Genomic DNA, 207,622 nt, shown 5'->3' on the forward strand with positions numbered 1-207,622 from the left:
AATGTTGAATAATCCTGACCTTCATCAACGAAGACATACTTGATTTCCGTATTTGTCCGGACACCTTCAATCAGTTCTTTTACATACAAGTAGGGAGTCGCATCCTCATGGAACAACTCGTTCCGGAGCAGGCTTTCCTTGGTTTGACTGCATATCTCAGGCCATAGTGAGGGGATAACCGCCGCATTCGTTTTCTGCCGATAAGCGGCTTCGTCAACAAACAATTCACCATATATACCTTTGATATCAACAAACGAGAATTTCTTGATACCTTTTCTTAGTGGGCTAAAACGTTCTTTCACGATCTTGCGGCCGAGCAGTTCCTCCTCCTTCTGGGCAAAGTCAAAGTCACCTTCATCTTCTCGACGCTTCTTGCTTATTTTCTCACGAATTTGGGCGTACTGTTCCGCGATATCGAATACTTCCTTATCTTTATGCAGCATTTCGAAGATATCCGCATACTGGTCGTTGTCGAGATAATTCAATTCTTCCTGTACCCACGATTCTTCACGTTCCTTGCGTTCCAGAGAAGCCAGCTCTTTCAGCAGCCACTCCTGCAAGAGTACAACGCGATTTAGCAAGGCCAGGGAACGATCATAACCGTAAAATTTGGCTCTCATTTGCTCCGCAGTAATCAAATCACGATTTCGAAACCGAATGCTGTTGAATCGCATGCCTTCCTGCCCCAACCAGTTTCCATAGTTCTGCAAGGCTTGCAGAAATGCATCGGAGGCTTTATATTCGATTCCCTGAAGCCGAGCCTCATAGCCAGGAGCTTCATGCGCGGTCAGTACATATTCAATCTGATCAAAGACGTCCTCCGGACGCAACGAAGAGCCGAGCCAATAGTCGAGAAATTGTTGAAAAGTGGTCTGCTGCATATTATCTTCGCCGAGCTCCGGAAGGACAGTGGAAATATAACTGCCAAACATCGGATTCGGTGAGAAAAGGACGATCTGATCAGCACTAATCGTCTGGCGGTGTTTGTATAATAAGTACGCCACCCGCTGTAAGGCTGCGGAAGTTTTACCGCTACCGGCTGCTCCTTGTACGATTAGCATTCGGCTTGTGTCATTACGGATAATGGCGTTTTGTTCCTTCTGAATGGTTGCCACGATACTTTTCATTTGTGAATCTGCACCTTTGCCGAGCACTTGCTGCAACAATTGGTCTCCAATCGTTTCGTTTGCATCAAACATGTTGTTGATTTGTCCGTTATGGATCTGAAATTGCCGTTTCAGCTCCATTGTGCCATCGATTCGTCCGATCGGTGTCACATAGGACGCTACGCCTGGGGAAGAGTCGTAATACATGCTCGCGATCGGTGTACGCCAATCATAGATCAGAAAGCTCAATCCGTCTTCGTCGACAAAAGAAGATACGCCGATATAGATCTGATCGGGGAGGGCCAGACCTTTCTCCTGAAAGTCGATGCGGCCAAAATAAGGGGACGGGAGCAAACGCTTCATGTTATTCCATTGCTGTGCCAACCGCATGTGACCCCGTTCCCGCTCGGCCAATACCGCGGACTGCTGGTTAATGGTATAGAAGGTCTCTTCGAAATCTTCGTGGGTGCTGGTATTGATCGTCACCTCTTCCCAAAAGCGCTTGCGAATTTCCGAAGCCTGGTCACGCATTCCGGCAACCTCTGGCTCCAATTCTGTGATTTTGGCCTGCAGTTTGCTCCTTACAGACTCTAGACGTTCCTGTTCCAGCTGCCAATCTTTTGTTTGCATCTCTCCGAACCACTCCTTTTCCTATTTTTGGGATGAAAAAGAGCATTGACAAATCAAAATTCCAGATGTAAAATTAAAGTAGGGATAAAAACAAGTACATACTTTGATTTTGCTTGTCAATGGCGCTAACGATTATATCATAGCGTTATTTTTCGTTCAATTCTTTTTTTTCGTTTGCCAAAAGATGGCCTTTGAATTAATCAGGGGTCATCTTTTTTCATGTCTATTTGGTCACTCTTTCCTCTTTCTCTAACCGGACAAATCAAAGCACATAATGACAGGTTCTTGAATCAGTCTTCATCTATTATAGGAATCAAGGAGTGGTTAACCGTATGAACTGGATCGAATCATTACAGCTAGCTATAGCTTATATGGAAGAACATTTACTCGAAAATATGACTATGGAGCAAATTGCAGCTCAAGCTCATATTTCTCCCTTTCATTTTCAACGTACATTTGCTTTATTAACTGATGTTACGGTAGCCGAATATATCAGACGAAGACGGTTAACCTTGGCAGCAAACGAACTGATACAGAGTGATTACAAAATCATTGATCTGGCGCTCAAGTATGGATATGACACTCCTGAATCTTTCTCCAAAGCTTTTCGGAGGCAGCACGGAATTGCTCCCAGTGAGGCGCGTAAGAACAGTACTTCTGTCAAATCGTATAATCGTTTGGTTATTCAATTAAGTCTAAAAGGAGCAGAACCAATGAATCACAGAATTGTTGAACAAACTGCGTTTACATTAGTAGGAATTAAGCAGGCTTTCTCTTATATCGATGGGGAAAACTTACGAGGCATAGCCAAGATGTGGCAGGATGCGTATACGAGTGGTACAGAAGATCGTTTATTTGAATTGAATAATGGTGTAATTCAAGGATTGCTAGGCGTCTGTGTGGATCAGAACGAAATCCAAGAGAAGCAGATGGAATATTGGATTGCTACGGCTTATGATGGTGAAGAGCCTGAAGGGTTATCATCCTTCACAATTCCAGCTTCTAAATGGAGTGTCTTTGAAGTTGAAGGTCCGATGCCAGAAAGTATGCAGCGTTTATGGAAGCAGATTATTTCTGAATGGTTCCCTTCCAACCCTTACGAGCATGCGGGTATACCTGAACTTGAAGTATATCCAGGACCTCACAAGCCGCCTCAAATCTGGATACCGATAAAATAAAGAGAATGAGAATTATATAGTATCCGTTCTTGCCCTCAATTCGGACAAGAACGGTATGCATCTCCATTGAACTCTTACTTCATTTTAACGATAACCTTTCCTTTCGCACTTCCACCTTCAAGATACTGAAACGCTTGCCCGGCATCCTTGAAATCATAAACCTTATCAATAACCGGTTTAATGAGACCTTCCTCCAAGTAACCCTTTATTCGCTCTAATTGCACCCCGCTTGGTTTCATAAAAAGAAAATGATATCTTGCTTGGTTTTTCTTCTCAAGAGTTGTAATCTTATGGCTCACAATCGATAACAGTGTTGTCTTTAACCAGCCCAAGTTGGCTTCTCGCCCGAATCTCGCGTTCGGCAAGCCGGAAATGGAAACTATTTTTCCATTCGGCTTAAGTACTTGAAAGGATTTTTCCAGTACCTTGCCTCCTAGTGTGTCATACACCGCATCATATCCCGACAGTATTTCTTCAAAATTTTCTTTACGATAATTGATGATACGATCCGCACCAAGGGATTGGACCAATTCGTAACCTTTATCGCTGGCAGTAGTGGCAACATAAGCTCCCATTAATTTGGCCAACTGAATGGCGAACGTGCCCACCCCTCCTGATCCTGCGTGAATTAATATTTTTTGGCCTTTCTGAAGGTTCAAAATATCGTAAAAGGCTTGATATGTCGTAAGTCCTACCAGTGGTATGGATGCTGCTTCTTCAAAGTTTAAGTTTTGGGGCTTCAGCGAGATGTCTTCTTCATGGACAGCAATGTATTCCGCCAAAGTTCCAATTCGGTCCTTACGGGGTCTGCCATATACCTCATCTCCAGGTTTATAAGCGTTCACCTGTTTACCCACCTTGAACACAACACCGGAAAAATCATTTCCAAGGATCAGTGGCATCTTATAATTCAACAGGAGCTTTACCTTGCCCTCTTTTATTTTAAAATCAATCGGATTTAAGCTTGCTGCATGAATTTCCACCAATACATCATGATCTCCGATTTGAGGAATAGGCATTTCTTTCTGTATCAAGGGAACATTCTTCCCGTATTTCTCAATTACCATAGCTTGCATTTAAATCACTCCATTACGTTTAAGAGTTTAAACATATGAACATATTATATCTAACACGTTAACAAATCAAGCATAATCTCGAGATATCCAGACTGGAAGCTGGGATAAGGGTTGCCTCTCTTCCAGTCTGAAGTCAAAAATCCATCGTAATACGTGTTAAATAACCAACCAAGATCTCAGGAGACAAGGAGTGTACCAATCTTTTTAATTCGGGTCAGTTAGCGGTAAACATCCTGCCAGAACTGCTCCACCGTCAGGGTGGTTACTTACCATAAGTTCGCCTCCATGTTGCTTCATCATTCGTTGTGAGATCGTTAATCCTAATCCACTGCCTCCAGTTGCACGACTTCGAGACGTTTCCCCACGATACAGAGGTTCGAAAACGCGCTCTAATTCTTCGAAAGAGAAGCCAGGTCCGGTATCACGGATAGTAAACCTGATTTTATTGCCGTCTTTACAGCATTGGACTGTTATTGCGCCACCTGATGGCGTATATCTAACAGCATTCTCCAATATATTGTTCATCGCACGCTCCAATACATACGAATCTCCGTTAATAAAACAACCGTCAGTTAATTGGTTTAAGATAGAAATATGTTTCTGCTCAGCTTGTGGACTCACACTCTCTATCGACCTTCGGAGGATCTGTGTTAAATCTAGCGTTCTCGTGTTAAGTTCACTTTCCAAGTACTCCATTTTTGTAAAAGTGAAGAGGTCCTCAACCAATCGATCCAATTGAGCCGATTTCTCTTTGCATACGGCAATATATCGGGTGACTTTCTCCGGTGACTGAGCTATTCCTTGTTCCAATCCATCCAAATACCCCCGCAAGGCAAACAACGGTGTGCGTAAATCATGTGCAACGGCTGCGGTGACAAATCTGCGTTCTTCCTCAAGCTCCACTTGTTTACGGTGGGATTGTTCAAGCCCCTTCACCATAACTTCGAATCCATCACGGACTTCGGCAATTTCCGTGATTCTGGATTTAGGTAATTGGACTTCCCAATGTCCTGCTGCAATTTGTCTGGCCGCCTCGCTCATTTTCTCAAGAGGTTTAAGGAGGAATCTTCTCATTTCAACTCCAACCACAAAGAAAGAAAGCAGCAGTCCGAAAAATGCAGCAATCATTGGACCTCCGTTGGATTTAGGCAGATAAAGAACAACCCTCCCCAGCAATTCCCCATCCTTTATGACAGAGAACTGTTCAGTCGACGAGAATCGACTGTGACGCTTCGGGCTGGAACGATATATTTCCGAATTGGACGCAGACTCAATCTCCACATCCATCTTTGCTTTGCTCAACTCGGTATGAAGTTCGTTTTGCCAACCGGTATCCGTCCATTTATCCGTACCAATTTCAATCATGTGGATCATCTCACTGAGATTTCTTTGCAGCGTTTCATTTTGCTGTTGGCTTGTAGAGATGCTAAACGACTGAGTGTCCATAAAGTGAGCCGTGACAAAAAAGATCCAAGGCAATGTAAGCAAGAAGAATAAACAAAGCATAGTAAATGTACGAATACGGAGTTTTCTCATGTTACACTCCCTCAAAACGGTATCCTACTCCCCACACGTTGATGAGGAATTGTGGATGGTTTGGATCGGATTCAATTTTTTCGCGAAGCCGGCTAAGATGAACCCGAATGGTATGCCTGTCGCCTACACCTTCCCAAAACTTTGCAAGCAGTTGTTCGTAGGAGAAAACCTGCCTCGGGTGCTCCGCAAATAATCGCAACAACTCATATTCTTTAGGTGTAAGCTCGACTTTTCCCCCTTCGACCAGGACTTCTCTTGCAGTCAGATTTAACTGGATGCGTCCATAATCCAAGATCTTCCCTTCCATGGGTTGCCTGGAAATGGTGCGCCGCAAAACGGCTTTCACTCTGGCAACAATTTCTCCAGGCGAAGCCGTTTTGACGATATAATCATCTCCTCCGAGCGTAAGGCCACGGATCTTGTCCACATCATCACTGCGAGCACTCAAGAAAAGGATTGGAACATTGCTGTCCCCTCGAATTCGACGGCATAGCTCAAATCCGTTTTGTCCCGGCATCATAATGTCCAGTACAATGCAATCAATGGAATGCTGTTGCAGTATTGCCCAAGCTTGTTCCGTATCACAAGCAGTCTTTACGTGAAATTGGTCATTCTCTAGAAAGTCCATTAATAGCTCGACGATGCTCTGATCATCATCTACAACAAGTATCGTATGATACATACTCATGCTTATCCCACCTCTGCCATCTAGTTTATCATTTTTTCTTCCTGTACCAAGTCGAGACTAAATTCTGTGATGATTTGTTTATAGTTTTGTGACCTTTCTAGGACTTCCTTTGAGATATTCGTTTGTTACGATTCTAACTGTGAGTACGGACGACTTATATTCTAATTCGTCCAGTCGAATGGCTAAAGGCTAAATTGACGTGAAGATATCACATGCTGAAGAATCTTTTGACGAAATAAAGATAAGGGGTTGGATGAAATGTTAACTGTTCAAATCGTGTTATTTGATGGCTTCGACCTATTGGATGCCGTTGCACCTTACGAAGTATTTTGCGCCGCTTCCATGCATACCGACAACGCCGTAAGAGTAGAGATGGTCACGGCTGAAGGTCCAAGACCAGTGACTAGTGGTATGAATGGTTTGACAATTGAAGCGAACAACACTCTTGACCCGGAACGTGGGGGTATCATCCTTGTGCCTGGTGCAGCCGGTAATGTTGAAGGAGATGCTCCAGACTCGATTCCTGCCATTCTTGGTAAAGCCATGAATACGGAATTGACTACAATGATCAAGACAGCTCTCGAACACAAAGACATCTTAGTCGCTACAGTCTGCGGTGGTTCCCTCTTGTTAGCTATGGGAGGACTCCTGGAAGGAAGATCTGCTGTAACACATCGTTTGGGTATGGATTTACTTGGTGCGGCTGGGGCAATTCCTGTCCCGGCACGCGTAGTGGATGATGGTAATCTGGTTACTGGCGGCGGTGTAACCTCGGGGCTTGATGTTGCGTTGTATCTGGTCGAACGTGAACTAGGGCCACGTATCGCACACGAGATAGAGCAGTTGTTTGAGTATGAGCGAAGAGGAACCGTTTGGAGAGCAAAAGGCATTGCACCCAGCACTCACAAGTCGTTGACGGACAACGAACCGAACATTGTAATGAATCAAACGGTAGTGACCTCTGGCATATCGCTTAATGAGAAAACTCAGACAACCGTCTTTGATGGGAATTGGGACGCAACAATCGCTACACCTGTCGGTAAACTGGAGGTCAAACTCTACATAAAGACAATTTCCGATGTGATCCAGGGCACAGCAACACAAGGTAACGAAACAATCCCATTTTTGAACCCTGTACTCTGCGACAACAAGTTGACCTGGAGCCTGTCAATTACCAAACCTATGCGTTTGAATCTGAAATTCGAAGTTGCCGTGGATGGAGATCAAATGAATGGAATCGCTAAGGCTGGCCTTCTTCCTGCTTCCAAATTAACAGGAAAACGAATAAACTAGCCTGGTTAGCTATGTGCACAAAAAAGAGTTTCGGGGGTTGTAGTTTGATATGAAGAAACAAGGAGCGTTATACGGATGGCTAGCCTGCGTCAGTATTTTATTTGTTGTGTATGCACTAGTGAAGAACTATTGGATAGACCCAGAAGCTTCAAGCTTTTTAAGCCATAAGACCGGTTCGAAGCGCGAGCTTCATCTTCCGATCTGGCTGAATGTCATGTACGTTCATGTTGCGTTTGCATGTTTGGCCATGGCGTCTGGATTGCTCAACTTCTCTAATCGAATTTTTGAAAAGAGCCGCAGGTTCCACCGTATAAACGGTTATGTTTACATTGTGTCCGTAGCGCTTGTTGTACTGACTTCCGGTTATATGGCCCCTTACGCTACTGGAGGGAAAATAAGCAGTATCGGTTTCAATGCGCTTAATATCATCTGGCTATTCATTACGATTACCGCTCTCATTCAGATTAAACAGAAGCGAATGGTTCAACACCGGAACTGGATGATTCGAAGTTATGCCTTTTGCTTCACGAACATGTTGATTCACCTCATCACATCCCTTTTTCATCTGGGATTCGGGTTGGCTTATGTTACAAGCTACACTATAAGTATTTATGGCTCTATTGCTTTGCTGCTAGTTATTCCAGAATTCATCATCAGAATGAACTTAAAATTGAGAACAGCCCCCGAATAATTTTTCGGAGGCTGTTCTGCATTCTAGCTTTAGTAGAACAAGTGAGAATGCATTGGTGATCCTTCTCTTCTCTTTTTCAATTCGTCAGACTTGCTTTTATCTCATTCCAAATCGGATTGTCTGCCAAACCATGTGCAGGCTGCTCTTCTTTTTCAATGGCATCCCAATACTTCCAGTTTGGCTTCTCACTGCCTAATTCATAGTCCATCCCATCCCATGTATCTTCACGAAATGCATAGAAAGCCCAATGCCATCCGTATTCATTAAAGAAAGATATCAGATCCGCAATGTAGCGATCTGCACCTTGAACCATTCGGTTCGTTCCGAATTCGGAAACTATAATCCGGTTCGCAGGTATGTTATGATCAGAAGCCCACTCGGCGACAGGCTCGACAAATTGTTTCAGAGCTTGACGGTTAAACTCTTTTTCCGTCTCATCGTCTCCTACCTTTACGCTCCCCGGATAAGAATACGTAAATCCTTTTTTCTTGTTCTGGCTTGTCATCTCATAAGGCTCATACATATGAAAAGCATACAGCACGTTAGGATCATCAATCGGCTTCAAATACGTAAAGGCCCAAGGTGTTGCGTAGAGCCCCGAATCCACAATGATGGGGGTTGTCTGGTCTACTGTCCTGATCTCTTTGGTTATCGTGTCATAGAGTGAATTCAGATCAGCTGCGGTATGTTCCACTTTGGCATACCACTCCGAATAATCCTGCATCCAGCTAGTGCAATCAAAATGACCGCCGAGAGTAACACATTTTTTCCGATAGGCCAACTCGATTTGGTTGATATTTTCTTCAAATTCAATCACCTCGATAGCCATCTTACCCGTTGTCTGTTACGCCAATATGACAATATGATCTATTATCCAATCGGTGTTCCGTCAGGCAGCTCAATATCAGCTTTTAACAGAACGACATCCCCTTTTTCGGGTATTCCTCCCAGAACCAATACTTCTGATTTAAATCCGGCTATCCGGCGCGGTGGAAAGTTGACTACCCCTATGACTTGTTTCCCGATCAGTTCCTCGGCTGCATATCTTTTGGTAATTTGTGCACTAGACCTTTTTATTCCAATTTCTTCTCCAAAATCAATTTCAAGTTTGATCGCAGGTACTTTCGCTTCTGCAAAAAACTCAGCTTTTGTGACGGTTCCGATACGAATATCCAGTTTCAAAAAATCATCAATAGTAGCCATATATATTTTCTCCCCTTCTACTTGTCTTATCGTTTTAGTTGTATAAATTCACGTCAAGTTCGAACTTCAGAAACGGTGTATCGCCAGGATTTTGCCCAAAAATACACCCCCATGCCGATTACAGTCATCATTCCGCCTATGAACTGAAACAGAGAGATGGTTTCTCCCAGAAATACAAAAGCGAGTATGATCGCAAGAACAGGCTCTCCAATAATGCCTACAGAAACCGTTGTTGCTCCTAAAGATTTCAATAATAAATTAATAAGAAATTGTCCAAAAATGGTTGGGATTATGGCAAGCAACAAGAAATACATCCAATCTGAAGTGTTATATCCGGTCAGGGAGATATGATTGAATAGACTGTAGATAAGCAAGACACTCCCCGCAAGGAAGAAAACAATAACGCTGTACACATTTGCATCGATTTTGTGACTGACTTTTTGTCCAGCAAGCATATATGCCGAAACCGCGATGGTACCCAATAAAGATAATCCATCTCCGATCAGTGCCTCTCTTGATACTCCGATGTCACCCCATGCGATAATGACTGATCCTGCAAGAGCAGTGGCCAAACACAGAATCGTAACCATGTTTGCTTGTTCCTTGAAGATGAAGTATGACCCCAACATTACAAATAAGGGCTGCAACGATAAAATGACCATGGAACTTGCAACAGAGGTATGCACCAATGACTCCATCCAGAATAAGAAATGCAACCCGAGAAAGAGCCCCGCTAACAACACAACACTCCAATCTTTTTTGCTCATCTTAAGGTTTCGAAGACTTTTCCAAGGTACAAAAGGAAGCATTAGTATTACGGTTATGAACAATCTGTACATCCCAGCTACAGAGGTTGGCGTGTCTGAGGACTTTATCAATATGGAAGATATTGAGATGGACAAAATGCTGATAAAAAGCAACAGGTACGGATGAGGTGGATACAACAATTTATTCATTTTCATACTTACTCCTTCAACATGTTCTATCCAAATTCTGTGCACAGGATTATAGTGATAAAACAAAGATTGGATATAATAATATCATCGTTAATGTTTTAATTGTGTAATAATATCGCTATATTATATATAAATATCATCATTCGAAAGGACACATTTAAATGTCAAAGCAGCTTCACGAGACGATTCTTTTCCCTGATGCTTCGTTCCCATACATTATGTACACAGCTAATTCCGAGAAAATTATTCCTGAAGGTAGAGGATTTAATGACTTGCATTGGCATGAAGAACTACAGATTACATTGGTAACTCAAGGAAGGTTGGTTATACAGGTAAACGGTATTGATCATGAATTACTGGCGGGTCAAGCTATCCTAATTAATAAGGGAGTCCTGCATGTTACAACGCATCTCACCCACAACGGTCAATATGTGAGTTTTAATTTCCCTGAAAAGCTGTTAGCCTTCTACGCAGATAGTGCCATGGAGAAAAATTATGTTTTACCTTATACAGACTCTTCCTTGGTGTCGCTGGTAATCAAGGGCGATGTAGAATGGCAACAGATTGTGCTAGATATGTTATGGGATATGAAAAAGAGATTTGATATGACAAAAAAGTGGGGTTGGGAATATGAGGTTTCGATCAAAACCGTACAATTATGGTTAATTTTGATTCATAATATTACGCTCCCCTCCGAGGAGGCGCCCAAATATGTAAAGCTTCAGCAAGAGCGGCTTCAACTCATGCTCAGCTTTATCCATCAACAGTATTCAACGAATATCACACTGCAAGAAATTGCTGATACAGCACATCTGAGCATCTCGGAGTGCACCCGGAGTTTTAAGAAGACCATTCATATGACACCGTATGATTACTTAATTAAGTACCGGATCAAAAAGAGCATGGAGTTATTAATTTCAACCGATTATACAGTAACTGAAATAGCTCATAGGGTTGGTTTTAACCATGTAAATAACTTCATTCAGTCTTTCAAAAAACATCAAAACCAAACGCCTAAGGATTTTCGGAATTCGAGTAATGAGATCAAACAACAACAAAGAAAGAATTAGTCTGTTTTCTCTGTTGTTCTGCTCAAAAAAACCAATCCGCTTTCCGGATTGGTTCTTCTTCTTACATTACTTAAATCCAACATTAAGTCCATATACCGGATGAGGCACATACGGCTCTTCCAGACAAGCCATTTCTTCTGATGTTAACGCAATCGATATAGCTTCAGCTGCATTTTCGAGATGGGATGTCTTCGTAGCGCCAATAATCGGAGCTGTAACCGGATTCTTGTGCAGCAACCAGGCAAGAGCGATTTGTACCCGGGGAACGCCGCGTTTTTCTGCGATTTCTGCAACCCGCTCTACTACCAATTGATCGGTGCTGGCTGTCGCATCGTATTTAGCTTTTTGAACCTGATCCGTTTCGGAACGTTGTGTTGTTTCCTGCCAATCTCTGGTCAACCGGCCAGAAGCAAGTGGACTGTAAGGAATCACACCGATTTTCTCTTCCTGACAAAGAGGCATCATTTCTCTTTCCTCTTCACGGTAGATCAGGTTATAGTGGTTCTGCATCGATACAAAGCGGGTCCATCCATTTCTCTCAGCGACATATAAAGCCTTTTGAAATTGCCATGCTGACATGGCAGAAGCACCAATATATCTTGCCTTCCCTGCCTTCACCACATCATGTAATGCTTCCATGGTCTCTTCAATAGGGGTATGGTTGTCCCAGCGGTGAATTTGATACAGATCCACATAGTCCGTTCCCAGCCTCTTGAGGCTCTTGTCGATCTCACTCATAATTGCCTTTCGAGAAAGTCCAGCGCCATTGGGACCATCATGCATGCGGGAAAACACTTTTGTCGCAAGGACAATTTCATCTCGATTAGCGTAGTCCTTGAGAGCCCGACCCAGAATCTCCTCACTGGTTCCACCAGCATATACATTTGCTGTATCAAAGAAATTAATGCCTAACTCCAAGGCTTTCTGAATGACGGGACGACTTTTCTCTTCATCCAACACCCATTGATGAAACCCTCGTCCCGGTTCACCAAATCCCATGCAGCCAAGACAAAGTCGAGATACATCCATGCCTGTATTTCCTAATTTCACATATTCCATTGGTTAATCCTCCTCAGACATTTAGGTTGAGACAACGTTGTAACGCATGTGTCAAGAATAACAAGAAAATAGATGCATTTCTTTGCTGCTAAGCTCATTGGATTTGTTTATTTAGCTCATTTGTCTCGAATTTCGTTTGCATTGCTGTCTAAACTCCGAGGGCGGAAGCCCGAACTGTAACTTAAACACTTTGGAAAAATGGGCAACGTTTTCGAAACCTGTTGAGAAACAGACGTCGGTGACGGACAGAGACGTCTCGGCCAACAGTTTCTTGGCTTTATCCAGCCTCTGATTACGAATCCACTTCAAGGGTGAAGTGTGGTATAGCGTCTGAAAATCCCTCTTGAAGGTAGACAGGCTTCTGCCGGACAAATAAGCCAAATCGCTTATGGAGATGGGATTCGTGATATTCTCCTCCATTATTTTGCCGAAGTTACTGTTTTGATTATGATTCGGTTGCAGTAGTTGGTGTAAGAATTGTTCATTGGCTTGCGCCAGATGAAACAGAAGTTCCATGAATTTAAGCCGGATCAGTCCATCTTGTACCTTGTCTGGATTTTCGAAATAGGGTTTCAATGACGCAATATAAGAGCGAGTGAGTTCATTGATCTGAATAATGGACACCGGAGTGATTTCATTCACGCTACTTATCGGTTTGAAGCCAGAAAACTGAACAAACTCCTCGAGCATACTTTCATTCAGGAAAAACATCATATAATCCAGCATAAATTCAGAGCCGGGTTCACCCGACTTTATGTAATCAATACGAATCGATTTGTGAAGAAACACCATTTCATTACTGCGCACAGTGTACTCCTGATCCTTGAATCGAACCGTATACACACCCGATATAACGAACAACAACATGTGATCTTTAAGAAAATAGGAACCTGTTGTCCCCTGTGTATGCAAACAGAATTGAATGACGGATAATCCATTCTGCTTTAAGCTTCCTTGCTTATCTGGTGCACGTTCCAGCTCTTGTGGTGCTTTGATTATCTTTCCGTTTCTCATGGACATGAATAGTCCCGCCTTTTTAGCTTTTAATAATAGAATAACAGGAAACGGAAATCAATGCTTTTGGGATGATTCCCATTTAAATGAGACGATATACCTTTTTTACAGTCTCAGAAGATCTAAGAGGATAATTTCTTATGAAAAGAAAAACAGCCCGTGATTAGGGCTGTAGGGGTGTTCATTGAAAATGTATGTGCACTCATCGTTCAGAAAGGATCATCTGCGAAACAGAGTCACGTTCGACACACTGTATATTGATCCTATAAGTAGACTCAACAGCTTCTCCTTTTAACATTTGAATGAGTACATGTCCAGCAAAGGAGCCTGCATCTGTTTTGGGTTGTCGAAAAGTAGTAAGAGGTGGATTTAAGTATTCGGATACATGAATGTTATCAAATCCAATAATGGATAGATCTTCGGGTATGGAGACCTGATGTTCTTTAAAAGCCTCTAAGCCTCCAATGGCCATTTCATCATTCGCAAAAAAGACTGCCGTTGGAAGCTTTCCCTCCATTAGCAACTTGGCTGCTTTGTAGCCACCTGTTTTCAGAAATTGGCCGCCAAGTCTCCAATTCTCATTCTCTTCCACCCCAGCTTCATGCATAGCTCTCAGATAACCCTGATACCGCATCAGATTACAATCCGAACTTAAAGGCCCACTAATATAGGCTATTGCGCGGTGACCTTTATCCAGCAGGAAGCGAGTTGCCATATAACCACCCTGCTCATCATCCATCAGAACATTTACAATATGCTCACTATGGAGTTCCCGGTCCATCACAATAATAGGAAATCCCGTTTCGGCAGCCTGCAACAACAACTCATCTTCAATATTTTCAGCGATTACAATCACGCCGTCCAGCCTTCTCTCCCTGATAAAGCGTGCGGCTGTCGATCGCTCTCCGCCTAAAGAACTGCATACGATCAGGTCATATCCCTGACTTATGGCGCTGGATTCAATCCCACTCACCAAGTCGGAAAAATAGGGAACGGACATATCATGAACAATAACACCAATCGTTTGTGTGTTTTTTCGCTTTAATTCGGATGCGGCTCCATGCTTGATGTAATTAAGCTCACTTGATGCTGCAAGTACTTTCTGTCTTGTCTGCTCACTTACATGTTTTTTGCCATTGAGTACATAGGATACGGTTGAACTCGCGACACCCGCTAACTTTGCTACGTCTTTAATCGTTATCATTAAATACTCCCCAAGAAGACTGTTATTGGTTCACTGACAAATGAATTTTTATATCTTTCACCGCATTTTAACACAGTCATCTTGGGAAATGCACAAAAAGATACAATCATACTGGAATTTCAGAATATATTATCGATCAGGTCCAAATACAAGATTTGCGGATTGTTTGGCTTGTTCAATAACATCCATTACCTTCTCGCTATGCTCAAGCATAACTGTGACTTTCTCCAAATCTTGTTCACAAATCATACGCTCGAATTCAACAAACTCGTCATACATGCGATGAGGATGATCCTTATCATCTACCCGAATCGGCGTTTCCTTATGAAGCGCAAGATCAAAGGATTCACATTTGTTGGCCGAGCTCGTCATATGGATATATCCTTTATTACCCTGGATGTTCATTGCATTGGGGGCTGTGCTGTCTTTGGAGCCTATGCAAACACACTTGAACTCACCGTAGTCCAAAAGCAACATACCTGAAGTGTCAATCCCGCGTTCCATGTTGGCCCAGTATTCCACCTTCTTCGGGCTCCCGAAAAGTCCTACAACTAGATGAATATTATACAAATTAATATCCATCAAGGCTCCACCAGACATTTCCGGATTAAATGCTGGCAGCACTTCTCCAGCCTGAAAAGCCGCATAGCGGGATGAATATTGGGAATAGTTACACTCCACGATTTTGATGTCACCCAGTTTGGGCAGATTCTCCTTCATGGACAAATAGTTCTTCAAATATTGGTTTGTGATGGCTTCGACCAAGACCAGCTGTTTTTGCTGGGCAATCTCTTTAAGTTCAAGAAATTCTTGCAGGTTGGAAGTGAACGGCTTCTCACAGATAACATGTTTGCCGCCCAGTAACGCTTCTTTGGCATATGCATAATGAAGATGATTTGGAAGTCCGATATAGATCGTATCCACATCATCATTTGCAATCATATCGCTGTACTTCGAATATATTTGTGCAATACCATACTGTTCTTGCAGAGTTAGCAATTTATCCTGATGACCAGGTCTGGAACAGATGGCCTCCAACGTAATCGCAGGAATTTCATGAATAAAGCTTAATAGATCCCTTACAATCATTCCAGCTCCGACAATTCCGAGTTTCATATTAGTTACACTCCTCCATACCTTTTTCCAATATTTCCATAACCGCGATCGTTTCTTGGTCTTGAATCACTTTTTCTTTGCCATGGTTGATGGCTTCATAGATATCGTCATACACTCTTGCATAATCGCCTTGTTCAGAGATCACTTTTTCTTCATGGTATATTCCTGCGTCATCCAGATACGTCAGTACGCCATAGTGCTGAGGCAAATCCTTACCAAAATCGGGATGTCCTTTGGGAAGGTAAAATAACTTCAGATGTTCCTCTTGACGATCCTCAGTTTGTTTTACGAATACTCCCTTTTTGCCGTATACTACAAAACTCGGGCGGGGCTTTAAGCGGAAAAAGCTAGATTTGACTGATACTTTCAGCGAAGCGTAATAAAAGTCCAGATCGAAATAATCATTCATTCTGCCAGGACCCAGCAATTGACGAACATCGTAATGTATCTTGTCCGGTTGCCCGAAATAGGATAATACTTGATCAATGGTGTGAACACCGTGCCCGTATAAATAACTTTTGTATTTGGAAAAATGGGTGGTAGCATTCGGGATCTCTGGTCGATAATAATCGTAATGCATCTCCACTTCCAGCAAATCGCCAAGCTTTCCTGACTCAATCACTTTCTTGGTCGTCAGAAAATCCGAATCATATCGTCGGTTCTGATAACATTGAATCAATAGATTTTTTTCTTTGGCGTACTGGAAAATGGATTCGGCTTCTTCTTTGGTCAACATAAAAGGTTTTTCAACAAGTACATGTTTTCCGTGATCGAGTGCCATCTTTGCATACTCATAATGGGATTCGGTATGTGTACAGACCACGACCAACTGAATGTCATCGTCATTCATTAAAGCTGCAAGATCATCTGTATACAGAACTCCAGGAGATTTCTCCCATTCTGTTTTTTCCGGATGACGGGCATATATCGTTTTTACTTTCAAATGATCCCGATTCAATGAAAAAGGAAGATGATAACGATTTGTACTTTTGCCATTGCCAATGTAACCGATGGTTAACATATGAATTCCCCCTTAGGCTCTTTTTCATTTATTATAGAAGAAGAAAATCCTCCGGAGGAGCTTTGAAGAAATTACGGTACATTAGACCAATAATTCGTATTTCTGATGCCCTCTTTTTAAACAAAATGTTTACTGGACGCTCTACATCAACGTTATTTCAATGAATCCGGGGTGAACCTGTTGAAAATTTTGACCCAATTAGCTGATATGAACCACTTTACACCAAATGAAAAAAGCATCGCTTCTTATATTCTGACTCATAAGGAGCTAATGCTTCACTTGAATATTCAAGAGCTTGCCAAAGCTACATACACCTCACATTCTGCCATCAACCGCCTAACTCATAAGCTTGGACTTTCGGGGTTTAAGGAGTTCAGCATTAAGCTAGCTCGAGAGTTTCAGCAGGATGCTCAGAACATCTCCAATATCGATCCCAATTACCCCTTCGCTCTAGGTGAATCTTCGCTCCAAGTGGCAAAAGATATTGCTGAACTAATGAAAGAAACGATTGAGAAAAACTTTGCTTTTATGGATGAAGCCTCTCTAACAGAAGCAGCCCATTTGCTCGATCAGGCTAAACGAATATTCATCTATGCGTTGGGGGATTCTCAAATCCGCGCGAAGAGCTTTCAGAATAAATTGATTAAAATCAATAAATACGTCGTGATCACAACAGAGCTATCTGAATGGGCCTATCACACCATAAATCTTACCCCACAGGATTGCGCCATTTTTTTGACCTATCATGAAAAATCGCCCATTTTCCTAAAGGCAGCCCAACATTTCTCGCGTGAAAAAATTCCATTTATTACGATTACCGCTAATCATCAAAGTGAGTTGGCCAAGATGAGTACGATCTGTATCCAGGTGCCGAATGACGAAACAAAACATGCAAAGATCGGTACGTTTTCATCACAAATTGCCTTTGATTACGTATTAAACGTGATATATTCCTGTATCTTTCAAATTGACTACACCAAAAACATGCAAATGACTACTTATTCGTTGAAGAATTTCAATTTGGATGAGTGATATAAAAATAATCAACGCACTTGAAGAATTTTTCTTGCGTTGATTATTTTTTTCTATTGCAAAATGAACCTTGTGTCATTATTATTAAAATGACACGAGGTTCATTTTGATAAAACGGGAAGGAAGTGGTGAAATGTCACCCAGACTAACAGATACTCAAAAAGAACGGAGAAATCTGCAAATACTTGAAGCAGCCAAGCGGGTGTTTACCGAAAAGGGTTATGGTGCAGCGACGTTAAAGGATATCATTCAGGAAACTGGAATGAGCCGAGGCTGGATTTACTTGTATTATCAGACCAAAGAGGATATTTTCGAAGCATTACTGGATTATCAGGATGCAGATTATGAACTGTATATCAATCAGTTAATGGAGTCCTCTTCCTCCATATGGGAAATGGTGACTACGATTTACTCCCAGCAGTTGCATGAGCTCCATCGTTCTCCCCACGGAGGATTGATGCCTGCGTTCTATGAGTACTTTCTGGTCGGGTGGCGCGATGAGCCACGCCACAAGCTACTTCTTGAACGATATGAAAAGGGAATCGCACAGTTTGCGGAGCTGCTTCGGATCGGTGTGGAACGTGAAGAGTTCTCACCTGTCATGGACATCATGGATATCTCGAGACTCACAGCTTCCTTTCAGGAGGGAATTATGACCCACTACATCACAATTGGTCCTGAAAAAGCGAACACTCGGATGCAATATGAGGCACTGATGCTTTATTTGAAGAGTCTGCTCCATCCAGTATCTATCAAAGAAACGTAAGATTAGGGGGAAAAGGAATGAAGTCGCTTTTTCGTAATCCAACGTTCTGTAAGCTGTTCATTGCGGCTTTTGCGTCACAGCTAGGAACCGTGATTGGAAATATGGCATTCGCCTTTTATTTGGTAGACAGGTACAGTGAGCGCCCGTCACTCGCTACGATGGCTGAGCTGATGTACTCATTGCCTACTTTGGCTGTGTTCTGGATCGTCGGTGTCATCGCTGACCGATTCGACCGCAAGCATATTGCGGCCTACAGTGACTGGATCAGGGCAGCACTTACCCTGCTGCTGCTATTATTTGTTCATTATGACATGCTGTTCTTCTGCTTTTTAATGCTCTTTTTACGCAGTTCGATATCCAAATTTTTTGGCCCAGCAGAAATGGGATTGCTGCAAGGCAGCATTGATCAGGACCAATATGTTCAGGCTTCTGGCCTCAATCAGATGATCATGGGGATGTTTATGCTCTTTGGTATGAGCTTGGGCGCAGCAGCCTATCATTTTATCGGCATTAAAGGTGCCTTTATCATCGATTGTGTCAGTTTCCTGATCTCTGGTCTTCTGTTAGCCTGGGGAGATTTCCCCGAACGTGCCCGTATCCCCAACGGAAGAACCTCTATTCGGGAACTACGGCTATCACTTCTTTTTAAGGATTTCTGGCATGGCCTTCGGTATATTGCCGAGAATCGATTGCTTCTCGTACTGATTAGTGGATTTCTGTTTTTCGGTATTGTAAACGGTGTCTTCTCTGTACTCCCCATCTTCACCATGAAATACAAGCTAAGCCCCGACAATTACGTCGTTCATTCTTCGCTCATTACTGTCTTTCTGGGGATCGGCTTTCTGATTGGCAGCATCATCGCTCCTCACTTCATCCGCCGCTTCACCAGAACTCCGATTCTAATATCCGGGTTGTTCATTTCCAGCCTGCTCATCGGAGGACTTGGAATAACCGTGCGGATCGAAGTCTATCTTTTTCTCATCCTGTTGGCGGGAATCGCCATAGCCCCCATTAACATTGCGCTGGGCAGTTGGATGCCGGAGCTTGTTCCCCCGCAAAATATGGGGCGAGTCAATTCATTGATCGAGCCGATCATGATGCTTGGGCACTCACTGGCTTTGGGAGGTATCGCTCTCGCCTTTCCAGTCTGGTTATCGGTCACCTGGCTTCATTACACACTGGCATTCTGCACGATCGCCGTCAGCTTTTTTTATCTAAAATTCCTGCCCTCCCTGGTTCGTAACCGGTTGGTTTATGCGACGGCCGAGAAGGCCATCGCAGATGGAAAAGAAACCTAAACAAGATTCACCTGAGTGAATACCTGCCAGCCTCTTTCTTTTGAAAATGGAAATGTAGCAATAAGAACTACACGGAGTGTCCTGCTGTTGGTTTGACTTTTGAATGAACCCTTGTCGCCCATAGGATCAACACAGAGAAAACCATGATCGCGATACACATCCAGTACACATGACGAAATCCGATGATTTGGGCAAGAATACCGCCGCCCATATTTCCCACAAGACGACCAATAATAGAGCCATTGTAATAGAGGGTCGTGGACTGTCCCGGTGAATGAGGCAACAAATCCGTGAAATAGCTTAGTCCGTTCCCCATCACAATGGCTACATATATTGCCTGCAGGAGCTGCGCCGCGATAAGCTGCCAGGAATGGGTGGATAGACTTAAGATGGCGTAATAAAAAAGCCCCACAAAACAACCGATGATCAACAAAGTGTGGTTTGATATCTTCTTGCCCAAGGAACCTAATACAAGCATAATGGGGATCTCCAAACAAGCAGAGATACTAACGACCAATCCAACTTCCATCGGTGTACCCTGAAGCTCATGAACAATAAACAACGGTGTGTTGATGGTATTCATCGCATTTACAGCAAACAGGAAGATAAAGGCGATAAACGGCAGCATGATTTTTTTGTTTTTCAGCGATGAAGTGTGTGCGCTTTTTACTTTATCCTTATTTTGTTGGACCGATTTTCGTCTTTGTAAAAAAAAGAAAACAAGACATGCGATGGTAATATAGATAGCGGACGTGACCAGAAAGAGACCCTTATATCCAAGTACACCCAATATGACTGTACCGACAAGTGGTCCAATCAGGAAGCCTAAGGACACAAGTGAACGTAATATAGACATCGCGAACGTTTTATCATTGTTTTGACTTGCTACTGACGATTCCTGTGCATAGGCGTAGATTTGCGGCATCGCAGGTGCGCCTAATCCACTAAAAAAAGTAATGACAACCAACAGAATAATGAACTGATCAAACACCAAATATGAAGCGTATCCCAACGCAGACGATAGCATTGCCAAAATAATTAACCATTTTCGATCCAAACCGCGATCTGACCGTTTGGCAATAAGCGAGTTGACCAGTACTCCACCTAATGAACTTACTGCCATAAAAACGCCAAAGGTTCCCATGCTCATTCCCAAAACTTCCGTAGCATACAAGGATAAATAAGGTTGCGTAATTGAAATACCTATACCGACCAGCAGAATGCAAATGATGAACAAACGATATCCTTTTATCTCAAACAGATTTTTAATCCGTGTAAACAAATTCTGACCTCCAAGCAGAACGCATTTCGTTAATAACAAGAGAACGATTTTTCATTCTGATTCTCCTCTCTAAAAAAGTAAGGCTGTTGCCGTGTCTCTATCATCCAATTATGCACCAAATGAATTAATGGCCGATAACCAATTCATCGCAAATGATTGCCTAATCTTCTCAAGACCATTTATATATGGGATCTTCATGGTTTATAATTGGGCTATTCCGTTGAAGGAGTAAGGAGGATATTATGTCTAAGCCCATATATAAACAACAGGAAGATCTTGCCCGTGTTATTCAGCAATATTCAGAACACGAAGGTTTAAATGAAACTACGATTCCTTCTTTATTTTTTATTCGTCGCTCAACAGTGACCGGTCCAAAGCATGCTGTTTACAAACCGTCCTTGTGCATTATTGTTCAAGGTGCAAAAGATGTATGGCTGGCCGAGGAGCGCTTCAGATACAGTCCAGCCGATTATCTTGTGGCCTCCTTGGACCTTCCGGTTACCGCACAAGTGGTTGAGGCTTCCTCAGCCGCTCCCTATTTGGCTCTAAATCTTGTATTTACGCCGGAGCAAGTGCTCGATGTATTACGCGATACCGAATTGCGAGGAAGGCGGAAGGAAAGTGCCAAACGAGGCATATATGTCAGCCCGACGGAGTTAACGATGTTGGATGCCATAATTCGATTAGTCCGATTGTTGGATAAACCAAAGGATATTTCGATACTGGCCCCTCTTTATATTAAGGAAATTCTCTACAGAGTTCTTGAAGGTGAGCATGGAGGAATGTTAGAGCAGATTGCACTTGAAGGAAGTGCTACGTACCGCATCCGAGATGTGATTGAACGGATTGTGAGTAGTTATAATCAAACATTTCGGATTGAGGAGCTTGCAGAGATTGGAAAAATGAGCGTGGCTTCACTTCATAGACACTTCAAAGAGGTTACCGCAATGAGTCCTATTCAGTTCCAAAAACAATTAAGACTGCAAGAAGCAAGGCGTCTGTTATTGTCTGAATCGACGGATGCTGCTGATGTCGCTTTCCAGGTCGGCTATGAGAGCCCTTCACAATTCAGTCGTGAATATTCTCGCATGTTTGGTTATCCGCCAAGAGAAGATGTAAAACGTCTACGGGCAATGACCCATTCTAATTAAATGCACACCAAAAACCCCCTCAAGAAATGATCTTGAAGGGGTTTTGATTTGGCTTTTTAGAGTACTTTCTCCAAGAAGCTGATCGTCCGTTCATTTTTTGGATTTCCGAATATTTCAACAGGCGTGCCCTGCTCTACAACATATCCACCATCCATGAAAACAACCCGATCCGCAACTTCACGGGCAAACCCCATTTCATGGGTCACGATAATCATCGTCATACCTTCGCTCGCAAGATCTTTCATTACACCAAGTACTTCCCCTACCATCTCGGGGTCGAGCGCCGAAGTTGGTTCATCGAATAACATAACGTCCGGATTCATGGCAAGCGCACGAGCGATTGCTACGCGCTGTTTTTGTCCGCCCGAAAGTTGGTTGGGATAGCTGTCTGCTTTATCCGACAACCCAACCCGATCCAGTAAACGAAGTGCCGTGTCGCGTGCTTCCTGTTCTTTTAAAATCCCAAGTTCTCTGGGGGCAAACATAATATTTTTGAGCACGCTGAAATGAGGAAACAGGTTAAAGTGCTGAAATACCATACCTATGTTCTCGCGAGCTTTGTTAATGTTCGTTTTGGGATCATTTAGATCCCGATCATCTACGATAACCCGTCCAGCTGTGATCTCATCTAGCTGGTTAATACAACGCAAAAACGTACTTTTACCTGAACCTGAAGGTCCAATGACACAGACAACTTCACCTTCGTTGACCGATATATCGATGCCCTTCAGCACATGATTCGTGCCAAAACTTTTCTTTAATCCTTCTACTTTAATTTTACCCACGACGAACCCTCACCTCCAGGTAGTCAGCAATTTTAGTCAATGTGATGATAACAATCAGGTACATAATCGCAACAGTCAACCAAATGTCGAAAGAGGCGAATGTTCTTGCGATGACAATCTTACCGGATTGCGTCAACTCCACCAGGCCAATGACGGACAAGATCGACGTATCTTTCAATGTAATAACCATCTGATTAATAAATGAAGGAATCATAACCCGTATGGCCTGAGGGATTACAATCTTTATCATCGCTTTGCGATAAGGAAGTCCCAATGAACGGGCTGCTTCCATCTGTCCACGATCAATCGATTGAATACCCCCGCGAATAATTTCCGTTACGTACGCTCCTGCATTTAGACTCAACGTCAAAATGGCGGCCAAGAACAGTGGCATGGTGAAGCCCATCGCCTGAGGAATCCCGAAATAAATAAAGAATGCCAGGACGATCAACGGTATCCCGCGGAAAATATCCACAAATACAGTAGCAACAACACGAAGAAACTTATTTTGACCCACTTTCATAAAAGCAAAAATCAAGCCGATGATAAAGGCGAAAAACAGCGAAATAATCGTATACAAGAGTGTTTTCCCCATACCTTTGAAGAGCACAGGTAGAGATTTTTGAACTAATTCCCAACGACCCTGGTTTGCGACAGTGGCATTCTCTCCAACATATTCCTCGGTAATGCGCTTAAATTCACCGTTAGCCTTGATATTCACTAATCCTTCATTAAACATCTTTAGTAGTTCTTGATTCTTCCCCTTGCTTACCGCAAAACCATAGGAAGCTCCGTCTTCTCTATCGGTAACGGTTTTCAGACCGTTATTCTGTTTTATCCCAAATTTTAGGACAGGTTCATCCTCAAAACATGCGACCGAGTTTCCAGTTTTCACATCATCATACATTTGCGAAGAATCATCGAATGGAACAATGGTAAAACCATATTTTGAGGCGATGGATTCAGCAAAGCTGTACCCTTCTGTGCCCGTTTTCACAGCGACCTTTTTACCGCGGAGATCTTCGTAGCTTTTTACGGTATCGTTATTTACGCTAACACCCATCACAACTCCTGATTGATAATACGGCTCTGAGAAATCAAACTTTTGTTTTCGTTCATCCGTGATACTCATCCCGGCAATGACGCCATCCACCTGATTGGACTCAAGAGCTTGCACAGCCGCATTAAATCCCAAGGCTTTGATTTGATAATTGAAGTTTTGGTCTTTGGCGATCGCATCCAGCAAATCCATATCGATGCCTACATAATCCCCATTTTCATCTTGATATTCAAACGGTGCAAATGTGATGTCCGTGCCGATCACATAGGTTTTACCTGAATTGGAGTTTGCATTGGCATCCCCCGACCATCCGGATAACCCCGCCACTAGGAGCAGAATTAGTGATAGTACAAAAAATGAGACCTTGGTTGTTTTCATATGTCCTCCTCATCTCGGTGTTCTCCGAATCCTAATCATTTTCTTGTTATTGATGTTACTGTCGTACAGTTTTAGGTGTCTTTGCACATTATATTGTTATTATTTGCAGTATATTAACAATCAATGCTATCCCTAACATTCTTCATGTTCCTCCGCAGCGTTTTATTTGACATCCATTTAAAGATCCACGTTATATTTACCCTTCAGGACAGGTTTTAGAAACCTAAATTGAACTTAAATAAAAAAAGTCGCCATATAGGCGACTCTGTAACAGACAATATGATGATCTTCCCATGACAATTGCCAAGGTATTTAATCTTTCTTTATAAGAATGGACTCTTCGGGTTATTCTTCAGCGAAAAATTTTGAAAGTGGATTTTCCACTTTTTTATCCAATGTTACCTTGCCCGTCTTGTCCAACATATAGTACTGATAATAAGCGCTGCTAAATCCAATGGATTGCTGCATCTTCATCATAAATGGTTCAAGACTCCCACTGCTCAGATGATCTTCATTCCAGAAATAGTGCAGCATCAAACGATTTTGATTATAAGGGTGTTTAATCACATAGGCTCCAGCAGCAGACGGTTGGTTCATAGTCGTTTTCCATTTAAACCCGATATGGCTAGCACGGTCCATAATGCCGGATTTTAAAGCTTGTACAAAACCATTTGATTTGGCGTTGCCAAGTACAATCAGGTTGCTGGTAGCCAGTTCCTTTTTCATTTTTTGCTTCAATTCCTGCCGGTCCTGGATCAAGTCATACTTCACTCCAGTTAAATCCAGAAGAGTTGTCAGTTGATTTACCATAGCTTCCTGTTGTTTGTTCGCTGCCTTGCTCACCTGATCACTGAGCACAATGGCTAATGGCTCACCTTGAAGGGCTTTATCCATCACACGGCTCATCGTTTCAAAAGGTAAATTCGGAGCCTGAGTTAATGCTGATTCATACAGCGATTGAAATTGATCATGCAGATATGCCGTTTTCTCCTCATTCGACAGTTGATATTCGGGCTTCAGCGTAAAATTAGGCTCATATAAAGCCGTCTTCATATCATCTCGCGCCTCTTTCCCCAGTACATCTTCTATCGTTTGCAGAAGTCCGTCAATCGTAGCGTTTTGGTACACATAGCGTTTAAAATACTCTTTCATAAAGGCATCGAATTTCTCTTCCCCGACGGAACGGTACAATTGGTATATCGCTTGACGGCCTTTATCGTAATAAACTGGGCTTGCCCAATCTCCCACCTCGTCATTAGTTGAAGCAATGGCCTTATCCACAGTGGAATCGTCAAATTGGATGGACTTAAAGCCATTCATCGTGTCCCCCTGCTTCTCAGAAAAATACACTTTGGAGAAATCTGCAAAGCCTTCGTCCAGGAAAGACTCTGTCTCCGAATTATTCCCGATTAACGCATGAAACCACTGGTGCGCGATTTCATGCACAAATACGGTGTCTTGTTCTGGAGCAGAATTTATTCCGATTTGCCCCATTTGGATAAGTCTCGAATACTCAATAGCTACCCCTTCGACATACGATTCAACAATCCGGAATTCAGGATAAGGGTATTTACCGTATTTATCACTGAAAAAATCAATGGCTTTGAATGCTTGATCAACATACCCATCAACGATTTTTTTCTTACCTGGCTGGTTGTCAAAATAATAATACTCTACGGTGAGGCCATTTCGAGTTACGCTGTCCACTTTGAAGTTCGGGCTGGCAAAGAAAGCAAATTCCCTCGTATTCTCGGCTACGGTCGATACCACTTTGCGTCCAGTCTCTGCATCATCCCGTGTGGTTATCGTACCAGGCATAACTACCTGATATTGATCGGGAACATTGAACTGAACTTCAAAATCCGCGGAAGTATAATAATCCGTTTCAAATGTTTTACTATAAGGTTTGCTATCCCATTCATGCTTGGCCTCGTCATAGACTGACATTACAGGGAACCAATGAGCGCCATTGATAATATCTTTGTAATACGATAAACGCTGTGAGCCATAGGGAATCTTCAGATTAAAATGGACTTGAACCGACACGGATTCACCAGGCTGAAGGGGTTGCTCCAATTTCACCGACATCGCTTGGTTTTTATTACTGAAATCAAGGGCTTGTCCATCGGTCGTCACCTTCTCAATATCAATTCCTCCAAGAAAGTCTTCCGGTTTCTTATCAGGGTTATTTTTGCTAATCTCTTCATTGGAATGTTTAAACATGGTCGTCTGTGTCGATTTCGAAAGGTTGGCATCAGCATAAGTATGAAAAACCAGTTGCTTCAATGTATCTTTACTTGTATTGCGGTAAGTAATCGATTCACTCCCCTCTATCGTCATCTTCTTCTCATCCAGCCGGGCTTGAATTTGATATTGGATAGGCGCTTGAGCCTTAATATCTTTTGTGGCCTGTGAAATAGCAGATACAGGAACTGCATTAGCGGCAGCACTACCCGTACTTATAATTGGGCATGCGGTCAGAATCATAGCGAGTGCGCTGATGGCTGTTATTCTGATTCGATTTGATGTGAATGAACGTGAATGATTGATATAAATCTCTCCCTCGAATGATTTTTGAAGCTCAGAGGCAAGTATAGAAGATCAACCTTACACTGGTTTAATGCGTATCTTAAATTTCGTTTAAAAAAAGTAGCTGTTTGTATTAAATGAGCATGTCCATAAAGCAAAAAGTCGCCATTTAGGCGACTTTTAGTAATTGTGTCTCTTACCGATCTTCAATTAAAGGTGTCACATACGAATTATAGAATCAGGTACGAAGCCAAACATTCATTTCTCCGGCTTGTCGATTTCCCCATAAATAATAAGGGATTGCTGTGAGTTGTACTGGTTTGACGTTTTTGTGTAACGGCTTGTAAGGTTGATTATCCAACCACACGGATTCATCCACAAGTAGCCCATTAACTTCTACAGTAATGCAGCCACCAAGCAGTTCAGGCGTTTCGTGTTCTCTCAACTCTGGCTCCTCCGCGAATGAGAATGAAGATAGTGGAGATCCATTATCCACTTGCTCCAGGCAATAAACGAGCGGTCCACGTTGAATGGCGGCTTTCCCAGCATCTGACCGGATCAGAGGATGAGCAGCGATCATTTGGGTTTCAAGTGGCAATATCCACTCTACTGTATCACCATCGGACCAAGCACGTTCCATTTTTGCATAACCATTATGCTTACGATAATGTTGGGGTTCCCCGTTGATCTTTAATATTGGATCCTGGCTTTGAAACCACTGAGGAATGCGGACTGCAATCTCAAATGGAGCAGCTTTAGCATCATTACCAACCAAAGAAATCGAGAACTCCACCTTTCCATGCCACGGTAATTCAGATCGTTGGTGTACTGTCACTTGCAGACCATCTCCTGTCACCCATTGAAGCTCACTACCGATAAACAAGTGCACATACAACGTTTTTCCGTCATTAGATATGTCATAAATATAATCATGAAGTGAACTCAATAAACGTGCCACATTAGGCGGACAGCATGAACAACCAAACCATTTCTGTCGTACGGGCTTCACATGATGTTTGTCTGGATTTTTTTCACTTGCATCCGGGTATACCTCTAGTGGATTTACATAGAAGAAATGTTGTCCATCTTTGGACATGCTGCCAAGTACATTATTGTATAATGCTCTTTCCATGACGTCAGCGTAGTCACTCTTGGCTTCCAATTGCAGCATCCGACGTGCCCAGAAAATTAGTCCAATGGAAGCACAGGTCTCTGCATAAACCGTATCGTTAGGCAAATCATAGTCAAACGTGAATGCTTCCCCCAGATGTGTTGCACCTATGCCGCCGGTAATATACATTTGCTTGCGCGTTGTATTGATCCAGAGCCGCTCACAGGCTTCTCGCAAACTTGAATCATTCGTGAGGCGTGCCAAATCGGCCATGGCGGTGTACATATAGACTGCACGAACAGAGTGACCCACAGCGACCGTTTGTTCTCTAACTGGCAGATGAGACTGATATACCTCAAGATTGGGAGTTCCTTGCGACCAAATATTTTTTCTTCCCCGGCGTTCCCACTCTTCCACGAAATAACTTGGCTTGTTACCGCGCTCATTAATGAAATAACTGCTCAGATTCAAATAACGTTGTTCTCCTGTAACGTTGTACAGTTTAACCAGAGCTAATTCAATCTCCTGGTGCCCACAATACGCCTGAATTTTACCTTGCTCGGTTCCAAACATGCTATCAATGAGGTCAGCGAACCGACATGCGATGTCGAGAAAACTGCGCTTCCCTGTCGCATGATAATATGCCACTGCTGCCTCTATCATATGTCCAGCACAATATAGCTCATGAGCTTCATACAGATTGGTCCATTGTCTTCCAGGCTCTTTAATGGTGAAGTAGGTATTTACATAGCCATTTTCATGTTGAGCTTGACCAATCAGATCAATCACTTCATCAGCGATGCTCTCCAGCTTGGGATCAGGATGGTTACCGATCGAATAAGCAACCGCTTCCAACCATTTGTAGAGATCACTATCCTGAAATACACATCCCCCGAATTCACCTTTCTCCAAGCCAGCTGCAATTCGGAAATTACGGATGGCATAGCTCGGCTCCGCGCCTTCGATTCGGTCATTTAGCGCTTCCCATTGATAAGGAATGACAGTCTGACGGACTAATTCGGAGTATTCTTTCCAGAAGGTGTCTTGAATGGCTACTTTGGCTTTTCGCATTATGGAATTCCTCCTATAAAATTGACTCTTGTGGTTTTCAATTATAAGCTGTGATTACATGGGAAAATAGAATTGAATTGAACTTTTTTCTATAAAATTTAACACTAATAGGGAGGGTTATCTGTTTTGAATGGAGATGGAATCATAGAGCTTAACGTCCCCCAACTCCCCTATTATCTAGGAGCAGGACGTTCTGAATATGAAATCGGAGATCAACATCCGAACCGGAAAAAGCTTGGTATCTACGATGTACTGATTGTGGTCAAGGGAGAATTATATATTGGAGAGAATGATCAGCAATGGACCTTGAAGAAAGGAGACTCACTAATCCTGCTGCCAGAAGGAGAACACTATTCGGTCAGGCGGTGTTCACAGAAAACGGTATTTTACTGGCTGCATTTCGAGCATGTTGAAAGATATGAAAGCTTGCTGACCTCTTCTGATCATGAACCGGAGTTGCAAGATTCCTCCAGACCGTTTGGCAATCCTTATACGTTAAGGCTTCCTAAACATTCGAAATTAGCCCATCCACAAGCGGCTTTCAATCTTCTGGAGCAATTATTGACACTAGAAATGGATAGCTCCTTTTGGCATGAGCAGCGCTTGCTAGGTGAATTGCTTTCCATACTGGAAGAAGGCAGCTTGCGTGTTATGGATTCCGTGCAGACACGATTAGCAGAACAAGCAGCAATATATATTCAACAGAATTACAAGACAAAGGTCACGAATGAAACGTTGGCAGCAGCTCTCCATTTTCATCCCAACTATGTTATCCGTTGCATGAAGATGAAGTATGGTAAAACGCCGATTGAATATTTAAATGAACTTCGTTTAGAACGTGCAAAGCGATTACTGGTTACTACAGACTGGTTGATTGATCGCATTGCAGAAGAAGTGGGCTTTCGTTATGCTCCATACTTCTCATCCTGTTTCAAACGGTATATCGGGTTGTCTCCGCTTCAATTTCGAAAGCAATATATGACTACGTAATGATATGAATTATGAGATTCGGCACTATAACGTCTGCGTTGCGGATGATTTCTGGCGTCGTAAGGTCATGATGATTAAAGATGCAGCTAATACTGTCAGGATGATTCCAAGCGTTTGAAATCCTATAAAACTGAATGTGTCTCCCATGACAATTCCAATCAACAACGATGACAAAATGGTCCCCAGATATCTCGATGTATTAAAAATACCTGATGCGACACCGATCATATCTTTGGGTGTGCTCTTAAACAAAGCAGCCTGCATACCAACACTGTTGAGCCCATTACTTATACCAAATACAGCTAAGGGCAAGATGACATTCACCACTGGTGAAGTCTTATCCAATGCCACAATCATGATGGACCCGAACGTCATTAACACCGCTGAAACGATCAAAGCTGGCCGCGTACCTGATTTGTCAATCCAGCGTCCGGCGAGAGGAGAACTGATGAGTGAACATAAACCGAGGGTTAGCATAATTAGTCCTGTATGAACTTCGTTCAGATGGCGTACCTGCTGTAAATAAGATGGCACACCAAAAAACAGAGCGTAAAACAGCGTGTTAACCAGCATAAATTGTACATTCACCCAGGTCATATCGGGGTATTTGGTAAATACCCTCAGCGGGATAAAGGGAGACGCTGTTTTCAATTCATGTCGTATAAAACTTGCAAATGCAATCAAACCAATTCCCCCTGCCATAAGGTGCCAGGTTGAAAGATGTCCGGTTGATTTAACGGAAAGCACGCTCATTAGCAGAGTCACCAATGCGACGGTGAACAAAAGTATGCCGGGCGCATCAATCAGCAGGAACCATTTTCTGATGGACATGTCGCCATAGTTGGATTTGAGGGTCGCTTCTTTGGGAATGGTTTTCCAGGCGAATATAAAGCTTGCGATCACCAATGGAATATTCACTAGAAAAATACTTTGCCAGTCCCACCAATGAATCAATACACCGCCAATAAAAGGGCCTACCGCGGCTGCACCAGACAGGAACATCGCAAGGATGGACAGGGCAGCTGCCTGTTTCTCAGTAACGTGGATTCTTACAATCGCCATCCCGACGGCTACCATCATGCTTGTGCCAACAGATTGAATGATCCGGAATACGATGAGCCAAGAAAAGTCTGGAGATAACGGAGCTAACATGGAGGAAACGAAGACTACAACCAGACCGATAAGGAATATCTTTCTGCGGCCGAACAGATCACTGCACTTGCCCATGACCGGTTGAGCCACAGCACTTGCAATGTAAAAGGAAAAAATAATCCATGACACGGTCGTAACATCAAGTAAAAACTCCTGTTGTAGTCTTGCAATCCCTATAGATATCATGGAAGAATTGAGCGGATTCAGCATGATTCCCAATCCCACAGATATCATTAACCATATATTTCGAGCGTTCATTATGTATATCCCTCCTTCTTCTGTTGTCATCTTAATGGAATCCCTTTATTTATTCCAACGCATTTTATGTTATGATTTGATGAACTAAAAGGAATAAGAGAGTGGTGCGAAATGGAACTTCTTCAACTACGCTATTTTCTAACGTTAGCCCGATGTGAACATGTTACGGAAGCTGCGGGTAAGCTGCATGTCACTCAATCCTCACTGAGCAAGACGATACAACGTTTGGAGGATGACTTGGGTGCACCGCTATTTGATCGATTGGGCAGAAAACTGCGGTTAAACGAATTCGGAAGAACATTCCTTCGGCGGACCGAAAAAGCCTTATTCGAATTGGAACAGGGAAAACAGGAAATTGCTGATCTATCCAACCCGGATCACGGTACACTTCAATTGGCAGTCACTACAGCAAGCACATTACCAGGAATATTGCGGGAATTCCGAAAAAATAAGCCGAATGTCCAGTTTCATGTACAAATGGTTACGTTGGAAGACATGTGCACGCTTCTCCACCGCGGCGAAATTGATTTTTGCCTGTCTTCCCCTCCAATCCAGGGGAATGATATCGAATGTCAGATGCTGTTCCAGGACCCAATTGTAGTAGCTGTGCCCCTCGGTCATCGATATGCGGATCGAAGCAGCATCACATTAGAAGAGCTTAAGGATGAGTGGTTTGTGGGGGTGAAAAAAGGATATGGTATTCGTGATCTGGTGGACTCCAAATGCCAATCCGTCGGATTCGTACCGAAGTATGTTTATGAAGGAGATGAGCCTGCAAGATTAACTGCACTTGTGGAGGCGGAGATTGGGATTGCCTTTATACCCAATACAGCAAGAAACCCGCAGGAACGAATTGTATATCTCCGGATCGAGGATCAGAACCTAGTGAGGGAAATTGCTTTATTGTCGCATAAAAACAGATATATATCGAAAGCAGCTATCGCGTTTCGCAGCGTTGTTATCGATTATTTTGGTGTAATGTGCAAACCAATTGTTGAATGACCATTACAAAAACCCCGCTCACCGAAGTAAGTGAGAGCGAGGTCTTTTGCTATTGGGTATCCGCCATACCTATTTCCGCCAAAAGGTTGAACAGTCGGCCTTCTCTGTAATGTTGAATTCAATCATTCTTTCCAGTAATGAAAAATCAACCGGTCCATCCCACCGGATACGCACTAACTCCTTGGTGTGCTCATAACCGGCCTTCACAATTTCATCGGAAAAATGATTAATCCCTGCCTTTTCAGGCGCCACAGCCAAATGATGTTTGGATACACTAAATCCAATAATAAATGTGCCATGATCGGTAAACATGGGCTGATTCCATGCTATTTTAGGCACTAAATTTGGGTACTTCTTGATAATCCATTCTAAAACTTCTTCCGTACGGTCCCGATGTCCCAGGTTATCAATTCGTGCTAGATATTCTGCAAAAACGTCCATAGTATCTTCTCCTAACCAAGATTTATTTCGCATACTTCATCTCATATTATCATGAAAATGAAATTGAAAAACCCTTTGGTCCGAATTCGCCAAAGGGTTGAAAGAATATATATTACTCAATAACTACTTCACCGAAAGCAGGCTGTCCGAGATAAATTTCAGCTGACCTTCAAGTGATACAGGGTCGTTGTAAGTATCAGAGGTCGGATCAAGCTGGAACACATGGCCCTCTTTGACTGCAGTTAGATTTTTCCACACCGTATTGTCATAAACAATCTTCGGATCGGTTGTATCCCCTGACCACGGGCTAGTGAAGATGATGTCGCCTGCATATTCCGGTAATACTTCCATCGAGATTGAGGCCCAGCCTGTGCCACTGTCAATTGCCTCTGTCTGCGCCCTTTTTGGTGCCTTCAGGCCAAATTCGTCATAGAGTATTTCACCACCACGACCGTAATTATGACCAAATACAAATAATCCTTTGGCGTATGGATTCAAAATGGAGACTGTACGATCTCCTACAGCGGCAAGCACTTTTGGCTTCAACTCATTGATCTTCGCTTCCCATTGTGTGATCCAGTCTTTTGCTTCGGCTTCTCTATTGGTCAGTTTGCCCATCTCCAACATGAGATCCTTGAAATTGCGCTTACCATATTGTAACTGTACCACTGGTGCAATCTGCGACAACTTGTCGAGACCCTCAGTACCTGTGTATGCGATGATCAGATCAGGCTTTAGGCTGATTAGTTGCTCGGCTGTTGGCTGCTCTCCCAGATCTGTTGTCCCCTCACTTTTGAGCTGATCTTTGATGTACTTGTTGTTTATTGCACCTGACAAAGCTCCGACGACTGGAGCATCGAGTGCAACAAAGTACCCTGTTGAAAATGCGGTTAGATCGATGATCCGCTTCGGCTCCACAGGTATTTCCACTTCACCTGCATCCGATTGATATGTAACAGTCTCTCCCTCGGCACCTGTTGTAGTATCGGCATCAGACGCAGAAGTTGAGCCGGTTGATGATTCCGTGTCCGCAGCTCCGGTTGTGTTTGCGGTCTCCGTTGTATTGCTTGATGTTGCGGACTGACCGCATGCACTCAGTACGAGCAATACAATCAATGCGGATATAATCCATATCGAATTTCTTCGTTTCAGCAAAATAAACCCACCTTTTTAAATGATATTGATAATCGTTATCAACGATACCATGCAATAGTACATTTGACAAGATGATTTCATATTCGACAAAAGACAAAACAAAAAACACCTACCCAGGCAGGTGCTTCCACGCATATAAATTAATTTTAAAACAGCTGCTTCCCAAATTAACTGTTTAATCATTTAACCCTTTTCCACCCAGAATTTGCTGCGTAGATTTCTCAACCCTGGACATGCGGGTCTTGTTATCCTTTAACAAGGCTCCTTTATGGAAAAGAAGCGCACAATACTCCTTAAATCCATGAATGATAACGATGTTTTTATTCTCCAACATGTAACAAGGATGCATCCACTTAAAGTCTTCAGTCAGGCCGCAGGAAAGAACGATCTCTCTCTCTTAGCTTCTCCGATTCTTCCTTCCACTTCTTTGTTTTATTTAAATATTCATCAACTTTGGGATTAGTTTTATTAGTTGTCATCAGGGACCATCCTTCATCATGCTAGTCATATTATTACATTTTCTAAAATGGTTCTTCTCCTACATATGATTGCCAAGAAAAAGCAGTTAATTTCATTCAAAACCATGTAGTGGCGCTTAAATATTATGACACCATTTGGCCTCTGGTCAATACGAACTATTATTCAACCCATATACATATTGTCTTTTGTCCTACCTCTTATCCCTTACTAGAAAGTCGATATTAAAGAAACGAAGTGAGAAAGTCCTAGGATTGGGCATATTGTAAAATTGCCGCCGCTGCACGGATTCGCAGGTCCTCTTCTTCGCTATGCAATGCCTTTTTAAGAACATTAAGCGCTTCTTGAATAGTGCCTTCATCTACTCTAACTGAAGAATGATTATCTCCTTCAGTGGTTGCAGAGGTGATTGAAACCCAGGGTTCCAGCTGAGCCTGCGTAATTGTGTATTCAAATTTCGCAATGATTGAATATTGACTTACAAGTGCAAGTACTTTGTCATTTAACTCTGCTAAGGGAATACGTCCCAGCCAGGTAACACCTCGTCGGTGGCATATGTATTCTTCTCCGGTTCCGTTGGAATCATCGTAAAAATAATCTCCCAAATCCCCTACATATGTCCATTCATCATCATTTATCAAAACATAGTCCCCGTCCTGCATGACGTAGGCAAAAGTATGGAGCGTGTCCAGGACATCACGAATTTCCGTCTTTCCTATCCTGTAGCGTTGAACTAATTGCTCTTTCCATTCTTCTGCAGGCTCATGCTCCAAATCTCCTGTCGCCGGCCAACCAATACCGATAAAGTTATTCTCCAGGAACGATGCGGTCCAATCGATCTCTTGCAGTGTAGCTTGTATATGAAACAGATTCATGTGGTTCCTCCTAAATAGTGATTACAGGATTTATGACTAAGTATAAACTCCAGACATTCCTCTCTGCATTAAAATTAATCAAAGATTAAGCTTACTATATATGTTCAACTAAACATTTACACGAGAACGTAGAGGACAGAAATAACCTGAAGAAGTGAAGCGTTCGCCTAAAAGCTTTCTGAAAGAAAGCTACATCGAAAGCATATGCTATCCCCGGATTTCCCCTTTTAAAAAAGGAATCAAAAAAATCTGGGGATAACAGCGATCGGAAGGTTGTTCTGTCATCGGAGTGTCAGTGTAAATATTCATTAGTTGAACTTATATAGCTAGTACAAACCTGACTCAGGTTACGCAACATCCATGCAATACTTGACTATCTACTACACGTTGTAGTAATTTATATCTACTACGTAGTGTAGTAATAACCTTCGATATGGACGCATAACGAAGTTAAGGAGTGTTCACCGTGAACCATCTTCAAAAATTATCGGATACTGAAATGGAGCTGATGGAAGTGATCTGGGAGTGTGAGCCACCTGTCACCTCCACCGAACTGCTGAACATGTTTTCCCAAAGGGGTAAAGCATGGAAGGCGCAAACGATCTCCACCTTTCTCTCTCGGCTGGTAGACAAAGGGGCCCTTACAGCTACAAGGGATGGACGTACCAACAAGTATGTCCCCCGTATCTCGCCCGAAGACTACAAGCTATTGGAGGCACAACAAGTCCTGGATGGATTATATCAAGGCTCTGTAAAAAATTTGATTTCAGCTTTGTATGATGGCGACAAGCTTTCTGATCAAGACATTGCAGAGCTGAGACAATGGTTTTCAGAAAAGTAGGTGTAGTCTATGAATACCATTCTTGTATTACTGTCTACGCTGACTGTTGCGGGAAGTGTCGTTGTCGCTTTCATTCTATCTTTGCGCCTCGCTCCCTTTCAAGTCATTCCTGCAAAATGGCGTTTTGGAATTGGAAAAATGGCTTTAGTTTTGTATCTATTGCCCATCTTTCTGGTCTTTAATTGGATTTTTTCATTGTTTACATCCAGTACTACAGTAAACGAGTTACCCTTAAATGTTGAACAAGTGTTATTCAATCCGGCTCCTGCCATCCAGGTACAGACCATTTCAGCAAACGTAGCTCTCGCTTTTATATGCTTATGGGTAATCGGGGCCATAGCTTTTGCAGCATGGCAAACATATTGTTATCACAGGTTTCTCAAGACATTAAAACTTACGCGAACCAGCGTTCCGAAGACTAGCGAAGTTGCTATGCTGCTCCCTGTAATCAAGGAGAATCTGGGTCTCAAGAGAGAGGTTCGGCTTGCTTACAGCGCTCTAATTCGTAGTCCTTTTCTAATTGGGCTCAGGAAACCTACTATTTATCTGCCTCTGAAGAATTCTGCAAACGTGGATATGGGTATGGTGTTCCATCATGAACTGATCCACCTGAAAAGGAAAGATCTATGGATCAAGGCGTTCATATTAGTAGCCCGTGCATTACATTGGTTCAATCCATTGGTTCATATGCTTTCGAAAGATATTCATACGTGGAGTGAACTGTCCTGCGATGAAGAAGTTGTAAAGGGAATGTCCCTTGCGGATCGTAAACGATATGGGGAAACCATCCTGAACGTAGTGGCAGGATCAAGGAATCTACCTATACAATTCTGCTCCTCTTTATCCGGGGATGGCAAACAACTAAAAAGGAGATTAACTTTTATGCTTAACGTAAAGAATGTGAAAAAGAAAACCTTTGTTGTAGCGATATCGACGCTATTCGTCGTTGCTGCAATTAGTACAGTGACAACAGCTTGGGCTTCCAGCAATACTCCGAGGGTGGTTGCGAGTGAGGAAGCTTCCGCGGTAACTCGTCCATCGCAGCAAGCGGCTGTCCGAGAAGAAGCTCCTGCAGTAACACGTCCATCAGCTCGTGAAGTATCTCCTGTGGTAGCTCGCCCATCAGCTCAAGCGGCAGCTCGTGAGGAAGCGTCTGTAGTAACACGCCCATCAGCCCAAGCGACAGCTCGTGAGGAAGCGTCTGTAGTAACACGCCTATCAGCTCAAGCGGCAGCTCGTGAGGAATCAGCAGTGGTAGCTCGCCCATCAGCCCAAGCGACAGCTCGTGAGGAAGCGTCTATAGTAACACGCCCATCAGCCCAAGAGACAGCTCGTGAGGAAGCAGCTGTGGTAGCTCGCCCATCAGCCCAAGCGGCAGCTCGTGAGGAAGCAGCTGTGGTAGCTCGCCCAACGGCTCAAGCGGCAGTTCGTGAAGAAGCAGCTGTGGTGCCAGCGCAATCAGATTCCCGTCATTAAAAGTTCGCTTGAGACTAACCAGCTACCTTCTCAAACGAAAAGACCAACAACATTTCTGTTGTTGGTCTTCCTGTTTTCTCCGTTCAATTTGCCTCATCACCGATAACTATGGTGAATGCCTCGACACGACCCCAATCGCGCAAACGGCTGTTTTATTACTGTTCTTTATACACACGTACATAATCTACTTGCATAGTTGCCGGGATATCGGACGCGTTCGGAGTACGGCCGCCGTCGAAGTTTCCGCCAATTGCCAAGTTCATAATGAGATAGAAAGGCTCATCGAAAGGCGCGTTCGGGTTGTTCGGTGCAGCTGTGGAATACCACTGCTGGTTAGTGACTTTATAGAAAAACTTACCGTCTACATACCATTTAATGTTGTCTTCTTCCCAGACTACGGAGTATACATGATAATCATTGGCAAAAGTTTGCCCTTCTGGGAAGTGATAATCGCCACCCGAAGACTGGTTCACGGGCCATTGTCCGCCAAAGTGTATGGTACCGCTTACAGACCCTGGAAGACGTCCTCTCGCTTCCATAACATCGATTTCACCTGATGCAGCCCATGTGCCATATACAGAATCTTTTGGAAGCATCCACAGTGCTGGCCAAACGCCTTCACCAGTAGGAAGCTTGGCACGAAAATCAACTCTGCCGTACTTCAAGGAAAGTTTATCCTTGGTGTTAATCTTACCGGAGGAATACTGTGCATACCGATTCGGATCCTGTGGGAAAGATTTGCTATCGTTCATAGCCTTGATATTCAGCTTTCCGTCCTGTACATATACATTTTGGGTGCTGTTTGTGTAGTGCTGTAGTTCTGCATTTCCCCATCCCCAAGTAGCAGGATCGTTATTGAGATAATAGCCTGTTTCATAGTTCCATTTACTTGTATCCAGCGTAGTTCCGTTAAATTCATCCTGCCAGATAAGATTCATGCCCGCGATAGCCGGGTCGGTTGGTGTTCCGATTGCGATATCCTCTTGATCGGATACATCCGGACGCGGAGCATTTGGATTGCCGATGAAGGTATAGTTGACGAAGTTGTTACCAATATTTCCACCCGCCTGTCCGTTCAGCGGATATCCGATACGAATCTGCATATTTTCCTGGATTGGCTGGAACCAAAGACCATAGATATAATCGGCCCAGTATCCCCACTGGTTGGCATCAGACATGTTGTTGTAGCCATTAGCCGAGTATGCAAACTTGCTCTGACTGGAGTTACTCAAATCCACCCATTGCCCATTGATGTTAATCTGGTATACAAAGTTGCCTAGTTCCTTGGCGATTGGCGCACCCCCATCAATTTTGGGAAGTGGAATTCCAATGGAACCATTCGCATCTGCTGTGAAGGTTGTCCCCTCGTATGGCGTAATGACATATGAATTTCTTGTAGGTTCATTGAACGTAATGGTATAAACAAGGTTAGCCGAGGAAGTCTTTGATTCCAATTTGACGTTGATCGACTCCGTTACGTTAAACCAGTAACCTCCTCCACCGTCGGTGAATTGGCCAAAGTTGTGATCATAAATCCAGCCGCTGGCTGCATTATTGTCAATATCAATCCATGTGCTACTGTTTACAGGTTTTACATACACCTTCAAATCATCCGCTACGGCTTCATAGGTCACCGCAGAATCATTGTTGAACGTTGGATATGTAAAGCCTGCACCGCCTGTGAAACTTGCTGTAATTTGCGGCCCTTGTGTCGGATTCATTGCTGTGATGGTTGTTTTGTTAATATTTTGGAATACAAGTTGGTATTCAAGCTTAACACCATTCGCTTTGGAGTACAGTTGAATTTCGGTTGTTGCGGAAAGGGCGAACCAATAACCATTGAATCCTCCATCGCTCCAGTGCCCCCAGTTTTGGTTATAGATATAACCTCCGGCTTGATCAATATCAACCCAGTTGTTACCTACTTTCACATTAACACCAATGTCACTGTAAACATCGTTCCAAGTTGCGGAGCCCCCATTGAACTTAGGCATAACAAATCCGTAGCTGGCTTTGCCAACGCCAGATTTTGAAATAACAGGTCCATCTTCTGCTGAGAAGTAATCCATTGAGGTAACTGTCGTTCCAGCTGCTTGAACTTTTGTAGTTGGCAGCACACCAACACTGGCCAACATCACAACTACTAAGAACAAACCAAGTACCTTTTTCATAAACCGTTTCTCCGTAAAGTGAGATGGTTTCATAATTGCCCTCCTTTGATAGGATAATAGTTTCTCCCAATCTATGCGTTTAAAGGTAATCGCTTACATCGGGGAACATCTTTATTCTATCGAATAGGATAAACTGCTGAAAAGGTACAATTATTTTTGTTATATCCCAATTTTTTGGGTTTTGATTCAATTTATATATTTGTACTGTGGTATTGCACTTCACGTTCTACCTTTTGGCGCATCATTTGTCGATACTCTGTGGGTTGAATTTCCATCGCAAGGCGGAACGCTCGTGTAAAGCTTTTGTAGCTTTCATAGCCTACCATAGCAGCCACTTCAACAATCTTATGGTCGGTTTCGGCTAGGAGACGCCGCGCTTTATCCATACGTACATCTCTCAGGTATTCGGCAAAACCTTTGCCAATGTTCTTCTTGAACAGATTTGAGAAATAGGCGTAATTAAGCGACACATGATTGGATACCATCGCGAGGTCCAGCGGCTTATGATAGCTTTCGTGTATAAAACGGATGGCTTCATTTAGATCCTGAGAATTGCGATAACTGTGCTTATATTCAAAATAGAACTGATTCAGTCGAAGCAGCTGCTGTTGCAGCGCTTGAATATAATCGCGCATCCCCGGATAATCAAAGAGATTACGCAAAGATTCAAGATCCAGCGCTTCTTCACCCATATATGGACGAATAACTCGTTCGTATTCCTCCATCATCTGCACTGTGGCGCCGCAGAGCTGTTGGGTATAGCGAATATGATAGCGTTGCAGCACATTTTTATGAAATATTGCGGAAATGCCCTGAGCAATTTTACCACTATCGTCGGTCCCAACAGACTGGAACAGTTCATAAAGCTCTTCATAGGGGAGTTGCCACTGCTGCTCCATATGCTCAATAGTTGCTGGCAGGATGATATATTGATCTGGAAACAGATAACTATGGTGGAATAGCTCATGTACTTGTGTATAGCTGCCGGGCAACATCTTTAATCCTTGCTGCGGGTCAGTCATAACGGTTATGGCATCGATCATTCCTTCCTTGAGTGCCGCTGGCAAAGCATCCGGATCTATCGCTGCATCCACTGCGAGGATCAGATACGGACAATGTTGCAGGCAAACGCAACCTTGTTTGCCGAACACATCATAAGCAATAGCTTCCATGCTATGGACGCTGCTGGAACCCGGCTGGTTGATCCAACATTTCTCTCGCAGCAAACATAAGCGATAATTGTGCCAAAGCGCAGGATTTTGTTCCTGGATTTGGAGGATCCAAGCCTCATCGTTTAATGCTCCCTGCATAAACATTCGTAATTCTTTACGATCTGTCTCTCGGGCGAGACGGGAGACATGCTGTATGTTGTGCGTAAGAGCCTGCCGTGTCTGGATTTCTTGCCATACATGGTCTAGTGAAGTTTGCAGATCCTCTCGCTTCAGAGGTTTTAACAAGTATCCCTTTGCCCCAAGTTCGATGGCTTTTTGAGCATATGTAAAATCACTATAACCGCTAATAATGAGGTATTCCACCTCGATGCGCTCCTCTTTGGTCTGTGTCATCAGTGCAAGCCCGTCCATGTCCGGCATCATAATATCAGTAATAACGATGTGAATGTTATGCTGGCGCAAAAGGATTAGCGCCTCCATCCCACTTGCGGCACAGTAAATGTTATTCAGCTCCAGAGGAAATTGATGCAGCATCGCCTGCAGACCGTCACGGATGTGCTTTTGATCGTCCACAACCAGAATATTGATCACTCCTACCACCCTCCAAGATTTACATTTTCCCAAGGCAAACGTATCGTTACACAGGTATAAACGCCCTGAACACTATCAATCCAAAGACCGCAAACCTCGCCAAAATGAAGCTGCAGCCGCTTATTCACATTTTCCAAACCAAGTCCGTTCTTGCTGGTAACAATCGGCGAATCCGAGTCTCCCCGCAGTGCCGCTTGCAGTCGAACTAACATCTCCGGGTCTACCCCCTCTCCATCATCTTGTATCTTAATAAGCAAGCGTTCATTCTCCACTGAAACGGTGATCTGAATACACACACTCCCGCCTGATGGTGCACCGTGATGCACTGCATTTTCAACGATAGGCTGCATGCACATTTTAGGAATCGCATAGCGAAGCACCTCCTGCGGGAGATCTGCCGTCAATATAATGCTGCCGCCTTCCATTAAATTAATAAATTGAATGTAACTTTGAATGTTGGCAAGTTCCTCGCGAAGCGCAACCGTATCGCTGCGCCACTGCATGCTGTAGCGAAGTTGTGAACCTAATGATACCAATGAATTCGCAATAGCAGGTTGCCGTTGAACCTCCGCGAGCATTCGAATAGATTCCAATGCGTTATACAAAAAATGAGAGTTGATCTGCGAATGCAGTGAATGCAGCTGTGCGTTTTTGGCGATCAATTGTTTATCCACGACCTGTGTCATCAGACGTTTGACCTCATGTAACATTTTGTTGTAGCTCACAGCCACTTCATCAATCTCATCCCCTCTTTCGTTCTCATCAAGGCCGGTATCAATCGTTGCATCCAGTTCTCCTTTTCGTACTTGACGCATTGAAGCCAGTACATTGTCCAGCCGTCGGAAAATGCGCCGAGTTGTATGTGATACGAGCAGCATGATGAGCAGCAGAACACATAATGTAATCGTTACCACAAATGCATACCAGCTGCGTGGCCCCTTCATCAATGCCTGATGGGAGGCGATATCAACCACATAAGTGTTTAGCGGAGCGATGTATCGGTACAGTGCATAGTAGCTCTGATCACCTACCTTAATCTTAACGGGACTTTCCTGTGGCAGTACATCCAGCTGGCGATGAATACCGCCAAGGATTTCGTCCAGTCCTTCTCCGGCTTTTCGAGAAAACTCATGCTGGGGATTATAAACATATTGGGGAGGATCGCTTTCGTTCATTAACACAGAAAAGAAGTCTCCCTTGCTCTCCTGGAGCAGATCGCTGAAAAACATACTGTGCGGAACGCGAATTTCCATAATACTAGGTCGTTTTTTCTCCTGACCCTGAAGGCGAACCAGCCGGTAGTATGATAGCGTATGTTCACCATCCTTAAAAGAAAATAAGCGGTAAGCCACACCACCTTCATCCCGAAGCTTTGCCCAGTAATCCTGCGGCCAAAATTTCTGATAATGATAGATTTCAGGCCAGATTTCATATAAGTTCGGATTATCTACGTAAAAGCTGAGCTCACTGATCATCGCATTACTCTGAATGATATTTTGCATTTGCTCAAATTGGTTTTGCTTAAACTTCACCAGTCGTAGTCCATCCACAAGCATATTGGAATGAATAAAATCCACAAATGACTTTTGAGTGAGCGCCGTGTTGGAAGCGTTCTCAATGATGTCCATTCTGCTGCGCAATTGTTCGTTTAACCATGAAACGTGGCTGTTGCCCGCTGACATAGCGTCCTTGTATAGCTGGGTTTCCTGCATGCGAATATATAAAAAGGATACTAAAATAACGGGTATGGCAATCATCAGGCTAAACGCCAGAAACAGCTTTTGGGATATACGGGCATTGCGGTAAAGTTTCCTCAATCTAGTCAGTAGGTAATTCACTCTGAAATCCTCACCACCTTTGTTATACCATATATTACAAGTTATCCGATAGAGAGCGAGGTTGTTAGGAAATGATTATTCAGCCATCTTAGCTTTTCTCGCTTCCAGCTCAGTCTGACGGTATTCCATTACTTGATTAAAACCATAATTCACACGGCGGGCCAAGAAATTTTCGAAAATTTTATCAAAAGCAGCTTCATCTTTGGCGGTAATCAGTTCAGGCAGAACTTCTTCCCAATTCTGAGAAATACGCGACCAGGATAAGGCTATATCCGAATCTCCTACAGGATCTATTCCCTTATAGATGCCGCTGTCCATATCCGCCTGTTTGTTGGCGAACTCCTCCATTTGCTTAACGGCTGGCGCCTTTTCTGGTCTCCACTGGTTAACGAAGGCAGGGTTGCGCAGCATCCAGTAGGTATCCATGATACCGTATTCCTTTTCCAGACGCTCCCTATCTGTGTCAAGCAATTGGACCATTTCGGCCGTCAACTGCGGTTTGTCATCCCTCATCGCCCATGTTTCGCCTTCTTTGCCCAGAAATACATCCCTTTGGCCTTCTTCGCTCGCTAAATAGCTCAAAAATCTGATGGCACGTTCAGGACTCCTGGTGGATTTGCTAATCATCGTAACCATCCAGCCGTCCATATTGCCAGGGAACAGTCTGGCGGAATCACCGTGGCTGTTTTGTGGTCCATCCACAGCGATGTAGTACGAATTCGGATATGCACCCGCAGCCAGGATCGGATTGATAGCCGCCATGCCAGTCCACTCGCGAATCATCATAAAATAACGGGCATTACTGGTTTTTTCCTCTACCTGAGCATTCGAGTCCACCAGAAAATCTACATTAATCAAGCCTCGCTCATATGCTGTGCGGAAGGTTTTTAGCCAGGTGATATAGTCCGGGTCGGTCATACGGTCGTTAAATTTGCCGTCCTTTTCATGCGGAATAGCCAGCAGGTTTTGCAGGTAATCAGTCATTCCGTAAGAGACATTCCCCTGAGCAAAGAAAGGACTGATGAGCTGACCTTTATACACAGAATACTGATCCTTTAACAATTGCAGTGCGTTCAGAAAGCCTTCCGGGGTGCTCAAATCCGGTCTTCCCATAGCCTCATACAGATCTTTTCGCACCAAGAAGGTTTGGTTCGCAGCCGTCAAACCGGTGGCCTGCATCAGGCTGGGGCTGTATGAATCATTTGGAATGCCATATGTATTGCCGTTTTCCTGACGATACCACTTCAATGCACCGTCCCCCGCGACCTTGAAAAAGTAAGGATCATATTGCTCCGCCAATTCATTTAAGGCATATACCTGATCGCCTTCCCATAACTTATTAATCGCACTTTCCCACGAGCCTATTGTCATCAAATCCGGCAGCTTACCGGAGGTCATCATGAGCGCAATTTGTTCGCTGGTTTCGCCGGATGGCACTTCGAATTTGATGTTAACACCTGTTTTCTCTGTTACAATCTTGGAGGTTATGCTCTCACCCCATGTGTGACCATACCAGTTCGCGCCCACAAACCAGGTCAAATCAACGGGCGCGTTATCAAGCTTCCATGCGGGTTCATTTGGGTTCGGCTTGTATTCAACGGGCTGTTGTAAAGGTTGAGCAGGCTGTGGAGGTGGCGGATTTTCACTTTGCTCTGATTGGGAACATGCAGACAAAACTAGCAATAAGATTAAGCTCCAATATATGACCCTGCAGTGCTTTAGGGAACCGAGTTTCATTCCATACCCTCCTTTCTTTGCTACAGTTGTGAATTAACCTTAGCATTAATCATGCTATAACCGATTTTACTATCCTTGGCTCGAAATGGAAATGCCGCTCCCTACCTAAATATGAGTTTACGTAACAGGTACAGCTATTTAAAGAGGATTATTACTCTTAAAATAAAATAAACAAAGGCAGCTGATCACTCAGCTACCCTTGTCAGTTTGTCTTAGGGAAGAATCTTCCCATTAGATTATAAGTCTCATTCGTAAGCGCCGATATTCACAGCAGCTCCCTGTACTCTTGGTTTCCCCTCAATGTCCAGTGTTCCAATAATTGCATTGTCCGTGTTCCCGGCATCAATCGCTGGAGATGTAGACTGAAGATGGAAATCGTATCCTGAAGCATTCACAAATTTGGGATCGATGAACAAGGAATGCGCGTCATTGCCAGTTCCCGTTTTATAAGCGGAGAATCCTGTGTAATCTTTATTTTTCCAAGTCCAGCTGGCTCCATTGCTCCCGGCAGGGGCGAAATAAAGATTATAATCCACAACGTTTCCGGAATTCTTGGTGTATTCATTGTAAATCAATACATCTGTAGAGCTGGCTACGAAAATGTTGTTCTTAATTACGTTATTTTGTGTATCGTATTGAACGTAAAGCTGGCCGCTGCCATCGCCAAGCGTGTCATTTTTGTATACGGTATTGTTAACGATCTTACAGTTTACTGTGGAGCCGCGTTTGGTATCATACCCGCCCATCGCTATGCCGGTGAGTCGGTTGTTGTAGACTGCGTTGCTGCGTACTGTAATATTGCTGGTAGATTTACCGGCATGCTCGGACGCAATCTCGATACCGATATCATTGCTGTAGCTGTAGTTCTGTTCAATAATACTATCCTTGCCACCATCGACATAAATGCCATCGGCCGCATTACTGTTATTCGGAAGTGACTTCCCATACGAAGGATTATTGTTGGAAGTGATATTGTAAACTCTGTTGCCCTTCACGAGTCCGTTCCGCACCTGATCGTAAGCCGTATTCGGCGCTTTCCCCTCAAAACCGATGAGATCAATGCCGATGTTGTCGTTATCGTGAATAACATTATTAGTCACCGAGAAGGTGTCCACGTTCCCGTTGAGAACCAGCGATTCGCTGGAGCCGAGCACAAGATTGTACAGCTCATTACCATTAATCGTAATATCGTGAATGGAGTCTGGTGCCTTTGTACCATATACGGCGATCCCATGTGCGTCACGACCAAGCAGATCACTGCCGGTTGGGGTGGCTGTGTTCTTGATATCATGGACTTTGTTACCAGACAAATTGATGAAGCTGCCTGATCCGTGAACATAAATGCCTACGGGCATGACGTCCTTAGTAGCTGTAGTATAATTGCGTATTTCAAACCCTTGAAGGGTAACGTAATTCACATCGGTCAGGTCAATCAACCCTTCAATCCCGCTAACCGAAAGTCCTGTGCCGTCAATAATCGGAGTCTCCGTGCCATCGTTAGTGAATACAATCGGCCCTTGTGAAGCGGAGCCTGAGCGGGTGATCTTCAGCTTCTGGTTATACACACCGCCACGAACATGCACTGTACTGCCTGCAGGAACAGCATCCGCTGCGTGCTGAAGCGTCTTCCATGGCGCGCTGCTCGTTCCCGCATTGGAGTCATTTCCGTTTGTCGCCACGTAGTAATCTGTGCCTGCTGCGGCAGCAGATGAGGACCATTCAATGCCTGAAACCAGTCCTATCCCTACCGCCATACTTAATCCCACCAGCAATGTTTTACCGAATTTCAACATATTCTCAACTCCCTTTGATCAATTTGGTTGTGTTAGATTAAGATCAGGATTTATTGTTCATGCTCAGCATGCAAAAGAAGAACAGCCTCCATCGTCGGCAAACTCCCTGTGCCACCAATGCCAAGTGTGGACAATGCTCCACATGCATTGGCAAATCGCAGCAGTTCATCACTTCGCATCCCAAGCAAGTATCCATATATGATTCCTGCGTTGAAACAGTCTCCTGCTCCTGTCGTATCGACGGGGGTCAAAGTGTAAGATCCGGCCGATATTGTACTTTCGTCCAGTTGGCGTAGTGTAGCACCTTTTGACCCTTGTTTGACCGCTACAGTTCCTGCCACATCAGGAAGCATGGAATCAAGCACATGGCTTACCCCAGCGGCAGGGAAAATGTGCAACAGTTCATCCTCGCTGGGAATAAACAAATCAGTCACCGTCAGTAGTGCACTTATGCCCTCGCGGTCCCATTGATTGGATACATCCCAACCGGTATCAAATGACGTGCTGATTCCATCTGCCCGCAATCTTGTAAAGAGCTCTCGCCAATGAGGTCTCATTCCATCCTGCAAATAATAGGAACCAAAATGAAGATGTGCGGCCTGCTGTAGCAGGGACTCCGGGATATAATCCGGTGTTAACAATGGGATACTGCCAGCGTAAGTTAACAACCCGCGGTCATCGGGTGTGGAGAGCGACAGAGTTACACCTGTCTTGATGCCAGATAATCGGGTTACATGCTCTGTATTTACGCCCATACGCTGCAGCTCAGCTATACAGAATTTGCCGAAATCGTCATCTCCCACTACGCTAACGAATCTCACATCCGCTCCCAGACTTGCCAGCGCACAGGCCGTTATTGCTGAAGAGGAACCAAGTACAATCTCGAAGCCATCGACCATTTTCTCCCGATTCCATTCCGGCATGACATCCGTTCCCGATACAATGACGTCTACATTTAGCTCGCCAGCAATGACAACAACGGGATTTGTTTGCTGTCTCTGCATCATTTCAATACCGGAACAAAGCCCTGTTCCGCCTCATACAGTTCATCGAACATACTTCTGATTTCCTCCAGGGAGCATACGGCAGCAGTTAGCGGGTCGAGCATCAGTGCATGGCGAGCCATTTCCCTGTCACTCCTCCGCACAGCTTCCACAGCCAGGTCAAAAAAAGCCATGTTCGAGCGGCACAATGCGGCCAAATGCTCGGGCAGTCTTCCAAAGCGACAAGGCTGAACGCCTTTCCCATCAACGAGACAGGCCACTTCCACCACACCATCAGGCTGCAAATTTTCAATCAACCCCCGGTTGGGAACGTTACCATAAATGACCTTCGGCTCATTCTTCAATACTGCTTCGATAATCATGGCTGCATATTCATTACTGGATTTCAGCTCAAGCGGTGCCGTCCCCTCAAGCTGTGAAACGATCTGCTCATCATTCTCTCTCCGCCAGATCGGCCAGTTGTCAGCGTAGAATCCCGTAGCTCCGTTATAACCTGAGTTGCAGTGCTGGTCGATAAGCGATTGGCGTTTACGGTAATACGGGATATACTCCGAGAAATGGCCGCTGGATTCCGAGACGAATGCACCCAGGTATTTCATCGCATCAAAGCGGACGGGGTCCTGCCGCAGCAACTCAGGAGTTTGTATTTTCTCCAACAGAACAGGATACAGATCCCTCCCGGCGTGCGACAGCTCCACGAACCAGGACATGTGGTTAATTCCTCCGGCTTTCCATGACATCTCTTCATATGGAACTCCGGCATATTCGGCCAGTTGAGCCGACGTGTTCTGAATGGAGTGGCATAGTCCCACTACCGGAATATCCGTAATGCGGGAAGTCAGGAGTGTAACCGCCGACATCGGATTGGTATAGTTTAGAATGATGCAGTCTGGGCAGAGCGCTTCGATATCCCGCACGATCTCCATCCAGCTGGGAAGGGTACGGAGTGTCTTGAACAGTCCTCCGGGTCCCAGCGTATCGCCAATGCACTGCTTTACCCCGTATTTCAGCGGAATCTCATATTCATAACGAACCGTCTCCAGCCCGCCTACTTCAATTTGGTTAATCACAAACTGTGAACCGCCGATGACCTCTCTACGATCCGTAGAGGCAATCACCTCCCACGTCTTCCCTGTCTGTTCCACGATCTGAAGCACCAGCCTGCGTGCCAACTCAAGCCGCCGCTCGTCAATATCAACCAGGGCAATCGTGCCACCCTCCAAGCCTTCAATCAGCAGGATATCCATAGCAATCTCTCGCGTAAATGCACTGCCTGCTCCGATAATTGAGATTTTAGTCATAACTCTTCTCCTCACCCGTTATTTCATGCCCGTCATAGCTAGGCCTTTAATAAATTGCTTCTGGAAGATCAGGAACATTATAATAACCGGTATTGTAATCAGTACCGCAGCTGACATAACGACGTTGTAATTGACCTGGTGCGTTCCGTTAAAATAGACCAATGCCAGCGGAACGGTCATCTTGCTCTCATCATTTAATACAATCAGTGGCCACAGATAGTTGTTCCAGGAGTTCATAAACGTGAATATCCCCAACGCTGACAACATCGGCAGAATAAGCGGCATAACGATGCGAAGCATCAGCCTGAATTCGCCAGAACCGTCCATCCTCGCTGCCTCCAGCAGCTCCTGTGGAATCTCTTCTATGAATTGTTTAGCCAGAAATACACCGTAGGAGCTGACCAGATTGGGCAAAATAATCGCTAGCAAATGGTTAACCAGTCCAAGCTCAGCCGTGATCAGATACGTGGGAATCATAATAACCTGAAAGGGAATCATCATGGTTGCCAGGATCAAAATAAATAGCAGTTTCTTGCCTTTAAACTGATGCTTGGCAAAGACATATCCAGCTAGAGCGCTGGTAAACAAGGTGACCACCGTTATGATGACAGAAGTCACCAGACTGTTCAGCAGCCACGTGACAAACGGCGCCTCGCTAAAAACCGTTCGGTATCCGTCCAGACTCGGCTTACTTGGAAAAAAACCGCCGGAACCCGAGACGATGTCCATGTTACTTTTCAGTGATGACAGCACCATCCAGACATAAGGCAAAAGCATAACACAAGCTATAACTGCAAGAACTGCGATAGTAAACCCTTCCCACAGGCTGAATTTACGCGGCATCGGCTTCTTCACCCCTCTCCTCTCAATGTTCCCATTGCGTGCGTCCCCATCGAAGTTGCAGCAGTGTCACAAGTAAGATAATCATTAGAAACACGGTTGCCATAGCGGATGCGTATCCCATATTGGAGCTGGAGAATGCCTGTTCATAGATTTGCAGTGACAGCACTCGTGTTTCGTTGAAGGGTCCGCCCTTGGTCATAATCTGAAATTGTGGGAAGGCCTGAAAATAGGAAACAACTGTCGTGATGGATACAAACAGCAACGTTCTGCGCAGCAGTGGCAGCGTGATGTGAAGAAAGACATGCCATCGGCCCGCCCCCTCCAGCGTCGCTGCTTCATAGTACATATCCGGGATGGAATCCAGTCCCGCAATGAAAAGAACGATATTATAGCCAATATCAGCCCACAAGGTCATCATGATGACGGAGTAGAGCGCATAATGCGGATCACTGAGCCACTGGATCGGCGCCATATTCAGCTTGGCGAGAATCATGTTGAACAAGCCGTCATTGTAATTGAACATGGTATTCCATACGATGGCCGTTCCCGCCAGCGGAGCGATCGTGGGAAGAAAGAATACGGTCCGAAAGCCATTTTTGAGCCAAGGGATGCGGACTCTCTGTATCGCTGAAGCAATCAAAAGTGTAATAACAATGTTGATCAATACGGCGATAAATACAAATTTGAAGGTTACCCACAGTGACTTCAGAAAGATGGAGTCCTGAAACATACGAATGTAGTTCTCCGCCCCCACGAATATCGCGTTTGAGCTGAGCGGATCATACTTGAATACGGATAAGCCCAGGCTCCATGCGATGGGAAGGAAAGCAAACACCCCGAACAGAAGCAAGATCGGTACGAGTGAGATGATGATGAACCTTCGTTTTGCCCTGTAAGCTGTTGACTTTACCGCTGGGTTAACCTTTTCCGCCTTGTCGGTAGATATAGCAGTACTCATGCCCCAGCACCCCTATCACTTATGTTGATCCTGATTATCATTGATCGTCTGTTCGATGTTAGCCAATCCGTCCTGGACATTCTGCTGCCCACTGGCCATCAGTTGGAAATTGTCGTTAACCTGCTTGAAGAAGAAATCCCGGTCTGCTATAGGGCCGATCCATTGACCTAACGCCAAAATGTCCAGCGAGGGCTTTAGATGAGGATTGTTCTTCAGGAATTCCGGGTTTTCGGCAATTTCTTTTTTGGCTGGAACGGTAAAGGTATCCGTATTCCAGGTCGAGAGGTTGTCCTTCTCCGAGATGAATTGGATGAAATCAAGCGCAGCCTCCTGCTGTTTGCTTTTCTTGGATACCGCAAGCCCCCAACCGGATTCGGCAGCAAAAACGGGTGGATTTTCCGTAAAGGAAGGCACGGAAACGTATTCAAAATCATTAACCTTGTAGTTGTTCTGTCCTGCAGCGATCGTCCAGGGACCGCGATAGGTCATGGCTGATTTCCCCTGAAAAAAATAGTCAGAGGTATCCAACTCACCTCCGAACGTGGTTAAATCCGCAACTTTGTCATCGGCCACGAGCGAGACCAAGGTGGACATCGCTTTCTCCGCTTCCGATGAGTGGAAATTAACATGTCCGTCTTCATCCATAAAACTTGCTCCTTGCTGCAAAATAAGGGATAAGAAAGTAAACGTAATATTGTCTGCAGATACAAAATCAAAGCCTTTGACTTTGATGACATTGTTCTCGCGGACAGTCAATTTTTTGGCGTAGTTCACAAGCTCTGTCCAGTTGGACGGTGCGTGATCGAAGCCTTGGTCTTTGAGCATTTGCGGGTGAATCAACATGCCGCCGTTCTCAATGTTGTATTCAAGTGGCAACCCATATAACTTGTTATCTCGCAAATATCCCCCAAGGGGAGCATCATAGTACTCTTTTTTTACATTTTCACTATCAGGGATTTCGACAAGCAGATCGTTCTTGGAATATTCGGGCACCCATGTGCCGAAAAATTCGGCAATATCGGGTGGTTTCTTCGCGGAGAATGAGGCTTTCAGCTTCTGGCTGTATACATCATATGGAAAGGTCTGATACTCGATCGTTGTATCGGGGTGTAAGGACTGGTATTTGGATATTAATTTCTTGTATGCGCCCACAATGGCGTCTTCCTGATGACTCCAAAAGACCAGATTCACCTTACCTTGCGGGTCTGCGGATGTATCGCCGCCTGAAGAGGAGGAGCTGGAACAGCCCGCTTCAGCGAATACAACACAAACCATTGCAATGATCAGCATAAACTTGGAAAAATGCATTCGCATATCCTCCCTTGTCCTGCAAATTAGCCAGCATATGAAGGGAAGGGCATTTGAGTTTTACGTGTATTTATATAGAAGCAATGTGGTCTGTAGTTGTATGTATCGCAATCTGATGCTCCCGGCACGCCTGCTCAAACCATCCCTCCGGCTGTTTATTCGTAATCACTCCTGTCACCTGAGTTAAGGGAGCAATAGTAAACAAAGCACTTTTCTCAATCTTGCTTTGATCGAATACAGCATAAACCTCGCTGGAACGTTCCATTGTTAATTGGGCAATACGAGCTTCAAGCTCGGAATGCATCGTAAAGCCGAAATTCTGCGTTACTCCGTCCACCCCGAGAAACATTTTAGTAATGTTAATTTTGTCGATTACGCTTTCGGCCAGCGGACCGCATAACTCGTAGCTTTTAGACCGCATAACGCCGCCAATCACGACGACCTGAATATCTTCGGCATCAGCCAATTCATAAGCAATATTCACCGCGTTGGTGACAATCGTAATATTACGGTGCTTTTTGAGTGCTTTCGCAATAAAGAACGTCGTTGTACCTCCCGTCAGGCAGATAATGTCTCCCTCTTTAACAAGGGCTGCCGCCGTGGCCGCAATCCGTTCCTTATCCATCCGTCGGAAATCGCGTTTTGCTGCAAAAGGCAGCTCCGATACCGCCGACGTCAGGCCTCCTTCATATATGGCTCCCCCATTTGTTCGAATAATCTCGCCCGCTTTTTCAAGTGCGTCCAAGTCACGTCTTGCGGTTGCTTCCGAGCAGCCGACCGTTTGGACAATCTCTTGCAGCGATATTTTCCCATGCGATTTAATCAGTTCCAATGTTTGTGCTCTGCGCAGTTCACCCTTTGAATATTGCATAAGTCTCTCCTTTAATATGTCTGGGCCTGCATGATATCCGTTAACTTCAGCCCGTGCTAGCTCTATTGTGTAGGATGAAAGGATGGATTGCAATATGTCGACGTGAACTGCATCCCATAAGAAAAGCATCTCTCTAACGGTTATTCATGAGGGATATGAAGCTGATTTTCAAAACCTTCAACTATCATAAAGGTATAATTTGCACCTGATGTTCGTACTCCTCAAACAGAACATAGTCGATGTCACCTGCTTTAGAAGACATTGCATTCGTAGCAGCAGCCGCGACAGCCATACGCAGTCTGGACTCGGCCGAATCGCCGCGCTCTCCTGCATATGCCATGCCGGCAACAAAGGCGTCTCCGCAACCTACCGTATTCACAGGCTGAATGGTTGGCGGCTTCACCATATATGCATTTCCTTTTAAAATTGCCAGAGCACCGTCACTGCCGAGTGTTATGCACACCTCGTCAATGCCTTGATCCGCCAACCTGTGCGCTGCACGGGCCCATTCGCTCACGTTTCTTGGCTTCTGCCCCAGCCATTCGGCCAGCTCCTGCTCATTCGGCTTCACGAAATGGGGTGTTGCACTCAGCCCAATGCTGAAACTTGTTCCACCTGTATCCAGAAAGGCTCTCGCGCCTGCTGAACGGACAATACAAATCAGTTCTGCGTACAATGTGTCCGGTGCACCTGGGGGTAAGCTTCCAGACATAATAACTGCACTAGACTGGATGGCGAGCTCCTGTACTTTTTCCTTGATCGCTTCAACTTCAGCTTCTGACATATTTGGACCCTGCCCAAGCAGCTCGGTAGAGCTACCACTGGAATCATCCACAATGTTGAGGCAGACTCGTGAGTCTCCCGCTGATTGGATAAAAGCAGTCCGTATCCCTCGTTCAGTCAGATTTCTCTCAATAAATACACCGTTATTACCGGCAATAATGCCTGTAGCTGTGACTTCACCGCCGAGCTGCCGGATCACCTTGGCTACGTTATTGCCTTTGCCACCTGGCTCATTAACCTGTCTTGTCACCCGATGCACTTGACCTACGCCAAACTTGTCAACGTACAACGTCCGGTCGATGGCCGCATGGAGTGTGACCGTGGTAATCATCGGACTACGCCGGCTTTGCCAGTGCTTCCACATAACCGTATTTTCTCCATGGCAAGCCGTTTAACTGCTTCCTTCGCCGGAGCCATGTATTTACGTGGATCATTCTCTTCTGGATGGATTACAAATACATCTTTGATAGCTTCGGAAAAAGCAATACGCAGCTCTGTAGCTATGTTTACCTTGGACATCCCCAATGTAACCGCCCGATGAATCTGTTCAGCTGGAATGCCTGAACCACCGTGCAGCACCAAAGGAACAGATACTCGATTCGCAATGGTTTCAATTCGTTCAAAATCTATGTTCGGCTGTCCCTTATAAATACCGTGTGCGGTACCGATTGCTGGAGCGAGTGTAGTTACGCCAGTACGTTCAACAAACTGCACGCAATCTTCTGGATCTGCTAGTGAAGCATGCTGATCCTCGACGACAATATCGTCTTCAACTCCGCCGACCTTACCAAGCTCAGCCTCCACGTTTACGCCAGATGCCTGAGCAACCTCCATCACTTTACGGGTTAGGTTCACGTTTTCTTCAAAAGGGTACATGGATGCATCGATCATAACCGAGGTATATCCTGCTCGAATGCATCGGATAATCGTCGAAAAATCAGTGCAGTGATCCAAATGTAGTGCAATGGGGATATCCGTTAAGTCCGCTGCGGTTTTAGCCGCATGGGCAATGTAATCCGGACCCAAGTGATTGACTGTGCCCACCGTGGTTTGAATAATGAGTGGTGACTCGGTTTCTACAGCCGCTTCAACGACAGCCTGAAGCATCTCCAGGGTATGAACGTTAAATGCAGCGATGGCGTATTGGTCCCTGCGAGCTGTTTGCAGCATTTCAGTGGACGAGATCAGTGGCATATCCATTCCCCCTTTTAAGGTTTCGTCGCTCGCGACGATTTGAACGATCCTGCACCTCCCTTCACGGGTCAGATGAGTATGGGAAACATTTGATAATTTCTAGCCTGTGATCATAATAATCTTTTTATTTGATTAAATCAATCATTATTTTGGAAAACTATTGCAATTTAGTGGGTTATGAAGGCATAATTATGATTAACACAATCATTTAACTATATATTTGATCGAAAAGATCACAAACTGAAGCTATCAATCTAAATCATTCCCGGGAGGTATTTTTATGAGTTTGACGTATCGTGAAGTAAAAGAACAATATAAGGCCCTACAGCAGACCTACAACTATTTACTGGCCAAGCGCACTGAATTTACTGCCTTTGTCCAAGCTCAAGCGATTACCTCCGTAATCTTTGTTGGCGCAGGGTCCAGCTATTGCTTGAGCGAAGCGGCCGCTTTTTCCTTCCGTTTGCGTGCTGGCCTGCCTGCAATGTCACTTGCCGCTGGTGATCTCATGCTCCATGCAGACCGCTATCGTCCCATGCTGGAGGGTAGCCTGATCATAGCGCCGTCACGATCTGGCAGTACTAGTGAGGTCGTTGAAGCGTTACGTTTGCTCCAGTCCGATCAACGTATTCCTTTATTAACGATTTCTTGTGTAACGGACTCGCCGTTATCCAAAAGCGCTGATTTCCCTCTGGAACTGCCCTGGGCTTTCGACCATAGCGTTTGCCAGACCCGCACAGTAACCAATCTGTATGCAGCCAATCTGCTGCTTGCCGCTTTTCTTGCTGGTGACGAGGAGCTGATTATCGATATGCAGGAAGCAATTCATCAAGGTGAAGCCTACATGGCACGTGTAGAGGAAAGCATCCGCCGTGTCTCCGACTTCAATTGGACAAACGCAGTCCTGCTCGCAGACGGTGAACTACAAGGGCTGGCAGCCGAGGGTGCCATCGCTCTGACCGAGATTGCCAAGACGCAAGCCCACGCATACCATCTTCTTGACGTTCGGCATGGGCCGATGGTCACTGTAAGTTCAGATACTTTAGTGATTGCTGCCTTGTCGGACAGCGGTATTGAGCATCAACGCAATCTGTTGAGGGATATTAAGGAGCGTGGAGCCACCATTATTACATTTGCCGATCGGGCGATGGGCATCCCGCAAGAGTTCATCGACCTTGAGATCACAACAAGTCATCCACTTAACACAGCAGTACGGGGTATTCCTTTCATTTTCATCTCGCAAATAGCCGCTTTGGCTAATGCCGAACGGCACGGTATTAACCCGGATCAACCCGATGGGCTGGTAGCCTGGGTCAAGCTGTAAAAGAAAGCTTAGTTCTTTTGATCTACTTGGACGTTTTGAACAAGGGTAATTTAAGAGGAGAATCCTAAGACTTCTATTCGAGGCAGAATAGAAGTCTTTTACTTGAAGGTCAAAAGTCAATTTTATACGTCCTGTGAGATAATTAGGCAAACATTTGATATGAATGATATAACGCTAGAATAATGATTTGGTACATAATAAACCTATAAGAAGGAGGGCTTTAACATGGAAAAAGTAATACTTAACAATGGTGTGGAGATGCCCATTATGGGTTTTGGTGTTTTTCAAATTGCAGATCAAAATGAATGCGAACAAAGCGTTTACGATGCCATTATGGCAGGATATCGCCTGATTGATACAGCTGCCTCATATCTGAATGAAGAAGCCGTTGGTCGAGCCATTAAACGAAGTGGTGTGGCAAGAGAAGAGTTATTTATCACTACGAAGCTTTGGGTTCAGGATACGGGTTATGAAAACACTAAAAAAGCATTCGAAAAATCTCTGGAACGCTTGCAGTTGGATGTGTTGGATCTGTATTTAATTCATCAGCCTTTTGGCGATGTGTACAGCTCTTGGCGCGCTATGGAGGAATTGTATCGTGAAGGGAAGATCCGTGCCATTGGGGTTAGTAACTTCCAGATGGATCGTCTGATCGATTTAATTATTCATAATGAGGTAGTTCCTGCCGTAAACCAGGTTGAAACACACCCTTTCAATCAACAAATCGAGAGTGCTGCATTTATGAAAGAGAATAATGTTCAGATTCAATCCTGGGCGCCTTTTGCTGAAGGTAAAAATAATCTGTTCCAGAATGAAGTGTTGGTATCCATCGCGGAAAAGGTGAATAAATCCGTTGCTCAGGTCGTTTTACGCTGGTTGACACAAAGAGAAGTCGTTGTCATTCCGAAGTCTGTTCGTAAAGAGAGAATTGTTGAGAACTTCAATATCTTTGACTTTGAATTAAGCCAAAATGATATGGAATCGATTACTGCATTAGATACGAAGCAGAGTCTGTTCTTCTCTCATAACGACCCAGAAATGGTGAAGTGGCTCGGTACACGTAAACTTGATATTTGACTCTTCGAGGAGACCGTTAAGTCCCCTTTCATTGAAGCTTCCATATAGAGTTGAGCTAAGAAAGATAACCAAAAGGAGCCGTAGTAATTATACGGCCCTTTTTTGCTTTGGTCAGATAAATCAGTTATTGTTCAACGATGATTTCTTCTTCTCGTATCCAACTTTATTTATTTAAAATAGGTATTTCCCCCAGCAGGTTTTTCAGGTTAATTGCATCCCATGGCATATGCTCGGTAATACCCAATCCCACGACATCTGTTTCTTCCGATAGTTCTTTGAGTAGATGCAGAAGCTGAGGGATTTGCAAGCTTCCCGCAGGAGAGAACGTATAAGGTCCTTCAGGATTCGCGAATAATAACGAACGAAAAGCTTTAGGATCAAGCACATCTAGATCCAGGTGAATAGCCAGGTGTTTAATACCGCTTTCTTTGATCCACTCTTTGATGGATTCCGTACTTTTCGTTAATTCTACGGCTCCCACAGTTTTAATGCCCAGTCTTTGAATCATTTCTGTATCTGATTCTGCAGTCGTTATACCTAATCGTTCAAACGCTTCTGAGATCACTTCAGACTCCTGTTCTGTAGGCGTTGCCACCCCCGCGATAAAGACATTTTCAGGTTTTAGAGGGATTTTCACATGTTTTGCAAACTCCTCATCCCCTTCCCCCAAAAGATTGCCCAGAGGTAGCGTATGTCCGTTATCATAACCCACGTAACCAACTAAATCGCTGTGCGCGTCGATCCAGATTAAACCTAATTCTCCATTATACCGTTCGTTTAAATAGGCAAACGGAGCTTGTTCGACCAAGCAATCTCCACCAAACATAACGATGCGGTCAGGCTTGTGAGCATGAATAATATGCTGGGCTGCTTCGAGTTGTTCAATGAGCTGTTTTCTTCCGTTCACACCATTCTCGTTTTCCAGTGGAGTTCCATCATATGCTTGTACCGGAACTTGAATCAGTGGTTGATCATTATCAGGAGCCAGCCAGGCAAGCAGTTCCGCGCCAAAAGAGTAGTTAGGATTATTCCCGCCTTGCCATTGGGGCATTAACAGACGTATTGTTTTTTGATTCATGTTTTTCTCTCCTTTACTTCAAAGTAAGGTTAGTATAAACTGAACGCAAATCAAAAAGTAGTACGCACTATTATGACAGGTACTACCCGAAAGGATAGCATAAATATGAGCATGGCTGAATATCAAGGTAAGATTAAACATATTCAAGATACGCCCTTTGGCTATACATTGTCTGTCATTGGCGGCAAATGGAAGATGGTCATTATTTATCTTTTGGCAGAAAACCAACCGGTACGCTTTAATGAACTGAAAAGACAAATTGGAGCGATTACGTTTAAAACACTGAGTTCACAACTAAAAGAACTGGAAGCGGATGGTATGGTCGAACGGAAAGAGTATCCACAAGTCCCGCCTAAAGTCGAGTACAGACTGACCGATAAAGCCGAAACGTTATTGCCCGTTCTGGAAGGTTTATGTGAGTGGGGAGTACAAAATCAAAGTGAAAGAGATGTGTTGGAGGATGATTAACTTTAGAAATAAAACCTATCGCTGCACCTCGGAAATTGTCATGAGCTTACTTAGCGGTAAATGGAAAATTTCTATACTCAATCACTTAACTAAAGGTCCCATTCGGTTTAATGAGCTTCAGCGACTTCTTCCTGACGCAACCCAACGCATGATTACGATGCAGCTCAGAATGCTTGAAAGTGACGGTCTGATTATTCGCAAGGTCTATCCGGTTGCACCAGCAAAAGTAGAATATTATTTGTCCGATCTGGGTGAGGAACTTGCCCCCATGCTACAGATGTTGTGCAAGTTTGGCACGACTTATATCGAGAAATTCCCCGACGAAGTATCTTGCGACAACGATGACTCTCGCCGTGACATCGCTAATGTAAATTAAAGCAGTCGTAATTAGACGGCAGCAGCTCTGTACGAGTACGCTGCCGTCGTCATATCATCTATCACGAATGGTTTAAGGCATTACAACACCAGAAATTGCGTTCCATACCCCTTCCCGGAAACCAAAGCTGCTTCCAGTTCCTCTTGATTTCCTTTGTCCAACAACACCACATTTTCGGGATACAGCTTGCCTAACAAAGCCCACTGTACAAGTTCATTTCCGCCTGTTGGTATGACATGGACTCCATTATCCGTATTTGTCACCAATCCGGAATGCGACAGAATGTCTGCTACCTGATGAATGCTGGTTGATGTTCGCTTCACAGTAGCATCCTTGGAATGGTTGTTCTTTTCAGGCCGATATGAAAATCGATGTCCCCTGAAGAGCTGACCGAGATCCACACTAGATTCTACACTAGATGATGCATGACCTTCTCTCTCCACACTGAAACGCACGGTTGTTCGATCTGACCCTGTATTCGGAAGCAGCCGTGCGATGGATGGAAGATCACTGTGATCTTCTGAAATGTGAAAGTGATCCTTGCTGCCAGGTATACCCGTTCCTGCTTCGTTGCGTGGTGCATCATAATAATCGTCATATTCATATTCCAATGAGATGGCAACTATATCTTTTGTATCTTCAGTCTCAATGGTTTGTACCGGATGCCACTTCAGAAGATAACGTGCAGCTGTGCCAGCCAACTCTCCCAAGCCAGCGGGCAACACGGTTCCCAAAGGATATTGAAAGCCGTAACCTGCAGAGGTCAAACCCGAGCTAAGCACACTCTGTGCATATTGAACAATCGCCTTGTGCGTTAATTCCTTCCCGAGCAATTGAGTTAAAAAGACCTTACGGGCAGGCTCCAGGAAACGTAATCCTTTGAATTGCGTGTGTTCCTTGACTTGAAACGGTACTTGTTCCCAATTGGCAAAGGGAAGTAATGCATCCCGCAGCAATACAAACTGGTGCAAGTATTCATTATATAACTGCATAACTCTTGGTCCCCCAGCGGGACCCCAAACTTGAGCAATAGCTTCCGGTATCAAGGTATGACCGTAGCAATGACTTCTAAATTCCAGCTCTCCAAGGGTATCCGCTCCATATTGCGTCAGCGCCCTCTTTTCAGAATTAATCTCTCTTGCCCAGAGAACCAATTGTTCACCAATGCGTGCCGCCTGTGCCGTAATTTCAATACCCGCCTTATCCTTCAAAGCTAATGGACCAAGCGGTAGCGATGACAAATCACCGGAGATTGCCAAATTGGCTTGAAGGCTATCCAATAACACCGAAGGATCACCGTTTATCGGTTCGCCCAGCTGAACCAGAATCGCCTCAAGCAGTTTATCCAGCTCTATGACGACCTCTTTTGCTCTATATATGCCGTCAGGCAATTTCCAATCCAAAGCCACATTCTCGCCTGTTCTAATCGAGTCCTGTGGATATGTGCCAATGAGAGACTCCACATCTATTGCGTTTCCCCATACGATCCGTTTATCTTTCAAGTGAAGTTGATAAGCTGGCATTTTTCCCACCCCTTCAGTACGTTTTTATATTGAACGACAATTCAACTTGCCCTTCGAATGTTAGATTATCAGGTGCCCTAACCGTTGAATAGTACGCACTTTTTTGTATGATCCGATCATTTTTGTGTCGTAGGATACTTTTTGATCCTGCAAAATAAAGGTTCAAATTGTACGGCAATGCATCACGTTTCCGATCCTGTGCATTTTGAATGAAATACAAGCATTTCAAAAAAGAGATGTCCTGGCTAATCTGCATTAGCATGGACATCTCTTTATGTTCAACGATCTACTTTTCAGCATATGAGCCCGCCTTAAACTATTTAGATAATTTACCACCTTTCGACTATTCTCCGCGAGCAACACGAAAACCCTGATCGGGACCAAAACCATTTGCATCAAATTTCCCTCGAAAAGCGATCTCGTTATTATTGACACCGCCAATCCAGCCTCCGCCTTTTACAACCCGAAATGATGGGATTTGACTCTCAGCATCGCTGTACCAGTCCCAGCACCATTCTCTTACATTGCCAGACATATCATAGATTCCAAGCTCGTTGGGCTGCTGGGTACCAATTGATTTGGTTTTGGTTTTGTTGCTCTCTATGGCAGGCCAGTTCCAGTCTCCAGTTAAGATTTTGTCCCCGGCGTTCTTCCAATACCATGCGACTTTGTCGGCGTTGTTGCTGCCGCTGTATGTGTAATCCTTGCTCTCCTGACCTCCGCTTGCGGCGTATTCCCATTCCGCTTCTGTAGGCAGTCGGTAACCGTTAGTTCCCTCATTAATTGTTACTGTCCATTTTATATTATCGTTATCATTCTTATTATTTAGGTCTGGGGTATCCTTATCGATGTTGTAATGCGGCTTCAAGCCCTCTTGTATGCTTCTTTGATTGCAATACTCTACCGCGTCATACCAACTCACCATTTCTACCGGTAATTGATCTCCTTTGAATCCGGAGGGGTTATTTCCCATGATATCTTCCCACTCTTTTTGAGTTACCTCATATTTCCCGATATAAAAGTTCGACAGGGTCGCATTTCTTCTAGCAAAATTGGACTTGTTGTTTTTAAACGTTCCACCTTGCACGAATACAAGGTTATCCTTCGGTTCGGGTTTATCCTGCGAACAAGCACTCATTACTAGCATTGTTGCTATTAAAAAGAACATTAATAGCTTTCTCATTGAACGATCTCCTTTAAGCTAATGGGAAAATAATTGGCTATGATGCCTGCCATTCTCATCCGGCAACGTCGAAGGCCATTTGTCTGACTGAAACGGCCTTCAACATATCCGGACTGATGGTAGAACTGAGGAAAAGGCATTGAACCTGTCCCTAATGTATAAAAATCTGTTTTACTTTCATTAAACGGATCACCGAGGATTGCTTACCACACCGTTACGTTGGAACTTCCACTGCTTTGATATCCTTCTGTCGCTAACACCTGGTAAGACCAACTGCTACCCAGATTCATTCCTTTGCTTGCCCATGCGTTCACATGGTTACTGAACGTAATAGCGGAGTTAACCCCGGTCGCTCTCTTCGACTGTCTTACGCTCCAGTACTGGGCAAAGGTTTGTGTACCGTCAATGGAAGGTGCATTGTATCGCATCGTTGTATAGATGTCATAGGTTCCTCCATCACTGTTGACAGTACCTTTAAACGTTCCGGTTGGTCGGTATGTGCCCCAACTATCTACAACGTAATATTCAATAAGTGCATTTCTTGTCCACCCGTAGAGTGTCAAATAGCCATTGCCGGATGGAGACCAAACCCCAGCATTATAGTTAATTGTCCGGTTTGGAGATCCAACATTCCAGCCTTTACCAACAACAAAGTTCCCCGTATTTTGCCATGTCACACTGTAATTTCCGCCCGATCCGTTCACAGCATTAACCGTACCGCCGCCATCGGTCCAATTCTGCCAATAATCTGTCGCTGCACTTGAGGTTGCTGCAAACACGCCAAAACTCATGGAAGCCGCAAGAATGACCGTCAACATTTTTTTACTAAATTTAAACATACTCTACCTCCCAATATGATTGTATTTGCCCTATCGACTGCGTTTCGTCTGATTCTCGGTTGAAGTTCTCAATTACCATTTGATGCAATTCTTTTTTTTACTTTTACCTCCTTTCTGACTAAATTATAGAATGATAGCGGTTACATAAAAACCTGACAAACTAAAGATTAATCTCTAATATGTTTAGATTTATGTCTGTCACCCTTCTAAAAATCGACTTGTACCTACAGGAAAACAATTATATAAAAAGCCGCCCAGAAGGGCGGCAGTGAAAGTAATAATGAGGGTATTAGTGATCGATAGACTACATATTAATAAATTATTTTAGCAATACAGACCAGTCCGGATCTTTGTACCATTTATCTACTACTTGTCTTACCAGGATAAGTTCCTCTGGAATGTGGTCTAACCCCATAATCCGATATTCATAAGGCTGGTGCAGATTGCGATCTCCCATACTAATAAATCCCTCTCTCCAATTATCTGCAAGCGCATCCTCTAAAGATGAGGCTCCTCTCTTACCAACATCATACTGCTTGCCTGCCGAATCGTATGCTTTCCATTCTTCATTGCGTATTTCATTATCCATTTCCCCGTAGAACGATACGGCCGTTTCATATGTGGCATCAGGGTTTTGTGATTCCTCAAGCGACGTCCCAACCACTTCTATACGATCTGTTAATATTTGAAAAGATTTGGGTTCTATCAGCTCCGATGGTCTAAAGGAAATTCTGCTATCGTCTGTTTCTGCGACCGAGTATCCATCCAAAATAAAGCGATACGGTTCATTCTCCGGCAGGTACTTGAAAATATAACTCCATCGAATCTTCCCTTCTTCGATCACGGTATGATCAGTTGCCATCAGGCTATCCATGTAACCCATTTTTCTCGGATTTACCGAATGAATTTCTTCATTCCCTATGGTTTCAAAGTGGAAGCTCAACATCTGCTTTTCCCATAAATCGCCGGGTGATCTTGCCATTGCAGCATCATTAAGTTCAGTCTCCAGTTCAAAACGGACTCCTTGCACCATTCTCGTTAACCTCTTTAAAGTGACAGTCATTCCGTGTGGCGTTGAGTAGCTACCTGACAATTCTTCTATTTTCGTTTGCTGGTTAGCCTCTCTCATATCTATATCAAAGCTAAAGTTCCAATCTCCTTCAATGGAAGGCTCGTTTCTGTTGCCAAGCGTCCTAACATTCCCTTCTATTGTTATCTTGTCTGTCTGCAATGGCTCATTGAAGAAAGCAACCATATAATAAAAATCATTTGTGTACCCCATATCGTACATGGTGTCCAAGTCTTTACCTTGAGCATCTTTGATCGTAATATTGTTCAGATCTCCAAGGAGTAACTTATGGCGATCGTGTTTACCTTTTTTATCAAAGAGTTGAAGAGCCATCGTCACTCGAGTAGGATCTGCAACAGCTTCATCAATTACCAGCGTATAACCTTTGTCCTTGACTTTGATATGAGGATTATGCACTAGTCCCAATTCTTGTGCCCGCAAAAGTCCAATATCTGGGTTATCCTTGGCAAATAAAGACCGGATCATTTCACCAAATGTTGGCACAGAATAAATCGAAACCGCTCCTAGGATGAATAAGAGGGCTATAACTGCTGCTGCCCATCTCCATTTTTTATGGGGATATTTCTTTTTTACCTTCTGCTCAGAAATGGAGGAAAGTGCGTTCTCCATAGCAAGTTGTACGGTATCAGGAATGATCAGGTCTTTTCTTTTAGCATTTAATAATTGCTTGATCTCACGGTCAACCGGATCATGAAAATTCATATTTGCCCTCTCCTTCCCCTAGAACGAGCTCGGATAATTGTCGTCTGGCCCTGAATAACCTTGACTTTACTGTTCCTTCAGAAACTTCAAGCACTCTAGATATTTCCTTGACCGATAAGTCCTCGATATAAAAAAGTGTCACGATGGTTTGAAGCTGTTCATCCAATTCGTCAATTACCTCAAACAGCTCAATTTGTTCAAAATCCCCCTTATAAGATGTCTTTCTCATATCATAAGGGACAAGGGATACTCGCTTTTTTTTCTTAATAATCCGATTACACTCATTGATTAAAATCCGAATGATCCAAGTTTTAAAATAAGTTGGCTCTTTCAGTGTATGTACATTAGAAAAAGCTTTAGCAATGGTCTCCTGTATCGCATCTGCACAATCTTCATCCGTTTTAACGATTGATCTTCCTATAACAAATAGGCTTTGTTGAACAGCACGTATTAAAAATACAAAAGCTTCCTTATCTCCTTGTCTTGCAAGTTCGGCTTTTTCTGATAAATCCACCAATGCTCCCCCTTTCCTTCATTCCTTCTATTCATTAGATCATCCTATACTTGGTTTGGTTCACAAGAAAACACTAATCTTTTTTTCAATTCTACCCCCGTATCTTTTTACGAAGTTGATTCGTTTACAAAGAGATACTATTTCTTTCAACGGAGGACTAATATTATGGAAATTTCAAAGGGAGTCGAAATGCTCCATCTAGACTATCATGGGAATGTGATACACCCCATTCTTTTAAAGGATCATGAAATGACTATTCTAATAGACACTGGTTTTCCAGGTCAATTTGAGGATTTACGTGTGGCAATGGAGAAGGCTGGTGTCTCTCTAGACAAGTTAAATGCGGTGATTTTGACCCATCAGGATGTCGATCATATAGGGAATCTACCGGAGATTTTACAGACGCGTGGCAACGCGATTAAAGTATATGCACACAAATTGGATAAGCCGTACATCCAAGGGGAACTGCCTCTAATAAAAGATAGTCACCTGGAGAATCCCCCGAAGGGCACAGTAAACCATACTTTAATAGATGGTCAGGAACTGCCGTTTTGCGGCGGGATTCACATTATTCACACGCCTGGACACACACCCGGTCATATCAGTCTTTATTTGAAGGAAAGTAAAACGCTCATTGCTGGGGACTCCATTTACAGTGTAGACGGTATGCTTGGGGGGATTCACGCCCCGACTACACCGGATATGAATGCAGCAAAGCTCTCGTTGAAAAAATATGCAGATCTCGACATTACATCTGTCATTTGTTACCATGGGGGATTAAGTAATGTAAATGTGAAAGATCAGATAGCAGAACTCATCCAAGATTAAAGTTTCAATATACACTTTCGGTGAGTATTATTCAGTTATTTTAAGACGATTCTTCAGGTGCTCTCCACCCGTGGAACGTCTTTTTTCGTTGAAGAGAATAAATAAATCATTGGACATTTTAGTTGCAAACCCATAATTGTTCGTATACAATAAAACAAATTAGTTGTTCTATAAATATAGAACAAGAAAGACGAGGGGAAAATTCGAGCTATGAACTACACAGTGGAAGTTGATTTCGCACCCATTTATGAATGTGTAAGTAGCCTGACGGTTTTCATGAGCAAACAGAATCATAATGCTCTGGATGCTGGAAAACTATGGGTCAGAGAAGTGCAAGATCGGTTCGCACCTGCTAAACTGCAACAAATGCGGGAGACGGTGAAACTTGTAGATGATTTTAGCCTTGCACCTTATATTTGGAGTTGTCCTGGTGAACGCTCAGTGAGTGGTTTTTTGGATTGGCTTGAAGACCTAACCACAGGCCAGCTATATGACATCGCTGCTAATGTGAAGTTGTCCGTTCCCTCCAATCTCCCGGAACTGCGCAGCCGGACATCCGAAGCGCTGCGTGAATGGGATACCCACTATTTCAGCCAAATTGATTCGGCGATTATCGAAGGTCTTGCCTTAGAAGCTGAAACCAGACGGTCCATGCTAAACGGAACCAATGACCTAGAGGTCTATGAGGAGGCAACGGAGGGTATGCGTCTTTATCCCACCCCACTGCTCAAACAAGTGATTCTAATCCCTCAATATCATGCTCGTCCCTTTGTCACCTCAGCCATCTTTGATGAAGTGATTTTCACCAGTTACTCTGCCGATATTCTCCCACCAGCAACGGGCCGGCCTGAACATCGGTTGTTGCGTCTAACACGAGCATTGTCCGACGAAACCAGATTATACATCCTCCGTTTATTAGCCGGAAAGCAGTTAACATTCACTGAGATCGTTAGCGAGGTTAAACTTTCTAAGAGCACGGTACACTACCACCTTATTTCATTGAGGGCAGCGGGGCTTGTTATCGTGCATTATAATCAGAAAACTACCTCTTACAGCTTGCGTTTAGAAGCACTCAACAAGCTTTCGGAACAAATTTCAGCTTATATTGAAGAATGATGATAATGCCCTTTAACCTACGCACACGGAGGAACACTCATGCTTAAGCGCAGTTATTATGGTTTACTAGCTACTGTCACTCTGAGTTCATTTGGTGACGTATTTGGTCTTCTGGCTATGGAATGGCTTGTCTATGAAATAACTGCATCTAAGATGGCTATGGGTGCGATGGCACTAAGCTTTAGCATTCCAGAAGTGGTCATTCGGTTGCTCGGCTCGCCGTTATCCGATCGGTTACACCGAGGGCGGTTCATGGCAGTGCTTGCTTCTGTTAGATTGCTTGCTCTCTTATTACCGCTGAGTCTGGGACTCGCTGGCCACTTGCAATTATGGCACCTTTTTCTGGCCGCAGGACTAAGCGGGGCATGTTCTGCCCTATTCATGCCCACCGCAATGGCAATTGTTCCCGGAGTATCAGATGAACGCAAACTGGTGCGTGCATTCGCGGTAATCGACGGCTGCCGTAATGCAGCTGCATTGTTGGGCCCAGCCTTAGCCGGAGCTCTTACTGCCGTAGCTGGAGCATTGCCAACACTGGGCATCAACGCCTTTTGTTACACCGCCGCCATTGCCACGTTGCTCTATCTGCCCACAATGCAGAAGCCAGTAGCAGCTAAGTCATCCTTTTCAATTAAGGCTTATCTCAGAGATATCCATGAAGGTTTCTCCTTTTATCGTAGTTTCCCGGCCATGCTTTCGATTATGGGCATGGTTTCGATCAGCAACATGTCTTCTGTAGCGATCTGGACGATGATGATTCCTTTTGTTCGTGAAGTGTTAGATCGGGATGCCGCTGCTATGGGTACACTCACCACTGCTTCAGCATGTGGCACATTAGTAGGACTTTTGATCATTTCGTGGATGGGTGAAATCAAAAGACGACGGACAGTCATGCTGTGCAGCCTAGCCGCCATCGGGCTTTTTAACGCCTTACTGGGCATATTCCCGAGTTACCCGTTTGCGCTCGTTGCCTTATGTGCCGCTGGTGCAGCAGGACCTTTCTTTGGTTCTCTCAGTTCATCTTTGCATGGCACTCTTGTCCCTGGACCTCTGCAAGGCCGAGTCAACTCAATACGGTTCCTCATTGGTGGCGGACTGCAGCCTGTAGGTGCATTTGCAGGTGCAGCGGTTGCAGAACTCTATGGTCTGCCTTTCTTATTCTTGTCTTTGGGTCTGCTCCCCTTGCTTTGTTCGGCCGCCGCAGCTTTTCTTCCGAACCTGAAGAATTTAGATGGTGATTTATCTACTTTACGGAATAGAACACGAGTGAATTCTTATAACAAGGAAATTAACACATTATAGGAATATCATTTTTATAAAATAGGTGAATCTCTGGATTAGTTGTGTGTATCCGCTTTAGCTGATTTTTAATCTGCAAATCGTATACATACCGCATACAAAAAGAACGACAATCCCTGCTAAGGTTTTGTCGTTCCTCTTTCATTTGAATTCTCTTCCCTATATCTTCCCCGCTACAGCAGTTCGAACTGAAGCTGCGGTTCTGTTATCTCAGATTTCCCTTCCGGCTGTTCGGCGCCATATCCCAATTCCAGAACCGCAGCAATCCGCTCGTTGCCTAACACGCCAAACTTTTCAGCACGACTCCGGTCGTACATCCAGTCATGCAACGTGCTGCGCACACCCAGGCCCTGTTCATGGGCAAGCAAACGAAAATTTTGGATCAGACAGCAGACGGCTGCAAAGTCCTCTTCCCGCTTATGATGATCCGCCTCTTCCTTCACCAAGACCAGAAGATAGGCTGGAGCGTGTTCCTGCAATCCCTGCATGAGTTTCCCATTATGGTTATCGGCAAAAATAAATCGCCACGGCTCACGAAGTCCATCATTTGGCGCCCACACCGCGTGATTGAGCAATTCGAGGATTAGCTCCTGTGATACCGGTCGATCCAAAAAATCTTTCGGACTGTGTATGCCTCCTTGCAGATTGGCCAATTCCATTTTTACATCCTCCCCTTCTACGTAGTCTGACCCTGAAATACAGTCCACTTTTGCTCAGCTGGTGTTCTTTTCCGGCTTCTTGGCGCTTTGTCGTAATATCCCATATGAAGAATGCCAACAAATCTTTCATTCTCACGCAGTCCAATTCCTTTGAAAAAGCCTTCATTCTGAATCATGGACTCTGTATCCCACAGCATTCCTAACCCTTGTTCCCAGCCCAGCAGTTGGAAGCTCTGCATCACCCCGCAGGCAGCCGCATAATTACGGTCATTGGTCAGACGATCCGGTCCTACAGTCGACATAACAATGACGTGAGCAGGAATATCGGTAAACCTCTTTTTAAAAACATCTAGCAGTTTTCCCGGAATCAACTTGCCGAGCTTGCTCTGCGACATCTGTTCCAGCATGCAGTCTACCAACCGTTTGCGTGCTTCGGGAGTTCCTGCATAAACAACACGCCATGAGCCAGCTTCAACAGATGGTTGAAGCCGTGTAGCCTTGCGCAGCAATTCAACAACCAACTCCTGTTCTACCGGTGTAGAATTACATTTACGAATACTTCTGCGTTCCCTGATCAATTCTGCCAGACTCAAGTGTTTCACTCTCCTTCAGTTTATCTGGATTCCATATCCATGCTGCTGTCTTGAAGAAATTGATGTATTATTTTCAGCTCCGGTTCCGAATATTTGTCCAAAGAACGATGGAACCGTTCAGCCTCAAGTACATGTAAACGTTCATGCAGTTCAAAGATCTTTTTGCCTTGCGGTGACAAACGGAAATAGCTCTCCTTTTTGTTGTCATTCATTTTCGTACGTTTGACGAATCCTTCCTCCAGCAGTTTGTTGCCGATCTTGGTAATACTCGCTTTGGATAAATTCATCGCCTCAGCAATAGCCGTGTTGTTAATAGGCTCATGCTTGCCAATGCAATCTATCATATGAACCGCGGTCAAATGCTGAGGGATTTTGTCCATGCTTTCCCGCTGGGCAATACTTAGAAAATGTTCAATTTCCGTATCCTTGTGATTCTCATATACATGTAAAAATCGGATAAATTGGTCATACAGTAACTGTTTTGTTCGATCGTTTGAATCCATTCTTCAATCGCTCCTTATTTACTTATAAACAATAAAAAATCCTTAAATAATTAAACTAATTCAAGAATTTAATCTTAAATAGTTTACTGGTTAACAATATATCACAAGTGAGAACAGTTATCAAATCCATTAACTATTGAACAATTCTACTTTTTCAAGTACTATCAATCTAAACAATTTAAACGATCATATGTAACTGGCGAACACGGTGAACCGTGAGGGAGCATATGGTTTTGTAATAAGCCGTACGCCTGGGCAGAGGTAAGGAATATTTATTTCCTTGCCTCTTTTTTATGTTGAAAGGGCGATGTGAAAATGAGTACTGACAAACTGATCTTGAATGGACAAACGGTAGCGGATTTTATGAAGGAAGACATGGCCTCAAAGGTTGCCATTCTTAAGGAAAAAGGAATTCAGCCTTGTCTCGCAACAATTCTCGTCGGAGATGATCCTTCTTCAGCAACCTATGTGCGGATGAAAGGAAATGCTTGTGCTCGCTTAGGCGTGCATTCTATTAAGGTCGTTCTTTCTGCGGATACCACCACGGATGAATTGATTCAAGAAATTAACAAGCTAAATGATGACCCGTCCGTACACGGTATTTTGCTTCAGCACCCTGTCCCGAATCACATTGATGAAAGAGCAGCTTTTGATGCCATTAGTATCGAGAAGGACGTTGACGGTGTAACGACCCTCGGTTTTGCACTTAATGCTTTTGGAGACGCAGAATTCCCTTCCTGTACACCACAGGCTATTATGCGTATTCTGGATTTCTACAATATTCAGATCGAGGGCAAACATGCGGTTGTCATCGGAAGAAGCCCAATTCTGGGCAAACCTGTCTCAGCCATGCTGCTAAACCGGAATGCAACGGTGACGACTTGCCACTCCAAAACCGTGAATCTGGAGGAAATCGTGAAGCTTGGCGATATCATAATTGCAGCCGTCGGTAAACCGCTCTTTGTTAAAGGAGACTGGATTAAACCAGGTGCTGTCGTTATTGATGCAGGTTATAACAAAGGCAACGTCGGAGATGTGGACTACGAAGCTTGCTTTGTTCCTTCTTCAGCAATTACACCTGTACCAGGCGGTGTTGGTCCCGTAACGATTGCGACGCTCATCGAACATACGATTAAATCTGCCTACAAGCTGTCTGAAAATGCATAATTGAATTGTCCAAAAAAAACAAGGTCCCTCCAGTTGACGAGGGGCCTGTTTTGTCTTTGATTAAGCTCGAATTGAAAATAAGAAAATATATAGATCTTTTTTTCTCTTTTTACAAACGGACCATATCTATATTATTATGAACAAGGCTTAGGAAGGAGATAAACATAACTTGAAACCTTTAGTACAGCTCCTACATTTTGGTTATCATCAGGCGATGAGTTGCATTTTTCCTGTGGCTATCTTTGGAACGTTGGCCCTTTCTAGCGTAATTCAGATACCCTTTCTTTATCGCTATGATGCCATTCTGCTTGTTTTATTAGCAGTACAATACCTTATGTACCGGAGCGGATTGGAAACACGTGATGAAATCAAAGTCATATGTATATTTCACGTGATTGGATTGGTACTGGAGATGTATAAGGTATGGATGGGATCCTGGTCATACCCTGAGCCTGCTTATACCAAGCTCTTTGGTGTCCCCCTTTATAGCGGATTTATGTATGCAAGTGTAGCAAGCTTTATGTGTCAAATATGGCGCAGATTGCGTATGGACATAACGGGCTGGCCTGGGTTTGCATCTTCGGTTCTGTTAGGAGGAGCCATCTATATCAACTTTTTCACACATCACTTTATTCCCGATTTCCGTTGGTGGTTGACCGCTCTGGTATTTATTGTTTTTCGTAAAACATGGATTATCTATCGGGTAAGATTAACTACCTATCGAATGCCGTTAACGCTCGCTTTTATCATCGTAGGTTTTTTCATCTGGACCGCTGAAAATATAGCTACATTTTTTAACGGCTGGAAATACCCTGACCAGCATGATTCCTGGCAACTGGTCAGTTTTAGCAAGATCAGTTCATGGTTCCTATTGGTGATTATTAGTGTCATCATTGTGGCCCAACTGAAATATGTCAAAGCTAATCGAAAATAATGAGTAGGAGGATACAATGGAAGACTTTATTTTGTGGTTGAAATATGTGTTATTAGGTATCGTACAAGGGGCTACAGAGCCTATTCCGGTCTCTTCAAGCGGACATTTGATTATCGTTCAACGACTGCTTGGCATGGAGCAGAACGGATTATCCTTTGAAATTTTGACGAACACAGCCTCACTGATTGCCATTATGTTTATCTTTCGGGAAGATATCAAAAAACTAATTGTAGGAGGCTGGCGATTCCTAGTCTCTCGCAATGCGGAGTACAGAGCAGATTTTATGTTTTGTCTATACATAATCATTGGTACCCTGCCTGCTGCGATCGGGGCTGTGCTGTTCAAGGATAAAATTGAAGAAATATTCACTTCTGTCTATACGGTTGCGATTAGTTTACTGATCACAGGGGTTGCGCTGTGGCTTATTCGAAACCTTCGCGGGCGGAAAAGAGATGGCGATTTGTCTGCGAAAGACGCAGTACTGGTGGGTCTGGCTCAAGCGGTGGCTCTTATTCCGGGAATAAGCCGCTCTGGTGCAACAGTCATTGCATCTATTGCTGTTGGGATGAAACAAGAAACGGCGTTGAAATTTTCCTTTATGCTCTACATTCCGATTAGCATTGGCGGGGTAATATTAGGGGCTTCTGACATCGTAACCGATCCGCACCGAGCGCAGTTGGCTATACCTTACATTTTAGCGTTCATTACGACCCTTATCGTAACCTACTTTTCAATGAGATGGTTCATGGGAATTATGGCAAGAGGGAACTTGATTTACTTTTCATACTATTGCTTTGTAGTCGGAATTCTTTTGCTTATTTTTTTGTAAACCGAATTTCCTTATAACGTATAAGGGAACAACCCTCAACAGTGGGTTGTTCCCTTTTTATTGTTTTCCAAACTTGGTGATCCCCGCCTTACTCACAGGTTCCGTACAATCACTCTTTAACGCTCTCCAAGAACCATGGAACCCATGCCATTCGGATCATCAATTTGTTTATGGGTGACGAGCTCTCTTTTATCGTTGAATCCTTTTATTTCATACGGAATTGTTGCAGACGAGGGCAGTGATACAAACCAGATTATGCTTTCCGGCCCCACCTCAACCAGCTTGGCTTCGGTAACTACTGGTTTCTCATTCCCCTCGAACTGGACAGTTACACGCTGAATAGCTGGGTCTAATATATGTCCAAACAGCATAGGGAAAGGTGTCGATATATGACTCAATTCAGGTATGCTCATGTAATCCAGTGCAGATGTGAATTGAGATGATTCACCGATGGAATATCCGCCACCCCATGCCCACTTCCAGCCGAATATTATTTTCCGAGCATACTCCATCTGAAGATTGCTGTTATTCTCCTGGCCGGATTTTTGTTTAAACAAAATCATCCCCCCGTCTACCGGTTCTTGATGAATAATTTGTAATGAATCATCATTATTTCTAAACTTCTGAATCGCTTCTTCAGCAGTTTTCCCTATAGGAATATGCATGGTTTCACTCATTCCCATTGCTTTGGACATACGCCGATCGGCTAGTCCGCCAGGTCTGTCATTCACATAAACAAATGCGATGCATGAGATGAGCAAAAGTAAGATGATTATCGCAGTAATTCGAATGATTCGTTTGCTTCGCATTTTTGGCATTGCGATGTCCACTCACTCCTTAAGATGACGATGACGACTATTCGCCTTGAATTGTGGATAAGGACACAAGGACCGGACCAGCGAAATCAGAGGCTTCTTCACCTTTGGGATTGTGAAGACGGAATAAAAAAGCGTCACCTTTTTCTGATTTCCAGACCATATAATCGTTTATCCCTTTTTCACCTGAGGCTTGAAGATAAAGCTCGGCGAAACCAAGCGGGTGCTCAATCAACTCGCCACTATAATCAGTCACCGCACCGAATTTTTCCAAGTCCTCCTGCCCAGTAGTCTTAAGCTTTTCCAGATCATAATCGGAGGGCAGCGGTTCAATATCCACATAGTAGTCTGGATTGCTTGTCAGCGACAAGCGGCCTTTGGCAGCGTCAAAAGAAAACTTCTCGAACACGTACAATGAAAAAACCTCTCCTTGATGTAAGGTTGCCGTTTGTGATGAATTCCCCTCCCCTGTCATTAAATCAAAACTTTCTGTTTGCGGTCGTGTCGTTTCAGATGTTTCCTCATTTTCTGTGGTAGGAGCTGTAACCGCCTCATTTGTTGGTACTGACGGTTCAGAGGTTGCAGGCGGCTCTGTTTCTCCAGAGCAAGCTGTAAGTGCAAGAAACATGACGAACATCGGGATTTTAATAAAAACAGAACGAAATTCCTTCAATTGTATCACTCCTTACGAGTTTAATGGTCAATATGTTATTACCCATGGAAGCGAATGGAAACCATACGATTGCCCCTTCCCACTCCTTTCACCTCTGAACAATATGGTATGTCTGAAACAAAAAAAAGTCGCCATAATGGCGACTTTTTACACAGATTAGTTTTTACAGATTGTAAAATTAATCGAACTTATAGGTCCAAAATGCTTCTCTTCCAAACCGATTTCGGATTTGTTCATCATCCAATTTCCCCTTGCCGACAAGTTCCGGCGCTTGGAATTGTGAACGGTGAGCTCGAATCGACGCCATTTTCTTGGCAAGGAATCCGCTCACGTCTTCAATCACATCCGCTTTCCCGATGCTCTCTTCGTGATTGTTCGAGAATGCGCAGCAGTACACAATAGGTCTCTCCTCTACGGGCAATCGACCAATCGTTCGCGTAACTGCGGCTCCGGTCGCATCATGATCGGGATGCACACTATACCCCGGATAGAAAGTAATGACCAGTGATGGGTTAAGCTCCTTAATCAGGGCCAAGATGTGGCCATCTAGCAACTCAGGGTCTTCAAACTCGATCATTTTATCATGAAAACCGAGCATCCTTAAGTCTTGAATACCAATCGCATTGGAGGACTCTATGAGTTCATCCTTACGGATTATTGGCAAGGTCACCCGGTTGGCAAATGGAGGGATGCCCATATTACGTCCCATCTCCCCTAGAGTCAGGCAAGCATAAGTGACTTGAGCACCGCCTTCTATGTACTTCGCCAACGTTCCCGAAGCAGTGAATGCTTCATCATCGGGATGGGGAAACACAACTAAAATGCGCTGATGTTCAATCTGTTTGTTATTCATGCTTATTTGATCCTCCGCTTTCATCAGAACAATTCCCGACTAAGTTGTAAAGCTACAACCAGCTTTCCTTGACTATCATGACCAGCCAGAATGAGTCGTTCTTGTTCCAGCTCGTCAATGTGTGTAAGTCCTTCAGCGTATATCCAGCCGTGAGTGGTCTTTAAGCCAACTCGGTATGGGCCCGTGCCCGAGATAGATCCTTGCGTATATCGTATGACCGCATTGGAAATGAATGCCGACCCCGGATGTCTGGTGCTATCGAAGTGACTGGCGTAAGCACCTGACGTGAGTTCGAGGTGTAAATATAGGTCCTGATCGAGAAGTTGATTGATCCGGTGTTGGATGTCTTGAGGCTCTATTGGCTGCATGGCGGCCTCCTTTTTAGTAAAAAGTAACGTTCTACATCCATTTTAACATATGTCCCGTGAGAATAAACATGGAATGAGTGAGCGAATGTTTGTAATACTCTCTATTTACTGTTTTCTTCTAAAGAATTCTCTTCCTTCTGCACGGGTTCAGAGCACTCTCTTCTTAACAAGGCAATTTCATGTCGATAAGGTGCACTTTTATATTTTATTTTGCCAATCGACGGCGTCTCAAGCAGTTTCGGAAGTGACACGAGTTGGGGATGATGTACGATATAATCCAAAGCCTGAAGTCCGATATGTCCGTGCCCAATGTTCTCATGGCGATCTTTCCTCGATCCCCGCATATTCTTGGAGTCATTGACGTGCAGTACTTTTAATCGATCAAGGCCAAGTACCTTGTCAAACTGTTCGAGTACTCCATCAAAATTATGAACAATATCGTATCCGGCATCATGAACATGACAAGTATCCAGACATATGGAAATCCGTTCATTCCGTTGCACGCCATCGACAATCTGTGCCAGTTCTTCAAAGCTTGTTCCGCACTCTGTTCCTTTTCCCGCCATCGTCTCCAACGAAATCTGTACCTCCGGGTGATTATTGTCTTGTAATACTTCATTTAATCCCCGGATTATTTGTCGAATACCGATGTCCAATCCAGCGTTTACGTGGGCCCCGGGATGAAGAACAAGCTGATTTGATCCAAGTGATGCCGTTCGTTCGATCTCGTCTCGCAGGAATTGTACGCTAAAATCAAACACCTCTCGTTTGCAACTATTCGCCAGATTAATCAGGAATGGAGCATGCACAACAATATTGGAAATGCCATGCTGCTTCATGTGCAAATGACCTGCTTCTATATTATATTGCAAAATAGGTTTTCGTTTCGAATTCTGAGGTGCGCCAGTGTACATCAGAAAAGTAGATGCGCCATAAGAAGCGGCTTCTTTACTAGCCTGGAGAAGCATCTCTTTTCCTCCAAAGGATACATGCGATCCAATCAGAAGTTCACTACTTTTCATTACCAACCACCCTCTCCTGTCGAATCCATCATTCAATTATCAATGAAATGGGTTGGATTGGCTAATGGGAAATGACGGTGGTGAAGGAGATCAGAGGAAGACATCATTTGGTCGCAACAGCTTACATCGTTTAAGGCAAAAAAGCCGCCAATTGGCGGCTTGATATGCATTTCAGTTCTCGTTACAACCATTTTCATTCTCAACGCTTGGCTTCCGGGTTCAGGGAGTAACCGATACGTTATCGAAATGCGTATGCTTGTTTGCCGTTCTAACACCGATTTTGCCATGCGTGAACGGACTCAGGCTGTTGTCTGTATAATCGATCTTTGGGTTGACCATGTCATCCACATAAACTTTGATGTTTGTACCATTAACGGCAACTTTCATATGATACCAGGTATTGGTGGAATATGACTGCGCGTTGCTCTTGAGGAGCGCCCAATTATAATTCATCTTGCCCAGACTGACTCCGCTTGTGGTCAGATAGGCGTAATATCCTTGTAAAGCATCATAATTGTTCTGACCTCGCTCTGTGCCGTGGGATGGATTGGACACTCTGACAAGTAAACCCCCGTCTCCCCCTGAGTCAATCATCTTAATATCCGCCTCTACCGTATAATCTGCCCATCCTGTATCCCCAAATGTAGATTTGGCAGGTCCGGTGCTCCCTGCACTGTATTCACCATTCTCTACAGCCCAGGTTCCTTCAAACCGTGTCCATCCATTATCGTCGCCGTCGTTAAAATTATCACTTACACTTGTCACATCAACATTCTTCTGAAACGTCATTCTTGAGAAATCAGCCTCGCCAGTTACGAATTCAACCTTTAATTCACGTTGTCCAGCATTTAAATAGACCTTTTTCTTGGAGATGTTTTTCCAATTATCCCATCCGCCCGTATTAGGTACATTGACGATACCCGTTAAGTCGGTCGAACCATCCCACACTCGGATCTGAGCCCCGTCCAAAGAAGTAGCCATGCGAAAATCAATATCGTAATATCCACTTGACTCCACGTTTACTTTGTATTTATACCATTCTCCCGTCTGATTCCAGCCTAAGTTGAACAGTCCTTCGTTATTCAGGCGAATATCCCCGGCATCGGTCCGATAAGCCCCGCCCAGATTCCCAGCCGTTGTATCGTGATAAGCGACACCTTCGCCTCCTTTCATATAATGAACTGCCTCGATTGTGCCTGGAATCGGCTTGGAGGCATTCCATGCACTGCTTCCGTTCACATCATTGCTAAAAGCAGTATAGCCGAAGTCCGCATGTGTATCCTCTGTCAGAACACCAATTTTGCCTGCTCCTACATTGGCGGTACGTGTTGCTTTGAACATACCATCTACGTAGTATTTAAACGTTGATCCCGATTTTTCTATCCGTATGTTATGCCATTTCGAATAATTGAAGTCGGCAGGCAGATCGAATGTTTGCCAAGCCTGATCCACACCGTTAATTCGGAAAAATGTCTCAAGTCTTTTGTTTTTCGAACTGATCAGCGCAACACCGTAGTTGTTCTCATTCGTATAGGAGAATGTAGCGCCGTATCTCGGATTGGTGGACGTTCCCCGATTCATTTCCTTCATGTTAAATTCAGCCGTATAATCCGATGCGCTGCTCGAAGCCGTCACTTGTTTATACCAAGTTGAGCTGCCCATTGAATTTTGCCACATGAGTTCCTGATTGTAGATGCCCCAATTACCACCGTTCACGTTGGACCAATTGCTTCCGATTGCAGTACGATCGAAGTAGTCATAGAAAACAGGCATTTCTGGATTGGGTTGATCCGTTGAAGTCGGACCTTGCACGATCATCTTGTCGTTATTCCATACAATTCGGTCCATGTTCAGATGCCGCAGCGGTCCAATGATTCCGTTACCTTCCAAATTGTGATACATCATATAGTGAGTGTCCAGATTAGGTCCTGTTACTACAGTGTTGTGTCCCAATCCCACGGTTGGGCCCTCTGTACGAATAAATGCCGGGTTTGTGCTATCAGTAACATATCCGGACCTCGGACCTGTGGTGCTAACTGCCACATCCACCCGATATCCTTTGCTAAATACGTGGTTACCTGTATAGGTCATATAGTATTTTCCATTTCGTTTGAAGACGGTTGAACCCTCAGTCCAGCCTCCCATCCCCACTCCTGTAGACGCACTCACTCCGATCTCAGTCGGACTGCTCATCGGTGCTGCGTCTATGCGGCCCTGTGCTGCGTGATAGAAGCTGAACGAGCCATCATCGTCTATGAACACATTACCGTCAATCGACTTTCCAAGGTTGCCCGTTACTACATTGAAGGGTCCGGTAGGACTTGTGCTGCTCAACACGTAATGACCTTTACCGGCAGGTGATGTATACATGTAGAACATGCCATTCCAGTAAACGACTTCAGGAGCATAAGCTCCGTGTGTAATAGGATCTGTTGCAGCTAATCCACGGTACGACCAATTCACCAGGTCTTTGGAGCTCCAGACTTTGACACCGTCGTCCGTATCTCTTGTACTTACATACAAGTAATAGTATCCATTAAATTTCAATACATAGGGGTCCCCGAGTCCATATTGTCCCCATTCATCCGGTAACGTTTGCGGATTTTGATAGGCTGTGGCAGGGAGTGGCACCGATGAAACCATTAATAAAATGACCAACAGCGTGAACATGAATCGACGACTCTTCCTCACATGATTTCCTCCTAGTCTGATTTTTGTTACCGCTTACAAATACATCAAGGTTCTCTACGTGCGCTTCTGTCTTACATCTGAAGAACTTGTTTTTTCTGCACAACGGCTAACCATAACCGTATGTACAGACATAATCCAGTCTCTTCATCGGGTGTTGAAATCTAGCATAAAGTAAGCAGTTACAAATAGAAATAACATTTCGTTGTCATTTATTTGGCATTTTGTTGGAAAAAAGTGCTTATCTTTTATTAGAACTCACTCGTTCATATTTACAAGAAAAAACCTCAGGAAAACTCTCCTGAGGTTTAGACGTCTATCCCGTTTCTTACATATTAATCAACAACGGGGTAACGGTGAGACTTAAAAGATTGATCTCGCCATGTCCACCTGAAATTTTAATTGTGTTAACATTAGCTGGCTCCAAAGGAACGGTGATATTGGTGATTCCGCCGAACTCCTGCAAGCCGCCAGTAGATAGCGCATTTAGCAAAGAATAGTCCTGGCCATTAATCGTCAGATGCAATTTAGCTAGTCGTTCACCTGTCGCATAATGAAGCTCAATCGATGCTCTTCCGCCTTCGCCTCCATCTATATTCTTAAACAAGGCGTACGCTTCTGAGGATTGAAGATTCCCGACCACGGTTTGACCGGATTGCAATGTCCTGATTTCAGCTCCTCCAAAAACCTGACAAGCTGCACCTGCATAAACTTTCTGTTGCCTTGCAGGAACCGGGGCTGGACCAACGGACGATACACCTTCCCTTGTCTGAACCACAGGTCTGATGGAACCATCTTCATCGAACTCCAGATAGTCGATACATACGCTGCGCAGCGTACCTTCTCCAGAGATCGCTTGATTGTGATAAAAAAGATACCATTGCCCTTTGAATTCTACTACAGAGCCATGGGTCGTGGAACAGCCTGTCGGCTCCAGAAAAATGCCTCGGTACGTCCATGGGCCAAGCGGATTCTCGCTTGTTGCGTATCTCATACGGTTGTTGTCTTCCAGATTGTCTGCATAGGTAAGATAATAAAGATTGTTTCTTTTGAACACCCAGGCCGCTTCATGAAAATCCTCAAGTCCTTGCATTTCTGTCATACCGTTCTCCAGTGACATCATATCTTCATTGAGCTTGCCTCCCAGACAGACACTGCCGCCACCATAGTAGATATAGGCGCTATTGTCATCGTCTACAATTACACACGGGTCAATCAGTGCAAACCCGCCAAGCCCCTCGATATACCCTTGATCCGTAAAGCCATGCACTGGATAGCGACTGGTGGCAACCCCGATCTTCCAGGAATCATTCCAGTTCGAATCACTTGGATGCGGATAATAGAAGTAATAGGTCCCATTCTTGTATGCACAGTCAGGCGCCCACATGAAGCCGCCCTCCGGTCTGCCCCAGGAAACGTCGTCTGAACGGAGTATTTCCCCTTCGTCCAACCAGTGAACCATATCCTCCGAGGAAAAAACATGATATCTGTCCATGAGATCGCAACCTCTGGCTGGGTCCATATCATGAGATGCGTAAATGTAAATTTTACCGTCGTTCCATACATGGGCCGAAGGATCTGCTGTATATATAGATGTGATTGCTGGATTCATGGATGTAGTCTTTTGGCGTGTGGTTTCGAAACCAATATCATTAGTAGTCATTTTTAATCCTCCTGAACGTATACGAACTTGTTAATATCATGCCATTTGGGCTCTATTGATGACTTGTTGGATGGTTTGCCGTCACTGGAATCTGGTTTTTGAACATGCGATTGATATCCCCTGCAAGTCGGAGATAAAAGTCTGAAGATACGGCAACACCGTCGGCATCCAGCGTTAGAAAATATTGATTGGTTGGAATCATGGAGCTGTTCTCTGCCATCTTGGCAATAGCCGTACCTTCATCGTACTCGTCAAACATCGCGATATATCCGGTATTGATACCGATGCTCTTCAGATTGTAGGCCTGCCTCCACATGAAGTCTCCATGCAAACGCGGATTCTCGTTTCTTGGGCCACCAGTCATGTTCGACCAAGCCGAACCCGGCCAGATCACTGGCTGATAGTCAATTCCATTTTGCTGTGTGAAAGCCAGATCAGGTTGAAGCTGATTCGTTTTGAAGCTGTCCGCTTGCTGAATATTGCCGAAGCGGGCAACGGACCAAGGCGAGATCATATCCAACGATTTGTAGACGTTCATAAAATCAGATCGAGAGTCGTTATTTCCCGTTCTCCAATACGTAGGCACGCCACCGATGACATAGATTCCCTGGTTTTTGAACCAACCGATCAAATCGGCCGCCTCTGCTGCAGTACCCGGCCGATCCGTGAAGCCAATACCCCAGATGCAGACAACCATTTTGCCATTCTGCTTCGCATAGGCCGAAGATGATGGCAGGTGCATGTTGTTCACAACATTGGTCGTCCAGTCATGCTTGACTGCCTGTACCCAATTGCTCGCATTCATGCCCGTAATGTCATACATGACATAGAACTTGCGATTATAAGATTCCGCGGCATTTTTAACCTTGACGGCTACGCTGTCCCGGTTGCTTTTCCAGTTGTTAGGTGTGTCACTCTCATCTGCGCCGAACCGTTGCAATGCTGCACCGTCGATATTGTAGGTTTGCATCCACTCAAAATGTTTGTTGACCGTCTCCTGATCGTAAGAGGAGAACAATTTGGCAGGAGAACCATTACCGAGGTTCGCCAAACTTGTCTGATACAGCTTGGAATATTCGCGAAGGTCTGGATACAACTCGAAATTCACGTTGCCATTTGCTGATGGCGCACTGCTATTTTTGGACCAGTGCACCCAGCCCCCGTTCGGTGAACCGTCTCCGGCTGCGTTGAACCAGCCTTGATACCCGGCATACAGCTTGCCTACGACATCGCCTCCGCTGCCTGCGGCGGAAGCACTGAACTTGAACCAGAGTAGATTGAATAAATTGCCGGTTCCGCCCGTGAATTTAAGATAGACTGTGTGTACACCAGTGGCACCACTGATTGACCCGGACTTCGTTTGCCAGGATTGCCACCCGCCCGTAGCTGGAACAGCAACAGTTCCCGCGAGTGTCCCGTTTAGGCTATCCAGACGGACCTCAATGGTACCGCCACTGTTATTACTGGCTACTCTCACGTCGATTGAATTGGCACCGCTGCCAAAATCCACATTGTTGAATACAATGTAATCGCCGTTGTCGATAAATGCGACATTTTGCCCGCCCTCGCTGGAACTTTCCAGTTGGACTCCGGATTGACTGTTATAACTGGAAGCCTGCGTTTGATTAAACGCGGAAGCTGCCGATACGATGGAAGGTGAAATAGACAAACACAACGTAAGAATCAATAATGCCGCACTTGCAAAAGCCAAAACCTTCTTGTTTTTTTGCATGAAATTTAGCATAGTATCCCCCTATTCATTTTAGTTGCGCGTGAGCTACTCCTGTTCTTCATCCGTCCACGAATGCTTCGGACCACCCCAGGATAGAACCTCTTTCACCATTCCATTACTGACAATGGCTTCTCGATTAGAGAAAGGTGTCCGTAGATCTTTGACATCGGGATAAAAGGTGGCGAGCAATTCTGTCGTTTGGCGATCGCTTAACGTATCATTAGCAGTAACATTAACGTGAACAGCCCCATCATAATCGGCTTGCAGAGCAGCCAAACAAGCATCCACGGCATCCCTGATATCAATGTAGCTCCACAATATGTGCTTGAACGTTTCCGACTTCGCAATAGCCAGATGTGTGTACTCTCCTGGTCCGACAATCATTGAAAAACGGAGGGAAATCACCTTCATCCCGCTTCTCCGATGAAACATCTCTGCAGTGACCTCATTAACGATCTTGGACAGGCCGTAACATTCCTGCGGCTGTTGTGGATGCTGTTCATCCACCGGGAAATAATCGGGAGAGAAGGGTTTGTTGGCCCAGGCAAATCCGTAGGATGATTCACTGGAGCCCATGACCACCTTTTTTATACCGAGCAAAGAGGCTGCTTCCAGCACATGGTATCCGGAAAGTGTATTATTAGCGAAAATGTAGCTGTGAGGGTAGTGAAGCGGCGCAGGAATCGCCGCCAGATGGATGATCGTATCCACTCCGGCAAGCGCTCCCACGACTTGACCATAATCGTTCAGATCGACAATGATCTGTCTGCAACGTACCCGGTCAGACAGGTGTTTATCCAGCGATACGACATCATGACCTTGTAATTGCAGTTTCTCAATGACCTGTGAACCCAGCTTTCCGCCTCCACCTGTAACTGCAATAGTATTCATTCCTATATCTCTCCTGTCTGTTCTTGTCACTTTGTTATGGTCGCACCAATGTCCCATCCGCTTTGCGGTCCAGAGGATACGGCCGATGATATTTATTTGGATCCCATGAGTCACTTAGTAATGATTTGGCCTTCACTTCATCCAGTTCAATGCCCAGTCCCGGTTTATTGGAAGGATATAGATATCCTCCCTCTCTGACGATATGTCCCGGGAATGCCTGCAACTCATGATCTTTAAAATGATTGATTTCCTGGATACCAAAGTTCCACAGGGCCATATCCAGATGGACAGCAGCTGCCTGGTTAACAGGATCATTCTCCCCTCCCTCCTGCCAGGCTGTTCGTACTCCGTAGGCTTCGCCAAGCGTAGCGATCTTGCGACAAGCGCTAATTCCGCCTGCTTTCGATACCCGAACTCTGATAAAATCGATCAACTTCTCTTGAATCAGACCAGTCCACTCCTGAGGATTAACAAATAATTCTCCCACTGCCTGCGGCGTAGCACTCTGTTGACGCAGCTGTCGATACCATCCGATCTGTTCCGGAGCAAGTGCATCTTCCAGAAAGAAAAGATGATAAGGTTCCAGCCGCTTCGACAGCTGAATGGCATGAATGGGGGATAAATGCTCATGCACATCATGGGTAAACTGAATCCCATTACCAAATTCCAGGCGCAACTTCTCGAACATGTCAGGGATGGCATGCAGATACGCATGTTCATCGAATACAGGACCGCTGCTCCAGGGCTCGCGCGGCAAATTCGCGTCCTTGCCGCTGACAAATCCCCCGCCACCGTAACCTCCCATCTGCACTCGAATGACCGTGTATCCTTCTTCCATAAAACGAGATACATCCTCTTTCAGCTCGCTGATATCAGCACCTCCGGCATGGCCGTAACAGGGAACTGCCGAACGGCAGGCCCCTCCTAACAATTGATATACCGGCAGATTCGCTTCCTTGCCCTTGATATCCCACAGGGCCATGTCAATTCCACCAATGGCCGTATGAAGTATTGCCCCATTTCTCCAATATCCGCTCATATGCATGAGATGCCACAGGTCTTCAATCTGGGATGCATCCCTCCCTATGAGTAATGGTGCCAGCAGTTGTTCGATGACCTGTACCACCGCTTCGGGATTATAAAGATCGGAAGCAGAACCCAATCCGTAAAGACCATCCTGATCCGTCGAAATCTTCACAATGGTCCAGCTTCCGTCATGCCTTGTACGTATGCATTCTATCCGTGTAATTTTAGCCATGTGTTCACTCTCCTCATTTGCTCCATTTCGATCCTACTGGAAGATTTAAGGCAAACGGTTGTATAAACGATACAGCAGCACTGCGGTCTCAGCACGTGTCATTGTCTCTTCCGGATGGAAGCTGCCATTGCTTCCTTCCATCATTGTTGATCTGGTTAACGAATCAATGGCATCGCGGGCATATGCTTTAATCAAATGAGTATCTTTATAGTCATCCAGACCGGACTCACCTTCTGGAAGAGGCTGCATCCCGATAACTTGCATAGCTCGGTAGATCATAACCGCAGCTTCTTCCCGGGTAATTGGAGAGGCTGGCGAGAATCGATCCGCGCCTGCCCCTTGAATGACGCCCAGCGTTCTTGCGGTATTCACGGAATGTTCGTAATAAACATGCTCAGGTACATCCGCGAAGCGTTCCACCTTGGTTCCCTGATCAGGTTGTAATTCTAAGGCATTGGTAAGCAGAGTTACGAAATCCGCTCGGCGGATCATGGATTGAGGCTGATATTCTGTCGGTGTCATTCCAAGAATAACCCCTTTGGACACTAGAACTTCGATGGCATGGCGGGCCCATGATAGCTGCTGTATATCCTGGAATGTTCGAATATCCTGAGTAATTGCATAAACTCCGTTTTGCCGTGTTTTGAAAATCATTTGTTCCGATTTTTTATTGAACTTCCCATTTGGAATGGAGATCATTTGCCCGTCATCCGCGATACGTCGTATTGCGAGTTTTTCCGGGTCCAGCAGTTCAGTTACATTAGGCTGATAGGGTAAACTTACTGTGATTGGCGTTATGGAATTTTGCCATGCAACGGATTTGCCATCCGATATCACAGATAATGAAATTGCAGGCCGCTCTCCTAAGTCTGATTTCAGCTTGACACTCCAAGAGCTTCGGTCAGCCTTTCTTAATACCAAGGTAACACGCTCTCCAATCGTTCCTTGGGTATTGGCCAGCAAATGGCTCGGAACCAACAGCACTCCCCATGCTGTTCGAATCTCCAGCCAATGGGTAGATGGTGTTTCCTGCAAAAAGCTGGATGGAAGTGTAAGAGCATAACCTTCAGCACCATCCACGGATTCGATGTCTACAATCAGCTTCTTTTTCCCGTCCTGCTCAAGGGTGATGCGGTTGAATGCGTCCTCCATCATCTTGTTGGTGAGCTCGGCTGTTGCCAATGCAGCAGATTTATCCAGCTTGGGCTGAAGCTGCATTGTAGCACCAGGAGCGGAGGGCGTTGGTTCATTCTTCCCTCCAGTCGTAGAGCCCCCTCCAGCACTTGGCTGCGAACCAGAACCCGAGCCTGGCTGTGGATTGGGTCCCCCGGGATTCGGATTGGAACCTGATGTAAGAGCAGCGAGTCTCAAGAGTAAGGAGGACTTCAATGTGCCGCCTGATAGCAGAGTGACGAAGTTGGCTGCTGTATCTATAGAGGTAACATCTTTATTTTGCTCCGCAGTACGAACACTCGCCTCAGCCGATTGCTCCAACAATGTCAGGTAATCACCCGTAAGCAGATACATGTTTCCGAATAATCGTGCATCTTTACTTGAACCGATCCCTCCATTAAACTCCATAAAGCCTGATCGTCCTTCGCCATCGTTTTCGTTGACAAGTAATGCAAAACCGATAGGTTTGTCAGGTTGGAATGAATATCCTTCCTGATGAAGTGCTGCAAAAGGCAGCGTAATTTGATAATGAGTAATATGGGTCGTCTCGTCCCGGGTAATGTTTGCTGAAGCGGATTCCAATAATCCTGTAGCAACCCCTTCCGGAGCTCGCCATCTCCATTTCGTGATGACACCTTCCTGATTCAGTGCAAAACCAAGCTCATTCACCTGTTTGCTGGCCGCACCATCCTCTTTGCCAAGGTCAATACCGAGCTGTAGACTGTCTCCTTGCCATATATCGCCATTGATATTGGATTGATGGTGAATATCGTCCTTGACGTCCACCTTGAGAACCAAATTTTCCGCATCCCAACTTGCTTTAGCTTGAATGCTGAGGTCATTCGGACCTCCCCAACTTCCACCGACACTGTTGTAATGCTCCGGACTGGAAACCTCAATGAATGGCAGCGTTCCAACAGCATCTTTTTGTGCCGCAAAGGATTGTGACAGTTTGACTGAAGTCTCATAACGGAATCCGTTTTCAAGCGTTACTCTGAATTTGAGCAAGTCACTTGATATATAGGGAAGCGCCACATCCATGCTTTTCCCAATGCCCAGCCCCTCAAATCGCACGGGCTTAAACATGGCCTGATACACACTCGGTTCAATCAGTTCGATCTGCCCTTTAAGCAAAGTCTCACCTGCAACATTAGTTAAAGTCAGCGTGCTTCCGGGATCACCTGGTCTGGATGGATCATACCCAAGCTGGTTCAGTTTGAGTGCCAAAGGAAATAGATTGGTACCCGTCACTTTTCCAGGAGGGGCTTCATTCTCAATCTGAAAACCGCCATTAAACAGGTTGTTGGATATCACCATCTTCTCTACGTTTGGACCTGCAACCACATGATTCGTACGTGGCTGTTGAAAATAGGAATTGTAGAGGGTAATATCACCACCAATTGCATTAATGCCGATTTCACCAACGTTCGTGAAGTTTCCCTGCTGTATGCGGATATCTCCTCCGTGAATATCAAAGGACCTTGTTGTGTCTCCCCACATGGACGTATTGAAGAACACCGCTTTGGAACCAAAGTCTGGCCCAACCTCCACGTATACCTTGTCTGTTGTACTCATGGAAACAAGCTCTGTGTTGATAAACGAAAGACCTGCTGTTCCCGCATGTTGCAATACGGCGCCCTTTTTGCTGCCATCCGTGCCATGACCAATAATGACAGCTTCGGGCCCTCTTCCATTCTGTTCTTCAAAATGAATACCGTACTTTGATCCGTATACAAATGTATTGAAAATAACCTGATTGGTAACATCCCCAATACGGAAGGCGTCCAGATTCTCTTTTTGATAATTCCAAATTTGATTAAATTCTTCATCGTTCGATGGATGATTCGGATAATTGTTCCGACCATAATAATGCGGGTTGAACTGCACATTCCGCATGTATCCTCCGTCTGACCCGCCACCAAGATATATGCCTTCCTTGAGCGGTGATCCCGCTACATAATCGATATAATGACCACTTGTATCATGGGTGCCGAAGTCGACAGCCTGATAGGGATTAACCAAGGTTGTATCGATCAGGTATACGTTTTTCCCTTGACCTTGCACAGTCCAGGCATAAGGCTTCACTGGATTGGCATCAGACCATGTTTGATGATCGTAATAGACGGATAATCCGCGTAATCCAGCTGCTTGCTTCAGTTGAATGAAGGCATCGGCATCCGGGTCGTTTTCTCCATAGTTCGTAAAAATAACGGTTCCATTCCCGATCGTATGATGAGGCACATCATAATTGCCCCGCAGTTCTACGGCAGTCGGGACCACCAAAGCCTGCTCAACGCGGTATATGCCAGCCGGCATATAGACCGTTCCTCCACCTGCCGCTTCGGCATCATTCAATGCCTGTTGAATGGCTTGGGATGAATCCGTATCCCCTGTGTTATCAGCCAAATAGGGCTGGCTCACTACGTTAAACAATTCGCGAGTACCCGGCTTAGGCTGCACAGCAATATCTACTGAAGGAACATTAGGGATAGTTTCCAACACCAAATTTTCTTCCTTGTGGATGTTCAGTTCCGCCGAGGTACTTTCATCGTTCACTGCAAGGTTGCCTTCGTATCCGGAATGTATGGCATTGATTGTTGCCACATCTCCCTGAAGAAGCAGGTGCCGATCCGGCTTGGCGAAGGTAGAACTGCCCAGTATAAGCGAACCACTTTTGACAACTATGGCATAATCTCCGCTTCCTTCACTCCAATTCTCGAAAGAGCTGCTCTCAAAGGACAACGTTCCACGCCCTTCATTCACAACCGCATGTTTGGGCTCCCCGCCCACCGTTACGCTGTTAAACTGGGCAATGGAGTGAAAGCCTTCCGTTGCATAAATGGCAACAGGATTCGGACCAGCACTCGCTTCGAATTGACTGTCTGTTACCAGCAATCCATAATCATTGACGCCTTCAATCTTCAGCGCTACGTTGCAATCGTCGATCTGAATCTTGTATAGCTGCGCATTGGCTGTTTCAAGGCTTCCTGTTCTTGTCGTGATTCGTATCCCTGTCTTATAACCCGAGATATGAATATTCGACATATACTCCCAATCCGAGCGCCCCATTACGATAGCTTCTGATTGCTGTATCATATATTCACGCAATTGAGTTTGCTCAGGTGCTCCTGGCAAACCAGAGTTCGCCCATACATTCGGGGACAGGTGAAGCTCTTCCAGTCTCCCAATGTCTGTTGTGAAATCCAGAAAGATACCGGTTTTCAGTGTGGTGCCGTATACATCCTTCACATAATGAAGTTCGTTCCATTCCGGGCCAATCTTAATCCCCTGGTACGCATTGACGAGTGTTACATTTTTCACCGTAGCACTGTCACCTGGAAGCTGCTCCATCGTCCATGGATAGGCCACCGGATTATTCATATTCTGTTCGGGATACCAGATCGACACATGTGTTACCCCACTGGAAGGCTCCATCTTTATGAAGCTGTTCCCGTTAGCTTGACCTTTGCCGCCATATACAGCAAGGATTGTACCTTTGACTAACCCGCCATGCTCGTCGGGATTCCCCCAATCGCCGCGAAGCGTAACGCCTGTTGGAATAACCAGCTCTCCGGTTAATTTATAGGTTCCAGATGGTACGAACACAACTCCGCCACCTTGATTTCCGGCTATTGCCAGCGCTTCTTTGAATGCTTGAGTATCGTCCGTGACGCCGTCCCCTATTGCTCCATAATCGGTTACGCTCCGATCTGCAATGACGATATCTGAGGTAGGGAATTCCGTATCATAGACCTTGGTCTGAGTACCCGACTGCTGCTGAGGTTGCTTATGGACGGTTACTTTCGCCAGATGAAGTTCCGGATTGTTGGCTGGTGCCCCTGCGCCGCTAACCCCGATCCGGAAATCCGCATCATGGGTGCGGTTACCGAAATTGGCATCGCTGAGCTTGAAGGTATGTGTCTTCCAGGTTCCCGTATTTTCATACCGGAACAAAGGAGCATCCTTGAAATTGGATTGCTTCGAATCGTATTGCAAAGACATCGCTCCGCTATTGCTATCGTAATATTCAACAGTGACGAACACGTCCTGATCGGTATTTTCAAACAAATAATCATCCGCAACATTGAAGTAAAAATACAGGATGTTATCGGCCGGATTTGTTGGATTCACCGTCTGATTGGTTTTCCAATACTCCTTGCCGTCAAACGTCCCCACTTGAAGTCCTGCTGAAGGTCCATCGCCGGGACGAGCAGTTATGCCCTGCTGCACAGGAGTTTCCCCCAACGTAATACTTACCGAGTCAGGTGACACATCATTTAGATGGACGTCTCCCTGTTCAGTAAAATCTTCCCCCTCTGCTGCCGCGTGTGTGGTTGCTGGTGTGATGTATAGCCCTGAACATAACATGACAATAGTCAACAGCACTGAAATGGTACACCTGGCACCTAACCATAATCGTTTGTTCACAATCGTACCTCCATTAACTTGATCATGTAATCAAGCTGCACGAAAACAGGGTTGTCGTATGTTGAACATGATGCATCCGTTTTCAATCCGCAGCAGTGGAGAGAACTCCAAGACTGAATTGTTTATTTTAAACGTATTGTGGGTTGAATGCCGATCGTCTGAATTTTTGCTGGTCCCACATTCAAAGCATAACTTCCCTCATCCGCTATCTTCATGGCTTCACCTTGATCTTCAACAATTGTACTTTCGTACACTTCTTTGGCCTCAAACGAAGGCGTTACCTTCAGTGAAGTCGTCTCCGATGATACATTGAACACCCTGAACAGTATGTCATCATTTGCCTCGCCCCGTTTAAGCGCACTAAAAGCAAGATGATCACCCTCCCATTGCAAAAACTCGTGGGTAGCGGGTAACGTACCACCATGTACCCCTGTTTGTTGAACGGTCCAGGGAACCGGGAACTGATACGCCTGCACATAAGCATCGGACTCAATAACATCCAAATCATGTGAGATGAGCTCCATTTCCAGAATGTGCTGTCCGAGACATTGGGCCTCCGGCGTTGCAAATACTCCCCAATCCCCAAGCTCACGAACCCCACGCAGGAGTGTCACAGCAATGGTGTTCTGATTAGCCAATACTTCGTACTCATTAAGACCTTTATTCGCAATCGTCAGCCCTTCACGACCATTGCTGATACTGACAAATGCATTTTGATGCTGCGCATTGCTAGGATTTCTCCATTCCGCTTCCGGCTGTATCGGGCGCTTTGCCAGTTCGTAAATAGAGTCAACGGTAACATGACTTGCTTCGAGTCCCGTTTGGAACAACATGCGGATACGATGATCCTGAACCGTGTTATCGATATAGCTTTTAATGCCAACCGACCGTCCCGTTTTTTCAAGGATTAGCTCTGTACGAATACTCACTTCTCTAGTTTCGTCCAGCCGCCGGGATTTCCGGTAACGAAATGGAACCATGGAACGGATCTCTTCATCCAGCAGTTCATCTGCGGAGGCCGGGAGCTTCCAGTTATGCACGATCTCATAAACGGCTTTCAGTGGTGTATGATGTACCAGCTTAATCTGGGCAGGCAGCCCCTGCGTAGTTAACGGAGCTTCCTGATCCGGTTGTCTGTACATATACTCATTTCCGATATCTCCCGTATCCTCATAAATGCCAAGCCCTGTATAATTACGTCCGTTCACTTTGTCCAACATGGTAAACGATCCATCCCCCGCAATTTCGATCCGCACATAATCGTTCTCCATCACTTGCTCTTCTGTAACAAGTTCAGCGGTAGTCAGTTCGCTAAGCGCATTCTCTCCAAAAACACTCTTAGGCACAAGAGCAAAAGTATGATATCCAAAACCCGGGATGTTCTGGACATGAAGCTCTACATCCACTTGATATGCCCAATAAGGTTGACGGAATCGATTATCCGGCAAATCATATCCAAATGTCGGTCCAACGGGTATAATAACGGCTTCCACTTGCTTGCCTTCTGCGTTCATTACAACCCAATCGTTCGGGTCAAAGGCTTCATATTCGCGCTTAAATTCCTGATATTTTTCATGCGGAGGCTGGTGGTCAAAGTACCGGCGCTCAACATCCATTCTAGTTACAATCACATTGGATCGACGATGTCCCGAAGTGTTAAACACTACAAAAGGCAACGCAGAATCTGCGTCAAAGCCTGATGTATCCACGGATTCGGCTATTGTACGAGCACTCTGAACCGATATGGCTTCAGCCACTTCTTGCGATTTGGCAAATCGGGTCATCATTTCCCTATGGACTTCGTCAACACTGCACCCGCAGATGCTGTCATGAGGATGGTTCTTCAGTAATGTCTTCCAGGCATATAACAGTTCATGCCGTGGATATATGCCTGTGGATAGAGAGGCCATGACTGCCAATGGTTCAGCCACTTTCTCCAGTAACGTCTGGCTTTTTACATTTTGCTGTTTGATATATACCCTTGCTGAAGCAGTATTTACAAGTGTGATCCAGCCGTCGGTCCATTGGCTTCGAAGTTCACCGCGAATGACGTCCAATGATTGTGGTTTCGCTTTTTGCAAAGCCTGAATGTACTCGGGAAAGCTGGAATGACGAAACGTCACATCTGGCATAATCTCTGTAGCCGTCTTTAACGCTTGTGTCAGATCCTTCTGGAGCGGCTGATGATCACATCCGTTCATGAACAGGAGTTCCGAACTTGAAGCAAACTCTTCTGCTGCAGCCAGCTTTTCGGCCCAGTAAGCTTTCGCCTTCTCTGGTTCCACTGGAATCTCCATGCCGTTGTTGTACCAATTGGCGAACAGGATCGCCAGTACACGAGTACCATCGGGTGATTCCCAATACATCTCCGAGTATTTGGAGGTATGTTCATTGCCAGACTGAATTTCGTTATTGAATCCAACTGGCTTCACTCCACGTCCATATACAGCTACCTCAATGCCTGCCTGGCTAATGAGCTGTGGTGCCTGACCCATATTGCCGAAGGAATCCGGGAAATATCCGATTTTCGCATATCCTCCCATTTGTTCTGAGGCTTGAATCCCAATTAACAGATTACGTGCATTGGCTTCACTGCTGACGAGGAATTCATCTTGAAGGATGTACCACGGACCAACGATTAGCTTGCCCTCTTCAATTAACTTGCGGACCTGATTCGACCTGTGCGGCATGATTTCCAGGTAATCCTCCAGCACAATAAACTGCCCATCCAGATGGAAATTCGTAAATTCCGGGTCATTTTCAAACGTCTGGATTAAATCCTCCATGAGCTGAACGAGCAACATTCGGTGCTTCTCAAAGGATAGATACCACTCCCTGTCCCAGTGAGAATGTGCGACAATATGCGCGGTTTTTGTAGTCATTCATTTCATTCCAATCTTGTATGATTTAGTTGTTGTGTATTTACATTTTTACTGATCCTACGGTCATGCCCTTGACATACATCTTCTGCATGAACGGGAAGGCAAGCAGGATTGGAATGACCGTAATCAAAGCCCCTGCCATGAGTTCATTCCATTTCTTGAATGAAGATGAATCCAGATACATGAGTCCCATCGGTAACGTAAACATATCCCGGCTATCCACGATGATCATCGGCCACAAAATATTGTTCCAGCTTCCGATAAAGTTCAGAATCGCAATGGTTCCGATGGCTGGCAACGCCAATGGCAGATAGATTCTGTAGTAGATTTTGAAATTGTTGCATCCATCCAGTACGGCGCTCTCGTATAACTCATGTGAGATTGTGCGGAAGTAACTGGTGAATAGGAAAATGGCGAAGGGCGCAGCACCATTAATCATGGGCAGAATCATGCCAATATACGTGTTTTGCAGCCCCAGATTGGTCATGTTGATATATAGCGGAATCAATGTGGTTACACCTGGAACGAGCAGCAAGGCAATAAACGTGTAGTAGATAAACTTTTTGCCCCGATAGACAAATTTGGCAAACGAATAGGCCATCATGGTATAGATGAGAATAACGCCTATAATCACGACTGCACTTACGATCACGCTGTTGATGAAAAACTGATAGAAGTTCAATTTGTTCCATACGTCACCAAATGTGGACCACAATGGTGCAGCTTGTGGAAACGGACTCTGTGGATTGGCTAGTGCATCCTGTGATGTCTTCAGCGAAGTGCCGATCATCCAGACAAAAGGATACAGGCAGGTCAATCCGTACAAGATTAGAATGATATGCTTAATATATTTGACCATGTGCTCCTCCTTTTAGATGTCTGCCTTGAATGAGCGAATACTGAATATAGCAATGGCACCTGTAATCAGAAATGATACCCAGCCGATAGCGCTGGCCAGACCATAATCATTGTTTAGAAAAGCTGTACGGTACACGAGCGTACCAATAACCTCCGAACTGCCAGCCGGTCCGCCGCCTGTCATGATGAACACATTCTCAAAGGCCTGAAAGGCTCCGTTCACCATCTGAATGACGGCAATAAGCGTGATTGGCTTCAGTAACGGCCAGGTAATTTTCAATATCATGGTTGTTTTCTTGGCACCATCCACACTTGCTGCTTCATACAGTGTCGGATCAATGGAAGTCAGACCAGCGTAGTACAGAATCAGCGTTCCAGGCAGACCGCCCCAGATTGATGTCAAAATAATACCGAGTAAAGAAGTAGACGAACTCCCCAGCATTCCACCAGGTACAGCAAGGAAATCCAAGCCCATCCATAAGAAGAGTGAGTTGAATGCTCCACTAGGTTCAAACAAACCTTTCCATACATAAAAGATAGCTACGCCAGATGCGATCATCGGCAGAAAATAAATCGTCCGGTACCAAGTAGCTGCCTTCGTATTTTGCAGCACAAATGCCAGCACAAGTGCGATTGGAACGACGACCACAACCTGTGAAACCGCAATAATCAAATTGTGCAGAACGGCATTATAGAAATTCCGGGTTACGATCGGATCATCACCGAGCAGGAACTGACGAAAATTCGCCAGACCTTCAAACCTTGCGGTGGAAAAATCGATCCCGGACCAGTTATAAAAGCTGAGCATGATCGAGAATCCGACCGAATACACGCCGATGGCAAGAAACAAAAGCACGCCAGGCAGTAAAAAGAGATACGGCATCCACTTATTTCGACTTTTTATCATGATCAATCACCTTTTGCTCTCAATTTGGCAATCGACAGCCCCTTACGGGGCTTGCCAATTGCTTTGATGTTCTAGTTCCCGCTCGCTTTCAGACTTTCCATGGTGTCGTCGAACTTCTTGGCGACTTGTTCAGCAGTCATCTTTTTCTCGATCATGGATTGCATGGACTGAGCATACACTTCCCACTCTTTGTGCTTGCCACGATACGTATTGATTGCTGGTGAAGCTTGACTGTAAGGACCAGGTTCGGCAGCGAATGCATCTGAAATTGATTTCAGGTTCGGGTCCAGATCATTTGCACGATCGCCCAGATTCAGCGCAGGTACTGTATACGCCGCATTAGCAAAAGCAACAGCAGCATCCGGATCACCGGTCAGGAATTTAATGAAATCGAGCGCTTCAGCCTTGTTCTGCGAATCTTTATTTACTGACAACATCGTTAACGTGAATGGATCAGTCGTCCAACTGTTAATTTTCGATGCTTCAAGCGGCGGTACCGGGAAGGTGAAAATATCGTCAGGACTCATTCCCATAGCCAGCAGCGTAGACATTGTGAAGGAACCACCGAGATCGAAAGCGGCTTTGCCAGCAGCAAACGCCTGGTCTGCTCCATCAATATCCGTTGACAAAATTCCCGGCATAAGCAGATCTTTGTTTGCCAGAGTTTCCATCGCTTTCACTACCGGCAGATTTGAAGGGTCGCTTAGTTTGGACTTTCTTTCGAGCAGATCGATATAGCCTTGAGGTTCGTTCAGCATGATGGACAGTGCCGAACCGGCCCAGTTCTCCCACAGATCAGGCAGCTTTGCACCAAACACAAGCCCAGGAGTACCTGTTTTCTCTTTGACAGTCTCCATCATGGTGACGAACTCTTCCCACGTTTTGGGCGCTTCGGCTGTCAGCCCTGCTTCTTCGATCAGCTTCTTGTTACCATAGAAGGTAAAGAATCCTCCGATATCAAGCGGCAGTCCGTAGAACTGTCCAGTCTTCAGTGACTTTTGAATTGTGGTGGCATTCTTATCTTCTTTCCAGGAATCAACCTGGCTCTGTGTAACAATGATCGGGTCCATTGCAGCACTGTAGTAGCTGTTCAAAAGATCATCACTCACTTCACCAGACAGCTCGAGCACCGAGTTCTCGATGGAATCCCCTGCCGTTGCCCACCAGTTCACGATATCCGGCAAATTTTTGGAGTTGGCTGCCGCCTGGAATTTTTGGCGATACGTATCATCTGGTGTAAAGGTCTCGAGTTTTACTTTGATTCCTGTTTTCTCTTCATACAATTTCGCAGCTGCTTCAATCCCTGGCGTGTAAGCAACCTTCCACGTCCACATCGTCAGCTCTTTACTCGTTTTGGGTTCCGTCCCCCCGGACTGCGCATCACCGCAAGCGCTTACAATGAGTGAGAAAACAGTTAACAAAGTAACGATCATGCCTGCTCTTTTTTTCATCCCGCAACCACCCTTATCTTTAATTTTGGATCGTTTCTGGCTTAATGAATATTCCACGACAACAAATTGGCGTTAAAAACCGCTGCACCCCCTTTTTAAATTAAAGAACACTTGATAAAAAATTCGTAGCATAGATAAGATTGTGAAGGCTCGTTGGAAACGCTTTATCCAACAAACTTTAAAAACAATATAAACAACATACTTTTACTTGTAAATGTTTATTTTTAGATACAACCTAACAGGGTGTATTCTAATAAATTGTTTATTCATAAGGTTTTTTTATCATATTTGTTCGTAATTTCAATCTTCTTGTCTTACTCACTTGTTATTGATTTTTAGCACTTGTATATGTTGTATTAATATAATATATTTAGAACGAACTAATAGTGAATGGAGATAAAATGCGATGGTTAGAACCTTCAAGCCAATGTACAAGAAAATCGAGACTTATATCATTGACCAGATTCGAAGCGGAAATTGGAAACCGGGCAGCCGAATTCCTTCCGAAAATGAACTGGCTGAACAATTCAGTGTGAGCCGTATCACGGTGAAAAATGCCCTTACTGCTCTGGTCGATAAAGGAGTGGTCTACCGACTTCAAGGCAAAGGCACCTTTGTTAACGATCACAGCCCCGAGGAGATTCATAACATCACATCAGCGGTAAAAGAGCAGCTCACAGCACCAACAATCGGCTTCCTTCTCCCCCGTCTCGACAATCGTTTCACCGCCAATCTGCTGAGCGGAATTGAGGACACCCTTTCAGAGAATGGCTATCAATTGTTATTTGCCAAGACAAATGATTCACAAGAGACGGAGATTCTCAAAATTCAGGAAATGAAACAGGCTGGGGTCAGAGGACTAATTATCTATCCCGTTGAGGGTGAACACTATAACAATGAGATTCTTGCGCTTACGCTAAATCGCTTCCCTCTTGTCCTTTTGGACCGCAATCTAAAAGGGGTGGAGACCAACTCCATCAGCTCGGACAACCATGAGGCAGCTATTCAGGCGGTTAAGCATCTTTATGAGCTTGGACACAGTCGAATTGGCTTTATTTCCACTCTTGCTGAGGGGACATCAAGTATTGAGGACAGATTGCATGGGTATGAGAAAGCCTTGGAGGACCGTCATATTCTGATTGATCGCAGTATACAGATGACACGTCTGGCCATGAGTGACAGCGATGAAGAGGTTATCATGATGATTCAGAAGTTTTTACAGGCAAATCCGCAGATGACGGCCCTTCTGTCTTCCAATTTCAGCCCTCATGTTATTCAAGCGGCGATGCAGATGGGGATCTCTGTACCGGAAGATTTATCTGTCGTGTTCTTCGATGATGTCGAATTTCCGGAGTTCTGTATCATTCCACCCACGGCTGTTGTCCAGCAGGAACTTGAACTCGGACGAGAAGCGGGCAGAGTTATCCTGAAACAAGTGGAGAATCCAGGCAGTGAGTATCTTCAGGTTAAGTTACCCACGATGCTTATTCCCAGACAGTCAACAGCAAAGGCCAAATCATAGCTACCGTTACTTGGTATTTAACAGGATGCCTTTACTGAAAACGTTTATATTTATAGTAATCTATTGAGAGTCCACCAATTACGAAGAAGGACCCTTCCATTTCAGAAGGGTCCTTCGATTTATGTGAACCATGACTATTGTAAATTTGCGGAAATAACATCCTTCCAATGTTTATTCGTTCCTATTTCAGCATGCTTTCCAACAAAGGCCATTCTTGCCTCCGAATCATTCATTAATTGATATCTCATCCAAGCTGTCAAATAACCCCTATGCTGCCCACCATCCTGCTCTATCGCTGTATGTGCAGCTCCTTTAGCCATGGCCATTAAGACCGGTAGATCCGGATTGGTATTCTCCAATGCCAATTTGTTGGAATCTGACGGGGAGATGATAAAATCTCGGGTTCCCCCTATAACAAAAAATGGTACCTTCAGCGCTGATGTATCATACACATCCTCTGGATCACAATATTTTAGATCAGGCAGAGCAATCGATACAACCGTTTTGATGAGATCCCCGTTCTCAAAATTCGTATGAGCGTTAATCACACCCGTTGATCCCTGCGAATGCCCTGCCGCACCGACCCGATCTTTTTGAATCCTGTGATAGAACGGGCTGACCCTCGCTTCATTTTCATTGAGCATATATTCTATCGCAGCCATAATTTCTTTTCCTGTACCCGTGGTTTGGCTATATGTATCGATGACAATAAATCCCCAACCGGCCAGGTGTCTTAACAACTGATCATAATTGTCAGGTAATGCCCCCGTTCCATTGCCCCAAGCGATGAGTGGGTGCAAGACATCCGTTGATTGCGGAGAATAAACCCTGTAGAGCTTCTCGCCTTGTTTGTCCTTGATCTCCAGTGTATCTACCTTGTACGTGCCGGATAGAGCATATTTTTTTTCAACACTTCCGGCTTCGAAAGTAGCCGATACCGAATTTACGAGGATGAAGGATAGTACGCAAAATGCAGCGATCAAAATACCGACAACACCTGTTATCCATAGAAACCACTTGCTCCGAATTACTCTTTTCACTTGTGGCATACAATCTCCTCTCACATTAAAGCGGTATTCGTACGTAAAACATACCACAGGTATAGCGCTTTTTGTTTAGAGATATTTTTGTTACATCAACCTTTCCGCATTTCATAATAAAACACCCACGAAAAACTGAACATGTCTTCATGAAAAGCCTTCGATATGATGTTTCTTAGTTAATGGTCAATACTCCGAATGTATGGCTTGCAATATTAGAAAACGTGCGCCTCTGGCACAAATGTATCCCTGGTTAATTATTACTTCGGCTCCAAAGATAATTTGATCAGTGAATCTATTAAAATGATTCTGAGTAGCTTTCAGCATACCTTTGATATACTCGATGAATTATCCATCCCCGCCCGAAATCGTTTAAAGCAATTCTTAATGGATTATTTACAAGTCATCCGTGAATATCCCGAATTGTTATCCAGAATTATTCTTATGGGTTCAGCAGACTACTCATCTCAACAAGAGTACGGCTCATTTTTAAATTTAATGGGGTTCCCCAAAGTTCAAAATACGTTAAAAGAGATAACCGGTGAACAAGAACCGGAACGATTGATCACAATGATGACGCAAATTTTTGGGGCCCTTTTTCTCCCAGCACTTATGAGTCCTATTCTGGAAAAAGGAGCTTCTGTAAAGATTGCTTCTATAGATGCACAAATAGACTTGCTCTTTGAAAGATACTTTCATTAAAAAATAATGATGGAGGTGATTCAGTTGAACATGTTAAGAAAACATTGGCAGGACTTGGGATTGATTGGTTAAGCTTTATTGCCATACTCCTGCATCAATTTGAAGAATACCGATGGCCGGGTTACTTTGCAGGTTTGTTTAATAAAGTTCTGTTCCAAAGTAAGACACCTGAGAGATATCCGTTAAATCAGCAGTCAGCCATGATTATTAATCTGATTATCGCCTATGTGTTTTATTTACCGCCTGTATTCTTCCCTTCCGTTGTATGGTTGGGTTTGGCCCCTATATTAATGGGATTTTTCCAGATTATCTGGCATGGCATCTTCGCTAATATAAAGGCAAAAAGTATATATAATCCCGGATTATTTTCAGCGATATTTCTGCATTTGCCAATTGGAATCTGGTACATTAAAAGTGCCTATGAACAGAATATGTTAACAACAATAAATTGGATTTGGAGCACCATTTATTTTATCGTAGCTGTCTATGTTTTAATTGTTAAAGGCAACATGTGGCTGAGAAACAAAAGCTCCATTTACCCATTTTCACAGAAACAATTAGGATCTTATACTAAAAAATAAACCTGTGAATTCAATATAAAATAAACGCATCGAGTCCATGGACTCGATGCGTTTACGTTTCTCTTTTGAAATGATTAAATTTCAAACTTGAACTTTTCTGAAAAATCCTGAAGACGTGATGCCATGCGAGCAAGATAAGAAGCTGATGAACTGTTTTCAAGACGTTCATTTAAGTAACTTCCTGCACTTCTATCCCATTGAAAAGAAATGGAGCATTCATTAAATATTCTCTGATACACGCTTGTGCGTACGGCTGCTCATCAATTAATCGTGATGCTTCTCTAGGATCGGAAGAGTGGTGGCTGTAATTCTCAATTATGCACTTGATAAAGAAACTTTCCAGAACATCAACATAATCTCTTGGCAGTGTCCTTACACTTTCATAACCTCTGATGAACTCCAAACGTTGTGCGGGGAAAAGCCCTAATATTGTGTTTGCTATATCGTAAAGATAATATCCGTAGCCACATCGGCCAAAATCAATTGGATTAGGTTGTTCATCGTTGAATACGATGTTACCAATATGTAAATCTCCGTGGATGATTCCGTAATGCTGTGGATTCTGATCCAAGTCTGCAAGTTGGGATAATATTTTATGGGATGCTTTCTGATACGTCTTCCATGCCTGATCGGATAAAAACCTTGTGTAATAACGTCTCAGTTTGGTCATATCAACTTTAAAACTCTCTTCTCCCCATATGGGACGAGAAAAATCAACAGATGGTACAAAACGGGTAGTTGCTTCATGGAGTTTTGCGGCCATAGAGCCCATAAGGTATGAACAACGTTCATTAACCTCATTTCCATCCATATGCTCTCCGTCCACCCAATTCATCATCGTGATATAAAAGTACATCCCCGCTTCTTCTGCCTCCATGGACAAAACATACGAGCCGTCGCGACTCGCCACACCCTGAGGTACGTGGAGATCACCGGATGTGCCCAGCGATTGAAGCAAAGTAAGTTCTGAACGGATAGCCTCTTTACTTAGCCGATTGGAATGAATGCGAAGCAAATAGCTTTTCGATGAAGCTGTATCGATCTTGTACGTGATGGTATCTGATACCTGAATGAAATGTATACAATCCCATGCTAATTCATACTGATCTAATGCCCTTAGACATACACTTCTCGCCTGAACGAGCAAACATTCGAGTTCTTCATGCGTCCCATTTTGAAAAAAAGTCATCATTGTCCTCCTCATTCATCATCCGCAAGCGAATCTAGATGTACAACGAATTATACAGAACAGACCATTGGGGGCGTATATAACAAACGATTTTAAAACATTTTTTACACAGGATGCTGTTCACGAAGGTCATTTCCAATACAAAAAAAGCCCGGTTCATCACCGGGCCTACAATCAAAAGTATAAAGTTGTATTTCAATTATATTTTTATATACTTCACCCATTGCTCATACAGTTCAGTCTCATTGCATTGAAAGATCCCTTCGAAATTTAGAGGACTGCGGATTAGTTTGTTCAATGCATCTACTCCGTATCGCTCAACCACAAATTCCACCATCATATAAGAGAACTGAAAACCTTTCATCGTTTCAAAATCCCACGTATCGTTATTTAATTCATCAAAAGATGGAATCGACTGGTTACGAATATTATCTTCCGTTGAACCTTTAATGAAATCTTGGGACATCTGTTTAGCTTCATATCCACCAATGCCCTGTCTTATCCATTTGGGAGCTGCAGGATTAATGTCGCTGATTAGCCACATGGCGAACAAGTGGACTGTGCCTTTCAGAATGGATTGATACGTATGCTCCGGTCCCGGGTTCAATGGAGAGACAATTTTCAGAGTACGCCCTTCATATGTGCCCATAAACCAATTCGGGGCATCTGTTTCACCGACAGCTTGATGGAACGTTGGCAGGTCAGGATAAATTTCAATAACTACCTTTTGTGAGGGATGATGTTTATATTTGGTCGACACTCGTTCAACACTATTGTTGAGCTCATCGAACAAATCTTGATGCACTTTCGACGTACGATCATTCGTATCTTGGTTTTCACCTTTATTTACAATGGAAATCAGGTCTTGAATAGACATGATGGCAATATCCCCCCACTCTTTCAGTTCTTTTCTTAATTTCTCCAAAGCCCGGTACAGTCTGTTCTTTACTGCGCTTTCCCGTCGTCCAACAATCTTGGATATTTCGGGCAAGGTGCAGTCAACGAAAAAGCGTAATGCAATAATTTCCTGATCAATTTCATCCAGCTTTTGTAACGCAGAGCCAATATCAATTCGAATATCAACATGTTTCGTAAATTCAAGAGAGAGCGATTGTGATTCATAATCTGTAAAATCATAAGGAGATTCTTTTTGTCGCGATAACCTGCGATATTCGTTCTTCACCGTGTTCTGAGCAATCTTAAAGATCCAGGTGAATAAATTAGAGCTTCCTTTAAAGTTGTGAATATTTTCGACTGCTTTCAAAAATACCTGTTGGGTCAAATCATCTGCAACCAACGGGTTCAATTTCAGTGAGAAGTATTTGCTGATTCGTTGACGATACTGCTCATACGCGTTCTCAAAGATGGTGATGCTTTCCTGTTCATCCGGATAAACAGGTTTCGTGTCATGAGCTCCTGACATGGTGGGGAACCTCCTCTTGATTTACATTTAATTAGACACCGGAGGAAGCGAAAAAGCCACGCAAAGGGAAAATTTTTTTCGCTTCTTCACCTCTTTAGTATGAATTCTGATTTTATGAAGATGAAAAACAAACAAAGGAAGCCGATCACACTGACCGGCTTCCTTTGTTCTTTTCTTTTATGGAAACATAAATTAGTCTTTGCTTATCTCAGCGATGCGGGCAGCTTTACACCGAGAAGTTTACCCTCCGCCTGTATTATAATCATACCGTCTGTCTTCAGCGTCGCTTCGTGTAAATCTGCCCCGGTGGTTACGCGAAAGACCGGTGTAGTAGTCAACATATTAATCCCGAACATTGTTCCGTTACGCTGCGTCCGATACATTCCTTTGCCGTACACGCTAATCTGAGCAACTGGTGCGTCGCCATACCATTTGGTTTCCTGTCCATTCACCAGCTTGATGCCTGCTAGTTCACCCGTTGTTTCATTTTTGTATATCAGCCTTTCCTGCACGATACCAAGCGACAGCCCGTTTTCTTTATAAAAAGGGCGCGGATAAGTCCGAAGCGGATCCGCATTAGCTGCATATTTGTCAAAGTTGTATTCCGCTACCCGATCTCCTTGTTCAATGTATAACTTTCCATTGCTTGCAAATACACTCCCATACCCATAGTCATATGGTGGATCACCGTTCATTTTCCAGTTGTATTCAAGGCTCCCCTTTTGTACGCCAGTTTTGAGGTTATAGGCATTCACACTCACTTTACGTTCCGGTTTTGATTGATATTCTGTCAGTTTGGAAGAATGATAATCAACCGAATACACGAGACCGTCTTTAATTTGAAGTGCTTCTCCTTGACCGAAATCGTCCCACAACTTTTTGCCTGTCTTCTTGTCATATGCATTTAGTTGAATGGACGTAAGTGCTCCCTGTACATAAAAGGTTCGAAGCACGACGCCATTAGATTCCTCCAGGTAGTCGGTACCGTTTCCTTCACCAAGCGACTCGTCAGCCCTCCACTTCAGCTTGCCCGTCTTCATATCAAATGCAAATGTTGTACTGCCTTGGATAATATAAAGCGTATCGCCCGTTGGAACTAACATTTCTGTACGATATCGTGTATCGATCCAGATGGATGAGCCTGATTGCCATATCGCTTTTCCTGTCTTCGCGTTCAAAGCATAAGGCTTATGATCCCCAGTGAGACCGTAAATGACGTTATTATGATAAACAACATAAGGCGTTAATCCTTTTCCGTAAGACCATAGCCGTTTGCCTGTCTTTGCATCCAATGAGATCAGTTTGCTATCAGCGAAAGTGAATACCTTCCCCTCTTCTGCTACTGCCTGATGACCAATATAAGGTTCGTTCATATTCAAATAATTGTCCACTTGTGCAGTCCAGGAAGGCTTAAGTTCGGGTACCGATATCCCCATATAGGAATACCAGTTGCGTACCGAAACATCAGGTGCGTCTGCATGTGCCTGAGACAGAATTACGGCGTTCCCCCCCAGAGTAAAAAGCCCGACAGCTGTAAAGCTTGCGACGATACATCGGAATAGTTGACCTTTTAAATTCGTAAACCGTTGATTCTTTTTCGTTTTGAGCATAATACCCTCCATTGTAATGGTTTCTACATTAGTTACCTTAATAGATGTGTATTTCTAGAGAGCTATCGTACCTATAATCTTTATGAATATAACGCATTGAATTGCTTAATAGTTACACTCTTGTTAAACGATTCAAATTGATTTCAAAACAAAAAAGCCGCCAAATTGGCGACTCCTAATTTCAGTGGGATGAAGCTTTTAATTGAGTCTGCATGAAGACCAGCTCCTCAGCCAACTTCTCCAGACGACTTAGTGCTTCAGTATCCTTAATGTTATTCTCAGCATCAAAATGATCACTATTCAGATATACATAGCTCGGGGCGACATAAGAGCGGAAAAAGCCGGCAATCGGTTTTAATTGATTTTCCACTACCAAATAATGCTGATAGGTGCCCCCGGTTGCTATAAAACCCATCACTTTATTGTAAATGCTCTGCACAGGTAGAAGGTCGAATACATTTTTCAGTACGCCTGTCAGAGAAGATTGATAAATGGGTGTGCCGATCACGTAAAAGTCAGCATCAATCAATTTTTGGACCACCGACTGGGTGTCTTCATTATAATCCTCTAATTTGCGTCCATCGCAAAATTCTATCCCTTTATAATCTCTTAAATCTATGAGTTCAACTTCAATTTCTGGATGATTATTTTTTACGAATTGGAGCACAGCATCCACACCCACTGGTGTCTTTGATCCAATCAGTGACCCGGACAATCCGATTAATTTCACAACATTAACCTCCAATGATTTCTTCTTCATCATCAAACGATTCCACGTTTCCCAACACACATTCCTTCATCACATGAAGCATACTGCCTAGGGTGATTTTTTCTAACTGCTGCATTAACTGTTGTTCACTTTCTATGAAAATGCTTGCGAGCTGAATATCTACCTCTGCTGGACGACAACACTTAGCTCACTGTTCATAGCAGCCTACTCTCCCAAAATAATGACTTCCGTCTCCAATTCAATATTAAATTGATCACGTACTGTTTTTTTAATTAATTTGATTAATTCTAAATAATCCTCTGCAGTGGCGTCATCTGCATTAATGATAAAACCAGCATGCTTCTTGGAAATTTCCGCTCCCCCAATGCGAGTGCCTTGTAAATTACACTCTTGAATGAGTTTTCCAACATAATGTCCCTCTGGACGCTTGAATACACTTCCGCAAGAGGGAAATTCAAGCGGTTGTTTGGATTCCCTTTTAAACGTTAAATCCTGCATGGTACTAGAGATGATATCCTTGTTCCCTGGTTTAAGCTTAAATTCGACTTCAAGTATGATGTATTGATCCGTTCGGAAGATACTGTTTCGATAACCAAGCTGCATGTCATCTCGGACCATGTTAATCAGCTCTCCATTTTTAGTAACCACTAGCGCTCGCTCAACGACCTCATCCATCTGACCACCGTAAGCTCCCGCATTCATATATAAGGCGCCACCTGTACTTCCGGGTATTCCACATGCAAACTCCATACCTGTTAAGCCGTTATCCAAAGCAGTACGTGACACATCAATAATGTTGGAACCGCTCTGCGCTACAATCTTGTCACCATAGACTTTAATCTGATCAAATTGGCTCAGAGAGAGCGTTATTCCACGCACGCCCTGATCTTTGATAATGACATTTGATCCTTTTCCAATGACCGTCAGAGGTATTTGATGTGTTTTTGCAATGTTAATCACGTTAACAATTTCTTCTTTCGTTGTAGGATGGATAAGTATGTCTGCTTTACCACCAAGTTTTATATACGTGTGGTCTTTTAATGGCTCATTCCATTTCAATTTTTCCAAAGGTATGTGATTTTCAAAAATATTCATGACATTCTCTCCCTGAGTTGAAAAGACATGATTGCACGATCGGCGAATAGAAAGCTCCTTCATTGTATGTTTAATATGAGATATTGGTTGAAAATATTCCGACATCCTGACAATTAATCACATTTTTTGACCTCACCACGATAATTCGCCATTCGGAAGCTGGCCCCGCATCCACATGAAACTTTTGCATTAGGATTATTCATGGTGAATCCCCCTAACATTCCACTTTCTTCGTAATCAATCTCAAGTCCTTCAATATATGGAACCGTATTGGTGTGAACCAATATACGAAACACACCTTTATCTAATAAAATATCCCCTTCTTCTTGCTGTTCATCTACAATAAGGCTATAGGATAAACCACTGCATCCCCCCTCATCCACCCCGACCCGAAGGAAAGAATTCTGGGTATCCGCACTTGTCAGGATTTCAACGATTTTTTCTGCTGCTGCTTCACTGACCTGAATCATTGTTATACCTCCTTGGAGCGTATTTTTGGCTAACTTGTTGTTTTTCAAACGCAGCCCATTAAAATCTTAATGATTTCTTCAGGACTCGTATATGCATTAAAATAACGACAACCTGTTGATTGCAGATGGAAAGGAATATCCATAAGTTCCAGCGATCCGCTATACAATATCACTCGATATTTCTCGGGAAATTGTTCTATAAGCAGCTCGATATTTTCCATATTCATATCTACGATGATCACAGAATTATCCGGAATTTGATCCATGTTACCGATCACATCACGAGTAGCGTCCAGTACATGTAACGACGGCTCGGTTTGAATCAACAAACTTATACTTTTAACAATGTGATGCGTATCTGATAGGATTAACACATGGTTCATTCAGAAAACCTCCGGATAAAATGATGGCAATCGTAGGATATTCCATTGCGTTAAATCATGTTTGTAGTGAACCATTCCATCAAACAGGGTATGAAAGCAGCTAGAGCGGCCCCTTTGGGTGTAAGTTCATACATGATCTGTATGGGATGTGTCAGGGCTTTTCTCTTCACCAACTGATCATTTTGAAGATCTTTTAATCGTTTGGAGAGGATCGCTTCTGAGATGGAAGGCACATTTTCGTAAATTTCGCTGAATTTCTTAGGACCTTGCGAAAGAGTACATAGGATATGGATCGTCCATTTCGTCCCGATAATACGATAGGCTGTGAAAAGTTTCTCGGTATCCGAAGTCAACATCGTACCAACACACCTTCCCTGGCTTACCCCCGTTTATTTGTTTTTCACGCCCAACGATTGCAGTCCCGTTCTTATTTGGTCTGTTACTGGTGCAATCCGAGTACTGGCAATCAAGCTCAAGACAATCAACAACAGATGAAAGCCCATTGTTACGATTAATCCTGATTGCAATGACATCCCGCCAGCTTGACACACCACCAGGATGGAACCGCCGATCCCGATGACTACGCCCGGTGTAAACGAATCTGCAAATTGCAGATTTGCCGAAGTTTTGCCAACGCCGCCCTCTCCTGTTTGGGAAAACGCCACAACACCGCTAATCGGATGCGCTAATCCAATGCCTATTCCAGCTATAATCTGGCCAATAACCGCTACGGTAACGGTCACCACAGGAACCCAAAATACGATGGTAATTCCGATGGCAAGCAGGAGAACACCAATAATAATTCGTGAATGACGTCCACGACCCTGATCTGCCGAGTCCCAACGCCCTTGCAAATAAGCAATGACACACCAGCTCAGTGCAGCGCTTGCTACAATTAAACCAGCCTGAGAAGGTGTAATGCCTTTCACCTCAATTAAAGCCAATACCAAAAAATTTTGTGTACTGGTATAAGCAGCGAAGAACAGTCCACGCGTAGCGAGTATAGCGGGCATACCTCTTCGCAAAGCAAGGGTTCCCTCCGGCAGCAGTTTACGCAGTGGGTATACCATGAGTACTCCCCCGATAAGGACGATAACAAATCCGATAATTGACGGAAGCTTGCCAAGTCCCACTAATAAAGTCCCCGTACCTATCGTTAATAGCAGCGCCATCCATGTAGCGGCAGAACCATTCTCCCCTTGTGCAGGCTGTGATTTTAACTTCGTAAAGGCAGGTAAGCTAAGAAGTGCTGAAATCAACAGGATCGGTAGAATTCCCCAGAACACAAAGCGCCATGACCACTGATCTGCAATAAGGCCTGCAATGTATGGACCAAGCATGGACGGTAGAACGTAAGCTGTACCGAATGCTCCCAGTATTTTGGCACGTAATTCGTCAGGATAACTTAAGGAAATGGCCGTGTACACGCAAGTCATCATAGCACCGGCACCCAAACCCTGCATGGCCCGTGACGCGATCATGGTATACATATCTCCTGCAGTTGCGGCTGCGACCAGCCCGACAATAAACAATAGAAGTGCGAGCGTAAATGGTACTGCGGGTCCCCTCCTATCAATAATCCGACCAACAACCAAGGTTCCGATAATCTGTGCAAGCAGATATGTACTGAATATCCAGCCAAACAGCTTAAGACCGTTCAGGTCTCCAGCAATGGAAGGAGCAATTGTCGTTACCGACAAACCTTCAAAACCAACAGCCATCACTGACAATATAATTCCTATGGATAATGCAAAATAACGCGGACTGAAGATACCTTGAGAATGGGACGACATGATATGTGACCTCCAAGAGATTTTTATGTATACACCGTATCCGGATACTTAGTAAACATTTTACTTTACAAAGTTTAAACTACAGTTCGCTTTTGACTTTGTCAACGTTTTTGTTTAAAATGTATGAAATAATGAAGATTCAGTTGCTTAAAAAGGAGGTTCACCATGAGCCGGGATCAAACGAAAAAGGATGCCTCAACCAGTACCCGAAAAGCAATCATTAACCTGCTTAAGCATCAAGGTGGAATGGATGTGGTTGCACTCTCCTCCCAATTTGCGTTATCTGGAATGGCTATCAGGCAGCACTTAAATGCACTGAAAGAAGAAGGATTGGTTACTTTCGAAGAAGAGGCTCGTCCCATGGGTCGACCAACCAAGCTATGGAGATTAACCCCTGCTGCTGATCGTTTTTTCCCTAGTGGATATTCGGAGTTATCCGTCAGTCTGATCAATTCCATGAAAGAAGCTTTCGGAAATGAAGGGCTGGACAAGCTTCTCAGTGTTCGGAATAAAAACATGCAAGATCAATATCTTCAATACATTGGTGATGCATCCAGCGTGAAGGAAAGGCTGGAGAAACTGGCTGAAATTCGAACAAATGAAGGCTATATGGCCGAGGTTAAGGATCAAGGCGATGGTAGCCTCTTATTTATAGAGAAGCATTGTCCCATCTGTGAAGCTGCAGCAGTATGTACCGGCTTATGTAAGAATGAATTGCATTTATTCAAAACCGTTCTGGGGGATCAAGTTCATATTGAACGTGGAGAGTATATTTTGGCTGGAGGAAGAAACTGCATATATACGGTTAGAGAACATCATTCATTGTAAGTCATTCCGAACAGTTTGAGCCCATTCACTCCCACATGCTGCTTATGGATATATAATAACGAAAAAAGAACCTTGGGCTTGGCTCAAGGTTCTTTACGTTCAGTTGTATAGTGAAAAACAAATTTAGAAGATGGTTGGCACCATTCCCCCATCCATACGGATTGGAGAACCTTTGAATGCCGATGCATACGGACTGCATACAAATGTGGCCAATCTGCCTATCTCAACAGGCTTGATAAATCGTTGGATTTCGGATTGAGGCAGGTTTTTGCGCATAAAATCCTTCTCTTTTTCTAAAAAAGTCATCGATTCATCAGGGTAGATGCTCTCAATGATTTGTTGCACATTTTCAGAGAGGGTTGGCCCTGGCATGATCGTATTGACGGTAACTTCTGTTCCTGCCGTTAATTTCGATAAACTTTTGGACAACGATAATAACATGGATTTGGTCATGCAATACTGAGGCATTTGTCCTGAAGGCATGATGGCTTCTTCACTCGCAATAAAGATAATGCGGCCATAATCATTTTGCAACATTTTAGGCATGTAAAATTTGGATAATGCATTTGCAACGAGCACATTCGTACGGAAGTATTTCTCCCAAACCTCATCGCTGATATCTTCATATTGCATTATTTCATAAATTCCCATATTGTTCACTAGGATATCAATTTGGGTATATTTTTCAAATAAGGCTTCTCTTTGACCAATGTCCACCAGATCAGCTGTAGCTTTTTGAGGTGAGGTAGCGGGAAACTCGGACTTTATTTCATGAACCGTGCGCTCAACCTCTGCATCATTTCGTCCATTGATGAGCACATTAACCCCTTCTTTGGCAAGTTCAATGGCAATGGCTTTCCCTATCCCCTTCGTCGATCCTGTAACCAAAGCTGTTTTACCGTATAAACCCATATCCATATCACACTACTCCTTTTATTTTCTTGTAGCGGCAAGCTGATTCGTTATCATGTTATAAACAGTCTTGTGCTCCGGATAGGATTTATATTACCTTGTCTACATTGCCCAGTAACTAGCGTGTTGCGCCAAAGTTCTTGCTTAACACGCCAAAATGATATAAAGCAATCAGTTAATGAAGAGTTGATGATTCTGGCGGACCTTCGGATAGCGAATTCGTTCCTAAATATTCCGTACGCCAATTCGTTGGCGTATCCCCTTCCCATGAACGAAAGGCACGGTAGAACGAGTTCTGGTCTTCATATCCAATTAAGAAAGCTACTTCTTTAATGTCCAGTGTAGGGTCTGCCAAGTAGGCTCGTGCCTGCTCATGTCTTGCCTGCGTCAATAGATGCTTGAAGCTTGTATTCTCTTCTGTAAGCCGGCGCTGCAAGGTCCGATCGCTCATACCCAATTCCTTGGCAACGACCTGAATGTCGGGGCGACCTCCTGTGAGACTGCGTTTCATAATCCATTTGACCGTGTCTGTAATAGAACGACTGCCCTGCTGTTCATCCAGCGATCGGTCCAGGGCGGGAGTAAGGATCTCCAGTAACTCTTCGTTGTATGAAAGAAACGGACGATCCAAATCTTTACGATGTAAGGTCAGCCGGTTACATGTTGCACCAATCCGAATTGGGCAGCCAAAATAAGTCTCAAGAGTGCGAACATCGCCCATGGTATGAGAAAATTCGACAAGCCGCGCAGTCAAAGGTTGACCTGTTCCCCGGCGCCCAAGTTCGAGGAGAAATGCCAGTGTGACTCCAACCAGCAATGACGGACCTGATTGTTCGTTAGACCATTCCAGTTCAATTAAACAATCATCGCCCTCCTCAGTAATACGCAAGCTTTCAGGGGGACAAAGTTGTTTGTACCGAGCCATTCGGTGTAACGCATCACGGTAGTCACGTGCATGGTAGGTCGCTAAGACACTCGGCGGGTATTTACCCGTTTCAAAGACGGTTGCAAGCTTGATGATTGCTTCGGCAGTGTCACCGACGAGATCGGAATATGCCTGCCAGATCGCAAAATATTGAGCGGTCGTAACAGCTGGTTCAGTTATAATCGTGAGCGGCAGTTGTGCTTTGCGAGCTACATCGTGGGCGGCAATCCCTAATTGATGCAAGCCTGTCCAAAACCCTGCCGGGAATTTAATACGCTCAGAGGTGTGGGACTTCATAGATACCCTCCTTCTTGGAGTCATTGTTGCTTAATGATTCATCCACTGTACAGGGACTCTGATTCTTTTGCAATGTCTCTAATATTTCCTGGTCTCTAGAATAAAACAAGAAACCAATGCGGAAACGTTCCGCATTGGTTTCTTGGAAATTAGGTTTAGCGTTATTTTGATTGTTCAAGAAGCCCAACAATAAGTGTAACTGCTTCAGCACGGGTAGCTGTCTGCATCGGAGCAAATCGATTGCCACCTACACCGCCCACCAGACCAGCTTCCACGGCAGAAGCTACATAGGATACTGCCCATGCTGGGACATCCTTTGCATCTTTGAAATCCAGTTTCGCATTGGAATTCGTTTGAATTCCGCCAGCGCGTGCAATCATAGTTACCATCTCCGCACGGCTCAGCGTCTTGCTAGGGCCGAACGAGCCATTTTCGTAACCATTGACAATGCCAGCGGATGCAGCTGCTGTAATATAAGGCTTCGCCCATGAAGGAATCTTGTTATCATCCGTATAGTGAATACTCTCGCTTACGGTATTCAGATTCAAGGCACGGCCCAGCATCGTAATGAACTCGGCACGTGTGACTTTCTGATTCGGACGGAAGGTCTGATCACCATAGCCATTGACGAATCCAGCCGCCAGGGCTTTATCAATTGCTGATTTTGCCCAGTGTCCAGCTGTATCTTTCAACGCTGGTGCAGTGCCTCCGTTTCCGTTATTGCCTGATCCAGTATCCGGTTTGTTGCCGGAATCAGTTCCGCTACCACTACCGCTGTTCGAACCGTTTCCGGTTGTTGTATCGCCACTGGTTCCTGAAGAGCCATTACTGCTGCCGGAACCATTACCTGAGCCTGAACCGGAGCCGGGATTCGATGTTCCCGGATTGGACGTTCCTGGTCCCGGATTCGATGGTTCCGTCTTCTTCACGATACCGAACTGATCAACTATGAAGGGGGCAGCTCCATACTTATTTTGGTCAATTTCATACGTTACAGCTGTCAGTTTGCTGCCGTCAATCGTAATTCCCACAAAATTCTGTACCTGACTGCGCATTGGTCGACGGTTGTCATTCGGATCAGGCCCATATTTGGCTGCATGATTCTCCTCTGCCAGTTCAAAAAGATTGTAATAAGCATCACCGAGACTTGTGCTCGGATTTTTGTAATACACTTTTGGACCAGCTGTTGCCGGGATCAGATAGATCGTGCCATCCGGATTCACAGAGTACTCGATCTTCTGTCCATTTTGCATCTCCGTGATCATTTCTGGCTGACGCGCTTTCCCCTTCTGATCGATCGGTTTTGTGCGGGCATAGATGTGGTCATGTCCCTGGAGCACAAAATCGATGCCAAGCTCCGCCATGAGCGGTGCAATCTTGGTACGTACACCGTTTGCTCCCATGATGTCGGAATCCGTTGCGTGATTTGACGTCGTGTACGGTCCCTTGTGAATGTTAACGATTATCCACTGTGATCCATTCTTCTTGGCAGCCTGAACATCTTTCTTCAGCCACTCGACTTGCTCTAATGAGAAGTTGTCATACTCGTCCGAATCCTCATTGGAGTTCAACACAACAAAATGCGCATTGCTGTAATCATAAGAGTAGTAAGCTCCCGTCTCCGTTGCGGAATTCAGCGGTGACTGGATATTGAAATGATCGATAAATGCATAATTTTCGTCCTCGTGGTTCCCTGCGGACGGAACGATGGTTGTATTTAAGAGGCTTTCCTGCGAATGCCCAAGCAGCCAGTTCCACTGTTCCTCTTTCACACCAGTATCCACGATATCCCCGTTATGAACGACAAATTGTGCATCCGGTACTGTAGCCAATGCTTTGGCCAATGTCTCAGAGGACAGTATTGCCTCATCCTCTTCCTTCGCTTGTGTATCCGCCAGATCAATGAAAGTGAATTTTCCTTTTTCCGGTGCTGTACGGAAGGTACCTGTCTCGCTCCATACTTGTTGGGAAGCATCCCCTACACGGAAATAATAGGTCGTATTGGCTTTCAGATCTGTCACTTCTGCTTTGTGCATCAGTTCTGTAGGAGCATTCGCAGGTTTTGCAGAGCGCCCTTGAAGCGATTTGGCTTGTGTGAAATCAGGTGTTGCAGCTGTTTTCTCCACAACCTGAAGGTCGCTATTCGTTACTTGATCGGAAGTGTACCACGTGAAGCCCTTGCTCTTGGTAGGATCTCCATGGAACGTTACCGTTACTTTGTTTACCTGTTCTGGAACAGGAACTGTATCCGATTCCTTGGTAATTCCGAAAGTATCCACGATAAATGGTTCTGCATTCTTATTTTGGTCAATCTCATATGTTATGGCGGACAGCTTATCTCCGTCAATAGTCAATGAAACGAAGTTCTGAACCTGACCTCTGGCTGCGCTCGTGGTGTCGCCATATTGCTTTGCGTGGTTTTCTTCCGCACGCTCGAACAAGCTGAAGTACGCTTCACCAAGTTCATTTTTCTGGTTTTTGAAGTATACTTTGGCCCCGGCGGTAGCAGGAATCATATAAATGGTTCCATCCGGTTTGACCGCGTATTCGATACTCTGTCCATTGAAGGTCTCCGTTATTTTGGACACATCTTCAGCAGTACCATCACTCTTGATTGGTTTCGTCCGTGCATAGATATGGTCATGTCCCTGAAGGACCAGATCAATCCCCAGTTCGTTCATGAGTGGAGCGATTTTTTTTCGTTCACCATTCGCACCAATAATGTCGCTATCCGTGGCGTGATTGGATGTCGTGTACGGACCTTTATGGATGTTAACGATAATCCACTTGGCTCCTGCGGCTTTTGCTTCCGCTACATCCTGCTTCATCCATGCGACTTGCTCATTCGAGAAGTTGGCGTAATCCGATGAATCCTCGTTGGAGTTCAATACGATAAAATGAGCTTTGCTATAATTATACGAATAATATGCGCCTGTTACCGTTGCAGCACCGTCTGGCTGCTTCACATTAAAATGCTCGTAGAACGCATTATTTTTATTCTCATGATTGCCAGCAGACGGTGCAATGGTCGTGTTCATAAGACTGGCTTGCGAATGACCAAGCAACCAATTCCATTCTTGCTCTGAAGTGCCATTCTCCACAACGTCTCCGTTATGGACGACAAATTCAGCATTCGGAACAGTAGCGAGTGCTTTGGACAGAGTAGATCCAGACAGGATCGCCTCATCCTCTTCCTTCGCCTGTGTATCCGTCAGGTCGATAAAGGTAAACGCTCCGTCAACCGGAGCCGTTTTGAACGTTCCAACCTCACTCCATATGCCCAGATCCTGATCACCAACACGGAAAAAATAAGAAGTGTCAGGGGAAAGGCCTGTCGCTTCCGCCTTATGCACCATTTCTCCAGGGGAGTTGGAAGCTACAGTTGCACGCCCATTGAAACTTTGGGCCAGACTGAAGTCGGCAACTCCTCCTTGGTTCGGCACCACTTGAACAATGCTCTGTGCAGATGCAAGAGGAGTATACCAAGTGAAGCCTTTGCTACTTGTTGCATCTCCATAGAAGGTAACCGTTACTTTGCTGATATCCAGCGATGGCGCATTAGCCAAGGCTTTAAGCTCCATGTCAAAATAAAGGTCAGAGCTGCTGTCGCTCTGTTGATGCACTTCGACCGCAATTTCGTTTGAGCCTTCATGCAAATTAGCTTTCATTGGCTCAGTCAGGTCGATATTCTCATACATTACCGGCAAGTCCTTATTTGAGGTTGCTTGAGTAGAGTACACAATCTCTCCATCCGGCATGCCAAAGCGAATGACTTCCACACCATTCACATAGATCACTGCACCGTCATCAATACCGAATGTGCCGAGAATTTGACCATAACCGTCAATTTGATCCTTGTTAACGTTAAGGTTTGTCCGGAAATAGGTTGTGCGGGGTTTATTTTTTTTGTCCAGACCGTAGCTGACTTCCGTATTGATTGATCCAAAATAGGAAGTGCTTACGCCATTACCGTTGTCTTTGTAACCAAATGGAGCCTGTCCCGAATTCCAGGACGAATCATCGTATGAAGCACGCCATTCCGATTGTAAATCCTGACCCTGATCGAAATAATGCCAATTGGCATTACGCTCTAACAGCATCTCAGGCTCAGACAATGATGCGGCTTGGGCTGAATTAACTCCCCCAAATCCCGCAAGCCATCCGAATACCAAAGCAATCGATAACAGGATGGATAACATCTTTTTGTAGAGGTGACTGATCATAATTCTCTCCTTTGTATGTATAATTGGTTGGCTTATGTAAATCCAAACAGGCCTAGCATAACAAGGGAAGATCAGCATCCGGTTAGCGGGAAGTAAAACTTATGTAAACTCTTACATTTATTTGACTTATAATATGGATAATGTTTTCGGTTAACATAATAATTAATATGGTTTTCACTCCAATTTGGATGAATATATACAGACTATTTTTAAAGGTTTGATGAATTGGCTTTTAGGAAGTAGACTAATGAGGATAGACTATACAAAAGTTAACATGTTCTGGGAAAGGGGAATCATAATGTCATCCAGTGTCATCGACATGCTGCAGCTTGAATATCAACGTTTTTCAGCGAAAGAAAAGGAAATCGCTGATTATGTGATGCGTAATAAATCATCCATTAATAATATTAATATTAGGGATTTGGCTGCTTACACCAATGCTTCCATGTCAACCATTACTCGATTTTGTAAAAAAGTAGGTTGTTCTACCTTTGTAGATTTTAAAATTCGACTTAACCGTGAAGTGGATCAACCCCGCAATCAAACGGATTTCTTTATAAGAACACAGCAGATCCACAATGATATCATCAACGCAACCGCAGAAATGCTGGATACCGACAGAATCGAACAAGTGGTCCAGTACATAAAAAAAGCTCGCAGAATCTATGTTTATGGTTTGGGAAGTTCAGGTTTATCTGCTCTGGAGTTCAAATACAGACTAATGCGGATGGATATCGTAATTGATGCGGTGACGGATTCACACATGATGATCATGAGTGCTTCTCTTCTGGGAGAAGATGATCTGGTTATTGGTTTATCCAATTCAGGACGAACCTTAGAAGTCAGTGATGCATTAAATGCGGCCAAAAAAAGAGGAAGCAAAGTTGTTGGAATTACTAATTTTGATCACACCCCCCTCTCCGAAATCTCGGATTTGTGCATTTTCACACCGGATATCGGGCGAACCGGAGATGTGAACTTCATCAACAGCCAGTTGGCCATTATTTACATCCTGGATGTGATCTCTCTTCTACTACTTGAGGATGAACATTTACTTAATGCGCGGCAGCAAACGTTAAAAGCTCTATATTCTGCTGAATAACAAAACAGCCAACTTGATTCGTTGGCTGTTTGTTCACTTCTCTTTTTTATTGGACAGAAGGAGAAGGCTTTTTCAATTTTGCAATTTCAGAGACAAAACGTTCCGTAATTTGTTGAGGACGCGTAATGGCTCCACCAACAACGACACAATAGACTCCAGCTTCCAGACACGTTGCTGCCATCTCCGGTGTCATGATATTCCCTTCCGCAACAACAGGCGTTTGTACGCTAGTTAAAATCTCCTTCAAGGCTGCAAATTGATTATCGTACAGTTTAAGCCCTGCTGTCTCCTCTGTATATCCAACCAATGTAGAAGAGATCAGATCAAAACCAAGTCGTTCTGCATTAATCGCTTCCTCTTTGGTTGAAATATCCCCCATTAATAGAAGATGAGGATGTTTGGTGCGAATTTCATGTACGAATTCATCCAATGATTTACCGTCCGGTCGCGCACGCAAAGTGGCATCAACTGCAACAATCTCTGCATGAACCTCGGCAAGCTCATCCACTTCCAAGATCGTTGGTGTAATGAATACCGGATTGGTTCCGTAGTTTCTTTTTACAATACCTATGACCGGAAGATCAACCTGCTCCTTGATCTCTTTTACATCTGCCGCAGTATTCGCACGAATACCGATGGCTCCCCCCTCTTTTGCTGCGACTGCCATGCGTCCCATGATCAGCGAACTATGAAGTGGCTCGTGCTCCAAAGCCTGACATGATACAACGAGACCACCTTGTAAACCTAAGTTATTTAATTTATCTAAATTCATTGCAATTACTCCGTTTCCATAATTTCTTCGATTTCATTTTTGATCACGGTAACCTGAGGGCCATATATAACCTGCACACCGTTACCCACAAGAACTACCCCTTTGGCTCCCGTAGCTGTAAGCGCATCCTTTTGAACCTTCTCGATATCCTTCACAGATACGCGAAGCCGTGTTGCACAGCAATCTAATTCGTTAATATTGTCTGCACCGCCAAGTCCATTCAGAATGGCAATGGAACGTTCTTCACCTTTCGTTGATGCGGGTGTGTTAGACTGCTGACTTTGCGTTTTGGCGTCTGGCTCTGATGTTACGTCTTCCTCACGTCCCGAAGTTTTTAAGTTGAGCTTCACGATCAAGATTCGGAAGGTGAAGTAATAAAGGAAGAACCAGACCACACCAATGATGGGAACGATAATCCAGTTCGTTTTGGCATTACCCTGAAGTATCCCGAATAAGATAAAGTCGATTAATCCACCTGAAAAAGTCTGACCGATTGTAATCTCAAAAATATGTGAAAGCATAAATGCCAAACCATCAAATACGGCGTGAATGACATACAGGATTGGAGCAACAAACAGGAATGAGAATTCCAGAGGCTCAGTAATTCCTGTCAAGAACGAAGTGAGGGCCGCAGACAACATCAATCCGCCAACCACTTTTTTACGTTCAGGCTTGGCCGTATGATAAATAGCGAGGGCCGCACCGAGCAAACCAAACATCATCGTGATAAAACGTCCTGACATAAATCGGGATGTACCCGAGAAGAACTTCTCGGTTGCAGGGTCCCCCAGTTGAGCAAAGAAAATATTCTGTGTCCCTTCGTAAACTTTTCCCGCAACCTCCATTGTTCCGCCGACTCCCGTCTGCCAGAAAGGCAGATAAAAGATGTGGTGTAACCCAAGTGGACCCAGCATCCGTAAAACAAATCCGTATAACAGTGTTCCGATATACCCAGTTCTATCGACCAAACCTCCAAGCTGTGTTATGCCGAGCTGGATGGTTGGCCAGATCAAGAACAAAGCAATACCAATAAAGATGGCCGCAAAAGATGAAACGATAGGAATGAAACGTGAACCTCCAAAGAATCCTAAGAATTGAGGAAGTTCTATTTTGTTGTACCGATTATGAAGCCATGCGGTAACCAATCCGACAACGATCCCTCCAAGTACACCAGTTTGCAAGGTTTGGATTCCAAGTACCATACCTTGACCCGCACTAGCCAAATGATCTGCGACAAGTTTCCCCGAATTGACCAGCATCGCATTGATCGATGCATTCATGACCAGATAAGCCAGTCCAGCTGCCAATCCTGCTGTACCTTTGTCCGCTCTAGCGAGTCCAACAGCCACACCAATGGCAAAGATCAATGCCAGATTATCAAATACAATACTTCCTGCACTGCTCATCACCGTAAACACTTGCTGCAACCATGTGATCTGCAAAAATGGATACGAGTTAATCGTATTGGCGTTGGACAAAGCCCCTCCAATCCCCAGTAATAGACCCGCCGCTGGTAAAACAGCAATAGGAAGCATAAACGATTTACCAAACTTCTGAGCCTTCTCAAAATATTGCTTCACAGTGATATCCACCTCTCTAAAACTATTTTCATTTACATAATAATTATGAAAATGGTTTTCGTCAACACAATTTTAAATCGCTTTCATTACGTGTGAGGTCTAATCATTTGATGAATAACTCGGTTCGAATATAATTATTTCCAACTTAACAAAGCTCAGTCTTGTTGGTTCAATGCAAAAAAAGCCGCCAATATGGCGACTTTCAACGTGCAAATGCATATTCGTATGCCCACATTGGAGTAATAATAGAGCTCATTGAGATCACCAAGTAGCAAGTTATAGCCAGGGTAGTCACTTCGATTAAGCTTGGCACGTTCCATAAATTGCTAAGGTGTCGAACTTTCCTTCAAATATTGAGTAACCAGTTCTCCTCCAGAGCACTGTCCAGGGAACCCTCATGAGGATCACGATAGTTCGTTACGGCTGCCAATCGTCCCTTTGTTGTCACTCTCATCCAGGTTCCCATTTTCAACAGATCCCGGCCAGCCAATATTTCCGGATCGTCATCCCAGTAGTGAGCTTGCGCAGTCGGTCTATGATAAAATTCATCTCTATTTGACCCGAGAATAAGTTGATATTTTGGATATACTTTATAAGCAATTAAAATCAAACACATGATGGAATTTTCACTCCTACCGTTTAACAGTGACACCGGAACATAACAGCACCAGTTCACAAAACATCATATTAGCCCAGGAAAACCAAGGGCGGGTAAACTCCTCTGGTCGATCCACATGAAATCCCTCATGCATAAATCCGGTTCCTCCGTCTGTTGCAAGCATCAACTCCAGTAGACGCTGCTGTTCTGCATTATCCTTTGCGGTCATGCCTTGCATCGCCAGCGCTATATGCCAGATGTATTGATCCGGCGTATGAGGACTACCAATGCCAGATGCAGCCGTCCCCTGGTAGAAGTAAGGATTACGCTCACTCAGGATAAATTGCCGTGTATTCACATAGACCGGATCATCTGCATTTGAATAACCCAGGTAAGGAATGGATAACAAGCTGGGTACATTGGCATCGTCCATCAGATTGTTTGAACCAAGCCCGTCCACTTCGTATGCATAAATGGAACCGCATTGATCATCCTCTACCACACCATGCTGGAGAATACCTGCATTAATCTGTGTAGCAAGTTTCTCTGACGCTTCTGCAAGCTCCTCATCCATTAGAATCTCCTTAGCCATTTCTGTGACGTATCGGAGTACAACCACTGCGAACATATTTGAAGGTACCAGATAACCGTATGTACAGGCATCATCACTCGGTCTAAAACCGGACCAGGTCATACCGGTATATCCTGTTTCCGAACCTCTGCCGTCTCGAATAAGGGTATCTGATGGCGGACAATTGCTGCGCTCAAAGGTATACTCGGAGTCAGTCTCATGTCGCTGTTCTCGCTTCCACAAATCGATAATCTGCTTTACACCTGCACGGAATGTTTCATCCAAATGATCAATTCTGCCGGAATTCTTCCACAACAGATAACTGAGCTGGATCGGATAACATAGGGAGTCGATCTCGTATTTACGCTCCCAAATCCACAGGCTCATGTCAGTGGCATCATCCTGATGCCCTTTACCGTTGGCCGATTCATTAAAAGCATTCGCATAGGGATCTTGCAAAATATAATCAAATTGACGTCGTACCACGCCTTGAATCATGTCACCGATCTCCTGGTCCTCTGATAGGACCAGGAAAGGTCTTACTTGTGCTGCAGAATCTCGCAGCCACATGGCAGGTATATCGCCCGTAATAACAAAGGTTGAACCGTCCTCCATGCGCTTTAAGGTGGTATTCCAGGTGTTAGCCAAGCATTGCTCAAACATGTCAGCTGTACGTTCCGATTGTTTTTCCCGTACTATCTCCTTCAAACGTCTCATTGCTTCTGGGAGTTCTGTAATTGAATGCATTTTACGTACCCCTCTCATTCGAAATAAGGATGAAAATCCCGTTCCTAAGATGGAATTACCGTCTCATAAAACAGCACCGCATGATCTTTCTCTTGGAAAGAATCATGCAGGCGCTGACCTCTAATCATTACTATCCTATTAACCTATCATCCACTCAAATGCCTACTTTTTCACTGGTTTATTTGGTTTATCTGGTTTATCTGCTTTGCCTGCTTCCAGCTTAGCCGCTCCTTCCAGCAGAAATACGCCGCTGAGCTGAGCGGTAAGGTCGAGTGGGTTCTGGGCTGCTTTGCCCCAAGCCTGACCGAATAATCCATTGTCCCGGCTACCTTTCAGTAAGGCATCGGCATTGCGATAAACCGCCTTTTTCAGGCTCTTGTTATGCCCGACTTCATACAACTCAACCATGTAGCGGATCAGTATGCCTTTGAACAAAGCACCGTCCCCGTCGCCGTCCTCTTTAAATATGCCCGTCTTCTCATCCGTTAAGGTCTTCAAAGAACCTGCTGCCGTTTTCTCGGCATCTTTCAAATATGTCTTCTCACCTGTTATCCGGTAGAGTTCAACACCTGCTCCGATAAACGTACCTTGATTGTACGTGAAGATCCATGCTTCATTCACATCCAGTGTGCCATCCTCTTTCAGAACCAAACCATCCGCTACCAGGCCCGTTTGCGGATTTACCAAATATTGTTTCTCCCAATCATATATTTTTTGGGCCCATTCCAGATCCCGCACATCGCCAAAACGTTCATACAGTCTTGCAGCCAAGATGGCGGCAGGCCCACTGGAGCACGCATTTCGGTTATATCGCTGATCCTTTTTCCAAGCCATACCGCCAAGCTCATCTTCCCACCAGGCGGTTTTGATGTCATCCCACAACTCCATTACGTATCCCTTCATCTCTTCACTGCCTGTTGCATCATACAGACGAAGCCCGGCGAGCGCGAGCCATTCCATATCATCGTAGAATTCATTGTGAAGTGATCCGTTGCGTGCAATGATACTGCGAACGAGTTCTTCCGCACGTTCAGTGTACGCTTTGTCTCCTGTACGTTCGTATCCGTCCACCAATGCATCGACCGCATGAGCCTTCCACCAGTAATTCAAGGTCTGTTCACCTTCTGGTGTTGATGGATAAGCATTATTCATCATTTTTGATGCATCATTCCAGTAGTATTCATGCAGCTTCTCTTGCGACCACTGCGCCTGATCGGCATAGCGATTCTTGCCACCGCTTGTTGCCCCCATTGTGGTGACCAGAATAATGCTGAGTATCAGCGTGAGGCTCACCATTTTCCTTTTGCTCATCAGATCCCTTCCCTTCTCCAGTCGACGTTTAACTAACAGTTCATTCGTAAAGCAGTGTCAATCCCTTGCTCCAGCTCTGTTCGCGCCTTTCCCTGACGATGTTCCTTCACCCCCTTCCACATTTCTCAGGCAGAACGGCTAATGATGCTGATAACCAGAACTACTCTTTTACGGCTCCGAGTACAATTCCGTGGATTAGATAACGTTGCAGAAAAGGATAAATCAGCAGAATGGGAATCATGGATACCAGAATTTTGGCAGAATTCAACGTTGTATTGGAGATTTTATTGAACTGCTGCAGCTGTTCGACTGAAAGATTCTGCATCTGATCCCGTGTGAGGCTGAGCTGCTGCAGATAGGTCTGAAGCGGGATTTTGGAGCTGTCGTTAATCAGAATGATCCCGTCAAAGAAATTGTTCCAGTGCCCGACAATGACAAACAGCATGATCGTTGCCAGACTCGGCATGGAAATGGGGATGAAGATTTTGAGCAGAATTTTAAGCGGACTGGCACCGTCAATGAATGCGGCCTCTTCCAGTTCCTTTGGAATTCCCTTGAAGAAGTTCATGAGGAGAATTACATTAAAGACAGGAACTGCCCCCGGCAAAACTAGCGCCCAAATACTGTTGATCAATCCCAACTTGCTGATGACCATATACCAGGGTACGATTCCGCCGCTGAACAGCATTGTAAACACAATAATCCACATATATGTGTTTCTCGATCTGAATTGTGTGACGCTTCGTGACAACGGATAGGCCATGAGAATAGTCAAAAACATATTGATTGCTCCTCCAAGCACCACCCGCTCGACCGAGATCAGAAAAGCCTTCCAAAACTTCGTATCATTCAAAATCTGGCCATACGATGAGAAATTCAGCTCCACTGGAAAAAAATAGACGCGCCCTGCATTAACAGCCGTACTGCTGCTGACGGACACCATAATGGTATTGACAATCGGCGCCAAGGACATGAACGTAATCAGAATTAACGCAAACATAATCAACAGGCGGGATAGCCTGGAGCCGAGTGATTTGGATTGAATCATGCTAACCCTCCTAGAAAATTCTGTACCCCGCATACCTCGAAGCCAGTCTGTAGGAAATCACGATCAGAACAAAGCTGATCACCGATTTCATCAGTCCAATCGCTGTTGCAAAGGAATATTGCATGTTGATCAGACCCATACGGTACACAAAAGTATCGATAATATCGCCCGTTTCATATACCAGCGGATTATACAGGTTAAACACCTGATCAAAACCCGCATTCAGTACATTACCAAGACTCAGCGTACCCAGCAGGATAATCGTCGGGAACATACCCGGCAGCGTGATATTCAGCGTCTGTTTCCAACGACTTGCGCCGTCCATTGCGGCAGATTCGTACAATGCAGGATTAATTGCCGTTAATGCAGCCAGATAGACTATCGTCCCATAGCCAAATTCCTTCCACGTATCCGTCACAATGAGCAGCGGCCTGAACCAGTCATTACTTGCCAAGAACATAATTCGCTCCAGTCCGAGAAACTCAAGGAAGTTGTTCACCATGCCATCGAAGGAAAAGATCATGGTCAGCATCGTGCCCAGAACTACCCAGGACATAAAATGCGGCAAATAGACGATGGTTTGAATCGTACTCTTGAATACTTTCAGACGCACCTCATTTAACAGCAGAGCGAATACGATGGGTACAATCAACCCTAGAGCAATCTTTCCAACTGCGATGACCAATGTATTAATGAAAATCTGCTTCGCGTCCGGGAGTTGAAACATATACGTGAAATTGGATATCCCTGCCCATTTGGACCCGAATATTCCTTTGGCAGGAATGAACTTTTGGAATGCCATCACAACCCCGAACATCGGTACAATTGAGAAAATGAACAGCATGATCATGCCAGGCAGCAGCATAAAATGATAGGTCATTTCATCAAAAGTTTTACGTTTCTTTTTCCTCCCGTAACGCACTTCCCGCTCTTGATTAACGGTTGTTTCCATTTGAGCCATTGTCCTTTCCACCTCCATCATGTGCCTAATTGGACAGGCTTTATCGGCGAAAGCCCGTGCGAAAGTCCACGATTAGGCTTCCGCACCTAAGCTCACGCAATCGTCATCTTTTGCTCATCTCGTTAACTTCTTCTGTAATCTCATCGCCACCCGTACGTTTCCAAGTGTCGACAAACTTATCGAATTCATCTACAGGCGCTTCCCCCATAATGATCTTGAGCATGGTTTCCTCTTCTAGCTTCTGCAGATTCGCCCACTTCAGCTTCATCGTCTCAGTTGTTCCATAAAAGCCTGCGGTGATCACTTCCAGGTTCGGATTGTTCGCCTCACGCTGCCCTTCGATCCGGGAGAGGTATTCACCGTAGGTGTTTGCATCAATCGCATTTCCTTTCTCTTTGAATTCCTGATAGGCCTTGAAAGAAACCACTCGGTCTTCCTGAACAGCAGAAGCATCACCTGCCTCATCTGCTTTGATCAGATCATCGTAATAACGCTTGAGTACATCATCATAATCCACTTGCATCGGAATCTGGGTAGGATCATTATTCCAGCGGCTTGCATCGGTCAGCAACTCGTCGGGATGCTCTTTCTTGTAATTGATTGCGTCTTCCGTTAAGGAGTACAGAAAATCCGTTGTTAAATTGACTGATTTCATGATCGCTTCAGGATGCGCAAAGTCCTTCTTCACAACGACGATGCCGCCGCCCACCGGATCTTGCCGGATCGTCTTGAACTTGCCATTCTCATCTACTGGTGCAGATACGGCAACCCAGACTGCTTCAGGATCTTGTTTAATGGAATCCTTGTAGTTGGTGTAGCCGATCCACCATGGATTAAATACCATTCCTGCCTGTCCGTTGATAACTAGGGCTTCCTTCTCTTCGTTCGACCGGACAGCAAACTGTTTATCAATCAAACCTTCTTTATACATGGCGCTCAGTTCTGTCAGCGCTTGTTTTACTTCAGGCTGAACAGATCCATATTCAACCTGACCGTCTTTCTGTATCCAGTTCATGGGAAAGGCACCGTGCGCAGCAAAGATTGGCGTAAAGTTCATCGCATTCGAATCCATGACCATGCCTACCGTCTTGCCTGTTCCCGAGACATCCTTCTCTACAAATGTTCTCGCCAGATTCCATACATCCTCGACAGATTCCGGCAGCTTCGCGCCTACTTTATCCACCCAGTCCTTCCGGACCCACAGCAATTGATGCTGGTTTCCGATATTCGTCATAGGCAGACCCATGATCTTACCGTCCACCTTTACCTGATTCAACAGCAAATCTCCGTAGGAACCATAGATATTTTTAACACCCTCGGATGCTGTCTTCTCGTATACCTCTGTCATGTCGGCAATGAGATCGTTATCCACCAGTTGATTAAATATTTCACGGCTGACAAGCATTACATCCGGCAGGTCGCCTGTCGTCATCGAGAGTGACAGCTTCTGATCCATATCATCTGTTTCCCAAGCTACCTTGGCCTTGACATTCACCCGGTCTTCTACATAGCGTGTAGCCAGATTGTTTTCAATGGTATCGCCTGCAGGCAGGTTGTTCACATGATTGGTATTTCGACCAATCGTAAATTCCACGGGTGTCTCATATTTACCATAAGGTTCATAGTCCTGCTCTGAAATTTGCGGTTGTGCGCTCTCGTTATTGCCTCCGGTACAGCCACTGATTACAGCCAACATCATGCTTCCGATCAGCAGCGTAGCCATCTTACTGCGCTTCTTCATCCTGTCATCCCCTTTATCTGATTTGCTTTTGATAACCAAATTGTATGCGTTTTCATAATTGGCGTATATGCCACATTTTTCGGATATGTAACACTTTTTTTATGACCTCCAATTTACTTTATTTCTCTGTAAAAAAAATTTTATAACAGTAACAAATAGCGGTTGCCACAGCAACCGCTTTAGTACTAACGCTATGTTTTTAATATAATCACACGCAATCATGTGGCAGGAAGGACGATTGACACTTCCGTTCCGCTTCCTGGCTCACTATGAATAACAAGTCCGTAACCCCGACCATAATACAGCTTAATTCGGTCATTAACGTTCCGAACACCACATCCGCCGTTCTCTCCTGTTAACAACCCTGCGGTCTGTACAGGCGTCATGCCAACACCATTATCACGAACGGTTAATTTAATCCCCTCTTCCACCCGGTTAACCCCAATGTGAATGTGGCAATCGGATGCATCTGCTTCCACAAAACCATGCTTAATGGCATTCTCCACAATTGGCTGCAAAATAAAATGAATCACCTCGGTATGTAATACCTCGTCATTGATATCATAATCCACATCAAATCGGCCATCGTTCATGATGAGCTGCAAATCCAAATATGCCTTAATATGCTGCACCTCAACCTCAATGGTGGCCATATTCTTCCCCTGGTTAAGTGTTGTCCTATAGAAACGGGCTAATGCAGATACCATATAACTCGTTTCTATATCCGCCCTTTTCTCGGCCCTCCAGCGTATAAATGAAAGTGTATTATACAGGAAGTGAGGGTTGATCTGACTAATCAACTTGTTATATTCACTTTCCTTCTTGGCAATTTCGGCGTGATACACCTGGGAGATCAGGCTGTTGATCCTTGTCAGCATTTTACCGATACCGTTAGTCAGCTCACCAAATTCATCCCTGGATGAACTTCGGATAATCACATCCAGATTGTTCCGCTCAACCTTGTCCACCTTGTTCTTGATATGGATAATTCTTTGCGTAAAGTTATTAGAAATAACATAAATGAGCAAGAAGGTAATAATCAGGCTGAGGATGATGACAAACAGCGTAATTTGAAAAATACTCATTGCATTGGCGTACGCATTGGTATTCAGCAGATTATAGTGAATGGTCCAGCCGTTATTGGCGAGTGAGCGGCTAAGACTCAGATCGCCAGATTCCCCAACTTTCGAACCTGCGGCCACAACAGCATGCTCGTGGTTTTCCTGAAAAATCACATGCTGTTTCGCATCCTCAATATAAACGGCTACATGTTCCGACAGATTGTCCAGGTCGGCAAAGATGCTATCATGCTGAATGGAGATCACCATAAAATTGCTGTCTTTCGGATTGCTGATCAATTCCTGAACGAGATAAAGCTTCTCTCCATCTACAATCCAGCGCCTGCCTCGAAATCCGTCATACCAGGACTTGCTCTTGAGATCCCCGATTGGCAAAATATTATTGCGAATTCCCAATAACTCCCCGGACGTATAAAAGGTAATATCTTCAATATCATCATCCATCAGCCGGATGTTCGAGATCAACGGCTCCAGAATATCCCGGAAATCCAGGTACATATTATAATAATTTTCTTCGTAGTCTTTCGTAAATATTTGCGATAATTCCCGATTAAGCACCATGAACTCACTTAACGTGTTATACCGATTAATCTTATAATCCATAATGTTAGACACCTGTTCCAGACTCGCTTCTGCTTCGCTCCGTAACTCCTTCATTTGAATTCGGTAAGACTGAATGAAGGAGAGCAACCCCAGCAGAAGAATCGGAATGAGTGCAATCACCAAATGCGACAGCAGCAGCTTGTTTCGGAACTTGATATCATTGAATTTGCTCTTGATCCATCCGATCATGAAGCACCCCGCACTCTCTGAACTGTAACGGACTGACACCGAACCTGTTTCTGAACAACTTGGCAAAATAAGAATGATTGTCGATGCCAACGGCCCCTGCAATATCATTGATTTTCATATTCGAATGAGCCAGCAGATGGCTTGCACGCCGCAAACGATAATCGGTCAAATATTTCGAGAAGTTTTCCCCGGTCTCTTTTTTAAACAAAATGCTCAAATACCCTGGAGATAGATAAACATCGTGGGCTGCCTCGGACAATGAAATATCTTTCTGATGGTTATCCTTCACATAATCCTTCACCTGTTGAATGACCTTCGATTCAACTGATTCCGGTTCGGGACCTCCGCCATAAGCACGGATCTGCGTAATATCTTCCATCACCTGTAGAAACTCTTCCCTGACCAGTGGCTTGAGCAAATAATTAACTACACCCAGCCGAATCGCACTGCGGGCATATTCAAATTCATCATAACCGCTGCAGATGACAATCTTTATGTTCTGCTGCGTTTTCCTGGCTTGTTTACTAAGCTCCAGTCCGTCCATAAGAGGCATTTTGACGTCGGTGATGAGGATATCTATCGCGTTCGCAACCAGAATTCGCTCTGCGCTCTTTCCGTTCTCGGCTTCCAATACTTGAAAGGGAAAGCCGTAGTGAGAGATCAAATCCTTAATGCCTTCTCTTTGAACGCTCTCATCGTCAACAACAAGAACATTAAACATCATGACATCTCCTTTGCAAGTGAAAGTGAAGAAAACGATAAGTTGGAATATCTTTTTTTCCATGGTATGCCAGTCATATCGTAGTATATCATAGATTTTTGGAAAGGCTTTCAAAATGGTATTCCGCCACTTTTGCAATAGGAATAATATGTAAACAACAAAAAAGCCGCCAAAAAGGCGACTAGTTGCGTACACATGTTATCCTTTAACCGCACCCAAGGCAACACTGCCTATAATTTGTCTGGAGAATATCGCAAAGACAATGATAATAGGCAAGATCGAGATCGCAACACCCAAATACAACAGTCCGTAATCCATTCCATAATAGCCTTGCACCAGCGCAACGAGTACCGGAAGCGGATATTTATCCAGCGAGAAAAACAGGACCAGCGGCGTGAGAAAATTATTCCACGAACCGATAAAGGTGAATATGCCAAGCGCCGATATGGCTGGGCCCAGAATGGGCAAGACAATCTGATTGAACGTGCGGAACTCCCCTGCACCATCTACACGTGCAGATTCAATAATCTCGTCTGGAATGCTGCTCTCCATAAATTGTTTGATAAAAAATACATTAAAGGCATTCGCTGCTGCCGGCAAAATGATCGCTGCATAGCTGTCCAGCAAACCTAACGTACTGAACAGACGATACATCCCGATCAGTGCGAGCTGCCCAGGCACCATCATGGTGGCAAGCAAGAACAGGAATAGCCAGTTGCGACCTTTGAATTTGAATTTGGCGAAGCCATATGCCGTTAGGGAACCAATATACAAGGATAACACCGTAGACGTTCCGGCAATGAAAAAGCTGTTGGCAAACCCGCGCCAGATATTGATTTTGGAAGCCATGTTCGTATAATTATCCAGCAAGAAGGGGCCAGGCAGAAACGTAAATGTCGATGCAATCGTCGCATTATTATGTGTGGAATAGATGAGCATGAGATAAAATGGAATGATACAGAGCACGGCTAGGCTAATCAAACACAGATAAATAATGACTTTGCCCAGTGTCAGACGCCTCACAGTATCGTAATGCTGTAGAGTAACTTTTTGTTGTTCGACTGGTTTGACGGTTGGCATTTCATTTCCCCCTCCCTATGCACGGCTCTTGCGCTTCGTCATCATGAAGGATACGACCGATAGCAGGATAATGATGATGAACAGACAGAATGCAATGGCCGCCCCATAACCAAAACGTGTACTTTGGAATGCCACATTATACAGATACATAATACTCGTCATGGCTGCACGATCCGGACCACCCGTTCCATTCGTCAATGTAAACGGCTGATCAAAAATCTGAATACCTCCAATAATGGACGTGATCATCTGAAACAGAATGATTGGGCGCAGCATTGGAACGATGATATGAATGAAAATATGTTTCTTTTTCGCCCCATCCATTTGAGCGGCTTCCTGCAGTGACGGATCAATACCCTGAAGCCCTGCCAGATAGATGACCATGGAGTAACCAAAGTATTGAAAGAACAGAATCGATGAAACGATCAGTCGCATAAACCAGGGATCATTTTTCCAGTTAATCGGATCATCGATGAGTCCAACTTGAACCAAAAAATGATTCAAACCGCCAGATTGCCAATCAAAGATCAGACTCACAAGCAGACCCAATGATGCTGCGGTAACGATGTTGGGAAAGAAATAAACCGCTCTGAAAATGTCTCTTCCCTTAAGTAGCTTGTCGTTGAGGATAAAGGCGAGCACAAGCGAAACGGTTAGCTGTGGCACTACAGAGACACCCCAGATAAAAAGGGTATTAAATAACGTCTTGTAGAACAAAGGATCTTGCAGAACCGCAATATAGTTACCGAGTCCGACGAAGTCCGGCGTGGTAATCCCATCAAAGTTGGTGAAGCTGATATAGAGAGAATACAGAATGGGGTATAGCCCAAAAATGGCGAAAAGAATGAAAAACGGAGCAATGAAATAGTATCCGTAATGATCTTTGCGGATTGACTTGGCAAACATGTTTTGTACCCCCAGTCATCGGATGATTAAAAGGCATTTGCTTACTTCTAAGCTAATCCACTTCCAGCTCCGGAAATCTCAATTTGACATCACGATTGATTCGTTTTACGGCTTCTTCTTTGGTCTGAATGTCGTTATTGAGATACAACTGGAGTACATTTTTGAAGATATCATTGTTAATGATTGAGTCATATTTGGTTCGCTCATATACAGGAACCTGCTTCGCTGCTTCCGAGAAAAACTCAAAATGCTTCTGCCCGCCCAAATACGCTGAAGATACGGAGTCTGCAAGCTGATCATTCACGACCATATTGCTTGTAAAATAGTCCTGTTCCTTCGCAAGCCCAGACAGAAAATCATGATCAAAGTTGTAAAACTCAATAAACTTCCAGGCCAGATCCTTTTTTTCACTTTTGCTATACATTGCAATATAAGTTCCTCCGGCACTAAAAGCGGATGGCCCCGGCGCGAGACCCCACAATCCTTCGGTATCCGGAGCATTCGCTTTAAAGGTGTATTGCAAGGCCCAAGTTGCTCCCGGATAGAACATCACCTGACCTTTTTGCATTGAAGCCGCGTATCCAGCGCTACCATCATCCAACTCTGCAAGCACATGCCGCTGACGTGCTTCACGAACAAGGTCAAGCACCTTCATATAGGTGGGATCGATGACTAACTTCCCATCCTTAACCCATGGGATACCATCATATGAATTAGATATTGCATTCCAGTTGGCAAGGGCATGAACTTTATTTCCACTTTGCTGCTCTACCCTCTCTCCAATCTCGAATATCTTCTCCCATGTATCAATTTGCGGCGCTACCTTCTCCGGATCGTCCGTACCCAAATATTCTTTGGCCAGATCTCTCCGATAATAAATGCCTCCAGGCGTTCCCTGATAACCGATCGCTCTAACATTTCCTTCGCTATCCTTCTCATTAGCTTGCACAAAAGCATATTGCTCTGTAATTAGTTCATTGGCGTTATACGTTGCCTCCGATAAATTCTCCAGGTACGGCACATCAATCAGCTCTCTTATATTTGCATTCTCGATCATAAACACATCCGGAGCCTTGGACGTTGTCTGTAATGCGGACTTAAGCTTGGTGATGTAGAAATTGCCTGGAATATTAACAAAGTTCACCTTAATGTCCGGATATTTCTCCTCGAATTTCTCAATGGCATAACCTGCTTCATCCGTAAAACTCCAGACAGTAATCTCTTCCTGCTTGGGCTGGTTGGCTCCACTTGGTTGGCAGCCAGACACCATTATCACTGCGCTTACGAGTGCAATCATGGAGATATATTTAAGCTTAAACTTCTTCATGGGCCCCCTCCTTCAAAAAGGAAACGCTTACAATTTATTAGAGTATATGGATTTTGGAGAAGGCTTTCTCTTCAAATATTGTGAATCATCCTTCATATGTTGTGATATTTGTACGATGCTTCTTACGAAATTCAGACGGAGTGCAGTCATTATATTTTTTGAAAAGTCGGTTGTATGAGTTCACATTGTTGAATCCATGACCAATGGCAATATCCAGAATGGATTCTTCGCGAAACAATAATGCCCATTCCGATTTGATGATTCGAAAATGATTTAGGTATTCCATCAATGTGATTCCTTTGATCTCTTTAAACAGTTTACATACGTGAAACTTGCTGAATTTAATGTGCCCCGCTACCTGATCCAGTTTGATGGGTTCAGCATAGTGCTCTTCCAGGTATTCACAGACAGATTCGAGGAATTCAAATTTTTTGGAAGGTGTACATGGCCATCCTGATGTTAATTCCTCGGTAATCGGTGCCTTTGTGCGCAGCATATGAACAATAAGATCATATAATCTGGCAACCATTAACCAGCGATATCCCGTCTGTTGATCCTTCTCCTCATTCACTAAGGCATCTATATATTTTCCCAGATTTTTTTCGTTACTGATGTTTAACGGGATGACCATCGTTTTATTGAAAAGCTCTCGTATATTCTGTGCTTCGTTATCCGTTATGAAACTTCCCGTCAGCAACTCCAATCGAAACTGGATAATGGTTAGATGATTGGTTCCCGGCAAGAAACAGTGAACATCCCCTGGTTTGATAAGCAACACATCTCCTTGTTTCAGCTCATACACATGGTTGTTCACGCCTATTCTTCCGTTCATTCCATCCACCACTACCATTTCCACCTCTTCATGCCAGTGGGCGGCAAAATTAAACTGATTCTCGGTATGAATCACCCGGATTGGAAGACCCTCTGTCATATGACCTGTTTCAAGAAAAGTAGGTACACCCATTGAATCACCCTTTCCACATTTTCCACCGTAACAAGGATCTATATAAATTGAATTAAAGAATATTTACACTTGCCACTCCGATAACAGCGAGGTATATGCTTCCGATGCAGCTTTCTTTCAGAAAGCTTTTAGCTCCGCTTCTTCAGGTTATTTCTGTCCTCTCCGTTCTCGTGTAAATGTTAAATTCAATTTATCTAGTTATCATTATTATGCATTAAGTATACCTGTCCCTTCTAATCGAGCTTAAAAAAAACGGTTGGAGCAACAAAAAAACTCCTCAACATATGTTAAGGAGCCACTGTACTGATCTATCTATTTACAACCGGCTGCGAACACGCACGCCATCATATGTCAAATGAAGCAAGTGGGCTTCTTGGGTCAGGTTCAATCTTTACCCATTTTCTCGATCCATTCGTAGATACTTTGCAAATTGGACTTGAAATACGTAGTAAAAAACCAGTCCTGATAGGCTGATGGTACAGTAATTTCGTCCAAACCTTGGTTTCTTTGAGCAGCATCAGTCACGATTTGCAATAGATCCATTATGTAGGCTCTGACTTGATGCAGTGCGTTCAATGAGCATACTTCTCCATGCCCCGGTACGATGATTTCTATATCCAGCTGTTCCACTTTATCCAAAATATCCAGCCATTGCTGAGGATTCGCATACATGAGAACCGGATGATGTTTAGATAACACCAGATCCCCCATTATGGCAATTCTGTCCCCTCCTTTCTGATTTCAACTCTGTTTTAATTGCAATTCTAATTGAAAAAGTTCCCGGGCTTCAAATATGAAAAAAAGAGTTGATGCGGGCATTCTCATTTTGCTTCGAAAGACATCTTCATGAGTCTTTCTTCTACTTGATTTCGAATATCCTGATTCAGGATTCCAACTCCGAAAATCTCGGAAAACCATAACCCGTCTGTTGCTAACTTGATAATAGCAGCATTCACGGGATCAATGCCATCGTTTAAAATTTCTTCTTGAAGAACGTTATTTTTTTCATTATACGCTGCAAGTAATTCGGGCTTCGAGAATAATACCGCCAAAAGCGCCGTACTCAAAGCTGCAGTCGTTTGGGGGTCATGGAAGGTCATTTCGATATAAGCCCTGCTCCATTTCCCGACTTCGTTTATGCTTTCGCTTGATTTTTGCTGTAGTTCAGAGAAAAACGTATCCCCGAATTCCTCGATCATGGCAGTAACGATTGCCTCCTTATTGGGAAAATGATGAAGCAATCCGCCTTTGCTTACTCCCGCATGTTTAGCAACAGCTTCCAACGTCAATTTCTCCATGCCCAAATGTTCGACAATATGTGATGCTGATGCCAAAAGCTCATGACGTCTTGAATTACTTCTCATACAGATCTCCTCCTTCATGTACGTTTATTTAAGACTGACTTGCGTTTGATGATTTGGCTGGACTTTTGGATAAGTTTAAAAGTACTACACCTCCGATAACCATAATGAGTCCGATTCCCGAAAGCATGTTGAACGGATCATTCCATAAAATGACGCCAAGCAAGGCGGTTATTGCTGTCCCTACACCTGCCCATATGGCATAAGCTGTGCTCAAAGGAATTGTTTTCAAAGCCATTGTCAAATAATAAAACGATAACGCCATGCCAACAACAAGTCCAATTGAAGGTAGTAGATTTGTGAATCCAGCCGACAATTTTAACATGGTAGTACCGAAAACCTCAGCAATAATGGCAATGGCCAGTGCAAAATAACCTTTCATTATTCATCCCTCCATTCTTGCTCAGCTATGAGCCAATTTCATAATCACAACCCCAGCAATGATAAGAATTAATGCTGAGATTTTTTTGAGGTTCACGCTCTCTTTATAAAACACGATGCCAACGAGTGCTGTAAGAGCAGTTCCCACACCCGACCACGTTGCATATGCGGTACCAAGCGGAATGGTTTTCAAAGCCAGAGAAAGACAAAAGAACGCTGTACCCATTCCCAAAATCAATCCTACTATCGGAAGTTTCTTTTGGAATCCGTTTGATAATTTCATCATGGAACTACCAAAAACTTCAGATACAATCGCTAAACCCAATAAAAAATATGCAACCATCTCTCATTCCTCCTGCCACATACGTAACGTTTTTCAACTTCCAGTTAACTATACCGTCCGGACGGTTTTTTTGTAAAGTTTTATAATAACTTAATGTTTGTCATTATTACTTGCTTTCATGCCATACCGGTATAGCCATAGGCTATAGCTAGATATAACTTAATGGAATTACATTATAACTCCGGATATGTGATAACTTTTTGGTAACATATTGTAGAGGAGATTTTACGTCATGGCAAAAAGCAGTGTATTGGGATATCCACGAATTGGTGCGGATCGGGAATGGAAGAAAGCGTTGGAGGCATTCTGGTCAGGCAAGCTCGAAGAAACAGAGTTTCAAGCACGATTGCAGGAGATTCGGTTAGATCACTTGCGCAAGCAACAAGAAAAAGGTATCGATCTTATTCCTGTTAATGATTTCAGTTACTATGATCACATTCTGGATACTGCCGTTATGTTCGGAATTGTTCCAAAACGGTTTGCATATGACGGTGGCGCTGTACCTTTGTCCGTCTATTACGGAATTGCTCGGGGAACAAAAGATGCAGCAGCAAGTGAAATGACAAAATGGTTTAACACGAACTATCACTATATCGTGCCTGAACTGGACGGTGCTTCCCCTGCCCTTACGGAAAATAAACCACTTATTGCTTATCGCGAAGCTAAAGAGAATCTCGGTATTGAAGGCAAACCGGTTCTTGTTGGACCGTTAACTTTCCTGAAACTATCCAAAGGATACGATAAATCCGAAACAAACGCTTGGCTGGACCGCTTGCTTCCGCTCTATGTACAAGTGCTTCAAGAGCTTGCAAATGAAGGAGTTCAGTGGGTTCAGATTGACGAGCCAATCCTCGTTACCAAAACAAGTGATGCTGACCTAGAGCTGCTGAGTAAAATTTATGAGACGTTTGCAGCTGCTGTACCAGGTCTGAACATTATGTTGCAAACCTACTTTGAATCCGTAGAGAACTATAGCAACATTGTTGCCCTACCGGTTCAAGGTATCGGACTTGATTTTGTACATGGAGCCACAGGTAACATTCAATCCATTCAAGCGTCCGGTTTCCCAGCGGATAAAGTTTTGGGTGCCGGAGTTATTGACGGCCGCGGGATCTGGAAAGCCTCTTTACCAGGAAAACTGAAGCTGTTGGATGAACTGGCTGAACTCGTAACACCTGAACGTTTAATCGTGCAATCCTCATGCAGCTTGCTTCATGTTCCGGTAACGACAGCACGTGAAACTAAACTCACATCCGAACTGAAAAATGCTTTGGCATTTGCAGATGAAAAGTTGGACGAGATCGTTCTTCTGACGAAAGCATTGTCTTCAAGAAACGCTGAAATTATCGCTGAGATTGAAAATTCCGATCGTACGATCCAGGCTCTCCAGCAATCCGAAGAGCGCAATCGTGTTGCTGTTCAAGAAGCCGTGGCAACACTCAGCGTTCAACAGCCGGAACGTTCCCGTCCGTTTGCAGAGCGTCATATCGCGCAGCAGGACAAATGGAAATTGCCACTTTTCCCGACAACGACTATCGGCAGCTTCCCACAATCCGCAGAAGTGCGTAAAGCACGTCAATTGTGGCGTAAGGGTGAGTTGAACAATGAGCAGTATGCTGCGTTCATCCGGGATCAAATTGATATCTGGATCAAAATTCAGGAAGAGATCGAGATCGATGTTCTCGTACATGGTGAGTTTGAGCGTACCGACATGGTAGAGTTCTTTGGCGAAAAACTTGCTGGGTTTGCCTTCACACAGTTTGGCTGGGTACAATCATACGGTTCCCGTTGCGTAAAACCACCAATTATTTTTGGAGACGTTGCATTTACCGGAGAAATGACCGTTGAAGAAACCAAATACGCACAGTCCCAAACACAACGTCCTGTAAAAGGTATGCTCACTGGACCGATCACTATCATGAACTGGTCATTCGTACGTGAAGACATCCCGCGCGAGCATATCGCATATCAATTGGCGTATGCACTGAGACAAGAAGTCGAAGCGTTGGAACAAGCAGGTATTGGCATGATCCAGGTCGATGAGCCAGCGGTTCGCGAAGGACTGCCGTTGAAGGAAAACGAGCAAGCCGATTATCTGGCTTGGGCTGTCAAAGCTTTCCGTATTTCCACTTGCACGGTTCAAGACACGACCCAAATTCACACACATATGTGCTATTGCGAATTCCATGACATGATCGATTCCATCGAAGCGATGGATGCCGATGTTATTTCGATCGAGACATCCCGCAGTCACGGTGAACTGATTCACAGCTTTGAGTTGAACACTTATAAACTGGGCATTGGACTTGGTGTATACGATATCCATAGCCCACGTGTTCCAAGTGTGGATGAAATGACGAGCATGATTGAACGCGCCTTGCGTGTATTGGACCCTAAATTGTTCTGGATTAATCCGGATTGCGGTCTCAAAACTCGTGGACTCGAAGAAACCGTTGCATCCTTGCGCAACATGGTTGATGCAACCAAGATTGCTCGTGAAAAGCACGTTGCAACAACGGTTTAAGTTGAATAGATAAATAATTCAAGAATTCTTTTATAAAAGGCGGACATTCCTATGCTATGGAATGTCCGCCTTTTAATATCATTATAAGCAGAGTTCCAAATGGGGGCATTATTGACCTTAGCGGATTCTGTCATCGATCATAGGATGCTGGCGGCATTTGAAAATGCAATGTTCACTTTTCCTTTATCCCTGGCGTAAAGAGTAAGTGTGGCGGTAAGTCTTCTCCAGCGCTTTCTCCGCCTACCATGAGTTGATCTTCTCTAATCCCAAGTTCTTTCACATGGCTTTTCATCCATAAAAGGGATCATAACAATCATTCCACTCTTCACTACACTGTAAACCGTCGATGTCTTTCCCCCGCTGTTGAATCCGATCTTTTTTTGATTTTCCTCATCGAGTTAAGCCACGCTCTCAGTTCTCATCAATGGCGAGCTCGATGAGCTGGTTAAGAATATTTGCATAAGTCATGCCGCTAGCTTGGAGCATGTTGGGATAGCGGGAATTCGACGTGAAACCAGGTATCGTGTTGACTTCATTGAACACAATTCTTCCGTCAGTGGTCAGGAACATATCTACTCGCGCAAACCCTCTGCACCCAAGCGTTTTATAAATAGTCAGAGCGCTCTCCTTAACCTTCATTGCAGTGTCTTCATCAATGCGGGCTGGCAAGTGAATCTTCGAACTGATCAAGGAGTACTTTTCCGAGAAGTCAAAAAAGTGCCCCTGTAGTTCAATCTCATCAATCATGCCGATGATGGGATCAGAATTACCCAATACAGCACAACCCACTTCAAAACCGTTAATATTTTGCTCAATGACTACTTTGCTGTCGTGTATGAAGGCGTGTTCAATTCCGGTAATCAACTCTTGCATATTGTTCACCTTCGATATGCCTAATGACGATCCTGATCTAGCCGGCTTAACAAAGAGTGGGAAGCCCAGTGCTTCTGCTTCTGATAACACTTCTTCCATCCGTTCACTCCTATGTATTGTAAGGGAACACGGCGTATCTATGCCTGCTGCCTGCACCAGTTTATGAGCCAGTTCCTTGTCCATACATAACGCAGAGGATAACATGCCACATCCAACAAACGGTATACCCGACAGTTCCAATAATCCTTGCAGGGTTCCATCCTCACCGTATTTGCCGTGAAGCACTGGAAACACAACATCAATCGTTGTTACATGATATTCCGTATGAACAAGCTCAATGAGTCCTCTGACTTCTCTACTCGGCGAGAAAAAGGATGGGATACAACTCGGATGCAAATGCCACCGATCATTGCGAATATCCTCAACCGTTCCACTATATCGGAGCCAAGAGCCTTGCTGTGTAATTCCAATTAATACAAGATTGTATTTTTCGGTATCCAAATTTTCAATCACTGAAGCGGCTGAGCTCAAAGATACGTTATACTCACCTGAACATCCGCCAAACAATACCGCAATCGACTTCTTCTGCATCGTAAAATCCTCCTAAAATGTGATATGTCTAAATCATCCTTATTGCTATAACTTAATTTTTGAGAATGTCGTAACAATGAATCCTTCACGATTCGTTCCTGATATCCGATAAGAATCACAACTCAAGATCGGGATATGGCTAGATGTCCCTTTATCCGCGGGAACGTAATATATCTGGATTGTCATGTCCTTTTCTTTAATCGTAAGCTGCTCTCCAGAGTACCGATATTGCTGTACAAAATCGATGTACTCCTCTAAACATAGATTGTTCTCTTCCATGATTTTGGAATGGGGATATCCTACATATCTAAAATGCCATGGCTCATAAGCAATACGCGTGATTGATTCTTTTTCTTGTTTATATCGAAGGATAAAACCGAATTGTATGGCATGTTGTCTGAAGGACTTGTAAATGCCCGTATCCGGAAAGGAAGGAGCAATAAAATCGATATTCGATTTCAATTTACCCACATCGATAGCCAACCCCGTTTGGTGTTCACTATGGTCAGGCAAGGCTACGTATTTGGAAGTATATTCTGAACCCTGTTCAATCAAACAATCTTGATAGATCTGGACTTGATCTTCTTTTGTTCGATATGCGCTGACAGCGACAATATCATCCGTCCCCCCACAAGCTTTAAGCAGAGCATGAAATTGATTGAAACACTGCTTCTCCAGAAGCATCTCCTTATTTAACTTCTTTATTGAAGGCAATGAATCCAATGACTCTAGTTGATGGACTTGTACTTGTCTTCTGATTGGGTTTTGATCATTGATTAACACTAAGTGTCCTTGAAACCGTTCTTCGTTACTTACGCTGATTTCAATATGTTTTTGTACGACTTCCCGTGATTTCATGATGAACTTCCCCACCTTCTTTATAAATTCGTAACACTCTGTCCGTGATGGAACTCGTTATTTCTTGAGAGACACCACCGATATGATTGGCCAGTTCCTGAATCGGAATTTCTTGCTCACCTGAATAGCCAATGAAGGTCACCTGTGTTCCTTCCGGAAAATACATGGGAAGCTTGACCATCAATTGATCCATGGAGATTTTCCCTATAATTTCTGCACGATACCCCTCCACTAACACCTCCGAATTTTGCATTCTCTGCGACCATCCATCGGCATAGCCGATAGGCACTGTTCCGATCCATTGATCTGAGTCTGTTTGATAAGCATTGTTGTAGCCCACATATTCGCCTTTTTTTAATTTTTTCGTTTGTAATAATCTACTGTGCATACTGAATGCCGGCTTTAGTTGGATGTTAGGTACTAGTTTTTTCGGATAAAAGCCATAGATTGCAGCTCCTATTCGAGCCATATCCATGCACAATTCCGGGAATCGAAGTGCTGCTACACTTCCCGCACAGTGATAATGATTGATTGGAATCCGTGATATACTGCTCCATTCTTTCATTTCCAGGAAGCGTTGAATCTGAAGCTGTAGATAACGGTTGTCTGCCTCACCTGCAGTCGCGAAGTGGGTATAGAACCCGTCGACGACTACATCTGGTGCTCTGAGCCAAGGAACCATTTCAAGCCACTCTTCTTGCGTGCGTATACCTATTCGCCCAAGTCCAGTATCCATTTTCACATGCACAGATAACTTATGCGGGGTATGAACAGGCTTGTATTTTCTCATCTCATGAAACCATGATGCTTGTGTAACGGTAAGCATCAAATCATGTTCAAGAGCCAGAGGTACAAGTTCGGGACGAATCGGAGTCAAAATAAGAATCGGTTGTTGTAAGCCGGCATTTCTAATGCGGATGGCTTCTTCAATGAAGGCACACGCTAAATAATCCGCGCCTGCCTCTACTGCTTCTTTGGCTGTCTCGATATCTCCATGCCCGTATGCATTTGCTTTAACAACGGCCATTAATTTGGTCGAACGGGGTAGAAATTTGCGGATCTCTATGATATTCTCACGAATTTGCGTTAAATCTATTTCAGCCCAAGTATCTCGGTACATCCGAAGGATCTCCTCAACTGAATAGATGACTTGTTTTTACTTCCTATTTTCAGTAGATCCGCATATGCACTTTTCATTGTTTGGCCTCCTAAAGGTGTGAATGTATTGCGTTGAATTGTTTTAAGTGTATATTAGGGCTACTTCAGCTCCTATCGATCAAACTTACACAAAACTGACAAGGATGTAAGATTACAGATTTGCACTTCTCATAGTTACAACAAAAAAGCCGCCAATAGGGCGACTCGTAAAAGACAACGGAAATGGACTTCAGATAATAAAGTCTACAAGAAGAAGCCTGCGCTAAGGCAGGCCTCTTTCATTATTGTGGATTTTCATTACTCATCCAGCTGTCGACATGCAGTGGTTCACTGTAGTCTTCCCGGTCAGTAAATTCTTTCAGGTGTTTGTCTGCATCTGCACTATTCTCGAAAGCACCCATAACGACGGTGAATTTTCCATTTTGGGTCTGCACAACGCTGCTGCCATCGGCAGAATACTGTTCAGCCAACATGGCCAGTGCTTCACCCTGCTCCATGTCTTCGCTACGGACAAAGAAAAGTTCATGCGATTGCGTTGTCTTCCCGTCGGAAAAAAGCTTCAACTGAATATATCCAGGCTGCTGATACTCTGACACGGAATAGTCCACATCATCCTTAAGTTCAACCACAAAGCCAATCGCAGAATCATCCAAAATGATATTTTGATAGACATCTTTTACATTCTTAAGTGCTTTAATATCCTTCTCCAGCTTGTCATAATCCAGATGACGTACCCCGTTGAAGGTGAAGATCAAGCGATTCGGTCCTTCTTTGTGATCCACAGTATACGATGGAGCAGAGGTGATCTGTTCACCATCGATCTGAAAATTAATGTTTAGTGTATCCGATTCTTTGGTCGTTGTAACCGAAACCCCATCTGTGCGCTCCCCGCCACCACCAACTTGCAGAATTTTGACGACAGAACCTATAACAGGTACATCGGATAATGCTTTGGCTACACCTGGAACGTTAGCTGTTATCATCACTGCAGCACAGGCAGCAACAAGGGATGAACTACGCCAGATCATCATTTTTTTTCGCTTTTGGTTTCGTGCACGCTGACGGGCTTGCTGAATAACTCCGGAAAGGCCGGATGGAATATTGATCTGTTCATATCTTTCTTTTCCTGTCATGTAAAATCAACCTCTTCCTTGGTCAGATGTTTTTTGAGTTTATTTAAGATCTTATAGAACCTGGTCTTCACCGTGCTTTCCGGCAGGGACAGTACCTCCGCCATATCTTTGAATCGCTGATCCTGGAAAAATTTCAAAACGATAAATGCCCTATCTTCGGGATGCAGGTGATCGAGTGCTTCGTATAAATCCCATTGCTCTTCAAGCCCCATGGAACTCTCTTCGGCTGCAAACGGTATTGTACTGTCTTCCATATACATGTATTTCTTCTTTCGTCTGATGTGATCCAGAGAACAGTTGATGACAATCCGGGTCATCCAGGTTTCAAAATAATCAGGACTTTTCACTTTTTCATAAGATAGAAAACCTTTATAAGCGGCTTCGGATATGATTTCCAATGCTTCCTGTTCATTTTTCACATAAGAGAACGCGAAGCGATAAAGCTTTTCTTTACATGCCTCCAGACGATCACTGAACTGCTGTTCAGTTAGTGCTGTACTCACCTTGCTCAGTTTGTCCACCCCCGTTGCGACTGTATATTTTGATTATTGCCGCATTTTTAATAAAGCTTACTTTGTATGTTGTTTCGCATGTTAGACAGCTGAGAGTCGAAAATAGTTTTAAAGAAGATGAATAATTTTTATCTGGGAACAAGAACTTATATCGTCCCAAACGAAAAAAGCCGCCAATAGGCGACTTCTTTTCTCTTTCTTCTTTAGGAAGACCAGTAATTGAAAATCAGACTAAAACGGGTATGCTCATATTGTTATGGAGGTCTTATCTAACGTCTTCTCTTTTTGAAAATGACTTATACCCGGGCGATCCAGCCCAAGATGATCACGAAGCGTGCTGCCCGTATAATCCGTACGGAAGAGCCCCCGCGCTTGAAGAATCGGAACCACATAATCCACAAATTCATTCAAATCTCCCGGCAAAACGGGTGGCATGATGTTAAATCCGTCGCAACCATATTCTTCAAACCATTGTTGCATCAAATCAGCCAGTTGTTCATAGGTCCCAACAAACTGCATATGCCCTCTTGCCCCTATCAGCCTCCGACCCAGCTCAAGAATGGATAACTTATCTTTTCGAGCCATGTCCATAATCAGCTGTACCCGGCTTTTCATGCCATTGGAAGCTTCTACGGGATCTGGAATATCAGGCAACTGGCCTTCAACAGGATACTCCGAAAGGTCAAACTTAAGCATACCGGATAACATACCAACTGCAGCCGCCGGAGGGATTAACTCCTGTAGTTCTTGATATTTCCGCTGAGCTTCCTGCTCCGTCTTACCCAAAATCGGTGATAAACCAGGCATTATTTTCATGCTGCCTTGTTCGCGTCCATATAGAGCGAGTTTGGATTTGACGTTATTATAGAACTCTTTCGCAGCATTCAGAGACTGTTGGGCCGTGAAAATCACTTCACCATAGTTGGCTGCAAAATCCTGTCCCGGTTCGGATGATCCGGCTTGGATGAGTACAGGATATCCTTGCGGGGAACGAGGAACATTGATTGTACCTTGGGTAGAATACCACTGCCCTTTATATGAAACTTCCTTTAGTTTAGACGGGTCCGCAAATAGTCCAGCCTGCCGATCCACAATTAAGGATTGATCTTCCCAGCTATCCCAGAGCTGGGTGGCTACTTCGACAAATTCCCGGGCCATTTTATATCGAAGCCCATGCTCGGGATGCTCTGTTCGTCCATAGTTATTTGCTTCAACATCCAATTGGGAGGTCACGATGTTCCATCCTGCGCGTCCTTCACTGATATGGTCCAATGTGGCAAATTTTCGAGCTACGTTATATGGCTCGTTATAGGTAGTCGACACCGTGGCGGTCAAACCCAGCTTATCCGTATCCGTAGCCAATGCCGACAGAAGTGTTAACGGGTCCAGCATACCTGCAGCCGATTGATCAGCGCCCATCACGTAGAGAAGATCAGCCAGAAACATCATATCAAACTTGCCTCGTTCAGCCGTCTGTGTGATGGAACGATAAAATTTGTAATCAAAAATCTGTTCAGCACCAGAATCCGAACGGCGCCAGCCGTAGTGATGATGACCTGTATAATAAATGAATGCTCCTAGATGAAGTTGCTCTTGTCTCGTCCCCATATAAATCTTCCCTTCTTGTTTCAATTATCGGATTACCCCTTGAACGTATCTCGCCAGCGAAGCCATCTGTTTTCAAGGAGCCGGACAGTCGAATCCGAGAGCTTTCCTACAACCGCAAAGACTACAATACCGACAAATACAATATCCGTTTGCGAGTAAGCACGAGCATCCTGTATCATGTAGCCGACACCTGCGCTGGTTCCCATCATTTCAGCCACAACAAGGACTAGCCACGCCGCGCCCAGAGACAATCTGACTCCAAGTAGAATATTGGGAAGCGCCGCAGGAATAATGAGTTTGCCGAGTAACTCCCATCTTGAATACTGGTAAATCCGGGAGACTTCAATCAGCTTCATATCAACGTTTCGTATACCGAGAAATGTATTCACATATACAGGAAAAAACGCACCTAGCGAGATCATTAGAATTTTTGAAAACTCTCCTACACCAAACCATAAAATGAATAATGGAATGAGGGAAAGGAGCGGGATCATCCGGAGCATCTGTAATGAAGGGTCAACTGTGCGCTCCGCCAATTTTCCAAGCCCTGTGGATAGACCGAGCATGAGCCCGGCAGCTGTTCCAAGCAGAAATCCCAAGCCCGCGCGATAGGAGCTGATCCCGAGATGTTCCAGCAACTCGCCGTTCAAGATTAGACGGATGAACTGCTCTGCAATCTTGGAAGGAGCGGGTAGCATGGTCGCTGAAACCAGCTGAAGGGCAGAGGCCAATTCCCAGATAAGGAGAATAGCCAACGGAATAATCCACCCGTGAAGACGGCCCGGAATTCTGCTCAGCAAGTCTCCTGCTCGTTCGGTTTGTTTACCAATCTCCAGCTTGCTCATTTTGCTTCTTCTCCTTTAAAACCGTCTTGCCACCGTAGTGCTCTCGCTTCCAGAAGCTTAATGATGGAATCTGACAGTTTGCCCACGACAGCAAAAACAATGATTCCCACAAACACTACGGTGGTGAGTGAGAACGATCTAGCATCATTGATCAGGTATCCCAAGCCTGCACTAGAACCCATCAATTCAGCAACGACCAGACCCAACCAGGCGACACTGACGGATAAACGTATCCCCAGAAAGATATTCGGCAGAGATGCTGGAAGAATTAACTTCGTGATCATCTGCCATTTGCTGAATTGCAGCACCTTTCCTACATCAAAAAGCTTGCTGTCAACGGATCGGATACCCAGAAAAGTATTAACATACAGCGGAAAGAAAGAACCTTTAGCTATCAGCAGCAATTTTGAAGTTTCACCGAAACCGAACCACAAAATGAACAAGGGGGCAATGGCCAAGTGGGGCAGCGTCCGCAGCATTTGAAAGGAAGGGTCCAGCAGTCGCTCTGTCTTGTAAGAAAAGCCGACCCATAACCCCATTGTTAGACCAAGACCGCCTCCGATCAGAAAACCAAGCAGAGCTCTCCACGTCGATATGCCCAAATGCCTCACAAGTTCACCCGTCTCCGTCATGCTGACAAGCTCTTTCCATATACTGCTTGGCGTTGGCAGCAGAACGGGGTTCAAATATCCCATAGCCCCGGCTACCTCCCACACGATTAACAGACACACCGGAACGATAAGCCCTAGTACCATATTGCTAGCCCTTAAGTAAAGTTTTCGACTCTTAACCGAGTTTTTCTTTTGAATTAAAGGCGGGATAACCGCCTTTTCCGCACGCATTTGCATGTAGTGAACGCCTCTCTTCTATAGGGTTCATTATGTTTATTTCAGTGGATCCTTGAGAGCTGCGTCGATATATTGATTTTCCGTTATTGTTTTAACAACAACCTGATTCCGAATGTTCTTCACTTTATATTGAAAATCCGCTGTTTGCTGCATTTCTTCTACTATGTTTTGATTAACTGACGTGTTAATCATGCGGGAACGTTCGAATGTCCCACTGATAACACTGGCAGGAACATTACGTTCAGCTGCATATCTATCGATCGCTTCGGTTTCATGCTCGCTTTCCCACTTCAATGCTTTATTAACTACTTTCAAGTACAGAGTAACAAGCTCTGGATGTTCCTCTGCAAAACCAGTTCCCGCGATCGTAAACGAAGGGGACAATACGCCAAGCTGCTCTCCGTCGGACAGCACTTTTCCTTTTCCCGTTAAGGTATTGAGTGTGATGTAAGGGTCCCATGTCGCCCAGGCATCCACACTGCCGGTTTCGAACGCAGACTGTGTCTCATCGGGCTGTAACTGAATGATTTCAAAATCTTTATCCGTCAGACCGGACTTCTCCAAACCACGGTATAGAAAGTTATATGCATTGCTTCCTTTTGTAACGGCAATCTTCTTGCCTTTCAGGTCACTAAGTGACTGGGCGGTACTACCGGCAGGTACAATAATCGCAACGTTATTTTTTCCGTCCAGAACTTGCGATACGATTTTAAAAGGAATATTCGCAGCTTGTGCTGCGATAATAGGCATGTTCCCCAGGCTGGCGATATCCAGCTTATTGGAAGCAATCGCCTCTGTCATGGGCGGTCCACTCTGAAACTCGATCCATTCCACTTTGGCTCCTGTTTTTTCAAATTCTTGTTCAAACCATTTTTCTTCACGTGCTTTACCGAATAAGCCACCACTTCCCTGAATCCCAATTTTGACAGTTACATTTTGGCTCGTACCTGAACCACTTGCATTTTCATTTGAACTTTTGGATGCACAAGCCATTGTCAATAAAGACATTGCGAGCACCATAACAAGAACTAGATGAGATTTTTTCATATAAACCACTCTCCCTTTAATATGCTGTACATTCTTCTTCGGCTATGAATGACGCTATATGCCGCCGCTTACGTCATATAAAGGCTCATCCACTTTTTCGAACTCATTTAATACCAGTCTCCGCATCTCCTGAAATGCACTGCCTGATCTTTTTCGTGGAAAAGGTAAGTCAATCGAAAGAATACTCCGAATATGACCTGGACGCGGATTCATAATGACGACTCGTTCCCCTAGGAAGACAGCTTCGTCGAGATCGTGAGTTACAAACAGCATTGTTGTTCCATTACGTTGCCAAATATCAAGCAGCACTTCCTGCAAATGAGACCGAGTAAAGGCGTCGAGCGCTCCGAACGGCTCATCCAGCAACAATACGTCCGGATTACGCAGCAATGCTCTGGCAATGGAGACGCGCTGAGCCATACCACCTGATAATTCGCGAGGATATGATTTTTCAAACCCTTTTAAGCGGACCAGCTCAATTAGTTCCTCCACCTTTCGGCGGACATTCACATCTCTAAGAGAGAGATTGGCTGCAATGTTTTTCTCCACCGTTAACCATGGGAATAGCCTGGGCTCCTGAAAAATGAATCCTTTCTCTATGCTGGGGCCGACAATTGGTTTACCGTTGAGCAAGACGGTTCCCGTATACTGCGTATCTAAACCAGCCACAATTTTAAGCAAAGTGCTTTTCCCGCATCCGCTTGGACCAATGATGGTTACTAATTCACCTTTTCGAACTTTGAGCTGAATGTTGTTTAACGCAATGATTTCGCCTACGGGGGCGACAAACGTTTTGTTCAGGTCACTGATCATAAGCATATCCCCAGACATTAAAGACACCCTTTCGCATTTAATCAATAATACTTACATGTTTACTTGGTTTTGAGGCCAAAAAAAGAGATTTACCCATTCCCACAGCTTATAGAGCGGTGCAGTGTAAATCTCAGCGTTTGCAAATCAACAAAGTGAATTTCGGTTCGTTTTGTTATACGATATATTATCAATACCAATTCTTACCTGTCAAACATTTTTTTATTTATGTAACTTAAATCATTATTTCCTTCAAATAGACCAGCGGTTGATACCACTGTCTCTGGTTCCATAAAAAGTCGAACAATTTTTTTGGGGTCAATATCTACTTGTATTTCATAACCGGGAGCAAGCTGCAAAGTCAGGCCTTGAATCAGACTTACAAAATAAAACGCAAGTTGTCGAGTATCTCCTTGTATGATGCCGCCCGCCTCCTGTCCTTGGCGAAAAATCTCTGCCAAAGGTTCCAGATTGTCGGTAAATCTCTGAGTTGCAGCTTGTTTTATTTCAGTGCTGACCGCCTGATTCGTTCGTATACTTTGGAGCATGATGGTGAAGGCCCAATTACTCTCGTTCGATAACCACCCTTTGCTAATCTCGAATAGTTTTTCACGAGGATCTATATCCATGTCTGCTATTTGTGCAATTGTCCTCCCATACATCGTTTGTCCTCGACGCAGAACCTCACTGAAAATTTCGTCCTTCGATGTAAAGTAGGTATAAATATTGCCTACGCTAAGTTTTGCTTCCTTGGCGATATCTTTAATATTGGTTGAATCAATCCCACGTTTAGCCATGGTTTGTAAGGCTGAATTTAAGATATGCTCAATGCGTTCCTTCCTCATTTGTTGGTCCTTCAGAATGTTTCTGGGTGACATTTGAATCCTCCTCCGTTTTATTACTAATTATTGATCTATGATTATTAATTCTAGGCCCAGTTACCGTTACGAAATACAGGTTCCAAGCCTCCATTTGCAAGTTCTCCGTCAATGTCCATATTAGCCGATCCAATCATAAAATCGACATGAATGAGGCTTGAGTTCACACCGTTTGCCGCTTTTTCCGCTTCAGTCATCTCGTTCCCTCCCTCAAGACAGAAGGGATAAGCATTACCGATCGCGAGATGGTTGGATGCATTTTCGTCAAAAAGAGAGTTATAAAAAACAAGCCCTGATTCCGAAATAGGAGAATGATGCGGCACCAGCGCAATCTCGCCCAGATAGGCCGCGCCCTCATCGACGCTAATTAGTTTTGATAGCACCTCAAGCCCTTGCGCTGCTTGAATATTAATAATTTTCCCGTTTACAAACGTCAAGGAGAAATCATCGATTAGATATCCTTCATAACTTAGCGGCTTAGTACTGCGAACCGTGCCGTTCACCCCCTGCTTTAACGGAGCAGTCCATACTTCTTCTGACGGAATGTTTGCCAAAAATGAAACACCCTTTTCGTTGATGTTATCCGCATCACTAACCCAGATATGTTTAGGCGACAATTCTATCCGCAGATCCGTACCAGGTCCACGGTATCGCAGTGCTCGATACTTTTTACGATTAAGCTGATCCGTCTTGTTTCTAAGCATCTCAAGATGTGTCTTCCAGGCCTCAACGGGATCAACCGAATTAATCCGCGTAACGTTAAAGATAGCTTCCCACATCGTATCGATCAAATGCTCCTCGGCAACATCAGGAAACACCTTGGCAGCCCAAGCCGTTGAGGGAACCGTAACTATAGACCAACTGACCTTGTTGGACATGCCGTAGCTGCGAAATTTGGCTAATGCCTTACCTTTGGATGCATTCAAATTCATGATCCGCTGTGGATCTACTCCCTGCAGAAGATCGGGATTGGGTGCAGTAATCGTCAGGAAAGCTGCATTATTTTCCGCAAAAGTCTCCCAACCGGCTGCCCGGAACGCCGGATATTCATGGAACACCGAATCCGGTGCAAGTTCATACTTTAAACGCATAATCTCATCATCGCTCCACTCGATATAGACATCATGAGCGCCGGCCTCATAAGCATGTTTCACAACTAGTCGAACAAACGGAGCAGCCGAAATTGGCGCGGTTATGACAAGCGTTTGTCCCCTCTGAACATGAACACCAACGTTGACCACGAGCGCTGCATAACGCTCCAATTTTTCACGAAAGTCCAATCGCATTCGCCTCCTACTGACTAAAATTAATATCGCTTGGTTTAATTATTACTCTTCAAAAGTCCATCATATCTTGTAATTGGAACTCTATGAAAATTTTGCTATACTAACTTATGCAAGATTTCGTTTAGATGAATTGCAATTCTACTATATTTGATGAGTTGGAGGAATGCAAAAACATGTTACATACACGAATAGGAAAAACTGCTGCCGCCACTATTCTTGCCATATCCTTGCTCGGAACCACCCCAAACCTTAATGATGCCTATGCTGCACCGGCCATTTCGGTCTTGCTGGATGATGTTCCTCTGAAATTCGATGCTGCCCCTCTGATTGATAAAGGTGTTACCTATGTCCCTTTCCGGACAGTTGGCGAAGCCATGGGAATTAGCATTACATGGAACAGTAAGACGCAAACCGTGAAAGCGATTGGAAAAGTAAAAGGTCAGGCGACGGAAGTCCTGCTTCAAGTCGGAAGCACTACAGCAACCGTCAATGGAGAAAAAGTTAAGCTCGCAGCGCCACCCGTTCAGCGGGAAGGTCGTGTGCTTATTCCACTCAGTTCGTTCAGTAGTCAGTTCGGTGTTAATGTAGGCTGGAACCAATCAACTCGTACCGTTTCTCTTGTTTCACCTCAACGTGAAATGCATTTGAGAGCCTTCTATGCGCTGCAATCCTATAAGGAAATCGATTTGGTGTCATCCATGAACTCGGTCGCTTTTGGCTGGAGTCGCATCGATCGCGAAGGTCAATTTACACTTCAGGGTGATGAGTATCAAATTCCTGCTGCTGCCGGTGACGTTACACCTCAATCCATCGTTGCTGATGCAGCGAATCAGAGTATTAAACCGTATCTTATGGTTTATTCTTTGGATGGAAACGGAGAACTGACCAAGGTGCTGAGTGACAGCAGTATGCGCAAGAAGTCCATTGAGGGCATAACTGCTGCCATAGCTGAGAATGGCTTCGGAGGGGTTGTTCTTGATTTTGAAGGACTAGGTTTTAAGCTGGACGCTGTTGAGCAGCAGAAGCTGCTGAACAATTACGTCAAGCAATTGAAGGATTCCTTGCCTAAAGACATCGCTCTATCTTTGGCCGTACCTCCATTAAATAGTGCATATAAAGGTTATGATTACAAAACGCTCGCTTCGTTGGCAGACGACATCATCATTATGGCTTATCAATATAATCCGGTCGGCACCAAAGCGCAGGTCCCTGAGCCGAACAGTCTTGTGGATCATGCCATCCAGCTTGCGTTAGATGCTGGCGTTTCCAAACAAAAGCTTTTGCTCGGTATCAGCTTAAATAGTGAAACCTCATCTTCCATAGATGATAAACTGGGTCTTGCCAAGCGGTATGATCTCAAAGGAGCCGCCTTCTGGCGCCTTGGATTATTCCGTACCTACAATAATCAGATGGAAGACGCTGTCAATGCCTCTGTTATAAAAGAGTAAATAATTTAGATATTCTTGATTCCATTAGCTCTTCACACACCAAAAAAACGAACCGAAATCTCTGGATGCTGACAAGAGGTTTCGGTTCGTTTGTTATAATTTATATCTATGCGTTCAATGAGGAATGCTCGTTTCTGTGAGGTGCACTGAGTACCAGATCTTTTTGATAGGCAAGTACTCGATCCCAGTCCCCGTGAAAAATCGGTATTCGATAGTACCCAACTCTTTCATAAAGGGCCGCTGCCTCAGGTTGCTTGGGGCCAGTCTGCAGCTTCAAATTGGTGTAGCCAAACTCTAGCGCAAGACGCTCTGCTTCGGCCAGAATGGCCTGTGCCACACCCTTGCGACGGAAATCCGAACGTGTATACATGCGCTTGACCTCCACGGATGTATCATCAAGGGGTCTGATGGCTCCGCAGCCTACCGGATATCCATCTAAACGCGCGACAATAAAGGCTGCTCGTGGTGTCTCCACATCGGATGGCTGAAATCCCGCCGTACCATCGCCGCCATATAACAATCCCAGTTCTTCGCTCAGCTCCTTGATTAAAAGTTCCGAATCCTCGCTTCGTATATCTTCGGCAGCTGCAAGCACGATTGACGACATTGCGTAAAACCCCTTTCCCTCATTGGATTTATTGGATTTTGTGATTTATATAAACTATCACGAACAGGTCCTTAGCGTCAATTCTCCATCGATTGAATATTTCAATAAGCAAACTGACGAATGGATTCAGAGCAAAAAAGTCGCCAGATTGGCGACTTTCCCGACACTTATATGGTTACAATTGGACGGATGCATTTCATTCCAAGCCTCTGCTTACCCTTCAACCACATCGGCTCGCAAATCCGTTGCAACCTCGATCATTTGCGGAACAACAGCTTCATTGACAATGGCAACGTACAGATCTCCCATATACAGACGAAATGGAATCTGCAGGTTCTCATACGTCCACATGAAGAAATCCCCATCGATGGACATGACGCTCTCCGGTCCCTGGACGGTAAGAACAGGTGAGTACGTAAAGTCGGGTTTGGATGCAAAATACTGTTTGCATTCTTCCAAGGAGATGGATTGCTCCGCGTTATTTTCTTGCATGGATCGAGTGATCCGAAAACGTTGATTCATGAAATGTGCCTCCAATTAGAATTTGTGCAATACTTGTCCCAGAATTTCGATGCCCTTCACAATTTGCTCATCGGAAGGTGTTGAGAAATTAAGTCTGATGGCATTGCAGGGTTCGTTCTCATCGACGAGAAAAGCAGTGCCCGGAACAACCGCAACACCTTCCGCAGCAGCTGTTTTGGCATAATCCAGCATCGGGATATGAGCCGGCAGATCACACCAGAGGAACAGTCCCCCATCCGGATGAGTAAAGGTAATGGACTCACCCATATGCTCCTGCAACTTGTCAATCATCAAGGCAGACTTCCTGCGATAAATCGCACGGATACTGCTGATATGCTCTGCATAGTTATACTCAGTCATGAACTTGTGTGCCAGAATCTGCGGCAGCATGGCTGTATGTACGTCCTCTCCCTGTTTGGCAACAACCATCTTCTGCACAACCTCGGAAGGAGCCAGAACATAACCAACACGCAGGCCAGCGGACAGAATCTTGGAGAAGGAGCCTACGTATATGACCAGACCTTCATCATCCATCGACTTAATCGTCGCTACATCTTCTCCGCTAAACCGAAGTTCTCCGTATGGGTTATCTTCCAGGATCATGACTCCATACTTCTTGGCAAGATCATAGATTGCCTTGCGTTTCTCCGGGCTGGTGGTAAAACCTGTAGGGTTTTGGAAACTCGGAATGACATAGATCATCTTTACATTCTGCTCGGTTTGCAGGGCATGCTCCAGCTTCCCGATATCCATACCGTCCGTCTCCATTGGAACGCCGACCAGGTTTGCTCCTGAAGCCCGGAAAGAGTTCAGTGAACCGATAAAGCTTGGGCTCTCACAGATAATCGTATCCCCTTCATTACAGAATACTTTACATGCGAGTTCAATTCCTTGTTGTGCTCCAGACACGATGAACAGTTCATCCGATGCTTTGCCTGTGTTAAAGCCTGTCTTCAGATGTGTAGTCAATGTATCCCGCAGCGGGGCATAACCTTCGGTAATTCCGTATTGCAGTGCTGTTACCGGGTCCTGTTCCAGAATTGATTGGGTGAATGTGCGAATTGCCTCAATAGGGAAAGTCTCCGGAGCGGGGTTTCCCGCAGAGAACGGAATTACATTTTGACCCGAAGAAGCCTTCAGAATCTCACGAATGATGGATGGCTGCAATGCAGCAATCCGGTTGGAAAATGAATAGTTCATCTTAAAATAATGCCTCCCGAATTCAAATCAGACTCTTGTCTCTATAGCTACAATTAGATTCTATTATACGAGTATTTAGCAGATTTCTAAACGGTCTCGACAAAATTGGCAGAGAAACAACAAAATGAGGCTGACATAAGCCGCCCCATACTCCTACAGATTTCACTTTATGGATGTCACTTTGCTGCCATCTATGATCGGTGGACAAGATTGATTTCCGATAACCGTGTTGCCTTCACCAAATAAGTCGCCAGACTAGGGACCATGCGGGCCAAACCAGGATAGAATTTATTCGTTTTGGCAAAAGCCAGCTTTTGAATCCGTCGTGCACGCCGGAGCAGTCGGGAGAATTCAATATTAGCTTCCTTCGAATACCCTTGCTGCCACTGCGTAAAGCTGATCTTCCTTTGAAGATACCTGTCAGTCCATTCAGTACACAGCAATGAGGAACGAAGCGCAATAGACATCCCGTCACCACACAAAGGAGGGATCATCAGCATGGCATCCCCAATATGAGGATATTGGGACCACGGTTCAGGAACATTGGATAGATGGAGTGGTGCAATCGAGACTTGTGTTCCCTGAACTGGTCTTCCCTCGGCTAGCCTCGCTGCCAATCTTTCGTTAGTCAAGGAAGCAGACTGCAAAATATCCTCTACAGACTTGCCGCTTCCCCGCACCGTATCAAGTGTCAGCAATGCAGCTACATTTGCGATACCCTCCTCAATCGGCGAAATGCCGACATACCCTCCCTTGCAAAAATATAGCTCTACCTGTTGCGGGATGATGATCCCCCGATAGTGCGATTTGACACCAACATATGCTGTTTTATCCCGCAGCTCTGCTGGCGGGGTCATCCCCCTCAGCTTCTTCGAGCCATGGGCTCCGATAACGGTTTTTGCACTATAATGAATCTGCTCATTACCTTGTTTGGCTTCGACTTCATAACTATAATCATCTAACTGCTGAATGTTGGTTATCGTTGCCCTCGTAACGATCTCAACGCCTGCGGCTGTGGCCTGCTCGTGTAAAATCCGATCCAGCTCATATCTGCTAATACCATAGGCTATTCCCGGCAAAGGTGCCACGATCTCCCCGCCCTGAGGCATAATAATCTTGGCATGATCCAAGGTACTCGGCTTTATCTTTTGTTCATTAAGGTTAATCCCCAAATAATCCAGCATCTCCGTTGTCTCAGGCGACATAAATTCACCGCATGTTTTGTGACGCGGAAATCCCTGCCGATCGAGCAGCAGTGTCCGATGCCCTTGCCTGGCAAGCTGCAACGCGCAGGTACTGCCAGCAATTCCCGCTCCGATGACTATGGCATCCATTGATGTAGACACGTAAGAACACCCGCCTTTCATTGTCCATTTAAGATAACTGCCTATTGATGTAATGATGTTATGATAACGTCCCATGATGGGGTATCACGACGGAATAGCGGAACAAAGGCTTCCATTCATAGGTCAGCGTGTCATGATTCAACTGCTGTTTCAATTCCCGCCAATCCCTTCCCGTGAAGCCTTTTGCAACAGACAGCGGTCCATCATGACGAATATACCGATTGCGTGAGATCATTCGAGTGGTTACCCAGACAGCCGCATAAGATATGGGATGCCGATGGATATCGTTAATGACAACGCCATATTTGGAGGCACGCAGCATATGCGAGACCATCTCCACGAGTTGCTTTCCTTCAAAATGATGGACAAATTGCGAGCCGGTCACGATGTCTGCTGAGGCATCCGGTAATTCCCTGACATCGGCACGTCGAACCTTGATTCTCGATTCATTCCGGAAAAGGTTTCTCGCTTCCTCACATGCCTCCTCTGTCAGATCGACCAGAGTAATTTCAAGCTTAACTCCCTTCTGGTCCGCCCAGCGCAATAACTTCTGGTTTACATCGCCTGAACCTGCTCCCACATCAAGAAGGGTCAGCGTAGTTGGACTTCCAATCGCTTTCCATAACTTCTCCACCCCTGCACGGGTTGGCGCGGGAGCAGCAAATATTTTGTTCAGCCGTCTCAAATGTTTGAGCGCTTCGCTCAATTCTTCTCCCCCCATGGAGAAATCGTCCATCAACTCGTCTTCCTTTGCCCGTACGGATAATGTTCTAAAGAAGGACATGATCCCGCTCCTTTACAGCTATATATTGTGAATGATTTTCTCCAATTAACAGTTATCCCTTTAACCCGCCCTTATAATCGTAAGAGCGGCGATATGTTATTTTACGAAGAGTTATCCAATCTCAGAATGCTTAATTTCATTGCACCTTAGCCTTAGCCTACATATTGTTTTTTACGGGGCCAAATAAACGAATTCTCAGCAAAATGGATAGCAGACTACCGTTTTCTCCAATTTGTCATCGAGGATATAAAGAACGGATGGGACATGAATGAGGGGAAAAATCGCGGGATAGATAAAGATATTTTGCTTCAATTCTTTGCGCCAGCGTATGTGGGAATCGTGGAATGGTGGTTTATATACAAAATGCCCTATCCACCTCATGTCATGGAAGAGCAAGTGAATAAGATATTGGAACTGAATCTTTCATAAATAAAGCGTCATGCTGAACCTTTCTGATATTATAAAAAAAAGTCGCCACCAGGGCGACTCCATAACGGTATAGCATTTCCATCATTCAAACGAAGTAAACAATGCTAAGCTATTTTTTTAACATTTGCCCCTGTCTCTCATTATCGTTGGCATTTTCTTTAAAATAAATTTCGTTCAGAACGTTGACACGAACATTGATCTTTTGCTCCAACTTCGGAAACCACTTGGTTTTCCATTCCTTTATTTTTCCCTCCGACATCTTCGGACGGAATATCATCCCTATTCCGAGCACATCCGATTTTAAGGAATGAATCTTTCTTACGGTTTTATTGAATTGACTGCTCAATTGTTCCTTCATTTCTTTCTCAATCACCGCGTTGCCTTTTCCTTCAGGACTTTCTGTAATGACCACGTCAAGAGTAACATCTGTCTGGATGAACGGGCCTCTCTCCGACCACTGGGTCCGGTGTTTAATTTTGGCGTCCTGAATAAGAACACTTGTGTTCTGTGCCACTTCAATGGTTCCGCCTGAATACTTCCCTTTAAATAAATTAAACAAAAGCGTCTCTTCCTGATTCAGTGTTCCTACCATGCGATCATCCCGCATAACGGCCGTGCCTTTAAAAGTGAACAAGGTTCGATCACCGTTTTTGAGCATTGGGATGGCCATGTCTTCCGTATATGAATTCTGGTTTTGATAGGCTTCCCATATTCGGACGATGGATTGATTGGGCGTCCACCCGGCGTCCTGGCTAAAGAAGTCGTAGGAAGAAATTTCAGGTGTTGGCGAGATCTGGTGATACATCGTCTTCTCAAAATCACCGTCAATCACTGCCACCAAGCCCTTAATCGAAATATCGTTCGCTCTCACAGCAAAATCGATAATGTTATCAATCCCCTGCTCTGCAACTTTCCTGTCGATCAACAACAGCCTCAGATGAACCAATTCGATGCTTTTTTCGGAATCCGTACGTATCAAATCAATCGCTTTACTAATGGATTTCGCCTCTTTGTCAAGAATTTGAGTTTTGCCTGTTGCATCAGGTATTTGAAGAATGATCCTGTACTTCTCCGTCTTACCCTTCCCCACACCCATGACAACAGGCAGATATTGCTTGTTAATATCCTTTGTATCCCAACATCCCGGAAGTAACATGATCATGGTTAGAGCAACAATCAGAGTCTTTACGGTGCGCATGTTCATGTACTCACCTTCTTTCGCTGCCATTGCGCGGCGAGGAATACAATGATCGGAAAACCGATAACGCTATAAACGCAAAAGAAAGAATTCAGGTATAGGTATGAATTTAAAGCGTTGACATCCGGTATCCAGAGACTAATCATGTACAAGGAGACACATGCCGCGGAAAGAACCCATAATCGGTTGATTTTCGGCATAAATAGCTGATGCAACAGCGACACCAGAATCCAGAGTAAAACGGAAACCTTCAAAACGCCGAGAGCACTGGAGGCCACTACGTAAAAGCTTGGAAGCCAGTCAAATACAACCCACTCCAGATCAATGGTATCCGATGCCATTAGCATGGGATATTGAAGATTGATTACCGTTTCCTGTCCGAATACAAGAAGTGGAACATATACAGATCCCAAAGCAAACACAAATATGATACCAACCGCAGCAGCAGCTTTGCCAAAACTAAGCCGTTGCTTGGAGGGAATCATGCCTAGGAATAAAAACCCCGCTAAAATGACCGTACATACATAGAAATCCGAATTAGAGAAAAACGACATTCCGCTATCCAAAATCGGAAAAATGTAGCTGATTCTGAAATTCTGGATGCTGATCATCATGGAGAAAAAAATGAATGGCATCAAGAGAATACACAGTCCGATGCTGGCCCGGATCATTACATTAAGTCCCTTCCAAACAGCATAAAAACAGAGAATGATAAAAAGAGCCGATGTTGCTGCTGGCGGTGTTCTCTGTAGTAATACGGCTTTAATCTCGACTGACTGAAAGTACATAAGTAATAGCAGCTCGATATATAGGAAGATTAGCATCGGCAGAACGATCAGTCTCGTTGCCCATTTGCCCAGTGATTCATTACAGATGTCCACCACTGTTTTCCCCGGAAACTGCGACAACGCCTTTAAGTACATCCATAGAACCAGCAGCTCTGCCAAAAAGAGAATCATTATGGGTTCCCAGTGTCCTTTGGAAGTCGCAGATATGATGCGTTCAGGGAAGATGGCAAAGATCGAAGCGAGGTGAAGCAGAACAAACATGGTTAGAATCTGGGCTTTATTCATCCGAAGCCTTTCCTTTCACACTTAAACTTAAGTAGGGAACGGAGAAAGTATTCAACGAGGCAAAATGCAGTATAATCCAAATCATCGCAGCCTCAAGACCCCATATCCCGAAAAAGGAACTGATGAGCATGACAACGTATTTGTACATTCGTATTCCGGTCGTGTTCATATACCCTGCCAATACAAAATTCGCAATTGCTGAGGCAACCAGAATAATAATTAATAGATTGCTGACGAGTTTGGCCTGAACAATGGCTTGCCCTAACAGAATACCGCCGATCATGGTTATGGTGGGTCCGATGTTCTTGGGAAGTCGAATGGTGGCTTCGATAATCATCTCCAAAAGCAGCATAACCAGCAGCATTTCGATCAAGGAAGGATACGGAACCCCTTCCCTGCTCTTGGCTACTGTGATGGCTAACTGGATGCGCAATAGTTCCGGATTCACTGAATTCAGAACGATATACAGACCTGGAAGTGTAACGGCCAAAAGTGCACCAATGGCCCGTACTGTTCGTAAAAACACTTGAAACAAATAGGGGTAGTTAACGTCCAGCGTTGTTGACCATAGATCCGTTATGATGGCTGGAAAAGCAAAAGCAAACGAGAATTGATCAATCAAAATAACCACTTTACCGTTCATCAGATTCTGTACCATCTCCCCAGGTAGCTCCGAAGAGATATACGTTGGGGTTATGGAGAATTTTGGATGCTCCAGTATACTGAGCAGATCCCTTACCGTTGTCAATTCCTTGTCCTTATTTTGTTCCAACTTTTCCCGTATAGACGTGATGACCTTAGCTTGGGCAGTTCCCTCCAGATACACCATAGCAATTTTCTTGGTAGACCGGGTCCCTGTCTCTCGTCGTTCAATAACCAAATCATCGGAAATCAACTTTTTCCGCAGCAAACCGATGTTTTTATTAATATCTTCTGTAAAAGCATCATACGCAGATTGAAGGGGATTCTCACTCTCCGGCGCGCTGACAGAACGCGAAATGTCAGTATGCTCCGGTTCCATGACAGCTGCCATCCCTTCTGTGCTGAACAGAACAAGCTTGCCGTGTAAGAGATGCCCGCATATCTCATCCATTGACATGGAGGCCTCTTCTTCAAATTGCCTGAACATATTTTGAAATGATCCGTTCTCACTACCACTCGCCGCCTGGTTAAGTGTAGACAAGGTTGTTGGCAGATCGACAAGGGTCTCCATGTAATACGCTCTGAATTCCTGATCCGCGATAACCACGTTCTTGCTTAGGAAATCCGAGCTCTTTTTGAAATGGTCAGTGAGTTGCTTTTCTATATCGTGAAGATCTTGTTCATGGATTCGCTGCAAATTTTACCACCTCTTCTGAAGTAGTATGTCGTTAAGAAAAAAGTTTATTCAGGTAGTCACCTTGATTTTCCGCGCCTCTATTGACCTTAATAGCGGATTGAAATTAATCCATTATCAAATAAATTATGTTAATATTTTTGAACTGGAAACCAAAATTGAATATAATATTGTAATGCACCAACGGGTGGGAGGATAGGCCATGAACAAAGAAGAACAGGTCCTATTGGGTTTCAGGGACTTATATAACAAACTGGTTTGGCTTAATAAAGATAAGATGGAAGAAAGTCTTAAGGGTTATAAGCCTTCTGAGGTACATTGCATCGAATACATTGAAAAGAATGCAGATTCCAATGTGACAAAACTTGCGGAGTCTTTTTATATGACTCGCGGTGCGATAAGTAAATTAACGAAGAAGCTCATCGAAAAAGGCCTGATCGAAAGCTACCAGAAGTCGGATAACAAGAAAGAAATCTATTTTAGGCTTACCGAGCAAGGGAAAGTCATTTATCAAATCCATGAGGACCTGCACAGCGAGTTTCACGAGCGAGATAAAGCGGTATTTGAACAGGTAACCGATGATCAATTCGAGAGTATGCTTAAATTCGTGGACAAGTATAATCGGCATCTGGATGCAGAAATAAAGAAGCTGGGTACAGATCTGAAGTCGGAATAAATCTGAATAACGAAAATTAAACTAAATGCAGCCGGACTCTATTTAAGGACAGGCTGTTTTTTTATTGTTATTATTTTGTTGACAAGGAAACAAAGTGGTTGTACGATATTAATGTTTCCAAGGAAATAAAAACACAACGTTTGAGGAGAGAATTGAATGTTTAAATCACGATCACAACATACACAGAACACAGAACAAACCATAGACAAACACGCTTTATTATTCGGTCTGATCTCTGTGTTCCTTTGCGGAATAGGCTTCAGTATCATTGCACCTGTCGTCCCATTCTTAGTACAGCCTTATATAAGCAGTCCAGGACAACAAGCTATCGTTGTTACCCTGCTGACCTCTGTTTATGCCTTTTGTGTTTTTTTTGCGGCTCCCGTACTTGGAGCTCTGAGCGACAAATATGGCCGTCGTCCATTGCTCATGGTATGCCTTTTGGGTTCCGCAATCGGATACCTGGTTTTTGGCATAGGTGGAGCTCTATGGATACTCTTTGCGGGGCGTATAATCGAGGGTATAACAGGCGGAAGTATAGGCACAATTTTTGCGTATTTTGCGGACATCATCCCACCCGAACAGAGAACCAAATACTTTGGATGGGTGAGTGCGGTTGTAGGTGTAGGCACCGTCATTGGTCCAACTGTAGGCGGATTACTCGCCAAGATTGATTATTCTGCACCCTTGTATTTTGGAGCAATCATAACTTTGGTGAATGTTATATATGGATTCTTTTTTATGCCTGAAAGTCTTGACAAGAAAAATAGACTGAAAGAAATTACTTTGGTGAGACTTAATCCTTTCATACAACTTGCTAACCTGCTTTCCATGAAAAACTTAAACAGATTACTGATCTCAGCGTTCTTACTTTGGATACCCAACGGATCTTTACAGGCCGTTTTCTCACAATTTTCAATGGATACTTTCAATTGGAAGCCTGCAATCATCGGACTTATGTTTTCGATTATGGGTGTCCAGGATATCATCTCACAAGGTCTCATCATGCCTAAGCTTTTGAAAAGACTTAGTGATAAACAGATAGCCATTCTTGGAATGGTTTCAGAGATTATAGGCTACAGTCTGATCGCACTGTCTACTTTGTTCTCATTCTATCCACTGTTTATCGTGGGCATGTTTATATTTGGTTTTGGTGATTCGATCTTTGGGCCTTCCTTCAATGGCATGCTATCCAATTCTGTCGAGTCTAGTGAACAAGGCAGGATTCAAGGGGGGAGCCAATCTATTCAGGCTTTAGCAAGAATGATTGGTCCTATTATTGGAGGTCAAATCTATGTATCACTTGGTCATGCTGCACCCGCCATTATGGGTGTGATCCTTATAGCAGCGGCAATACCTGTTTTGTATAAACGAACGCAAGTTACTATTTAAAACGCCTGCTTTCGTCAGGTAAGTATTGCCTAGGACACCATAGAATAGATAATAGGGTTTCAGAACTTAGGTATAAGTTCTGAAACCCTATTTGTCTACACCCCAGGATGTCAATTCAATTAGTCTGCCTTTCCAAACTCCAGTACATAGATGGATGAAGGACGTAATACGTAACCATGCTGCCAATTCTCGGTCAAAACACTCCGTTCTGTGCACTTGATATGATCGGGTTGAAAGACGGAGTTGATGTTATTATGCGAATCGCTGGTAATCTCATATAAGGTCCCCTCTTCGCTCGCATCGAAAGATTGTAAATCCAGCTCAACCCGCACCTCTTCTAAGCTTCGGTTCACAATAAACAAGGTGACCCTGCTGCTATCATCATTCGTTCCGGCTACAACATCCAGATCGGGGAGTGCGTCCAGCTCTACAGGCGTTTTTTTATTTGAAGTTACAGAGAATGTCCCACATTCAGCTTCTACGGGTAGGATATGACGAATATCCCGATTCGCGTAAAGCTTTAATACTTCATAGGTAGGAGTTCCATAGATCGTGAGTGGGTGTCCACTCCATCCAGCCTGCTTGCCCCGATATTGATCGGCATAGAAATCCCCGACACGGATGCATCCCCCGAGCCAACCATTGACCAGATCGGAGAAACTGCCGATGTGCACGCTATCGCTGCAACGAATCATTTCATTCAGATTGGCGGCATTCGCCACGGCTGCTCCAAGGGTATGCTCGTCTGGCAGTCCTTTTCGCACAGTGTTTGGATAATACATCGTGTTATATTCAGTGATGGCCAGCTTCACATGCTGATGTTTGATGTCGGAATGGATAGCCTCCATTGTCTGACGTATATAGTGCCGAGTCCACTCGGGATAACTAGCCATTGCTTTATATCGATCCTCAGCCGGCGTATCCCGATTCATGTCAAAGGGACCGTAGCCATGATACAAATGTAACGTTAGATAATCGATATGCTCCCCTGCCAGAGCAAGCACGCTTTTATTCCAATCCTGCTCGTAATGTCCACAGGCCAGCAATACAATGGAAGGATCTGATTCCTTCATCGTCTTGGCAAACTGTACAGTTCGCTCCGCAAATTGCTCCGCAGAGCAAGCACCCACCTGCCATTGTCCCCACACCTCGTTGCCGATCTCCCAATACTTGACATGATATGGTTCCGGCGATCCATTCTTCGCCCGAAGGGCTCCCATTGGGGTATCTACACTTCCATTACAATATTCAATCCATTCGGCGGCCTCTTCAGGTGTACCCGATCCATCGTTCACACAAATCAAAGGTTCCACTTGCAGTTCGTGGCAAAAGCGGATAAATTCATCCGTTCCAAAATACTTGCTGGTCCATCCTCCCCATGCCTCGTTGTACATGACTGGTCGCTCAAGAACTGGCCCGATGCCATGCTCCCAGTGATAGGCACTAATGTAGTTCCCTGCGAGTCTCATCATGCCTGCGTTTAGCGCTCTGGTCATCTCTACTACTTCGCGTTTTACCAGGGCAATATGATCCACAGGTAATAAAGACACATGGTCCAGCCAGAGCATTCCCGTGGAGACATGGTCAATCCATCTAGGATGCTCCGCCGGAACATACACCCGAATTTCTGCATCAGGACAAGCACGTAGGATCGTCAGTCGTCCTTCATAATCCTGCCAGTTATGGCTGTGCAATTCGATTTTCAACTGACCGAGCACTTCTTCCGTACGTCTATCGACCGCCTCCACCATCAAATACTGGAGTTCAATGGAGGCACGCGCAACTATACGTACGGTGTAATCCATGGGGCCTTTCAAGGCAGATTTTTGTGCAATCCCTGAGTATGCTTCATCATCACTAAAGATACGAATACGCTGAGCGCGGCCCGAATGTCTGGGGGCTGGAGCTTCCATCGCATATTGCGTATTTCTCCCGTTGGTGTAAGCGTACCAACTTCCTGATACAGAAGTCCTTAATTCAGCCTCGCTTTCAAAGTCCATATCCTTCAATGGAAATGCAAGCATCGCTTCCATATGGTCCCGGATGTCTTCCACAAAATGCCCAAACAAATAAGGGTTGACCGCATGCTCGCTTACGCGACTACAATCTATACTAATTCTGGCGTTTGATTTCAACATAAGTCCTCCATCATTGTGGTTGATATGGATTTAACCTTTAATCGATCCAATCATGACCCCTTTAACAAAATGGCGCTGCACAAAAGGATACATCAACAGTACAGGCAAACTGGAGACGATAATCACCGCATACTTGATGCTCTCCGCGAGCAAGATTTTGTCCTCCAATCCAAGGCTACCATCTACGGCATCGGATTGGCTGATCAGCAGAATTTCGCGTAGTACCAACTGAAGTGGATGCAGATTTTCGTTACGAATATAGATGAGCGCGTTAAAAAAAGAATTCCAGTGGCCTACGGCATAGAACAGCACCATTACGGCCAGAATCGGCTTGGACAGGGGCAGGATAATGCTCACAAGTAACCGCCAATTGGAGCACCCATCCATGTGGGCAGCTTCTTGCAGCTCCCAAGGAATACTCGACTGAAAATATGTTCTCATCACGATCAGATTGTACGTAGCGATTGCGCCGGGAATGATCAGAGCCCACATCGTATCCACCATGCCCAAATTTTTAACCAATAGATACGTTGGAATTAATCCGCCACTGAAGAACATCGTTAGCGTGATAAACACCATGATTACATTACGTCCAGGAAGGTCGGGTCTGGAAAGAGGGTATGCGGCCAACACGGTCATGATAATGTTAATCACAGTTCCCACGACCGTATAAAATATCGTATTACGGTACCCCAGCCAAATCTTCTCGTTGTGCAAGATGTTCGTGTAGGCGTCCAACGTCAGTCCTTTGGGCAGTAACCAGACTTCTCCGTTCAATACTTTCGTGGGATCACTGAATGAAGCACTCACGATAAAAATCAGTGGGTACAACACTGCGATGATAATGATTGAGGCTATGATGTATATGATTACATCGAAAATCCGTTCATTGGAACTGGCTTGTAATGTCGCCTGCTTGGACATGGGATCTTGCCCTCCTTTACCATAAGCTCGTCTCAGACGTCTTGCGCGCAATCCGATTGACCAGTAAAAGTAACAGCAGATTAATGATTGAATTAAAAAGCCCGATAGCAGCTGTATAGCTGTATTCTCCCTTGAGGATACCTGTCGTATAGACAAACGTTGAAATGACATCGCTCGATTCCAGATTGAGATTGTTTTGCATCAGCAATATTTTCTCAAACCCGACGTTCATGAAATGACCGATATCCAAAATGAGCAAAATGATTACGACCGGAGCGATACCGGGTAGCGAAATATGCCAAATGCGCCGCAGCCTTGATGCTCCATCCATCTTGGCAGCTTCATACAGATGCGGGTTCACTCCGCTCAACGCTGCAATATAGATGATGGATTGCCAGCCCATGTTCTGCCATATATTCGAACTGATAAAAATGGTTTTAAACCAACCTGCTTCCTCAAGAAAACGGATCGGTGTACCTCCGAATGCCTCAATCAGCAGATTGACTGGACCCGTATGAGGCGAGAGAAACACATTCAGTATGCCAACGATAACGACCACTGAAATAAAGTGGGGAATATACGTAATATTTTGCAGCCACTTGCTGAAGGCTTTATTGCGAATTTCGTTAATAATTAGTGCTAGCAGAATCGGAATCGGAAAAGCAATCAATAAGGAGAACAAGTTAATCGATAATGTATTCCATAGAAGTCTCCAGAAATAATAGGAATCAAAGAATCGTTCGAAGTGGCCAAAGCCTTCCCAGCTGCTGCCCAAAATCCCTTTAGCCGGATTGAAATTTTTGAACGCAATTTGCAGTCCATACAACGGGGCATAGTGGAATACCACATACCAAGTGACTGGCAGAAGCAGCATAAGGTACAGGTCCAATCTTTTACCCATTTGCCTCAACAGGCCTGAACTCTTTTTCGGATGGCTTCGTGGCATCGTGATCGTTGTATCGGTTTTGACGCTTTTCATAGGCAATTGCTCCTCATCCATGATGTTTCAGCATTATTTCTGCATCTTGTCAAAGGCATCCTGATACAACTTCTCCAGTTCCTCAACTCTCATCTTTTTGAGTGTGGCCTGGAATTGCTCCCACTTGTCAAAACCGATTGCACCCACAATAAATTTTGTACTCTGTTCTTCGTAATATTTATCAATATCATTTCGCAGAATGTTGACTTCCTGGGCAGTTTGCTCATCAAACATCGGAGCTGCATAGCGGACTTTTGGCATAAACGGATCGAGCTTTTGCTGCGCCTCCTGCACTTGAGGTGGATTGATAAAAGAAGCCACCTGTTCACTGATCAGATGTGGCGCGCCTCCGCCGGCATAAGGCGTAATTTTGGCCTGGTTACTGATTTCTTTCAGGAAGTCCTCTTTATAGTAAGGAATACCGTCCTTCATCTCGTAATGCTCGCCTTCTCTTCCAAATCGGAGCAGGGTAGAACCCTCGTCACTGTAGAAATAATCAATCCAGCGCATCGTCACTTCCGGATATTTATTGACGGATGTGATAGCAAAGGCTCCAAAATCTCTGGCGATTGGCAGAGCCTGACTTTGCAATCGGTCACCTTGCGGACCTTCCAGTGGGGCGATACCGGTATATTGGTCCTGTATCGACAGAAAGTTATTGTTCGTCTGGTCAAAGAAAAAACCTGTATTTCCCGATCCCTGCTTGGCCAGGTATTGTGCTTCTGTGTGTGAAAATATTTCCTGGTCCAGAAGCTTTTCCTTATACAGCTTGTTTAAGTACATCAGCATTTCTTTATTCTGGTCACTGCCCATCCAGATACTCACTTTGTCATTTTCAATATTGATGTTATAGCCGAGCTGTGAATCCAGGCCGAATGATCCGCTCATCGCGTTAACCACAGCCAATCCAACACGAGCTGTCATCGGAAGTTCATCCTGTTTGCCGTTTCCATTCGGATCACCATCACGGAAGGCAAGCAACACATTGTAGAGTTCTTCGGTAGTTTCAGGTACTTCCAGATTCAGCTTATCCAGCCACATCTGATTAATCCATTTCTTATCCGTACGTGCCGCACTTAGCGTAACAATACCCGGAATCGTATAAATGTGGCCCTCTGGTGTAGTAATACCTGAGCGAATTTCGGGGTATTGTTCCATTAATTTCTTCAAATTCGGAGCATATTCATCAATAAGGCCTTCCAGTGGGATCAATTGGCCGGCAGAGCCATAGCGGATGGCTTCAAGCGGGGAAATACCTGAACGGAACAGGGCATCCGGCAGTTCATTCGAAGCAAACAACAGATTTTTTTTCTCCTGAAAACCATCTGTCTGCGCTTCAATGAATTCAACCTTCACATGGCTTAATTTCTCATAATCCTGGAAAACCGGCATCTCCTTGAAAGGGCCATTTACGGGTGCAATTCGGGTAAACATCTTGAGATTCACCGGTTCGTCCACAATCGGAAACCCGGTCGTATGAATGTCGTTCTTCGAAACCTCTGGTGAAGCTTCGTTATTGGTTCCACCGGAATTGCATCCAGCCAGCATCAAACTGGAAGCGATCATCATCATGATCATATTTCTTCCCCAGCGTTTGCGCATAAAGTTGTGCCCCCCACAATTCTTTATCACCAACGTAATTTGTAAGCGTTCACGGTTGGTGTGTGCTCATTATAATTCACCGGGCATGGAAGGTAATTACAATAATATGACCCTTTACTCCACATATTTTACGAGTTTAGAGTTCTGCTCTTATCTGCCTAGTTTCCCAAGTGCAAAGTCGGGAGTTTCATTTCGTTCTTCCTTTTTCCTGGATTGCTCAAATACGCTTGCGGTGTTAAACCCGTTATTTCTTTGAATACTTTGAAAAAGTAGTTGTGTGTCGTAAATCCCACTTGCATGCTTATTTCTTTAATCGAGTATCGGCCGCTGTCCAGCAGCTTGCACCCTGCATCAATCCGAACCTGATTCAGATATTCTGAAAAAGTCCGCTGCGTCTCCTCTTTGAATATTCTGCTTAAGTAGGAGGCATTCAGGCCGATTACGCTTGCCGCAAGCTCCAATGTGACATAACCGGAATACCTCTCCAGAATGAATTGGATCGTCTGCGTGACATGGCGAGAATAGGAACCGATTACACGATGTTGATTCAGCAAATGAAACAGGCTGGAGAAAAAGGATTGCAGGCCTTGCTCCAGTTCTCTTATCGTTTTCATCCGCCCAAGCTCGCTTCTTGAAGGCAGATTAGCTACCGCTGGATCTGTAGAAGGCAAGCATGACCTCCATGCTTTATCACCCGTTTGCATGAGCTCGCTGACAACCATCTGAACCGTATGTGAATGGATAGGTAGGTGGTCTATCGAAGCAAGAATGGAGGAAATCAATTGATGCACGCCTTGCTTGTCAAACCTTTCTATGGATAACAGAAGCTGCTTCTGCTCCTCAATGGTCAGTGAAACTCGCTGACTCTGATTGTTTTCATGTGAATGCTTGTCCGAACATGGAGTTTCAATTTGGAGGGTATGGCTTCTGAACGTTTTCACAGACGAAGATCCATCGAGTTCGTATTCGGCTGAACAGTAACTGGATGCCAGCTGTGACAGACTGGTGCATATAGGTCCTACTGCTGTTATACTTTGCAAATTCAGGAACAGTTCCAATGCATGCTGAATCTTCCGCAGTTGTCCGTCTACCTCACGCTGCATGATGTGTTCGCTTCGTTCCCTGAAAGAAAACACGATAACAAATCGCCCTTCCTCAACGTACACCGCTGTCCGCTCATGGATATCACCCAGGCTCTGCTGCATCATATCAACGACCTGCTGAACCAGGGCATTGGTCTGCACGTCACTGTACGACTCTGTCAGCAGCAGGAACGGAACAATCTGTATAGCTGCTGTTGCATATCTGGATGCATGCGGATACAGATTGTCTTTCTGGGAAACGTCTTCAAACCCGTACGTTGTTTTCGTCTGTCTTTTGAGCAAATACAGCAAATAATCGCGCATAACCTCGGGACTCACTTTCTCAGTTATGGCGCTCTCAGCGACCTCTTTCTCACGCAACCGATCTTCCTGCTGCAATTCCGATACGGCTTTATTCAGGATGTTGAGCAGTGTTGACTCGTCCAATCGATGCTTGAGCAAATAATCAATGGAGCCATTGTTCAGGCAATCCCGCACATAATCATAATCGTCATAGCTGCTAAGCATAATCGTCTTAACCCATGGAAAACGTTCCTTGATTGTCCGATTGAGCTCTACACCGTTCATTTCAGGCATATCTACATCAATAATGACAATATGCGGTGGCGACTGCTCAATCATCGTTAAAGCGATTAACCCATTATGCGCCTGACCGCATAATTCAAATCCATAGTCAGCCCAGTCCAATAAGGTCCATAGATTATGGCGTACTAACGGTTCATCATCGACGAGTAGCACCTGAAACATGGCTTATATCACCTCTCGTTTGGTATTTTCCATACTTTTCTCCAGTTTGGGGAGCCGAATTTCAGCTTTAGTGTACACCCCTGGTTCACTGCACAAATGGACGCCATACGAGTCGCCGTACGTGCGAACGATTCGTTCGTGTACATTACGTACACCCATTCCACTAAAACGTGATGTTTCTCCGTTTGTACCCGTACCTTTCAGTAAATACTCCCGTTGCTCCTCCGTGATCCCCTTTCCGTTGTCCACCACATCAATATTGAGTTTGTTTCCTTCCTCATACACCCGGATCAACACGAATCCATCCTGTTCGAGCGGTCCGATTCCATGAATAATTGCGTTTTCAACCAGTGGCTGTAGCATCAGCTTCAACACCCGGCAATCCAGCAATGCGTCATCCTCAATTTCGGTAATCATCCGAATCGGCTTCATATATCTGTACTTCATGATGGAGATGTAGTGCTCAACATATGCCAATTCTTCACGTACCGTAAGGAATTCGCTTGAATTACCGAGGACACTTCGCATGAGCTCAATCAACGATCCCGAGACCGCTTCAATGTTAGGCACTCCGTTCATCCTGGCCAGATACTTGATCGTATTGAGCGAATTGTATAAAAAATGAGGATGGATTTGTGCTTGGAGCGCAGTAAGCTCAGCTTCCCGCTTCTCTTTCTCGCTGACGCGGATTCCTTCGAGCAGATCTTTCAATTCTTCCACCATACCGTTAAAGACATGGTACAGTTGTCCTGTCTCATCTTCACTGTTAATCTCATTCTGGGGAAGTGTCAGATTCCCATCCTTAACCAACATCATCAGTGATTTTAGTTTCCGGATATTCAGGGTAATTCGGGAAGAGACTTGAAGTGAAACGATCAGAACAACGACAAACACAATAATGGACACCTCTGCCAGCAGGTTGCGCAGCTTCACCGATTCGGTCAGCAGAGAATCCATCGGAACCAAAGAAATAGTACTCCACCCAGTATAGTCGGATTGACGGCAAACAACGATATATTCTTTTCCATCAATGTACCGCCTGACCGCTTCGCCATCTGTTTTAAATTGCTGATTGATCTCCTTAATTTGCTGGTAAGTTGGAGTAAGAGGTGAGTCAGTTCGGGTTTCATAGATAAATTGATTTCCCTTGTCCAGTACATAGATCATGCTATCTGTAGTTGGTCTCACGTCATATGTTTTCTGGATAAACTCATAATTAAGATCCACCATGACAAACCCAATAGTCGCACGGTTATAACGGATTTCCCGACCGATGGTGATGGCATTCGACACTCCTGTCTGCTTGAAATATGCGTGCTTTGATCCATTTTGCAGCATGTAATTCATCATTGGCGTTCCCAAGATGGTCCTGTCCAGCCAAGGTCCACCTGAGAAAAAAACTTTCCCGCCCAGGCCCACAACGGCTATCCGTGAAATGTAAGCTTTATAATCGATCAGCGACGATAGAAATTCATCCATCCGCTTCTGCTCCTGAAACCACTCATAGCTGATCTCCTCATTCGGACTGAGCAAAGTGTCAATGACCGTGTTTTTGTTAGTCACCACGACCGTATTCAGCCGGTCGATCTCTTCCAGCATCATGTTCAATGATTCATCTGCCTGCCTTATGCTGTCCGAAACCGACGTAATGGCATTTTGCGTAATCGTCTCACGCATGCTCATATAAACAATGACCGTAATCAAAATAATGGATACTAGCGTAACGGCAATAAAAGCGATAAAAATTTTGCCTTGAATGCTGCGTTTCGGTGAAATCCATCTCTGCAATGTAGAGAGCTTCATTGTGGGAGTCTCCTTTTTCATGATCCATTAAAAAAAGTAAGCGTTCTCCATACTGGACATCGGTATATTCAGGATCAGCTTGAGGTTCTCCGCATCATAATTGGAGGTACTTTATAATAGATTTTGAATGCTCTGGTAAATGAATATAGATTCGGATAACCCAGCGACAAAGCAATCTCCGTAACGGTAGCATCCGTATCCTTTAGAAGCTGTTTGGCCTTATCCATTCGTATTCTCTGCATGAATTTTAACGGAGGCAGTCCAACCTGAGTGGTGAACATGTTGGAGAAATATGAACGATGAACCCCTGCAAAGTCGGCAACCTGTTGCACCGAAATGCCCTCTGTTGCATGCAATTCCATGTAATCCATGCATTCATGAATCCAACTTGCCAGTTCTGTAGGCTGCGCGCAGTTGGTGTCTGGAACAAGACTGGCCAACAATCCATATACCAATCCGTGCAACTCCAGGGATACTGCTGGCTTCCACCGTTCCACACATGCCAATGCATGAATCAGACGTTCGGATGCTTCGTGGACCCGTGGAGATAACATCTGTTTGCCGAACGGACTTTCCGGAGTCAAGCCAGCCAGCTCCAATAAAGGTTTAACTTTAGGCCCATCCAATGCCAGCCAGTTCATTTGCAGCGGAGATTCCGAGGCAAGCATGTGATAGTAATAGGTTCTGCCGGGAAACAGACAAAACAGATCATTCTTCTGCAGGTCCACTCGTTTACCATCAAACTCAAGCCTAACCATCCCTTCACGCACAAAATGAAGACTGTAACACTCGATACGTTTGGGGCCAACCCGGTAATTGGATTTGGCTATACTTCGCCCTGCCCGGACTGGCCAAATGTGTTCCTCTTTATCCAAATATCCTGGCTTATAGTAGATGAATTCTGCATACTCGTACTCATATTCCTGCATCGTAGGGAGTTCCCTCCTTCTCCTATTTTGTTTGATCATAACAAAATGACAATAAAAATATAACACCGGGCTATTTTTATAACTCGTTTTTTTCAATATCATCTTACTAGGAGGCGATTACACTTGTCGAGAACACCTAACATTTTGCTAATCACTAGTGACCAGCAGCACTGGAACACGATCGGGGCTTTTCAGTCTGAGATTTCCACGCCCAATCTGGACCGTCTTGCCCGGCAAGGAACAACGTTTGATCGGGCTTATTGCCCAAACCCTACCTGCACTCCTAGCCGTTCTTCTATTATTACAGGCATGTACCCCAGTCAGCATGGAGCCTGGACGTTAGGCACAAAACTGCTTGAAGATCGACATACCGTCGGGGAAAGTTTCCAGGAGGCAGGCTACCGCACTGCCCTAGTAGGTAAAGCACATTTTCAGCCTTTAAAATCTACAGAGGAATACCCGTCGTCTGAAGCGTATCCCATTCTGCAGGATTTGGAGTACTGGAGACATTTCCACGGTCCATTTTACGGCTTTGACCACGTAGAGTTAACACGTAATCATACGAATGAAGCGCATGTCGGTCAGCATTACGCGCTATGGCTGGAAGAACAGGGATGTACGAACTGGAGGGATTACTTCCTTCCCCCAACTGGGACGATGGACCCTTCCGTAACGTATAAGTGGCCCATCCCTGAGAAATATCACTACAACACCTGGATCGCCGAACGAACCAATTCCCTTTTGGAGCAATACACCCATGCTAATGATCCATTTTTTCTGTGGGCCAGCTTTTTCGACCCGCATCCGGAATATCTGGTACCGGAACCTTGGGATTCCATGTATGACCCCGATGATTTGACGATTCCCTCTATAACACCTGGAGAGCATGATCGTAACCCACCACATTTCCAACTGACCCAGGATGAGAATCCGAATTTTGAGCACCTGGTTGAAACCGGCTTCGGCATTCACGGCTACCGTTCGCATCATTATTATGAATATGGCGACAAATCACGGCTAACGGCATATGACAAGAAAAAACTGGTCGGCGTGTATTACGGAATGATCAGCATGATGGATAAATATATTGGCAAAATTCTCGATAAGCTGGATGAGTTGGGTATTGCAGACGATACGATCGTCGTTTTCACAACCGATCATGGTCATTTCTTCGGACAGCATGGTCTTCAGGCCAAGGGTGGATTCCATTACGAAGATCTTATCAAAATCCCATTTATCGTAAGATATCCTGGTGAGGTGCCTGCTGCGAAAAAATCAAATGCCATACAATCGCTGGTCGATCTGGCTCCCACCTTCTTGTCCCTTTGCAACATTGCAATTCCGCACGCCATGACGGGCATCGATCAGAAGAAAGTGTGGCTGGGCGCCAAGGAAGCCGTTCGTAATCATGCTCTCTGCGAATTTCGACACGAACCCACGACGATTCATCAAAAAACATATGTCGAACAGCGGTATAAAATCACAGTCTATTACAATCAAACCTATGGTGAACTTTTCGATCTTGAACAGGATCCCGATGAACGTTTTAACTTGTGGAATGAACCTGAGTACACCGAACTCAAGTCAGAGCTTCTACTCAAATACATCTGGGCTGAGCTTGGCAAGGAGTCCATGCCGATGCCTCGAATTCATCATGCATGATGGAAAGGATGAGGGTAGCATCAAGAACCTGAAAGAACCATTTATGTTACTGATCCAGCTTTTTTGGACTTTCTTTTGCATCGGTCCTTCCACCTTTGGAGGCGGATATGCGATGCTGCCAATTATCGAACGCGAAGTAGTGCACAAGAAAAAATGGATGCAAGAGGACGAGATCAGTGAGCTTATATCGCTTGCCGGCTCGGCTCCCGGAGGAGTTGGCGTCAATGCCGCTGCGATGATCGGACATCGCCAGGCAGGAATTGCGGGAGCTGTATCTGCCGTCATCGGCGTGACATGTCCCACGTTTTTGATTGTGATCCTGATCAGCGTATTCGCCATCCTATTTCGTAACCAACCCAAAGTTGAAGCTGCTTTAAAAGGAATGAACGGTGGCATTATTGCACTAATTAGCATGGCAGCTTATCGGACGGCCAGATACTCCATCTTAGATACAACAACAGCAATAGCTGCCATTGTGACCGTAGCCGTGCTGTTGTTTGCAGGAATCCATCCCCTCTATCTTATTATTTCGGGATTGATATGCGGCATGGCCATGATTCAGATCAAAAAACGGCTGGGCCTTCAAGTGAAAATGGAAAAGAAGTCTGTAACAGGCAGCTATCCGGAACTGGAATATTACATTTAAGTAAGACGAATCGGAGCGATTGAGATGTACTGGGACCTGTTCATGATGTTTATACGTGTAGGCCTCGTTTCATTTGGTGGCGGTTACGCCGTTATTCCGATCATTCAACACGAGGTAACGGAAAAAGGATGGCTGACAAGCGCTGAATTCCAACAAACCGTAGCGCTGGCCGGTATGGCGCCCGGCTCGATTGCAACCAATGCCGCCACGTTGATTGGTTATCGGACGGCAGGTTATATCGGAGCCGCTGTCTCTACTGCAGGTATGATTTTGCCTTCACTCGTCGTAATTGTGCTACTCTCCGCCTTATTTTATCGGATGCACGACAATTCATGGGTAAAGTCCTCTTTATATGGCTTACGCCCCGTAACGACGGGACTCATTATCTATGCTGCCATTCATTTTAGTTATCCAAGTGAAGACGCAGGAATAAGCTGGGTATGGATCGCGACACTACTTATTAGCGGAGTTTGTTTGTTTCTCCTGCTCAAGTACAAGCTTCATCCCCTTTTGATTCTCAGTGTGGCTGGAGCAGCAGGCATTATCTTATTTTAAATTCAGTGTGGCGACGACAGGCTGAATTCACTGCATTCATTGGTTTTTAAAAGGAGCAGCGATCACAGCATTAGCTGTCCTGGCTGCTCCCCTTCATCTTTATTTTTACGAATGACGCAGATATAATCTGCTCGTTTCCTCCCAGATTTCTCCCGGCTGCAAACTAAATAATCCAGCTTCCTCGGCTTGCATATCTAGGTTAGGTGCATTAACGAGATTAATCTGTGGTTCGGGACAGAAAAAACCTTCTTCCGCATGATTGTTCCAGATCATCCATTGTTTATAGGAAGTTCCCACATCGTAAACCAATGTCATTCCATCCTTCGTATCTTGAAGCTCCATCCGGTTTCTCCCGTTTTGCGGTACAGCAGTGTAGTGATTATCCATTTCTGCAAAGAACGGATATACCCCGGAGTCTCGCATATGCTCTTCCTCCTGAATCAGCGGCTGAAAACATGTCGTTGGCAGCATACGTTGATCCAATTCCCATCTGTCTCCAATGGTCAGCTTGAGCTTGTAATCACGAGCCGATCCTCCCGGATTAAAGGGAGCGTTAATTGAGGTATGAAAAGCGATCAGGCACGGCATGCAGGAGCTTCCATGATTGCGAATGCGGACATGCTGCATGAGTCCATCACTGCTCAGCGAGTAGCGTAATGTAATACTGAATTGAAAAGGAAAGCATACGAATATCGGATGAGTTTCATCAACGGTAATGGACACCGATACATGGCTTTCATTCTCGGTATGTCCATACTCATCCACAACCCAGGGCGTATTATACAAAAATCCATGCAAATGATTGCCTGTTGCTTCCTCATTGACCGGAAACTGAAGCGTCTGCCCGTTCCAGGCAAACCGCCCGTCCTCATAGCGATTTGGCGGAAACAGAACGGGGATCCCGTGAATCATGGGTCTTGCCATGAATGAATCCATCTCTTCCGGTGACGGTTCATGAAGGAAGCGAAGCCCCCTCTCAAGATCACGATAAGCGACCAGATTACCACCTATCTCCGGTAGCATAACAGCCTCACTGGAACCAAAGCGAAGGTAAATGGCCTTTTCCCCTTGAAAATCGCCTTCCCAGGAGCTACTTATCTTCTTTGTGTTCAACACGTATTCCCCTCCTTATTCGCCGGCCGACGATGGATAATGTCCTTCAATAATGGCCCGAATCTGCTCTATCGGCATCTTGGGCTGTCTGTCATACGTCAACAGACCGTTAATTTCCTGTTCCACGTCCGTCAGCTGTGTGTAACAAAATCCTTCTACTACTGGAGAATCCAATAGTGGCTGTACTACGGCATGCAATCGCTGTGCAAAATCTTCGTCATTTTCCGCTCCGGAGTAACCCCAGCCTTCCCAATCACTTTTCTTATACCCGATTCCACCGAATTCGGTAATTAAAATGGGCTGTCCTTCATAACGATAGTTACCCACGCTAAGCTTTCGACTGCCCGGAAGGGCGTTTACCGCATTTTCACGAGTGCGGTAGCGTTCCTCCAGAACCTCTCTCCTCCATTCATAATCATGGATGTTATACAAGTCTGTCTGAACCATCTCCCAGCCATCATTGGAAATGACCGGACGGGTGGAATCTAGCGACTTGGTCAAATAATACATCGACAAGGCGTGATACTGCTGCTCCTTGCTGGTCAGGATGTTCGGAACACCCCAGCTTTCATTAAGAGGTACCCAGACCACAACACATGGATGGTTGTAGTCCCTTTCCAGCGCCTCCTGCCATTCCCGTGTTACCTGGGCGACGTATTGTTCTGAGAAATCGTAAGCATTCGCCATCTCTCCCCACACCAGCAGTCCCAGCTTATCACACCAGTACAGATATCTCGGATCTTCAATCTTCTGGTGTTTTCTGGCTCCGTTAAACCCCAGTTCCTTCGTTAATTCCACATCACGCCGAATGGCCTCATCACTCGGCGGAGTTAGATTCCCCTCCGGGAAATACCCTTGATCCAGAACAAGCTTCATATAGTAAGGACGGTTATTCAGAAACAGCTTGCCTTGTTCAATGGAGATTTTACGCATGCCGAAATAGCTATCGACCTCATCGACGGGCACACCATCCACCAATACAGTGAAATGAATATCATACAAATTGGGGTGCTCTGGTGACCATAGCCTGCCAAGGCCATGCTCGTTAAAGGTGTGAAGCCCGATGGTACGGGTCTCTGTCCTGCCGCTAATTCGATATTCATCCTCAGACAACTGCTCTCCCTGATAGGCAATTTGTACACGTAGTCTGATATCTTGCACTTCCCAATCCCTTGGTTCTGTTTGATTCCTTTGGAGATGAGCCGTAACTTCGATTTCGTTGCGATCGACATCGGGAGTCAGGCGCACCTTCTGTAGATGAACGGGTGCGACCGCTTCAAGCCACACCGATTGCCATATTCCTGTAGTGCGGGTATAGAAAATTTGGGCAGATTGCTCCTGCCAGAACTGCTTCCCGCGTGGTAACGTTACATCCCTGCTATAATCTATCGCTTGTACGGTTAGCACATTATTTCCTTCGAGCAAAGAATCCGTAATATCGGCATGAAAAGGGGTGTGTCCCCCTTCATGCCGAACCACCAGTTTTCCGTTCACCCATACAGAGGCTTCATAGTCCACGGCTCCGAAGTGCAGCAGCAGACGTTTGCCAGTGAAGTTCTCCGGAATGTCAAAGGTCCGTTTGTACCATACATTATCGTGGAATTCAGGATCTGCAATGCCACTAAGTTGACTTTGAAAAGCAAATGGCACCTGAATTCGGCGGCTGAATACTTGCTTGCCCTCACTCCATTTTTCCGAACGTCCCTTGTTATCATCATCGAATTCAAATTCCCATTCCCCATTCAAACTCAGCCAATCTTTACGTACAAATTGAGGCCTTGGATAATCCTGTCGCAGCATGATGTTCAGCTCTCCTGTCACCCCAGATTAATCTTGCGGATCACTTCCAGTGGCACTTTCGGTTTACGGTCTTCCGTTAACAGACCATTAATCTCCTGCTGCACATCGGTGACTTGTGTATAACAATAGCCTGAGATATAGGGAATGGCTTTGATCGCTTCGGTGATGGAACGGAAACGTTCAATAAAGGTTTCAACCGAGTCCACCTGATTGCCATAACCCCAGCCTTTATCCGATTGAAAAGCAATACCGCCGAATTCACTGATGATAATGGGTTGTCCTTTATAGTGGTAACCTTCAGCAAAAGCAAACTTCCATCGATTGGAAGCAATCTTGTTATTTACGATCAAGTCCTTATCCTGATACCGTTCCAGAAAGGCTTCTCCCGTCTCCACATAATCATGGATTGTCAAAATGTCCGATACCGTATGCTCCCATCCGTCGTTGGTAATGACCGGACGATACGGATCAATGGCTTTGGTCAGATGGTAAATGGATTGCGTGAATTGCTGCTGCCTTACCTCGTGACCAATCGTCGGTATTCCCCACGATTCATTAAATGGCACCCAGGTAATGATGCTGGGATGATTATATTGCTGAGGTACAATTTCAAGCCATTCTTTGGTGAATCTGCTCACTGCCTCATCATTAAACTCGAAGGTTGCTGCCATCTCTGACCAGACCAACATGCCTTTTACATCACACCAATACAAAAAGCGTGGATCTTCCAGTTTCATATGTTTACGGATTCCGTTATATCCCATCTCGGCAATTTTATCGATATCCTCAATCAGTGCTTCCACTGAAGGTGGGGTCAAATGGCTCTCTGTCCAATAGCCCTGATCCAGAATCATTCTTTGGTACAACGGAGCATTATTCAGTAGAATCTGCCCATTTTCAATCGATATTTTTCGCATACCAAAATAGGAATGAACCCGATCAATTTCTTTCTCATCTTCGTACATCACAAACTCGATATCGTACAGGTTCGGTGAGCCTGGTGACCATAACGATTGTTTCCACGGCCCGCCTGCTTCATGTTTAACACTCGCTTCCACGGTCATCCAAGGTCTGTCTGGAGATAGGCTGATGGTTTGTACATGCTGACCCTTTAACTCAATCCGTGTCTCCAAACGTAAGTTTTTCTTGCCTTCAATCCCATTCAATTGAAAGTCCACACGAATCATATGACGATCGATATCCGGTGTCATTTTGACTGCTTCAACCCTAGCTTCACTCACATGCTCCAGCCAGACACTTTTCCATATCCCGGTACTTTGCACATAAAAACATTCAAAATTGTCATCCACCCAGCGTTGTTTCCCCCGAGGCTGCATCGCGCTCTGACTGTCTTCTACTTCAAGTACGATGTTATTCTCCGAGCCGTAAGTGATATAAGGGGTAATGTCGAATGAAAACGCTGCGTACCCTCCTTCATGTTCACCAACAACCGTTCCGTTCACCCAACATTTTGCGTGATAATCCACTCCCTGAAAATGCAGAATGCTCCGTTTTCCTTTTGCTTCCTGGGGAATCTGAACACTTCTGCGGTACCAGACCAGAGGATGAAATGTCTCGATTCCGATACCGCTCGCTTGGGTCTCATACGTGAAGGGAACCTTGATTTTCGTCCCTTCCGGAAACTGATTCTGGTCGTACCACTGCTCGCTTTCACCCGCCTGATTGTCATCAAAACTAAAATCCCATTCTCCATTCAAATCCAACCACTCATTGCGTACAAATTGCGGTCTTGGATAATCCTTGTTGTAAAATTTAGTTGTCATCTTGTTCTCTCCGATCTCCTCTGTATTTGGCTCATAGGCCTGAAAAAGTGTTAACCCTTAATACCGGACATGCTGATGCCTTTAACAATCTGTTTCTCAAAAATGATAAACAATATAATGATGGGAACAGAAGCCACTGCATTGATAACCATCGGTTTGACGTAATCTTCTGAATACTGACCCATTAGCGTTGGGATACCCATTGGCAGCGTAAACAGATTATCATCGGTTATGGAAAGGAATGGCCATAGGAAATTGTTCCACGAACCGATAAATGTCAGAATCGCCATCGATGCCATAGCCGGACGTGTCAAAGGCAGCATGATACTGGTAAAAATTCGCCAAAAGCCTCCACCGTCAATTTGCACACTCTCCAGCAGATCATTGGGAACCCCATCGAAGAAGCTTTTGAGCACTATGACAGCTACAGGTGAAGCCAAAGCAGGAATAATCAATCCACTGTATGAGTTCAGCAAATGCAAATCTTTGGCTACCTGATAGAGTGGAATAATGGTTGCTTCACCCGGAATCAGCAGCCCGCCAAGAATGAAGAAAAAAACAAATGTACGGAAACGAAACGGTACTTTGGACAGAGCAAATCCAGCCATCGCCGCGAAAATCACAGTCAGTACTGTTACAACTACAGCGACGAACAAACTGTTAACCACCCACTGTGACAGCTTTGTCGTTGTCAGAATTTCGTTATAGACGGCAAGTGAGTAAGGAGGCTTAAACCAGTCCAGAACCGTAATAATCTTCATGCCTTCTTCTTTGATGGAGACCATCAGCATCCACACAAGTGGGGCCGCAAACATAACCGCCATCAACGCAGAACCTGTGCGATATAACCATTTCATCAGTATTCCGCCCCTTTCCGGTTAGTCATCCAGTATTGCAGCGCCGACAGCACCAGCAGGATCACGAATAAAATGTAGGACATCGTTGCGGCATAGCCCAGGTTGTTGTTCTTGAATCCGGTCTGATAGATTAACTGGATAATCGGACGTGTCTGATCCAGAGGTCCCCCGCCTGTAATGACATAAATCTGCATGAAGACCTTGTAGGAAGCGATAATCTGCAACATGGTAATGGTTTTGGTCAGTGGCTTCAGATAAGGAAGAGTAATCCTCCAAAATATTTGTGTATCACTCGCACCATCCAGCCTTGCTGCCTCATAAATTTCATCAGGTATTTCCTGCATGGCGGAAAGATACAAAATAAAGTTGAATCCGACTGTCCACCACAAGGTAATTACGGTAATAACGACCCAGGCGAGCCCAGTTTCCGTCAGCCAGAATATTTCGGAATTTTGAGGCAATAACCTGACAAGATGCAGGACGGAATTGACGAATCCCGTATAAGGCTGAAATACGAATAAACCCAGATAAGCTGCGACGGCAACGGAGAGTACGCTTGGTATAAAGAAGATGATGCGGTAGAACTTTTGTAAAGACGATTTTCGGTTGGCAATCAAAGCCAGCAGAATCGCGAGTATAATCATGGTCGGTGTACTCAAGAAAACAAAGAAGGTTGAATGCCAGATCGCTTCCCAAACCTCTCTGTCCTGAAAAACTTTTCGGAAGTTATCCAGGCCAACAAAATCCATTTTCTTGATCAGCGTCCATTTGTAGAAGGTCATCTCCACACCTTTAATCATGGGCCAGATCGTAAATAAACCATAAATAATTAAGAATGGAAGCAGAAATACCAGCGCTTGCATATCCGCTCTCATTTTTTTGATCTTCATATGCGTCTCCCCTTTGATTGGCACGCAAGCCGGCGATCTCTTATCTAGAGATGGTGATTACGCAGGCTCGCGTGACCCGTCTTCCTTCTATTCGCTCACTATTTTCTGAATGGCTGTCTCCATGTTGTTCATGGCATCTGCTGGGGTCATTTTGTTCATCCATACTTCATTCAAAAATTTAAAGGCAGCTTCATCGCGGATTTGTGCATTTTTGGTGGAATGTTTGCTGAATTTAACTACACTTGCCACTTCGGAATAATCACTGCGGTATGGCAGATCCTTGAATTCCTGTTTTTCCAGAACGGATGGCTTGGATGGGATATGTCCGGCTTTCGCCCAGACCTGACCATTGTCAGCAACCCAATCAGCGAAGATCATCGCGGCTTTGCGCTTAGCCGGGTCCTCATCCTTAGTCAGTGGCAAAACAATGGTATGGGAATCTCCCCATGTTGCTTCCTGGTCGTAGAATTTTGGAATTGGCATAGCTCCAAACTCAAGTCCTTTGGTGGATTCCCATGTTCCTGTCGTCCAAACCCCTGTCATGATAATCGCGGCTGTTCCACTTTGGAAATTTTTGTAAAAGTCCGGATCATTTTTCTTGATATAACCTTCGGTATAGAGCTTCTGGACATAGTCAGCGGCTTTGATGCCTTTCTCTTTATCAATGGCTGCGGACTTCAGATCATCCGACACCACGTCGTTACCACCCAACTGGGAGTACAGCGACCACCACAGGCGGTAAGGGTCATCATTATTATTGGATAATGCAAACGGGGTCGTTTTGGCAGGCAACTTCTCTTTTAAAGTTTGAAGGAAACTCACAAACCCGTCAGCCGATTGCTCCAGAATCGGTTTTCCGTCTTCACCAAGCAAGCCTGCATCTTTTAGCAATTTTTTGTTGTAGAACATGATAAAGGGATGCGTGTCAATGGGGACTGCATAATGTTGACCTTCTACAGTAACAGCATCCAAGAGATTCTGGTTATAACTGCTCCAGTCCACACCTGCATCCGTAGCCGGAGTATCAAGTTCTGTGACAACCCCCTGATTGATCAGATCGGGCAGTCTGGAGGAATGGGAAATCCCAATATCGGGTCCATTGCCGTTACCCACAGCAGTTACGAGCTTCGTATAATACTCGCCCCAGGCCAATTTGGTATTCTTCACTTCAATGTCCGGATGGGTTTTGTTGAATTCATCAACTAATGTCTGCATGTTTGCGCCATCACCACCATCAAACAATGTCCAGAAGGACAATGTCACTTTTCCATCACCAGAGCCACTCTCACCCGCCTCATTACTGCCTCCGCTACATGCACTTAAAACGGTTGAGAATGAGAGCAATAATGTCAGTGCTAACCTGCCGATCTTTTTTTTCATGCGAGTATCCCCTTTACTCTAATTTGTAGATACAAACGATATAATTGTTTTATTACATTATTACTGTATCTATAGGGGATTATATAAGGGAGTTTATCTCTTGTCAACGCTTTCAAACATATTTAATGTAATTATTAAATAAAAAAAGACCTTAGTTACATAATATCTGCAACCAAGGCCTTTCTTCCTCATCTCATTCTAATGAATGGCATAATGTACAGTCATCTTGATATTTTGGTCATAATCTCCAAATTGTCGCCCAAAGAGATTTACGCCTCCTTGATGAACTGCATCCGGTTTAATACCTATTCGCACCCTTAACTTATGGCTGTTTTGAAGGTTAAGCTGAGCCAGATCAACTGCTGAAATTTTCTCCATATCCAGCGTCGTCTTATTTTTGTCCACCCGCCATGTCTTTAATAAACCATACTGTGTTGACCATTCAAACCACCATGCCGGGTTGAGCTTGCCACGCCGATCTCCAAAGTCACCAGGACATGTCCACATGCCAATTTCCATACCGTTAATCCATACAGAGATATCGGAAGGCCAATTATGATCATAGTTTGGTGCTTCAGAACATATTTCCATGGACAGTTCCAGCGATTCGATTACCGCTTCTGCCGGAATCTCCAGTGGCATTAAATATTCGACATATCCCTTACGAAACCACATAATCTGCGCTCCCACATGCTTCGGATGATAAAAGCTGGCGGGTTCATCCTCTCGAATGATCATGCCCTCGCCATTCGCCATGCCGCAAGTGGGTGACACTTCACAATCACTATAATGACCGATAGGCATATCCACTTCGTACACCTGGATGTCGCCTTTGGGAATTGCTTTCTCCAGATTAAGAGCAATATGAATATCATCGTAATTGCGGCTGCATACTTTCATGGCCCCACGAGAAGCAGGCAGCAGTTCCGTATTAATCAACCGTGCTGCTTCCAAAACCTTGATGTTGCTGGCTACCGTGGATACGGGAAGTTTGAGAGCTTCCGCGATTTCAACGATATTCAGATTTTGGGAGATCAGTAGTCGTAGAATATCCACTCTGGATCGAGTCGATAACGCATGCGTGACCGTGACCAGCTCATCCGGATTATCAAAACTCAGCTCAAGCATTCGTTCACCACCTCTTATGTATTTATGAAACAGGAAATTTAAACGTAAAGTTTAATTCAGTCGATAATATTGTAACAAATCATTTATTTTGTATCAAATTGCTTTTTACTTCATCATTCTTCTTAGTTTTTCATACAATTTCCGGTTAATGTGCGCAAACCATATCGGTAAACCAACTAAAATGCCAATAACCCCCGCAGAAATGGCCGTTATCCACACTAACGTTGTCATACTTAAGTTTCCTTGATAAATACGGATACTGATGAGCACAGCATAGATCAGTAGTACGATGCCAATGCTTATATTAGAAAATGTTTTCATCATACACCTCCTTCAATGAAAAAACTTATAGCAACAAGATCGAGATGATGTGAGGGATTTATTTCGTGTTTTCCCCAATCAGATCCTGCAATAGATACTGAAATTGTTGATTTTACCTATCGTAATGAAACTTATAGCATAACACAAAAAATCCGCCAAACATGGCGGATTTTTTGTGTGTATATGATTCTTCTTACCGATTAAAGCTTTGCTAAAATGCGACAGGCAATGCAGCCAAACTCTGCGAACTTAGCGCCAAATGCCACTCAATGTTTTCCCGAGGAATATTAAGTCGCAGATTAGGCATGCGTTTTAACAACGTTGTAAAGGCGATATCTCCCTCCACACGAGCAAGTGGAGCTCCCAAGCAGGAATGAATGCCATGACCAAAAGCCAGATGACGATTAATATGACGGGCAACATCCAGATCCTCTGACTGTTCAAACTGAAGTTCATCCCGATTGGCTGATTTCAGCACGGGGATGACCATATCTCCCTTTTTGATTTGTTGCCCTGCCAGCTCTACATCCTCAGTCGCAAAACGAGGTCCGGCAATGGTTGCAGGCCCGTTAAAACGCAGCAATTCCTCTACAGCAGAAGGTGCCAGACTAAGATCAGCCTTGAGCTTCTCCAATTGTTCAGGATGATCCAATAACATCATTGCACCCGTAGCAATCAGATTGGATGTCGTCTCATGACCAGCAAAGATCAATAACGTAATCATGGATAACAGTTCCGGTTCACTGAGTCGATCGCCCTCTTCTTCTATAGCAATCAATTGGCTGATCAAATCATCTGCAGGATGTTTGCGTTTCTCAGCTACCAGTTGCGCAGTATAGTCACCGAAAGCTTTGAGATGTTCCTCCACTCCCGGTTCACGTACTCCGAGGCCCAGACCGTGTGCAATTGCAGAGGACCAGGTCTGGATCTGCGGGCGATCTGCTTTAGGTACTCCCAGCATATCGGATATCACATGAATCGGTAAGGGATAGGCGTAGTCCTTGACCAAATCCATCTCGCCCTGGGCTTGAACCTGATCCAGTAATTCATCAGCGATCTGCTGCACACGCGGGCGAAGACTTTCCATATATTTTGGGGTAAAGGCTTTGGAGACCAGTCGGCGTAGTCTCCGATGATCAGGCTCATCTACAGAGAGCATGGATTTTCCGGTAAAGAACGTTGGAGGAGCATCTGGATCTATGTTTTCCACATAGGCTTTCAGGATATTCTCATTGCCGTCGATGGAGAGTGGGTCTACTGTGAAGTGGGCGTGATCTTTGAGTACTTGTGACGCTTCTTCCATTCGTGTAACCAACCACTGCCCGCGATCTGTACCCCCCATTGGCAAAGATACTGGAATTACAGGGCCTGTATCACGCAACTGCTTGATCAGTGAAAACGGGTTTTCACCACTATCTCCACTAAACAGGCTCAGCGCTGCTTTTTGTGAAACATTAAGATCTAGCTCACTCATCATAACCATCCTTTCGCTTCGACCATTTTATTGGTTTACATTAATGTATTTATCCAATCATCTACAGCCAGCACATCAGCTTGTTGGGGGAATACGCTCTCTACGAGAACTCGATGAACTTCCGGGTCCCTATCCAGACAAGCATCAGAAAGTACAGTCAACGCATAATCCTTATCCGCTGCCTCACATAAGGTAGACAGCACTACCCCGCTTGTTGCGATACCGCTAAGAATAAGTGTATTAATGCCATGGGATTGAAGAAGGGTCTCCAGGTTGCTTCCCGAGAATCCACTGACGCGGAACTTGTCCACAATGAGCTCTCCTGGGAGTGGCTGAACCGATTCGTGAATGTCCATTGCCACTTTCATTGCCGGATTGGATGCGTTCTCTCCACCACGGCTCGACTTTTTTCCAAACAATTTGTTACGCTCACTGATTGGAGGGAAATCCTGGCGATGACCAACCTTCACAAAAATCACAGGTACGTTATGTCTGCGAGCTGCTTCTATCGCTTTCTGAAACGGGAGCAGTGCATCCTCGTGCTTCGCATAATGCGATACAATGATGTTCTGCATATCCATGACCAGAAGTGCAGCTTGGTTATGATGACTCTCCATGGGTTGCACATCCCTCTCGTTTTGATTAAGATTAAAGGGAGAACTCTCCGCTTAACCTCTTCTTGATATTAAACGGAGGGTTCTCCCCTTGTCAAATTTTGGACGTTAAGGATAGGAAGTGACAGATTGTGGATAAAACCAATACAACCTCTCGTTCGGAGCGACGGGATGCCGCCGAGAATCGCCAACGTATCTTGGATGTGGCTAGCAAATTATTCGAGCTGCACGGCGTCGAGCGGGTCAGCATGAATCAGATCGCTTCCGCAGCGCAGATTGGAGCGGGTACCTTATACCGCCGATACCGTAATAAGAGTGAGTTATGCATGGACTTGATCAAAGATAACGCTGCGTTGTTCTTCGAGGAAGTAGAAATATGCTTGCAGGAGAATGCACAGCATCCACCATCTGAGCGATTGCGGGGTCTGCTGACGTTATTTATCCAGTTTAGAGAAAAAAATGCGGAGCTGCTCTCGGGTATCGAGAATGCGGTATATCAAGGATCAGAGTCCAGAATTTCAAGTCCTCTTTATGAGCAATTGCATCAACAGCTATTCGGATTATTCGAAGAGATGGCAACAGGGAATGACGAATCGCAGGCCATCAGTTTGTTCAAAACGGACATGCTCCTGACCGCCATGAGTAATGATTCATATCTGTTTCAAAAAAACGTGCGCGGCAACTCTCCCGACCGCATTGTGGAGCAGCTCTGTTTGACGTTTCTTTAACGTATATGGATATATAAAAATGCAAAAAAGCCTAATTCAACGTCGGCAATCTGCCGCTAGAACTAGGCTTTTGGTGCATCGTGAGGTGTGAATTTATAATGTTTTGATATACCATGCATCACAAGCGAAATGCTCTGTTGCATTTAACGGTTCTTCTAATGGAATAAAACCGTTCTTGATATAGAACTTGTTGGCTGCGACCATGTTGTTAAGCGTCTCAAGATAACATTGTTCATAGTGTTCTTTGGCAAAATCAAGGGAAATCTGAAGCAATTCATATGAGATTCCGGTGCCTCGTGCTTCTTTTAATGCATACATCTTCTGCAATTCACAAATATGTGAAAATCCCTCCACAGGTCCGATACCGCAGCCAGCTACAACCGTGGAGTTATGCTCAACCACCCAATACCTGGAACCCTCGCGCTGATAAAGATGATAAAAATCGCCCAGATTCGGGTCAGCCCACGCTGTTCCTGACTTATTGGCCCCGAATTCGATCAAACAACTTCGAATTAAAGACTCTACTTCTTGATTATCTTTTTCCTCTATCTCTCTAATGAACATGCAGTAAGCCTCCGCATCATGAAATAATTGCTGCTCTTAACTGCACAAATTATACTACAAATCTGATTTAACACACTACCATTCAACTACAGTGAAACGGAATCACTCGTTTTGGCAGGCAAAGTCTGCTTGATTTTCAACAACCGTCTTACGTAGATCATGAAAAGCAGAAAAGAAACCAGCACCGACAAAGCACTAACCATAAACAATATGTGATAGCTCATGTATTCGGATACCAGACCCAGGGCCATGGCACCAAGTCCGATACCGAGATCAGTCGCCGTTGAAAAGAAAGCATTGGCCGCCCCTTTCCGATCCTCGGGAGCGAGGCGAAGCGTTATGGCCTGAAGAGCTGGCTGAGCGGAACCAAAGCCGATCCCGTAAAGAACTGCTGAAGCGAGCACGCCAAGTAAACTGGTTGCGAAGCTAAGCACAATCAAAGCAATGATCGTAATGATAAGCGCCGGGAGAATGACTGCTGTCTCTCCTTTCTTATCGGACAGCTTTCCCGCAATGGGCCGGGATAGCGCAAGTGTCGCGGCATAAACCAGAAAGAATGTGCCAGAATTGACTTTGATCTGCTCCGCAAACAAGGGTACAAATGTAGTAATTCCCCCATATGCAATGAAAAGAAAAAAGATTGGCGCCATCACAGGCAAAACTGATTTTTCGAAGATTTGGATCTTCTTTCTGTCCGTATGTGGTTGAAATCGCATTTTAGCTCCCAGCGTCAAAAGCAGGGCCACGACGGACAAACCAACAGCAAAGAGAAACATCGTCTGATATGATGTGCCTTGCATAATCCCCAGACCAATCATCGGGCCAACCGCCATAGCCAGCGTCATGGAGGTGCTAAACCACCCCATACCTTCCCCGCGCCGAGCGGAGGGAATCATGTCAGTCACAGCTGTCATCATGGACGTTGTGGATACAGCCCAGCTCATTCCATGCACGATACGAAGTCCGATTAGCATGATGATTCCACCAACCCAGTTGTACATGTACATCGCCAATATAAATAAAAGCAACCCCCCGATCATAAACGGACGTCTGCCAAACCGATCCAGTAGCCCACCGACAAAAGGACGAAGGACGACGGAAGACAACATTAAAGCTCCCATGGCCAAGCCCACCTGTTTTTCATTGCCACCCATCTCTTTAATGAAGAGCGGCAGTGTGGGATACAGCATATAAAATGCAGTAAATAAAAAAAGCAAACCCAGCGTCATTAGAATAAATGACTTTGTCCATAAACGTTGCATCATTCATCCCCCCAACTGTTGTTATGATATCTATGATGTAATCTATTCTTGTACAAAAACAAATATTGATATATTAATGAACATCTGTTAATAATTATAGACAGAATGAGTAAGGTTACCATTGTTAATTGAACGCGTTTTGTTAATTAGTGAACATTAAACATAAATTTGTTTATTATCTTTAGAAAGTTAGGTGAGAATCACATGACCAAAGTGGATCGAAGAATTCGAAAATCACAGGAAGCCATCAAAGCAGCAGTGATTGAATTGATGTCAGAAAAAAATTTCGATGATATTACTCTACAGGATATTTCCGATAGAGCAGACGTTAGCAGAGGCACCATTTATCTTCATTACGTCGATAAGTATGATCTGTTGGACAAGCTCATTGACGGGCATATCCAAGAATTAAGTGAAATTTGCCATTCGGTTGCAGACTTGGAATGGAAAGAATCCATCATACCCTGGTTTACCTATTTGGAACAGAATTACTTGTTCTTCTCGACGATGATGGCCAGTAAGGGAGCGGTACAATTCCGCAACCGCTTGGTTGAATTTCTTAATGAGGATTTTAAGGAGGAAGTACACTTATCTCAGGCCAGAAAATCCGGATTAAGTGAGGATATCATTCTCCAATATGTGGTCATGTCTTATGTAGGGGTCGTCGAGTGGTGGATCAAGAACGAAATGCCCCATCCACCCGAGGTCATGTCTGAACAATTAGGAGAACTAATCAAAATGAATTTGGGGTAACGTGCAATGTGCACGTAACTAAAATAGCAGTAGTCTCAGGATATGAAGTTAACATCCTGAGACTACCGCTATTTCTTTTGGAAAAAAGCTGATTTTTCTGCAATTGGCGCCGAACATCTGCTGTCTGAATTGTTATTGCATGTGGCCTAATTACGATATGGATTCCAAAAGACTCTTGGACAGCGTTTTGACAACCAAATCGTATGAATGGTCAATCATGACAAAGATATCCTGCTCCGACAAGGAACCATCTAGAACAATGGTATTCCAATGCTTTTTGTTCATATGATACCCCGGTTGAACAGCTTCATGCTGCTCTCTGAGGTTTTCCGCAATGATCGGATCACATTTTAAGTTCAAGCGAACGTTATCCGCCTTGTCCTCAAAAATAAGCGCAAACATTTTGCCTGCAATTTTCATAGCAACAGGATCAGCTCCGAAGGGATAATCCTTCGTTGCACCTTTTTTCTTCAAACAGTACTCTATAATCTTATTCTTCAATTCCGTATCTCTCCTTTACGCAGAAGACAACAACTTTCCCTACCCAATCTAATGATACCGAATGTACGTTTGCATGTAAATATCAAGCATTTCATTTCAACTATTCTTCCAGTAAAACAGGAATCATCTTCTCAGACAGCTTCCTTAATCGCTACGATACGTAATCGGGTTGTGTCGAGAAACCATTGACCTTCCCGCTCCAAGTGGGGCTTAACCTCAGTCAAAATGGCTTGATAAATTGATTCCAGGTCTGCGGAGGAAACGTCCTTAAAGAAATAATCAGCAAAACTGTTTAGCCAATTCCGAAGTCCTTCTTCTCCTTTGAGCGGAGCAGGCTTGTCAAAATGCTGAGCGAATGTGACGCGGAAACCGTTCTGCTCCAGCAGGCTGACGTATTCACCAAGAGTGGGATGATACCAGGGATTCCGTCCTGCCCACGTATAGCCATGCTCCTCCAGAGCCTGTTTCATCGCAGTGATCAAGATGGCGATATTTCCGCTTCCGGCAAATTCAGCTACAAATCGACCACCTTCGCGCAGGGCCAACCAGATGGATCGGGTTGTTGCCGCAGGGTTATTGATCCAATGTAAAGCTGCATGTGAGAATACAGCGTCAAAGGGTTCATCTGTACGATATTGAGAAGCGTCTTTCACCTGAACATTCAGGTCAGGGTACTTCTGTTGGGTAAGTGTCACCATTCTCTCCGATAGATCGATACCTGTCGGTATCGCTCCGGCAGCTGCGATCTTGGCTGTCAAATCTCCGTTGCCACTACCGATATCCAGAATACGTTCCCCAGTTTGCGGCTGCAATAAGGACAGGATATCCACTCCCAGATTAGATAAGAAATCCATTGAATGAATGTAGGGTACTGAATTGTGCTTGTTTTTGAATGGTTCACCAGACATGGCTCAACCTCCTTTATAGATCTTAGATATCTATAATAACTCCAATGTTTAAAACCTGTCAACTTGCGTTCTTAACTCCGTATTATAGTATTTATAATGAACCTCTACATAGAAATGATGCGACAAAGCTTCTATGGACATACAAACAAAAAAACCGATTTCATGAAATAATTCATGAGATCGGTTTTCATCATTCGAATTATGCATTCGATACTCTAGCTGTCTTCACTTTCTGCACTTCGTACATATTTACCGTAGTGCTAATCAGATACTCGGGTTTCTCCTGTCCTCTTTTCTCCCGATGACCTTTAATATGCACATCACTCTTCTCCCAATTCTTCCATGCTTCTTCTGATTCCCAACGAATTAACACCATTACTTCTTCGTGTTCTTTACTCTTTTTATTAACCATTACACTGAAATCAATCAGTCCCGGCATTTCTTCTACAGGGCTAGGGGCACTGAAACGTTCCACCAGTTTATGACTATGGCCCTTTTCGACTACCATAACGCGAGTTTGAATGAACATGAAATACGCCTCCTGATGCCTCAAGTCACTGCATTTATACAATGGCCTTTGGGCATTTTTTTAACTTCCACTCTATTATTCTATTCTTATTGAAAATGATTATCAATATCGTATCGATTTTGTGATTATAAAAAAACCTCCTCCACGAAATGGAGAAGGCAATTTACTCGTTATTTTAAAGTGCTTTATTCACTTTGCTGCTCTTTGGTTTACTGTGACTTGTACTATTATGGTTTGGTTTACCGCTATTTGGCTTACTACCGTTTGGTTTACTACCGTTTGGCTTACTGTGATTAGCTTTACCACTCTTTTTAAACCACTCGGATTTAGGTTTGCGAGCCGGATTCGCTTTTGACTTCGCTGGTTTATCAGCTGCAGATTTATGGGGAGCAGACTTTAATGTTTGATTCGATTTTACAAAAGTAGGCACACTTGTCATCGGATAAGGATGATTTTTCACCTCAGGAATGGTCTTCTTGATTACTTTCTCAATATCCTTCAGGAACGGAAGCTCTTCCTTTTCACAAAAGGAAATCGCCATTCCGCTATGCCCTGCTCTGCCTGTACGGCCAATTCGGTGGACATACGTTTCTGGAATATTAGGAAGGTTGAAGTTGATTACATGTGACAGCTCTTCAACATCAATACCCCTTGCCGCTATATCCGTCGCTACCAACACTCGTGTAACTCCGCTTTTGAAATTATTCAGAGCTCTTTGACGCTCATTTTGAGATTTGTTGCCATGAATGGCCTGCGCCGTAATATTCACTTTGGACAAATCACGAGTTACACGGTCAGCTCCACGCTTTGTACGAGTGAACACCAGTGCCGAAACAATAGATTTATCCTGCAAGATATGATTCAACAGACTCTGTTTCTTGCCATTTTCCAATAAATACACAGACTGTTCAATTCGATCCACTGTGGAGGAGACGGGCGTAATTTCTACTTTTACCGGATCAACAAGCAGCGTTTTTACCATTTTTGTAATTTCCGGAGGCATTGTAGCTGAGAAGAACAACGTCTGTTTCTTGCTCGGCATCTTGGCGATAATCCGTTTCACATCATGAATGAAGCCCATATCCAGCATACGGTCTGCTTCATCAAGAACCAGTATTTGCACATGTTTCAGATCAATACGCTTTTGATTGACCAAGTCAATCAGTCTACCGGGCGTTGCAATAATAATATCTGCACCTTGATTGAGCGCACGCTCCTGAACTTTTTGTGAAACGCCACCCACGATTGCTGCACAACGAATATCGGTAAAACGGCTATATGCCTTAATATTATCTGAAATCTGAATCGCAAGTTCTCTTGTTGGAGTTAAAATCAATGAGCGAATATGGCGTGCGGCTTTGGGGCCGTTCGACTTTTCGCTTAATAACTGAATGATAGGCACAGAAAATGCTGCCGTCTTGCCTGTGCCTGTTTGCGCACAGCCAAGCAAATCTCTGCCTGCCAATACAGCTGGAATCGCCTGTTCCTGTATAGGTGTCGGGGCAGTATAGTTTGCTTTGTTCAAGCCTTCCAAAATTGCGGGTATAATATTCAAGTCTTTAAATGTCATTAGGTCTCCTTAATTTACGCAACAAATATTCATTTGACGTATATCTCATTTCAAAACGTAACACATAAGGATAACATTAAAAAGCACTTCTGTATATTATATTTTGAAAATCAATTCCCGAATATCCATTAACTTACCAGTTTCAACCCTACTGCTGATCCAAGCACCATGGCAATAAACAGAATTCTTAACACATTTCGTGGTTCCCCATAAAATATCATGCCGAGAATAGCTCCCCCGGAAGCGCCGATTCCCGTCCATACAGCGTATGCCGTCCCCATCGGAAGAGTCTTCATCGCAAACGATAGGAACAGAAAGCTTAGTCCAAATCCCGCAACCAACAATATGATTGACATCAGGTTACGATCTTTGTGCAATTTATTAATCATCAGAACCCCAATCATTTCAAAGACACCTGCCAAAATAAGATATACCCAGTTCATGATTCATGTACCTCCTTTGTTTTTCCTTTGCTGAGCATTTTAAGACCGATTACGCCCAATAAAAGAACCCCAATGAGCAGCATTTTCCCAGATTGAATCGCCGCATCAAACAATATAATCTCTGCCAGTACAGTCCCTGCTGTACCCAGTCCAACGAATACCGCATATACAGTCCCTACATCAAGTGAGCGGGAAGCCGCGATCATCAAGGTGAAACTGACAATAATGGCGATCAGTGTAGCCCCCCACTCCAGAAAACCACTGGCATGTTTCAATCCAATGACCCAACCGACTTCAAATAAAGCTGCAATTACGACGGACAACCATGTTTTGTTCATTTCTGTCACACTCCTTATCAAATTTTGCTACGTGTATTATTGGTTACATGAAGCCAAAATAAAAAAGCCCGGGAAACAAACTGCATTAAGCAGTTCATCTCCCAGGCTTTTGTCCCTCCGTGACACAACCAATAGGCTGTGAGTTTTCTCTCGGACCAGACCGACATAACTGTCGCGGAACCCTAGAAAACATTTGAGTATTTTGATGTGACTCCAATTATACACAATTCTTTTTGATTGGCAACCCTTTTTCGCTACTAGGCTAGAGGGAACTTACATGCCGTATATTTTGTGTGGTACGTAGTATTCCTCCAAGTTTGCAATCTCCTGTGCATCTAGCTTCACGGACAAGGCTGCTACGGCATCCTCCAGATGATGTTCTTTCGTTGCCCCCACAATTGGTGCGGTGACACCTTCTTTTTGCAATACCCATGCCAGTGCAACGGTCGCTCTGGAAACACCACGTTTGTTCGCAATATCAGCGACAGTCTCCACTATTTTACGATCGGCATCAACCATTCCCGCAGCAAGTCGGTCTCCAGCTTCGTCGTTCGATGAACGGGCTGTCTTTTCATCCCAATCCCGAGTAAGACGCCCTTTGGCAAGAGGACTCCATGGAATTACACCCACTCCCTCTTCACGACAGAGAGGCAGCATTTCCCGCTCTTCTTCTCGATACATCAGATTCAACAGATTCTGCATGGAGACAAATGGGGTCCAGCCGTTGCGTTCCGCCGTATGCTGAGCCTTCATAAACTGCCAGGCGTACATGGAAGAAGCTCCTATATATCGGACTTTCCCCGCCTTAACGACGTCAGGAAGGGCCTCCATCGTTTCTTCTATTGGAGTACTGCTGTCCCATCGATGAATCTGATACAGATCCACATAGTCGGTGCCTAGGCGTTTTAAGCTGTTATCAATCTCATTCATAATGGCTTTTCTCGACAAACCTGCACCGTTTGGTCCCGGCTTCATGCGGAAGTAAACCTTTGTTGCAATAACAACCTCATCACGACGAGCAAAATCCTTCAACGCACGACCCACGATTTCTTCGCTTGTACCATCCGAATAGACGTTGGCTGTATCAAAGAAGTTAATACCCAAGTCCAGCGCTTTTTGGATAAAAGGACGACTCTCTTCCTCTTTCAACGACCATGGAGCGATTCCGCGTTCAGGGACTCCATAGCTCATGCAACCAAGACATAATCTCGAAACGTCCAGTCCAGTACGACCCAGTTTTACATACTCCATAATCAAACACTCCTTTAATTAGATTGGGAAAAAATAAAATGGATCAAAGACCCGTTCTTCTCTCCAATTCTTCCGTATATCTAGAACCCATCAGGGTGATTTTTGCAGCTGCATCATTAATGCTCTGTACATCTTCGTTTGTAAGTTCAACGTCCGCCGCTCCCATATTTTCTTTGAGACGACTTGACTTGCGTGTTCCCGGGATCGGTACAATCCACGGTTTCTGGGCCAGCAGCCAAGCAAGTGCGATTTGCGCAGGGGTGGCTTGGATCTTCTCCGCCTTCTCTTTCAACAGATCAACCAACACTTGATTGGCCTCGAGGGCCTGTGGCGTAAAGCGTGGCAGAATATTACGCAAATCCCCCTGATCAAACGTTGTTTTTTCATTAAAACTTCCCGTGAGATATCCTTTACCCAAAGGACTAAAAGGGACAAAACCAATACCGAGCTCCTCAAGCGCTGGAATCAGTTCTTCTTCCGGACGTCTCCACCATAAGGAATATTCGCTCTGAACAGCAGCGACCGGCTGAACGGCATGCGCACGTCGAATCGTGTTCACGCCGGCTTCCGACAGCCCCCAATGCTTCACTTTACCTTCTCGAATCAGATCCTGCACGGCTCCGGCAACCTCTTCAATCGGTACATCCGGATCAACACGGTGCTGGTAAAACAAATCAATTGCCTCGATCTTAAGTCGTTTAAGAGACTCTTCGGCAACTTTCCTGATCTGCTCAGGACGGCTATTCATCCCGCTCTGTTTGCCACCTTGAATGTCAAATCCGAACTTTGTCGCTATGACAACCTGATCGCGTACAGGGGAAAGTGCTTCGCCGACGAGTTCTTCATTGATATATGGACCATAGACTTCAGCGGTATCAAAGAAAGTTACACCGCGCTCAACAGCTTCCCGTATGACCGCGATCATCTCCGTTTTGTCCGAAGCTGGACCATACCCGTAACTCATTCCCATACAGCCAAGCCCAATTGCCGAAACTTCCAAGCCGCTATTTCCCAGTGTCCGTTTTTGCATCATATAACTTCCTTTCTTCATTCAAATGATGTGAATGTGAACTAACGTACATGAATTTATTATCTCCATTTAGGAGTACACTGTTGATTCTGCAAGCCTAATATTATTATGCCGAACTGAAGGAGCGAAGCGGTATATCATTTGTCTTAATTGATTGCCTGATTCCCTCAGGCGCACTTTTGTCTAAGGTCGTTAAGTCTTATAATGAAGCAAGAACAACTCGCAAGGAGGATATGTATGTCCGATAACGCAGTGCAGCAGAAACAGGAACTCACCGAACTAATCAAACGTCACTCCATTCATAACAGCTCTAAGGAAACGGCAATCCCTTCCTTTTATGTCTATCAGCATTCCAGCATAAGTGAGCCTGCTTACCGGGTTTACAAGCCTTCCTTTTGTGTTATCGTTCAAGGCTTGAAAGAAATCTTGCTGGCACAGGATAGATTCGAATACGGACCATCCAATTATCTGATTGCTTCCATGAACCTTCCAGTAATTGGTCAGATTATAAAAGCATCCACTGATACGCCATACTTAAGTCTGAAACTTGAGTTTACACAGAACCAGATTCTTGAAGTACTGAATGATTGTAATATTAAGGTTACCTCTAAAGAAAACGCCAGACGCGCCCTATTTGTTGGACAGATGGAGCCCTCCATTCAAGATGCTGTACTTCGATTGGTTCGGCTGCTGGATACGCCTGGAGAAATCCCGTTCCTTGCCCCACTCTATACGCGGGAGATTCTGTACCGGCTTTTGCAGGGACCTTATGGAGCTGAACTGGCCCAGATTGCAGTGGAAGGCAGCAGCAGCTACCGGATTAGGGAAGCCATTGAGCATATTGTTCGACATTGGGAGCAGCCTTTTCGAATCGAAAATCTTGCTGAGACAGCCAACATGAGTGTGTCCTCGTTCCATCGACATTTCAAAGAAATTACCGCTATGAGCCCACTTCAGTTTCAGAAGCAGCTAAGGCTTCAGGAAGCACGTCGACTCCTCATGGCTGAGTCAGCTGACGCTGCGGATGTAGCCTTCCGGGTTGGTTACGAGAGTGCGTCCCAATTCAGCCGAGAGTACTCCCGCATGTTCGGTGCACCGCCGAGAGCAGATATCAAACGTTTGAAGGAAAAATACGATCATGTTATAAGTGAATAAGTACACTGGCTAAGAAGTTGAAATGTTAGAGAAATGGATAGCCATTAGGCTATCCGTTTCTTAATTTAAAGAGTGAATATCTAAATCTATTCCCATCCTTATATTGACAGCTTGTGATTCATGGAACTATAATCCATACTAAACCAAGTTACATACAATGTTTTATAAAGGAGAGGTATCGGATGGCTAATGTTCAGACTTTCAAAGCTACTGCCCATCTACAAGATGGGGTTAAAGTGATCACCAAAGCAAGACAATTCGAACTGATCATCGATGAGCCAACAAACCTCGGTGGTACGGACACGGGAATGAATCCTGTAGAAGCTTTACTTGCCTCCCTTGGCGCATGTCAATCCATTGTGGCCCGGGTCTATGCCTCCAAATTCGATGTTGTCCTTGATGATTTCAGAGTTGAAGTTGAAGGTGATCTGGATCTTGACGGATTTTTTAACCGATCTGATGTACGTCCCGGTTATTCCGATATTCGATACACTTTCTATATTAAAACCAGTTCATCTGAAGAAAAAGTTGAATCATTTGTACAATTTCTAGAAAGTAAATGTCCTGTGGGTGATACGATTTCCAACCCGGTGAATACCAAGCTCAATCGTGTCATTATCGAAAATGGGATATCGTTGTAACAAAACGAATGAATCAGATACAAAAAGATACAAAGAATACAAAAAGGCTGCTTCCCAACAAGTTAAACTTGCTGGAGAGCAGCCTTTCTGAAATCTTAGATTTATTTTGTGAATTGTTTTGTGAATTGAATAGTTCTTTCGATGATGTAGCAGCTTCTGCGCGAGTTGTATTCCCTTTTGGTTTCAATGTTCCGTCTGGATAGCCGTTAACGAGCCCATTAGTAATGGCCGCAGCAAGTGCTGAACGTGCCCAAGCTCGCGGCCCTTAGATTGCTGGATGCGGGAATCTGAATTCCTGCTACCCCTTAAGAAACATTTCCATTCCATTTATACGTCATGGCGGACTTGCCTGGAATGGTGACAACGAAGCTTTGGCTGCCCCATTGGATCTTCACATTTTTCGACGAACTGGAAGAGTTGTAGGCAACTACCACTTTGGAACCGTCCGGATTGCGGAAAGCCACATTTTTGACTTCAGATCCGGTGTTGGTGTCAATGCGGTATGCATTGGGTACTACAAATTTACTAAAGTGACCCAGCAAATAATATTGTTTGTGATATGTGACATTATTCTCAGGAGCATCATTACGGTTGTCCGAGTTGCGGATTGTAATCATGCCTTTGTTCGTGTTGTTCGGTGAAAGCAATGCTGGACCGTCTTTTTGATCCAGGGCAGCATTCCAGAGAATGATTGATTTGGACCAGTTTCTCGTAATATTAATGAACTCGTTCATCATATTATCGAAACCTGAAGAGGTACCATTCTGCGGATCATTCCAGTTGCCGAAACCACCCTCTGTGAACCAAACTTCCTTGTCCGGGTGACTGTTATTCATGGAGGTCATGGTCGATCCGTCCCCACTGTCATAATGGTGGAATGCGCTGCCGGAAACGTAGCTGCCCTTACCTGCGTTCTTCAGATTCGTAATGACTTGGTTCGGGAAGTTCCAGTCCAGAAAGTTGTGGTCGAATGCAATAATTTTGGTGTTAATTCCGGCATTGCGGAGTGTTGGTCCAAGATAATCGCCGATAAAGCCTGTCTGGTCCTGTACATTCATACCCATAGAAGGATAATGGGATGGCTCGTACATTGGCTCGTTTTGCAACGTAACAGCATAGATGGGTACACCTTCAGCCTGGTAGGCTTCAATGTATTTTTTGAAATAGTTCGCATATGTTCCATAGTGTTCTGCTTTCAGTTTGCCGCCGTTCAGATTGTTGGAATATTTCATCCAGGCAGGCGCACTCCATGGGGAACCCATTACTTTGATATTGGGATTCTTAGCGATTGCCGCTTTGACCATGGGCAGTATGTAAGCCTTGTCCCGGTCGATCGTAAACTGGCTGAGTGAAGTATCATTTGCCGTATCGGCATAAGTGTAGGCGGCCCAGGCAAAATCAGAACTTCCGATCGGCTGTCTCAATAAGCTAAGTCCAATGCCTGTGGTGCCAAACAGCCTCTCCATCACTTCCGCACGCTTATTGTTATCCAGTTTGTAGTTCATGAGCCATGCGGAAGCATCCGTTAACGACACTCCAAAACCATCCATTTGCTGATACGTTTTGTTCTCATTTACCGTAATGGTAACATCGGCATTGCCTGAGTTGCTGCTGAAGTTTTTGGATGCAATCTTGGTGAGTCTCGCATCTGTTCTAAGTCCCACTGCGGGTTCGGAATTGGGGTCTGAAGTTGAAATCCATACCTCCACCTGTTCACCCGCTGCATGCGCAGTCTTGGGCATATATGAACCATATGACCCCACCGTTACCAGAAAAGTGGACAGCAACACTAACGCACTCTTTTTCCATATCTTCATCAACATATCTCCTTTAATTTGTTATAATTTGAAAAGCCAAATATCAATTACAAAATGAAATCGATTTCATTTTCAAAATCATAAAGTCCTTTTTTCATTTATTGCATGTTTTATTACTTACACCTCCTTTTTGAAGGGTATCGGAGAAAGATATAGATCAAAATCTTGTAAGCGTTAACAAAGATATTTATACACTTTATTGGAAAAAATTTCAACAGGAAATTTTATTTTTTTATTTAAATTTGTGGAAAATCCTAAATTGGACTGGATTCTACGCTCATTCTGCTCCTCATTTCCCCCTGATTGCCATCATATAATACATAAATGACGTACTCTGGAGGTATCCGCGGAATGAGCCATGTACTGGGCACAATTGATGAGGAAATAAGTCGGATGACGACTTCCTTGCTGCAACAGCAGCGACAAGACGGTTCCTGGCATTTCTGTTTTGAGAACGGTACAGTAATTGATGCTTATGTCATCATTCTCTTTCGGATATTGGAAGTCCCGAATGAAGTGCTGATCCGGGAGTTGCATGATCGTATCCTTAACGAACAGCAACAGGATGGATGCTGGAGATTGTACGCCGATGAAGAGGGTGGAAATTTATCCGCATCAGTTGAAGCCTACTACGCCCTGCTATACTCCGGGTACAGCCAGAGTACGGACGAGCCAATCCAGCGGGCCAAACAGTATATTCAGTCCAAAGGAGGTATCGGAAAAGTTAGCAGCATTTTGACCAAAGCCATACTTGCGGCTACCGGACAAATGAAATGGCCTTTATCCATATCTATGATCCCGTTGGAGATACTGATGTTCCCTACCTATTTTCCCATCAACTATTTTGAATTTTCCGGTTATTCCAGAGTTCACCTCACTCCCATGCTCATTATGGCAGACTTAAGCTTTTCCCTCACAGTACCCCATGCTCCCGACCTGTCTGATCTGACCGACTTACGAAATGTTGCAGATGAGTCAACTGCTCGGGGATATCAGGAAATGCAGGACGACATTCTAAGCGGGAGAAGCCGACTGCTTGGGAACCCTCGCCACATCTACAACACTGCAAGAACGAAGGCGGAACAGTTCATGATAAAGCGGATTGAATCTGATGGCACATTATACAGCTACGCCAGTAGTACAATTCTCATGATCTTTGCCCTATTGGCCCTAAAATACGATAAGCAGCATCCCCTGATTACAAAAGCCATAACCGGACTCACGGCAATGCAGTGCCGTTCTTCTGGAGGTAAAACAACGATTCAAAACTCCCCATCTACCGTGTGGGATACGGCCTTAATCACCTACGTATTGCAGGAGGCTTCTATCACCGATGACCATAAGTCTATTCAACTCGCGGCCTCCTATTTGAGCTCTCATCAGCAAGATAAAACAGCCGACTGGAGCGTCCATAATCCGAATACAGTCCCTGGAGGATGGGGATTTTCGGAGTCGAATACAATCAATCCAGACGTGGATGATACAACAGCAGCTTTACGGGCTATCCGAAGCCTGTCCACTACTCTTCCAACGTTTCAGAAATCCTGGAATCGCGGACTGAATTGGGTTCTGTCCATGCAAAATAAAGATGGCGGCTGGCCAGCATTCGAAAAAAATACGAACAAGGAGATGCTCACATGGCTCGCCATCGACGGTGCCAAATCTGCGGCAACAGACCCTTCAGAAGCTGACCTGACAGGACGTACCCTCGAGTATCTCGGAAACTTTGCCGGGCTTGATACCAAGCATGAATGGATCAAACGTGGAACGAAATGGCTCATTCGAAACCAGGAGAAAGATGGCTCATGGTACGGAAGATGGGGCGTGTGTTATATCTACGGTACCTGGGCAGCATTAACCGGTCTTACGGCAGTTGGGCTACCTGCAAGCCATGATACAGTGCAAAAAGGAGCCAAATGGCTCTTAAGCATCCAGAACTCTGACGGTGGCTGGGGAGAATCCTGCCAGAGTGACCGACTCCTGTACTATGTGCCATTAGGGGAAAGTACCCCTTCTCAGACCGCTTGGGCACTTGACGCACTAATTGCAGTCCAACCCAAGCCTACACCAGAGATGAATCAAGGTATTCTAAGGCTTATTGCATCAATGCACGAGAACGATTGGAGAACCACATATCCAACAGGCGCAGGTCTGCCCGGGAACTTCTATTCCCATTATCACAGCTATACATATATTTGGCCTCTTCTCACATTAAGTCACTACAGAAGCAAATATGGGGCATCTTAAAAACTTACTTTGCGCGGCTATTTTTCATTATTTCAGATCCCGATCAATGTTCACCCATACTTCATCAAATTAACCTAAAAAACAGGGAACTCATAGAGCTCCCTGTTTTTGTTTGAAATAATTTATTGAATGATCAAATTAAAGCCATTTTGAATCTGATTCACATTAGGGTTGGCAATGTTGCTTGTTGTCAGATTATTGAATGTGGCAGAACCATTACCGGTATAAGTGTATATTGCTGCACCTTTATGCGGGGTTGTGAACCTAGATGTCTCAATGCCGTCCAGACCAGTACCATTAATGTTGATGTTGTTAAACACAATGTTCTGGAAACCGCCGCCGTATCCGAATTGAATAGCACTGCGCTGCGTATTGAGGATGTCAATATTGGTAAACGTAACGTTCTTGATGGAATCATTGGAAGCTTCCAGATCAATAGCTCCGCGTTCACCATTGTACAGATCTTTACTTGTGCCGCTGTTAATGATCGTTGTATCGGAGAACAGAATACCTGTGTTGTTTTGGAAATGGTATCCAGGGAATACAGTGTTCATCCGGATCGCCGAACCGCCAACCGTGTCAACAATCAGGTTGTTGGTTGCCTTATGTCCGCTGCCACCAAAAAATGCAATGCCTGCAGCGCGCCAGTTATTCTCAATCGTGTTGAACGAGAATGTATTGTTCACACCAGCAGGCGCACCATTCACGTTGCTGGTCCATACGGCGAGACCATCATCACCATTGTTGCGGACACTGCTGTTGCGTACAGTCGAATTGCTCGTGCCTTGGGCAAAGTTGACACCATCAGCAAGGTTATTCCGAATACGACTGTTCTCGATCACTAGGCCATCGGCAATGATTGCAGGTGTGTGGGCGTAATCCCCTACCCAGAAACCACATTCAAAGTGCTCGACCCATACGTTGCTAACCTTTGAATTTTTACCGAAATTGTCCATAAAACCTTTGTAAACTGCATTCTCGTTATAGCGCGAACGCAGCATGGAATTCATATAAATATTGCTGAAATCCAGCTTGCCCTGCACACGGAAAGAAATCCCGCCTGAGGCTGCATTAGGGTTGGTAAACTGAATGTTCGTATGCCAGATGCCTGCACCTACAATGGTGAGGTTGTTAATCATATTCGTCGGCGTACCAATTTTCCACATATTGCCCAGATGGAACGTGCCCTCAGGGATATATAGAGTCTTGCCTGTGGATACCGCAGATTGAACTGCCGCTTCGAATGCGGCAAGGTCGTCTTTTCCATCATTAGCAATCGCACCGAAATCGGTTACAGAGACGGAGTTAGCTGGACGCGGGATCACCGCCTGAACGGGTTCGATTTCGAGGAAATCCACACCGTATTCCAGGTTATCTCCATTGTTTTTCTGAATACGAATGGTGTCTCCAGCTTTTAGAGGTGTATCCAGTTTCCAGTGCACTTCATCAAAACGGAACAACGGACGTCCTGCACTTGGTGTATCCCCCGGATGATCACTGGAGAAGTACTGCCAATTGTAGTAGGAGGTCAAAGGAACCGTTTTGGCCTTGGTCCCGTTAACATAGACGTCAAGTGCGCCGTTAAGACCCATGCCATCTGTGGAATCCGGCATCGTGAATCGCATGGTTACACCTGCGCCTCCTTCCCCTTGTCTAACCGTCCATTGTGCATAGGAACCGTTGGAAGGAAGAGCGATATAGCGCTGGCCAGAGGCTTCCGAAGCCGTCAGAGCCTGATCAAAGGTCGGTGCGGATTTCAGTGTGGCACTGCCACCCCGCGTAGCATCATCCGTATCATACCGGGTATAAGGCATGCTTGCACCACGGGCTGAATATACGTTCAAACCTGTTGTAACGACGTTATTCGTTTGTTTGACCGGAGCTTCATTGTTGTCCACTGCTACGGTAGTTGTCACATTGTAGTTACCGGTTGCAGCAGTCCAGGTACCTACATTGACATTGACCGAAGCTCCAGGTGCTAATGTACTGGTATAGGAACCACTATACGTCTGAAGTGTTGCTCCGGCAGCGTTCTTGAGAACCACTGTAACTCCGTGTGCACCACCTGCGGAGGCCATATTTCCTTGATTTTTCAGATTAACTGTAAATGTTACTGTACTGTTTGCTGTAGGGGTTCCAGGACTCCAAGAGACCGTGCCTACCAGATCAGAACTTGTAATCGGTGCAACCACCAAAGAAGAGGTGTGTGTGTAACTGTTGTTTCCTTCATTCTCTTCGATGATCTGGTTATTCTCATCTACCTTGGCACTGAGCGTATATGATGCAGCTGCTTTATTGCCAGCATTAAGCGAGACCGTAGTCGAAGCCCCTGCTTGCAAAGCAGCTACTGGGGAGGAACCCGCCAGTTCATTGTTTAGATAGAAGTTGACGCTAGAAGCTGGAGAAGCGGCAGAACCAATGTTTTTGACGATTGCATTAAGGGTGATGGCATTGTTCTCCACTGGAGACGATGGAGACCAGGACATACCTGTAATCGTCAGATCAGGATTGGGTGCAGGTGTGCCGAATACCTGAAATTCAGCAATTTGCCCGGCAGGAGCGCCCGAGTTCGTGGTAATGTTCAGTTGCAGACGTTTAACCGTTGCTGTAACGGGAATGGTCACCGTGTTACCGGAAGCCGGGTTGAATGTATATGATTGGGCGGAAACCAGATTGCTGAAGGTGGTTGTATCCTGGTTATGTCCAAGCACTTGAATGGTCTGTGTTCGGGTGCTCCAGACCGGATCCGGGTTCAGTTTAAGTACAATGGATGTAATCTTATGATTGGAGCCGAGATCCAACGTCAATGAGCTTGGATTGCTGCCCCCTTCCCAGTACGAATTGATATTGTTATCGTTTGCATTCGCAGCTACGAAGGATAAAGTGCTGGACGATGCAGTAATCGACTTGCCAATGGCGATATTGCTTCCCTCTGTAGGGATGATTGGGGGATCCACAGGATCGGGGTCAGGTAGCGTTGGTCCCTCACTGCCTGGGCCGTAAATTTCAAATGTCGACAGTTGAGCTGCCGGCCACTCGGAATTGCCCGTTACGCTTAAGCGAACGTACCTTGTCTCCACAGCAGGAACATCGATGTTAACCGAATTCTCCCCAACCGATGGATTAAATACATAATCCGCAGAACCTACGATATCTGTGAACGATGAACCGTTCGTACTGCCTTGCACGGTTATCGTTTGGGTTCTCTTTTCCCACACTGTCGGAATCTTCAATACAATTTGGTCAATGTTGGTGTTGGTGCCAAGATCCACTTGAATCCATTGGGGGAACTCACTATTGGTACTTTCCCAATAGGTTGCTTGGTTATTGTCAATCACATTGGTCGGACTGTATGTTTGGTTGTACCCGCTCGCGGTAACCTGTTTGCCCTGTGCCAGGTCCGGTCTTTCGGCTGCTGATGCAGGAGATGGAAATCCGACAGTCAGGAATACGTTCGAGATCAGCATCGTTAATACGAGTGACCATACAATGTACTTGTTGCGCAAATTCAATTCCTCCTCAGGTTATTAGCAAAATGGTTTTTCAAAGAAAATGGACGGTTGATCTGCCTAATTCTTTCGCTGCGCCGATCATCACCCCCTTATCAAAGTACAAGACAAAAAAATAGCATACGCATACAACAACATGGATTACACGACAGTAATGCGTGGTCGCTACTTACCTTGAGGAGTTTCTTGGATAAACTGATTTGCTTTTCTGCTTGGATTTGTCATCTCTGGAATAGATTAAGTATAAACCGCTTCCAATTCTCCTTATCGGACCCCTAGAGACGGTATTCGGACTTCTGATGTTCCTTTTTGGATGTTTACGAGCAGCCTTAAGGCTTGCGAGCAGAAAATACATCGTTATCCAGACTTTCCTGTGTGCATTTCGGACTTTTGAACCAAAACAGGAAAATATTTATATTTTTTCAAGCGATGGAATTATACTATTCCTTTCGTGTTCGTTCTGGATCTGATGACCAGCTTCTTTCAAACAATAAAAAGCACGCATTGATCGGGACTGAACCCCTTTTGTGAGACAGGG

The 207,622-nt window shown here is 44.5% G+C and carries 178 protein-coding genes, 3 pseudogenes and 2 riboswitches (1 of these 183 only partly in view); of the genes and pseudogenes, 40 read left to right on the forward strand and 141 right to left on the reverse strand.

The window, feature by feature from the left end; genetic code table 11:
* Positions 1-1,736 carry the 5' portion of an RNA polymerase recycling motor HelD gene (gene helD, locus G3352_RS04640; RefSeq protein ID WP_163754289.1) on the reverse strand. It extends 694 nt beyond the left edge of the window, so 1,736 of the gene's 2,430 nt are visible here — the first part of the coding sequence; the start codon lies at positions 1,734-1,736; its stop codon lies beyond the left edge, outside the window.
* A gap of 332 nt (positions 1,737-2,068) precedes the next feature.
* On the opposite strand from helD, the gene G3352_RS04645 reads away from it, so the two are divergent.
* Positions 2,069-2,914 carry an AraC family transcriptional regulator gene (locus tag G3352_RS04645; RefSeq protein WP_163754292.1) on the forward strand — a complete coding sequence of 282 codons (846 nt, stop codon included), beginning with the start codon at positions 2,069-2,071 and terminating at the stop codon, positions 2,912-2,914.
* A 74-nt stretch (positions 2,915-2,988) separates the two neighbouring features.
* Here the strand turns inward: G3352_RS04645 and G3352_RS04650 are convergent, their stop codons facing one another.
* The 3 genes from G3352_RS04650 to G3352_RS04660 all read right to left on the reverse strand — a co-directional run bounded on the left by G3352_RS04650 (position 2,989) and on the right by G3352_RS04660 (position 6,214).
* On the reverse strand, positions 2,989-3,990 hold the full coding sequence (locus tag G3352_RS04650; protein WP_163754308.1) for an NADP-dependent oxidoreductase: 1,002 nt from the start codon (positions 3,988-3,990) through the stop codon (positions 2,989-2,991).
* A 204-nt stretch (positions 3,991-4,194) separates the two neighbouring features.
* A complete protein-coding gene (locus tag G3352_RS04655; protein WP_163754311.1) occupies positions 4,195-5,526 on the reverse strand; it encodes a sensor histidine kinase in 1,332 nt (443 codons plus the stop codon).
* A gap of 1 nt (position 5,527) precedes the next feature.
* Positions 5,528-6,214 (reverse strand): response regulator transcription factor, encoded by a 687-nt coding sequence (locus tag G3352_RS04660; protein ID WP_163754314.1) that lies wholly within the window; start codon positions 6,212-6,214, stop codon positions 5,528-5,530.
* A 258-nt stretch (positions 6,215-6,472) separates the two neighbouring features.
* On the opposite strand from G3352_RS04660, the gene G3352_RS04665 reads away from it, so the two are divergent.
* The gene (locus tag G3352_RS04665; RefSeq protein ID WP_163754317.1) at positions 6,473-7,507 is read left to right on the forward strand and encodes a DJ-1/PfpI family protein; all 1,035 of its coding nucleotides are present in this window, start codon (positions 6,473-6,475) and stop codon (positions 7,505-7,507) included.
* A 49-nt stretch (positions 7,508-7,556) separates the two neighbouring features.
* A complete protein-coding gene (locus tag G3352_RS04670; protein ID WP_163754320.1) occupies positions 7,557-8,198 on the forward strand; it encodes a DUF2306 domain-containing protein in 642 nt (213 codons plus the stop codon).
* Between the two features lie 76 nt (positions 8,199-8,274).
* Here the strand turns inward: G3352_RS04670 and G3352_RS04675 are convergent, their stop codons facing one another.
* The 3 genes from G3352_RS04675 to G3352_RS04685 are packed head-to-tail and all read right to left on the reverse strand — an operon-like array spanning position 8,275 to position 10,363.
* The gene (locus G3352_RS04675) at positions 8,275-9,027 is read right to left on the reverse strand and encodes a glycoside hydrolase family 5 protein (RefSeq protein WP_163754323.1); all 753 of its coding nucleotides are present in this window, start codon (positions 9,025-9,027) and stop codon (positions 8,275-8,277) included.
* Between the two features lie 41 nt (positions 9,028-9,068).
* Positions 9,069-9,401 carry a chaperone CsaA gene (gene csaA, locus G3352_RS04680; protein ID WP_163754326.1) on the reverse strand — a complete coding sequence of 111 codons (333 nt, stop codon included), beginning with the start codon at positions 9,399-9,401 and terminating at the stop codon, positions 9,069-9,071.
* A 53-nt stretch (positions 9,402-9,454) separates the two neighbouring features.
* The gene (locus G3352_RS04685) at positions 9,455-10,363 is read right to left on the reverse strand and encodes an EamA family transporter (protein ID WP_163754330.1); all 909 of its coding nucleotides are present in this window, start codon (positions 10,361-10,363) and stop codon (positions 9,455-9,457) included.
* A gap of 155 nt (positions 10,364-10,518) precedes the next feature.
* On the opposite strand from G3352_RS04685, the gene G3352_RS04690 reads away from it, so the two are divergent.
* Complete coding sequence (locus tag G3352_RS04690) at positions 10,519-11,427, forward strand: AraC family transcriptional regulator (protein ID WP_163754333.1); 909 nt, start codon at positions 10,519-10,521, stop codon at positions 11,425-11,427.
* A 66-nt stretch (positions 11,428-11,493) separates the two neighbouring features.
* Here G3352_RS04690 and G3352_RS04695 read toward each other — a convergent pair whose 3' ends face one another.
* The 5 genes from G3352_RS04695 to G3352_RS04715 all read right to left on the reverse strand — a co-directional run bounded on the left by G3352_RS04695 (position 11,494) and on the right by G3352_RS04715 (position 16,841).
* Positions 11,494-12,486 (reverse strand): aldo/keto reductase, encoded by a 993-nt coding sequence (locus G3352_RS04695; protein WP_163754336.1) that lies wholly within the window; start codon positions 12,484-12,486, stop codon positions 11,494-11,496.
* Between the two features lie 111 nt (positions 12,487-12,597).
* On the reverse strand, positions 12,598-13,506 hold the full coding sequence (locus tag G3352_RS04700; RefSeq protein ID WP_163754339.1) for a helix-turn-helix domain-containing protein: 909 nt from the start codon (positions 13,504-13,506) through the stop codon (positions 12,598-12,600).
* A 196-nt stretch (positions 13,507-13,702) separates the two neighbouring features.
* Positions 13,703-14,704 carry a LacI family DNA-binding transcriptional regulator gene (locus G3352_RS04705; protein ID WP_163754343.1) on the reverse strand — a complete coding sequence of 334 codons (1,002 nt, stop codon included), beginning with the start codon at positions 14,702-14,704 and terminating at the stop codon, positions 13,703-13,705.
* A gap of 129 nt (positions 14,705-14,833) precedes the next feature.
* Positions 14,834-15,820: a Gfo/Idh/MocA family protein gene (locus G3352_RS04710; RefSeq protein WP_163754346.1), complete on the reverse strand. Its 987-nt coding sequence runs from the start codon at positions 15,818-15,820 to the stop codon at positions 14,834-14,836.
* A 1-nt stretch (position 15,821) separates the two neighbouring features.
* The gene (locus G3352_RS04715) at positions 15,822-16,841 is read right to left on the reverse strand and encodes a Gfo/Idh/MocA family oxidoreductase (RefSeq protein ID WP_163754351.1); all 1,020 of its coding nucleotides are present in this window, start codon (positions 16,839-16,841) and stop codon (positions 15,822-15,824) included.
* 180 nt (positions 16,842-17,021) lie between these two features.
* Here G3352_RS04715 and G3352_RS04720 point away from each other — a divergent pair, with 180 nt between their 5' ends.
* The 3 genes from G3352_RS04720 to G3352_RS04730 all read left to right on the forward strand — a co-directional run bounded on the left by G3352_RS04720 (position 17,022) and on the right by G3352_RS04730 (position 19,937).
* Entirely contained in the window at positions 17,022-17,873 is an 852-nt protein-coding gene (locus G3352_RS04720) for a MurR/RpiR family transcriptional regulator (protein WP_163754354.1), read from the forward strand.
* Positions 17,874-18,006: 133 nt separating this feature from the next.
* The gene (locus tag G3352_RS04725; protein ID WP_163754357.1) at positions 18,007-18,639 is read left to right on the forward strand and encodes a TetR/AcrR family transcriptional regulator; all 633 of its coding nucleotides are present in this window, start codon (positions 18,007-18,009) and stop codon (positions 18,637-18,639) included.
* Positions 18,640-18,656: 17 nt separating this feature from the next.
* Positions 18,657-19,937, forward strand: a complete 1,281-nt coding sequence (locus G3352_RS04730) for an MFS transporter (RefSeq protein ID WP_163754359.1) — start codon at positions 18,657-18,659, stop codon at positions 19,935-19,937.
* A gap of 67 nt (positions 19,938-20,004) precedes the next feature.
* On the opposite strand, the gene G3352_RS04735 is transcribed toward G3352_RS04730, so the two are convergent.
* The gene (locus tag G3352_RS04735) at positions 20,005-21,219 is read right to left on the reverse strand and encodes a sugar efflux transporter (RefSeq protein ID WP_163754362.1); all 1,215 of its coding nucleotides are present in this window, start codon (positions 21,217-21,219) and stop codon (positions 20,005-20,007) included.
* 242 nt (positions 21,220-21,461) lie between these two features.
* Between G3352_RS04735 and G3352_RS04740 the strand changes: the two genes are divergently transcribed.
* Positions 21,462-22,370, forward strand: coding sequence for an AraC family transcriptional regulator (locus tag G3352_RS04740; RefSeq protein ID WP_163754365.1), 909 nt, complete (start codon positions 21,462-21,464; stop codon positions 22,368-22,370).
* A gap of 56 nt (positions 22,371-22,426) precedes the next feature.
* Here the strand turns inward: G3352_RS04740 and G3352_RS04745 are convergent, their stop codons facing one another.
* From G3352_RS04745 to G3352_RS04760, 4 genes are all read right to left on the reverse strand, one after another.
* Positions 22,427-23,155, reverse strand: coding sequence for an amino acid ABC transporter ATP-binding protein (locus G3352_RS04745; protein WP_064638330.1), 729 nt, complete (start codon positions 23,153-23,155; stop codon positions 22,427-22,429).
* Entirely contained in the window at positions 23,148-24,593 is a 1,446-nt protein-coding gene (locus G3352_RS04750; RefSeq protein WP_163754368.1) for an amino acid ABC transporter substrate-binding protein/permease, read from the reverse strand. The genes G3352_RS04745 and G3352_RS04750 overlap by 8 nt, the downstream gene beginning before the upstream one ends.
* A gap of 345 nt (positions 24,594-24,938) precedes the next feature.
* Positions 24,939-27,080 carry a M1 family metallopeptidase gene (locus G3352_RS04755; protein ID WP_163754371.1) on the reverse strand — a complete coding sequence of 714 codons (2,142 nt, stop codon included), beginning with the start codon at positions 27,078-27,080 and terminating at the stop codon, positions 24,939-24,941.
* A 280-nt stretch (positions 27,081-27,360) separates the two neighbouring features.
* Entirely contained in the window at positions 27,361-29,304 is a 1,944-nt protein-coding gene (locus G3352_RS04760; protein WP_163754373.1) for a glycoside hydrolase family 127 protein, read from the reverse strand.
* Between the two features lie 126 nt (positions 29,305-29,430).
* On the opposite strand from G3352_RS04760, the gene G3352_RS04765 reads away from it, so the two are divergent.
* Entirely contained in the window at positions 29,431-30,294 is an 864-nt protein-coding gene (locus G3352_RS04765) for an AraC family transcriptional regulator (protein WP_205524701.1), read from the forward strand.
* Between the two features lie 24 nt (positions 30,295-30,318).
* On the opposite strand, the gene G3352_RS04770 is transcribed toward G3352_RS04765, so the two are convergent.
* Positions 30,319-31,704 (reverse strand): MFS transporter, encoded by a 1,386-nt coding sequence (locus G3352_RS04770; protein ID WP_163754376.1) that lies wholly within the window; start codon positions 31,702-31,704, stop codon positions 30,319-30,321.
* A gap of 111 nt (positions 31,705-31,815) precedes the next feature.
* On the opposite strand from G3352_RS04770, the gene G3352_RS04775 reads away from it, so the two are divergent.
* Positions 31,816-32,706 (forward strand): LysR family transcriptional regulator, encoded by an 891-nt coding sequence (locus G3352_RS04775; protein WP_163754378.1) that lies wholly within the window; start codon positions 31,816-31,818, stop codon positions 32,704-32,706.
* Positions 32,707-32,775: 69 nt separating this feature from the next.
* Here G3352_RS04775 and G3352_RS04780 read toward each other — a convergent pair whose 3' ends face one another.
* From G3352_RS04780 to G3352_RS04795, 4 genes and pseudogenes are all read right to left on the reverse strand, one after another.
* Entirely contained in the window at positions 32,776-33,147 is a 372-nt protein-coding gene (locus tag G3352_RS04780; protein ID WP_163754381.1) for an iron chaperone, read from the reverse strand.
* A gap of 123 nt (positions 33,148-33,270) precedes the next feature.
* Positions 33,271-34,302, reverse strand: coding sequence for an ABC transporter substrate-binding protein (locus G3352_RS04785; protein ID WP_163754383.1), 1,032 nt, complete (start codon positions 34,300-34,302; stop codon positions 33,271-33,273).
* Between the two features lie 247 nt (positions 34,303-34,549).
* Positions 34,550-34,781, reverse strand: a pseudogene (locus G3352_RS04790) (DUF1801 domain-containing protein); the annotation flags it as partial.
* Positions 34,782-35,027: 246 nt separating this feature from the next.
* The gene (locus tag G3352_RS04795) at positions 35,028-35,654 is read right to left on the reverse strand and encodes a hypothetical protein (RefSeq protein WP_163754386.1); all 627 of its coding nucleotides are present in this window, start codon (positions 35,652-35,654) and stop codon (positions 35,028-35,030) included.
* A 466-nt stretch (positions 35,655-36,120) separates the two neighbouring features.
* On the opposite strand from G3352_RS04795, the gene G3352_RS04800 reads away from it, so the two are divergent.
* Together G3352_RS04800 and G3352_RS04805 are read left to right on the forward strand one after the other, a co-directional pair.
* Positions 36,121-36,495 (forward strand): BlaI/MecI/CopY family transcriptional regulator, encoded by a 375-nt coding sequence (locus tag G3352_RS04800; RefSeq protein ID WP_076288565.1) that lies wholly within the window; start codon positions 36,121-36,123, stop codon positions 36,493-36,495.
* Between the two features lie 9 nt (positions 36,496-36,504).
* Entirely contained in the window at positions 36,505-37,971 is a 1,467-nt protein-coding gene (locus G3352_RS04805; RefSeq protein WP_163754389.1) for a M56 family metallopeptidase, read from the forward strand.
* A 155-nt stretch (positions 37,972-38,126) separates the two neighbouring features.
* On the opposite strand, the gene G3352_RS04810 is transcribed toward G3352_RS04805, so the two are convergent.
* The 13 genes from G3352_RS04810 to fba all read right to left on the reverse strand — a co-directional run bounded on the left by G3352_RS04810 (position 38,127) and on the right by fba (position 55,535).
* Positions 38,127-40,175 (reverse strand): glycoside hydrolase family 16 protein, encoded by a 2,049-nt coding sequence (locus tag G3352_RS04810; RefSeq protein ID WP_240342931.1) that lies wholly within the window; start codon positions 40,173-40,175, stop codon positions 38,127-38,129.
* 158 nt (positions 40,176-40,333) lie between these two features.
* Positions 40,334-41,905, reverse strand: coding sequence for a response regulator (locus G3352_RS04815; protein WP_163754392.1), 1,572 nt, complete (start codon positions 41,903-41,905; stop codon positions 40,334-40,336).
* Between the two features lie 2 nt (positions 41,906-41,907).
* Positions 41,908-43,722 carry a sensor histidine kinase gene (locus G3352_RS04820; RefSeq protein WP_163754395.1) on the reverse strand — a complete coding sequence of 605 codons (1,815 nt, stop codon included), beginning with the start codon at positions 43,720-43,722 and terminating at the stop codon, positions 41,908-41,910.
* A 96-nt stretch (positions 43,723-43,818) separates the two neighbouring features.
* Positions 43,819-45,480 carry an extracellular solute-binding protein gene (locus G3352_RS04825; protein ID WP_163754397.1) on the reverse strand — a complete coding sequence of 554 codons (1,662 nt, stop codon included), beginning with the start codon at positions 45,478-45,480 and terminating at the stop codon, positions 43,819-43,821.
* A gap of 245 nt (positions 45,481-45,725) precedes the next feature.
* Positions 45,726-47,273: a right-handed parallel beta-helix repeat-containing protein gene (locus G3352_RS04830; RefSeq protein WP_163754400.1), complete on the reverse strand. Its 1,548-nt coding sequence runs from the start codon at positions 47,271-47,273 to the stop codon at positions 45,726-45,728.
* 50 nt (positions 47,274-47,323) lie between these two features.
* Positions 47,324-48,280: a carbohydrate kinase family protein gene (locus G3352_RS04835; protein ID WP_163754403.1), complete on the reverse strand. Its 957-nt coding sequence runs from the start codon at positions 48,278-48,280 to the stop codon at positions 47,324-47,326.
* On the reverse strand, positions 48,277-49,578 hold the full coding sequence (gene melA, locus G3352_RS04840) for an alpha-galactosidase (protein ID WP_163754406.1): 1,302 nt from the start codon (positions 49,576-49,578) through the stop codon (positions 48,277-48,279). The genes G3352_RS04835 and melA overlap by 4 nt, the downstream gene beginning before the upstream one ends.
* An 18-nt stretch (positions 49,579-49,596) precedes the next feature.
* Positions 49,597-50,433 carry a carbohydrate ABC transporter permease gene (locus G3352_RS04845; protein WP_345940716.1) on the reverse strand — a complete coding sequence of 279 codons (837 nt, stop codon included), beginning with the start codon at positions 50,431-50,433 and terminating at the stop codon, positions 49,597-49,599.
* Positions 50,434-50,443: 10 nt separating this feature from the next.
* The gene (locus G3352_RS04850; RefSeq protein WP_163754409.1) at positions 50,444-51,379 is read right to left on the reverse strand and encodes a carbohydrate ABC transporter permease; all 936 of its coding nucleotides are present in this window, start codon (positions 51,377-51,379) and stop codon (positions 50,444-50,446) included.
* Between the two features lie 15 nt (positions 51,380-51,394).
* Positions 51,395-52,687, reverse strand: coding sequence for an ABC transporter substrate-binding protein (locus tag G3352_RS04855; RefSeq protein WP_163754412.1), 1,293 nt, complete (start codon positions 52,685-52,687; stop codon positions 51,395-51,397).
* A 70-nt stretch (positions 52,688-52,757) separates the two neighbouring features.
* On the reverse strand, positions 52,758-53,558 hold the full coding sequence (locus G3352_RS04860) for a DeoR/GlpR family DNA-binding transcription regulator (protein WP_079696058.1): 801 nt from the start codon (positions 53,556-53,558) through the stop codon (positions 52,758-52,760).
* A gap of 184 nt (positions 53,559-53,742) precedes the next feature.
* Complete coding sequence (locus tag G3352_RS04865; RefSeq protein WP_163754416.1) at positions 53,743-54,705, reverse strand: 1-phosphofructokinase family hexose kinase; 963 nt, start codon at positions 54,703-54,705, stop codon at positions 53,743-53,745.
* Positions 54,669-55,535 carry a class II fructose-1,6-bisphosphate aldolase gene (gene fba / locus G3352_RS04870; RefSeq protein ID WP_163754419.1) on the reverse strand — a complete coding sequence of 289 codons (867 nt, stop codon included), beginning with the start codon at positions 55,533-55,535 and terminating at the stop codon, positions 54,669-54,671. Before fba ends, G3352_RS04865 begins: the two co-directional genes overlap by 37 nt.
* A 280-nt stretch (positions 55,536-55,815) precedes the next feature.
* Between fba and G3352_RS04875 the strand changes: the two genes are divergently transcribed.
* Both G3352_RS04875 and G3352_RS04880 read left to right on the forward strand, forming a co-directional pair.
* A complete protein-coding gene (locus G3352_RS04875; RefSeq protein WP_163754422.1) occupies positions 55,816-56,859 on the forward strand; it encodes an SIS domain-containing protein in 1,044 nt (347 codons plus the stop codon).
* 225 nt (positions 56,860-57,084) lie between these two features.
* Complete coding sequence (locus G3352_RS04880; protein ID WP_163754424.1) at positions 57,085-57,936, forward strand: aldo/keto reductase; 852 nt, start codon at positions 57,085-57,087, stop codon at positions 57,934-57,936.
* Positions 57,937-58,099: 163 nt separating this feature from the next.
* On the opposite strand, the gene G3352_RS04885 is transcribed toward G3352_RS04880, so the two are convergent.
* Complete coding sequence (locus tag G3352_RS04885) at positions 58,100-59,014, reverse strand: arginase family protein (RefSeq protein ID WP_163754427.1); 915 nt, start codon at positions 59,012-59,014, stop codon at positions 58,100-58,102.
* A 105-nt stretch (positions 59,015-59,119) separates the two neighbouring features.
* Here G3352_RS04885 and G3352_RS04890 point away from each other — a divergent pair, with 105 nt between their 5' ends.
* Both G3352_RS04890 and G3352_RS04895 read left to right on the forward strand, forming a co-directional pair.
* Entirely contained in the window at positions 59,120-59,482 is a 363-nt protein-coding gene (locus G3352_RS04890) for a winged helix-turn-helix transcriptional regulator (protein ID WP_163754431.1), read from the forward strand.
* Positions 59,475-59,858: a winged helix-turn-helix transcriptional regulator gene (locus tag G3352_RS04895; RefSeq protein WP_163754434.1), complete on the forward strand. Its 384-nt coding sequence runs from the start codon at positions 59,475-59,477 to the stop codon at positions 59,856-59,858. Before G3352_RS04890 ends, G3352_RS04895 begins: the two co-directional genes overlap by 8 nt.
* 80 nt (positions 59,859-59,938) lie before the next feature.
* On the opposite strand, the gene G3352_RS04900 is transcribed toward G3352_RS04895, so the two are convergent.
* The 5 genes from G3352_RS04900 to G3352_RS04920 all read right to left on the reverse strand — a co-directional run bounded on the left by G3352_RS04900 (position 59,939) and on the right by G3352_RS04920 (position 65,709).
* Positions 59,939-61,381, reverse strand: a complete 1,443-nt coding sequence (locus G3352_RS04900) for a hypothetical protein (RefSeq protein ID WP_163754437.1) — start codon at positions 61,379-61,381, stop codon at positions 59,939-59,941.
* A 343-nt stretch (positions 61,382-61,724) separates the two neighbouring features.
* Positions 61,725-62,564: a formylglycine-generating enzyme family protein gene (locus G3352_RS04905; protein WP_163754440.1), complete on the reverse strand. Its 840-nt coding sequence runs from the start codon at positions 62,562-62,564 to the stop codon at positions 61,725-61,727.
* A 203-nt stretch (positions 62,565-62,767) separates the two neighbouring features.
* Positions 62,768-63,403, reverse strand: a complete 636-nt coding sequence (locus G3352_RS04910) for a glycoside hydrolase family 11 protein (RefSeq protein ID WP_076288544.1) — start codon at positions 63,401-63,403, stop codon at positions 62,768-62,770.
* A gap of 319 nt (positions 63,404-63,722) precedes the next feature.
* Positions 63,723-65,195, reverse strand: a complete 1,473-nt coding sequence (locus tag G3352_RS04915) for a DUF4179 domain-containing protein (RefSeq protein ID WP_163754442.1) — start codon at positions 65,193-65,195, stop codon at positions 63,723-63,725.
* Entirely contained in the window at positions 65,182-65,709 is a 528-nt protein-coding gene (locus tag G3352_RS04920; RefSeq protein WP_076288542.1) for a sigma-70 family RNA polymerase sigma factor, read from the reverse strand. Before G3352_RS04920 ends, G3352_RS04915 begins: the two co-directional genes overlap by 14 nt.
* Positions 65,710-65,874: 165 nt before the next feature.
* On the opposite strand from G3352_RS04920, the gene G3352_RS04925 reads away from it, so the two are divergent.
* From G3352_RS04925 to G3352_RS04935, 3 genes are all read left to right on the forward strand, one after another.
* Entirely contained in the window at positions 65,875-66,537 is a 663-nt protein-coding gene (locus tag G3352_RS04925) for an MBL fold metallo-hydrolase (protein WP_163754444.1), read from the forward strand.
* 210 nt (positions 66,538-66,747) lie between these two features.
* Positions 66,748-67,653: an ArsR/SmtB family transcription factor gene (locus G3352_RS04930; protein ID WP_163754447.1), complete on the forward strand. Its 906-nt coding sequence runs from the start codon at positions 66,748-66,750 to the stop codon at positions 67,651-67,653.
* A gap of 39 nt (positions 67,654-67,692) precedes the next feature.
* Positions 67,693-68,955 carry an MFS transporter gene (locus tag G3352_RS04935; protein ID WP_163754452.1) on the forward strand — a complete coding sequence of 421 codons (1,263 nt, stop codon included), beginning with the start codon at positions 67,693-67,695 and terminating at the stop codon, positions 68,953-68,955.
* Positions 68,956-69,125: 170 nt separating this feature from the next.
* Here G3352_RS04935 and G3352_RS04940 read toward each other — a convergent pair whose 3' ends face one another.
* Genes G3352_RS04940 through G3352_RS04950 form a run of 3 tightly spaced genes read right to left on the reverse strand, consistent with a single transcriptional unit; the run spans position 69,126 to position 70,707 of the window.
* Positions 69,126-69,611 carry a nitroreductase family protein gene (locus G3352_RS04940; protein WP_163754455.1) on the reverse strand — a complete coding sequence of 162 codons (486 nt, stop codon included), beginning with the start codon at positions 69,609-69,611 and terminating at the stop codon, positions 69,126-69,128.
* 17 nt (positions 69,612-69,628) lie between these two features.
* Positions 69,629-70,204, reverse strand: a complete 576-nt coding sequence (locus tag G3352_RS04945; RefSeq protein WP_163754457.1) for a nitroreductase family protein — start codon at positions 70,202-70,204, stop codon at positions 69,629-69,631.
* Between the two features lie 20 nt (positions 70,205-70,224).
* Complete coding sequence (locus G3352_RS04950) at positions 70,225-70,707, reverse strand: MarR family transcriptional regulator (RefSeq protein WP_163754460.1); 483 nt, start codon at positions 70,705-70,707, stop codon at positions 70,225-70,227.
* Between the two features lie 182 nt (positions 70,708-70,889).
* Positions 70,890-70,971, forward strand: a riboswitch (ZMP/ZTP riboswitch).
* 51 nt (positions 70,972-71,022) lie between these two features.
* Between G3352_RS04950 and G3352_RS04955 the strand changes: the two genes are divergently transcribed.
* From G3352_RS04955 to G3352_RS04965, 3 genes are all read left to right on the forward strand, one after another.
* A complete protein-coding gene (locus G3352_RS04955; protein ID WP_099854130.1) occupies positions 71,023-71,874 on the forward strand; it encodes a bifunctional 5,10-methylenetetrahydrofolate dehydrogenase/5,10-methenyltetrahydrofolate cyclohydrolase in 852 nt (283 codons plus the stop codon).
* A 169-nt stretch (positions 71,875-72,043) separates the two neighbouring features.
* Complete coding sequence (locus G3352_RS04960) at positions 72,044-72,808, forward strand: DUF817 domain-containing protein (protein WP_163754462.1); 765 nt, start codon at positions 72,044-72,046, stop codon at positions 72,806-72,808.
* A 16-nt stretch (positions 72,809-72,824) separates the two neighbouring features.
* The gene (locus G3352_RS04965; RefSeq protein ID WP_163754465.1) at positions 72,825-73,637 is read left to right on the forward strand and encodes an undecaprenyl-diphosphate phosphatase; all 813 of its coding nucleotides are present in this window, start codon (positions 72,825-72,827) and stop codon (positions 73,635-73,637) included.
* A 116-nt stretch (positions 73,638-73,753) separates the two neighbouring features.
* On the opposite strand, the gene G3352_RS04970 is transcribed toward G3352_RS04965, so the two are convergent.
* The 15 genes from G3352_RS04970 to G3352_RS05040 form a co-directional block, all read right to left on the reverse strand.
* Positions 73,754-74,455, reverse strand: coding sequence for a hypothetical protein (locus G3352_RS04970; protein ID WP_163754468.1), 702 nt, complete (start codon positions 74,453-74,455; stop codon positions 73,754-73,756).
* Between the two features lie 37 nt (positions 74,456-74,492).
* Positions 74,493-75,134 (reverse strand): hypothetical protein, encoded by a 642-nt coding sequence (locus G3352_RS04975; RefSeq protein ID WP_413025880.1) that lies wholly within the window; start codon positions 75,132-75,134, stop codon positions 74,493-74,495.
* A gap of 169 nt (positions 75,135-75,303) precedes the next feature.
* Positions 75,304-75,978 carry a bacillithiol biosynthesis deacetylase BshB2 gene (bshB2, locus tag G3352_RS04980; protein WP_163754475.1) on the reverse strand — a complete coding sequence of 225 codons (675 nt, stop codon included), beginning with the start codon at positions 75,976-75,978 and terminating at the stop codon, positions 75,304-75,306.
* 23 nt (positions 75,979-76,001) lie between these two features.
* Entirely contained in the window at positions 76,002-76,346 is a 345-nt protein-coding gene (locus G3352_RS04985; RefSeq protein WP_024631702.1) for a YojF family protein, read from the reverse strand.
* Positions 76,347-76,447: 101 nt separating this feature from the next.
* Entirely contained in the window at positions 76,448-77,368 is a 921-nt protein-coding gene (locus G3352_RS04990) for a deoxyribonuclease IV (RefSeq protein WP_163754478.1), read from the reverse strand.
* Between the two features lie 219 nt (positions 77,369-77,587).
* On the reverse strand, positions 77,588-80,059 hold the full coding sequence (locus G3352_RS04995) for a family 43 glycosylhydrolase (RefSeq protein ID WP_345940717.1): 2,472 nt from the start codon (positions 80,057-80,059) through the stop codon (positions 77,588-77,590).
* A 325-nt stretch (positions 80,060-80,384) separates the two neighbouring features.
* Positions 80,385-81,719, reverse strand: a complete 1,335-nt coding sequence (locus tag G3352_RS05000) for a family 43 glycosylhydrolase (protein WP_163754481.1) — start codon at positions 81,717-81,719, stop codon at positions 80,385-80,387.
* A gap of 52 nt (positions 81,720-81,771) precedes the next feature.
* Positions 81,772-83,451, reverse strand: a complete 1,680-nt coding sequence (locus G3352_RS05005) for a carbohydrate-binding protein (protein WP_240342932.1) — start codon at positions 83,449-83,451, stop codon at positions 81,772-81,774.
* 45 nt (positions 83,452-83,496) lie between these two features.
* Positions 83,497-84,342 (reverse strand): NAD-dependent epimerase/dehydratase family protein, encoded by an 846-nt coding sequence (locus tag G3352_RS05010; RefSeq protein WP_163754487.1) that lies wholly within the window; start codon positions 84,340-84,342, stop codon positions 83,497-83,499.
* A gap of 34 nt (positions 84,343-84,376) precedes the next feature.
* Positions 84,377-85,600, reverse strand: coding sequence for an enolase C-terminal domain-like protein (locus G3352_RS05015; protein WP_163754489.1), 1,224 nt, complete (start codon positions 85,598-85,600; stop codon positions 84,377-84,379).
* Positions 85,601-85,645: 45 nt separating this feature from the next.
* Positions 85,646-91,201: a glycosyl hydrolase family 28-related protein gene (locus tag G3352_RS05020; protein WP_163754492.1), complete on the reverse strand. Its 5,556-nt coding sequence runs from the start codon at positions 91,199-91,201 to the stop codon at positions 85,646-85,648.
* Between the two features lie 122 nt (positions 91,202-91,323).
* A complete protein-coding gene (locus tag G3352_RS05025; RefSeq protein ID WP_163754495.1) occupies positions 91,324-94,083 on the reverse strand; it encodes an alpha-mannosidase in 2,760 nt (919 codons plus the stop codon).
* 40 nt (positions 94,084-94,123) lie between these two features.
* Positions 94,124-94,942, reverse strand: a complete 819-nt coding sequence (locus G3352_RS05030) for a carbohydrate ABC transporter permease (RefSeq protein WP_062319098.1) — start codon at positions 94,940-94,942, stop codon at positions 94,124-94,126.
* Positions 94,943-94,954: 12 nt separating this feature from the next.
* Positions 94,955-95,848, reverse strand: coding sequence for a carbohydrate ABC transporter permease (locus G3352_RS05035; RefSeq protein ID WP_024631712.1), 894 nt, complete (start codon positions 95,846-95,848; stop codon positions 94,955-94,957).
* Positions 95,849-95,919: 71 nt separating this feature from the next.
* Positions 95,920-97,299 (reverse strand): ABC transporter substrate-binding protein, encoded by a 1,380-nt coding sequence (locus tag G3352_RS05040; protein ID WP_163754500.1) that lies wholly within the window; start codon positions 97,297-97,299, stop codon positions 95,920-95,922.
* A 406-nt stretch (positions 97,300-97,705) separates the two neighbouring features.
* On the opposite strand from G3352_RS05040, the gene G3352_RS05045 reads away from it, so the two are divergent.
* Complete coding sequence (locus G3352_RS05045; RefSeq protein WP_205524703.1) at positions 97,706-98,821, forward strand: GntR family transcriptional regulator; 1,116 nt, start codon at positions 97,706-97,708, stop codon at positions 98,819-98,821.
* A 134-nt stretch (positions 98,822-98,955) separates the two neighbouring features.
* Here G3352_RS05045 and G3352_RS05050 read toward each other — a convergent pair whose 3' ends face one another.
* A complete protein-coding gene (locus G3352_RS05050) occupies positions 98,956-99,870 on the reverse strand; it encodes a poly(ethylene terephthalate) hydrolase family protein (protein ID WP_205524704.1) in 915 nt (304 codons plus the stop codon).
* A gap of 222 nt (positions 99,871-100,092) precedes the next feature.
* Between G3352_RS05050 and G3352_RS05055 the strand changes: the two are divergent.
* Positions 100,093-100,563 (forward strand): annotated as a pseudogene (locus G3352_RS05055) (TetR/AcrR family transcriptional regulator); the annotation flags it as partial.
* Positions 100,564-100,607: 44 nt separating this feature from the next.
* Positions 100,608-101,144, forward strand: coding sequence for an HXXEE domain-containing protein (locus G3352_RS05060; RefSeq protein WP_205524705.1), 537 nt, complete (start codon positions 100,608-100,610; stop codon positions 101,142-101,144).
* A 169-nt stretch (positions 101,145-101,313) separates the two neighbouring features.
* Here the strand turns inward: G3352_RS05060 and G3352_RS05065 are convergent, their stop codons facing one another.
* The 9 genes from G3352_RS05065 to G3352_RS05105 form a co-directional block, all read right to left on the reverse strand.
* The gene (locus G3352_RS05065) at positions 101,314-102,348 is read right to left on the reverse strand and encodes a phosphotransferase enzyme family protein (protein WP_345940718.1); all 1,035 of its coding nucleotides are present in this window, start codon (positions 102,346-102,348) and stop codon (positions 101,314-101,316) included.
* A gap of 184 nt (positions 102,349-102,532) precedes the next feature.
* The gene (locus G3352_RS05070; protein ID WP_163754508.1) at positions 102,533-103,756 is read right to left on the reverse strand and encodes an RNA polymerase sigma factor; all 1,224 of its coding nucleotides are present in this window, start codon (positions 103,754-103,756) and stop codon (positions 102,533-102,535) included.
* A gap of 203 nt (positions 103,757-103,959) precedes the next feature.
* Positions 103,960-105,366 carry an outer membrane protein assembly factor BamB family protein gene (locus G3352_RS05075; RefSeq protein WP_163754511.1) on the reverse strand — a complete coding sequence of 469 codons (1,407 nt, stop codon included), beginning with the start codon at positions 105,364-105,366 and terminating at the stop codon, positions 103,960-103,962.
* A gap of 181 nt (positions 105,367-105,547) precedes the next feature.
* Positions 105,548-106,096 carry an NADPH-dependent FMN reductase gene (locus G3352_RS05080; RefSeq protein WP_079344508.1) on the reverse strand — a complete coding sequence of 183 codons (549 nt, stop codon included), beginning with the start codon at positions 106,094-106,096 and terminating at the stop codon, positions 105,548-105,550.
* Positions 106,097-106,300: 204 nt separating this feature from the next.
* The gene (gene murB / locus G3352_RS05085; protein ID WP_163754514.1) at positions 106,301-107,191 is read right to left on the reverse strand and encodes a UDP-N-acetylmuramate dehydrogenase; all 891 of its coding nucleotides are present in this window, start codon (positions 107,189-107,191) and stop codon (positions 106,301-106,303) included.
* Between the two features lie 113 nt (positions 107,192-107,304).
* The gene (locus G3352_RS05090; protein ID WP_163754517.1) at positions 107,305-107,661 is read right to left on the reverse strand and encodes a HesB/IscA family protein; all 357 of its coding nucleotides are present in this window, start codon (positions 107,659-107,661) and stop codon (positions 107,305-107,307) included.
* A gap of 44 nt (positions 107,662-107,705) precedes the next feature.
* Positions 107,706-108,044, reverse strand: coding sequence for a hypothetical protein (locus tag G3352_RS05095; protein WP_163754520.1), 339 nt, complete (start codon positions 108,042-108,044; stop codon positions 107,706-107,708).
* Between the two features lie 50 nt (positions 108,045-108,094).
* The gene (locus G3352_RS05100) at positions 108,095-108,400 is read right to left on the reverse strand and encodes a winged helix-turn-helix transcriptional regulator (RefSeq protein WP_163754523.1); all 306 of its coding nucleotides are present in this window, start codon (positions 108,398-108,400) and stop codon (positions 108,095-108,097) included.
* Positions 108,401-108,433: 33 nt separating this feature from the next.
* A complete protein-coding gene (locus tag G3352_RS05105) occupies positions 108,434-109,837 on the reverse strand; it encodes an MFS transporter (RefSeq protein ID WP_163754526.1) in 1,404 nt (467 codons plus the stop codon).
* A 165-nt stretch (positions 109,838-110,002) separates the two neighbouring features.
* Between G3352_RS05105 and G3352_RS05110 the strand changes: the two genes are divergently transcribed.
* On the forward strand, positions 110,003-110,665 hold the full coding sequence (locus G3352_RS05110; RefSeq protein ID WP_163754528.1) for a helix-turn-helix transcriptional regulator: 663 nt from the start codon (positions 110,003-110,005) through the stop codon (positions 110,663-110,665).
* Positions 110,666-110,788: 123 nt separating this feature from the next.
* On the opposite strand, the gene G3352_RS05115 is transcribed toward G3352_RS05110, so the two are convergent.
* The 3 genes from G3352_RS05115 to G3352_RS05125 form a co-directional block, all read right to left on the reverse strand.
* Positions 110,789-111,583, reverse strand: a complete 795-nt coding sequence (locus G3352_RS05115; protein ID WP_163754530.1) for an SDR family NAD(P)-dependent oxidoreductase — start codon at positions 111,581-111,583, stop codon at positions 110,789-110,791.
* Positions 111,584-111,752: 169 nt separating this feature from the next.
* Positions 111,753-112,799 (reverse strand): AraC family transcriptional regulator, encoded by a 1,047-nt coding sequence (locus G3352_RS05120; RefSeq protein ID WP_163754531.1) that lies wholly within the window; start codon positions 112,797-112,799, stop codon positions 111,753-111,755.
* 161 nt (positions 112,800-112,960) lie between these two features.
* Positions 112,961-117,022, reverse strand: coding sequence for an S-layer homology domain-containing protein (locus G3352_RS05125; protein ID WP_163754544.1), 4,062 nt, complete (start codon positions 117,020-117,022; stop codon positions 112,961-112,963).
* 319 nt (positions 117,023-117,341) lie between these two features.
* Here G3352_RS05125 and G3352_RS05130 point away from each other — a divergent pair, with 319 nt between their 5' ends.
* The gene (locus G3352_RS05130; protein WP_163754548.1) at positions 117,342-118,124 is read left to right on the forward strand and encodes a MurR/RpiR family transcriptional regulator; all 783 of its coding nucleotides are present in this window, start codon (positions 117,342-117,344) and stop codon (positions 118,122-118,124) included.
* A gap of 46 nt (positions 118,125-118,170) precedes the next feature.
* Here the strand turns inward: G3352_RS05130 and G3352_RS05135 are convergent, their stop codons facing one another.
* The 19 genes from G3352_RS05135 to G3352_RS05220 all read right to left on the reverse strand — a co-directional run bounded on the left by G3352_RS05135 (position 118,171) and on the right by G3352_RS05220 (position 136,407).
* Positions 118,171-118,896: an N-acetylmannosamine-6-phosphate 2-epimerase gene (locus tag G3352_RS05135; RefSeq protein ID WP_163754551.1), complete on the reverse strand. Its 726-nt coding sequence runs from the start codon at positions 118,894-118,896 to the stop codon at positions 118,171-118,173.
* Positions 118,897-118,901: 5 nt separating this feature from the next.
* On the reverse strand, positions 118,902-120,476 hold the full coding sequence (ptsG, locus tag G3352_RS05140) for a glucose-specific PTS transporter subunit IIBC (protein WP_163754554.1): 1,575 nt from the start codon (positions 120,474-120,476) through the stop codon (positions 118,902-118,904).
* 155 nt (positions 120,477-120,631) lie between these two features.
* Complete coding sequence (locus G3352_RS31070; RefSeq protein ID WP_240342934.1) at positions 120,632-120,796, reverse strand: hypothetical protein; 165 nt, start codon at positions 120,794-120,796, stop codon at positions 120,632-120,634.
* A gap of 26 nt (positions 120,797-120,822) precedes the next feature.
* On the reverse strand, positions 120,823-121,092 hold the full coding sequence (locus tag G3352_RS31075) for an NRDE family protein (protein WP_240342935.1): 270 nt from the start codon (positions 121,090-121,092) through the stop codon (positions 120,823-120,825).
* A gap of 16 nt (positions 121,093-121,108) precedes the next feature.
* Positions 121,109-122,392 carry a glycoside hydrolase family 125 protein gene (locus G3352_RS05150; RefSeq protein WP_163754557.1) on the reverse strand — a complete coding sequence of 428 codons (1,284 nt, stop codon included), beginning with the start codon at positions 122,390-122,392 and terminating at the stop codon, positions 121,109-121,111.
* Positions 122,393-122,554: 162 nt separating this feature from the next.
* Positions 122,555-123,703, reverse strand: a complete 1,149-nt coding sequence (locus G3352_RS05155; RefSeq protein WP_163754560.1) for a glycoside hydrolase family 76 protein — start codon at positions 123,701-123,703, stop codon at positions 122,555-122,557.
* Positions 123,704-123,863: 160 nt separating this feature from the next.
* Positions 123,864-124,751: a carbohydrate ABC transporter permease gene (locus G3352_RS05160; protein WP_163754563.1), complete on the reverse strand. Its 888-nt coding sequence runs from the start codon at positions 124,749-124,751 to the stop codon at positions 123,864-123,866.
* A 10-nt stretch (positions 124,752-124,761) separates the two neighbouring features.
* Entirely contained in the window at positions 124,762-125,703 is a 942-nt protein-coding gene (locus G3352_RS05165) for an ABC transporter permease (RefSeq protein WP_163754780.1), read from the reverse strand.
* A 112-nt stretch (positions 125,704-125,815) separates the two neighbouring features.
* Positions 125,816-127,453, reverse strand: coding sequence for an extracellular solute-binding protein (locus G3352_RS05170; RefSeq protein WP_163754565.1), 1,638 nt, complete (start codon positions 127,451-127,453; stop codon positions 125,816-125,818).
* A gap of 218 nt (positions 127,454-127,671) precedes the next feature.
* The gene (locus G3352_RS05175; RefSeq protein WP_163754568.1) at positions 127,672-129,324 is read right to left on the reverse strand and encodes a sensor histidine kinase; all 1,653 of its coding nucleotides are present in this window, start codon (positions 129,322-129,324) and stop codon (positions 127,672-127,674) included.
* Entirely contained in the window at positions 129,293-130,048 is a 756-nt protein-coding gene (locus G3352_RS05180; protein ID WP_163754571.1) for a response regulator transcription factor, read from the reverse strand. The genes G3352_RS05175 and G3352_RS05180 overlap by 32 nt, the downstream gene beginning before the upstream one ends.
* Before the next feature lie 195 nt (positions 130,049-130,243).
* Positions 130,244-131,125, reverse strand: coding sequence for a carbohydrate ABC transporter permease (locus G3352_RS05185; protein ID WP_163754573.1), 882 nt, complete (start codon positions 131,123-131,125; stop codon positions 130,244-130,246).
* 15 nt (positions 131,126-131,140) lie between these two features.
* Entirely contained in the window at positions 131,141-132,031 is an 891-nt protein-coding gene (locus tag G3352_RS05190) for a carbohydrate ABC transporter permease (RefSeq protein WP_163754576.1), read from the reverse strand.
* A 52-nt stretch (positions 132,032-132,083) separates the two neighbouring features.
* Entirely contained in the window at positions 132,084-133,358 is a 1,275-nt protein-coding gene (locus G3352_RS05195) for an ABC transporter substrate-binding protein (RefSeq protein ID WP_240342936.1), read from the reverse strand.
* Positions 133,359-133,443: 85 nt separating this feature from the next.
* The gene (locus G3352_RS05200) at positions 133,444-134,322 is read right to left on the reverse strand and encodes an AraC family transcriptional regulator (protein ID WP_163754579.1); all 879 of its coding nucleotides are present in this window, start codon (positions 134,320-134,322) and stop codon (positions 133,444-133,446) included.
* A 384-nt stretch (positions 134,323-134,706) separates the two neighbouring features.
* Positions 134,707-134,994 carry a hypothetical protein gene (locus G3352_RS05205; protein WP_163754582.1) on the reverse strand — a complete coding sequence of 96 codons (288 nt, stop codon included), beginning with the start codon at positions 134,992-134,994 and terminating at the stop codon, positions 134,707-134,709.
* Positions 134,995-135,143: 149 nt separating this feature from the next.
* Positions 135,144-135,686: a TetR/AcrR family transcriptional regulator gene (locus tag G3352_RS05210; protein ID WP_163754585.1), complete on the reverse strand. Its 543-nt coding sequence runs from the start codon at positions 135,684-135,686 to the stop codon at positions 135,144-135,146.
* 28 nt (positions 135,687-135,714) lie between these two features.
* On the reverse strand, positions 135,715-136,065 hold the full coding sequence (locus G3352_RS05215) for a DMT family transporter (protein WP_163754587.1): 351 nt from the start codon (positions 136,063-136,065) through the stop codon (positions 135,715-135,717).
* Positions 136,066-136,086: 21 nt separating this feature from the next.
* Positions 136,087-136,407, reverse strand: a complete 321-nt coding sequence (locus G3352_RS05220) for a DMT family transporter (RefSeq protein ID WP_163754590.1) — start codon at positions 136,405-136,407, stop codon at positions 136,087-136,089.
* 232 nt (positions 136,408-136,639) lie between these two features.
* On the opposite strand from G3352_RS05220, the gene metE reads away from it, so the two are divergent.
* On the forward strand, positions 136,640-138,931 hold the full coding sequence (metE, locus tag G3352_RS05225) for a 5-methyltetrahydropteroyltriglutamate--homocysteine S-methyltransferase (RefSeq protein ID WP_163754594.1): 2,292 nt from the start codon (positions 136,640-136,642) through the stop codon (positions 138,929-138,931).
* 411 nt (positions 138,932-139,342) lie between these two features.
* Here the strand turns inward: metE and vanG are convergent, their stop codons facing one another.
* From vanG to G3352_RS05285, 12 genes are all read right to left on the reverse strand, one after another.
* Positions 139,343-140,395: a D-alanine--D-serine ligase VanG gene (vanG, locus tag G3352_RS05230; protein WP_163754596.1), complete on the reverse strand. Its 1,053-nt coding sequence runs from the start codon at positions 140,393-140,395 to the stop codon at positions 139,343-139,345.
* A gap of 45 nt (positions 140,396-140,440) precedes the next feature.
* Positions 140,441-141,253, reverse strand: coding sequence for a D-alanyl-D-alanine carboxypeptidase family protein (locus G3352_RS05235; RefSeq protein WP_163754599.1), 813 nt, complete (start codon positions 141,251-141,253; stop codon positions 140,441-140,443).
* A complete protein-coding gene (gene alr, locus G3352_RS05240; protein WP_163754603.1) occupies positions 141,219-142,373 on the reverse strand; it encodes an alanine racemase in 1,155 nt (384 codons plus the stop codon). Before alr ends, G3352_RS05235 begins: the two co-directional genes overlap by 35 nt.
* A 319-nt stretch (positions 142,374-142,692) precedes the next feature.
* Complete coding sequence (locus G3352_RS05245) at positions 142,693-143,544, reverse strand: hypothetical protein (RefSeq protein WP_163754606.1); 852 nt, start codon at positions 143,542-143,544, stop codon at positions 142,693-142,695.
* Positions 143,541-144,065, reverse strand: a complete 525-nt coding sequence (locus G3352_RS05250; RefSeq protein ID WP_345940719.1) for a sigma-70 family RNA polymerase sigma factor — start codon at positions 144,063-144,065, stop codon at positions 143,541-143,543. Before G3352_RS05250 ends, G3352_RS05245 begins: the two co-directional genes overlap by 4 nt.
* A 237-nt stretch (positions 144,066-144,302) precedes the next feature.
* Complete coding sequence (locus G3352_RS05255; RefSeq protein ID WP_163754609.1) at positions 144,303-145,664, reverse strand: LLM class flavin-dependent oxidoreductase; 1,362 nt, start codon at positions 145,662-145,664, stop codon at positions 144,303-144,305.
* A 32-nt stretch (positions 145,665-145,696) separates the two neighbouring features.
* Positions 145,697-146,509 (reverse strand): ABC transporter permease, encoded by an 813-nt coding sequence (locus G3352_RS05260; protein ID WP_163754612.1) that lies wholly within the window; start codon positions 146,507-146,509, stop codon positions 145,697-145,699.
* On the reverse strand, positions 146,506-147,351 hold the full coding sequence (locus tag G3352_RS05265; protein ID WP_163754786.1) for an ABC transporter permease: 846 nt from the start codon (positions 147,349-147,351) through the stop codon (positions 146,506-146,508). The genes G3352_RS05260 and G3352_RS05265 overlap by 4 nt, the downstream gene beginning before the upstream one ends.
* Positions 147,352-147,393: 42 nt before the next feature.
* Entirely contained in the window at positions 147,394-148,404 is a 1,011-nt protein-coding gene (locus G3352_RS05270) for an aliphatic sulfonate ABC transporter substrate-binding protein (RefSeq protein ID WP_163754615.1), read from the reverse strand.
* A 54-nt stretch (positions 148,405-148,458) separates the two neighbouring features.
* Positions 148,459-149,235 (reverse strand): ABC transporter ATP-binding protein, encoded by a 777-nt coding sequence (locus G3352_RS05275; RefSeq protein ID WP_163754617.1) that lies wholly within the window; start codon positions 149,233-149,235, stop codon positions 148,459-148,461.
* 182 nt (positions 149,236-149,417) lie between these two features.
* Positions 149,418-150,092: a TetR/AcrR family transcriptional regulator gene (locus G3352_RS05280; RefSeq protein WP_163754620.1), complete on the reverse strand. Its 675-nt coding sequence runs from the start codon at positions 150,090-150,092 to the stop codon at positions 149,418-149,420.
* A 50-nt stretch (positions 150,093-150,142) separates the two neighbouring features.
* On the reverse strand, positions 150,143-151,372 hold the full coding sequence (locus G3352_RS05285; RefSeq protein WP_481856271.1) for an aminopeptidase: 1,230 nt from the start codon (positions 151,370-151,372) through the stop codon (positions 150,143-150,145).
* A 179-nt stretch (positions 151,373-151,551) separates the two neighbouring features.
* Between G3352_RS05285 and G3352_RS05290 the strand changes: the two genes are divergently transcribed.
* Positions 151,552-152,826 (forward strand): stalk domain-containing protein, encoded by a 1,275-nt coding sequence (locus G3352_RS05290; RefSeq protein WP_163754625.1) that lies wholly within the window; start codon positions 151,552-151,554, stop codon positions 152,824-152,826.
* A gap of 106 nt (positions 152,827-152,932) precedes the next feature.
* Here G3352_RS05290 and G3352_RS05295 read toward each other — a convergent pair whose 3' ends face one another.
* The 5 genes from G3352_RS05295 to G3352_RS05315 form a co-directional block, all read right to left on the reverse strand.
* On the reverse strand, positions 152,933-153,433 hold the full coding sequence (locus tag G3352_RS05295; protein WP_163754628.1) for a GNAT family N-acetyltransferase: 501 nt from the start codon (positions 153,431-153,433) through the stop codon (positions 152,933-152,935).
* A gap of 213 nt (positions 153,434-153,646) precedes the next feature.
* Positions 153,647-153,955 (reverse strand): hypothetical protein, encoded by a 309-nt coding sequence (locus G3352_RS05300; RefSeq protein ID WP_163754632.1) that lies wholly within the window; start codon positions 153,953-153,955, stop codon positions 153,647-153,649.
* 15 nt (positions 153,956-153,970) lie between these two features.
* Positions 153,971-155,155 carry an aminotransferase-like domain-containing protein gene (locus tag G3352_RS05305; RefSeq protein ID WP_163754636.1) on the reverse strand — a complete coding sequence of 395 codons (1,185 nt, stop codon included), beginning with the start codon at positions 155,153-155,155 and terminating at the stop codon, positions 153,971-153,973.
* A gap of 191 nt (positions 155,156-155,346) precedes the next feature.
* Positions 155,347-156,501 carry an NAD(P)/FAD-dependent oxidoreductase gene (locus G3352_RS05310; protein WP_345940720.1) on the reverse strand — a complete coding sequence of 385 codons (1,155 nt, stop codon included), beginning with the start codon at positions 156,499-156,501 and terminating at the stop codon, positions 155,347-155,349.
* Between the two features lie 58 nt (positions 156,502-156,559).
* A complete protein-coding gene (locus tag G3352_RS05315) occupies positions 156,560-157,285 on the reverse strand; it encodes an SAM-dependent methyltransferase (RefSeq protein ID WP_163754639.1) in 726 nt (241 codons plus the stop codon).
* A 237-nt stretch (positions 157,286-157,522) separates the two neighbouring features.
* Here G3352_RS05315 and G3352_RS05320 point away from each other — a divergent pair, with 237 nt between their 5' ends.
* Positions 157,523-157,714 (forward strand): TetR-like C-terminal domain-containing protein, encoded by a 192-nt coding sequence (locus G3352_RS05320; protein WP_481856272.1) that lies wholly within the window; start codon positions 157,523-157,525, stop codon positions 157,712-157,714.
* Between the two features lie 109 nt (positions 157,715-157,823).
* On the opposite strand, the gene G3352_RS05325 is transcribed toward G3352_RS05320, so the two are convergent.
* Genes G3352_RS05325 through G3352_RS05335 form a run of 3 tightly spaced genes read right to left on the reverse strand, consistent with a single transcriptional unit; the run spans position 157,824 to position 161,324 of the window.
* The gene (locus G3352_RS05325; RefSeq protein WP_163754645.1) at positions 157,824-158,918 is read right to left on the reverse strand and encodes a Ger(x)C family spore germination protein; all 1,095 of its coding nucleotides are present in this window, start codon (positions 158,916-158,918) and stop codon (positions 157,824-157,826) included.
* The gene (locus G3352_RS05330; RefSeq protein WP_163754648.1) at positions 158,915-159,985 is read right to left on the reverse strand and encodes a GerAB/ArcD/ProY family transporter; all 1,071 of its coding nucleotides are present in this window, start codon (positions 159,983-159,985) and stop codon (positions 158,915-158,917) included. The genes G3352_RS05325 and G3352_RS05330 overlap by 4 nt, the downstream gene beginning before the upstream one ends.
* Positions 159,978-161,324: a spore germination protein gene (locus G3352_RS05335; RefSeq protein ID WP_163754653.1), complete on the reverse strand. Its 1,347-nt coding sequence runs from the start codon at positions 161,322-161,324 to the stop codon at positions 159,978-159,980. The genes G3352_RS05330 and G3352_RS05335 overlap by 8 nt, the downstream gene beginning before the upstream one ends.
* A gap of 199 nt (positions 161,325-161,523) precedes the next feature.
* Here G3352_RS05335 and G3352_RS05340 point away from each other — a divergent pair, with 199 nt between their 5' ends.
* The gene (locus tag G3352_RS05340; RefSeq protein WP_163754656.1) at positions 161,524-161,997 is read left to right on the forward strand and encodes a MarR family transcriptional regulator; all 474 of its coding nucleotides are present in this window, start codon (positions 161,524-161,526) and stop codon (positions 161,995-161,997) included.
* Between the two features lie 156 nt (positions 161,998-162,153).
* The gene (locus G3352_RS05345) at positions 162,154-163,389 is read left to right on the forward strand and encodes an MFS transporter (protein ID WP_163754659.1); all 1,236 of its coding nucleotides are present in this window, start codon (positions 162,154-162,156) and stop codon (positions 163,387-163,389) included.
* Positions 163,390-163,508: 119 nt separating this feature from the next.
* Here G3352_RS05345 and G3352_RS05350 read toward each other — a convergent pair whose 3' ends face one another.
* The 7 genes from G3352_RS05350 to G3352_RS05380 form a co-directional block, all read right to left on the reverse strand.
* Positions 163,509-165,524, reverse strand: a complete 2,016-nt coding sequence (locus G3352_RS05350) for an alpha-L-arabinofuranosidase C-terminal domain-containing protein (RefSeq protein ID WP_163754790.1) — start codon at positions 165,522-165,524, stop codon at positions 163,509-163,511.
* Between the two features lie 33 nt (positions 165,525-165,557).
* A complete protein-coding gene (locus tag G3352_RS05355; RefSeq protein WP_163754663.1) occupies positions 165,558-166,451 on the reverse strand; it encodes a carbohydrate ABC transporter permease in 894 nt (297 codons plus the stop codon).
* A gap of 16 nt (positions 166,452-166,467) precedes the next feature.
* Positions 166,468-167,430, reverse strand: a complete 963-nt coding sequence (locus G3352_RS05360; RefSeq protein WP_163754666.1) for an ABC transporter permease — start codon at positions 167,428-167,430, stop codon at positions 166,468-166,470.
* 33 nt (positions 167,431-167,463) lie between these two features.
* Entirely contained in the window at positions 167,464-169,032 is a 1,569-nt protein-coding gene (locus tag G3352_RS05365) for an extracellular solute-binding protein (RefSeq protein WP_163754669.1), read from the reverse strand.
* 158 nt (positions 169,033-169,190) lie between these two features.
* Positions 169,191-170,882 carry a response regulator gene (locus G3352_RS05370; protein ID WP_163754672.1) on the reverse strand — a complete coding sequence of 564 codons (1,692 nt, stop codon included), beginning with the start codon at positions 170,880-170,882 and terminating at the stop codon, positions 169,191-169,193.
* A 3-nt stretch (positions 170,883-170,885) separates the two neighbouring features.
* Positions 170,886-172,685 (reverse strand): sensor histidine kinase, encoded by a 1,800-nt coding sequence (locus tag G3352_RS05375; RefSeq protein WP_163754675.1) that lies wholly within the window; start codon positions 172,683-172,685, stop codon positions 170,886-170,888.
* Between the two features lie 74 nt (positions 172,686-172,759).
* Positions 172,760-173,614, reverse strand: a complete 855-nt coding sequence (locus G3352_RS05380; RefSeq protein ID WP_163754678.1) for an AraC family transcriptional regulator — start codon at positions 173,612-173,614, stop codon at positions 172,760-172,762.
* A gap of 123 nt (positions 173,615-173,737) precedes the next feature.
* On the opposite strand from G3352_RS05380, the gene G3352_RS05385 reads away from it, so the two are divergent.
* From G3352_RS05385 to G3352_RS05395, 3 genes are read left to right on the forward strand one after another with little or no spacing between them, the layout of a single operon-like run.
* Positions 173,738-175,276, forward strand: a complete 1,539-nt coding sequence (locus G3352_RS05385; protein WP_163754680.1) for a sulfatase family protein — start codon at positions 173,738-173,740, stop codon at positions 175,274-175,276.
* Positions 175,269-175,922 carry a chromate transporter gene (locus tag G3352_RS05390; protein ID WP_163754682.1) on the forward strand — a complete coding sequence of 218 codons (654 nt, stop codon included), beginning with the start codon at positions 175,269-175,271 and terminating at the stop codon, positions 175,920-175,922. Before G3352_RS05385 ends, G3352_RS05390 begins: the two co-directional genes overlap by 8 nt.
* 24 nt (positions 175,923-175,946) lie before the next feature.
* Positions 175,947-176,477, forward strand: coding sequence for a chromate transporter (locus tag G3352_RS05395; protein WP_163754685.1), 531 nt, complete (start codon positions 175,947-175,949; stop codon positions 176,475-176,477).
* Between the two features lie 105 nt (positions 176,478-176,582).
* On the opposite strand, the gene G3352_RS05400 is transcribed toward G3352_RS05395, so the two are convergent.
* From G3352_RS05400 to G3352_RS05445, 10 genes are all read right to left on the reverse strand, one after another.
* The gene (locus G3352_RS05400) at positions 176,583-177,593 is read right to left on the reverse strand and encodes an aldose 1-epimerase (protein ID WP_345940721.1); all 1,011 of its coding nucleotides are present in this window, start codon (positions 177,591-177,593) and stop codon (positions 176,583-176,585) included.
* Positions 177,594-177,605: 12 nt separating this feature from the next.
* Positions 177,606-179,390: a glycoside hydrolase family 2 protein gene (locus tag G3352_RS05405; protein WP_163754689.1), complete on the reverse strand. Its 1,785-nt coding sequence runs from the start codon at positions 179,388-179,390 to the stop codon at positions 177,606-177,608.
* 17 nt (positions 179,391-179,407) lie between these two features.
* A complete protein-coding gene (locus G3352_RS05410; protein ID WP_163754692.1) occupies positions 179,408-181,174 on the reverse strand; it encodes a glycoside hydrolase family 2 protein in 1,767 nt (588 codons plus the stop codon).
* A 50-nt stretch (positions 181,175-181,224) separates the two neighbouring features.
* Complete coding sequence (locus tag G3352_RS05415) at positions 181,225-182,031, reverse strand: carbohydrate ABC transporter permease (protein WP_062318999.1); 807 nt, start codon at positions 182,029-182,031, stop codon at positions 181,225-181,227.
* Positions 182,031-182,921: a carbohydrate ABC transporter permease gene (locus tag G3352_RS05420; protein WP_076288454.1), complete on the reverse strand. Its 891-nt coding sequence runs from the start codon at positions 182,919-182,921 to the stop codon at positions 182,031-182,033. Before G3352_RS05420 ends, G3352_RS05415 begins: the two co-directional genes overlap by 1 nt.
* An 87-nt stretch (positions 182,922-183,008) precedes the next feature.
* On the reverse strand, positions 183,009-184,301 hold the full coding sequence (locus G3352_RS05425; protein WP_163754694.1) for an ABC transporter substrate-binding protein: 1,293 nt from the start codon (positions 184,299-184,301) through the stop codon (positions 183,009-183,011).
* Between the two features lie 198 nt (positions 184,302-184,499).
* Positions 184,500-185,429 (reverse strand): ArsR/SmtB family transcription factor, encoded by a 930-nt coding sequence (locus tag G3352_RS05430; RefSeq protein WP_099854263.1) that lies wholly within the window; start codon positions 185,427-185,429, stop codon positions 184,500-184,502.
* Positions 185,430-185,534: 105 nt separating this feature from the next.
* Entirely contained in the window at positions 185,535-185,753 is a 219-nt protein-coding gene (locus G3352_RS05435; RefSeq protein WP_205524706.1) for a hypothetical protein, read from the reverse strand.
* A 208-nt stretch (positions 185,754-185,961) separates the two neighbouring features.
* Positions 185,962-187,224: a cytochrome P450 family protein gene (locus G3352_RS05440; protein ID WP_163754698.1), complete on the reverse strand. Its 1,263-nt coding sequence runs from the start codon at positions 187,222-187,224 to the stop codon at positions 185,962-185,964.
* 35 nt (positions 187,225-187,259) lie between these two features.
* Positions 187,260-187,841, reverse strand: a complete 582-nt coding sequence (locus G3352_RS05445) for a cysteine hydrolase family protein (protein ID WP_163754700.1) — start codon at positions 187,839-187,841, stop codon at positions 187,260-187,262.
* A gap of 128 nt (positions 187,842-187,969) precedes the next feature.
* On the opposite strand from G3352_RS05445, the gene G3352_RS05450 reads away from it, so the two are divergent.
* Complete coding sequence (locus tag G3352_RS05450; RefSeq protein ID WP_345940722.1) at positions 187,970-188,566, forward strand: TetR/AcrR family transcriptional regulator; 597 nt, start codon at positions 187,970-187,972, stop codon at positions 188,564-188,566.
* Between the two features lie 93 nt (positions 188,567-188,659).
* Here G3352_RS05450 and G3352_RS05455 read toward each other — a convergent pair whose 3' ends face one another.
* Positions 188,660-189,130 (reverse strand): GNAT family N-acetyltransferase, encoded by a 471-nt coding sequence (locus tag G3352_RS05455; RefSeq protein ID WP_163754702.1) that lies wholly within the window; start codon positions 189,128-189,130, stop codon positions 188,660-188,662.
* An 86-nt stretch (positions 189,131-189,216) separates the two neighbouring features.
* Positions 189,217-190,392: an MFS transporter gene (locus G3352_RS05460; protein WP_163754704.1), complete on the reverse strand. Its 1,176-nt coding sequence runs from the start codon at positions 190,390-190,392 to the stop codon at positions 189,217-189,219.
* A 204-nt stretch (positions 190,393-190,596) separates the two neighbouring features.
* Here G3352_RS05460 and G3352_RS05465 point away from each other — a divergent pair, with 204 nt between their 5' ends.
* The gene (locus tag G3352_RS05465; protein WP_163754706.1) at positions 190,597-191,145 is read left to right on the forward strand and encodes a TetR/AcrR family transcriptional regulator; all 549 of its coding nucleotides are present in this window, start codon (positions 190,597-190,599) and stop codon (positions 191,143-191,145) included.
* Between the two features lie 150 nt (positions 191,146-191,295).
* On the opposite strand, the gene G3352_RS05470 is transcribed toward G3352_RS05465, so the two are convergent.
* The 8 genes from G3352_RS05470 to G3352_RS05505 all read right to left on the reverse strand — a co-directional run bounded on the left by G3352_RS05470 (position 191,296) and on the right by G3352_RS05505 (position 197,715).
* Positions 191,296-191,646, reverse strand: coding sequence for an MmcQ/YjbR family DNA-binding protein (locus G3352_RS05470; RefSeq protein WP_076288445.1), 351 nt, complete (start codon positions 191,644-191,646; stop codon positions 191,296-191,298).
* 131 nt (positions 191,647-191,777) lie between these two features.
* Positions 191,778-192,554 carry a class I SAM-dependent methyltransferase gene (locus tag G3352_RS05475; RefSeq protein WP_163754708.1) on the reverse strand — a complete coding sequence of 259 codons (777 nt, stop codon included), beginning with the start codon at positions 192,552-192,554 and terminating at the stop codon, positions 191,778-191,780.
* Positions 192,555-192,753: 199 nt separating this feature from the next.
* Positions 192,754-193,083 carry an antibiotic biosynthesis monooxygenase gene (locus tag G3352_RS05480; RefSeq protein ID WP_053782285.1) on the reverse strand — a complete coding sequence of 110 codons (330 nt, stop codon included), beginning with the start codon at positions 193,081-193,083 and terminating at the stop codon, positions 192,754-192,756.
* Positions 193,084-193,258: 175 nt separating this feature from the next.
* Entirely contained in the window at positions 193,259-194,653 is a 1,395-nt protein-coding gene (locus G3352_RS05485) for a DEAD/DEAH box helicase (protein WP_163754711.1), read from the reverse strand.
* A 128-nt stretch (positions 194,654-194,781) separates the two neighbouring features.
* Positions 194,782-195,096, reverse strand: a complete 315-nt coding sequence (locus G3352_RS05490) for a DMT family transporter (protein WP_163754713.1) — start codon at positions 195,094-195,096, stop codon at positions 194,782-194,784.
* The gene (locus G3352_RS05495; RefSeq protein ID WP_063565132.1) at positions 195,093-195,434 is read right to left on the reverse strand and encodes a DMT family transporter; all 342 of its coding nucleotides are present in this window, start codon (positions 195,432-195,434) and stop codon (positions 195,093-195,095) included. The genes G3352_RS05490 and G3352_RS05495 overlap by 4 nt, the downstream gene beginning before the upstream one ends.
* Positions 195,435-195,530: 96 nt before the next feature.
* A riboswitch (guanidine-I (ykkC/yxkD leader) is annotated at positions 195,531-195,631 on the reverse strand.
* A 76-nt stretch (positions 195,632-195,707) separates the two neighbouring features.
* Positions 195,708-196,685 carry an aldo/keto reductase gene (locus G3352_RS05500; protein ID WP_163754715.1) on the reverse strand — a complete coding sequence of 326 codons (978 nt, stop codon included), beginning with the start codon at positions 196,683-196,685 and terminating at the stop codon, positions 195,708-195,710.
* A gap of 43 nt (positions 196,686-196,728) precedes the next feature.
* Entirely contained in the window at positions 196,729-197,715 is a 987-nt protein-coding gene (locus tag G3352_RS05505; RefSeq protein WP_240342954.1) for an aldo/keto reductase, read from the reverse strand.
* Between the two features lie 237 nt (positions 197,716-197,952).
* Between G3352_RS05505 and G3352_RS05510 the strand changes: the two genes are divergently transcribed.
* Together G3352_RS05510 and G3352_RS05515 are read left to right on the forward strand one after the other, a co-directional pair.
* Positions 197,953-198,870 carry an AraC family transcriptional regulator gene (locus tag G3352_RS05510; protein ID WP_163754717.1) on the forward strand — a complete coding sequence of 306 codons (918 nt, stop codon included), beginning with the start codon at positions 197,953-197,955 and terminating at the stop codon, positions 198,868-198,870.
* Positions 198,871-199,052: 182 nt separating this feature from the next.
* Positions 199,053-199,511, forward strand: coding sequence for an OsmC family protein (locus tag G3352_RS05515; protein ID WP_163754719.1), 459 nt, complete (start codon positions 199,053-199,055; stop codon positions 199,509-199,511).
* Positions 199,512-199,524: 13 nt separating this feature from the next.
* On the opposite strand, the pseudogene G3352_RS31670 reads toward G3352_RS05515, so the two are convergent.
* Together G3352_RS31670 and G3352_RS05525 are read right to left on the reverse strand one after the other, a co-directional pair.
* Positions 199,525-199,752: pseudogene (locus tag G3352_RS31670) on the reverse strand (S-layer homology domain-containing protein); the annotation flags it as partial.
* Between the two features lie 64 nt (positions 199,753-199,816).
* The gene (locus tag G3352_RS05525) at positions 199,817-201,328 is read right to left on the reverse strand and encodes a glycoside hydrolase family 30 protein (RefSeq protein ID WP_163754721.1); all 1,512 of its coding nucleotides are present in this window, start codon (positions 201,326-201,328) and stop codon (positions 199,817-199,819) included.
* Positions 201,329-201,679: 351 nt separating this feature from the next.
* Between G3352_RS05525 and G3352_RS05530 the strand changes: the two genes are divergently transcribed.
* On the forward strand, positions 201,680-203,575 hold the full coding sequence (locus G3352_RS05530; RefSeq protein WP_163754722.1) for a terpene cyclase/mutase family protein: 1,896 nt from the start codon (positions 201,680-201,682) through the stop codon (positions 203,573-203,575).
* 122 nt (positions 203,576-203,697) lie between these two features.
* Here the strand turns inward: G3352_RS05530 and G3352_RS05535 are convergent, their stop codons facing one another.
* Positions 203,698-207,081: a discoidin domain-containing protein gene (locus G3352_RS05535; protein WP_163754724.1), complete on the reverse strand. Its 3,384-nt coding sequence runs from the start codon at positions 207,079-207,081 to the stop codon at positions 203,698-203,700.
* Between the last annotated feature and the right edge of the window lie 541 nt (positions 207,082-207,622).

The sequence above is a fragment of the Paenibacillus sp. ALJ109b genome (assembly GCF_010747435.1).
Lineage (GTDB): Bacteria > Bacillota > Bacilli > Paenibacillales > Paenibacillaceae > Paenibacillus > Paenibacillus taichungensis.

Excerpts from the sequence above, each read along its gene's own strand:
- G3352_RS05065 (WP_345940718.1), bottom strand. The coding sequence starts at position 102,348 with ATGAGGAGGACAATGATGACTTTTTTTCAAAATGGGACGCATGAAGAA.
- G3352_RS05330 (WP_163754648.1), bottom strand. The coding sequence starts at position 159,985 with ATGAATAAAGCCCAGATTCTAACCATGTTTGTTCTGCTTCACCTCGCT.
- G3352_RS04825 (WP_163754397.1), bottom strand. The coding sequence starts at position 45,480 with ATGAAACTCGGTTCCCTAAAGCACTGCAGGGTCATATATTGGAGCTTA.
- G3352_RS05300 (WP_163754632.1), bottom strand. The coding sequence starts at position 153,955 with ATGAATCAACGTTTTCGGATCACTCGATCCATGCAAGAAAATAACGCG.
- G3352_RS05265 (WP_163754786.1), bottom strand. The coding sequence starts at position 147,351 with ATGCGTGCGGAAAAGGCGGTTATCCCGCCTTTAATTCAAAAGAAAAAC.
- G3352_RS05005 (WP_240342932.1), bottom strand. The coding sequence starts at position 83,451 with ATGCAAAAAAACAAGAAGGTTTTGGCTTTTGCAAGTGCGGCATTATTG.
- G3352_RS04950 (WP_163754460.1), bottom strand. The coding sequence starts at position 70,707 with ATGGATTCAAACGATCGAACAAAACAGTTACTGTATGACCAATTTATC.
- G3352_RS05395 (WP_163754685.1), top strand. The coding sequence starts at position 175,947 with ATGTACTGGGACCTGTTCATGATGTTTATACGTGTAGGCCTCGTTTCA.
- G3352_RS05190 (WP_163754576.1), bottom strand. The coding sequence starts at position 132,031 with ATGTTTGCCAAGTCAATCCGCAAAGATCATTACGGATACTATTTCATT.
- G3352_RS05380 (WP_163754678.1), bottom strand. The coding sequence starts at position 173,614 with ATGCAGGAATATGAGTACGAGTATGCAGAATTCATCTACTATAAGCCA.
- G3352_RS04990 (WP_163754478.1), bottom strand. The coding sequence starts at position 77,368 with ATGAAAAGTAGTGAACTTCTGATTGGATCGCATGTATCCTTTGGAGGA.
- G3352_RS05045 (WP_205524703.1), top strand. The coding sequence starts at position 97,706 with ATGGTTAGAACCTTCAAGCCAATGTACAAGAAAATCGAGACTTATATC.
- melA (WP_163754406.1), bottom strand. The coding sequence starts at position 49,578 with ATGACTAAAATCTCAATTATCGGAGCAGGCAGTGCATTTACGCGAGAG.
- G3352_RS05075 (WP_163754511.1), bottom strand. The coding sequence starts at position 105,366 with ATGCTCAAAACGAAAAAGAATCAACGGTTTACGAATTTAAAAGGTCAA.
- G3352_RS05050 (WP_205524704.1), bottom strand. The coding sequence starts at position 99,870 with ATGCCACAAGTGAAAAGAGTAATTCGGAGCAAGTGGTTTCTATGGATA.
- G3352_RS05275 (WP_163754617.1), bottom strand. The coding sequence starts at position 149,235 with ATGTCTGGGGATATGCTTATGATCAGTGACCTGAACAAAACGTTTGTC.
- G3352_RS05485 (WP_163754711.1), bottom strand. The coding sequence starts at position 194,653 with ATGACATTTAAAGACTTGAATATTATACCCGCAATTTTGGAAGGCTTG.
- G3352_RS05130 (WP_163754548.1), top strand. The coding sequence starts at position 117,342 with ATGCTGCAGCTTGAATATCAACGTTTTTCAGCGAAAGAAAAGGAAATC.
- fba (WP_163754419.1), bottom strand. The coding sequence starts at position 55,535 with ATGCCACTGATCTCGTCCACTGAAATGCTGCAAACAGCTCGCAGGGAC.
- G3352_RS04900 (WP_163754437.1), bottom strand. The coding sequence starts at position 61,381 with ATGCCAGCTTATCAACTTCACTTGAAAGATAAACGGATCGTATGGGGA.
- G3352_RS04880 (WP_163754424.1), top strand. The coding sequence starts at position 57,085 with ATGGAAAAAGTAATACTTAACAATGGTGTGGAGATGCCCATTATGGGT.
- G3352_RS05120 (WP_163754531.1), bottom strand. The coding sequence starts at position 112,799 with ATGAAGTCCCACACCTCTGAGCGTATTAAATTCCCGGCAGGGTTTTGG.
- G3352_RS04855 (WP_163754412.1), bottom strand. The coding sequence starts at position 52,687 with ATGCATTTTTCCAAGTTTATGCTGATCATTGCAATGGTTTGTGTTGTA.
- G3352_RS05260 (WP_163754612.1), bottom strand. The coding sequence starts at position 146,509 with ATGAGCAAGCTGGAGATTGGTAAACAAACCGAACGAGCAGGAGACTTG.
- G3352_RS04650 (WP_163754308.1), bottom strand. The coding sequence starts at position 3,990 with ATGCAAGCTATGGTAATTGAGAAATACGGGAAGAATGTTCCCTTGATA.
- G3352_RS04865 (WP_163754416.1), bottom strand. The coding sequence starts at position 54,705 with ATGTGGAAGCACTGGCAAAGCCGGCGTAGTCCGATGATTACCACGGTC.
- G3352_RS05040 (WP_163754500.1), bottom strand. The coding sequence starts at position 97,299 with ATGAAAAAAAGAGCAGGCATGATCGTTACTTTGTTAACTGTTTTCTCA.
- G3352_RS05390 (WP_163754682.1), top strand. The coding sequence starts at position 175,269 with ATGCATGATGGAAAGGATGAGGGTAGCATCAAGAACCTGAAAGAACCA.
- csaA (WP_163754326.1), bottom strand. The coding sequence starts at position 9,401 with ATGGCTACTATTGATGATTTTTTGAAACTGGATATTCGTATCGGAACC.
- G3352_RS05015 (WP_163754489.1), bottom strand. The coding sequence starts at position 85,600 with ATGGCTAAAATTACACGGATAGAATGCATACGTACAAGGCATGACGGA.
- G3352_RS05210 (WP_163754585.1), bottom strand. The coding sequence starts at position 135,686 with ATGAGAAGTAATTCAAGACGTCATGAGCTTTTGGCATCAGCATCACAT.
- G3352_RS05360 (WP_163754666.1), bottom strand. The coding sequence starts at position 167,430 with ATGAAAAGCGTCAAAACCGATACAACGATCACGATGCCACGAAGCCAT.
- G3352_RS05515 (WP_163754719.1), top strand. The coding sequence starts at position 199,053 with ATGGCTAATGTTCAGACTTTCAAAGCTACTGCCCATCTACAAGATGGG.
- G3352_RS04740 (WP_163754365.1), top strand. The coding sequence starts at position 21,462 with ATGTCTAAGCCCATATATAAACAACAGGAAGATCTTGCCCGTGTTATT.
- G3352_RS04890 (WP_163754431.1), top strand. The coding sequence starts at position 59,120 with ATGAGCATGGCTGAATATCAAGGTAAGATTAAACATATTCAAGATACG.
- G3352_RS05305 (WP_163754636.1), bottom strand. The coding sequence starts at position 155,155 with ATGAACTATTCATTTTCCAACCGGATTGCTGCATTGCAGCCATCCATC.
- G3352_RS05505 (WP_240342954.1), bottom strand. The coding sequence starts at position 197,715 with ATGCAAAAACGGACACTGGGAAATAGCGGCTTGGAAGTTTCGGCAATT.
- G3352_RS04850 (WP_163754409.1), bottom strand. The coding sequence starts at position 51,379 with ATGAGTACTGCTATATCTACCGACAAGGCGGAAAAGGTTAACCCAGCG.
- G3352_RS04665 (WP_163754317.1), top strand. The coding sequence starts at position 6,473 with ATGTTAACTGTTCAAATCGTGTTATTTGATGGCTTCGACCTATTGGAT.
- G3352_RS04935 (WP_163754452.1), top strand. The coding sequence starts at position 67,693 with ATGCTTAAGCGCAGTTATTATGGTTTACTAGCTACTGTCACTCTGAGT.
- G3352_RS05420 (WP_076288454.1), bottom strand. The coding sequence starts at position 182,921 with ATGAAGATCAAAAAAATGAGAGCGGATATGCAAGCGCTGGTATTTCTG.
- G3352_RS04970 (WP_163754468.1), bottom strand. The coding sequence starts at position 74,455 with ATGCCAAAAATGCGAAGCAAACGAATCATTCGAATTACTGCGATAATC.
- G3352_RS05010 (WP_163754487.1), bottom strand. The coding sequence starts at position 84,342 with ATGAATACTATTGCAGTTACAGGTGGAGGCGGAAAGCTGGGTTCACAG.
- G3352_RS05365 (WP_163754669.1), bottom strand. The coding sequence starts at position 169,032 with ATGCGCAAACGCTGGGGAAGAAATATGATCATGATGATGATCGCTTCC.
- G3352_RS05530 (WP_163754722.1), top strand. The coding sequence starts at position 201,680 with ATGAGCCATGTACTGGGCACAATTGATGAGGAAATAAGTCGGATGACG.
- G3352_RS05460 (WP_163754704.1), bottom strand. The coding sequence starts at position 190,392 with ATGCAACGTTTATGGACAAAGTCATTTATTCTAATGACGCTGGGTTTG.
- G3352_RS04805 (WP_163754389.1), top strand. The coding sequence starts at position 36,505 with ATGAATACCATTCTTGTATTACTGTCTACGCTGACTGTTGCGGGAAGT.
- G3352_RS05180 (WP_163754571.1), bottom strand. The coding sequence starts at position 130,048 with ATGATGTTTAATGTTCTTGTTGTTGACGATGAGAGCGTTCAAAGAGAA.
- G3352_RS05270 (WP_163754615.1), bottom strand. The coding sequence starts at position 148,404 with ATGAAAAAATCTCATCTAGTTCTTGTTATGGTGCTCGCAATGTCTTTA.
- G3352_RS05290 (WP_163754625.1), top strand. The coding sequence starts at position 151,552 with ATGTTACATACACGAATAGGAAAAACTGCTGCCGCCACTATTCTTGCC.
- vanG (WP_163754596.1), bottom strand. The coding sequence starts at position 140,395 with ATGCAGAAGAAGTCGATTGCGGTATTGTTTGGCGGATGTTCAGGTGAG.
- G3352_RS05340 (WP_163754656.1), top strand. The coding sequence starts at position 161,524 with ATGAACAAAGAAGAACAGGTCCTATTGGGTTTCAGGGACTTATATAAC.
- G3352_RS04965 (WP_163754465.1), top strand. The coding sequence starts at position 72,825 with ATGGAAGACTTTATTTTGTGGTTGAAATATGTGTTATTAGGTATCGTA.
- G3352_RS04710 (WP_163754346.1), bottom strand. The coding sequence starts at position 15,820 with ATGAAACTCGGAATTGTCGGAGCTGGAATGATTGTAAGGGATCTATTA.
- G3352_RS04860 (WP_079696058.1), bottom strand. The coding sequence starts at position 53,558 with ATGCAATATTCAAAGGGTGAACTGCGCAGAGCACAAACATTGGAACTG.
- G3352_RS05440 (WP_163754698.1), bottom strand. The coding sequence starts at position 187,224 with ATGAGTGAGCTAGATCTTAATGTTTCACAAAAAGCAGCGCTGAGCCTG.
- G3352_RS05415 (WP_062318999.1), bottom strand. The coding sequence starts at position 182,031 with ATGAAATGGTTATATCGCACAGGTTCTGCGTTGATGGCGGTTATGTTT.
- G3352_RS31070 (WP_240342934.1), bottom strand. The coding sequence starts at position 120,796 with ATGGAACGTGCCAAGCTTAATCGAAGTGACTACCCTGGCTATAACTTG.
- G3352_RS04670 (WP_163754320.1), top strand. The coding sequence starts at position 7,557 with ATGAAGAAACAAGGAGCGTTATACGGATGGCTAGCCTGCGTCAGTATT.
- G3352_RS05115 (WP_163754530.1), bottom strand. The coding sequence starts at position 111,583 with ATGGATATGGGTTTATACGGTAAAACAGCTTTGGTTACAGGATCGACG.
- bshB2 (WP_163754475.1), bottom strand. The coding sequence starts at position 75,978 with ATGAATAACAAACAGATTGAACATCAGCGCATTTTAGTTGTGTTTCCC.
- G3352_RS05425 (WP_163754694.1), bottom strand. The coding sequence starts at position 184,301 with ATGAAAAAAAAGATCGGCAGGTTAGCACTGACATTATTGCTCTCATTC.
- G3352_RS05355 (WP_163754663.1), bottom strand. The coding sequence starts at position 166,451 with ATGTCCAAGCAGGCGACATTACAAGCCAGTTCCAATGAACGGATTTTC.
- G3352_RS05175 (WP_163754568.1), bottom strand. The coding sequence starts at position 129,324 with ATGATCGGATGGATCAAGAGCAAATTCAATGATATCAAGTTCCGAAAC.
- G3352_RS05375 (WP_163754675.1), bottom strand. The coding sequence starts at position 172,685 with ATGAAGCTCTCTACATTGCAGAGATGGATTTCACCGAAACGCAGCATT.
- G3352_RS05215 (WP_163754587.1), bottom strand. The coding sequence starts at position 136,065 with ATGAAAGGTTATTTTGCACTGGCCATTGCCATTATTGCTGAGGTTTTC.
- G3352_RS04695 (WP_163754336.1), bottom strand. The coding sequence starts at position 12,486 with ATGGAATATGTGAAATTAGGAAATACAGGCATGGATGTATCTCGACTT.
- G3352_RS05035 (WP_024631712.1), bottom strand. The coding sequence starts at position 95,848 with ATGATAAAAAGTCGAAATAAGTGGATGCCGTATCTCTTTTTACTGCCT.
- G3352_RS05030 (WP_062319098.1), bottom strand. The coding sequence starts at position 94,942 with ATGGTCAAATATATTAAGCATATCATTCTAATCTTGTACGGATTGACC.
- murB (WP_163754514.1), bottom strand. The coding sequence starts at position 107,191 with ATGAATATTTTTGAAAATCACATACCTTTGGAAAAATTGAAATGGAAT.
- G3352_RS31075 (WP_240342935.1), bottom strand. The coding sequence starts at position 121,092 with ATGTGTTTGATTTTAATTGCTTATAAAGTATATCCAAAATATCAACTT.
- G3352_RS05495 (WP_063565132.1), bottom strand. The coding sequence starts at position 195,434 with ATGAACAAAACATGGTTGTCCGTCGTAATTGCAGCTTTATTTGAAGTC.
- G3352_RS04755 (WP_163754371.1), bottom strand. The coding sequence starts at position 27,080 with ATGATTCTGACCGCATGCCCAATTATAAGTACGGGTAGTGCTGCCGCT.
- G3352_RS05070 (WP_163754508.1), bottom strand. The coding sequence starts at position 103,756 with ATGTCAGGAGCTCATGACACGAAACCTGTTTATCCGGATGAACAGGAA.
- G3352_RS05245 (WP_163754606.1), bottom strand. The coding sequence starts at position 143,544 with ATGACAGGAAAAGAAAGATATGAACAGATCAATATTCCATCCGGCCTT.
- G3352_RS05235 (WP_163754599.1), bottom strand. The coding sequence starts at position 141,253 with ATGAAATCACGGGAAGTCGTACAAAAACATATTGAAATCAGCGTAAGT.
- G3352_RS04925 (WP_163754444.1), top strand. The coding sequence starts at position 65,875 with ATGGAAATTTCAAAGGGAGTCGAAATGCTCCATCTAGACTATCATGGG.
- G3352_RS04675 (WP_163754323.1), bottom strand. The coding sequence starts at position 9,027 with ATGGCTATCGAGGTGATTGAATTTGAAGAAAATATCAACCAAATCGAG.
- G3352_RS05195 (WP_240342936.1), bottom strand. The coding sequence starts at position 133,358 with ATGAAGAAGTTTAAGCTTAAATATATCTCCATGATTGCACTCGTAAGC.
- G3352_RS04705 (WP_163754343.1), bottom strand. The coding sequence starts at position 14,704 with ATGATAACGATTAAAGACGTAGCAAAGTTAGCGGGTGTCGCGAGTTCA.
- metE (WP_163754594.1), top strand. The coding sequence starts at position 136,640 with ATGGCAAAAAGCAGTGTATTGGGATATCCACGAATTGGTGCGGATCGG.
- G3352_RS05170 (WP_163754565.1), bottom strand. The coding sequence starts at position 127,453 with ATGAAGAAGCGCAGTAAGATGGCTACGCTGCTGATCGGAAGCATGATG.
- G3352_RS04655 (WP_163754311.1), bottom strand. The coding sequence starts at position 5,526 with ATGAGAAAACTCCGTATTCGTACATTTACTATGCTTTGTTTATTCTTC.
- G3352_RS04715 (WP_163754351.1), bottom strand. The coding sequence starts at position 16,841 with ATGTTAACCATCGGTTACATTGGCAATGGCAAAAGTACAAATCGTTAT.
- G3352_RS05150 (WP_163754557.1), bottom strand. The coding sequence starts at position 122,392 with ATGCATTCAATTACAGAACTCCCAGAAGCAATGAGACGTTTGAAGGAG.
- G3352_RS04645 (WP_163754292.1), top strand. The coding sequence starts at position 2,069 with ATGAACTGGATCGAATCATTACAGCTAGCTATAGCTTATATGGAAGAA.
- G3352_RS05295 (WP_163754628.1), bottom strand. The coding sequence starts at position 153,433 with ATGTCGTCAATCGTGCTTGCAGCTGCCGAAGATATACGAAGCGAGGAT.
- G3352_RS04830 (WP_163754400.1), bottom strand. The coding sequence starts at position 47,273 with ATGTTGAAATTCGGTAAAACATTGCTGGTGGGATTAAGTATGGCGGTA.
- G3352_RS05500 (WP_163754715.1), bottom strand. The coding sequence starts at position 196,685 with ATGGAGTATGTAAAACTGGGTCGTACTGGACTGGACGTTTCGAGATTA.
- G3352_RS04985 (WP_024631702.1), bottom strand. The coding sequence starts at position 76,346 with ATGCAGCCAATAGAGCCTCAAGACATCCAACACCGGATCAATCAACTT.
- G3352_RS04915 (WP_163754442.1), bottom strand. The coding sequence starts at position 65,195 with ATGAATTTTCATGATCCGGTTGACCGTGAGATCAAGCAATTATTAAAT.
- G3352_RS04750 (WP_163754368.1), bottom strand. The coding sequence starts at position 24,593 with ATGAAAACAACCAAGGTCTCATTTTTTGTACTATCACTAATTCTGCTC.
- G3352_RS05430 (WP_099854263.1), bottom strand. The coding sequence starts at position 185,429 with ATGCTTGAGCTGAGTTTTGATAATCCGGATGAGCTGGTCACGGTCACG.
- G3352_RS04690 (WP_163754333.1), top strand. The coding sequence starts at position 10,519 with ATGTCAAAGCAGCTTCACGAGACGATTCTTTTCCCTGATGCTTCGTTC.
- G3352_RS05405 (WP_163754689.1), bottom strand. The coding sequence starts at position 179,390 with ATGCTGCGACAGGATTATCCAAGGCCTCAATTTGTACGTAAAGATTGG.
- G3352_RS04770 (WP_163754376.1), bottom strand. The coding sequence starts at position 31,704 with ATGAACGCTCGAAATATATGGTTAATGATATCTGTGGGATTGGGAATC.
- G3352_RS05525 (WP_163754721.1), bottom strand. The coding sequence starts at position 201,328 with ATGAAGATATGGAAAAAGAGTGCGTTAGTGTTGCTGTCCACTTTTCTG.
- G3352_RS04660 (WP_163754314.1), bottom strand. The coding sequence starts at position 6,214 with ATGAGTATGTATCATACGATACTTGTTGTAGATGATGATCAGAGCATC.
- G3352_RS05475 (WP_163754708.1), bottom strand. The coding sequence starts at position 192,554 with ATGTCTGGTGAACCATTCAAAAACAAGCACAATTCAGTACCCTACATT.
- G3352_RS05090 (WP_163754517.1), bottom strand. The coding sequence starts at position 107,661 with ATGATTCAGGTCAGTGAAGCAGCAGCAGAAAAAATCGTTGAAATCCTG.
- G3352_RS05480 (WP_053782285.1), bottom strand. The coding sequence starts at position 193,083 with ATGTTCATTCAAACTCGCGTTATGGTAGTCGAAAAGGGCCATAGTCAT.
- G3352_RS05105 (WP_163754526.1), bottom strand. The coding sequence starts at position 109,837 with ATGTCGTCCCATTCTCAAGGTATCTTCAGTCCGCGTTATTTTGCATTA.
- G3352_RS05345 (WP_163754659.1), top strand. The coding sequence starts at position 162,154 with ATGTTTAAATCACGATCACAACATACACAGAACACAGAACAAACCATA.
- G3352_RS04955 (WP_099854130.1), top strand. The coding sequence starts at position 71,023 with ATGAGTACTGACAAACTGATCTTGAATGGACAAACGGTAGCGGATTTT.
- G3352_RS05315 (WP_163754639.1), bottom strand. The coding sequence starts at position 157,285 with ATGTCCTTCTTTAGAACATTATCCGTACGGGCAAAGGAAGACGAGTTG.
- G3352_RS05280 (WP_163754620.1), bottom strand. The coding sequence starts at position 150,092 with ATGTCACCCAGAAACATTCTGAAGGACCAACAAATGAGGAAGGAACGC.
- G3352_RS04775 (WP_163754378.1), top strand. The coding sequence starts at position 31,816 with ATGGAACTTCTTCAACTACGCTATTTTCTAACGTTAGCCCGATGTGAA.
- G3352_RS04760 (WP_163754373.1), bottom strand. The coding sequence starts at position 29,304 with ATGCGAAAAGCCAAAGTAGCCATTCAAGACACCTTCTGGAAAGAATAC.
- G3352_RS05410 (WP_163754692.1), bottom strand. The coding sequence starts at position 181,174 with ATGACAACTAAATTTTACAACAAGGATTATCCAAGACCGCAATTTGTA.
- G3352_RS04725 (WP_163754357.1), top strand. The coding sequence starts at position 18,007 with ATGTCACCCAGACTAACAGATACTCAAAAAGAACGGAGAAATCTGCAA.
- G3352_RS04895 (WP_163754434.1), top strand. The coding sequence starts at position 59,475 with ATGATTAACTTTAGAAATAAAACCTATCGCTGCACCTCGGAAATTGTC.
- G3352_RS04875 (WP_163754422.1), top strand. The coding sequence starts at position 55,816 with ATGAGTTTGACGTATCGTGAAGTAAAAGAACAATATAAGGCCCTACAG.
- G3352_RS04905 (WP_163754440.1), bottom strand. The coding sequence starts at position 62,564 with ATGAGAAAGCTATTAATGTTCTTTTTAATAGCAACAATGCTAGTAATG.
- G3352_RS05370 (WP_163754672.1), bottom strand. The coding sequence starts at position 170,882 with ATGTTTCAGGTGCTACTCGTCGATGATGAACCGTTAGTACGCCATAAT.
- G3352_RS04930 (WP_163754447.1), top strand. The coding sequence starts at position 66,748 with ATGAACTACACAGTGGAAGTTGATTTCGCACCCATTTATGAATGTGTA.
- G3352_RS05160 (WP_163754563.1), bottom strand. The coding sequence starts at position 124,751 with ATGATTCAATCCAAATCACTCGGCTCCAGGCTATCCCGCCTGTTGATT.
- G3352_RS05465 (WP_163754706.1), top strand. The coding sequence starts at position 190,597 with ATGACCAAAGTGGATCGAAGAATTCGAAAATCACAGGAAGCCATCAAA.
- G3352_RS05325 (WP_163754645.1), bottom strand. The coding sequence starts at position 158,918 with ATGAACATGCGCACCGTAAAGACTCTGATTGTTGCTCTAACCATGATC.
- G3352_RS05200 (WP_163754579.1), bottom strand. The coding sequence starts at position 134,322 with ATGGGTGTACCTACTTTTCTTGAAACAGGTCATATGACAGAGGGTCTT.
- G3352_RS05510 (WP_163754717.1), top strand. The coding sequence starts at position 197,953 with ATGTCCGATAACGCAGTGCAGCAGAAACAGGAACTCACCGAACTAATC.
- G3352_RS05205 (WP_163754582.1), bottom strand. The coding sequence starts at position 134,994 with ATGTATGCGAATCCTCAGCAATGGCTGGATATTTTGGATAAAGTGGAA.
- G3352_RS05135 (WP_163754551.1), bottom strand. The coding sequence starts at position 118,896 with ATGAATTTAGATAAATTAAATAACTTAGGTTTACAAGGTGGTCTCGTT.
- G3352_RS05000 (WP_163754481.1), bottom strand. The coding sequence starts at position 81,719 with ATGACTACTAATGATATTGGTTTCGAAACCACACGCCAAAAGACTACA.
- G3352_RS05185 (WP_163754573.1), bottom strand. The coding sequence starts at position 131,125 with ATGCCAACCGTCAAACCAGTCGAACAACAAAAAGTTACTCTACAGCAT.
- G3352_RS05435 (WP_205524706.1), bottom strand. The coding sequence starts at position 185,753 with ATGATGAAAACATTTTCTAATATAAGCATTGGCATCGTACTACTGATC.
- alr (WP_163754603.1), bottom strand. The coding sequence starts at position 142,373 with ATGTACCGAGATACTTGGGCTGAAATAGATTTAACGCAAATTCGTGAG.
- G3352_RS04810 (WP_240342931.1), bottom strand. The coding sequence starts at position 40,175 with ATGAAACCATCTCACTTTACGGAGAAACGGTTTATGAAAAAGGTACTT.
- G3352_RS04700 (WP_163754339.1), bottom strand. The coding sequence starts at position 13,506 with ATGTCCATGAGAAACGGAAAGATAATCAAAGCACCACAAGAGCTGGAA.
- G3352_RS05455 (WP_163754702.1), bottom strand. The coding sequence starts at position 189,130 with ATGTTCATTAGAGAGATAGAGGAAAAAGATAATCAAGAAGTAGAGTCT.
- G3352_RS05445 (WP_163754700.1), bottom strand. The coding sequence starts at position 187,841 with ATGGAGAGTCATCATAACCAAGCTGCACTTCTGGTCATGGATATGCAG.
- G3352_RS05125 (WP_163754544.1), bottom strand. The coding sequence starts at position 117,022 with ATGATCAGTCACCTCTACAAAAAGATGTTATCCATCCTGTTATCGATT.
- G3352_RS05490 (WP_163754713.1), bottom strand. The coding sequence starts at position 195,096 with ATGAACTGGGTATATCTTATTTTGGCAGGTGTCTTTGAAATGATTGGG.
- G3352_RS05165 (WP_163754780.1), bottom strand. The coding sequence starts at position 125,703 with ATGGAAACAACCGTTAATCAAGAGCGGGAAGTGCGTTACGGGAGGAAA.
- G3352_RS04835 (WP_163754403.1), bottom strand. The coding sequence starts at position 48,280 with ATGATGCAGAGACAGCAAACAAATCCCGTTGTTGTCATTGCTGGCGAG.
- G3352_RS05255 (WP_163754609.1), bottom strand. The coding sequence starts at position 145,664 with ATGGGGACGAGACAAGAGCAACTTCATCTAGGAGCATTCATTTATTAT.
- G3352_RS04730 (WP_163754359.1), top strand. The coding sequence starts at position 18,657 with ATGAAGTCGCTTTTTCGTAATCCAACGTTCTGTAAGCTGTTCATTGCG.
- G3352_RS05095 (WP_163754520.1), bottom strand. The coding sequence starts at position 108,044 with ATGAACCATGTGTTAATCCTATCAGATACGCATCACATTGTTAAAAGT.
- G3352_RS04940 (WP_163754455.1), bottom strand. The coding sequence starts at position 69,611 with ATGGAATTGGCCAATCTGCAAGGAGGCATACACAGTCCGAAAGATTTT.
- G3352_RS05100 (WP_163754523.1), bottom strand. The coding sequence starts at position 108,400 with ATGTTGACTTCGGATACCGAGAAACTTTTCACAGCCTATCGTATTATC.
- G3352_RS04685 (WP_163754330.1), bottom strand. The coding sequence starts at position 10,363 with ATGAAAATGAATAAATTGTTGTATCCACCTCATCCGTACCTGTTGCTT.
- G3352_RS04780 (WP_163754381.1), bottom strand. The coding sequence starts at position 33,147 with ATGGACGTTTTTGCAGAATATCTAGCACGAATTGATAACCTGGGACAT.
- G3352_RS05110 (WP_163754528.1), top strand. The coding sequence starts at position 110,003 with ATGAGCCGGGATCAAACGAAAAAGGATGCCTCAACCAGTACCCGAAAA.
- G3352_RS04885 (WP_163754427.1), bottom strand. The coding sequence starts at position 59,014 with ATGAATCAAAAAACAATACGTCTGTTAATGCCCCAATGGCAAGGCGGG.
- G3352_RS05155 (WP_163754560.1), bottom strand. The coding sequence starts at position 123,703 with ATGAGCAAAAGGAAAATGGTGAGCCTCACGCTGATACTCAGCATTATT.
- G3352_RS05025 (WP_163754495.1), bottom strand. The coding sequence starts at position 94,083 with ATGACTACAAAAACCGCGCATATTGTCGCACATTCTCACTGGGACAGG.
- G3352_RS04910 (WP_076288544.1), bottom strand. The coding sequence starts at position 63,403 with ATGTTTAAATTTAGTAAAAAAATGTTGACGGTCATTCTTGCGGCTTCC.
- G3352_RS04795 (WP_163754386.1), bottom strand. The coding sequence starts at position 35,654 with ATGAATCTGTTTCATATACAAGCTACACTGCAAGAGATCGATTGGACC.
- G3352_RS05220 (WP_163754590.1), bottom strand. The coding sequence starts at position 136,407 with ATGGTTGCATATTTTTTATTGGGTTTAGCGATTGTATCTGAAGTTTTT.